This window comes from Actinophytocola xanthii (genome assembly GCF_001921205.1).
GTDB classification, from domain to species: Bacteria; Actinomycetota; Actinomycetes; order Mycobacteriales; family Pseudonocardiaceae; genus Actinophytocola; species Actinophytocola xanthii.
Map to the genome: position 1 here is coordinate 54,531 of NZ_MSIE01000001.1, position 227,801 is coordinate 282,331.

The 227,801-nt window shown below is 72.1% G+C and carries 219 protein-coding genes (1 of these 219 only partly in view); 78 read left to right on the forward strand and 141 right to left on the reverse strand.

Annotated features, from left to right (window positions below; translation table 11 throughout):
• Positions 1-8 precede the first annotated feature (8 nt).
• On the forward strand, positions 9-374 hold the full coding sequence (locus tag BU204_RS00305; RefSeq protein ID WP_083660881.1) for a putative quinol monooxygenase: 366 nt from the start codon (positions 9-11) through the stop codon (positions 372-374).
• 10 nt (positions 375-384) lie between these two features.
• Here the strand turns inward: BU204_RS00305 and BU204_RS00310 are convergent, their stop codons facing one another.
• Entirely contained in the window at positions 385-1,008 is a 624-nt protein-coding gene (locus BU204_RS00310; protein ID WP_158073375.1) for a GntR family transcriptional regulator, read from the reverse strand.
• A 200-nt stretch (positions 1,009-1,208) separates the two neighbouring features.
• Here BU204_RS00310 and BU204_RS00315 point away from each other — a divergent pair, with 200 nt between their 5' ends.
• Both BU204_RS00315 and BU204_RS00320 read left to right on the forward strand, forming a co-directional pair.
• On the forward strand, positions 1,209-2,093 hold the full coding sequence (locus BU204_RS00315) for a 2-hydroxy-3-oxopropionate reductase (protein ID WP_075123442.1): 885 nt from the start codon (positions 1,209-1,211) through the stop codon (positions 2,091-2,093).
• A 46-nt stretch (positions 2,094-2,139) separates the two neighbouring features.
• Positions 2,140-2,991, forward strand: coding sequence for an aldo/keto reductase (locus tag BU204_RS00320; RefSeq protein ID WP_075123443.1), 852 nt, complete (start codon positions 2,140-2,142; stop codon positions 2,989-2,991).
• Here BU204_RS00320 and BU204_RS00325 read toward each other — a convergent pair.
• The 4 genes from BU204_RS00325 to BU204_RS00340 are packed head-to-tail and all read right to left on the reverse strand — an operon-like array spanning position 2,988 to position 6,193.
• Positions 2,988-3,989 carry a LacI family DNA-binding transcriptional regulator gene (locus tag BU204_RS00325; RefSeq protein ID WP_075123444.1) on the reverse strand — a complete coding sequence of 334 codons (1,002 nt, stop codon included), beginning with the start codon at positions 3,987-3,989 and terminating at the stop codon, positions 2,988-2,990. The two genes, BU204_RS00320 and BU204_RS00325, sit on opposite strands and share 4 nt — an antisense overlap.
• A 46-nt stretch (positions 3,990-4,035) precedes the next feature.
• Positions 4,036-5,298 (reverse strand): RNA polymerase sigma factor, encoded by a 1,263-nt coding sequence (locus BU204_RS00330; protein ID WP_075123445.1) that lies wholly within the window; start codon positions 5,296-5,298, stop codon positions 4,036-4,038.
• Between the two features lie 42 nt (positions 5,299-5,340).
• A complete protein-coding gene (locus tag BU204_RS00335; protein ID WP_075123446.1) occupies positions 5,341-5,769 on the reverse strand; it encodes a YciI family protein in 429 nt (142 codons plus the stop codon).
• Between the two features lie 13 nt (positions 5,770-5,782).
• A complete protein-coding gene (locus BU204_RS00340; protein WP_332888563.1) occupies positions 5,783-6,193 on the reverse strand; it encodes a YciI family protein in 411 nt (136 codons plus the stop codon).
• 149 nt (positions 6,194-6,342) lie between these two features.
• On the opposite strand from BU204_RS00340, the gene recQ reads away from it, so the two are divergent.
• From recQ to BU204_RS00355, 3 genes are all read left to right on the forward strand, one after another.
• Positions 6,343-8,169, forward strand: a complete 1,827-nt coding sequence (recQ, locus tag BU204_RS00345) for a DNA helicase RecQ (protein WP_075123679.1) — start codon at positions 6,343-6,345, stop codon at positions 8,167-8,169.
• 392 nt (positions 8,170-8,561) lie between these two features.
• Entirely contained in the window at positions 8,562-8,756 is a 195-nt protein-coding gene (locus BU204_RS00350; protein ID WP_075123448.1) for a hypothetical protein, read from the forward strand.
• Between the two features lie 164 nt (positions 8,757-8,920).
• The gene (locus BU204_RS00355; RefSeq protein WP_075123449.1) at positions 8,921-10,138 is read left to right on the forward strand and encodes a M50 family metallopeptidase; all 1,218 of its coding nucleotides are present in this window, start codon (positions 8,921-8,923) and stop codon (positions 10,136-10,138) included.
• Positions 10,139-10,148: 10 nt separating this feature from the next.
• Here BU204_RS00355 and BU204_RS00360 read toward each other — a convergent pair whose 3' ends face one another.
• Positions 10,149-11,186 (reverse strand): isoaspartyl peptidase/L-asparaginase family protein, encoded by a 1,038-nt coding sequence (locus BU204_RS00360; RefSeq protein WP_075123450.1) that lies wholly within the window; start codon positions 11,184-11,186, stop codon positions 10,149-10,151.
• A gap of 140 nt (positions 11,187-11,326) precedes the next feature.
• Here BU204_RS00360 and BU204_RS00365 point away from each other — a divergent pair, with 140 nt between their 5' ends.
• The 3 genes from BU204_RS00365 to BU204_RS41815 all read left to right on the forward strand — a co-directional run bounded on the left by BU204_RS00365 (position 11,327) and on the right by BU204_RS41815 (position 14,020).
• A complete protein-coding gene (locus tag BU204_RS00365) occupies positions 11,327-12,250 on the forward strand; it encodes a LysR family transcriptional regulator (RefSeq protein WP_075123451.1) in 924 nt (307 codons plus the stop codon).
• Between the two features lie 199 nt (positions 12,251-12,449).
• Complete coding sequence (locus tag BU204_RS00370) at positions 12,450-13,889, forward strand: OFA family MFS transporter (RefSeq protein WP_075123452.1); 1,440 nt, start codon at positions 12,450-12,452, stop codon at positions 13,887-13,889.
• A gap of 2 nt (positions 13,890-13,891) precedes the next feature.
• Complete coding sequence (locus tag BU204_RS41815; RefSeq protein WP_269844624.1) at positions 13,892-14,020, forward strand: MFS transporter small subunit; 129 nt, start codon at positions 13,892-13,894, stop codon at positions 14,018-14,020.
• Here the strand turns inward: BU204_RS41815 and BU204_RS00375 are convergent.
• Together BU204_RS00375 and BU204_RS00380 are read right to left on the reverse strand one after the other, a co-directional pair.
• Positions 13,989-14,549, reverse strand: coding sequence for a TetR/AcrR family transcriptional regulator (locus BU204_RS00375; RefSeq protein WP_075123453.1), 561 nt, complete (start codon positions 14,547-14,549; stop codon positions 13,989-13,991). The two genes, BU204_RS41815 and BU204_RS00375, sit on opposite strands and share 32 nt — an antisense overlap.
• Positions 14,546-14,869 (reverse strand): DMT family transporter, encoded by a 324-nt coding sequence (locus BU204_RS00380; RefSeq protein ID WP_075123454.1) that lies wholly within the window; start codon positions 14,867-14,869, stop codon positions 14,546-14,548. Before BU204_RS00380 ends, BU204_RS00375 begins: the two co-directional genes overlap by 4 nt.
• 114 nt (positions 14,870-14,983) lie before the next feature.
• On the opposite strand from BU204_RS00380, the gene BU204_RS00385 reads away from it, so the two are divergent.
• Positions 14,984-16,111, forward strand: coding sequence for an L-talarate/galactarate dehydratase (locus tag BU204_RS00385; RefSeq protein WP_075123455.1), 1,128 nt, complete (start codon positions 14,984-14,986; stop codon positions 16,109-16,111).
• On the opposite strand, the gene BU204_RS00390 is transcribed toward BU204_RS00385, so the two are convergent.
• The 4 genes from BU204_RS00390 to BU204_RS00405 are packed head-to-tail and all read right to left on the reverse strand — an operon-like array spanning position 16,095 to position 19,555.
• Positions 16,095-16,655 carry a GNAT family N-acetyltransferase gene (locus tag BU204_RS00390; RefSeq protein WP_075123456.1) on the reverse strand — a complete coding sequence of 187 codons (561 nt, stop codon included), beginning with the start codon at positions 16,653-16,655 and terminating at the stop codon, positions 16,095-16,097. The two genes, BU204_RS00385 and BU204_RS00390, sit on opposite strands and share 17 nt — an antisense overlap.
• Before the next feature lie 4 nt (positions 16,656-16,659).
• Positions 16,660-17,628 carry an LLM class F420-dependent oxidoreductase gene (locus tag BU204_RS00395; RefSeq protein ID WP_075123457.1) on the reverse strand — a complete coding sequence of 323 codons (969 nt, stop codon included), beginning with the start codon at positions 17,626-17,628 and terminating at the stop codon, positions 16,660-16,662.
• On the reverse strand, positions 17,628-18,176 hold the full coding sequence (locus BU204_RS00400) for a type 1 glutamine amidotransferase domain-containing protein (protein WP_075123680.1): 549 nt from the start codon (positions 18,174-18,176) through the stop codon (positions 17,628-17,630). The genes BU204_RS00395 and BU204_RS00400 overlap by 1 nt, the downstream gene beginning before the upstream one ends.
• 35 nt (positions 18,177-18,211) lie before the next feature.
• Positions 18,212-19,555 (reverse strand): NAD(P)/FAD-dependent oxidoreductase, encoded by a 1,344-nt coding sequence (locus BU204_RS00405; RefSeq protein WP_075123458.1) that lies wholly within the window; start codon positions 19,553-19,555, stop codon positions 18,212-18,214.
• Positions 19,556-19,678: 123 nt separating this feature from the next.
• Here BU204_RS00405 and BU204_RS00410 point away from each other — a divergent pair, with 123 nt between their 5' ends.
• The gene (locus BU204_RS00410) at positions 19,679-20,314 is read left to right on the forward strand and encodes an alpha-ketoglutarate-dependent dioxygenase AlkB (RefSeq protein WP_075123459.1); all 636 of its coding nucleotides are present in this window, start codon (positions 19,679-19,681) and stop codon (positions 20,312-20,314) included.
• Between the two features lie 164 nt (positions 20,315-20,478).
• On the opposite strand, the gene BU204_RS00415 is transcribed toward BU204_RS00410, so the two are convergent.
• Positions 20,479-20,760, reverse strand: coding sequence for a metal-sensitive transcriptional regulator (locus BU204_RS00415; protein WP_075123460.1), 282 nt, complete (start codon positions 20,758-20,760; stop codon positions 20,479-20,481).
• A gap of 139 nt (positions 20,761-20,899) precedes the next feature.
• On the opposite strand from BU204_RS00415, the gene BU204_RS00420 reads away from it, so the two are divergent.
• Positions 20,900-22,636, forward strand: a complete 1,737-nt coding sequence (locus BU204_RS00420; RefSeq protein ID WP_075123461.1) for a gamma-glutamyltransferase family protein — start codon at positions 20,900-20,902, stop codon at positions 22,634-22,636.
• 9 nt (positions 22,637-22,645) lie between these two features.
• Here the strand turns inward: BU204_RS00420 and BU204_RS00425 are convergent, their stop codons facing one another.
• Together BU204_RS00425 and pdxR are read right to left on the reverse strand one after the other, a co-directional pair.
• Positions 22,646-24,127 carry an aldehyde dehydrogenase (NADP(+)) gene (locus BU204_RS00425; RefSeq protein ID WP_075123462.1) on the reverse strand — a complete coding sequence of 494 codons (1,482 nt, stop codon included), beginning with the start codon at positions 24,125-24,127 and terminating at the stop codon, positions 22,646-22,648.
• Positions 24,128-24,189: 62 nt separating this feature from the next.
• Positions 24,190-25,605 carry a MocR-like pyridoxine biosynthesis transcription factor PdxR gene (pdxR, locus tag BU204_RS00430; RefSeq protein WP_075123463.1) on the reverse strand — a complete coding sequence of 472 codons (1,416 nt, stop codon included), beginning with the start codon at positions 25,603-25,605 and terminating at the stop codon, positions 24,190-24,192.
• A 108-nt stretch (positions 25,606-25,713) separates the two neighbouring features.
• Here pdxR and BU204_RS00435 point away from each other — a divergent pair, with 108 nt between their 5' ends.
• Positions 25,714-26,928, forward strand: a complete 1,215-nt coding sequence (locus tag BU204_RS00435) for an MFS transporter (RefSeq protein WP_075123464.1) — start codon at positions 25,714-25,716, stop codon at positions 26,926-26,928.
• Positions 26,929-26,963: 35 nt separating this feature from the next.
• Positions 26,964-28,676 carry a BCCT family transporter gene (locus BU204_RS00440; RefSeq protein ID WP_083660884.1) on the forward strand — a complete coding sequence of 571 codons (1,713 nt, stop codon included), beginning with the start codon at positions 26,964-26,966 and terminating at the stop codon, positions 28,674-28,676.
• Here BU204_RS00440 and BU204_RS00445 read toward each other — a convergent pair.
• The gene (locus tag BU204_RS00445) at positions 28,657-30,999 is read right to left on the reverse strand and encodes an NACHT domain-containing protein (protein WP_143229223.1); all 2,343 of its coding nucleotides are present in this window, start codon (positions 30,997-30,999) and stop codon (positions 28,657-28,659) included. The genes BU204_RS00440 and BU204_RS00445 overlap by 20 nt on opposite strands.
• Positions 31,000-31,058: 59 nt before the next feature.
• The gene (locus tag BU204_RS00450; protein ID WP_143229224.1) at positions 31,059-32,099 is read right to left on the reverse strand and encodes a C40 family peptidase; all 1,041 of its coding nucleotides are present in this window, start codon (positions 32,097-32,099) and stop codon (positions 31,059-31,061) included.
• Between the two features lie 163 nt (positions 32,100-32,262).
• On the opposite strand from BU204_RS00450, the gene BU204_RS39845 reads away from it, so the two are divergent.
• Positions 32,263-32,403 (forward strand): hypothetical protein, encoded by a 141-nt coding sequence (locus BU204_RS39845; RefSeq protein WP_158073376.1) that lies wholly within the window; start codon positions 32,263-32,265, stop codon positions 32,401-32,403.
• Between the two features lie 9 nt (positions 32,404-32,412).
• Positions 32,413-33,243 carry a metallophosphoesterase family protein gene (locus BU204_RS00455; RefSeq protein ID WP_075123467.1) on the forward strand — a complete coding sequence of 277 codons (831 nt, stop codon included), beginning with the start codon at positions 32,413-32,415 and terminating at the stop codon, positions 33,241-33,243.
• Between the two features lie 8 nt (positions 33,244-33,251).
• On the opposite strand, the gene BU204_RS00460 is transcribed toward BU204_RS00455, so the two are convergent.
• From BU204_RS00460 to BU204_RS00475, 4 genes are all read right to left on the reverse strand, one after another.
• Complete coding sequence (locus BU204_RS00460; protein WP_143229226.1) at positions 33,252-36,119, reverse strand: hypothetical protein; 2,868 nt, start codon at positions 36,117-36,119, stop codon at positions 33,252-33,254.
• A 62-nt stretch (positions 36,120-36,181) separates the two neighbouring features.
• Positions 36,182-37,381, reverse strand: coding sequence for an acetyl-CoA C-acetyltransferase (locus BU204_RS00465; RefSeq protein WP_075123682.1), 1,200 nt, complete (start codon positions 37,379-37,381; stop codon positions 36,182-36,184).
• 11 nt (positions 37,382-37,392) lie between these two features.
• Positions 37,393-39,831, reverse strand: coding sequence for an ABC transporter permease (locus tag BU204_RS00470; RefSeq protein WP_075123469.1), 2,439 nt, complete (start codon positions 39,829-39,831; stop codon positions 37,393-37,395).
• Positions 39,832-40,614 (reverse strand): ABC transporter ATP-binding protein, encoded by a 783-nt coding sequence (locus tag BU204_RS00475; protein ID WP_075123470.1) that lies wholly within the window; start codon positions 40,612-40,614, stop codon positions 39,832-39,834.
• 122 nt (positions 40,615-40,736) lie between these two features.
• Here BU204_RS00475 and BU204_RS41035 point away from each other — a divergent pair, with 122 nt between their 5' ends.
• The 4 genes from BU204_RS41035 (at position 40,737) to BU204_RS00495 (ending at position 46,140) form a co-directional block, all read left to right on the forward strand.
• A complete protein-coding gene (locus BU204_RS41035) occupies positions 40,737-41,906 on the forward strand; it encodes a sensor histidine kinase (protein WP_075123471.1) in 1,170 nt (389 codons plus the stop codon).
• Positions 41,903-42,556 (forward strand): response regulator, encoded by a 654-nt coding sequence (locus BU204_RS00485; protein WP_075123472.1) that lies wholly within the window; start codon positions 41,903-41,905, stop codon positions 42,554-42,556. The genes BU204_RS41035 and BU204_RS00485 overlap by 4 nt, the downstream gene beginning before the upstream one ends.
• 150 nt (positions 42,557-42,706) lie before the next feature.
• The gene (locus BU204_RS00490; RefSeq protein ID WP_075123473.1) at positions 42,707-43,627 is read left to right on the forward strand and encodes a PP2C family protein-serine/threonine phosphatase; all 921 of its coding nucleotides are present in this window, start codon (positions 42,707-42,709) and stop codon (positions 43,625-43,627) included.
• On the forward strand, positions 43,624-46,140 hold the full coding sequence (locus tag BU204_RS00495; RefSeq protein WP_075123474.1) for a DEAD/DEAH box helicase: 2,517 nt from the start codon (positions 43,624-43,626) through the stop codon (positions 46,138-46,140). Before BU204_RS00490 ends, BU204_RS00495 begins: the two co-directional genes overlap by 4 nt.
• Here BU204_RS00495 and BU204_RS00500 read toward each other — a convergent pair.
• A complete protein-coding gene (locus BU204_RS00500) occupies positions 46,118-47,407 on the reverse strand; it encodes a phosphoribosyltransferase family protein (RefSeq protein ID WP_075123475.1) in 1,290 nt (429 codons plus the stop codon). The two genes, BU204_RS00495 and BU204_RS00500, sit on opposite strands and share 23 nt — an antisense overlap.
• Before the next feature lie 255 nt (positions 47,408-47,662).
• Positions 47,663-48,535 (reverse strand): NAD(+) diphosphatase, encoded by an 873-nt coding sequence (nudC, locus tag BU204_RS00505; RefSeq protein WP_075123476.1) that lies wholly within the window; start codon positions 48,533-48,535, stop codon positions 47,663-47,665.
• Between the two features lie 17 nt (positions 48,536-48,552).
• On the opposite strand from nudC, the gene BU204_RS00510 reads away from it, so the two are divergent.
• The 7 genes from BU204_RS00510 (at position 48,553) to BU204_RS00540 (ending at position 54,394) form a co-directional block, all read left to right on the forward strand.
• Positions 48,553-49,035 (forward strand): XdhC family protein, encoded by a 483-nt coding sequence (locus BU204_RS00510; RefSeq protein ID WP_075123477.1) that lies wholly within the window; start codon positions 48,553-48,555, stop codon positions 49,033-49,035.
• A gap of 89 nt (positions 49,036-49,124) precedes the next feature.
• Positions 49,125-49,880 (forward strand): 3-oxoacyl-ACP reductase FabG, encoded by a 756-nt coding sequence (gene fabG, locus BU204_RS00515; protein ID WP_075123478.1) that lies wholly within the window; start codon positions 49,125-49,127, stop codon positions 49,878-49,880.
• Between the two features lie 8 nt (positions 49,881-49,888).
• A complete protein-coding gene (locus BU204_RS00520) occupies positions 49,889-50,341 on the forward strand; it encodes a MaoC family dehydratase (RefSeq protein ID WP_075123479.1) in 453 nt (150 codons plus the stop codon).
• Positions 50,338-51,516 (forward strand): acyl-CoA dehydrogenase family protein, encoded by a 1,179-nt coding sequence (locus BU204_RS00525; protein WP_083660887.1) that lies wholly within the window; start codon positions 50,338-50,340, stop codon positions 51,514-51,516. The genes BU204_RS00520 and BU204_RS00525 overlap by 4 nt, the downstream gene beginning before the upstream one ends.
• Entirely contained in the window at positions 51,513-52,616 is a 1,104-nt protein-coding gene (locus tag BU204_RS00530) for an acyl-CoA dehydrogenase family protein (RefSeq protein WP_075123480.1), read from the forward strand. Before BU204_RS00525 ends, BU204_RS00530 begins: the two co-directional genes overlap by 4 nt.
• A complete protein-coding gene (locus BU204_RS00535; RefSeq protein WP_075123481.1) occupies positions 52,613-53,233 on the forward strand; it encodes a TetR/AcrR family transcriptional regulator in 621 nt (206 codons plus the stop codon). The genes BU204_RS00530 and BU204_RS00535 overlap by 4 nt, the downstream gene beginning before the upstream one ends.
• Before the next feature lie 321 nt (positions 53,234-53,554).
• On the forward strand, positions 53,555-54,394 hold the full coding sequence (locus BU204_RS00540) for a WD40/YVTN/BNR-like repeat-containing protein (protein WP_143229227.1): 840 nt from the start codon (positions 53,555-53,557) through the stop codon (positions 54,392-54,394).
• 260 nt (positions 54,395-54,654) lie between these two features.
• Here the strand turns inward: BU204_RS00540 and BU204_RS00545 are convergent, their stop codons facing one another.
• Entirely contained in the window at positions 54,655-55,029 is a 375-nt protein-coding gene (locus BU204_RS00545; RefSeq protein WP_075123483.1) for a hypothetical protein, read from the reverse strand.
• 70 nt (positions 55,030-55,099) lie between these two features.
• Between BU204_RS00545 and BU204_RS00550 the strand changes: the two genes are divergently transcribed.
• Positions 55,100-55,417, forward strand: a complete 318-nt coding sequence (locus BU204_RS00550; protein WP_075123484.1) for an ArsR/SmtB family transcription factor — start codon at positions 55,100-55,102, stop codon at positions 55,415-55,417.
• Complete coding sequence (locus BU204_RS00555; protein WP_075123485.1) at positions 55,410-56,369, forward strand: SRPBCC family protein; 960 nt, start codon at positions 55,410-55,412, stop codon at positions 56,367-56,369. The genes BU204_RS00550 and BU204_RS00555 overlap by 8 nt, the downstream gene beginning before the upstream one ends.
• On the opposite strand, the gene BU204_RS00560 is transcribed toward BU204_RS00555, so the two are convergent.
• Positions 56,366-56,995 carry an MBL fold metallo-hydrolase gene (locus tag BU204_RS00560; RefSeq protein ID WP_075123486.1) on the reverse strand — a complete coding sequence of 210 codons (630 nt, stop codon included), beginning with the start codon at positions 56,993-56,995 and terminating at the stop codon, positions 56,366-56,368. The two genes, BU204_RS00555 and BU204_RS00560, sit on opposite strands and share 4 nt — an antisense overlap.
• Positions 56,995-58,080, reverse strand: a complete 1,086-nt coding sequence (locus BU204_RS00565) for an S-(hydroxymethyl)mycothiol dehydrogenase (RefSeq protein WP_075123487.1) — start codon at positions 58,078-58,080, stop codon at positions 56,995-56,997. The genes BU204_RS00560 and BU204_RS00565 overlap by 1 nt, the downstream gene beginning before the upstream one ends.
• Before the next feature lie 138 nt (positions 58,081-58,218).
• On the opposite strand from BU204_RS00565, the gene BU204_RS00570 reads away from it, so the two are divergent.
• A complete protein-coding gene (locus BU204_RS00570; protein WP_233158990.1) occupies positions 58,219-58,632 on the forward strand; it encodes a VOC family protein in 414 nt (137 codons plus the stop codon).
• Positions 58,633-58,669: 37 nt separating this feature from the next.
• Here BU204_RS00570 and BU204_RS00575 read toward each other — a convergent pair whose 3' ends face one another.
• A complete protein-coding gene (locus tag BU204_RS00575; protein ID WP_233159007.1) occupies positions 58,670-61,225 on the reverse strand; it encodes a bifunctional FO biosynthesis protein CofGH in 2,556 nt (851 codons plus the stop codon).
• A 237-nt stretch (positions 61,226-61,462) separates the two neighbouring features.
• Entirely contained in the window at positions 61,463-61,645 is a 183-nt protein-coding gene (locus BU204_RS00580) for a hypothetical protein (protein ID WP_075123490.1), read from the reverse strand.
• 26 nt (positions 61,646-61,671) lie between these two features.
• Between BU204_RS00580 and BU204_RS00585 the strand changes: the two genes are divergently transcribed.
• The 3 genes from BU204_RS00585 to BU204_RS00595 are packed head-to-tail and all read left to right on the forward strand — an operon-like array spanning position 61,672 to position 63,872.
• Positions 61,672-62,211: a CGNR zinc finger domain-containing protein gene (locus tag BU204_RS00585; RefSeq protein ID WP_075123491.1), complete on the forward strand. Its 540-nt coding sequence runs from the start codon at positions 61,672-61,674 to the stop codon at positions 62,209-62,211.
• Between the two features lie 58 nt (positions 62,212-62,269).
• A complete protein-coding gene (locus BU204_RS00590; protein WP_075123492.1) occupies positions 62,270-63,220 on the forward strand; it encodes a hypothetical protein in 951 nt (316 codons plus the stop codon).
• 4 nt (positions 63,221-63,224) lie between these two features.
• Positions 63,225-63,872: a TetR/AcrR family transcriptional regulator gene (locus tag BU204_RS00595; protein WP_233158991.1), complete on the forward strand. Its 648-nt coding sequence runs from the start codon at positions 63,225-63,227 to the stop codon at positions 63,870-63,872.
• On the opposite strand, the gene BU204_RS00600 is transcribed toward BU204_RS00595, so the two are convergent.
• Genes BU204_RS00600 through icmF form a run of 3 tightly spaced genes read right to left on the reverse strand, consistent with a single transcriptional unit; the run spans position 63,856 to position 68,841 of the window.
• Positions 63,856-64,722, reverse strand: a complete 867-nt coding sequence (locus BU204_RS00600; protein WP_083660889.1) for an oxygenase MpaB family protein — start codon at positions 64,720-64,722, stop codon at positions 63,856-63,858. The genes BU204_RS00595 and BU204_RS00600 overlap by 17 nt on opposite strands.
• A gap of 1 nt (position 64,723) precedes the next feature.
• A complete protein-coding gene (locus tag BU204_RS00605; protein ID WP_075123494.1) occupies positions 64,724-65,587 on the reverse strand; it encodes a 3-hydroxybutyryl-CoA dehydrogenase in 864 nt (287 codons plus the stop codon).
• An 11-nt stretch (positions 65,588-65,598) separates the two neighbouring features.
• The gene (gene icmF, locus BU204_RS00610; RefSeq protein WP_075123495.1) at positions 65,599-68,841 is read right to left on the reverse strand and encodes a fused isobutyryl-CoA mutase/GTPase IcmF; all 3,243 of its coding nucleotides are present in this window, start codon (positions 68,839-68,841) and stop codon (positions 65,599-65,601) included.
• A gap of 111 nt (positions 68,842-68,952) precedes the next feature.
• Here icmF and paaI point away from each other — a divergent pair, with 111 nt between their 5' ends.
• On the forward strand, positions 68,953-69,321 hold the full coding sequence (gene paaI / locus BU204_RS00615; protein WP_075123685.1) for a hydroxyphenylacetyl-CoA thioesterase PaaI: 369 nt from the start codon (positions 68,953-68,955) through the stop codon (positions 69,319-69,321).
• A gap of 27 nt (positions 69,322-69,348) precedes the next feature.
• Here paaI and BU204_RS00620 read toward each other — a convergent pair whose 3' ends face one another.
• Complete coding sequence (locus BU204_RS00620) at positions 69,349-69,939, reverse strand: hypothetical protein (protein WP_075123496.1); 591 nt, start codon at positions 69,937-69,939, stop codon at positions 69,349-69,351.
• A gap of 30 nt (positions 69,940-69,969) precedes the next feature.
• Between BU204_RS00620 and BU204_RS00625 the strand changes: the two genes are divergently transcribed.
• On the forward strand, positions 69,970-70,419 hold the full coding sequence (locus tag BU204_RS00625) for a peroxiredoxin (RefSeq protein WP_075123497.1): 450 nt from the start codon (positions 69,970-69,972) through the stop codon (positions 70,417-70,419).
• On the opposite strand, the gene BU204_RS00630 is transcribed toward BU204_RS00625, so the two are convergent.
• The 3 genes from BU204_RS00630 to BU204_RS00640 form a co-directional block, all read right to left on the reverse strand.
• On the reverse strand, positions 70,406-71,647 hold the full coding sequence (locus BU204_RS00630; protein WP_075123498.1) for an LCP family protein: 1,242 nt from the start codon (positions 71,645-71,647) through the stop codon (positions 70,406-70,408). The two genes, BU204_RS00625 and BU204_RS00630, sit on opposite strands and share 14 nt — an antisense overlap.
• Positions 71,648-71,721: 74 nt before the next feature.
• Positions 71,722-72,408 (reverse strand): alpha/beta fold hydrolase, encoded by a 687-nt coding sequence (locus BU204_RS00635; RefSeq protein ID WP_075123499.1) that lies wholly within the window; start codon positions 72,406-72,408, stop codon positions 71,722-71,724.
• On the reverse strand, positions 72,405-73,166 hold the full coding sequence (locus tag BU204_RS00640; protein ID WP_075123500.1) for a TetR/AcrR family transcriptional regulator: 762 nt from the start codon (positions 73,164-73,166) through the stop codon (positions 72,405-72,407). The genes BU204_RS00635 and BU204_RS00640 overlap by 4 nt, the downstream gene beginning before the upstream one ends.
• A gap of 88 nt (positions 73,167-73,254) precedes the next feature.
• Between BU204_RS00640 and BU204_RS00645 the strand changes: the two genes are divergently transcribed.
• Both BU204_RS00645 and BU204_RS00650 read left to right on the forward strand, forming a co-directional pair.
• Positions 73,255-74,118: an SDR family oxidoreductase gene (locus BU204_RS00645; RefSeq protein ID WP_075123501.1), complete on the forward strand. Its 864-nt coding sequence runs from the start codon at positions 73,255-73,257 to the stop codon at positions 74,116-74,118.
• Positions 74,119-74,160: 42 nt separating this feature from the next.
• The gene (locus BU204_RS00650) at positions 74,161-74,727 is read left to right on the forward strand and encodes a nucleotidyltransferase family protein (protein WP_198942715.1); all 567 of its coding nucleotides are present in this window, start codon (positions 74,161-74,163) and stop codon (positions 74,725-74,727) included.
• A 29-nt stretch (positions 74,728-74,756) separates the two neighbouring features.
• On the opposite strand, the gene BU204_RS00655 is transcribed toward BU204_RS00650, so the two are convergent.
• A complete protein-coding gene (locus BU204_RS00655; protein WP_408607977.1) occupies positions 74,757-76,601 on the reverse strand; it encodes an ABC transporter ATP-binding protein in 1,845 nt (614 codons plus the stop codon).
• Between the two features lie 153 nt (positions 76,602-76,754).
• Here BU204_RS00655 and BU204_RS00660 point away from each other — a divergent pair, with 153 nt between their 5' ends.
• Entirely contained in the window at positions 76,755-78,080 is a 1,326-nt protein-coding gene (locus BU204_RS00660; protein ID WP_075123503.1) for a glycosyltransferase family 87 protein, read from the forward strand.
• A gap of 8 nt (positions 78,081-78,088) precedes the next feature.
• On the opposite strand, the gene BU204_RS00665 is transcribed toward BU204_RS00660, so the two are convergent.
• The gene (locus BU204_RS00665; protein WP_075123504.1) at positions 78,089-78,298 is read right to left on the reverse strand and encodes a helix-turn-helix domain-containing protein; all 210 of its coding nucleotides are present in this window, start codon (positions 78,296-78,298) and stop codon (positions 78,089-78,091) included.
• Between the two features lie 131 nt (positions 78,299-78,429).
• Positions 78,430-80,058, reverse strand: coding sequence for an ABC-F family ATP-binding cassette domain-containing protein (locus BU204_RS00670; RefSeq protein WP_075123505.1), 1,629 nt, complete (start codon positions 80,056-80,058; stop codon positions 78,430-78,432).
• Between the two features lie 180 nt (positions 80,059-80,238).
• On the opposite strand from BU204_RS00670, the gene BU204_RS00675 reads away from it, so the two are divergent.
• Positions 80,239-81,006 (forward strand): SDR family oxidoreductase, encoded by a 768-nt coding sequence (locus BU204_RS00675; protein ID WP_075123506.1) that lies wholly within the window; start codon positions 80,239-80,241, stop codon positions 81,004-81,006.
• A gap of 71 nt (positions 81,007-81,077) precedes the next feature.
• On the opposite strand, the gene BU204_RS00680 is transcribed toward BU204_RS00675, so the two are convergent.
• Positions 81,078-83,870, reverse strand: coding sequence for a S8 family serine peptidase (locus BU204_RS00680; RefSeq protein WP_083660910.1), 2,793 nt, complete (start codon positions 83,868-83,870; stop codon positions 81,078-81,080).
• A 197-nt stretch (positions 83,871-84,067) separates the two neighbouring features.
• Complete coding sequence (locus BU204_RS00685; protein ID WP_075123508.1) at positions 84,068-85,621, reverse strand: deoxyguanosinetriphosphate triphosphohydrolase family protein; 1,554 nt, start codon at positions 85,619-85,621, stop codon at positions 84,068-84,070.
• Positions 85,622-85,643: 22 nt separating this feature from the next.
• On the opposite strand from BU204_RS00685, the gene BU204_RS00690 reads away from it, so the two are divergent.
• Entirely contained in the window at positions 85,644-86,048 is a 405-nt protein-coding gene (locus tag BU204_RS00690; RefSeq protein WP_075123509.1) for a MerR family transcriptional regulator, read from the forward strand.
• Here the strand turns inward: BU204_RS00690 and BU204_RS00695 are convergent.
• On the reverse strand, positions 86,035-86,700 hold the full coding sequence (locus tag BU204_RS00695; protein WP_075123510.1) for a response regulator: 666 nt from the start codon (positions 86,698-86,700) through the stop codon (positions 86,035-86,037). The two genes, BU204_RS00690 and BU204_RS00695, sit on opposite strands and share 14 nt — an antisense overlap.
• A complete protein-coding gene (locus BU204_RS00700) occupies positions 86,697-87,941 on the reverse strand; it encodes a sensor histidine kinase (RefSeq protein WP_075123511.1) in 1,245 nt (414 codons plus the stop codon). The genes BU204_RS00695 and BU204_RS00700 overlap by 4 nt, the downstream gene beginning before the upstream one ends.
• A gap of 159 nt (positions 87,942-88,100) precedes the next feature.
• Between BU204_RS00700 and BU204_RS00705 the strand changes: the two genes are divergently transcribed.
• On the forward strand, positions 88,101-89,654 hold the full coding sequence (locus tag BU204_RS00705; RefSeq protein ID WP_143229228.1) for a hypothetical protein: 1,554 nt from the start codon (positions 88,101-88,103) through the stop codon (positions 89,652-89,654).
• Positions 89,655-89,661: 7 nt separating this feature from the next.
• Here BU204_RS00705 and BU204_RS00710 read toward each other — a convergent pair whose 3' ends face one another.
• Genes BU204_RS00710 through BU204_RS00745 form a run of 8 tightly spaced genes read right to left on the reverse strand, consistent with a single transcriptional unit; the run spans position 89,662 to position 96,220 of the window.
• A complete protein-coding gene (locus BU204_RS00710; RefSeq protein WP_075123513.1) occupies positions 89,662-90,051 on the reverse strand; it encodes a metal-sulfur cluster assembly factor in 390 nt (129 codons plus the stop codon).
• Positions 90,048-90,491 (reverse strand): Fe-S cluster assembly sulfur transfer protein SufU, encoded by a 444-nt coding sequence (gene sufU / locus BU204_RS00715; protein WP_075123514.1) that lies wholly within the window; start codon positions 90,489-90,491, stop codon positions 90,048-90,050. The genes BU204_RS00710 and sufU overlap by 4 nt, the downstream gene beginning before the upstream one ends.
• A complete protein-coding gene (locus BU204_RS00720) occupies positions 90,488-91,744 on the reverse strand; it encodes a cysteine desulfurase (RefSeq protein WP_075123515.1) in 1,257 nt (418 codons plus the stop codon). The genes sufU and BU204_RS00720 overlap by 4 nt, the downstream gene beginning before the upstream one ends.
• A 29-nt stretch (positions 91,745-91,773) precedes the next feature.
• Positions 91,774-92,547, reverse strand: a complete 774-nt coding sequence (gene sufC, locus BU204_RS00725) for a Fe-S cluster assembly ATPase SufC (protein WP_075123516.1) — start codon at positions 92,545-92,547, stop codon at positions 91,774-91,776.
• A 25-nt stretch (positions 92,548-92,572) separates the two neighbouring features.
• Positions 92,573-92,887, reverse strand: coding sequence for a non-heme iron oxygenase ferredoxin subunit (locus tag BU204_RS00730; protein ID WP_075123517.1), 315 nt, complete (start codon positions 92,885-92,887; stop codon positions 92,573-92,575).
• Between the two features lie 25 nt (positions 92,888-92,912).
• The gene (sufD, locus tag BU204_RS00735; RefSeq protein ID WP_075123518.1) at positions 92,913-94,070 is read right to left on the reverse strand and encodes a Fe-S cluster assembly protein SufD; all 1,158 of its coding nucleotides are present in this window, start codon (positions 94,068-94,070) and stop codon (positions 92,913-92,915) included.
• Positions 94,071-95,513: a Fe-S cluster assembly protein SufB gene (sufB, locus tag BU204_RS00740; RefSeq protein WP_075123519.1), complete on the reverse strand. Its 1,443-nt coding sequence runs from the start codon at positions 95,511-95,513 to the stop codon at positions 94,071-94,073. It abuts the gene before it with no gap.
• Positions 95,510-96,220 carry a helix-turn-helix transcriptional regulator gene (locus BU204_RS00745; protein ID WP_233158992.1) on the reverse strand — a complete coding sequence of 237 codons (711 nt, stop codon included), beginning with the start codon at positions 96,218-96,220 and terminating at the stop codon, positions 95,510-95,512. The genes sufB and BU204_RS00745 overlap by 4 nt, the downstream gene beginning before the upstream one ends.
• Before the next feature lie 95 nt (positions 96,221-96,315).
• On the opposite strand from BU204_RS00745, the gene mptB reads away from it, so the two are divergent.
• The 4 genes from mptB to BU204_RS00765 all read left to right on the forward strand — a co-directional run bounded on the left by mptB (position 96,316) and on the right by BU204_RS00765 (position 100,454).
• Positions 96,316-97,914 carry a polyprenol phosphomannose-dependent alpha 1,6 mannosyltransferase MptB gene (gene mptB, locus BU204_RS00750; protein WP_075123687.1) on the forward strand — a complete coding sequence of 533 codons (1,599 nt, stop codon included), beginning with the start codon at positions 96,316-96,318 and terminating at the stop codon, positions 97,912-97,914.
• Between the two features lie 10 nt (positions 97,915-97,924).
• Complete coding sequence (locus BU204_RS00755; protein ID WP_075123521.1) at positions 97,925-98,503, forward strand: DUF6058 family natural product biosynthesis protein; 579 nt, start codon at positions 97,925-97,927, stop codon at positions 98,501-98,503.
• A gap of 60 nt (positions 98,504-98,563) precedes the next feature.
• A complete protein-coding gene (locus tag BU204_RS00760; RefSeq protein WP_075123522.1) occupies positions 98,564-99,499 on the forward strand; it encodes an ABC transporter ATP-binding protein in 936 nt (311 codons plus the stop codon).
• 175 nt (positions 99,500-99,674) lie between these two features.
• On the forward strand, positions 99,675-100,454 hold the full coding sequence (locus BU204_RS00765) for an ABC transporter permease (RefSeq protein WP_075123523.1): 780 nt from the start codon (positions 99,675-99,677) through the stop codon (positions 100,452-100,454).
• Between the two features lie 47 nt (positions 100,455-100,501).
• On the opposite strand, the gene BU204_RS00770 is transcribed toward BU204_RS00765, so the two are convergent.
• Positions 100,502-100,888, reverse strand: coding sequence for a winged helix-turn-helix transcriptional regulator (locus BU204_RS00770; RefSeq protein WP_075123524.1), 387 nt, complete (start codon positions 100,886-100,888; stop codon positions 100,502-100,504).
• 65 nt (positions 100,889-100,953) lie between these two features.
• Between BU204_RS00770 and BU204_RS00775 the strand changes: the two genes are divergently transcribed.
• Positions 100,954-101,349 carry a PPOX class F420-dependent oxidoreductase gene (locus BU204_RS00775; protein ID WP_075123525.1) on the forward strand — a complete coding sequence of 132 codons (396 nt, stop codon included), beginning with the start codon at positions 100,954-100,956 and terminating at the stop codon, positions 101,347-101,349.
• 3 nt (positions 101,350-101,352) lie between these two features.
• On the opposite strand, the gene BU204_RS00780 is transcribed toward BU204_RS00775, so the two are convergent.
• Together BU204_RS00780 and BU204_RS00785 are read right to left on the reverse strand one after the other, a co-directional pair.
• Positions 101,353-102,201 carry an ABC transporter permease gene (locus BU204_RS00780; protein WP_075123526.1) on the reverse strand — a complete coding sequence of 283 codons (849 nt, stop codon included), beginning with the start codon at positions 102,199-102,201 and terminating at the stop codon, positions 101,353-101,355.
• Entirely contained in the window at positions 102,198-103,088 is an 891-nt protein-coding gene (locus BU204_RS00785; RefSeq protein WP_075123527.1) for an ABC transporter ATP-binding protein, read from the reverse strand. The genes BU204_RS00780 and BU204_RS00785 overlap by 4 nt, the downstream gene beginning before the upstream one ends.
• 104 nt (positions 103,089-103,192) lie before the next feature.
• Between BU204_RS00785 and BU204_RS00790 the strand changes: the two genes are divergently transcribed.
• The 3 genes from BU204_RS00790 to BU204_RS00800 all read left to right on the forward strand — a co-directional run bounded on the left by BU204_RS00790 (position 103,193) and on the right by BU204_RS00800 (position 106,183).
• Positions 103,193-104,134 (forward strand): COX15/CtaA family protein, encoded by a 942-nt coding sequence (locus BU204_RS00790; RefSeq protein WP_075123528.1) that lies wholly within the window; start codon positions 103,193-103,195, stop codon positions 104,132-104,134.
• Between the two features lie 183 nt (positions 104,135-104,317).
• Complete coding sequence (locus tag BU204_RS00795; RefSeq protein ID WP_143229245.1) at positions 104,318-105,175, forward strand: acyl-CoA desaturase; 858 nt, start codon at positions 104,318-104,320, stop codon at positions 105,173-105,175.
• Positions 105,176-105,208: 33 nt separating this feature from the next.
• Positions 105,209-106,183 (forward strand): quinone oxidoreductase family protein, encoded by a 975-nt coding sequence (locus BU204_RS00800; protein ID WP_075123530.1) that lies wholly within the window; start codon positions 105,209-105,211, stop codon positions 106,181-106,183.
• Between the two features lie 44 nt (positions 106,184-106,227).
• Here BU204_RS00800 and BU204_RS00805 read toward each other — a convergent pair whose 3' ends face one another.
• Positions 106,228-106,830, reverse strand: coding sequence for an FKBP-type peptidyl-prolyl cis-trans isomerase (locus BU204_RS00805; RefSeq protein WP_158073377.1), 603 nt, complete (start codon positions 106,828-106,830; stop codon positions 106,228-106,230).
• A 238-nt stretch (positions 106,831-107,068) separates the two neighbouring features.
• Between BU204_RS00805 and BU204_RS00810 the strand changes: the two genes are divergently transcribed.
• The 3 genes from BU204_RS00810 to BU204_RS00820 all read left to right on the forward strand — a co-directional run bounded on the left by BU204_RS00810 (position 107,069) and on the right by BU204_RS00820 (position 109,451).
• On the forward strand, positions 107,069-107,989 hold the full coding sequence (locus BU204_RS00810) for a hypothetical protein (RefSeq protein WP_233158993.1): 921 nt from the start codon (positions 107,069-107,071) through the stop codon (positions 107,987-107,989).
• Between the two features lie 5 nt (positions 107,990-107,994).
• Positions 107,995-108,633, forward strand: coding sequence for a hypothetical protein (locus BU204_RS00815; protein ID WP_075123533.1), 639 nt, complete (start codon positions 107,995-107,997; stop codon positions 108,631-108,633).
• Between the two features lie 125 nt (positions 108,634-108,758).
• Positions 108,759-109,451 carry an HD domain-containing protein gene (locus BU204_RS00820; RefSeq protein WP_233158995.1) on the forward strand — a complete coding sequence of 231 codons (693 nt, stop codon included), beginning with the start codon at positions 108,759-108,761 and terminating at the stop codon, positions 109,449-109,451.
• Positions 109,452-109,470: 19 nt separating this feature from the next.
• Here the strand turns inward: BU204_RS00820 and BU204_RS41040 are convergent, their stop codons facing one another.
• The 3 genes from BU204_RS41040 to BU204_RS00835 all read right to left on the reverse strand — a co-directional run bounded on the left by BU204_RS41040 (position 109,471) and on the right by BU204_RS00835 (position 111,826).
• Positions 109,471-110,499 carry a TIGR03086 family metal-binding protein gene (locus BU204_RS41040; RefSeq protein WP_075123534.1) on the reverse strand — a complete coding sequence of 343 codons (1,029 nt, stop codon included), beginning with the start codon at positions 110,497-110,499 and terminating at the stop codon, positions 109,471-109,473.
• The gene (locus BU204_RS00830) at positions 110,496-110,822 is read right to left on the reverse strand and encodes an ArsR/SmtB family transcription factor (RefSeq protein WP_075123535.1); all 327 of its coding nucleotides are present in this window, start codon (positions 110,820-110,822) and stop codon (positions 110,496-110,498) included. Before BU204_RS00830 ends, BU204_RS41040 begins: the two co-directional genes overlap by 4 nt.
• Positions 110,823-110,884: 62 nt before the next feature.
• Positions 110,885-111,826 (reverse strand): heme o synthase, encoded by a 942-nt coding sequence (locus BU204_RS00835; protein WP_075123536.1) that lies wholly within the window; start codon positions 111,824-111,826, stop codon positions 110,885-110,887.
• Positions 111,827-112,010: 184 nt separating this feature from the next.
• On the opposite strand from BU204_RS00835, the gene tkt reads away from it, so the two are divergent.
• The 7 genes from tkt (at position 112,011) to BU204_RS00870 (ending at position 121,714) form a co-directional block, all read left to right on the forward strand.
• Positions 112,011-114,122 carry a transketolase gene (tkt, locus tag BU204_RS00840; RefSeq protein ID WP_075123537.1) on the forward strand — a complete coding sequence of 704 codons (2,112 nt, stop codon included), beginning with the start codon at positions 112,011-112,013 and terminating at the stop codon, positions 114,120-114,122.
• Positions 114,119-115,237, forward strand: a complete 1,119-nt coding sequence (tal, locus tag BU204_RS00845) for a transaldolase (RefSeq protein ID WP_075123538.1) — start codon at positions 114,119-114,121, stop codon at positions 115,235-115,237. Before tkt ends, tal begins: the two co-directional genes overlap by 4 nt.
• Positions 115,238-115,246: 9 nt before the next feature.
• Positions 115,247-116,872 carry a hypothetical protein gene (locus BU204_RS00850; RefSeq protein ID WP_075123539.1) on the forward strand — a complete coding sequence of 542 codons (1,626 nt, stop codon included), beginning with the start codon at positions 115,247-115,249 and terminating at the stop codon, positions 116,870-116,872.
• Positions 116,869-118,398 carry a glucose-6-phosphate dehydrogenase gene (gene zwf, locus BU204_RS00855; protein WP_075123540.1) on the forward strand — a complete coding sequence of 510 codons (1,530 nt, stop codon included), beginning with the start codon at positions 116,869-116,871 and terminating at the stop codon, positions 118,396-118,398. The genes BU204_RS00850 and zwf overlap by 4 nt, the downstream gene beginning before the upstream one ends.
• The gene (gene opcA / locus BU204_RS00860; RefSeq protein WP_075123541.1) at positions 118,395-119,534 is read left to right on the forward strand and encodes a glucose-6-phosphate dehydrogenase assembly protein OpcA; all 1,140 of its coding nucleotides are present in this window, start codon (positions 118,395-118,397) and stop codon (positions 119,532-119,534) included. The genes zwf and opcA overlap by 4 nt, the downstream gene beginning before the upstream one ends.
• Positions 119,531-120,310 (forward strand): 6-phosphogluconolactonase, encoded by a 780-nt coding sequence (gene pgl / locus BU204_RS00865; RefSeq protein WP_075123542.1) that lies wholly within the window; start codon positions 119,531-119,533, stop codon positions 120,308-120,310. Before opcA ends, pgl begins: the two co-directional genes overlap by 4 nt.
• A 105-nt stretch (positions 120,311-120,415) precedes the next feature.
• Complete coding sequence (locus BU204_RS00870) at positions 120,416-121,714, forward strand: ATP-binding protein (RefSeq protein ID WP_083660892.1); 1,299 nt, start codon at positions 120,416-120,418, stop codon at positions 121,712-121,714.
• 31 nt (positions 121,715-121,745) lie between these two features.
• Here BU204_RS00870 and BU204_RS00875 read toward each other — a convergent pair whose 3' ends face one another.
• From BU204_RS00875 to pyrR, 35 genes are all read right to left on the reverse strand, one after another.
• A complete protein-coding gene (locus BU204_RS00875; RefSeq protein ID WP_075123543.1) occupies positions 121,746-122,087 on the reverse strand; it encodes an RNA polymerase-binding protein RbpA in 342 nt (113 codons plus the stop codon).
• Between the two features lie 61 nt (positions 122,088-122,148).
• Complete coding sequence (secG, locus tag BU204_RS00880) at positions 122,149-122,382, reverse strand: preprotein translocase subunit SecG (RefSeq protein WP_075123544.1); 234 nt, start codon at positions 122,380-122,382, stop codon at positions 122,149-122,151.
• A gap of 384 nt (positions 122,383-122,766) precedes the next feature.
• Positions 122,767-123,552 (reverse strand): triose-phosphate isomerase, encoded by a 786-nt coding sequence (tpiA, locus tag BU204_RS00885; RefSeq protein WP_075123545.1) that lies wholly within the window; start codon positions 123,550-123,552, stop codon positions 122,767-122,769.
• Positions 123,549-124,748 (reverse strand): phosphoglycerate kinase, encoded by a 1,200-nt coding sequence (locus BU204_RS00890; RefSeq protein ID WP_075123546.1) that lies wholly within the window; start codon positions 124,746-124,748, stop codon positions 123,549-123,551. Before BU204_RS00890 ends, tpiA begins: the two co-directional genes overlap by 4 nt.
• Before the next feature lie 8 nt (positions 124,749-124,756).
• Complete coding sequence (gene gap, locus BU204_RS00895; protein WP_075123547.1) at positions 124,757-125,761, reverse strand: type I glyceraldehyde-3-phosphate dehydrogenase; 1,005 nt, start codon at positions 125,759-125,761, stop codon at positions 124,757-124,759.
• Positions 125,762-126,206: 445 nt separating this feature from the next.
• Positions 126,207-127,193, reverse strand: a complete 987-nt coding sequence (gene whiA / locus BU204_RS00900) for a DNA-binding protein WhiA (protein ID WP_075123548.1) — start codon at positions 127,191-127,193, stop codon at positions 126,207-126,209.
• A 73-nt stretch (positions 127,194-127,266) separates the two neighbouring features.
• Positions 127,267-128,214, reverse strand: coding sequence for a gluconeogenesis factor YvcK family protein (locus BU204_RS00905; RefSeq protein ID WP_075123549.1), 948 nt, complete (start codon positions 128,212-128,214; stop codon positions 127,267-127,269).
• The gene (gene rapZ, locus BU204_RS00910; RefSeq protein ID WP_075123550.1) at positions 128,211-129,098 is read right to left on the reverse strand and encodes an RNase adapter RapZ; all 888 of its coding nucleotides are present in this window, start codon (positions 129,096-129,098) and stop codon (positions 128,211-128,213) included. Before rapZ ends, BU204_RS00905 begins: the two co-directional genes overlap by 4 nt.
• A complete protein-coding gene (gene uvrC, locus BU204_RS00915; protein WP_075123551.1) occupies positions 129,095-131,065 on the reverse strand; it encodes an excinuclease ABC subunit UvrC in 1,971 nt (656 codons plus the stop codon). Before uvrC ends, rapZ begins: the two co-directional genes overlap by 4 nt.
• Before the next feature lie 59 nt (positions 131,066-131,124).
• Positions 131,125-132,162: a GDSL-type esterase/lipase family protein gene (locus tag BU204_RS00920; RefSeq protein ID WP_075123552.1), complete on the reverse strand. Its 1,038-nt coding sequence runs from the start codon at positions 132,160-132,162 to the stop codon at positions 131,125-131,127.
• Positions 132,163-132,307: 145 nt separating this feature from the next.
• Positions 132,308-132,799: a QcrA and Rieske domain-containing protein gene (locus tag BU204_RS00925; RefSeq protein WP_233158997.1), complete on the reverse strand. Its 492-nt coding sequence runs from the start codon at positions 132,797-132,799 to the stop codon at positions 132,308-132,310.
• Positions 132,800-132,907: 108 nt separating this feature from the next.
• Entirely contained in the window at positions 132,908-133,255 is a 348-nt protein-coding gene (locus tag BU204_RS00930) for a type II toxin-antitoxin system PemK/MazF family toxin (RefSeq protein ID WP_075123553.1), read from the reverse strand.
• A complete protein-coding gene (locus BU204_RS00935; protein ID WP_075123554.1) occupies positions 133,252-133,464 on the reverse strand; it encodes a ribbon-helix-helix domain-containing protein in 213 nt (70 codons plus the stop codon). The genes BU204_RS00930 and BU204_RS00935 overlap by 4 nt, the downstream gene beginning before the upstream one ends.
• A 34-nt stretch (positions 133,465-133,498) precedes the next feature.
• Positions 133,499-133,942: a PH domain-containing protein gene (locus BU204_RS00940; RefSeq protein ID WP_233158998.1), complete on the reverse strand. Its 444-nt coding sequence runs from the start codon at positions 133,940-133,942 to the stop codon at positions 133,499-133,501.
• Positions 133,939-134,436, reverse strand: a complete 498-nt coding sequence (ribH, locus tag BU204_RS00945; RefSeq protein ID WP_075123556.1) for a 6,7-dimethyl-8-ribityllumazine synthase — start codon at positions 134,434-134,436, stop codon at positions 133,939-133,941. The genes BU204_RS00940 and ribH overlap by 4 nt, the downstream gene beginning before the upstream one ends.
• A 31-nt stretch (positions 134,437-134,467) precedes the next feature.
• Positions 134,468-135,736, reverse strand: coding sequence for a bifunctional 3,4-dihydroxy-2-butanone-4-phosphate synthase/GTP cyclohydrolase II (locus BU204_RS00950; RefSeq protein ID WP_198942716.1), 1,269 nt, complete (start codon positions 135,734-135,736; stop codon positions 134,468-134,470).
• Complete coding sequence (locus BU204_RS00955; protein WP_075123558.1) at positions 135,729-136,412, reverse strand: riboflavin synthase; 684 nt, start codon at positions 136,410-136,412, stop codon at positions 135,729-135,731. The genes BU204_RS00950 and BU204_RS00955 overlap by 8 nt, the downstream gene beginning before the upstream one ends.
• Entirely contained in the window at positions 136,413-137,081 is a 669-nt protein-coding gene (rpe, locus tag BU204_RS00960; protein WP_075123559.1) for a ribulose-phosphate 3-epimerase, read from the reverse strand. It abuts the gene before it with no gap.
• A gap of 74 nt (positions 137,082-137,155) precedes the next feature.
• On the reverse strand, positions 137,156-138,148 hold the full coding sequence (locus tag BU204_RS00965; RefSeq protein ID WP_075123560.1) for an asparaginase: 993 nt from the start codon (positions 138,146-138,148) through the stop codon (positions 137,156-137,158).
• Complete coding sequence (locus tag BU204_RS00970; protein ID WP_075123561.1) at positions 138,148-139,587, reverse strand: RsmB/NOP family class I SAM-dependent RNA methyltransferase; 1,440 nt, start codon at positions 139,585-139,587, stop codon at positions 138,148-138,150. Before BU204_RS00970 ends, BU204_RS00965 begins: the two co-directional genes overlap by 1 nt.
• Complete coding sequence (gene fmt, locus BU204_RS00975) at positions 139,584-140,531, reverse strand: methionyl-tRNA formyltransferase (RefSeq protein ID WP_075123562.1); 948 nt, start codon at positions 140,529-140,531, stop codon at positions 139,584-139,586. Before fmt ends, BU204_RS00970 begins: the two co-directional genes overlap by 4 nt.
• 2 nt (positions 140,532-140,533) lie before the next feature.
• Positions 140,534-141,082 carry a peptide deformylase gene (def, locus tag BU204_RS00980; RefSeq protein WP_075123563.1) on the reverse strand — a complete coding sequence of 183 codons (549 nt, stop codon included), beginning with the start codon at positions 141,080-141,082 and terminating at the stop codon, positions 140,534-140,536.
• 85 nt (positions 141,083-141,167) lie between these two features.
• Entirely contained in the window at positions 141,168-143,240 is a 2,073-nt protein-coding gene (locus BU204_RS00985; RefSeq protein WP_075123564.1) for a primosomal protein N', read from the reverse strand.
• Positions 143,197-143,571, reverse strand: a complete 375-nt coding sequence (locus BU204_RS00990; protein ID WP_075123565.1) for a DUF5313 family protein — start codon at positions 143,569-143,571, stop codon at positions 143,197-143,199. The genes BU204_RS00985 and BU204_RS00990 overlap by 44 nt, the downstream gene beginning before the upstream one ends.
• 9 nt (positions 143,572-143,580) lie before the next feature.
• Entirely contained in the window at positions 143,581-144,783 is a 1,203-nt protein-coding gene (metK, locus tag BU204_RS00995) for a methionine adenosyltransferase (protein WP_075123566.1), read from the reverse strand.
• 66 nt (positions 144,784-144,849) lie between these two features.
• The gene (gene coaBC, locus BU204_RS01000) at positions 144,850-146,049 is read right to left on the reverse strand and encodes a bifunctional phosphopantothenoylcysteine decarboxylase/phosphopantothenate--cysteine ligase CoaBC (protein WP_198942717.1); all 1,200 of its coding nucleotides are present in this window, start codon (positions 146,047-146,049) and stop codon (positions 144,850-144,852) included.
• Positions 146,050-146,086: 37 nt separating this feature from the next.
• Positions 146,087-146,377 (reverse strand): DNA-directed RNA polymerase subunit omega, encoded by a 291-nt coding sequence (rpoZ, locus tag BU204_RS01005; protein WP_075123567.1) that lies wholly within the window; start codon positions 146,375-146,377, stop codon positions 146,087-146,089.
• A complete protein-coding gene (gene gmk, locus BU204_RS01010) occupies positions 146,374-146,982 on the reverse strand; it encodes a guanylate kinase (protein ID WP_075123568.1) in 609 nt (202 codons plus the stop codon). Before gmk ends, rpoZ begins: the two co-directional genes overlap by 4 nt.
• A complete protein-coding gene (mihF, locus tag BU204_RS01015; protein WP_075123569.1) occupies positions 146,979-147,296 on the reverse strand; it encodes an integration host factor, actinobacterial type in 318 nt (105 codons plus the stop codon). Before mihF ends, gmk begins: the two co-directional genes overlap by 4 nt.
• A gap of 390 nt (positions 147,297-147,686) precedes the next feature.
• A complete protein-coding gene (pyrF, locus tag BU204_RS01020) occupies positions 147,687-148,577 on the reverse strand; it encodes an orotidine-5'-phosphate decarboxylase (RefSeq protein WP_075123570.1) in 891 nt (296 codons plus the stop codon).
• Positions 148,574-151,888, reverse strand: a complete 3,315-nt coding sequence (gene carB, locus BU204_RS01025; RefSeq protein WP_075123571.1) for a carbamoyl-phosphate synthase large subunit — start codon at positions 151,886-151,888, stop codon at positions 148,574-148,576. Before carB ends, pyrF begins: the two co-directional genes overlap by 4 nt.
• The gene (carA, locus tag BU204_RS01030; protein WP_075123572.1) at positions 151,872-152,996 is read right to left on the reverse strand and encodes a glutamine-hydrolyzing carbamoyl-phosphate synthase small subunit; all 1,125 of its coding nucleotides are present in this window, start codon (positions 152,994-152,996) and stop codon (positions 151,872-151,874) included. Before carA ends, carB begins: the two co-directional genes overlap by 17 nt.
• The gene (locus BU204_RS01035) at positions 152,993-154,285 is read right to left on the reverse strand and encodes a dihydroorotase (RefSeq protein ID WP_083660915.1); all 1,293 of its coding nucleotides are present in this window, start codon (positions 154,283-154,285) and stop codon (positions 152,993-152,995) included. Before BU204_RS01035 ends, carA begins: the two co-directional genes overlap by 4 nt.
• Before the next feature lie 5 nt (positions 154,286-154,290).
• Positions 154,291-155,223, reverse strand: a complete 933-nt coding sequence (locus BU204_RS01040; RefSeq protein WP_075123573.1) for an aspartate carbamoyltransferase catalytic subunit — start codon at positions 155,221-155,223, stop codon at positions 154,291-154,293.
• 130 nt (positions 155,224-155,353) lie between these two features.
• Complete coding sequence (pyrR, locus tag BU204_RS01045; protein WP_075123574.1) at positions 155,354-155,944, reverse strand: bifunctional pyr operon transcriptional regulator/uracil phosphoribosyltransferase PyrR; 591 nt, start codon at positions 155,942-155,944, stop codon at positions 155,354-155,356.
• Positions 155,945-156,199: 255 nt separating this feature from the next.
• Here pyrR and bldD point away from each other — a divergent pair, with 255 nt between their 5' ends.
• Entirely contained in the window at positions 156,200-156,688 is a 489-nt protein-coding gene (gene bldD / locus BU204_RS01050) for a transcriptional regulator BldD (protein WP_075123575.1), read from the forward strand.
• 46 nt (positions 156,689-156,734) lie between these two features.
• Here the strand turns inward: bldD and BU204_RS01055 are convergent, their stop codons facing one another.
• On the reverse strand, positions 156,735-157,655 hold the full coding sequence (locus BU204_RS01055; protein ID WP_233159000.1) for a DMT family transporter: 921 nt from the start codon (positions 157,653-157,655) through the stop codon (positions 156,735-156,737).
• Positions 157,656-157,757: 102 nt separating this feature from the next.
• Between BU204_RS01055 and BU204_RS01060 the strand changes: the two genes are divergently transcribed.
• Positions 157,758-158,363, forward strand: a complete 606-nt coding sequence (locus BU204_RS01060) for a DUF3558 domain-containing protein (RefSeq protein ID WP_083660894.1) — start codon at positions 157,758-157,760, stop codon at positions 158,361-158,363.
• Between the two features lie 10 nt (positions 158,364-158,373).
• Here BU204_RS01060 and BU204_RS01065 read toward each other — a convergent pair whose 3' ends face one another.
• The 5 genes from BU204_RS01065 to BU204_RS01085 form a co-directional block, all read right to left on the reverse strand.
• A complete protein-coding gene (locus tag BU204_RS01065; protein WP_143229230.1) occupies positions 158,374-159,306 on the reverse strand; it encodes a hypothetical protein in 933 nt (310 codons plus the stop codon).
• 161 nt (positions 159,307-159,467) lie between these two features.
• On the reverse strand, positions 159,468-159,872 hold the full coding sequence (locus tag BU204_RS01070) for a hypothetical protein (RefSeq protein WP_075123578.1): 405 nt from the start codon (positions 159,870-159,872) through the stop codon (positions 159,468-159,470).
• Between the two features lie 92 nt (positions 159,873-159,964).
• On the reverse strand, positions 159,965-160,384 hold the full coding sequence (gene nusB / locus BU204_RS01075; protein WP_075123579.1) for a transcription antitermination factor NusB: 420 nt from the start codon (positions 160,382-160,384) through the stop codon (positions 159,965-159,967).
• Entirely contained in the window at positions 160,384-160,947 is a 564-nt protein-coding gene (gene efp / locus BU204_RS01080; protein ID WP_075123580.1) for an elongation factor P, read from the reverse strand. Before efp ends, nusB begins: the two co-directional genes overlap by 1 nt.
• A gap of 33 nt (positions 160,948-160,980) precedes the next feature.
• Positions 160,981-162,069 (reverse strand): aminopeptidase P family protein, encoded by a 1,089-nt coding sequence (locus tag BU204_RS01085; RefSeq protein WP_075123581.1) that lies wholly within the window; start codon positions 162,067-162,069, stop codon positions 160,981-160,983.
• 73 nt (positions 162,070-162,142) lie between these two features.
• Between BU204_RS01085 and BU204_RS01090 the strand changes: the two genes are divergently transcribed.
• Positions 162,143-162,559 carry a B-4DMT family transporter gene (locus BU204_RS01090; RefSeq protein ID WP_083660895.1) on the forward strand — a complete coding sequence of 139 codons (417 nt, stop codon included), beginning with the start codon at positions 162,143-162,145 and terminating at the stop codon, positions 162,557-162,559.
• Positions 162,560-162,561: 2 nt separating this feature from the next.
• Here BU204_RS01090 and BU204_RS01095 read toward each other — a convergent pair whose 3' ends face one another.
• Genes BU204_RS01095 through aroC form a run of 7 tightly spaced genes read right to left on the reverse strand, consistent with a single transcriptional unit; the run spans position 162,562 to position 169,612 of the window.
• On the reverse strand, positions 162,562-164,112 hold the full coding sequence (locus tag BU204_RS01095; RefSeq protein ID WP_075123582.1) for a glycoside hydrolase family protein: 1,551 nt from the start codon (positions 164,110-164,112) through the stop codon (positions 162,562-162,564).
• Positions 164,113-164,167: 55 nt separating this feature from the next.
• A complete protein-coding gene (locus BU204_RS01100; RefSeq protein WP_075123583.1) occupies positions 164,168-165,067 on the reverse strand; it encodes a GNAT family N-acetyltransferase in 900 nt (299 codons plus the stop codon).
• On the reverse strand, positions 165,064-165,501 hold the full coding sequence (gene aroQ, locus BU204_RS01105; RefSeq protein ID WP_075123584.1) for a type II 3-dehydroquinate dehydratase: 438 nt from the start codon (positions 165,499-165,501) through the stop codon (positions 165,064-165,066). Before aroQ ends, BU204_RS01100 begins: the two co-directional genes overlap by 4 nt.
• Before the next feature lie 10 nt (positions 165,502-165,511).
• On the reverse strand, positions 165,512-166,660 hold the full coding sequence (gene aroB / locus BU204_RS01110) for a 3-dehydroquinate synthase (RefSeq protein WP_075123585.1): 1,149 nt from the start codon (positions 166,658-166,660) through the stop codon (positions 165,512-165,514).
• Positions 166,661-166,684: 24 nt separating this feature from the next.
• Positions 166,685-167,830: a DNA glycosylase AlkZ-like family protein gene (locus BU204_RS01115; RefSeq protein ID WP_083660896.1), complete on the reverse strand. Its 1,146-nt coding sequence runs from the start codon at positions 167,828-167,830 to the stop codon at positions 166,685-166,687.
• 44 nt (positions 167,831-167,874) lie between these two features.
• On the reverse strand, positions 167,875-168,396 hold the full coding sequence (locus BU204_RS01120; protein WP_198942718.1) for a shikimate kinase: 522 nt from the start codon (positions 168,394-168,396) through the stop codon (positions 167,875-167,877).
• A gap of 28 nt (positions 168,397-168,424) precedes the next feature.
• Positions 168,425-169,612, reverse strand: a complete 1,188-nt coding sequence (aroC, locus tag BU204_RS01125) for a chorismate synthase (RefSeq protein WP_075123588.1) — start codon at positions 169,610-169,612, stop codon at positions 168,425-168,427.
• A 127-nt stretch (positions 169,613-169,739) separates the two neighbouring features.
• Here aroC and BU204_RS01130 point away from each other — a divergent pair, with 127 nt between their 5' ends.
• Positions 169,740-170,387, forward strand: a complete 648-nt coding sequence (locus BU204_RS01130) for a prepilin peptidase (protein WP_075123589.1) — start codon at positions 169,740-169,742, stop codon at positions 170,385-170,387.
• Between the two features lie 204 nt (positions 170,388-170,591).
• Positions 170,592-172,769: an MMPL family transporter gene (locus BU204_RS01135; RefSeq protein WP_198942719.1), complete on the forward strand. Its 2,178-nt coding sequence runs from the start codon at positions 170,592-170,594 to the stop codon at positions 172,767-172,769.
• A 282-nt stretch (positions 172,770-173,051) separates the two neighbouring features.
• On the opposite strand, the gene BU204_RS01140 is transcribed toward BU204_RS01135, so the two are convergent.
• The 8 genes from BU204_RS01140 to BU204_RS01175 form a co-directional block, all read right to left on the reverse strand.
• Positions 173,052-175,052, reverse strand: a complete 2,001-nt coding sequence (locus BU204_RS01140; RefSeq protein ID WP_075123591.1) for an EAL domain-containing protein — start codon at positions 175,050-175,052, stop codon at positions 173,052-173,054.
• 90 nt (positions 175,053-175,142) lie between these two features.
• Positions 175,143-176,021 (reverse strand): shikimate dehydrogenase, encoded by an 879-nt coding sequence (locus BU204_RS01145; RefSeq protein ID WP_075123695.1) that lies wholly within the window; start codon positions 176,019-176,021, stop codon positions 175,143-175,145.
• Positions 176,018-177,214: an endolytic transglycosylase MltG gene (gene mltG, locus BU204_RS01150; protein ID WP_075123592.1), complete on the reverse strand. Its 1,197-nt coding sequence runs from the start codon at positions 177,212-177,214 to the stop codon at positions 176,018-176,020. Before mltG ends, BU204_RS01145 begins: the two co-directional genes overlap by 4 nt.
• The gene (ruvX, locus tag BU204_RS01155) at positions 177,211-177,699 is read right to left on the reverse strand and encodes a Holliday junction resolvase RuvX (RefSeq protein ID WP_075123593.1); all 489 of its coding nucleotides are present in this window, start codon (positions 177,697-177,699) and stop codon (positions 177,211-177,213) included. Before ruvX ends, mltG begins: the two co-directional genes overlap by 4 nt.
• Positions 177,696-180,365 (reverse strand): alanine--tRNA ligase, encoded by a 2,670-nt coding sequence (gene alaS / locus BU204_RS01160; protein WP_075123594.1) that lies wholly within the window; start codon positions 180,363-180,365, stop codon positions 177,696-177,698. The genes ruvX and alaS overlap by 4 nt, the downstream gene beginning before the upstream one ends.
• A 73-nt stretch (positions 180,366-180,438) precedes the next feature.
• Complete coding sequence (locus BU204_RS01165; RefSeq protein WP_075123595.1) at positions 180,439-180,786, reverse strand: hypothetical protein; 348 nt, start codon at positions 180,784-180,786, stop codon at positions 180,439-180,441.
• Complete coding sequence (locus BU204_RS01170) at positions 180,783-181,193, reverse strand: DUF948 domain-containing protein (protein WP_075123596.1); 411 nt, start codon at positions 181,191-181,193, stop codon at positions 180,783-180,785. The genes BU204_RS01165 and BU204_RS01170 overlap by 4 nt, the downstream gene beginning before the upstream one ends.
• Positions 181,194-181,302: 109 nt before the next feature.
• The gene (locus tag BU204_RS01175; protein ID WP_233159010.1) at positions 181,303-182,640 is read right to left on the reverse strand and encodes a replication-associated recombination protein A; all 1,338 of its coding nucleotides are present in this window, start codon (positions 182,638-182,640) and stop codon (positions 181,303-181,305) included.
• Between the two features lie 142 nt (positions 182,641-182,782).
• Here BU204_RS01175 and BU204_RS01180 point away from each other — a divergent pair, with 142 nt between their 5' ends.
• Positions 182,783-184,147, forward strand: coding sequence for an ankyrin repeat domain-containing protein (locus tag BU204_RS01180; RefSeq protein ID WP_233159002.1), 1,365 nt, complete (start codon positions 182,783-182,785; stop codon positions 184,145-184,147).
• Between the two features lie 41 nt (positions 184,148-184,188).
• Positions 184,189-184,773 carry a hypothetical protein gene (locus BU204_RS01185; protein ID WP_075123598.1) on the forward strand — a complete coding sequence of 195 codons (585 nt, stop codon included), beginning with the start codon at positions 184,189-184,191 and terminating at the stop codon, positions 184,771-184,773.
• Between the two features lie 147 nt (positions 184,774-184,920).
• On the opposite strand, the gene BU204_RS01190 is transcribed toward BU204_RS01185, so the two are convergent.
• The 4 genes from BU204_RS01190 to aspS form a co-directional block, all read right to left on the reverse strand.
• Positions 184,921-185,445, reverse strand: a complete 525-nt coding sequence (locus BU204_RS01190; RefSeq protein WP_075123599.1) for a methyltransferase — start codon at positions 185,443-185,445, stop codon at positions 184,921-184,923.
• Between the two features lie 63 nt (positions 185,446-185,508).
• Entirely contained in the window at positions 185,509-186,708 is a 1,200-nt protein-coding gene (locus BU204_RS01195) for a hypothetical protein (RefSeq protein WP_075123600.1), read from the reverse strand.
• A gap of 127 nt (positions 186,709-186,835) precedes the next feature.
• Positions 186,836-187,777, reverse strand: a complete 942-nt coding sequence (locus BU204_RS01200) for a DUF389 domain-containing protein (protein WP_075123601.1) — start codon at positions 187,775-187,777, stop codon at positions 186,836-186,838.
• A gap of 3 nt (positions 187,778-187,780) precedes the next feature.
• The gene (gene aspS / locus BU204_RS01205) at positions 187,781-189,565 is read right to left on the reverse strand and encodes an aspartate--tRNA ligase (protein WP_075123602.1); all 1,785 of its coding nucleotides are present in this window, start codon (positions 189,563-189,565) and stop codon (positions 187,781-187,783) included.
• Positions 189,566-189,790: 225 nt separating this feature from the next.
• Between aspS and BU204_RS01210 the strand changes: the two genes are divergently transcribed.
• On the forward strand, positions 189,791-190,795 hold the full coding sequence (locus tag BU204_RS01210) for a hypothetical protein (protein ID WP_233159003.1): 1,005 nt from the start codon (positions 189,791-189,793) through the stop codon (positions 190,793-190,795).
• 7 nt (positions 190,796-190,802) lie between these two features.
• Here the strand turns inward: BU204_RS01210 and BU204_RS01215 are convergent, their stop codons facing one another.
• A complete protein-coding gene (locus BU204_RS01215) occupies positions 190,803-191,834 on the reverse strand; it encodes a pyridoxal-phosphate dependent enzyme (protein WP_075123603.1) in 1,032 nt (343 codons plus the stop codon).
• 596 nt (positions 191,835-192,430) lie between these two features.
• Positions 192,431-194,398: an intein-containing Rv2578c family radical SAM protein gene (locus tag BU204_RS01220; RefSeq protein WP_075123604.1), complete on the reverse strand. Its 1,968-nt coding sequence runs from the start codon at positions 194,396-194,398 to the stop codon at positions 192,431-192,433.
• Between the two features lie 139 nt (positions 194,399-194,537).
• Between BU204_RS01220 and BU204_RS01225 the strand changes: the two genes are divergently transcribed.
• The gene (locus tag BU204_RS01225; protein ID WP_075123698.1) at positions 194,538-194,906 is read left to right on the forward strand and encodes an MmcQ/YjbR family DNA-binding protein; all 369 of its coding nucleotides are present in this window, start codon (positions 194,538-194,540) and stop codon (positions 194,904-194,906) included.
• A 60-nt stretch (positions 194,907-194,966) separates the two neighbouring features.
• Here BU204_RS01225 and BU204_RS01230 read toward each other — a convergent pair whose 3' ends face one another.
• The 7 genes from BU204_RS01230 to pqqA all read right to left on the reverse strand — a co-directional run bounded on the left by BU204_RS01230 (position 194,967) and on the right by pqqA (position 199,524).
• Positions 194,967-195,620, reverse strand: a complete 654-nt coding sequence (locus BU204_RS01230) for an SRPBCC family protein (RefSeq protein WP_075123605.1) — start codon at positions 195,618-195,620, stop codon at positions 194,967-194,969.
• 105 nt (positions 195,621-195,725) lie between these two features.
• Entirely contained in the window at positions 195,726-196,301 is a 576-nt protein-coding gene (gene idi / locus BU204_RS01235; RefSeq protein WP_075123606.1) for an isopentenyl-diphosphate Delta-isomerase, read from the reverse strand.
• 58 nt (positions 196,302-196,359) lie between these two features.
• Entirely contained in the window at positions 196,360-197,250 is an 891-nt protein-coding gene (gene pqqB / locus BU204_RS01240; protein ID WP_075123607.1) for a pyrroloquinoline quinone biosynthesis protein PqqB, read from the reverse strand.
• Positions 197,247-198,374, reverse strand: a complete 1,128-nt coding sequence (pqqE, locus tag BU204_RS01245) for a pyrroloquinoline quinone biosynthesis protein PqqE (protein WP_075123699.1) — start codon at positions 198,372-198,374, stop codon at positions 197,247-197,249. Before pqqE ends, pqqB begins: the two co-directional genes overlap by 4 nt.
• A gap of 5 nt (positions 198,375-198,379) precedes the next feature.
• The gene (pqqD, locus tag BU204_RS01250; protein WP_075123608.1) at positions 198,380-198,637 is read right to left on the reverse strand and encodes a pyrroloquinoline quinone biosynthesis peptide chaperone PqqD; all 258 of its coding nucleotides are present in this window, start codon (positions 198,635-198,637) and stop codon (positions 198,380-198,382) included.
• Between the two features lie 4 nt (positions 198,638-198,641).
• Positions 198,642-199,349, reverse strand: a complete 708-nt coding sequence (gene pqqC, locus BU204_RS01255; protein ID WP_075123609.1) for a pyrroloquinoline-quinone synthase PqqC — start codon at positions 199,347-199,349, stop codon at positions 198,642-198,644.
• Positions 199,350-199,425: 76 nt separating this feature from the next.
• The gene (gene pqqA, locus BU204_RS01260) at positions 199,426-199,524 is read right to left on the reverse strand and encodes a pyrroloquinoline quinone precursor peptide PqqA (RefSeq protein WP_075123610.1); all 99 of its coding nucleotides are present in this window, start codon (positions 199,522-199,524) and stop codon (positions 199,426-199,428) included.
• A 328-nt stretch (positions 199,525-199,852) separates the two neighbouring features.
• Here pqqA and BU204_RS42205 point away from each other — a divergent pair, with 328 nt between their 5' ends.
• Positions 199,853-202,291 carry a YibE/F family protein gene (locus BU204_RS42205; RefSeq protein ID WP_408607974.1) on the forward strand — a complete coding sequence of 813 codons (2,439 nt, stop codon included), beginning with the start codon at positions 199,853-199,855 and terminating at the stop codon, positions 202,289-202,291.
• A gap of 281 nt (positions 202,292-202,572) precedes the next feature.
• Here the strand turns inward: BU204_RS42205 and BU204_RS01270 are convergent, their stop codons facing one another.
• The 4 genes from BU204_RS01270 to BU204_RS01285 form a co-directional block, all read right to left on the reverse strand.
• Positions 202,573-203,205, reverse strand: coding sequence for a hypothetical protein (locus tag BU204_RS01270; protein WP_075123611.1), 633 nt, complete (start codon positions 203,203-203,205; stop codon positions 202,573-202,575).
• A gap of 2 nt (positions 203,206-203,207) precedes the next feature.
• Positions 203,208-203,906, reverse strand: coding sequence for an MBL fold metallo-hydrolase (locus BU204_RS01275; protein ID WP_075123700.1), 699 nt, complete (start codon positions 203,904-203,906; stop codon positions 203,208-203,210).
• Between the two features lie 82 nt (positions 203,907-203,988).
• Positions 203,989-204,783 (reverse strand): GGDEF domain-containing protein, encoded by a 795-nt coding sequence (locus BU204_RS01280; RefSeq protein ID WP_158073378.1) that lies wholly within the window; start codon positions 204,781-204,783, stop codon positions 203,989-203,991.
• 191 nt (positions 204,784-204,974) lie between these two features.
• Complete coding sequence (locus BU204_RS01285; RefSeq protein WP_075123613.1) at positions 204,975-205,550, reverse strand: LOG family protein; 576 nt, start codon at positions 205,548-205,550, stop codon at positions 204,975-204,977.
• Between the two features lie 66 nt (positions 205,551-205,616).
• Between BU204_RS01285 and BU204_RS01290 the strand changes: the two genes are divergently transcribed.
• A complete protein-coding gene (locus tag BU204_RS01290; RefSeq protein ID WP_075123614.1) occupies positions 205,617-206,570 on the forward strand; it encodes a nucleoside hydrolase in 954 nt (317 codons plus the stop codon).
• Positions 206,571-206,573: 3 nt separating this feature from the next.
• Here the strand turns inward: BU204_RS01290 and BU204_RS01295 are convergent, their stop codons facing one another.
• Positions 206,574-208,811: a helix-turn-helix domain-containing protein gene (locus BU204_RS01295; RefSeq protein ID WP_083660898.1), complete on the reverse strand. Its 2,238-nt coding sequence runs from the start codon at positions 208,809-208,811 to the stop codon at positions 206,574-206,576.
• 196 nt (positions 208,812-209,007) lie between these two features.
• On the opposite strand from BU204_RS01295, the gene BU204_RS01300 reads away from it, so the two are divergent.
• From BU204_RS01300 to BU204_RS01310, 3 genes are read left to right on the forward strand one after another with little or no spacing between them, the layout of a single operon-like run.
• Positions 209,008-209,835: a peptidylprolyl isomerase gene (locus tag BU204_RS01300; RefSeq protein ID WP_075123615.1), complete on the forward strand. Its 828-nt coding sequence runs from the start codon at positions 209,008-209,010 to the stop codon at positions 209,833-209,835.
• Between the two features lies 1 nt (position 209,836).
• On the forward strand, positions 209,837-210,574 hold the full coding sequence (locus BU204_RS01305; RefSeq protein WP_075123616.1) for a peptidylprolyl isomerase: 738 nt from the start codon (positions 209,837-209,839) through the stop codon (positions 210,572-210,574).
• Positions 210,575-210,615: 41 nt separating this feature from the next.
• Positions 210,616-211,329 (forward strand): helix-turn-helix domain-containing protein, encoded by a 714-nt coding sequence (locus BU204_RS01310; protein WP_075123617.1) that lies wholly within the window; start codon positions 210,616-210,618, stop codon positions 211,327-211,329.
• On the opposite strand, the gene BU204_RS01315 is transcribed toward BU204_RS01310, so the two are convergent.
• Both BU204_RS01315 and BU204_RS01320 read right to left on the reverse strand, forming a co-directional pair.
• The gene (locus tag BU204_RS01315; RefSeq protein WP_075123618.1) at positions 211,310-212,209 is read right to left on the reverse strand and encodes a hypothetical protein; all 900 of its coding nucleotides are present in this window, start codon (positions 212,207-212,209) and stop codon (positions 211,310-211,312) included. The two genes, BU204_RS01310 and BU204_RS01315, sit on opposite strands and share 20 nt — an antisense overlap.
• A 97-nt stretch (positions 212,210-212,306) precedes the next feature.
• Positions 212,307-214,622, reverse strand: a complete 2,316-nt coding sequence (locus BU204_RS01320; RefSeq protein WP_075123619.1) for a RelA/SpoT family protein — start codon at positions 214,620-214,622, stop codon at positions 212,307-212,309.
• Between the two features lie 77 nt (positions 214,623-214,699).
• On the opposite strand from BU204_RS01320, the gene BU204_RS01325 reads away from it, so the two are divergent.
• Entirely contained in the window at positions 214,700-215,464 is a 765-nt protein-coding gene (locus BU204_RS01325) for a dioxygenase family protein (protein WP_075123620.1), read from the forward strand.
• Between the two features lie 11 nt (positions 215,465-215,475).
• On the opposite strand, the gene BU204_RS01330 is transcribed toward BU204_RS01325, so the two are convergent.
• The 7 genes from BU204_RS01330 to ruvC form a co-directional block, all read right to left on the reverse strand.
• On the reverse strand, positions 215,476-215,997 hold the full coding sequence (locus BU204_RS01330) for an adenine phosphoribosyltransferase (protein WP_075123621.1): 522 nt from the start codon (positions 215,995-215,997) through the stop codon (positions 215,476-215,478).
• A gap of 2 nt (positions 215,998-215,999) precedes the next feature.
• Positions 216,000-217,301: a protein translocase subunit SecF gene (secF, locus tag BU204_RS01335; protein ID WP_075123622.1), complete on the reverse strand. Its 1,302-nt coding sequence runs from the start codon at positions 217,299-217,301 to the stop codon at positions 216,000-216,002.
• Position 217,302: 1 nt separating this feature from the next.
• Positions 217,303-219,111, reverse strand: coding sequence for a protein translocase subunit SecD (secD, locus tag BU204_RS01340; RefSeq protein WP_075123623.1), 1,809 nt, complete (start codon positions 219,109-219,111; stop codon positions 217,303-217,305).
• Positions 219,112-219,264: 153 nt separating this feature from the next.
• Positions 219,265-219,672: a preprotein translocase subunit YajC gene (gene yajC / locus BU204_RS01345; RefSeq protein ID WP_075123624.1), complete on the reverse strand. Its 408-nt coding sequence runs from the start codon at positions 219,670-219,672 to the stop codon at positions 219,265-219,267.
• A gap of 25 nt (positions 219,673-219,697) precedes the next feature.
• A complete protein-coding gene (ruvB, locus tag BU204_RS01350) occupies positions 219,698-220,783 on the reverse strand; it encodes a Holliday junction branch migration DNA helicase RuvB (protein ID WP_083660900.1) in 1,086 nt (361 codons plus the stop codon).
• A gap of 20 nt (positions 220,784-220,803) precedes the next feature.
• On the reverse strand, positions 220,804-221,394 hold the full coding sequence (ruvA, locus tag BU204_RS01355) for a Holliday junction branch migration protein RuvA (protein ID WP_075123625.1): 591 nt from the start codon (positions 221,392-221,394) through the stop codon (positions 220,804-220,806).
• Positions 221,391-221,975, reverse strand: a complete 585-nt coding sequence (ruvC, locus tag BU204_RS01360) for a crossover junction endodeoxyribonuclease RuvC (RefSeq protein WP_075123626.1) — start codon at positions 221,973-221,975, stop codon at positions 221,391-221,393. The genes ruvA and ruvC overlap by 4 nt, the downstream gene beginning before the upstream one ends.
• Before the next feature lie 190 nt (positions 221,976-222,165).
• Between ruvC and BU204_RS01365 the strand changes: the two genes are divergently transcribed.
• The 4 genes from BU204_RS01365 to BU204_RS01380 are packed head-to-tail and all read left to right on the forward strand — an operon-like array spanning position 222,166 to position 226,708.
• Positions 222,166-223,398 (forward strand): sugar ABC transporter substrate-binding protein, encoded by a 1,233-nt coding sequence (locus BU204_RS01365; RefSeq protein ID WP_198942721.1) that lies wholly within the window; start codon positions 222,166-222,168, stop codon positions 223,396-223,398.
• A gap of 1 nt (position 223,399) precedes the next feature.
• On the forward strand, positions 223,400-224,320 hold the full coding sequence (locus BU204_RS01370; RefSeq protein ID WP_198942722.1) for a carbohydrate ABC transporter permease: 921 nt from the start codon (positions 223,400-223,402) through the stop codon (positions 224,318-224,320).
• A complete protein-coding gene (locus tag BU204_RS01375; protein ID WP_075123628.1) occupies positions 224,310-225,152 on the forward strand; it encodes a carbohydrate ABC transporter permease in 843 nt (280 codons plus the stop codon). The genes BU204_RS01370 and BU204_RS01375 overlap by 11 nt, the downstream gene beginning before the upstream one ends.
• 11 nt (positions 225,153-225,163) lie before the next feature.
• The gene (locus BU204_RS01380; protein ID WP_075123629.1) at positions 225,164-226,708 is read left to right on the forward strand and encodes a glucoamylase family protein; all 1,545 of its coding nucleotides are present in this window, start codon (positions 225,164-225,166) and stop codon (positions 226,706-226,708) included.
• Here BU204_RS01380 and BU204_RS01385 read toward each other — a convergent pair.
• Positions 226,686-227,801 carry the 3' portion of a metallophosphoesterase gene (locus BU204_RS01385; RefSeq protein ID WP_198942723.1) on the reverse strand. The gene runs 639 nt beyond the window's last position, so only the last 1,116 of its 1,755 coding nucleotides appear in the window; the start codon falls outside the window, past its right edge; its stop codon occupies positions 226,686-226,688. The two genes, BU204_RS01380 and BU204_RS01385, sit on opposite strands and share 23 nt — an antisense overlap.

Genomic DNA, 227,801 nt, shown 5'->3' on the forward strand with positions numbered 1-227,801 from the left:
CTCGGTGCATGCGATACGGATACCTGGGCACCATGAGGACCCGCCCCGGACGGCGGGACGAGGTCGTGGCGTTGCTGCTCGGCAACCAGGAGGGGTTGCGCTCGGCCGGCTGCGAGCTCTACGCCGTCGGGACCTCGCCGAGCGAGCCGGACCTCGTGTGGGTCCAGGAGGTCTGGCTCAGCAAGGCCCACCACGACGCCTCGCTCGAGCTGCCCGATACCAGGGCCGCGATCGCCGCCGCGATGCCGATGCTGACCGGTGAGTTCACCGGTCAGGAGATCGACATCGTCGGCGGGCTGGGGATCGCGGAGAGCGCGGACGCGGCGGACCCCGCCGCCGCCGGGCCGGAGCACCAGCCGTGGGCGGCGGGCTGACCCGCCCGCCTCAGACGTCGAACAGGGACAGGCGGATGTCGCGCGCCTCGGTGAAGTGCGCTATCGCCGCCCGTTCCGCGCTGCCGCTGTCCCTGGCCTCGATCGCGGTCACCATTCCCCGGTGCTGCTCGTTCGCCCGCTGCCACCGCCCGGGACTGGCCAGCGTGGTCGCCGGGTAGCGGGCCAGGTGCAGGTCGAGTCGCTCGAGCAGATCGGTCAACGAGACGTTGTGGCTAGCTCGCCAGACCGCGGTGTGGAACTGGCGGTTGCTGTCCACCATCGCGTCGACGTCGCCGTCGGCGACCGACTCAAGCCGGGCGAGCGACCGGCGCAGCAGCATCAGGTCGTGGGAGCTTCGACGCTCGGCGGCCAGGCGGGCCGCGGTGCCCTCCAGCGCGATCCGCGCCTCGTAGATGTCGAGCACCTCCTCCGGCCCGCGCTCGCGCACCACCAGGCCGCGCTCGCTGCGCTCGACCAGCCCGTCGTGCTGGAGCTTCGACAGCGCCTCCCGGATCGGCGTGCGGCTCACCTCGCACCAGTCGGCGAGTGCCGACTCCACCAGCTGCTGGCCCGGTGTCAGGTCTCCGGCGCGGATCGCCTCCTTGAGCCTCTGGTACGGCGAGATCTTGGTCACCGGAGCAGGCAGAGGTGCGACGGGACGGCCGGCCCTCGCGGTCGCCATGACACATTACCCCCCATCGTCGTGCGTCGTGGCGGTAGCAGGTCCGCCGGTACCGGGGCATTGTTGGCCGATTCCGCCCCAGCGTCAACGTTTCCCGCGACGTGGAGAGGCCGCGACGAGCCGCCCGCGCGGAGCGGAGGTACGGTTCGGCCATGACCCGGATCGCGTTCGTCGGCCTCGGCATCATGGGCCTTCCCATGGCGAAGAACCTCGTCCGTGCGGGCCACGAAGTGGTTGGCTACAACCGAAGTGAGGCCAAGCGCGGCAAGCTCGCCGACGCCGGGGGCACCGCGGCCGGCTCGGTGCCCGAGGCGGTGCGCGGGGCCGAGGTGGTCATCACGATGCTGCCGGACTCGCCGGACGTCGAGGCCGTCGTCCTCGGCCGGGAGGGTGTCCTGGACTCCGCCGGACGCGGCACCCTGCTCGTCGACATGAGCACGATCGCCCCCGCCACGGCACGAACGGTCGCGCAACGCGCGAGCGAGGCCGGGCTGCGCGCCCTGGACGCCCCGGTGAGCGGGGGCGAGCAGGGCGCCGTCGACGGCACACTCTCGATCATGGTGGGCGGGGAGCGCGCGCACTTCGACGCCGCGCTGCCACTGCTGGAAGTGCTCGGGGCGACAGTCGTCCACGTGGGACCGGCCGGCGCTGGGCAGACGGTGAAGGCTGCCAACCAGTTGATCGTCGCCGGCACCATCCAGCTGGTGGCCGAGGCACTGACCTATTTGGACGCTCAGGCTGTCGAGCTGGAGCCCGCGGTACGCGTGCTGTCCGGCGGGCTGGCTGGAAGTGCCGTCCTCGAGCGCAAGGCGACCGGGATGCTGGCACGGGAGTTCACCCCCGGTTTCCGGGTCGACCTGCACCACAAGGACCTCGGCATCGTGGTCGACTCCGCGCGGGAGGCCGGGGTGGTGGTCCCACTCGGCGCGGTCGTCGCGCAGCTGATGGCCGCGGCCAGGGCGCAGGGACTGGGTGAGTTGGACCACTCCGCCCTGTTGCTCGGCGTCGAGCGACTCTGCGGCCGTTCGTCCGATTAGGATATTCTACTGTAGACATTTGTTCTTTTGGCGAAATGGAGAAAGCATGCGGACTCGCCGTATCGGCGACCTCGAGGTCAGCGCCATCGGCCTGGGCGGGATGCCGATGTCCATCGAGGGACGACCCGACCGCGAGCGGTCGATCGCGACCGTGCACGCCGCGCTGGACGCCGGGGTGACCCTGTTCGACACCGCGGACTCCTACCACCTGCACGCGGACGAGGTCGGGCACAACGAGACACTGCTCGCCGAGGCGATCGCCGGCCACGGCGGCGACGTGCTCATCGCCACCAAGGGCGGCCACCTCCGGCCGGGTGACGGGTCGTGGACCGTCGACGGCTCGCCCGAGCACATCAAGAGCGCCTGCGAGGCCTCCCTGGCCCGGCTGGGTGTGGAGGCCATCGGGCTCTACCAGTTCCACCGCCCCGACCCGACTGTCGACTACGCCGACTCGATCGGCGCGGTGCGCGAGCTGCTCGACGCGGGCAAGATCCGTTACGCCGGCATCTCCAACGCCACCCCCGACCAGATTCGGCAGGCCGACGAGATCCTGGGTGGACGGCTGGTCAGCGTGCAGAACCAGTTCTCCCCGGCGTTCCGCTCCAGCGAGCCGGAGCTGGAGCTGTGCGCGAAGATGGGCATCGCGTTCCTGCCCTGGAGCCCGCTGGGCGGCATCTCCCGCGCCGGCGAGCTCGGCGCCCGGTTCGACGCCTTCGCCGAGGTCGGCCGCGACCACGGCGTCAGCCCGCAGCAGGTGTGCCTGGCCTGGATGCTCGCGAAGTCCGACGTGGTGATCCCCATCCCCGGCTCCTCCCGCCCCGAGACCATCCGCGACTCCGCCGCCGCCCCCGAACTGACCCTCACCGACGAGGAGCTGGCCCGCCTCGACAACGCCTAGCCGGCGTCCGTCGAGGCGCGGACGACGAGTTCCGGGCGGAAGCGGATCTGACGGTGCACGTGGCCGGGTTCGGCGGCGGCCTCCTCGAACAGCAGCTGGACGGCGGTGCGGCCGAGCAGCTCCCGCGGCTGGCGGACCGAGGTGAGCGGGACCGCCGCGGCCTCGGCGAAGACGATGTCGTCGTAGCCGACCACGGCGAGGTCGGCCGGTACGGACCGGCCGAGTCGGGTCATCGCCTGCAGCAGGCCCAGCGCGAGCAGGTCGTTCGCGCAGAACGCGGCGGTCGGCCGGCGCTCGGCGGGCAGGGCGGCCAGCCGCTCACCCGCCAGCCGGCCCTCGGCGACCTGCAGCGCACCGGTCTCCAGGACCACCAGCGCCTCGGCCGCCCGACCCGCTTCCGCCAGCGCACGGCACGCGCCGCGGTGTCGGTCGCGCACCTGGGGCACCGACAGCGGCCCGCCGACGAAGGCGATCCGCTCGTGCCCGGACTCCAGCAGGTGGGTGGCCGCGAGCTGGCCGCCCAGCACGTCGTCGACGGCGACCGAGCAGCGGGAGGCATCGCCGGAGTGCGCGTCGACCAGCACGACCGGGGTGCCGCTGTCGGGCATCTGGGCCAGCAGCTCCCCGGCGGGGTCGATCGGCGTGATCAACACGCCCTGGACGCGCTGCTCGCGCAGCCGCTCGAGGTACTCGCGCTCGTGCAGCGGGTCCTGGTCGCTGTTGCAGAGGTAGACCGCGACGCCCTCGGCGCGGGCCGCCTCCTCGACCCCGCGCGCCACGTCGTGGAAGAACGGGTTCCCCGCGTCCAACACCACGTAGGCGATGGTCCGGCTGCGCCCCGCCCGCAGCTGGCGGGCGGTCTCGTTGCGCACGAAGCCGAGCTCGGAGATCGCCTCCTGGACCCGGCGCGTGGTCTCCGCGCTGACCAGGTGCGGCCGGTTGAGCACGTTGGACACCGTCCCCACCGACACGCCGGCCAGCGCGGCGACGTCCTTCATCCCCGGCGGGCCGCCCGCCACCGCCCCTCCCCGTACGACCACCGGCTCACCCCGTCGACTGCCTCGCGCGGTCGCGCAGCAGACGCCGCTCGACCTCGTTGCGGGTCATTCCGGCCGCCCGGGTGAACTCCTCGCGGGCCTCGGCATGCCGCCCCAGCTTGGCCAGCAGGTCCCCGCGCACGGTCGGCAGCAGGTGGTAGCTGCGCAGCGAGGGCTCGTCGACCAGCCCGTCCACGATCTCCAGGCCCACCTCCGGACCGAACGCCATCGACATCGCCACCGCGCGGTTCAGCTCGATCACCGGTGACGGCACGAGCTGCACGAGCCGCGCGTAGCGGGCCGCGATCCGAGCCCAGTCGGTCTCCTCCGCCGTCCTGGCGCGGGCGTGGCAGGCGGCGATCGAGGCCTGCAGCTCGTAGGGTCCCGGCTCCCCCGGCAGGCGCTCCGCGCGCTCGAGCGCGGCGAGCCCTCGCCGGATGAGCAGCCGGTCCCACCTGGAGCGGTCCTGGTCGAGCAGCAGTACCGGCTCCCCCGCCGGACCGGTCCGCGCCCGGGACCGCGAGGCCTGGATCTCCATCAGCGCCACCAGCCCGTGCACCTCGCGTTCGGCGGGGGCGAGCTCGGCCAGGATCCGGCCGAGCCGCATGGCGTCCTCGCACAGCGACGGTCGCATCCAGTCTGCGCCGCCGGTGGCGGCATAGCCCTCGTTGAACACCAGGTAGACGACCTCGCAGACCGAGGCGAGCCGCTCCGCGAGCTCCCCGCCCGACGGGACCTCGAACGGGACGTTCTTCTTCGCCAGCGTCTTCTTCGCCCGCACGATCCGCTGTGCCACGGTGGGCTCCGGGGTGAGGAACGCGCGCGCGATCTCCTCGGTCGTGAGACCGCCGAGCAGCCGCAGGGTCAGCGCCACCCTGGCCTCGGTGGACAGCACCGGGTGGCAGGTCATGAACACCAGCCGGAGCAGGTCGTCGTCGATCGTGCTGTGGATCGCGTCGAAGTCGGGCTCGGCGTTGGGCGGCTCCCGCCGCTCGAGGTCGCGGCCGAGCTCGACGACCTTGCGTTCCAGCGTCTCCCGGCGCCGGAACTGGTCGATCGCCCGACGCTTGGCGATGGCCATGAGCCAGGCGCCCGGGTTGTCCGGAACGCCCGACTCCGGCCACTGCTCCAACGCCGCGACCAGCGCGTCCTGCGCGAGCTCCTCGGCCAGCCCGACGTCGTGCACCATCCTGGTCAGACCGGCGATCAGGCGCGGGGACTCGATCCGCCACACCGCCTCGACCGTCCGGTTCGCCTCCAGCGTCGCCACGACCCCATCAGAGCAGGTCAGCGGGAAACGCGGCAAGCGGGATCAGCTCTGCTGGTCGGCGATGTGCTCGCGCATCCGCTCGTGCCGCCCGCGGAGCTCGTCGGTCATCGCCGCCCCGAAGTCGTCGTCGGTGAGCAGCTGCCGGACCTCGACACGCGAGGTCGCGTTCGGGTCGGCGGGGATCCGCTTGACCCATTCGAGTGCCTCCTCGCGCGAGGTGACCTCGAGCACCCAGAACCCCCCGACGACCTCCTTCGCCTCGCTGAACGGGCCGTCGACGACCGTCGGCCGGCCGTTCCGAAACTGGACCAGGGCACCCTTCGACGTGGGATGCAGCCCCTCGCCGGCGAGCATGACGCCGGCCTTCACCAGCTCCTCGTTGTAGCGCCCCATCGCCTCGAGCACCTCCTCCGACGGCTGAAAGGCGTCCGGATCGCTCTCGTCGGCCTTCACGATCACCATGAACCGCATCGCCTCGCTCCTCTCAGTTCCCACCGGTCCGGGCGCGCAGCTCGCGTTCCCGCTCGATCAGCTCCGGCCGCACGTCGAAGTCCTCCGGCTCGGCCACCTGCCGGATCTCGAGGTCGACGTTGCCGCCGCCGTCGAGCGTCGGCCACCGCTTCACCAGCTCGACGACCTCCTCCAGCGAGTCCGCCCGCACCATCGTGTAGCCCGCGATGAGCTCCTTGGCCTCGGTGAACGGGCCGTCGATGACGGCGGTCCGACCACCGCTGAACTCGACGATCGCGCCCCTCGACGAGGGGTGCAGCCCCGTCGCGTCGAGCAGCACGCCCGCCTTGAGCAGCTCCTCGTTGTACCTGGACATGGCATCGACCAGAGCCTCGCTGGCCGGCTCACCGGCCTCGGTGTGCTCGTCCGCCCTGCGGATGATCATGAAACGCACGTCGTCCCTCTCCTTCGCTTCATCCGGCGACAACCTAGCGTCGAAGAGCCGGGACGCCCTTCGACACACTCGCCAGGATTTTTTTCGTGCGGAACCGCGACCGCGGTGACTCGCGGGGACGGTCGGACCCCGCCCCTAGAATCTGCGCCGTGACTCTCCCCGCGACCCCGACGCCCGTGGACACGCTGCGCCGCGTGTTCGGCTACGACGCCTTCCGGGGGAACCAACAGGAGATCATCGACCACGTGGCCGGCGGCGGGGACGCGCTGGTGCTGATGCCCACCGGCGGCGGGAAGTCACTGTGCTACCAGATCCCGGCCCTGGTCCGCCCGGGTGTCGGCATCGTCGTCTCCCCGCTGATCGCCCTGATGCAGGACCAGGTCGACGCCCTGCGTGCGCTCGGCGTGCGGGCCGGCTTCCTCAACTCCACCCAGGACCTCGGCGAGCGCCGGGTGGTGGAGGCGGCGTTCCTCGCCGGCGAGCTCGACCTGCTGTACCTGGCCCCGGAGCGGTTGACCGTCGAGTCCACCCTGCGCCTGCTCGACCGGGGGACGATCGCGCTGTTCGCGATCGACGAAGCGCACTGCGTGGCGCAGTGGGGCCACGACTTCCGCCCCGACTACCTCGCGCTGTCGGCGCTGCACGAACGGTGGCCGAGCGTGCCGCGGATCGCGCTCACGGCCACCGCCACCGAGGCCACCCGCCGGGAGATCGCCGGCCGGCTGAACCTCGAGGACGCGCGGCACTTCGTCTCGAGCTTCGACCGCCCCAACATCCAGTACCGGATCGTGGCCAAGAACAAGCCGGAGCAGCAGCTGCTGGAGCTGCTCACCAGCGAGCACAAGGGCGACGCCGGCATCGTCTACTGCCTGTCGCGGGCCTCGACCGAGCGCACCGCCGCGTTCCTGAGCCAGAACGGAATCGAGGCGCTGCCCTACCACGCGGGCCTGGACGCCGGCACCCGCGCGCGCAACCAGTCACGGTTCCTGCGCGAGGACGGCCTGGTCGTGGTGGCGACGATCGCCTTCGGGATGGGGATCGACAAGCCCGACGTCCGCTTCGTCGCGCACCTCGACCTGCCGAAGTCGGTCGAGGGCTACTACCAGGAGACAGGCCGCGCCGGCCGGGACGGGCTGCCCTCCACGGCCTGGCTCGCCTACGGGCTGCAGGACGTGGTGCAGCAGCGCAAGATGATCGCCTCCTCGGAGGGCGACCACGCGCACCGGCGGCGGCTCGGCGTGCACCTGGACGCGATGCTGGCGCTCTGCGAGACCGTCGAGTGCCGGCGCGTGCAGCTGCTGAACTACTTCGGCCAGGCGAGCGAGCCCTGCGGCAACTGCGACACCTGCCTGTCCCCGCCGCAGTCCTGGGACGGCACGGTCGCCGCGCAGAAGGTCCTGTCGACGGTGTACCGGCTCGACCGCGAGCGCCGCCAGAAGTTCGGCGTCGGGCACGTCGTGGACATCCTGCTCGGCAAGACCACGCCCAAGGTCAGCCAGCACAACCACGAGTCGCTGACCGTCTTCGGCGTGGGGACCGAGCTGTCCGAGGCCGAGTGGCGCGGCGTGGTGCGCCAGCTGCTGGCGCAGGGCCTGCTCAGCGTGGAGGGCGAGCACGGCACGCTGGTGCTCACCGACGCGAGCGCGGAGGTGCTCGGCCGGCGCCGGGAGGTTCGGCTGCGGACCGAGGCCAAGCGCGCGGTGCGTGGGTCGACGCGGCGTGCCGCGGCCGCCGAGGCGGAGCTGCCGGCGGAGGCCAGGCCGGTGTTCGAACGCCTGCGGGCGTGGCGGGCGGCCACGGCCAAGGAGCAGGGAGTTCCGGCCTACGTGATCTTCCACGATGCGACGCTGCGCCAGATCGCGACCGAGGCGCCGGCCACGCTCGACGAGCTGGGCACGGTGAGTGGGGTCGGGGAGAACAAACTGGCGAAGTACGGGCAGCAGATCCTCGACACGCTCGCGGCCTGAGGCGTCACTCTTTCTCGCCCCACTTCCACCCTGTGGAGTGGTGTTTTTCGGCGAAAAATCCTTACAGTAGATAGACGTGACCCAATCGGAACACCATCCAGAAGTGAACCACCTTCACTATTGAACCGTGAAAAATCACATCCCGTAACCAATATCGCGAGATGTGCCAGAAATTGCTACCGAGTGTAGATGCAAACGCCTGACCAGCTGTTTCGTAACGGAGGATCACGCCCCAGCGATCGAATGACCGTCACCAGCGCAACCCGTTACACTCCGTCATAGATTCCCGGATTCAGCCGAATTGGTCACCCCTCCGGAGCGACGTCATGCCACCCCACTCCCGAATGCCGACAGCCGCCCTTTCGAACCGGCCGGCTTACCCCGTCGCGGGGATGGCGGCACTGCTGGGAGTCGTGAGCCTGGCCGCCGCGCTTGCCACCTGGCACGGCGCGCCATGGGTCATCGTCGTCCCGGTCGCGGTGGTCCTGGCCGGCGTCACCCTGTTCCTCGGCGCACGACGCGCGCTGCGGCGCGCCTCCGCGAAGATCGACCTGATCCTCGCCGAGGAGCTGGACCGGACCGAGTGACCCTTCCCGCCCCCCACATCACACCCACCAGAAGTGCCGAGGAGGCCATCATGCGCACCATCCGCGACGACCGCGACCTGTGCTTCGTCCCGTCCCACCAGACGCGGGTTTCACCCTGGAGGTGACACCGTCTGGCCGGGTTGTCCGGCTGGGAAGGGATCCGCGTGCTGGCCTACGTCGTCGGTGTCCTGCTGTTCGTCCTCGGGGTGTGCCTGTCGCTGGCTTTGCACGAAGCGGGCCACCTCGTCGCCGCCAAGGCGTTCGGGATGAAGGTGCGGCGGTATTTCGTCGGCATGGGCCCGAAGGTGTTCTCCTTCCGGCGCGGGGAGACCGAGTACGGCCTGCGGTGGCTGCCGGTCGGCGGGTACTGCGAGATCGCCGGCATGACCACCATGGACGAGCTGGCTCCCGACGAGGAGCGGCGGGCCATGTGGCGGCAGGCGACGTGGAAACGCACCACGGTCATGCTCGCCGGCCCGGTCACCCACTTCGTGCTCGGCTTCGTCCTGCTCTACGCGTTGGCCGTCTCGATGGGCCTGCCGAACCTGGCCGAACGGCCGGTGGTGGCCGGGACCGCCGCGTGCGTGACCGACGCCAGCACCACCAAGCAGATCACCGACCCGACCTGCCCGCCCGGGTCGGTGGGCCCGGCCCAGGCCGCGGGCATCCAGGTCGGCGACGAGATCGTGGCGGTCGACGGGACGCCGACGCCGACCTGGACCGCGATGGTCACCGCCGTCCGGGGCTCCAGCGGCCCGACGGTGTTCGACGTCCGCCGCGGCGAGGAGCGCCTCTCGGTCACCGTCGACGTGCCGACAGTTCTGCGTCCCGCGACCACGACCGACGGCACGGCCGAGACCGTGACCGTCGGCGTGGCCGGGGTGTCGGCGGCCAGGTCGTTCGACTACGGCCCGCTCGCCGCGCTACCGGCCACGGCCGTGTTCTCCGGGGACATGTTCGCCCAGACCTTCCAGCGCCTGGTCGAGTTCCCGCAACGCATCCCGGCCGTGGTCAGCGCGATCTTCGGGGCCGAACGCGACCCGAACACGCCGGTGAGCGTGGTCGGCGCGAGCCGCATCGGCGGGGAGGCGGTGCAGGCCGGGCTGTGGCAGCTGTTCTTCCTGTTGCTGGCGGGGCTGAACTTCTTCATGGGCGTGTTCAACCTGCTGCCCCTGCTCCCGCTCGACGGCGGCCACATCGCGGTCACCTGGTACGAGCGCGTGCGCAACTGGCTGCGTGAGCGCCGCGGCCAGACGACCGCGGCGCCCGTCGACTACTCCCGTCTCTCGACGGTCACCATGGCCCTGGTCCTCGTCGGCGGCGCGGTCCTGCTGTTGACCGTCACCGCCGACATCGTGAACCCCATCCGCATCACTCAGTAACCCCGACGCCTCAGCCGGCCGGTGTCTCGTCGTTGTAGATCCGGGTGACGATCCGGCCGTCCCGGGTGATGTAGCCGTTGAGCAGGCCGGCCGTGCTGTGCGGTGTCGCCAGCGCCCCGCTCGGGGCCAGCGCGATCGCACCGCCGGTGGCGCCCAGTGCGGGGATCTTCTCGTTGATCACCTTCGCCGCCGCGCGCTGGACCGGCGCCCGGGTGTACTCCATCAGGGCCGAGACGTCGTAGGCGGCCACGCCCCGGATGAACACCTCACCGGTACCGGTGCACGAGATGGCCAGCGTGCGGTTGTTCGCGTAGGTGCCGGCACCGACGATCGGCGAGTCGCCGACCCGGCCGACCAGCTTGTTGGTCAGGCCGCCGGTCGAGGTGGCGGCCGCGACGTCCCGCGCCCGGTCCACCGCCACCGCGCCCACCGTGCCACCGCCCTCCCGGGGCTCGGCTCCCGCCGCGTCGGGCTCCTTCGCCTCCAGCAGCGCGTCCCACCGGCGCTGGGTGAAGAAGTAGTCCTGGGTCGTGTACGGCACGCCGTTGCGCAGGGCGAAGGTGTCCGCACCGACCCCGGCCATCATCACGTGCGGGGACCGCTCCATGACCATGCGGGCCAGCGACACCGGGTTCTTCGTGTTGTGCACGCCGGCGACCGCCCCCGACCTCAGGTCCTTCCCGTTCATGATCGAGGCGTCCAGCTCGTGCTCGGCGTCGGTGTTGAACACCGCCCCGCGACCGGCGTTGAAGTTCGGGTCGTCCTCGAGGACGCGCACGGCCGCCTCGACCGCGTCGAGGCTCGGGCGCCCCTGCTCGAGCAGCCGGTAACCGGTGCGCAGCGCGGCGGCGAGCCCGTCGCGGTAGGCGCGTTCCTGCTCCGCGCTGATGCTGCCGCGCGGCAGGGAGCCAGCCCCGCCGTGCACGGCCAGCACCACGTCCCGGACCACCGAGCCGCCCGGCGGCGGTTGCTCCGCGCCGGCGGCGGAACCGGACAGACCCAACACGGTGCCGGCCACCAGGACGGCGACGAGATGACGGGTGGCCATCGAACCTCCTCGGAGCGTGACGGACTTCCACCACCCACCTTCGAACGGTCCCGACACCCACCGCAAACACCGCTACCCGGACGGCGCAGCGTCGCTGCCCGGTCCTTTACCTGCGGCGACTTAGCGGGTATCTGTTGACCATGCTGCTGCGCCAGTTGGAGTACCTGAGCGCGCTGGCGCGTGAAGGGCACTTCGGGCGGGCGGCCCAGGCCTGCCACGTCTCCCAGCCGGCGCTCTCCGCGGCGATCCGCAAGCTCGAGGCGGAGCTCGACGTGCAGATCGTGCAGCGGGGACAGCGGTTCGAGGGGTTCACCCCGGAGGGTAGGCAGGTCCTGCTGTGGGCGCACCGCATCCTCGCCGAGCAGGACGCGATGCGCCACGAGCTGGCCAGCATGCGCGGCGGTCTGTCCGGCGTGCTCCGCATCGGTGCGATACCCACCGCCATCACGCTCGCCTCCCTGCTCACCACCCCGCTGGCCGACCAGCACCCACAGCTACGCGTGTCGATCGAGTCGCTGTCCAGTCGGGAGATCGTCCAACGCCTCGCCGAGTTCGACCTCGACATCGGTATGACCTATGTAGACGGTGAGCCGCTCGGGACGGTCCGGGTCGTTCCGCTCTACCGGGAGCGGTACCTGTTGCTGACCGCCGCCGACGGCGAGTTCGCCGGCCGGGACACGGTGGGCTGGGCGGAGCTCGCCGAGACACCGCTGTGCATGCTCTCGCCGGTGATGCAGAACCGCCGGATCCTCGACCGCGCCTTCGCCGAGGCAGGCGTCACCGTCACACCCTCGGTCGAGGCCGACACGATCTCGGCGATCTACGCCCACGTCGGGACGCGGCGGTGGTCGAGCGTCATCGCACACGCCTGGCTGCACGTGTTCGGCGTCCCCGACGGGCTGAAGGTGGTCCCACTCAAGCGGCCCCGCCGCGAGTACCAGGTCGGTCTGGTCCTCGCCGACCGCGACCCGGAACCGATGCTGGCCCGCGCACTGCTGGACACGGCCCACCGGGTGAACGTGCAGGCGACGCTCGACGGGCTGATGCGCCGGCACCTGAGCTGATCTCGCGAGCTGGGACGGTGACGTTGCCTCGGCAAGCCCCCGCACTGCGGTTATAAGAGCGGTTTATCGGTCGATAAACCAGAGTGTTTTGACCTTCAACCACCCCGCTCAGTACGGTCCTCGTTACCCCTCGACGCGGCGGTCCACACTGGACGTACCGGTCGACCCGGAGGATCCGGACAGCACACGGAGGTGCGTCTTGGCGGCGCTGTCGTTCCTCGATCGCGAACACACGGTGGCCGACGCCGGCTACAGCAGATGGCTCATCCCACCCGCGGCGCTGGCCATCCACCTGTGCATCGGCCAGGCCTACGCGACCAGCGTCTACAAGAACGCGCTCGTCGCGCACTTCGACACGAGCCTGACCGCGATCGGCATCATCTTCTCGATCGCGATCGTCATGCTCGGCGTCTCCGCGGCGGTGATGGGCACCTGGGTCGAGCGGGTCGGCCCGCGGGCGGCGATGTTCACCGCCGCCTGCTTCTGGGCCTCCGGGTTCCTCATCGCCTCGCTCGGCATCGCCACCAGCCAGCTCTGGCTGGTGTACCTCGGCTACGGGTTCGTCGGCGGCATCGGCCTGGGCATCGGCTACATCTCCCCGGTGTCGACGCTGATCAAGTGGTTCCCGGACCGCCCGGGGCTCGCGACCGGGATGGCGATCATGGGCTTCGGCGGCGGCGCGCTGGTCGCCTCCCCGTTGTCCCGCCAGCTGATGTCCTTCTACGACCCGAACTACGACGCCTCGGTCGCCTCCTCGGTCGCCTCGGGTGACGCGGTGGCGAAGCTGTTCCTCACCCTCGGCGTGGCCTACTTCCTGGTGATGATGCTGGGCGTGTTCAACGTGAAGGTGCCCGCCCCCGGTTGGCGCCCCGCGGGTTTCGACCCGGCCAAGGTCACCGCCAAGCCGCTGGTCACCAGCGCCAACGTGTCTGCGGCCAACGCCATCAAGACCCCGCAGTTCTGGCTGCTCTGGACCGTCCTGTTCTGCAACGTGACAGCCGGCATCGGCATCCTGGAACAGGCCAGCCCGATGATCCAGGACTTCTTCCGCGACGGTGGGGAGTCCAGCGTGGCCACGACGGCGGCCACCGCGTTCGTCGGCCTGCTGTCCATCTTCAACATGGCCGGCAGGTTCGTCTGGTCGTCCACATCGGACTTCATCGGTCGCAAGCCGACCTATGTCATGTACCTCGGCGTCGGCATGGTGCTCTACTTCCTGCTGGCCGTGGCCGGCCACTCCTCGACGGCGGTCTTCGTGCTGCTGGCGGCGGTGATCCTCTCCTTCTACGGCGGCGGTTTCGCCACCGTTCCGGCCTACCTGCGCGACCTGTTCGGCACCTACCAGGTCGGTGCCATCCACGGCCGACTGCTGACCGCCTGGTCCGCGGCCGGGATCGCCGGACCGCTGATCATCAACGGCTTCCTCGACGCCCAGGGCAAACCGGGCGAGCTGGTCGCCGCCGACTACCGGCCGGCGCTGTTCACCATGGTCGGCGTGCTCGCCGTCGGCTTCGTCGCGAACCTGCTCGTCCGGCCGGTGGCCGCGCGGTTCCACGAGGCCGCGGGCCACACCGACGCCTTCGCCGAGGCCGCCCAGGAGCGGCCCTCGACGGACGAGACTCCCTCGGGGAGGAGGTAGGCATGACCCAGCCCTCCGCGTCCGGCGGCCAGACCGCCCGCCTGGTCGTCTCGTGGGTGATCGTCGGCGTCCCGCTGGTCTACGCGCTATACCAGACGATCAAGTCGATCCTGCCGCTGTTCGGGGGCTGAGCAGCGCGTCGGCGCCGGCCCGCAGAGTTTCGGCCTCCAGTGGCCCGCCGGCGACCAGCGCCTGCAGCATCGCCCCGTCCACCAGGGCCGCCAGGGCGAACCCCCTGGCCGGTCCGGCGAAGCGCGCGCAGATGCCGCGCAGGCCGTCGGTCCACAGCGCCGCGACCGGGCGCAGCCGGGGAGTGCGCGCCGCCGCCAGGTAGAGCTCGTACTCGAGCAGCGCCCGGTCCCAGTCGGCGAGGTACCGCTCGGCCAGCTCGACCAGGGTCGCGGCCGGGTCGGGGCTCACGGTCAGCGCCTCCGCCCAGTCCTCGAGCAGCGCCCTGGCCGCCTCCGTCCCCTCCCGCAACGCCGCGGCCACGAGGTCGTCGAGCGTCGGGAAGTAGTAGGTCGTCGAGCCGAGCGGGACACCCGCCCTGGCCGCGATGCGACGGTGGGTGACCTGCCCCAGCCCCACCTCCGCGATGGTCTCGACGGCGGCCCGCACAATCGCCTCCCGCCGCCCGTCGGGGTCACGACGGGCGGTCATCGCGCTGCCCCGCCCAGGTTGAGGGTCACGACGCCGCCGATCACCAGCAGCAGGCCGACGACCTTGGTGAGGTCGATGGACTCGTCGAGAAACAGGACGCCGATCGCGACGATCGCCGCCGTTCCGATGCCGGACCACATGGCGTAGGCGACGCCCACCGGCACCTCGCGGACGACCAGCGCGAGCATCGCGAACGCGCCCGCGTAGCCGGCGAGGCAGCCCAGCGTCGGCCACAGCCTGGTGAACCCCTCGGTGGCCTTGAGCAGGCTCGTCGCCGCCACCTCGAGGGTGATGGCGACCAGCAGGAACACGTATCCCACGGGACCCTCCGTTCTGTACATCTGTACATGTACAAATGTACATCAGCGGGGATCTGGGCACACCGGGTCGGACGGGAGTAGAACGGAGCACCCCACCCCACGAGGAGACGACGCGTGCCCGACCGCATCGACCGGATCCAGCTCTCCCTGGTGTTCCTGCCGTTGGCCGCGCCGAGCGCCGACGAGAAGGGGGTGACCGGCCGGCACCTGCCGATGGCCGAGGTGGCGTTTCTCTTCGCCAGCGTCGGCACCGTCGACGGCGGCGGTGGCATCGGGTTCAGCTACGCCAAGCGCGCCGGCGGCCCGGCCCTCTACGCGCACGCCAAGGAGATCGCCCCGCTGCTGCTCGGCGAGGACCCCAGCGACACCGGGCGGATCTGGGAGAAGCTCGTCCGCGCCGGCGCGTCTGTCGGCCGCGGCGGCCTGGCAGTGCAGGCGATCGCGGCGATCGACATCGCGCTGTGGGACCTGAAGGCCCGGCGGGCCGGTCTCCCCCTGGCCAAGCTCCTCGGAGCGCACCGCGACGCCGTTCCCTGCTACCAGGGCGCCGTCGGCTCGCCGTCCGCTCCGCTGGCCGAGGTGGTCGAGAACGCCCAGCGCGCCCTCGCCGCCGGAATCGGCGGGATCACCGTGGAGCTGGGCGAGGCGGAGCTGGGCGCGGACCTCGACCGGCTCCGGGTCCTGCGGGAGCGGCTCGGGGACGCCGTGCCGCTGGTCGTCGACGTCAACCGGCAGTGGGACCGGCCGACGGCGCTGCGTGCCGGTCGGGTGCTCGAGCGGTTCGGCCTGGGGTGGCTCCAGGAGCCGCTGGACGCCCACGACGCCGAGGGCCACGCCGCGCTCGCGGCCACCCTGGACACCCCGGTGGCGACCGGGGAGATGCTCACCAGCGCCGAGGAGCACTGGCAGCTCATGGTCAGCGGCGCGATCGACTACGTCCGGCCCGACGCGCCCAGGGTCGGCGGGATCACCCCGTTCCAGCGGATCACCGCGCTGGCCGACCACAAGGGACTCTCGCTCGCCCCGCACTGCGCCACCGAGGTCCACGTGCACCTGGCGGCGGCCTACCCGGGCACGGCGTGGGTCGAGCACGTCGACCGGCTCGAGCCGTTGTTCAACGAACGGCTCGAGGTCAGGGACGGACGGGTTGTGGTGCCCGACCGCCCCGGCCTCGGCCTCACGCTGACCGAGAAGGTGGCCACCTGGACCACCGACCACATCGAGTTCACCGAGACGACCTGACCAGCCACTCGTCCCGCAGCACCGCGTGCAGGAACTCGTCCCGCCAGACCCCGCCCACCTGCCGGCACCGGAGGAAGTGACCCTCGCGGCGCATCCCGAGGCGCCGGGCGACCGCCGCCGAGGCGCGGTTGTCGACATGGCAGAGCGCGACGATCCGGTGCAGCCCGAGTTCCTCGAAGCCCACCCGGAGCATCTCCTCCGCCGCCTCGGCGGCGTACCCGCGGCCGTGGTGCTCGGGATGGAGGATGTAGCCGATCTCGCCCTGGCCGTGCTCCACGCTCAGCAGGACGAGGTCGACCTGTCCGATCACCCGCCCGCCCAGCTCCACGGCGAGGTCGACGCTGTCCCCGTCCCGGGACAGCTCGGTCTCCCTCGTCATCCGACGTACGGACCGCTCGGCGTCGGCGCGGCAGCGTGGCCCGCACACGAGGTACCGCGTCACGTCGGCGCGGCACTGGTAGGCCACCACGTCCTCGAGATCGGTGAGCACGAAAGGCCGCAACACCAACCGCGCGGTCGCGATCGGTCGAGCAGTCCAGACCATCCAGCTAGTGTGCCGCGTCCCGTAGGGCGGGTAGAAGTTGGTCGCGGGCGAAGTCGAAGAAGCCCTCCTGGTGGTCGCCGCCGATCTGGATGAGTGCCAGGTGGGTGAAGCCGGCCTCCCAGAACGGTTTCGCGGCGGCCAGGATGGGGTCGACGTCGGGGCCGCAGGGAATGTTCTCCGCGACGTCGTCCTCGGTCACGAACTGGGTGGCCGCGGCGAAGCCGGCGGTGCCGGGCAGCTCGGCGTTGACCTTCCACCCGCCGGCGAACCAGCGGAACTGCTCGTGGGCGCGGCGAACTGCGGCGTCGCGGTCAGGGTCCCAGCAGACCGGGAGCTGGCCGATCTTGGGCGAGTCCTTGCGGATGCCGTCCCAGCGCTCGCACAGCTCCCCGTCCGGCTCCACCGCGACCATCGCGTCGGACAGCGGCGCGAACCGGTCGACCGACTGCGCGCCGGAGACCGCCGTCGCGATCGGCACCCGCAGGTCCGGCAGGTCCCACAGCTTCGCCGAGTCGACCTGGAAGTGCTTTCCGGCGTAGTTCACGTACCCGCCGTCGAACAGGGCGCCGATGATGTCGATCGCCTCGGCCAGCATCTCGTGCCGCTGGTTGGCCGGCGGCCAGCCGCGCCCGACGACGTGCTCGTTGAGGTTCTCCCCCGCGCCGAGCCCGAGCGTGAACCTGTTGCCGGACAGCAGCTGCACGGTCGCCGCCTGCTGGGCGACGACGGCCGGGTGGTAGCGCATGGTCGGGCAGGTGACGTAGGTCATCAGGCCAACCCGCTGGGTCACCTGGGTCACCGCGCCGAGCACGCTCCAGGCGTTGGGCGCGTGCCCCTGCTCGTCGAGCCAGGGGAAGTAGTGGTCGCTCATGACCTCGAAGTCGAAGCCGGCGCGCTCCGCCTCGGCGGCGAAGCGCACCAGCTCCCGGGGTCCGGCCTGCTCGGTCATGAGCGTGTAGCCGAAGGCGACCATCAGGCGTGCACGCCCTCGGCGATCTCCTCGACGGCCTTGGCGCAGAACGCGTCCAGGTCGCCGGGGTTGCGGCTGGAGACCAGGCCCTGGTCGGTGACGACCTCCTTGTCGACCCAGGTCGCACCGGCGTTGCGCAGGTCGGTCTTCAGGCTGGGCCAGGAGGTCATCGTGCGCCCGCGCACGACGTCGGCTTCGGCCAGCACCCAGCCGCCGTGGCAGATCACCGCGACCGGCTTGCCGGAGAGCACGAAGTCCTTGACGAACTTCACCGCGCGCTCGTCGGCCCGCACGAAGTCCCCGTTGGCCACGCCGCCGGGCAGCACGAGCGCGTCGTACGCCTCCGGGTTCGCCTGGTCGACCGTGGTGTCCACCTGCTTGCGGTCACCCTTGTCGAGGTGGTTGAACGCCTGGATCTCGCCGGCCTCGAGCGAGACCAGCTCCGGCCGGCCGCCGGCCTCGGAGACCGCCTGCCACGGCTGGTCCAGCTCAACCTGCTCGACTCCGTCGGTGGCGAGGAACGCCACCCTCTTGCCCTCGATCGTGGGCATCACGCATCACTCCCTCTTCGGTTCTCGCCTCGCGACTACCCGGCGTCCTTGGGCGCAAAACCCCGCACGGCCGGGACCTGCCCGTCGCTCGCGGCGAGACTGATCCCCTCCTCCGGCACAAGTCCGAAATGGACGACCTGGCGGCGCGTCAACAGGTCGGCCGTCCAGTCGAACGCCACCCGCAACCGGTTGCCCGGCATGGCGGCCAGGTGGTAGCCACGCGTGGCCACCTTGGCCGGGAAGCCGCGCAGCGGAACGTGCAGCGGGTCGGCGACGGCCTGGGTGCCGGCGAGGTCGACCACGAAGCCGAGGTCGCGGTGCTTGTACCGCCGGGACCGGCCGACCCCGAGCGAGGCGGCGACGTTGATCCCGGCGACTTTCCCCTGCCGCTGGGCGTGCTGCGCGGTCATCGCGGTGACCTCCCCGGGCTGGGCGAGGTCGGGCACGGCCGCGACGTCGCCGGCGGCGAACACCCTGGGGTGGCCGGAGACGCGGAGGTAGGTGTCGGTGTCGATGCGACCCTTGGTCGAGGGCAGGTTCAGCGGCTCGACCAGGGGGTCCGGACGCACCCCGACGCACCAGGCGACGGTCCTGGTGGGAATGTCGGTGCCGTCGGTGAGCCGGACGCAGGTGTCGGTGACCTCGCTCACGCTGGTCTTCAGGCGGACCTCCACGCCGCGCCGCTCGAGGATCTCCCGTGCCGGACCGGAGAGCCGCTCGCTGAGGTTGGGCAGCAGGCGGTCGGCCATGTCGACGAGGATCCAGCGGATGTCGCCCTCGCTCAGCCCGTGGTGGCGGCGCAGCGCCTGCCGGGTGAGCTCCTTGCCCTGGGCGACCAGCTCGGTGCCGGTGTACCCGGCACCGACGACGACGAACGTGGTGCGCTCCCGCCGCTCGACGGGGTCGTCGGTCTGCTCGGCGAGCTCCAGTTGGCGCAGCACGTGGTCGCGGAGGTAGACGCTCTCCGCGATGGACTTGAACCCCTTGGCGTGCTCGGCGACGCCGGGGATGGAGAGCAGCCGGGTGACGCTGCCGGAGGTGATGACGAGCCGATCCCACTCCAGCTCGGTCGTGCGACCCTCTACGTTGGACACCGTGACCGTCTGGTTCGACAGGTCGATCCCGGTCGCGTTGCCGAGCACCATCCGGGTGCGCCTGAGCTTGGTGCGCAGTGGAATGGCGATCCGCCGGGGGTCGAGGATGCCACCGGCCACCTCGGGCAGCAGCGGGACGTAGAGCATGTAGTCGGTGGGGTTGACCGCGCACAGCTCCGCGGTCTCGGGCGGCAGGCGGCGCTCCAGCGCACGCAGGCAGTAGTACCCGGCGAACCCCGTGCCCACCACGACGACCCTCGGTCGCCGTCGGCCGTCAGTGGTCATATCGTCTCCCTCTCCTCGTGGATCGGGCGCGGACGTACCCGCACCGGGACCCGTCAACCGTCCTCCTCACGCACGTCACACCACCACCGACCAGGTGTTCGAAAAGCGTGTAGCCTCCCTGACATGCGCCCCGGCGTCCAGACCTCCCTCCTCGACGACCTCGACGACGTCGAGGAGGTCGCCCTACGCCCCCTGACGGCCGTCCGGCGCCGCGAGCTGGCCCACGGCGCGTGGGTCGACGTGCTCCCCGGCTGGCTGACCGGCGCGACGACGCTGTTCGAGCGGCTGGTGGAGCGGGTCCCGTGGCAGGCCGAGCGACGCCAGATGTACGACCGGGTGGTGGACGTCCCCCGCCTGCTGCGCTTCTACGGCGAACGGGACGAGCTGCCGGACCCGATCCTGCACAGCGCGCGAGAGGCACTGACCGAGCGTTACCACGCCGAACTCGGCGAGCCGTTCCGGACGGCCGGGCTGTGCTACTACCGCGACGGTCGCGACAGCGTGGCATGGCACGGCGACACGATCGGGAGAGGGAGCACCGAGGACACCATGGTCGCGATCCTGTCGGTCGGGACACCGAGGGCGCTGCTGCTGCGGCCGCGTGGGGGTGGGGAGACGGTGCGGTACGCGCTGGGGCTCGGGGATCTGATCGTGATGGGTGGGTCGTGCCAGCGGACGTGGGAGCACGCGGTTCCGAAGACGGCCAAGCCGGTGGGGGCGAGGATCTCTGTCCAGTTCCGGCCGCGTGGGGTGCGGTGACTGGTTTCCAGGGGTTGCGGGGGGTTTGAGGGCGAAGGATTTGTGCCGAGCTGCGGTCAGTCCGGGGGTAGCGCGTAGGGCCAGCCGTCGTTCCCGGCAGCGGCTGGTTCGAGGATCGGCGCCGTACCCAGGAGCAGGTCAACCGCGCCGTCTGACCGAGGGGGTCAGGAACGGACCAGGCGGGCTATCGCGTCGCTGGCCTCTCGGACCTTCTCGTCGGCGTCCTTGCCGCCGTCGGCCAGGGCCTGGGCCACGCAGTGGCGCAGGTGCTCGTCCATCAGGCCCAGCGACACCGCCTGGAGGGCCTTGGTGGCCGCCGAGATCTGGGTGAGCACGTCGATGCAGTACTCGTCGTTCTCCACCATGCGCTGCAGGCCGCGGATCTGGCCCTCGATGCGGCGCAGGCGCTTCAGGTAGCCGTCCTTGTCGCTGGTGTAACCCCGCATCCGAGTCCCTTTCCCACGTCCCGATCGCCCAACCGCCCAGCATACCCGAGGGGGGTACGTATGCGCACGTCCGCGAGGCGCACCCTACCCGCCGCTGTTAACGTCGGCGGGGGAACCTCGAGGTACGGAACGGGAGCCGATGTTCACCACTCGTCCCGAGCTGGCCGGCACGTTCGGCATGGTCGCGTCCACCCACTGGCTTGCCTCCGCGGCCGGCATGGCGGTCCTCGAGCACGGCGGGAACGCCTTCGACGCCGCCGCTGCCGCCGGGTTCACCCTGCACGTCGTCGAGCCGCACATGAACGGGCCTGGCGGCGAGGTGCCGCTGATCCTCGCACCCGCCGGGCACGAGCCGACCGTGCTCTCCGGGCAGGGCGTCGCCCCCGCGGCCGCCGACGCCGCGCGGTTCCGCGCCGAGGGGCTCGAGCTCGTCCCCGGTACCGGCCTGCTCGCGGCGACCGTGCCCGGCGCGATCGGCGCCTGGCTCACCCTCCTGCGCGACCACGGCACGATGGAGCTCGGCGACATCCTCGGCTACGCGATCGGCTACGCCGAGCGCGGCCACCCCGTCGCCGAGGCGGTCGTCGCCACGATCGGGACCGTGGAGGAGCTGTTCACCAGGTACTGGCCGACCTCGGCACGGCGCTGGCTGCCCGTTCCCCGGCCCGGCGAGCTCGTCACCAACCCGCCGCTCGCGCGGACCTACCTGCGGCTCGTGGCCGAGGCGGTCGGGCCGAGCCGGGAGGCGCGCCTCGACGCCGCGCTCCGCGCCTGGTACGAGGGGTTCGTCGCCGAGGAGATCGACGCCTTCTGCCGCACCGAGCTGCTCGACGACTCCGGTGCCCGCCACGCCGGCCTGCTGACCGGAGCGGACCTCGCCGCCTGGCGACCCACCTACGAGGAGCCGGTCAGCCTGGAGGCGTTCGGCTGGCGGGTGTGCAAGGCCGGCGCGTGGAGCCAGGGGCCCGTGCTGCTCCAGCAGCTCGCGACGCTCGCCGCCGCCGGTGAGCTGCCGCCGCCGGGCAGCGCCGAGCTGATCCACCTGGTCGTGGAGGTGGCGAAGCTGTGCTTCGCCGACCGGGACGCGGCCTACGGCGACCATCCCGACGTGCCGCTGAACCAGCTGCTCTCCCCCGAGTACTCCGCCCGCCGGGCGGCGCTGCTCACCGAGCACGCCGCGGAGCCGCTGCGCCCCGGCCTCGGTCGGCTGCCGCGCTTCGTCACCGAGGGCGACCGGGTCGCGGCGACCGGCCTGGGCATCGGCGAGCCGACGCTGTCCCCGATGGGCACCAACCGGGGCGACACGTGCCACATCGACGCGGTCGACCGCTGGGGCAACGCCGTGTCCGCGACACCCTCCGGTGGCTGGCTGCAGAGTTCGCCCACCATCGAGAGCCTGGGCTTCTGCCTCGGCACGCGGGCGCAGATGTTCTGGCTCGAGGACGGTCTGCCCAACTCGCTCGCCCCCGGCAAGCGCCCGCGCACGACGCTCTCGCCGTCGATGGCCGTACGGGACGGACAGGTCCTGGCGTTCGGCACCCCCGGCGGCGACCAGCAGGACCAGTGGCAGCTCGGGTTCTTCCTCAACCACGCCGCGTACGGCATGAACCTGCAGGAGGCGATCGACGCACCGGTCTGGCACACGGCCGCGTTCGCCAGCTCCTTCTACCCCAGGGCGACCGGAGCCGAACTGGTCATAGAGTCCAGAGTGGACGATTCGGTGCTCGACGAGCTGCGGCGGCGCGGGCACGAGGTCGTGGTGGCCGAGCCCTGGTCGCTCGGCCGGATGTCGGCGATCTCCCGCGACACCGCGACCGGCCTGCTGCGTGCGGCGGCGAACCCGCGGGGGATGCAGGGGTACGCGACCGGCCGCTGACGGCCGGTCTCAGTCAACCGGGGTGAGCACACCGTCGACGCGGCGTGGGACGCCCAGCGGGTTGCCGTCCCGCAGCACGGTCGGCAGCAGGTGCTGGGGCACGTTCTGGTAGGTCACCGGCCGGAGGAACCGCCGCAGGGAGGCGGTGCCCACCGAGGTGTGCGCCGCGGAGGTGGTCGCCGGGTAGGGGCCGCCGTGGTGCATGGCGTAGGTGACGGCGACCCCGGTGGGCCAGCCGTTCCACAGCACCCGGCCGGCGCGCCCGGACAACTCGGCCAGCAGCACGGCGGCGACCGGGTCCTCCCCCTCGCCGTGCACGGTCGCGGTCAGCTCGCCGGTGAACGTCCGCGCGCAGGCCACCAGCTCGTCCTCGCCGGAGTAGGTCACCACGATCGACGTGGGTCCGAAGCACTCGACGGCCAGCTCCGAGCGGTGCGCGAGGAAGTCCGCGGCGCTCACCGCGAGCAGCGTCGGCGCCGGCCCCGCGGCACTGTCGGTGCCGGCGGCCAGCAGGCGGGTCGCGGGGTGGCCGGCGAGGGTGGACAGCGTCCTCGCGTGGCCGTCGGCGACCCGGTCGTTGAGCAGGCGCGCCGTCGGGCGCTCGGCGAGCGCGGCCACCAGCCGCTCCTCCACCGCGGGCCCGGCGGCGGCGGGTAAGAACAGCAGGCCGGGCTTGGTGCAGAACTGCCCGGCGCCGAGGGTGAACGAGGCCAGGTACCCGTCGGCGATCTCCCCGGCCCGGCTGCTGGCGGCGGCCTCGGTGACGAGGACGGGGTTCACGCTGCCCATCTCGGCGTAGAACGGGATCGGGTCCGGGCGCGAGCAGGCCAGGTCGAACAGGGCCCGTCCGGCGGTGTTCGACCCGGTGAAGGCGCCGGCCATGACCCTGGGGTCGAGCACCGCCGCGCGGCCGGCCTCCTCGCCGGTCACCAGGGCGAAGGTTCCCTCCGGCAGCCCCACCTCGCCCAGCGCCTCGGACACCAGTGAGGCGGTGGCGGCGCTCAGCCGGGGGTGGCCGGGGTTCGCCTTGAGCACCACCGGGCAGCCGACCGCGAGCGCGGCCGCGGTGTCGCCGCCGGCCACGCTGAACGCGAACGGGAAGTTGCTGGCCGCGAACACCACGACCGGACCGATGGGGCGCAGCATCCGTCGCAGGTCCGGCCGCCCGCCGGCCGGCCAGTGCGGGTCCGGCGAGTCGAGGGCGACCTCCAGGTAGCCCCCGTCGGCCACGGCCTCGGCGAGCAGCCGAAGCTGGAACGTGGTGCGGCCGAGCTCGCCGACCAGCCGCGGCTCGACCGGCAGCCCGGTCTCGTCGTTGGCCAGCGGCACCAGGTCGCCGACGGCGTCGTCCAGCGCGTCGGCCACGCGGCGCAGGGCACGGGCCCGGACCTCGCCGGAGGTGTCGACGAGCCGCTCGTAGGCACTCGATGCGGCCGCCAGCACGGCGTCGAGCTCCCGCGCGGTGGTGTCCTCGTCGCTCACCCTGGTCATCACCCGACCGTATCTCACGCCAGGTCTCACGCCAGGTCTCACGCCCGGTCTCACGCCAGGTCTCACGCCATTGACGCGGCGAGCCGGCGCAGACCCGGTTCGACCCGGTCGAGCTCGATCGCCCCGTAGCCGATCGCCAGCCCCGGGCGCCCCGGGCCTTCGGCGTGGTACCCGCCGAGGCTCTCGACCGCGACCCCGGCCGCGGTGGCGCGGGCGACCAGCGCGTCGACGTCGACCGGAACACGCAGCCACGCCGCCAGGTGCAGACCCGCCGTGGCGGGCACGACCTCGAGAGTGTCGTGGAAGTCCCGGCGCAGCACCGAGAGCACGCGCTCGTGCCGTGCGGCGTACTCGCGGGTGGCGCGGCGCAGGTGGCGGGAGAACAGGCCTTCGGACAGGAACGCCGCCATGGCGCCCTGCGTCGCGGGGTCGCCCTGCCGGTCGGTCAGCGCCCTGGCCGCGCGGACCGCGGACCGCAGCGACGGCGGCACGACCAGGAAACCCAGGCGCAGCGCGGGAAGCATCGTCTTCGCGAACGACCCGACATAGAGCACCCGACGCCCGCGGTCGAGGCCGTGCAGGGGTTCCAGTGGCCGCTCGGAGAAGCGGAACTCGCTGTCGTAGTCGTCCTCGACCACCACGGCCCGCTGCCGGTGGGCCCACGCCAGCAGCTCGCCGCGCCGGCGCAGCGACATCGGCATGCCGAGCGGGAACTGGTGCGAGGGCGTGGTGTAGACCAGTCGCGTCGCGGACGGGATCGCCGAGACCACAAGGCCTTCGCCGTCCACCGGCACCCCCGTCACCCGCGCGCCGAGTGCGGCGAACACCGCGCGTGCCGGCGGGTAGCCGGGCTCCTCGACCGCGACCCGGTCGCCGGGCCCGACCAGCACGCGACCCAGGACGTCCAGCGCCTGCTGGGCGCCCTGGGTCACCAGCACGTCCTCCGGGTCGGCCAGCACCGAGCGGGACAGCCCGACGTGGCGGGCGATCTCGGCCCGCAGACCGGGGTGCCCGGCCGGATGCCCGTAGGCGGCCGCCTCCGGGGGGAGCTCGCGCAGCTCGCGGCCGACCAGCCGGCGCCACGCGGTCATCGGGAACCGACGCACGTCCGGCACCCCCACCCGGAAGTCGAACTCGGCTACCCGAGTGTCCTCGAAGGACATCATGGGCGTGCGCCAGGCCGGGCGGACGGGAATCGGGTCGGCGTCCGGGGCCGCGGTCACCCCCGTGCGCACCGGCGGCTCGGCGCAGACGAAGGTGCCGGCTCCCACCCGGGCCACCAGAAACCCCTCGGCCGTCAGCCGGTCGTAGGCGGCGGTGACGGTGTTGCGGGACACGGCCAGTCGCCACGCCAGCTCACGGGACGGCGGCACCCGCTCCCCCGGTGCCAGCCGTCCGCTCACGATCGCCTCGTGCAGCTGGCGGTAGATGCTCGCGGCGAGATCACCCGAGCTTGTGAGGCCGACGTGGAACTCCACCGGCAGACCCTACATTGGCTCCTTCTATCGGATCTCGATTGGCACTTCAACGGGTCCAATCGGCGTCGTAGCCTCGACAAGCCACCTCCTCGACCCGAGCGGAGCACGATGCGTCGCCTCGTTCCCCCTGCCGGCCCGGTCCGCGTGCTCGCGGCGGCGCAGCTCGCCGACGCCGTCGGGCTCGGCGGCTACCTCGTCTGCTCCGCCCTCTACTTCACGCGGGTCGTGGGGCTGAGCGCGACCCAGGTCGGGTTCGGGCTGACTGTGGGGTGGGCGGTGGGGCTGCTGGCCGGCGTGCCGCTGGGCCACCTCGCCGACCGCCGCGGGCCGCGCGGGGTGGCGATGGTGCTCGCGGTGGTCGTCGCCACCGCGCTGCTGCTGTTCCTGACCGTCCGCTCGTTCGTGCCGTTCGTCCTGGTGGCGAGCCTGTACGGAGCCGCTCAGTGCGGGCTCGTCGCCGCTCGGCAGGCACTGCTGGCCGCCCTCGTGCCCGCGGCGGAGCGGACCGCGGTCCGGGCCGTGCTCCAGGTCGTGATCAACGGCGGCCTCGCCGTGGGTGGGGCCTTCGGCGGGCTGGCCCTGCACCTGGACAGCGCACCCGCCTACCTGACGGTGCTCGCGGTGGACGCGCTCGGCGTCCTGGCCTCGGCCGCACTGCTGAGCAGCCTGCCCCCGGTGCCCGCGACACCCCGCGCGCCGGCCGGCCAACCGGCGCCGACGGTACTGCGCGACCGACCCTATGTGCTGCTCACCGCACTGAACATGGTGCTGCAACTGCACATTCCCCTGATCACGCTCGCGACTCCACTGTGGATTATCGAGCACACCGCCGCTCCGAGGTGGACTGTCGCGGTGCTGCTCGTGCTCAACACCGCCTCGGTCGTGCTGTTCCAGGTCCGGGTCGCCCGGCGGGTGCATGACCTGGAGAGCGCGGGCCGGCAGGTGCGGGGCGCGGGGGTGTTCCTGCTGCTCGCCTGCGCGGCGTTCGCCGCATCGGCCGCCGGCTCCTCACCGTGGGTGGCGCTGGTCGTCCTGGTCGTCGCGGCCGCACTGCAGGTGGTGGCAGAGATGATGCAGGCGAGCGGCGCCTGGCAGATCAGCTTCGACCTCGCACCCCCCGGCCGGCACGGTCAGTACCAGGGTTTTTTCGGATCGGGCTTCGCGGTCGCGCGGATGCTCGGCCCGCTGCTGCTCGCCACGCTCGTCCTCGAGGGCGGTACCGCGGGTTGGCTGCTGCTGGGAGCCGCGTTCCTGTCGGCCGGAGTCGCGACGGTGCCGGCGGTGCGGATGGCCGCACCGACGGCGACACCTCCGCGTCGTTGATCGTCTAGGCTGCCCCTGACGGACGGGGGCTGATCATGGACGACGAGGCGGCGACGGCACGCGAGACCGGTGTGGACACCTCACCTGGTGAGCCGCGACCACTCGCCGCCGAACGCCCAGCGGTGACCGACCGGATCGTGTTCGGCGTCGCCGCCGCGCTCGCCGTCGTGTTCCTCGCGTGGGGGGTTCTCGGCACCGACTCGATGGTCGAGGTGTCCGCGAGCATCCTCAACGACGGCGTCATCCCCTACGGCGGCTGGGCCTTCGTGCTCGTCGCGAGCGGGTTCGTGCTGTTCGCCTTGGGGTTGGCGATCAGCCGCTACGGCCGGATCCCGCTCGGGGCGGACCGGGAGCGGCCGGAGTTCCGCACGGTGTCCTGGATCGCGATGATGTTCAGCGCGGGCATGGGGATCGGGCTGATGTTCTTCGGCGTAGCCGAGCCGGTCACCCACCTGATGAGCCCGCCGCCGGGCACCGCGGCGCCCGCGTCGGACGAGGCCGTGCACACCGCGATGGCGACGACGTTGTTCCACTGGACAGTGCACCCGTGGGCGATCTACGCGGTCGTCGGTCTGGCGCTGGCGTACAGCACGTTCCGGCGCGGACGGCGCAAGCTGTTCAGCGCGGTGTTCGCGCCGCTGCTCGGGCAGCGCCGGTCGGCGGGGCCGCTGGGCAGGGCGATCGACGTCATGGCGATCTTCGCGACGCTGTTCGGGTCGGCGGCGTCGCTGGGCCTCGGCGCGCTCCAGGTCGGCGAGGGGATGAGGTACGTCGGCTGGGTCGACGAGCCGGGCACCCTGCTGCTGGTCGCCATCATCGCCGTGCTGACGATGGCGTTCGTGGCCTCCGCGGTGTCCGGTGTGGCCAGGGGGATCCAGTGGCTGTCGAACACCAACATGGTGCTCGCGGCGGTGCTGGCGTTCTTCGTGCTCGTGGTGGGTCCGACGGTGCTGGTCCTGAACCTGGTGCCCGGCGCGATCGGCGACTACGTCAGGGAGTTCGCCACGATGTCCGGCCGCAGCGGCACGACCGGCGGCGAGGAGATGCGGGCCTGGCTCGGCGGTTGGACGATCTTCTACTGGGCGTGGTGGATCTCGTGGACGCCGTTCGTGGGGATGTTCATCGCGCGGATCAGCCGCGGCCGGTCGATCCGGCAGTTCGTGGCCGGCGTGATCCTGGTGCCGAGCGTGGTGAGCCTGTTCTGGTTCGCGGTCTTCGGCGGCGCGGCGATCCAGGAGCAGCGGGACGCGCTGGCGGCCCAGGGCCTGACCTCCGCCGAGATCGCGGAGCGCAGTGCCGCCGGCACCCTGTCCGAGGTGTACGACGCCGGTTCGTGGGTGTACAACCCGGACGGCACCTCGCAGGCGATGACGTTCGCGTTCCTGGAACAGCTCCCGCTGTCCACTGTGGCCGCCGTCCTGGTGGTCATCCTGGTGTCGATCTTCTTCGTCTCCGGCGCCGACGCCGCCTCGGTGGTCATGGGCACCCTCTCCCAGGGCGGCTCGGTCCACCCGACGCGGCCGGTCGTGGTCTTCTGGGGCGTGCTCATGGGTGCCGTGGCCGCGGTGATGCTGCTCGCCGGCGACGGCAGCGGCAACGCGCTGACCGGCCTACAGAACCTCACGATCATCGTCGCGGCCCCGTTCGCCCTCGTGATGATCGGGCTGTGCTGGTCCCTGTGGCGCGACCTCCGAACCGACCCGCTTGTCCTGCGCGAGAACGAGATGCTCAGACAACTGCGCTCCTGAGCGGGGGGGTCGGGTCGGCGAGGAGGTGGTCCTGTAGCCGGGCGTGGCGGAACTGGTAGACCGCCCCGGTCTGCCGGAGCACGCCCCGCTGGTAGGCGTCGGTGAGGAACGCCTGGACCCGCCAGGGGAGGCGGCCGGTCAGCGGCAGCCATCCCCGCACCAGAACCAGCCAGTAGGCCCAGGCGCTGATCGCACGGACGCCTGTCGTCATCCCCACGACCACGACCATGACCGCGGTGATGAGGTCGTCCCCTTCCCCGTAGGAAAGCGACAACCAGAACTCGCGTTCACCCATCCAGTACCAGATCCCGCCCACGGGCAGGACCATGAGCCAGACCGCGAGCACCTTGCGGACGGTGTTGCGCCGGTCCCGGGCCAGCGAGTCCGCCGCCCTGACCGCATCGGCCGCGTTGAGCGGCGCCTCGAGCCCGAACGTGGCCGCGGCCACGAGTCCGAACGCGAGCGCACCCAGCAGCCCGCCCACGAGCAGTTGTTGTACCGCCACAGCGACGACCGGTCCCGTGAAGCCGCCACCGGCCGCGTCGTACACCGCGAGCGACCAGAACCAGAGCGCGACCACGATCACCAGCCCGGCCACGTACCCGAGCACGAACCTACTGGCGATGAACCGGGCTCGGCCGCGGAGCTGGAGGCGGGTACCGGTCGGCCGGGGTCCCGTGGTCCGGTCCCCGACCAACACGGCGACGAGCCCGGCCGCGGCCCCGATCGGCAACCCGTACTTGAGCCCGTAGAAGAACAACGCCGGGATCGACACCGACGGATACCACGGGCCGTGCGGGAGCTGGCTCAGGAGAACCAAGATCAGCAGGAACACGAACACGAACACGAGCGCGACCGCGAACCCGACCGTGAGCGCGACGGTCGCCTTGCCGCGCCGGCGCCCACCGCGGCTCCTTCTGGTCAGCCGCACCGTCAGGGCGACCGTCACCCCACTCGCCGCGGCGGCCGCGAGCCCGAACGAAAGCCAGTAGCTGAGCGGGGACATGGTCCCGCTCATGAGTCTGGGTGCGAGCCCGACCGCGAACCCGATCAGGAGACCGTCCAGGAGCGCGAAGAGGCGGGTCCGGACGCGTCGGGGGACGGTGTCGCGGAGCTGCCACCAGGCCAGGTCGCGCGTGCCCGCCTCGCGGAGGTGACCGGCGAGGTAGGCCAGGTAGTGGCGAGCGCGGTCGGCCGGCCAACGAGGGGTGCGCCCGGGTCGGTCGTCCTGGTAGACGGCGGGGACGAACGCGGCCAGCAGGTGGTCCCGCACGGCCGCCGCGGTGGGGAACCGGTCGGTGGCGAGCAGCTCCGCGGGGTCGCGGCCCGGGGTGTCGCTGTAGATCGTGCGGGCCAGGAACACCATCAGCGGGTTGGTCAGCACCTGGCACAGCGCGGCCGGACCGGGCGCGTGCGGCTCGGTGCGCATCCGCTCCAGGACCGGGTCCCAGAGCCCGGTGCGGTCGCCGGCGGTGGTGCGGGGCAGGTAGTCGTGCAGATCGTCGAGGGACAGGTCGTCGAGCTCGACGACGGCGGCCGCGGTGAGCGCGTCCACCCCGCGCACCGCGGCGGCGTACTCGGCGGTGCGGCTGGTGATCACCGCCGGGGCGTCGGGGCTGGCGTTGAGCCGGCGCAACGCGGCCTGGTGCAACCCCACGTCGAGCTCGTCGAAGCCGTCGAGGACGGGCAGGACCCGGCCGGCGTCGATCAGCGCACCGGCCCGCGTCGGCCCACCCCGCGCGACGGGGACGGCCAGACCGGGATGGTCGCGGGTGATCTGCTCGGCGAGCCAGCCGTGCAGCGGCGTGGTTTCGGGGTTCCAGGAGCCGGCGCTGACGATGACCGGCACCGGCTGGCCGGGTCCGCGGGCGTCGAGGAGGTCCAACGCCAGGCGGCCGGCGAGCACGGTCTTCCCGGCACCGGCCGGGCCCAGGATCACCAGCCGGCCGGACGGGATGCTCCGGTAGACCTGCTCGAGGTGCTCGACCCGGCCGGCCAGGGCGAGGGGCTCGCCGGTGGCGCCCGCCGGCAGGCGACGGACGTTGGCCCAGTGGTCCGCCAGCTCGGGGGCGGCCGGATGCCAGCGCACCGGCAACGCGACCGGGTCGTGGACCCGGCGGTGGGCCTCCTCCTGCCGCCACAGTTTCCGGACGCCCTGCGCCAGGCCCTCGGTCCACTCGTCGATGCGCGAGGACCACCCGGGGGCGTTGAGGACGACATCGCCGACGATCGAGCCGACCTGAAGCAGGGGACCGTGGACGACACCACTGGCCTCGTTGTGCGTTGTCGGAGAACCACGCTCGGACACGCCGTCGTCGCGCACGGTGCACACGATTCCAGACGACCGGCATCACGGCCACCGAGGCCGTTGTCCCGGCCGGGTCAGGCGATCACGCGGCGGATGACCGTGATGGGGCCGATCGCGTCGATAGGGGCGATCTTGACGGTCTCGCCGAAGCTGGGGGCGTGGACGGCCCTCGTACTGTCGACGGCGATGGCGACGTGGTGTACCGGCTGGAAGTAGAAGATCAGGTCCCCCGGCCGGACGTTCGACCGCGGCACGGCCCGCCCCACCAGGGCCTGCTGCCGCGACACCCGCGGCATCGTCACCCCGGCCTGCCGGAACGCGGTCTGCACGAGGCCCGAACAGTCGTAGGAGTCCGGCCCGACCGCACCCCACAGGTAGGGCTTGCCCCGCTGTGCCAGCGCAAACTCCAGCATCCCGCCGACATCCCCGCCGGGGACGACGACGTCGCTGCCGTAGTCCTCCACCCCGGCCAGCAACGACCGCTGCTCCGGCGTCAGGTTGTCCAGCGCCGTGCGGACCTCCCTGATCTGCCGGTCGAGGTCGCTGCGACGGCGTTGGACGTCGGCGGCGCTCGCGGCGACCTTGGCCTCCGCCTGCTCGGCGGCCGTCTCCGCCGCCCTCGCCGTCCGCTCGGCCTGCTCGGCGCGGGCCAGCACCGCGTCGTCCGCCGGGTCGCCGCCGGTCAGCCGGGTCGTCAGCGTGACGCCCTCGAGGCGGCCGAGCAGGTCGGTCGGGCTGGTGCTGTCCGCCAGTGCCGAGAGGGAGTCCAGGCCCCGCCGGGCTGTCATCATCTCGGCCACCCGGTCCAGGTCCTGCACCGAGTTCGCCCGGCGGAGCGCCTCGTCGGCCGCCTCCTTGGCGTCGTCGGCGGCGGCCTTGGCCGCGGCGGAGGCACGCTGCTGGTTCGCCAGGGACTCCTGGACGATCAGCAGCTCCTCGTTGACCCGTTCGGCCTCCTTGCTCAGGTCGTGGTAGTGCGCGAGCAGACCGGCGACGGTCGTCGGCTGGGCCGCGGACGACCCGGGCGCCACGAGCAGCGTCGCGACGAGCACCACGGCGACGCCCAGGGAAGCGCCCGACGAGGTACCGCCCAAGAAGGCTAAGCGACCGCGCACCCCACCACTCCCCGACTCGTCGTTCCCGCCACACCATCATTGTTCAACATCGACGGTGTCCGCGGTCCGTTTGGGACCTACCGCGCACCAACGTCTGCACCAACGGACGGTAGGCGAGTACGGATAACGCGACCGTTAGGGCGCGTCCGCACAGTCCCGGTCGATGGGCTTCGTGATCCAGGTCGTCGCTGGCAAGGCGGAGGGCAGGCCTCGTACCGGGTCGTACTCGGCCTGTCCCGACAACGCCGCCAGCGGCGAACTGGGCGCGAAGACCGCGACCGAGGGCTGTGCGGACGTGCCCTAGGGTCTGGGGGTGAGCACGGGCATCCTCTCCGCGGTCAGCGACCTGCACGTCTCCTACGCCGAGAACCGCGAGGTGGTCAACGACCTGCGGCCGACCTCCGAGGCCGACTGGCTGCTGGTCGCCGGCGACGTGGCCGAGCGGTTCGCGAGCGTCGAGTGGGCGCTGGGCACCCTGCGCGAGCGGTGGTCCACGGTGATCTGGGTGCCGGGCAACCACGAGCTGTGGACCCCGCCGGACGACCCGGTAACCCTGCGCGGCGTCGAGCGCTACCAGGCGTTGGTCGAGATGTGCCGCCGCCTCGACATCGTGACGCCCGAGGACCCGTACCCGACGTGGGAGGGCCCGGACGGCCCGGTGACCATCGCGCCGCTGTTCACGCTCTACGACTACACCTTCCGCCCGCCCGGCTGCGCCACCAAGGCCGAGGGGCTCGCCTACGCCCACCGCACGGGCGTGGTCTGCACCGACGAGTACCTGCTGCACCCCGACCCCTACCCCACCCGCGACGACTGGTGCCGCGCCCGGATCGAGGAGACCGGCCGCCGCCTCGACGCGCTCCCCGAGGACGTGCCCACGGTCCTGGTCAACCACTACCCGCTGGTCCGCACGCCCACCGACGTGCTGCGCTACCCCGAGTTCGCGCAGTGGTGCGGCACCGAGCTGACCGCGTCCTGGCACACCCGATACCACGCGGCGGTCATGGTCTACGGCCACCTGCACATCCCCCGGACCACCCACTACGACGGCGTGCGCTTCGAGGAGGTCTCGCTCGGCTACCCGCGGGAGTGGAAGCCGCGCCAGCGCCCGCACGGCCTCCCCCGCACCATCCTGCCGGTGTAGGACGCGCCCTAGCCGCGGCGGTCCGGGCGGTGGGTGCGCTGCCAGAAGGTCGGCCAGTCCTCGCCCGCCAGTAGGGCCCTCGGGGCGCACAGGCCCCGAGCGGCCACCTGGCGGTCGAACAGCTCCACCCGCGCGGCCAGCTCCGCCGCCGCCGGCAGGGCCCTGCGCCACGGACCGTTGTCGTCACGCAGGTCGCTCGGCGGGAAGCCCGGCACCTCGGTGGTCCCCGGCGCGGTCAGCGGGGTCACCTCCTCCCCCGGCGAGGAGTCGCACGTGGTCCTGACGACCAGGGCGCACACCAGCTCCGGAGACGGGTGCTCGGCGACGGACCGGAGCAGGGTCCCGTCCATCGCCAGGGTGCCCAGCGCCGCGCGCAGGGACCGCGCCAGCACGTCCAGCCCGCGGGCCGGGGCGATGTCCGGCTGGCGGACCAGGATGCGGAGGGCGCGCGGGAGCGGCGCGTCGACGGTCAGCCGCGCCAGCTGGGGGTCCGGGCCGAGCCCGGTGACCGCCGCGGTCAGGGGGCGGGTGGCGGTGGCCTGCCAGAGGGTTCGCGCGGTCAGGCCGGTGGACATGGCCCGGCGGAGCAGGTCGGCCAGCTCGGTGCGGGACAGGCGGTTCAGGGCGGTCACCGCCGCTTCCGGGGTGGGGTCGGCCCGGTGGCCCAGGGCGTCCGCGAGGGCCAGGTAGGTCCGCCGCGCGTCGGCGGCGGCGGTCAACGTCCGCGCCACCTCGGTGGCCAGGGCGCCGCGCGTCTCGGTCGTCAGGGCAGGCGTCCGGCGGGTGGGTCGGCGGTGGGAGGTGTTCCTGGACCGCGGGGGCGGCACCGGCGGCGCCGGTTCGACAACCGGGGGCCGCGCGGTCGTCGGCAGGCTCCGCGCCCAGCGTTCGACGTGCTCACGCAGGGATGCCGCGAGGGGTTCGTTGAAGCGGCCCTTGAGTTCCTCGACGTGCCAACCTCCGAACCTGCGGCGGATGTCCACGTTCGCGGCGATCCTGCCCCCGGGCTCGTCGCGCAGCGCCATCAGGACGTACTTCCCGGCGCGGGCGCCCTCGACGTACCACGGTTGGCCTATGCAGTTGCCCATGTAGTTGGCCCAGCCGACCACCTGCCTCGCGGTCCGGCCCAGCTCCACGACCAGGTCGGTCCCCGGAACCGCGCGCCCGTCCCACTCCGCGACCTCGGGCGGGAGGGGAAACCGGTCGGTGTCGGCCTGCACGACCCCCGTGTCGGCCAACACCGCGTCGACCAGCTCGCCCCAGCTGCCGCAGCGGGCGGGTGGGGTGCCGCCGAACGCGACCAGCTGGGCCACACCGGCGGCGGCGAGCGGCACCGTCTCGACGCTCGGGCGGGTCGGGTCCGGCTCCGGTGGCGTGTCGTACCTCAGGTCGAGCGAGGTCGGTTCGTAGATCACCCTGGCGCTCTGGTTGCCGTAGAACGGGGCCAGGGCGTCGGCCAGGTCGCACAACCACAGCAGGTCGTGCGGGGCCTCCAGCTCGACCGGGCTCCTGTCCGGCTCGGCGGCGGTTCGCCGTGCCAGCGTCTGGTTCGGAGCGTCCGCGTGCCGGTCCGGCAGCGGTGGCTGCTCCCAGTCGCCCGGGGTCCGGCGAAAACCCGAGACCTCGCGCCACCGCCGCAGCGCGGGCACCTGCCAGGGGCCGCCGTGGAAGTCGGACAACGGCTCCCTCTCGACCCTCCGGGTGGCCAGTCGCGCCGTGGCCAGGACCACGAGGCCGTAGTTGCGTGCCAGGGCGACCCGCTCGCGCACGTAGGCCTCGGTGCTCGGGCTGACGGGCTGGTCGGGACGCAACACCGTGCAGAGGTCGTGGACGTAGCGGCCCGGACGTGCCGGATGGTCGTACGCGCCCTCGACCCGGCGCCCTGCCGCCCTCCACTCCGCCTTGCTCAGGCAGGCGTCGGCCGCGTCGAGCTCCTCGCGGTGGCGCCGCGCGGCCACCGCGAAGCCCTCGTCGGACATGGTTCTGGCGAACCGCAGCAGCGCGGTCGCCGCGATCGCGTCGTTCACCAGCCGAGTCAGCTCCCAGGCGGGCCACCAGGCCGGCGGCCTCCACCGGGCCACCTCGGCGATCCGGATGGGATCCTGCAGGCTCCGGCGCACGTCCCGCGCGAGCGGCTCGTCGAAGTGGTCGTCGTAGCGCTCGCGGAGCCGCTCGAGCTGGTCGACGCCGGTCTGTGCGGCGACCAGCGCCGCCAGCCGCCGCTCGGCGAGCAGGTGACCGCACACGTGCTCCCACAGGCTGACCACCAGGGTCAGCCGCCGGGGGCGCGGAAAACCGGACAGCACAGCGGAAAGGTGGTGGGACAGTGTGGACGCCGCGCCCCGCGGGAACGGGTCGGTCCCCTCCGGGGCACGCAGCTCGAGCACCCGCTCCAGCTGTTCCGGGCCGAGCAGGTCGGACACCGCGGACGCCAGTTGCAGCGCCCCCCACTGTTCCTGTGCCATGGCGGTCGCCGCGGCCGCGCCAACCCGTTTGGTCGCCGACAACCCGAACAGCGCCACCAGGACGCTCGTGCGGTCGCCCAGCCGGTCTGTCGCATGCGGACCGAGAAACCTCGCCGCCGCGAGCAGCGCGTCGCGGCGGTCGCCGGCGGCACCGTCGAGACGGGCCGACGTGAAGCCGCCTCCCAAGTGGACGCCCGCCCCCGCGGCCACCTCGGTTCCCCCTGCCACCAACAGAACCAGCTGCCCGACAGCCGCCCCGGGGTCCGCGCCGGCCGGGCCGACGACCACCGGCGCACCGGGCGGGTGGACGCCGGCCGGGCCGTCGACAGGCACGGGGTCACCGCCCGGGGCCGCCCGCCAGCAGCGCATCCCCGGTTCGGTCACCACTCCGAAAGCCAGTCGCGTAGACACGCCTTCCAGCGTAGGGACCGACGCCACTCAATTTGCCCGCGCTCGAGCGCGACGGGGTTGGGCTACCGCACTCCCTCGAACACCGCGGCCATGCCCTGACCGCCGCCGACGCACATGGTCTCCAGGCCGTAGCGCGCCCCGCGGCGGTCCATCTCGTGCAGCAGCGAGGTGAGCATGCGCACGCCGGTGGCGGCGATCGGATGGCCGAGCGAGATGCCGGAGCCGTTGACGTTGAGCCGCTCGGGGTCCTCCCAGTCCCAGCCGCGCAGCACGCCGAGAACCTGGCAGGCGAACGCCTCGTTCAGCTCGACCAGGTCGAGGTCGTCGAACGACAGCCCGGTGCGGGCGAACAGCTTCTCCACCGCGGGGACCGGACCGAGGCCCATCTCGCCCGGCTCGCAGCCGGCGGCGGCCCAACCGCGCAGGAAGCCCAGCGGGGTCAGGTCGAGCTCGTCGAGCCGGTCCTCCGCGACGACCAGACACGCGGCCGCGGCGTCGTTCTGCTGGCTCGCGTTGCCGGCGGTCACCGTCCCGTCCGGAAAGATCGTGCGCAGCTTGCCCAGGGTCTGCGGGGTCGAGTCCGGCCGCACGCCCTCGTCCCGGTCGAACAGGATGGGCTCACCACGACGCTGCGGCACCTCGACCGGCACGACCTCGGCGGAGAACCGGCCGGCGGCCCAGGCCGCGGCGGCCCGCTGATGGCTGCGCGCGGCGTACTCGTCGGCCTCCTCGCGGGTGATGCCGTAGCGCCGCGCGACGTTCTCAGCGGTCTCGACCATCCCGGAGATCTTCCCGAACCGCCACTCCGGCTGCGAGCGCTCACGCCCGCGGTCGAGCCGGTCCCATAGCTGCACCCCGCCGGACCTGCTGCCCCACCGCACGCCGGTGGTGTAGTGCTCGGCGTTGCTCATGCTCTCCACGCCACCGGCGAGGACCACGTCGGCCGCGCCGGTCTGCACCATCATCGCGGCGGTCACCACGGCCTGCAGCCCGCCGCCGCAGCGGCGGTCGAGCTGCAGGCCCGGCACCTCGACCGGCAGGTTCGCGTGCAGCGCGGCCCACCGCCCCACGCACGGCGTCTCCGCGTTCGCGTAGGACTGCGCGAACACGACGTCGTCCACCCGCCCCGGCTCGACGCCGGAGCGGGCGACGACGGCCTTCACCACGGTCGCGGCGAGGTCCTCGACCGGCACCGGGCGCAGGGTCCCGCCGAACGCTCCGACGGGGGTACGCAGCGGGGTCACGATGGCGGCTCGTCTCATGCCCTGCATTGTTACTCCGCGGCGATGGCCGCGAGAACGTCGGTGTGAGCAGCACGTCTCGCGGGCCAGAGCGCGGCGAGCACGCCGACGACCACCATGCCGGCCAGCGACACCCCGATGACCTGGTACGGCAGCGCGATGTCGGTCAGGGGCCGGCCCAGCATCACGTGCTGCATGACCGCGCCGAACCCGACGCCGACGACGATGCCGACCAGTCCGCCGTAGGCGCAGATCACCAGGCTCTCCAGGCGTACCGCGCCACGCACCAGCCGGCGCCGGGCACCGACCGCGCGCAGCACGCCGACCTCGCGGCGGCGCTCCAGGACCGAGAGCGCGAGCGTGTTCACCACGCCGAAGGCCGCGATCACCACCGCCGCGCCGAACAGGGCGTACATCACCTCGAGCACGGCCTCGAACTCCTCGGCGCCGGAGGCGATCACGCCCTCCCGGTCGGTGACGCGGACGTCGGGCCGGTCGCGGAACTCGGCGTCGAGCGCCGCACGTACCCGGTCGGGGTCGGCACCGGTGGCGTAGACGGTCGTGGTGGCGGCCCGGAAGCGGGCCGGCGCCGCCGCCACGTCGAGGTAGAACAGCGGCCGCCCCTCGATCGTCGAGTACAGGCCGACGACCGGTCTGGTCACCCTGTGGTCGCCGAAGTCGAGCGTCACCTCGTCGCCCAGGCCGATCCCGCGCATCGCCGCCTCGTTGCTCCCGACGACAACCCCGCGCCGCAGGTCCGCGCTGCCCGCCTCGAGATCGGCCCGCAGCACGGTGTCGAACGCGTCCGGCTCGATCGCCGAGACCGTCGTCAGGCCGGCCCCGCCGGCGTGCTGGACCTCGACGCGCCCGTACCGGTCGGCGACGGCGGTGCTCACCCCCGGCGTGGCGCGGACGCGGTCGAGCACGTCGGTCGCGAGCGGCTCGTCGCCGGCCGCCGGCACCACGACCGTGGTCGACTCGGGCACCGTCGCACGCACCGTCGCCGCGGACATCGAGACGATCGTCTCGCCCAGGGTCGCGAACGCGCACACCAGCGCGAGCCCCACCAGCAACGCCGAGGAGGTGGCCGCGGTGCGTCGCGGGTCGCGGACCGCGTTGCGGGCGCCGAGCCGCACCGCCGGCCGGCGCGTCCGGCCGAGCACCCGGGCCACCGGGCCGAGGACGGCCGCGGCGAGCTCGGGCGCGAGCACCAGGACGCCCAGCCAGCCGAGGATCCCGCCGCCCATGCCGACCACGCGTGCCGTGGTGTCCAGGTCCACCCCGGCGGTGGCGACCACGACGACCACCCCGGCGAGCAGCAGGACCGCGCCGAGCACCAGCCGGACCACGCGGGAGCGGCGGGGCAGCACGGCCGCCTCGGTCCGCAGCGCGGCGACCGGCGCGACGGTGGCCGCGCGGCGCGCGGAGCCGAACGCGGCGGCGACGGTCACCCCGACACCGACGGCGTAGCCGAGGATGATCGCGACCGGCGACACCGTCAGCGGCGTGTCGTCCTGGCCGGCCAGGACCATCGCGGCCCCGACCCCGATCCCCAGCGCGATCCCCGCGGTGGAACCCGCGACACCCACCGCCACGGCCTCGACCAGCACCGCCCGCCGGACCTGCCGCCGCGTCGCGCCCACCGCGCGCAGCAGCGCGAACTGCCGGACCCGCTGGGTGACCAGCATCGTGAAGGTGTTCGCGATGACGAACCCGCCGACCAGCAGGGCGACCGCGGCGAAGGCGAGCAACGACAGGCGGGTGTCGTCGGCGTCCGCCCGAGCCTGGTCCAGCACCTCCTGGTTGAGCCGCTCGCCGGTGTCCACCCGCCACCCGGGGCGCGACGGCAGCGCGAGCGCACCCGGCTCGCGGTCGGTGTCCAGCTCGACCCGCTCGAACCGGGAACCGACCAGGTCCGACGCGACCTCCTGGTCGAAGGCGAGCCGTGGTGGTCGCTCCGGGCCGAGCGAGCGGTAGTCGAACACCCCGACCACCGCGGCGCGCAGCTCCCGACCGTCGGCCAGCAGCGCGCGGGCGGTGTCGCGCGGCGCCAGCCCGGTGTCGCTCCACACGGCCACCTCGTCCGGCCCGCGGGGCGCACGGCCGGCGACGAGGACGAACCGGCCGGTGTCGTCCCACCCGGTGCCCGCTCGCTCATGTGACCCGGGCACCAGCTTGCCGTCCGAGCCGACCAGCGCCGCCCGTCCGGCCAGCACCCCGGTGGCGCGGGTGACGCCCGGGACGCCCTCGAGCAGCTCCAGGTCCTCGGCGGCGAGCCCGGCACCGCTCTCCGGTCCGCGGACCACGAGGTCCACGCCGGTGCGCAGGTCGACCTCGCCTACCGCGTCGGCCGTCGAGTCGGCCATCACCCAGGTGGAGACCACGAACGCGACCCCGAGCACGACGGCGACCAGGGTCATCACCAGCCGCCCTCGGTGGGCCCGCAGGTCCCGCAGCATCGCGCGCAGCATCTACAGCGCCCCCTCGAGCGACTTCATCCGGTCCAGCACCCGCTCGGCGGTCGGGCCGTCGAGCTCGTCGACCAGCCGGCCGTCGGCGAGGAACAGGACCCGGTCGGCGTAGGCGGCCGCCGCCGGCTCGTGGGTCACCATCACCACGGTGCCGCCGAGCTCGTCGACGCCGCGGCGCAGCAGCGCGAGCAGGTCGGCCGAGGCCCGCGAGTCCAGCGCCCCGGTGGGCTCGTCGGCGAAGACCACCTCCGGTCCGGTCACCAGGGCACGCGCGCAGGCCACCCGCTGTTGCTGGCCGCCGGAGAGCTGGGCCGGCCGGTGGTGCAGCCGGTCGGCGAGCCCCACCGCCTCGATGACGGTCTCGGCGAGCCGCGGGTCGGGTCGGCGCCCGGCGAGGTCGAGCGGCAGCGTGATGTTCTCCCAGGCGGTGAGCGTCGGAAGCAGGTTGAACGCCTGGAACACGAAGCCCACGCGGTCTCGGCGCAGGGCGGTGAGCTCGTCGTCGGCGAGGCCGGTCAGGTCGACTCCACCGAGGCGCACCCGGCCGCCGGTCGGGGTGTCGAGCCCGGCGACGCAGTGCATGAGCGTGGACTTTCCCGAGCCCGACGGGCCCATGATCGCGGTAAATCGTCCACTGTGGAAGTCGACGGACACGGCGTCGAGGGCGACGACGCGGGAGTCCCCGCTGCCGTACACCTTGGTCAGCTCCTCGGCACTCGCGGCCGGTCCGGTTGTCGTTGTCGTCACGGGCACAACCGTGGTGGTTCCGGCCGCGCGGCACATCGGACCGGAGCCGGTCAGCCCCGGGTCCCACCCGGTCCGCTTCCACCCCCGGGGGGTCCACCCCGGGGATGACCTCCCCTCGGTCGATTCGCCGCCAGGACCTCCGGCACTACGGTCTAGGCGTGTCCACACTGATCTCCCCTGGTCCGCGCCTGTTGGCGGCGGTGGATGTCGTGGTGGCGGCGGTGGTGCTGGCCGCGGTCGCATACGCCGCGCTGGACGCGCAGGCCCCGGCGACGGCGGGGGAACCGGAGTGGTTGTCCTGGGTCGCGGCCACGGCCGTCGCGGCCCCGGTCGCGGTGCGGCGCTTCCGGCCGCTGGCCGCGTTGGCGGTGTCCACCGTCGCCACCGCGGTGTGCCTGCTGTCCGGCGTGATCCCGACGGTCGCCGTCGGCGCGCCGCTGTTCGCGGTCGGAATCGAGCTCTACACGGTGGGCCGCGGCGAGCCACGCGACCGGTCGGTCCGGGCGCTGGCCGCGTGCCTCGCGGTGTTCCTCGGCGCGGGGGTGCTGCGCCGCACGTTCGAGGTGCCCTTCGAGAGCTGGCTGGAAACCCTCTACGGCCTCGGTTTCGGGGCACTCATGCTGGCCACGGCGTGGACCGTCGGGGTGACGGCGCGCATGCGCCAGTCCTACGCCGAGCGGGCGGTGGCACAGACCGCCCGGCAGGCCGTGGCCGACGAGCGGTTGCGGATCGCCAGGGAGCTGCACGACATCGTGGCGCACAGCCTGAGCCTCATCGCCGTGCAGGCCGGCATCGGCAACCACGTGGCGGCGTCCCGGCCGGAGGAGGCCCGCGAGGCGTTGCGGGTGATCGAGTCGACGAGCCGGCGCTCGCTGGCCGAGATGCGCCAGCTGCTCGGGGTGCTGCGCTCGGACGCCGGTGCCTCCGATGTGGACGGCGCGTTGGCGCCGGTGCCGGGGCCGGCCGCGCTGGCCGAGCTGGCGGCCAGGGCGGCCGAGGCGGGGGTGTCGGTCTCGGTGGAGGTGCGGGAGGGCGACCTCCCCGAGGGCGTCGGCGTTTCGGTGTACCGGATCGTCCAGGAGTCGGTGACCAACGTGGTCCGCCACGCCGCCCCCGCCCGATGCCACGTGCTGGTGGACCCGAGCGGGGAGGATGTGCGGGTGGAGGTCACCAACGACGGGCCGCTCGCCCGCCCCAACCCGCATGCCGGCCTCGGTCTGATCGGCATGCGCGAGCGCGTCGCGGTCTTCGGCGGCACGTTCACCGCGGGTCCGCGCCCCGAGGGCGGGTTCCGGGTGGCGGCGAGCATCCCGCGCGGTGCGTCATGACCCGCGTGCTCGTCGCCGACGACCAGGCGCTCGTACGCGGGAGCTTCCGCCTGCTGGTGGAGACCGCGCCCGGGCTGGAGGCGGTCGGCGAGGCGGCCAACGGCGCGGAGGCCGTCGAGCTCGCCCGCGCCACCCGCCCCGACGTGGTGCTGATGGACGTGCGGATGCCCGAGCTGGACGGCATCGAGGCCACCAGGCTGATCTGCGCCGACCCCGCGACGGCTGACGTGCGGGTGTTGATCCTGACGACGTTCGACCTCGACACCTATGTCTACGCGGCGCTGCGGGCCGGCGCGAGCGGCTTCCTGCTCAAGGACACCCCGCCGGCGGACCTGCTGAGCGCGATCGGGGTGGTGGCCGCGGGCGAGGCCCTGCTCGCGCCGAGCGTCACCAAGCGGCTGATCGCCCAGTTCAGTCGGCTGGAGCCGGTGGCGGTGCCGAGCCTCGCGGGCGTCACCGACCGCGAGCGCGAGGTGCTGGTCCTGATCGCGCGCGGGCTGTCGAACACCGAGATCGCCGAGCGCCTGTACCTCGGCCTGGCCACGGTGAAGACCCACGTCGGCCGGCTGCTGAGCAAGCTGCACGCCCGCGACCGGGCCCAGCTGGTCATCGCCGCCTACGAGTCGGGGCTGGTCGGACGCGCCTCCTGAGCGGTTCGACCCGCGCGAAGGCGAGCCCGTCCCGCTCGCCCCGCGGCCATCGCTACTACCGTGTTGGGCGGGGGCATCGACACGGACGACATGAAGGAGCGCACTGCCTTGGTCCCAGACCGTGAGCCGGATCCGACCGAGGATGCGGGAGTGAGCGCGAACCCGCTGGTCAGCAGGACGCCGGTGGGCGGACCGCTGGGTCGCGCGGCGGACGGGCCGTGCGTGGCGTGCGGCCAGGACGTCGGCGCCGACGGGACGTGCGCGACCTGTGGACGGGTGCAGCCGGGCGGGCGGGACCGGATGGAGGCCCACCTCGGCCAGGTGGTCGGCATCAGCGACAAGGGCCGGCGCCGGGAGCGCAACGAGGACTCGATGGCGTTCGCCGCGGTCGGGGGCGAGCAGCCGGTCGTGGTCGCGGTGGTCTGCGACGGGGTCGCCACCTCCGACCGCGCGGAGAACGCCTCCCAGCGGGCGGTCGACGAGGCCGTCGCGGTGCTGCTGGAGTCGGCGCTGGCCGGTGGGGAGGCCGAGGCCGCCACCCGGGAGGCGGTGGCGAAGGCCATCGCCGGGGTGACCGCGCTCGCCGACCCGACGGTGCCCGGCACGGCGCCCTCGTGCACCTTCGTCTCCGCCGTGGTCACCAGGACCTCGGTGACCGTGGGCTGGGTGGGCGACAGCCGCGCCTACTGGCTGGCCACCGACGGCGCGCGCGGCCTGACCGTCGACGACACCGTGGCCAGCGAGCTCGTCGCCGAGGGAATGAGCGAGGAAGAGGCCATGTCCGTGCACCAGGCGCACGCGCTGTCCAAGTGGATCGGGGCGGACGCCGGCCAGGTCGCACCGAGGACGGTCACGGTCACCCCGGAGGGGCCCGGTCTGGTACTGCTGTGCAGCGACGGGTTGTGGAACTACCTACCCGAGGCCTCCGCCCTGGTCGGGGCGCTGCCCGGGGAGCCGGCGGAGGTGGACCCGATGGCCGCCGCGGCCCAGCTGACCACGGTCGCGCTCGAGCTCGGCGGGCACGACAACATCACCACGGTGCTCGTGCCGTTCCCGGCGCGGACACCATGACGGTCACCGAGGGCGGCCTGCTCGGGGCGCTGCCGGCCGACCCGGACCCCGACTCCCTGTTCGACGCGTTCAGCTCCTGGGCGGAGGACCGGGGCCTGACCCTGTACCCGGCCCAGCAGGAGGCGATGATCGAGATCGTCTCCGGCTCCAACGTCATCCTGTCCACGCCGACCGGGTCGGGCAAGAGCATGGTGGCGACCGGTGCCCACTTCGCCGCGCTCGCGAACGGCCAGCGGACCTTCTACACCGCGCCGATCAAGGCGCTGGTCTCGGAGAAGTTCTTCGCGCTGTGCGAGGTGTTCGGCGCGGTCAACGTCGGCATGCTCACCGGCGACTCGGCGGTGAACCCGGCGGCGCCGATCATCTGCTGCACCGCGGAGATCCTGGCCAACATCGCGCTGCGCGAGGGCGTGGACGCCGACGTGGGCCAGGTCGTCATGGACGAGTTCCACTTCTACGCCGAACCCGACCGGGGCTGGGCGTGGCAGGTGCCGCTGCTCGAGCTGAACCGCGCCCAGTTCCTGCTGATGTCGGCGACGCTGGGCGACGTGAGCCGGTTCGAGGAGGACCTGGCCAGGCGGACGGGACGGCCCACGGCCGTGGTCACCTCGGTCCAGCGGCCGGTGCCGCTGTTCTACTCCTTCCGGCTCACCCCGCTGCACGAGACGATCGAGGAGCTGCTCTCCACCAACCAGGCGCCGATCTACGTCGTGCACTTCACCCAGGCGGCCGCGCTCGAGCGGGCCCAGTCGCTGATGAGCATCAACGTCTGCACCCGCGAGGAGAAGGACCGGATCGCCGCGCTGATCGGCAACTTCCGGTTCACCGCGGGCTTCGGGAAGACACTGTCCCGCCTGGTGCGCCACGGGATCGGCGTGCACCACGCCGGCATGCTGCCCAAGTACCGACGCCTGGTCGAGCGGCTCGCCCAAGCCGGGCTGATGAAGATCGTGTGCGGGACCGACACGCTCGGCGTCGGCATCAATGTTCCGATTCGGACAGTTGTGTTCACCGCACTGTCCAAGTACGACGGTCAGAAGGTGCGCCTGCTCAAGGCCCGCGAGTTCCATCAGATCGCCGGTCGGGCCGGCCGGGCCGGCTACGACACGGTCGGTAACGTCGTCGTACAGGCACCAGAGCACGTGATCGAGAACGAGAAGGCCCTCGCCAAGGCCGGTGACGACCCGAAGAAGCGGCGCAAGGTCGTGCGCAAGAAGCCGCCGGAGGGGTCGATCGGCTGGGGCGAGCCGACGTTCCAGCGCCTGGTGGAGGCCGAGCCGGAACCGCTCACCTCCAGCTTCCAGGTCAGCCACGCCATGCTGCTCAACGTGATCGGCCGCCCCGGCGACGCCTTCACCGCGATGCGCAAGCTGTTGGAGGACAACCACGAGGACCGCCCGGCACAGCGGCGGCACATCCGCCGGGCGATCGCGATCTACCGCGCGCTGCTCGCCGCCGGGGTGGTCGAGCGCCTACCCGAGCCGGACGAGCAGGGCCGCAGGATCCGGCTGACGGTGGACCTGCAGCTCGACTTCGCGCTCAACCAGCCGCTGTCCCCGCTGGCGCTGGCGACGATCGAGCTGCTGAACCGCGACGACCCCGGCTACCCGCTCGACGTGCTCTCCGTGATCGAGTCCACTTTGGAGGATCCGCGCCAGGTCCTGTCCGCGCAGCAGTTCAAGGCGCGGGGCGAGGCCGTCCAGGCGTTGAAGGCCGAGGGCGTCGAGTACGACGACCGGATGGCGCTGCTGGAGGAGGTCTCGCACCCCAAGCCGCTCGCCGAGCTGCTCAACGCGGCGTACGAGACCTACCGCCGCGGCCACCCCTGGGTCGCCGACTACCACCTCTCACCCAAGTCCGTCGCCCGGGACATGTACGAGCGGGCCATGACCTTCGTCGAGTACATCGGCTTCTACCAGCTCGCCCGCAGCGAGGGCATGGTGCTGCGCTACCTGGCCGACGCCTACAAGGCACTGCGCCAGACCGTGCCCGAGGAGGCGAAGACCGAGGAGCTGTCCGACCTGACCGAGTGGTTGGGTGAGCTGGTGCGCCAGGTCGACTCGAGCCTGCTCGACGAGTGGGAGAAGCTGACCAACCCCGCCGACGAGCCGCTCGACGAGCCCGACGAGCGGGTGCCGGCGGTCACGACCAACACCCGGGCGTTCCGCGTGCTGGTGCGCAACGCGCTGTTCCACCGCGTCCAGCTCGCCGCCCGCCGCGACTACGCCGAGCTGGGCGCGCTGGACGGCGAGTCGGGGTGGACCGCGCAGGAGTGGCAGGGGGCGCTCGAGCCGTACTTCGAGCTGCACGGGGAGATCGGCACCGGGCCGGACGCACGCGGACCGAAGTTCATGATGATCACCGACCAGCAGCCGGAGCTCTGGCAGGTGCGCCAGATCTTCGACGACCCGGCGGGAGACCACGACTGGGGCTTCACCGCCGAGATCGACCTGGACACCTCGGACGAGGTCGGCGCCGCCGTCGTGGTGATCACCGCGGTCGGCGAGCTCTGACCCCGTCCCGGCCCGGTCCGCCGGGCTGGGCGAAGTGGCGGGTGAACCAGTCCGCCGCCAGCCGGGCGACCGCCTCCAGGGTGCCCAGCTCCTCGAACAGGTGCCCGGCGCCGGGGACGACCACCAGCTCGCTGTGGCAGCGCATCCGCTCGCGGGCTGCGGCGTTGAGCGCCAGCACCTGCTCGTCCCGGCCACCGACGACCAACAGCGTCGGCGCGTCGACGACCGCGATCGCCTCCCCGGCCAGGTCCGGCCGCCCGCCCCGGGAGACGATCGCGGAGACCTTCAGCGCCGGCTCCGCGGCGGCCCGCAACGCCGCGGCCGCGCCGGTGCTCGCGCCGAACAGCCCGACCGGCAGCCCGGCGAGCCGGTGGTCCCCCCGCAGCCGGTCGACGACCAGGCGCAGCCGTCCGGCCAGCAGGTCGACGTCGAACTCCTCGCCCGGCGCCACCAGGTCGACCAGCACGGTGCCGATGCCCGCCGCGTGCAGCGCCGAGGAGACCGCCCGGTTGCGGGGGCTGGCCCGCCCGCTGCCGCTGCCGTGGGCGAACACGACCAGGCCGACCGCCCGAGCCGGCACGAACAGGAAGCCGCCGAGCCCGTCGAGGACGACGTCCTCGTCGGCGAGCGGCGTCGGGAACTGCGCGAGCAGGGCGCGGACCTCGTCGTCGGTCACCTGGGTGAAGTCGTCGTACCACTGCCCCACCGCGACGAACCGGCGCGGTGCCAGCACACACACCACGTCGTCGGCGATCTCGCGCAGCCGGGCCAGCGTGTCCGCCGGCGCCACCGGCACCGCGAGCACGACCCGCCCCGCGCCGAGCCGCCGAAGCACCCGCACCGCCGCGACGACGGTCGCCCCGGTCGCGATCCCGTCGTCCACCAGGACGACCTGGCGTCCACGCAGGCTGGGCCGGGTCCTCGCGGGCCGCAGCGCCGCGGCCCGCCGCTCGATCTCCGACCGCTCGTGCTCGACCTGGGTGGACAGGTCGTCCCAGGTCAGCCCCAGCTCGACCAGCACGGCATCGTTGCGGACGGTCACCCCGTCCTCGCCGACCGCGCCCACCGCGAGCTCCGGCCGGTCGGGCGCGCCGACCTTGCGCACGAGCACCAGGTCCAGCGGCGCGTCCAGCGCACCAGCCACCTCCGCGGCAACGGGGATGCCGCCGCGCGGCAGCCCGAGCACGATCGGGTGCGGGCCAGCACGGTCACCGCGCAGCTCGTCGGCGAGCGCGCGGCCGGCGGCGGCCCTGTTGGGGAAGTGCATACGTCACCTCCACCACCAGTGTCCCCTGGTTGCTCCGCACCGGAAAGCCCACTAGTGTCGAACATATGAGCGAATCGTCTCGCTGCGCGTGTCCTACCTGCGGTGCCTCACCGAGTGACCGGGTCGATCACCGGCTCGGGGACGTGTGGTCGGGAGAGGCGAACCTGACGGTGGTGTCGCGGCGGGAGCGGGTGGTGAGTGGGCGTTAGGTCGGTGGGGTGTCGGGGGGTGGCGGCGCTTCGGGTGGTGCTTTGATCACCCCTCGTCCAGCCAGGTTTGGAGCAGGTGGGACTCGATGGAGTCCTGGCGGTCGGTTCCTGCCGCTCGGTGGGTTGCCTGGAGGGCGCGCAGGTCCTCGCGGGTGAACCAGTGGGCGGCGACGAGCTCCTCCTGGTCCACCGCCACCTCCTCCGACTCGGCGACGGCGCGGAAGCCGAGCATCAGGCCGGCGGGGAACGGCCAGGCCTGCGAGGCCTGGTAGCGGACCGCCGCCACGCGCACGCCGACCTCCTCGACCAGCTCCCGGCGGACCGCGTCCTCCAGGCTCTCGCCGATCTCGACGAAGCCGGCCAGGGTCGAGTACGCGTCGGGGGCCGCGCCGCGGTGGCGGCCGAGCAGGCAGCGAGCTCCGTCCGGGGAGGTGACCAGGGTGATCACGGCCGGCTCGATGCGGGGGAACAGCAGGCGCCCGCAGGACGCGCACTCGAGTTGGTGGCCTGCCTGGCGGGCAACGCTGGCGCCGCCGCAGGCTCCGCAGAAGCGCTGGTTCCGGTGCCAGTGGAGCATGCCCCGGGCGTAGGCGAGGGTGGCCGCCTCCTGGGCGTCGACAACCGGGAACAGGCGCCGTACGTCCAGGACCGCGTCGGCGCCGGTCCGGGTTCGTGCCGTTGATTCGTCCAGTTCGGACAGGTCCACGGCGAACACCCCGGCCCGCCCGTTCGCTCCCAGGAAGACGTGCGGCTCCTCGGACACCGTGACCGGTTGACCGTCACGGGTGAGACAACCGTCCCGCCAGAAGGCCAGGACGCGGGCATCGGGGTGCCGGCGGGCGGAGCTCAGCCACGCCTCGTCGGAGCGTCGGGCGCTCGCCCGGTCGAGGGCCAGTCCGTTGTACGGGAGCAGCGACACCGTGCAACCCTAGCCGCATGGACAGCGCCACAACGGACACCGCACGCACGCTGGTCGCGGTGTTCGCTTCGCCGGTCGCCGACCACCTGCTCCGGTACGGGCGGGACCTCGGGTACCGCACCGCGCTCGTCGAGCCCGAGCGCGGGCGGGTGGCCAACGACCTCCAGGCCGAGACAACGGTCCTGCCGCGCCTGGTCGGCGAACTCGCCGGGGACACCGACGTGGTGGTCACCGACCACCACCGACCGGAGCTGGGGCTCGTACTGCGGGACGCGCTCGCGCTCGACGTCCGCTGGGTGGGGGTCATGGGCAGCCCGAACCACGCCGGGCCCCACGTCGCGGCCCTGCGTGACCTCGGTGTCGGCGACGAGGACATCGCCAGGGTGCGGCGGCCGATCGGGCTCAACATCGGGTCGCGCACGCCCGCCGAGATCGCGATCTCCACCCTGGCCGGGCTCGTCGCCGACCGCAACGGCGCGCCGGGGGGCTTCGAGTTCTGACCCGGCTGGACAGGGCTGCGCCCCGCGCGTTACGTTGCTAAGCGCTTGCTTAGCAACGTCACAGCGAACCCAGCGTGGAGGAACAACCCGTGGCCCACTCCCGTGTCGCGATCGTGACCGGTGCCGCTCGCGGCATCGGTGCGGCGGTCGCCAAGCGCCTCGCCAAAGACGGACTCGCCGTCGGCGTGGTCGACCTCGCCGAGGACGCCTGCGCGGCCACCGTCGAGGCGATCACCGCGGACGGCGGCAAGGCCGTCGCCGTCGGCGCCGACGTCGCCGACTCCGCAGCCGTGTCGGCCGCCGTCGCACGGGTGAGCCAGGAGCTCGGGCCGCCGACGGTGCTGGTGAACAACGCCGGCATCACCCGCGACAACCTGCTGTTCAAGATGACCGAGGACGACTGGGACGCGGTCATCGCGGTCCACCTCCGCGGGGCGTTCCTGATGAGCCGCGAGGTCCAGAAGCACCAGACCGAGCAGGGCTGGGGCCGGATCGTCAACCTCTCCAGCACCTCCGCCCTCGGCAACCGGGGCCAGGCCAACTACTCCGCCGCCAAGGCCGGCATGCAGGGCTTCACCAAGACCCTCGCGATCGAGCTCGGCAAGTTCGGCGTCACGGTCAACGCGATCGCGCCGGGCTTCATCGAGACCGAGATGACCGCGGCCACCGCGGCCCGCGTCGGGGTTCCCTTCGAGGACTTCAAAGCCGGGGCGGCGGCGGCCATCCCGGTCCGGCGCGTCGGCCAGCCGGAGGACATCGCCGCGGTCGTCTCCTTCCTGGCCGGCGAGGAGTCCGGTTTCGTGTCCGGGCAGGTCATCTACGTGGCCGGTGGGCCGCAGGACTGAGGGGCGACATGCGAACCTTCGCCGATCTGGACGAGCTCGCCGCGGCCAAGGGCGAGCACCTGGGCCACAGCGACTGGCTCGAGATCACCCAGGACCGCGTCGACCGCTTCGCCGACGCCACCGGGGACCACCAGTGGATCCACGTCGACGTCGAGCGGGCCAAGAGCGGCCCGTTCGGCGGCACGATCGTCCACGGGTACCTCACGCTCTCGCTGATCCCCATGCTGGGCCAGCAGGTCTTCACCGTCGGCGGAATCAGCATGGGCATCAACTACGGCCTGGGCAAGGTGCGCTTCCCGACCGTGCTGCGGGTGGGCTCGCGGGTCCGCGCCGGCGTCGAGCTGGTCGAGGTCATCGAGCGACCGCCCGGCCGGCAGGCGGTCCTGCGCTGGACGTTCGAGACCGAGAGCGACGACAAGCCGGTCTGCGTCGCCGAGACGATCGTGCTGTACGTCCCGTGAACGCCGAGACGCTGCGGGAGCGCGCCCGCGAGTTCCTGTCCAAGAACGACCCGTCCGGTATGGACCGGCTGGACTTCCTGCGTGCCCGGTTCGACGCCGGCCTTGCCTGGGTGCACTTCCCCGAGGGGTTGGGCGGGTTCGGCGCGGCGCGCGAGCTGCAGACCGTCGTCGAGGCCGAGCTCGAGGCGGCCGGCGCGCCCGACAACGACCCCCGGCGCATCGGCATCGGGCTTGGCATGGCCGCGCCGACCATCCTGGCCTTCGGCACCGACGAGCAGAAGCAGCGCCTGCTTCGTCCGTTGTGGACGGGCGAGGAGGTGTGGTGCCAGCTGTTCTCCGAGCCCGGCGCCGGGTCCGACCTCGCGGCAGCCGGTACCCGTGCGGTCCGTGAGGGCGACGGCTGGCGGGTGACCGGGCAGAAGGTGTGGACCTCCAGCGCGCACACCGCGCGGTGGGGGATCCTGCTGGCCCGCACCGACCCCGACCTGCCCAAACACGCCGGCCTGTCCTACTTCGTGTTGGACATGACCGACCCGGGCGTGGAGGTCCGGCCACTGCGCCAGATCACCGGCGAGGCCGAGTTCAACGAGGTCTTCATGACCCAGGCCTGGGTCCCCGACAGCAACCGACTCGGCGAGGTCGGTGAGGGCTGGCGGGTCGCCCAGACGACCCTGATGAACGAGCGGATCGCCATCGGCGGGCGGCCGACCCCGCGTGAGGGCGGGATGGTCGGCGCCGTCGCCGGGACCTGGCGGGCGAACCCGGACCGGCGGACCCCGGAGCTGCACGACCGGCTGGTGGACCTGTGGGTGCGGGCGGAAGCCCTGCGGCTGGCCGGGATCCGGCTGCGCCAGCAGCTGGCCGTCGGGTCACCGGGGCCGGAGGGCTCGGCGATGAAGCTGACGTTCGCACGGCTCGCCCAGGAGCTGTCCGGGTTCGAGGTCGAGCTCCTCGCCGAGGACGGCCTGCGCTACGACGACTGGACCCTGCGCCGGCCCGACCTGGTCGACTTCAACGGCCGCGAGGCCGGGTACCGGTACCTGCGGGCGAAGGGCAACTCGATCGAGGGCGGCACCTCCGAGGTGCTGCGCAACATCATCGCCGAGCGGGTGCTCGGCCTGCCGGCCGAGCCGAGGGTGGACACCAAGGTTCCGTGGAAGGACCTGCCCAGATGAACCTGCTCTACAGCGACATCGAGGACCAGCTCCGGTCCAGTGTGCGCGACCTGCTGACCGCCCGTGCCCAGCCCTCGGCGATCCTCGCCCGGTGCGAGAGCGAGCAGCCCCACGACCTCGAGCTGTGGCGCACGCTCGCCGGCGAGGTCGGGGTCTCGGCGCTGCACGTGCCCGAGGAGCTCGGCGGCCAGGGCGCGTCCGCCCGCGAGGTGGCCGTCGTGCTGGAGGAGCTGGGCCGTTCGGTCGCGCCGGTCCCCTTCCTCGGCAGCGCGGTGCTCGCCACGACCGCACTGCTCGGCGTCGAGCCGACCGGCCCGGCGCGCGAACTGCTCGACGCGCTCGGTACCGGCGGCTCGGTAGCGGCGCTCGCGATCTCCCTCGCCACGATGCCCGGCTCGCCGTTTCCGTCCGGTGTGGAGGCGACCGGCGACGGCCTGCGCGGCGCGGTGCGGGCGGTGGCCGACGCCGCCGCGGCCGACGTGCTGGTCGTGCCCGCGGTCGGACCCGACGGACCGGCGCTGCACGTGGTCCCGGTCGCGCAGGCCGGTGTCGTCGTCACACCGGCGGTCTCGCTGGACCTGACCCGGCCCATCGCCGACATCTCCTTCGACGGCGCGACCTCGACACCGCTCCCCGGCGCCGCGGAGTCCGCACTGGACAGTGCACTATGGACGGCAACAGCGCTGCTGGCCTCCGAGCAGGTCGGGTTGGCCGAGTGGTGCCTGACGACGACGGTCGCCTATCTCAAGGACCGCCACCAGTTCGGCCGTCCGGTCGGCTCGTTCCAGGCCCTCAAGCACCGCCTGGCCGACCTGTTCGGCGAGCTGGCCCTCGCCCGCGCCTCGGCCCGCCACGCCGCGGACTCGGTGGGCGGTGAGGACGCCCGGGTGTCCGCGTTGCTGGCGAACTCGCTGTGCTCGGAGGTCGCCGTGCACGCCGCGGAGGAGTGCGTCCAGCTACATGGCGGCATCGGCATGACCTGGGAGCACCCCGCGCACCTGTACCTCAAGCGGGCCAAGGCCGACCAGATCGCCCTGGGCACGCCGGGCCGGCTGCGCGCACTGCTGGCGCCACTGGTGGACCTGCCGGGACCGCGGTGACCGCACCCCAGCCCGACGACCTCTGGCCCGACGTCCGTCCCGAGGCGGCCAGGCGCCTGATGGCGGCCGCGGTTACGTCGTTCGCCGAGCGGGGCTACCACGCCACCACGACGCGGGACATCGCGACCGCGGCCGGCATGAGCCCGGCGGCCCTCTACGTGCACTTCCCGGCGAAGTCGGCCGTGCTGTTCGCGATCAGCCGCAGCGGACACGAACGCATGCTCGCGATGGTGGAGCGGGTGGTGGCCGACGACCCGGACCCGGTGGTCACCATGCGCACGCTGGTGGAGAGGTTCGTGGCTTGGCACGCCAAGCGGCACGTGGTCGCCCGGGTGGTCCAGCACGAGCTGGCCGCGCTGCCGCCGCAGGAGTACGAGGTGGTCGCCGACCTGCGCCGGCGAACCGAGCAACACGTCCGCGACGTGATCACCGCCGGGGTGTCCCTGCGCCAGTTCGAGGTCCCCGACGTCCGCACGGCCGCACGCGCCGTGCTCGGCCTCGGGATCGACGTCGCGCGCTGGTACACCCCGACCACCCGACCCGCCCCGACCGAGCTCGGCCGGCAGTACGCCGACCTCGTCCTGCGCATGCTGGGCCACCACGACCGGACCGACTAGGAAGTGTCCGGCATGTCGTCGGAGCGCTTACGCAACCCCGTGTAGCGGTCCGGCGTCTCTACGTACGTGAAACTCATCGTGGCAGGTCTGGTCGGTCTTCTCGCGGTCACAACGCCAGTGGCGGCGGCATCGCCTTCCGATACGTTCCTCCCGTCCTCGGTCAGCTGGCTCGATCCCCGGCATGGCAGCGCGTTCGGCTACACGCCATGCGGCGAGGACCTGTGCCCGGAACTGTTGGCCACCGTGGACGGCGGTGACAGTTGGCAGGCACGCACCGCACCGCCGGTGAAACTTCCAGAGAACCACAACCAGGTACGGTTGATGGTTGCCGACCTGGAAACCGAGTTCGTCACGGACGGAACCACCCTGTGGGAGACCAACGACGCGACCCGGAACTGGTACGAGGTGGAGCTGACCGGGCTGACCGAGCCGTACAACATCTCCGAAGTCGTGACCGCGCACGGCAAGGTGTTCGCCGTGGCCTCCTTACTGGGCAACAACCAGCACAACGCCACCCGGATCTACTCCGGACCGGTCGGTGAGCCGGTACTGCACCCGTTGCCCGGGTTCGAGGTCATCGGCGAATTCCCCTACGGCGGCGTCGCGGTCGACGGTGACATACTGCAGGTCTACCTGGGCGCCAACTATGCCGAGGCGCAGTACCACTTCTCGCTCGACGGTGAGGAGTTCGTCGCGGCACCACTGCCGTGCCCGCTCGAGAACGTCGCGATGCTCGGCGGAATCAGGGACAACCGGCCCATCGCGCTGTGCAACGGCGGTGGCGGTTCGCCGCAACCAGGTTCGATGACCAAGCAGGTCTTCACCGCGCCACACCTCGGCGGCACCTACGTCCCGTCGAACCCGGCCCCGTCACAGGGCTACACCTCGGGATTCGGCCCGGCCACCTCCGACGTCGCGACCATCGCGGCCGTCGGCGGAAGCCGAAGCCTGCTGCACAGCACGTTCGACGCCGGCAAGAGCTGGTCGAGCACCATACTGAGCGACCGGGGATTCGCCCTGTTCGACCTGCAGTTCGTGACCCCGGACATCGGCCACGTCGTGGACGGCGTGCCGAGCTCGTCCTCGGCGTCGGCCGTCTACCGCAGCACGGATGCCGGCCACACCTGGCAACCGTACGACTTCCACCGCACCGACGGCTGAGCACGAACCCTCCGTTCGAGTTCGTGCCGTGACAGAGGCCGGCGTGAACGGCAGACCCTGCCGTTCACGCCGTGCCGTCGCGTCGGTCAGTCGGCCCTAGGGCGCGTCCTCAAAGCCCTCGATCGCGGTCTTCGCGCCCAGCTCGCCGCTGGCGGCGTTGTCGGACAGGCCGAGTACGACCCGGTACGAGGCCTGCCCTCCGCCTTGCCAGCGACGACCTGGATCACGAAGCCCATCGACCGGGACTTTGAGGACGCGCCCTAGGTACAGGCCTCGCGCAGTGCGTCGACGCGGGCGGCGTTGGCCTTGGCCCAGCTCGCCACCACGCCCAGGTCCTCGAAGCGCTCCTGCTGCACCTCGACGTAGGAGTCGGCCATGGTGAGCAGCGAGGCCTTCACGTCCTGGTCGGCGACGTTCTCGGCGAGCTCACGCAGCCGCTGCTCCTTGTCCTCGGCACGGGCGCGCAGCCGCTCCGGGTCGACAAGCGGGTTCAGGTCGGCCAGCCCCAGCGCCTCGGTGCACACCGCCGCCCGGTCGGCGACGTCGTTCGCCTCGTCCACTGCCGAGTCCACCTCGGCGCATCCGGCCACCAGCAGCACGGCCGCCAGCCCGGCGGCGATCCCCCGCAGTCGCATGTCTCCACGGTAGCGCCCCGGCGCGGGACGCGAGCTGGCGTGTATATGCCTGTTGGGATATATTGCCGCCATGGCATCTACATTCGAGGTGCTGGCCGAGCCCCACCGCAGGGAGATCCTCGATCTGCTGCGTGAGGGCGAACGACCGGTCGGCGACCTGGTCGAGCGGCTGGCGCTGACCCAGCCGGCCGTCTCCAAGCACCTGCGGGTGCTGCGCGGCGCGGGACTGGTCGAGGTCCGCCAGGACGCACAGCGCCGCTGGTACCGGCTTCGGCTGGACCCGCTGGTCGAGCTGGACAGCTGGCTGGAGCCGTACCGGCGCATGTGGACGTCCAGTTTGGACGCTCTGGAGAGGCACCTGGACACAATGGAGGATCCCGATGAGTGAGCGCGCGACCCTGCGGATGATCGACGGCGAGCCGGTACTGCGCTTCGAGCGCAGGTTCCGCCATCCGCCGGCGAAGGTGTGGCGCGCCGTGACCGAGCCCGCCGAGCTGGCGCACTGGTTTCCGGCCGCCGTCGAGGCGGAGCCGCGGCCGGGGGCGCCCATGCGGTTCACCTTCCCGGACGAGGCGGTCGTGGACGGCGAGTGGGACGGCGAGGTGCTGGAGTACGACCCGCCGAAGGTCTACATGTTCCGCTGGGAACAGGACGTGCTGCGCTTCGAGCTGCTGCCCGACGGCGAGGGCTGCCTGCTGGTGTTCACCCAGACCGTCGGCGGCGGGTGGGTGGGCCGGTTGGGGGCCGCCAGGAACGCGGCCGGCTGGGACAACTGCCTGGCCCTGCTCGTCGCCCGGCTGGACGGGACGCCCGCGCTGGCGGACCAGGTCGCGTTCCCCTCGATCGAACGCTATGTCGAGGAGTTCGGCCTCGGCGAGGGCGAGATCCGCACGACCAAGGACGGTCTCGAGCTTCACTTCGCCCGGGACCTGGTCTGGAAGCCGCCGGCCCAGGTGTGGTCCGCGCTCACCGAGGACGTCGATCCAGCCGACGAGCCGCCGGCCCGAGCGGTGAACCCGCACGTCCCCGCCGGCAGGGTTACTACGGCGGACGCCCCGAACGAGCTGGCCTACGAATGGCTGCACGAGGGTCGCCCGGCCGGGACCGTGCGCTGGCGCATCGTCTCGGACGAGAAGCTCGGCGTACGGGTGGAACTCACCCAGACGCTGCCGGCCGCCCTGTCCGAGAGACGGGCCCAGCTGCTGGCGGCCTGGCAGGTCCACCTGGAGCTGTTCTTCGCCGCCGTGCACGGGGACGTCCGCTGCCCCTGGCCGGCCGAGCGAACGGCGCGGCTGACCGAGCGTTACTCGGCCCGGCTGGCGGGGAAAGCCAGGCTTTAATGACCGCGGGCTATCCACTCCTCGAGGTGGGGGAGCTCGGCGCCGATCGAGGTGTCGTCGCCGTGGCCGGTGTGGACGGTGGTCTCCTCGGCCATGGTGAGCAGGCGGTCGCGGATCGAGTCGACGATGGTTGGGAAGTCCGAGTAGGACCGACCGGTCGCGCCGGGGCCGCCGTTGAACAACGTGTCGCCGGTGAACACGACGTTGAGGTCGGGCACGTGCAGGCACACCGCCCCCGGCGCGTGGCCGGGGGTGTGCAGCACCCGCACCTCGACCCCGGCCACGTGCAGCACGTCGCCGTCGGCGAGCTCGGCGGTGGGCCGGGCGTGCGGGTGCGCCAGCCGCCACAGCACGTCGTCGGCCGGGTGCAGCAGTATCGGGGCGTCGACCAGCTCGGAGAGCGCGGGGGCGGCGTTGACGTGGTCGTCGTGCGCGTGGGTGCAGGCGATCGCCACCACCTCGCGCTCCCCCACCGCCGCGGCGATCGCGTCCGCGTCGTGGGCCGCGTCGATCACCAGGACCTGCTCGTCGTCGCCGAGCAACCAGACGTTGTTGTCCACCGGCCAGCTGCCGCCGTCGAGGTTGAACGTCCCGGAGGTGACGACCTTCTGCACACGCGCGGCCATCAGAAGACCACCACCGACCGCAGCACGTCGCCGTGGTGCATCTTGGTGAACGCCTCCTCGACCTCGTCGAGCCGGATCGTCTCGGTGACGAACGCGTCCAGGTCGAGCCTGCCCTGGAGGTAGAGGTCGATCAGGTACGGGAAGTCGCGTGAGGGCAGGCAGTCGCCGTACCAGCTGGACTTGAGCGAACCGCCGCGGGAGAAGAAGTCCAGCAGCGGCATCTCCAGGCGCATCTCCGGCGTCGGCACACCCACGAGCACGACGGTCCCGGCGAGGTCGCGGGCGTAGAACGCCTGCTTCCAGGTCTCCGGCCGGCCGACGGCGTCGATCACGACGTCGGCGCCGAACCCGCCGGTGAGCTCCTGGACCGCGGCCACCACGTCCCCGGTGCCGGCGTTGACCGTGTGGGTGGCACCGAGCTTCGTCGCCCCCTCGAGCTTCCGGTCGTCCAGGTCGACGGCGATGATCGTGGTGGCGCCCGCGAGGGCGGACCCGGCGACGGCCGCACTGCCCACCCCGCCACAGCCGATGACCGCCACGCTGTCCCCCCGGGTGACCCCGCCGGTGTTCACCGCCGCCCCGATACCGGCCATGATCCCGCAGCCGAGCAGGCCGGCGGCCGCCGGCGACGCGGCCGGGTCCACCTTCGTGCACTGTCCGCTGTGGACGAGCGTCTTCTCGGCGAAGGCACCGATGCCCAAGGCCGGGGACAGCGGCGTGCCGTCGGTCAGCGTCATCGGCTGGCTCGCGTTGAAGGTGGCGAAGCAGTACCACGGCCGGCCGCGCAGGCAGGCGCGACAGGTGCCGCAGACCGCGCGCCAGTTGAGGATGACAAAGTCGCCCGGCTCCAGGTCGGTCACCCCCGCGCCGACCGACTCCACCACGCCCGCCGCCTCGTGGCCGAGCAGGAACGGGAACTCGTCGTTGATCCCACCCTCCCGGTAGTGCAGGTCGGTGTGGCAGACACCGCAGGCCTGGACCCGCACCACGGCCTCACCGGGACCGGGATCGGGCACAACGACCGTCTCCACCTGCACAGGGGCACCCTTCGCCCTGGCGACGACACCCCGAACCTGTTGAGCCATGGTCTCCTCGTCCTCTCCCGCGCAGCGCTGTATGTGTACTTGTACCAGCCGGCGGCCCGCTGGTCGTGACACGGTTTCGCGTTCCCCCGGAAAACCTGCGGACATGTTCTGACCGCAATGTCTGTCAGCCTGTCCGGCATGACCACCTTGCACTGCTACCTGAGCTACCGCGACGCACCCGCCGCCCTGGACTGGCTGGCACGGGCGTTCGGCTTCGAGACCACCATGCGGTTCGACGACGACCACGGCGGCGTCATGCACGCCGAGGCGCGCCTCGGTGACGCGGCGATCCTCCTGTTCAGCGACGACGGCGCGGGCTACACCCGCCCGGAGCCGCGGGCCGAGGCAAACGGCCAGGGGATCTACCTCGCGGTGGACACGAAGGCCGAGGTCGACGCGGTGTGGGAACGCGCCGTGGCAGCCGGCGCGACCGCGGTCCTGAAGCCCGAGAGCACCGACTGGGGGAACTACCGGTGCCGCGTGCGCGACCCCGAAGGCTACGAGTGGACCTTCGGCATCCACCGGCCGGGGGAACCCGCCGGCGAGTGGTGACAGGCCTGACCCGCGCCGCCGACACCGGCGGCGCGGGTCAGCCGCTGACCAGCGGCAGCAGGGTCGGACGCCACACGCCGTCGTGCGCGCGGCCCGTGGCCAGGCGTTCGGCGGAGACCTCGCCGTAGGTCGTGCCGCGCTGACGCGCCGGCCGCCCGGCCGCCGCCGCGAGCGCCTCGAGGTCGGCGATCGTCTTGTAGCTGCCGTTCTCCGACCCCGCCATGCGGCTGATCGTCTCCTCCATCAGGGTGCCGCCCAGGTCGTTCACCCCACCCCGGAGCACGTCGACGACGCCGGGCGTGCCCAGCTTGACCCAGCTGGTCTGGATGTTGGGGATCCGGCCGTGCAGCAGCAACCGGGCCAGCGCGTGGACCGCCCGGTTCTCGAGGTGGGTGGGGCCCGGCCGGGCGATGCCGGCCAGGTACAGCGGCGCGTTGGTGTGGACGAACGGCAGCAGTACGAACTCGGTGAACCCACCCGTCCGGGCCTGCAGGTCGCGGATCAGCTTGATGTGCGCGACCCAGTGCGACGGGTTGTCCACGTGGCCGTACATCATCGTCGAGGTGGTCGGGATGCCGAGCTCGTGGGCCGTCGTCACCACCTCGACCCAGGCGGCGGTGGGCAGCTTGCCCTTGGTCAGCACCCAGCGCACGTCGTCGTCCAGGATCTCCGCCGCCGTGCCGGGCAACGAGTCCACCCCGGACTCCCGGGCGGCGGTCAGCCAGTCCCTGATGGACAGGTTGGTCCGCGAGGCGCCGTTCACCACCTCCATCGGCGAGAACGCGTGCACGTGCAGCCCGGGTGCACGGCGCTTGACCTCGGCCGCGATGTCGAAGTAGGCGGTGCCCGGCAGGTCGGGGTGGATCCCGCCCTGCATGCACACCTCGGTGGCGCCGACCTCCCACGCCTGCACGGCCCGCTGACCCACCTGCTCCAGCGAGAGCGTGTACGCGTCGCTGTCCGTGCGGCGCTGGGCGAACGCGCAGAACCGGCAGCCGGTGTAGCAGACGTTGGTGAAGTTGATGTTCCGGGTGACGACGTAGGTCACGTCGTCCCCGACCGCGTCCCGGCGCACGTCGTCGGCCAGCGCCGCCAAGGCGGTGATCTCCGTACCCTCGCCGGCCGACAGGAGCACCAGGGCGTCCTCGTCGGACAGTCCGCCCGGGTCGGACTCGGCGCGCAGCAGTGCCGAGGTGAACTCCGGGCGCAGCCGGCCGGCCGGTCCGGGCGCGGACGGCGACGGCAGCCCGGCGACCTGGGCCCGCAGCGACTCCCAGTCGCCGTAGACCGAGTCGAAGTCGTCGCGTCGGTCGCCGGTGCGGCCCTCGGTGTCGATCGAGGTGTGCAGGTCGGTGCGGCCGGAGTCGACCAGTGCGACCTCCGGCTCCTGCCACGGCCGGCCCACCGGCACGCCCCCGGGGGCGGCCAGCCCGGTCTCGGGGTCGGCGAGCGCCGCGACGTGCCCGGCGACCCGCGGGTCCAGCCAGGGCTCGCCGCGCAGCACGTACTCCGGGTAGATCGGCAGCCGCTCGGCGAGGGAGAACCCGGCGGCCGAGGCGTGCCGGGCGAGCTCCTCCTCGGCTGGCCACGGCCGCTCGGGGTTCACGTGGTCGGGGGTCAGTGGGGACACCCCGCCCCAGTCGTCGATACCGGCCCGCAGCAGCAGGTCGAACTCCCCGCCGATCAGGTTCGGCGGCGCCTGGATGCGCATGCGCGGCCCGAGCACCAGCCGCGCGACCGCGACCGTCGCGGCGAGCTCGGTCAGCGTCGCGTCGGCCATCCCGGCCATCGCCGTGTCCGGCTTGGCCCGGAAGTTCTGCACGATGACCTCCTGGATGCCGCCGTACTGGCGGGCCACCGCGCGGATCGCGAACAGCGAGTCGACCCGTTCGGCGAGGGTCTCCCCGATGCCGATCAGGATCCCGGTGGTGAACGGCACCGAGCTCCGCCCGGCGTCCTCGAGCACCCGCAGCCGGACCGCCGGCTCCTTGTCCGGTGAGCCGAAGTGCGGGCCGCCCTTCTCCGACCAGAGCCGGGTGGCCGTGGTCTCCAGCATCATGCCCATCGACGCCGAGACCGGCTTGAGCCGCTGCAGGTCGGTCCAGCTCAGCACGCCGGGGTTGAGGTGCGGCAGGACCCCGGTCTCCTCCAGCACCTTGATCGACATCGCGCGGACGTAGGAGAGCGTGTCCGGGTAGCCGGCCTCCTCGAGCCACTCCCGCGCCGCCGACCACCGGTCCTCCGGCCGGTCGCCCAGGGTGAACAGGACCTCCTTGCACCCCAGCTCCGCACCCCGGCGGACGATGTCGAGGACCTCGTCGGGACTGAGGAAGGCGGCCGGGACCCGGCCCGGGACGGTGGCGAACGTGCAGTAGTGGCACCGGTCCCGGCACAGCTTGGTGAGCGGCACGAACACGCTGCGGGAGTAGGTGATCACCCCCGGACGGCCGGCCGCGACGAGCCCGGCGTCGCGCACCCGGGACGCCGCCGCCAGCAGCTCGTCGAGCTGGCCGTCCCGGGCGTGCAGCAATGTCTCCGCCTCGGTGCGGTCCAGCGCCGCCCCGTCGCGGGCCCGGCGCAGCGCCCGGCGGATGGCTGACTCGTTGGGTACGAAGCCCTCGGGCACTGGCACTCCTCCTGGCGAAACGCGACGGAACGTCCCCACGCTAGGGCACGTCCGCACCGCCCTCGATCGCGGTCTTCGCGCCCAGCCCGCCGCCGGCGGCGTTGTCGGACAAGCCGAGTACGACCCGGTACGAGGCCTGCCCTCCGCCTTGCCAACGACGACCTGGATCACGAAGCCCATCGACCGGGACCGTGCGGAAGCGCCCTAGCCGCGGAGGTCGTGTTCATCGACAACCTCGACCCGCTGCCGATCATTCCGCGCGGCGACACCGATGGGCTGGCTGTTGAGCAACACCCGGGTCTGCCCGCAGCAGCAGGCCTGGTAGCGGACCCAGCCGTCGCTCGTGACGTGGCTCGAGGAGGTCTCCCAGCGATGTAGGGCAGTCATGCCGCCCAGTCTGCTGTAATGGCCTTGTGCATTTGAACCCTTACGGCGAAGCGCCGGTCCGGCTCGCCGCCGACCTCGCGGGGTCACCGCCGCGCACGACCGAGGAGCTGGTCCGCCGGTGTCGCGCGGCGGGGATGGTGGTGGACCGGCCGCCGTCCGAGGGCGACCTGGCCGAGGTGGCCGAGTTCCTGACCAGGTGGCTGGAGGTGGTCGACGCCGACGAGCCGGCGCGGCGGGCCGCCCTGCTGAACGTCCTGCTGGCCGAGTCGTCCTCCTCGCCCCGGCTCACCAACCACGCCGGCGACGGGTGGCACATTCACTACCGGCCCGACGACCTGACGCTGGCCGCCGTCGTGCGCGCGCTGATCAGCGTCGGCACCGCGCTGCACCTCTCCGGCCGGGGGATGGACCGGCTGCGCCGCTGCGCGCTGCGCGACTGCGCCCGCCCGTTCGCCGACCTCACCCGCGGCGGCGCACAGCGCTACTGCTCACCCCGGTGCGCCAACCGCGACGCAGTGCGCCGGCACCGCGCCAGGACCCCGCACCGCGTACCGCCGGAGGCGTAGGCCGCCAGTCGCCGCCCGGCCGACGACAACACCGCCGCGCGAGGGAAGGCTGGCGGGCGTGAGCGAGGTGGTGACCACGCTGGCGCGCTCGCTGCGCCGGCTCTGGGACGAGGGGGCGCGGGTCGAGCGGGTGGCGATCGGCGTGGGCGCGCTGTTGATGGCCAGTGGGCTCGTGCACCTGGCGGTGCTGGTCGTCTCCGGTGGCACGTGGACGGGACCGGTGTCGCTGCGCAAGCCGACAACCTTCGGGCTCTCGTTCGGGCTCACGCTCGTCACCGTCGCCTGGGTGGCGCACCTGATGCGCCTGTCCCCCCGGCTGCGGGGGCCGGTGCTGGCCGTGTTCACCGCGGCCTGTGTGGTGGAGACGGCCCTGGTCTCGGTGCAGGCCTGGCGGGGGGTGCCCTCCCACCTCAACTTCGCGACCGGGTTCGACAGCGCGGTCTCCGCAACGCTGGCCTTCGGCGGAATGGTCCTCATCGCGACGGCCGTGGCGCTCACCCTGGCGGCCCTGGCCCGCGGCGGCGTGACGCCGAGCATGCGCCTGGCCACCCAGTTCGGGTTCCTGACGCTGCTGGTGGCACTCGGTGTCGGCGCGGCGATGATCTCCGCCGGGACCGCCGCGGCCCGTTCCGACCCTGCCCTCGCCTACTCGGCGGCGGGCTTCCTCAAGCTCCCGCACGCGGTGTTCATGCACGGCGTCCTGGTCATCCCGGGCCTGGCCTGGCTGCTCGACCTGGGCCGGTACGGCGAGTCGGTCCGGCTGCGCGTGGTCGGGCTCGGCGCGGCCGGCTACCTGCTGGTCGGCCTGGTCGTGCTGGTCGAGTCCATCGCCAGGGTCCCCCTGTTCGCGGCGCCGGCGCCGGCGATGGCCGCCGCGGGCGCGGGGCTCGTCCTGCTGGTGGCGGCGGCCGGCATCGCCGCGCGCGGCCTGCTGATCCGCCATCCGGGTCATCCCGAGCCGACACCCGACGCCGTTCTGCCGACACCGCCGATGAGCCAAATAAACTGACCGGATGCCCGCACGGAAGTCGAAAACCGGCCTTACCCAGCAGGAACGCAGCGCCGCGATGCGCAAGCGCCTGCTCGACGCCACCGTCGAGTGCCTGGTCCGGCACGGCTACGCGGGCACGACCACGACCAGGGTCACCGAGCTCGCCGGCGTCACCCGAGGCGCCCAGGTGCACCACTTCCCCACCCGCGCCGACCTCGTGGCCGCGGCCGTGCACCACCTCGCGGCCAAGCGGACCGAGCTCGCGTTCGACAAGCTCGACGCGGTGCGCCAGGCCGCCGACCCGCTCGACGCCGCGCTCGAGCTGCTGTGGGAGATCAACCAGGGCCCGGTCCTGCACGCGACGATCGAGATGTGGGTCGCTGCCCGCACCGACGCCCACCTGCGGGAGCAGGTCGCGGAGGTGGAGCCGGTCACCCGGGCGGCGATCCTCGACTTCGTCCGCCGGGCGTTTCCCGACCACGCCGAGGACCCGCGGTTCCGCCACGTCGCGTACACGGCGATGGACACGGTGCGGGGGATCCTGCTGCTCGGGCTGAGCAACCCGGACACGGCCTACCTGGAGGCCGCCTGGAAACGGGCCAAGGCCGACCTCCGGTTGCTCGTCGACACCGCCCTCGCCCGGCCGGAGCTCGTCAGCGGCGCGAGGTAGCCACGCCGGTCGGTCCCACCCCGGCCCGGGCATAGCCCTGCCGGGCCCGGCGGGTGTACCGCAGGCGGTACGGCACCAGGGGCCAGCAGGCGCTGACCGCGCGGCGGAGCATGCGGTGGCGCCGCTCGTCGCGGTCGGTCCAGTGCTCGCCGACGATCTCGCGCACGGGTTCGGGGAGGGTCCCTACCGACAACCACCACAGCGGCCGGGCGGTCGGCCCGCGCAGCAGCCGGTACAGCGGCGCCGGGACCAGCGGGAACGTCGCGGGCGGTTCCTTGGCGAACTCGACCAGGCCGCGCGCCGCCGGGGTGAGCACCAACTCCTCCCGGCACATCCGGTCGAAGTAGGCGAGAAAGCCGGACCAGTCGGGCGGCACGACGCGGTCGCTCACCCCGTAGGAGCGGTAGACCTGCAGCGACTCGGCGTAGAGCCGCTCCTTCTCGGCCTCGCTCATCGGGTGGTCGAACAGCTCGATCATCTGGTACAGCGCGTCGAAGATCGTCGCGTGGGCCCAGAAGAACACCTCGGGGTCCAGCGCGTGATAGCGCCTTCCTCGGTCGTCGACCCCGGTGATGTGGTGGTGGTACTCGCGGATCCGCCGCGCGGTCTCGGCTCCCCGCGGCCAGTCGAACGTGACGCCCTGGATCTCGGGGACCGACCGCAGCACGCGCTCCCACGGCTCGTCGAAGAACGCGGAGTGCTGGGCCACGCCGGCGCCGAGGCCGGGATGCATGAGCTGCAGCAACCCGGCCTTGACCAGCAGCAGGTAGCCCCTGACCTCCCCGGCCCAGCGCCAGTGCAGCGTGCCGGGGCCGGGCATCGGGACGCCGTCCACCTCGGGGGCCGCCACGTCAGGAGGTGTAGTCGTAGAACCCGCGGTTGCTCTTCTTGCCGAGCAGGCCGGCGTCGACCATGCGCAGCAGCAGGGGCGGCGGCGAGAACAGCGGCTCCTTGAACTCCGCGTACATCGACTCGGCGATCGCCTTGGTCGTGTCCAGGCCGATCAGGTCGGTGAGCGCGAGCGGACCCATCGGGTGCGCGCAGCCCTGCACCATGCCCGTGTCGATGTCCTCGGCCGAGGCGAACCCCGACTCGAGCATCCGGATCGCCGAGAGCAGGTAGGGCACGAGCAGCGCGTTCACCACGAAGCCGGCGCGGTCCTGGGAGAGGATGACCTGCTTGCCCAGGGTGGACTCGGCGAAGGCCCGCGCGCGCTCCTTGGTGGGCTCGCCGGTCAGCAGCGACGGCACCAGCTCGACCAGCTTGAGCACCGGGACCGGGTTGAAGAAGTGGATCCCGATCACCTGCTGGGGCCGCGAGGTCGCCATGCCCAGCTTCATGATCGGGATCGACGACGTGTTCGAGGCGAAGATGGCGTCGGGGTCGGCGACGACCTTGTCCAGCGCGGTGAACACCTCGGTCTTGACCTGCTCGTGCTCCGCGACGGCCTCCACCACCAGCTGCCGGTCGGCGAGCTCGTCGAGGTCGGGGCTGAACCGGATGCGCCCGAGCGCCGCGTCCCGCCCCTGGTCGTCCAGCTTGCCGTTGCGGACAGCGCGGGCCAGGGACCTCTCCACCCGGGCCCGCCCGGCGGCGAGGGCGTCCTCGCCCACCTCGTTGACCACGACGGACAGCCCCGCCCGCGCGCACACCTCGGCGATGCCCGATCCCATCAACCCGCAGCCGACGACGCCGACGCGTTCGATCTCGCCCACCCGTACCCCTCTCAGACGTTGCGTCGGTACTGGCCACCGACCTCGAAGAAGGCCTCGGTGATCTGGCCCAACGTGCACACCCTAGCCGCGTCCATGAGCACGCCGAACACGTTCGAGCCGTCGGCGGCCGCCGCCCGCAGCCGGGCCAGCGCCTCCCTGGCCTCCTCGCCGTGCTGACGGCGGTAGGTCCGGGTGCGCTCGACCTGCGAGCGCTTCTCCTCCTCGGTGGCCCTGGCCAGCTCGATGGTGGGGTGCTCCTCGGCCTCGCCCCGGCTCGGCAGGAACGTGTTGACCCCGATCAGCGGCAGCGAGCCGTCGTGCTTGCGCTGCTCGTAGAGCATCGACTCGTCCTGGATGCGACCGCGCTGGTACCCGGTCTCCATGGCGCCGAGCACCCCGCCGCGCTCGGAGAGCCGCTCGAACTCGGCCAGCACCGCCTCCTCGACGAGGTCGGTCAGCTCGTCGACGATGAACGAGCCCTGCAGTGGGTTCTCGTTCTTGGACAGGCCCCACTCCCGGTTGATGATCAGCTGGATGGCCAGCGCACGGCGCACCGAGCTCTCGGTCGGGGTGGTGACCGCCTCGTCGAACGCGTTGGTGTGCAGGGAGTTGCAGTTGTCGTAGAGCGCGCACAGGGCCTGCAGCGTCGTGCGGATGTCGTTGAAGTGCATCTCCTGCGCGTGCAGCGAACGCCCCGAGGTCTGCACGTGGTACTTGAACTTCTGCGACCGCTCGTTGGCGCCGTAGCGCTCGCGCATCGCGACCGCCCAGATCCGCCGCGCGACCCGGCCGATCACGGTGTACTCGGCGTCGAGCCCGTTGGAGAAGAAGAACGACAGGTTCGGCGCGAAGTCATCCACGGCCATCCCCCTGGCCAGATAGGACTCGACGTAGGTGAACCCGTTGGCCAGCGTGAAGGCCAGCTGGGTGATGGGGTTCGCGCCGGCCTCGGCGATGTGGTAGCCGGAGATCGAGACCGAGTAGAAGTTGCGCACCCGGTTGGCGATGAACCACTCCTGGATGTCGGCCATCATCCGCAGGCTGAACTCGGTGGAGAAGATGCAGGTGTTCTGCCCCTGGTCCTCCTTGAGGATGTCCGCCTGGACGGTGCCGCGGACGTTGGCCAGCGCCCACGCCGCGAGCTCCTCCCGCTCGGCCTCGGAGGGCTGGCGGCCGTGCTCGGCGACGAACCTGTCGACGGTCTGGTCGATGGCCGTGTTGAGGAAGAAGGCGAGGATCGTCGGCGCCGGGCCGTTGATCGTCATGGAGACCGATGTGGACGGTGCGGTGAGGTCGAACCCGTCGTAGAGCGCCTTCATGTCCTCCAGCGTGGCAATCGAGACCCCGGAGGTGCCGATCTTGCCGTAGACGTCGGGCGGGGTGTCCGGGTCGTTCCCGTACAGCGTCACGGAGTCGAACGCGGTGGAGAGCCTGGTCGCCTCGGATCCCTCGGACAGGTAACGGAAACGCCGGTTCGTGCGGAACGCGTCGCCCTCGCCGGCGAACATCCGGGCCGGTTCCTCGCCGTCCCGCTTGAACGGGAACACCCCGGCGGTGAACGGGAAGTAGCCCGGCAGGTTCTCCTTGCGCAGGAAGCGGAGCAGCGACCCGTCGTCGTCGTAGCGGGGCAGCGCGACCCGCGGCACCCGACTGCCGGAGAGCGTCTCCCGCCACAGGGCGGTGCGCACCTCGTGGTCGCGCACGCGCACCACGAGCTCCTCACCCGCGTAGTCCTCGGCCAGCGACCGGTACCGGTCGAGCAGGTCGCGGGAGTCCCGGTCCACGCGCCGCTGCGCCTCGGTGACCAGGGCGTCGAGGTCGGTAGTGGACGAACCGGCGGCGGCGAGCTCGCCGCGCGCCGTGGTGAGCGCGCTGTGCCGGCGGACCGCGGCCACCTGCTCGTCGGTCTCCCGGTGGTAGGCGCGCACGGTCTCGGCGATCTCGGCGAGGTAGCGCGCCCGCTTCGGCGGCACGACCGTCGCGGCCCGCGTCGAGGTCCGGCTCGCCACCGGCGCCAGGACCGGCTCGGCGACCGGGAGGCCCTCCTCGGCGAGCAGGTCCCGCACGTGGTGGTAGAGCGCGGTCACCCCGTCGTCGTTGAACGTGGCCGCGCTCGTGCCGAAGACCGGCATGTCCGCCCACGAGGCGCCGAAGGCCTCGCGGTTGCGCAGCAGCTGCCTGGCGACGTCCCGGCGGGCGTCCTCCGCGCCGCGCCGCTCGAATTTGTTGATCGCCACGACGTCGGCGAAGTCGAGCATGTCGATCTTCTCGAGCTGCGAGGCGGCCCCGAACTCCGGCGTCATCACGTAGAGCGAGACGTCCACGAACGGCACGATCGCCGCGTCGCCCTGACCGATCCCCGGGGTCTCCACGATGACCAGGTCGTTGCCGGCGGCCTTGGCCGCGGCGATCGCGTCCGCGAGCCCTGCCGGCACCTCGCTGCCGGCGCCGCGGGTGGCCATCGAGCGGAAGTAGACCTGGCCGCCCTCCAGCGAGTTCATCCTGATCCGGTCGCCGAGCAGCGCACCGCCGCCGCGCCGGCGGGTGGGGTCGACGGCGATGACGGCGATCCGCAGCTTGTCCTGCTGGTCCAGGCGGAACCGCCGGACCAGCTCGTCGGTGAGGGAGGACTTCCCGGACCCGCCGGTGCCGGTGATGCCCAGCACGGGGACGGTCCGCCGCCCGGCCGCCTGCCGGACCGCGGCCAGCGTCGGCTCGGCCAGCCGGCCGGCCTCGATCCTGGTGAGCACCCTGGCGAGCGCGTCCTGGTGTCCGCTGAGCAGCGCGTCCACCGAGGGCTCCGGCCGGGCGGCGAGGTCGGTGTCGCATGCCTCGACCATCGTGTTGATCATGCGGGCGAGCCCCAGCTCCTGGCCGTCCTGGGGCGAGAAGATCCGGGCCACGCCGCGGGAGTGCAGCAGCTCGATCTCGGCCGGCACGATCACCCCGCCCCCGCCGCCGAACACCTTGACGTGACCGGCGCCGCGCTCGGCGAGCAGCTCGACCAGGTAGGTGAAGTACTCCACGTGGCCGCCCTGGTAGGCGCTGATCGCCACCCCCTGGACATCCTCCTGGATCGCCGCGTGGACGACCTCGCGGACCGAGCGGTTGTGGCCGAGGTGGATGACCTCGGCGCCCTGTGCCTGCAGGATGCGCCGCATGATGTTGATCGCCGCGTCGTGCCCGTCGAACAGGCTCGCGGCGGTGACGAATCGAACCGGGTTCTCCGGGCGGTGCAACGTCGCGGTGCTCATACAAATAGTTTGATGTCCTACATTCGTACCTGCAACCAATGTGGCCCAGGTCTCCGGCGCGGCACCCGCCTTTGCGATGATGGCGCGGTGATCCCGGAGCCGGTTCGCCGGATGCTCGACGACGACCTGGCGTCCCGCTCGCTCGGGATGGCCCTGGTCGACGCGGGCCCGGGCTTCGCCGTGGTCGGGATGACCATCACCGAGACGATGGTCAACGGCCACGCGATCGCCCACGGCGGCTTCGTCTTCCTGCTCGCGGACACGGCGTTCGCCTGCGCGTGCAACAGCCACGGCCCGGTGACCGTGGCCGCCGGCGCCGACATCACGTTCGTGGCTCCGGCGCGGCTGGGCGACCGGCTCGAGGCGCGGGCGCAGGAACGGGTCAGCTACGGCCGCAGCGGCATCTACGACGTGACGGTGCGCCGGGGCGAGGAGGTCGTCGCCGAGTTCCGGGGCCGCAGCCGCGTCCTGCGCGACTGAGGCGGCGACCAGCCGACCACTGGGCGGCTACTGGAGCGCCAGGAACACCGCGCCGCCGACGACGGGGCCGAGCAGGGCACCGGCCACCACCTGCGCGACGGTGTGGTCGCGTACCACGACCCGGGACCAGCAGACCAGGGCGACCAGCGGCACCAGCAGCAGCATCCAGGGCCCGCAGAGCAGGGTGACCAGGGCCGCCGCTCCCCCGGCGACGGAGGCGTGTACGGACACCTTCCACCAGCGGGTGATCACCAGGCAGGCGACCAGCGTGCCGATCATCGCCCAGGCCAGCGCCACCAGCGCGCCCGGAGCGTCGCCGAGCAGCATCACCGCCATCCCGGCCAGGGCCGACACCAGGCACATCACCAGCGGCAGGGTCCGGTGCTCGCGGTCGCGCACCCAGTGCCCGTCCCACCGGCCCCGGCGCGCGCCGAGGACGAGGAACGCCATCGGCAGCACGCCGTAGAACACCGCCAGCAGCAGCGCCCAGCCCAGCGTCGCGGCGACGTCGTAGTCGGTGGCCTGCCAGGACACCGACAGCAGCAGCACGACGACCACGACGGCGGGTGACAGCACCTCGGTCACGATCCTGGCCGCCCGAAGGCCGATAGGGTCCATGGCGGAGGATTCTTCCAGCCGAGGAGGGCCATGAAAGCCGGCGACCCCGCACCCGAGTTCGAGCTGCCGGACGAGACCGGCAGCCCCCGCACGCTCACCGGCCTGCTCGCCGACGGACCGCTGGTGCTGTTCTTCTACCCGGCGGCGATGACCAAGGGCTGCACGGTGGAGAGCTGCCACTTCCGTGACCTCGCCGCCGAGTTCGCCGCGGTCGGCGCGACCCGGGTGGGCATCAGCCCGGACGCGGTCGACAAGCAGCAGGCCTTCAGCGAGAAGCACTCGTTCGACTTCCCGCTGCTCTCCGACCCCGACGGCGCGGTCGCCACCCGCTACGGCGTGCGGCGCAGCTTCGGTCCGCTGCTCACCAAGCGGCAGACGTTCGTCATCGACACCGACCGCACGGTGCTCGAGGTCATCCGCAGCGAGCTCCGGATGGCCGTGCACGCCGACCGCGCGCTGGAGGTCCTCAGGGGACGGTGACGATCGTGTCCTCGGGGACCGGCTGGTCGGTGCGCAGGGCCTCGAACATGCGGCTCGCCTTGTCCTCGTCCCACACAACGACCGACCCCACGTCCGTGCGCTCGGAGCCCCCGAGCGGCACCGTCGTCGAGAGCGTGCTCCCGTCGCTCGCGCCGCCGATCGCGAACGCGAGGCTGGGCAGGTGGTGCAGGTGGTCGCCCTCGTCGACGGTCACCGCGTCCGGGGCGTTGGCCAGCACCGGCACCAGCTTGAACGGGTTGAGGATGGTCCCGGGGCTGGCGATCTTGTCGGTCAGCGCGCCGACGAACTCCCGCTGGTGCACCACCCGGTCCAGGTCGGCGCGCGGGGTGGCCCGGGTGCGGACGTAGCCGAGCGCCTGGGCGCCGTTGAGCTCCTGGCACCCGGCCTTGAGGTTGATCCCGGCGAGCGGGTCGTTGATCGGCTCCTTGATGCACATGTCCACGCCGCCGACCGCGTCGACCACGTCGGCGAAGCCACCGAGGCCGACCTCGACGTAGTGGTCCAGCCGCAGGCCGGTGTTGACCTCGACGGTCCGTGCGAGCAGCGCCGGGCCGCCGAACGCGTAGGCGGCGTTGAGCTTGTTGCGGCCCCGGTCGGGGATCTCGACGTAGGAGTCGCGCAGCAGGCTGACCAGGGTGGGCTTGGTGTCGTTGTCCGGGATGTGCAGCAGCATCATGGTGTCGGTGCGCTTGCCGGCCGCGTCGCCGGTGGCCAGCTCGCCCTTCTGCTCGTCGGAGAGGTCCTCCCGGCTGTCCGAGCCGACGATCAGCCAGTTCGTGCCCTCGGCCTCGGCCGGCCGGCCGGGGTAGTCCGCGAGCGCGGCCACCCGGTTGAGCGACAGGTCCAGCCACAGCCAGACCCCGCCCAGCGCGACGACCAGCACGATGAAGAAGATCAGCAGCTTGCGTCCGAAGCGGCGCGGGCGGGGCGGCCGAGGTGCCCGGGGCGGCGGGCCGTAGCCCTCCGGCGGCTGCCCGTCGAACCCCCGGTGGTCGCGCTGGTCCCGGCCGGGAGGCGGACCCGCGGGGCGGCGCGGCGGCTGCTCGGTCGGCGGGAACGGCAGCGCCCGGGTCTCGTGGTAGGCCGGGCGCCGGGAAGGCGGACGCGGCCCCTGCGGCGGCTGGCCGTAGCCCGGCCCGCGGCCGTACTCGGGCCCTCTGCCGTGCTCGGGTCGTCGCGGTGCGCCGTGCTGGTGGCCGTAGCTCATCTCCCCAACCTTCCGTCGACTAACCAGGACGTGGCGACCGCCATGGAGGTTGCGAACACCGTACGAGACGACCCTTACAGTGCGACGCTCAACCCGCTCGGCGGCGGCGCGGCCAGGGCCGCGGCGATGAGCTGGTCGGGTTCGGAGATACCCAGCACGCCGAGCGTGAACCGTCGCACGAGCAGCCGCCACTCCCCGGCCCGGCGCAGCAGGGCGTGGGACTCCCCACGCACGTCGAAGCGGCAGACCGCCTCGCTCACCCGCCTGGCCCGCAGCGCGTAGGCGTGGGAGAGGCGCGGGTCGGTCACCGTGTCCCGGTCGCCGTGCGCGATCAGCACGGTCCGCCCGGCCAGCTGCTCGACAGGGTCGCCCGCGGGTGTCCAGGGCGCCAGCGCGCACACCCCGGTCACCGCCTCGTCCCCGGCCACGTGCAGGGCGACGCGGCCGCCCATCGAGTGCCCGACCAGCACCACCGGCGCACCGGGGTGACGGTGGCGGAGCTGCTGGAGCGCCCACCTCGCGTCCACGACCGGGTCCAGCTCGGGGCTGTTCCAGCCGCGGTGGCGGTAGCGCAGCAGCCCCACGGCCAGCCCGCCGCGCCGGCCGGCGCGGGCCAGGTCGAGGGCGAACGGGAGCATCCGCAGGTAGGCCGGCCGGAACCGGTGGACCAACTCGGTGCTCCGCTCCTCACCGCCGTGCAGCACGAGCGCCACCGCGCTCGCCGCCGCGGGTCCGAGAACCCGGAGCTGGGGCTCGGTCACCGGGCGGCCACCAGGCGCTCGATGCCGTCGAGGACCCGGGCCAGGCCGAACTCGAAGGAGTCCACCCAGTCCAGCTCCGTCTTGCGCCAGAGCCGGGTGAGTGCCGGGAAGCGCTCCGGGCTGAGGTGCGCGTCGAGCAGCGGCGCGAACTGGGTCCAGAACTGCTCCTCGGACAGCCCGCTGCCGCGCTGGGCGGCGAGCGCCTCGGCCTCCCGCTGGGCCGCGCCCCGCACGTACCCGGCCACCAGCTCGACCACCGCCATCCGCTCCCCGCCGGGCAGACCGGTCTCCTCGAGAACGGCGAGCAGGGCCTCCAACGCGGCGGCCTGGTTGGGTCCGATGGCGCCCCGGGTGAGCGAGGCACGCAGCAGCCACGGGTGGGCGCGGTAGCCCTCGAGGCTCCCCCGGGCGAACCGCTCCAGCCCCGCCCGCCAGCCGTCCGCTCCCAGCTCCGAGGGGGAGTCCTGGCCCAGCACCGAGTCCAGCATGAGGTCGTGCAGCTCGGCCTTGGACGGCACGTACCGGTAGAGCGACATCGTGCCGACTCCGAGCGCGTCGGCGACCCGCCGCATCGACAGGCCGTCCAGCCCTTCGGCGTCGGCGACCTCGATCGCCGCGGCCACGATGGCCTCCAGCGTCATGCCGGGCTTGCGGCCGCGGCGCGGGCGGGGCCTGGTCCCCCACAACAGCTCCATGCTCCGCGCCGCGGGGGCCGTCCCGCCGAAGCTCGCCGAGGTCTCGTCTTCCGAAGTGCTCATCGTGCGCCAATCGTAGGGACCGTGATTTGCGTACGCCGCACCCCTATCGCTAGCATTCGCGTACATCGTACCCATAAAGGAGCACAACATGACGATCTTGGTGACCGGCGCGACGGGGTTCGTCGGGCGGCACGTGGTCGCCCAGCTCGCCGACGCGGGCCACCCGGTCCGGGCGATGACCAGGAACCCGGCGGCGGCACGCTTCCCCGACGGTGTGGAGGTGGTGCGCGGGGACCTGCTCGATCCGCCGTCGGTGGCGGCGGTCCTGACCGACGTGGACCGGATGTACCTGTTCCCCGAGCCGCGCACCGCCGAGGAGGTCGTGGGGCTGGCGGTCAGGGCCGGGGTGGAGCGGATCGTGACGCTCTCCTCCGGCGCGGTCGGCGCGGGCCTGGACACCGACTACCAGCTGCCCGTCGAGCAGGCCGTCGAACGGTCCGGCTGCGCCTGGACGCACCTGCGCCCCGGCGAGTTCGCCTCGAACACGCTGCGGCTGTGGGGGCCCTCGATCCGGGCCGAGCGGGTGGTCCACCACCACATGCCGGACTGGCGCGGGCTGCCCATCCACGAGGCCGACATCGCGGCGGTGGGGGTGGCCGCCCTGCTCGGCGAGGGCCACCACGGGCGCGCCTACGACCTGACCGGCCCGGAGCGGCTGAGCGCACGCGAGCAGGTGGCCGCCATCGCCGAGGCGCTCGGCGAGGAGGTCCGGCTGGTGGAGGTGAGCCAGGAGAAGGCGCGGGACCTGCTGCTCGCGCAGGGCGGCTGGGCGGCGGACAACGCCAACTTCATCACCGGGTTCGAGTCCTACTCCCCGACCGAGATGCCGGAGCTCACCGCCGAGGAGTGGGACGCGGCCATCGTGCCCCTGCCCACCGTCGAGGAGGTGACCGGACGGCCGCCGCGCACGTTCGCCCAGTGGGCCCGCGAGCACGCCGAGGACTTCCGGTGAGCTGGTGACCGGTGACACCCCCGCCGCACTACCCTCGCCCGGGTGGGTGTGGCGGGGCTGGTGCTGGCGGCGGGGGCCGGGCGCCGGTTCGGCATGCCCAAGGCGCTGGTGCGCCACCGGGGCTCGCTGTTCGTCGAGCATGCCGCGGCGGTGCTGCGCGCGGCCGGGTGCCACCCTGTGGTGGTCGTGCTCGGTGCGTCGGCCGACCGGGTGCGGGCCGAGGCGGGCCTGGCCGGGGCCGCGGTCGTCGACAACCCGGGGTGGGCCGGCGGGATGGGCTCCTCGCTGCGGGTGGGGCTCGCCGAGCTGGCCGACAGCGACGCCGAGGCGGTCGTGGTCCTGCCCGTGGACACCCCGGGGGTCACCGCGGCGGCCGTCGGGCGGGTCGCGGCCCTGAGCGGACCGCACGCGCTCGCCCGGGCGACCTACCACGGCGAGCCGGGCCACCCCGTGCTGATCGGCCGGGCGCGCTGGGCCGAGGTCGCCGAGCAGGCGACCGGGGACGCCGGGGCCCGGCCCTATCTCGCCGCACACGGCCCGCTGGGGGTGCCGTGCGAGGACGTCGCCGCCGGGGAGGACGTGGACCGCCCGGAGGACCTGCCGCGCTGAGCGCCAGGCCGAGACGTCAGGCCGAGACGTCAGGCCGCCGCGGGCTGGTCGGCGAACTGGGTCCGGTACAGGTCCGCGTACCTGCCCTTGACCGCGAGCAGCGACTCGTGGTCGCCGCGCTCCACGATCCGGCCGTCCTCCACGACCAGGATCTGGTGTGCCGCGCGCACCGTGGACAGCCGGTGTGCGATGACGATCGCGGTCCGCCCGGCCAGCGCGCCGGTGAGCGCCTCCTGCACGGCCACCTCCGACTCCGAGTCCAGGTGCGCGGTCGCCTCGTCGAGGATCACCACCCGCGGCTGGGCCAGCAGCAGCCGGGCGATCGTCAGCCGCTGCCGCTCACCCCCGGACAGCCGGTAGCCGCGCTCGCCGACCACGGTGTCCAGCTCGTCGGGCAGCGAGCGCACCAGGTCGGCGAGCTTCGCCCGGGACAGCGCGTCCCAGATCTCCTCGTCGGTCGCCTCCGGCCGGGGGTAGGCGAGGTTGGCCCGGATCGTGTCGTGGAACAGGTGCCCGTCCTGGGTCACCACCCCCACCGTCGCCCGCAGGGCATCGAACGACAGCTCCCGCACGTCCACGCCGGCCAGCCGCACCGTGCCCTCGTCGACGTCGTAGAGCCGGGGAACGAGCGCGGCGACCGTCGACTTGCCCGCACCGGACGAGCCCACCAACGCCACCATCTGCCCGGCGTCGGCACGGAAGGAGACCCCGTGCAGCACCTCCTCGCCGCCGCGCCGGTCGAGCACCGCGACCTCCTCCAGTGAGGCCAGCGACACCTTCTCCGCCGGGGGGTAGGCGAACCGGACGTCGGAGAACTCGACGCTCACCCCGCCGGCCGGCACGTCCTTCGGCGCGTCCGACTCGGTGATCATGGGCTTCAGGTCCAGCACCTCGAAGACCCGCTCGAACGAGACGAGCGCGGTCATCACGTCCACACGCACGTTCGCGAGCGCGGTGAGCGGCGTGTAGAGCCGGGTCAGCAGCAGCGCGAGCGCCACCACGGTGCCCGGGGCCAGCGCCCCCGTGATCGCGAGGTAGCCGCCGAGCCCGTAGACGAGCGCCTGGGCGAGCGCCGACACCAGCGTGAGGCCGGTCATGAACCACCGGGTGAGCATGGCGGTGCGCACGCCGATGTCGCGGACGCGGGCGGCGCGGCCGCCGAACTCCTGCGCCTCGGCCCGCGGGTGGCCGAACAGCTTGACCAGCGTCGCGCCCGGGGCGGAGAACCGCTCGGTCATCTGGGTGGTCATCGACGCGTTGAGCCCCGACGCCTCCCGCTGCAGGTCGGCCATCCGCCTGCCCATCCGCCGCGCGGGCAGCACGAAGACCGGCAGCAGCAGCAACGCCAGCGCGGTCACCTGCCAGGACAGCGTCATCATCACCGCGACCGAGAGCACCAGCTGGATCACGTTGGTGACCAGGCCAGCCAGGGTCGAGGTGAACGCCCGCTGCGCCCCCATCACGTCGTTGTTGAGCCGGCTGACCAGGGCACCGGTCCGGGTACGGGTGAAGAACGCCACCGGCATGCGCTGCACGTGCTCGAACACCGCGCGGCGCAGGTCGTAGATCAGGCCCTCGCCGATCCGGGAGGACTGCCAGCGCTCGGCCAGGCCCAGCGCGGCGTCCAGCACGGCGACCCCCGCGATCGCCACCGCGAGCCACACCACCGTCGACACCTCGCGGCCGCCGACGATGACGTCGACGACCCGTCCGGCGAGCAGGGGCGTCGACACCGCGAGCACGGCCGAGACCACCGTCAGCGCGAGGAAGACGACGAGCTTGCCGCGGTGCGGCCGGGAGAACCGGAACACCCGGCGGATCGTTCCCTTGTGCAGTCCCCTCGGCGCGTCCGCGGCGCGCATCGCGCCGCGCATGAAGTTCCAGCTGCCTTCCACGTCGTCCCTCTTCCTCCCCCGGCCCCGCGTCGACGTCCCTGTCGACCCGCCTCACCCAACGCCGGCGGATGCGCCCGGCTTCCCCGTTACCCGCTGAGCGAACAACGCGACCTGGGTCGGTAACCTGCCCGCGTGGACCGGACCGGGCAGCGAGCACGCCGGCTCGACCTGGTCTTCTACCTGGTGAGCCTGCTCTTCGCGGCCGGAACGGCGTTCTTCTCGGAGTTCTACGGGTATCGGGTCTGGGGCAACTTCGCGTCGGTCGGCTACCTGCTGGCCGCCGTGCTCACCTGCCTCGTCCTATTCTCCAGCACCGGTCCGACAGTCACCTCGAACGCGCTGGTCAGGGCCGCCTGGTCGCGCTGGACACCGATCGCGGTCGTCGGCCTGCTCGCCGGCGTGGTGCCGCTGATCGTGCTGGTCCTGCGGCGCTCGCCGAGCTTCGTGTGGGGGAACTGGCCGTGGTCGTTCCCCTCCCAGCCGGAGGTCTGGGTCGTCGAACGCTCCGCGCGGCTGCTGTTGGAGCACGGCACGCCCTACCCGGACCTGACGGCGCTGGACCGCCCGCCGCACCCGGACGACTACACGCCCTACGGGCCCTCCATGACGCTGTTCGGCCTCCCGCGGGCGCTGCTGGGCGACGGCGCGTTCACCGACGCCCGGATCTGGTTCGCGCTCGGCACGGTCCTGGTCATCGCGCTCGCGCTGTACCTGCTCGGGCGCCAGAAGGTGCCGGTGCGCGCGGCGCAGCTCGCCGCGGTCAGCCCGCTCACGCTGTTGACCGTCGTCGTCGCCGGCGACGACATCCCGGTCATCGCGCTGGTCGTGCTGGCGACCGTGCTCGCCTTCCGTGTCGGACCGGTCTGGACCGGCGTGGTGTGCGCGGTGATGGTCACGATGAAGCTGACCGCGCTGCCGGCGGTGGTCGTGCTCGCCGTGGCGGTGGCCGCCAGCGGAGGCGCGCGGCGGCTCGCGGCGTTCCTCGGGGCGCTGGTGGCGACGTGTGCGGTCGTCACGGTGCCCGTGTTCCTCGTCGACCCGACGTCGTTCGTGGAGCACGTGATCCTCTACCCGGCCGGCCTCGGCATGGCGAGCTCACCGGCCGCGAGCCCGCTTCCCGGCCACCTGGTCGCGCAGCTGGGTACGGTGGGGCACGCCGCGGCGCTGGTGCTGCTCGCCGCGGCGGCGGTGGTGATCGCCGGCTGGCTCGTCCTGCGCCCGCCCAGGGACCCCGCCGACGTGATGCTGCGGATCGCCACCGGACTCGGCGCAGCCATCACCCTCGCGCCGGCGACCCGCTGGGGATACCTGGTGTACCCGCTGGCGCTGCTCGGCGCGATGCTCGGCTTCGCTTCCCTCGGTGGTTCGCCCGGCGGAACGACGAGACCAACCTGGACGACCGCGGGCACGACCGACGAACTGGTCGCGGACCCCGACTCCCGCGGCATCCGGCCCTGACGGGTCCTCTACTTCTTCTTCGTGCGCGTCGCCCCGCCGCGGCCGCGCAACGTCACGCCGGATTCCGACAGCACGCGGTGTACGAATCCGTACGAACGGCCCGTCGACTCGGCGAGCGCGCGAATGCTGGCGCCCTTCTCGTATTTCTTCTTGAGGTCAGCGGCCAGCTTGTCGCGCGTGGTGCCGGTGATCCGCGCGCCCTTCTTCAGATCAGCCACGTCGTCCGCCTTCCGTAACGTGTGACGGAGGTTTCTGATACATCTGCCGTGGCAATGATCGAACACCGCGGCGTGGAATGCCAGGCGAGATCGAAAATAGCTATGAACTCGCTCACCCCGTCCGGGGCGCATCAGGCCAGCTGAACGAGTTCCAGGTAGTCCGCGGACCAGTGATCCTCGGTACCATCGGGCAGCAAGATCACCCGTTCGGGTGCAAGTGCTTCCACCGCGCCCGGGTCATGGGTAACCAGGACGACGGCGCCCGCGTAGTTGTGCAGGGCCTCCAGCACGCGTTCCCGGCTCGCCGGGTCGAGATTGTTCGTCGGCTCGTCGAGCAGCAGGACGTTGGCCGCGCTGGACACCAGACCGGCCAGCGCCAGCCTGGTCTTCTCCCCGCCGGAGAGCGTCCCCGCCGGCTGGTCCAGCTGCTCGCCGGTGAACAGGAACGTACCGAGCAGCGACCGCAGCTGCTGCTCGGGCGTGTCGGGCGCGGCGTGTCGCACGTTCGCCCAGACCGAGGCCTGGTGGTCGAGCGTCTCGTGCTCCTGGGCGTAGTAGCCGATCCGCAGGCCGTGGCCGGGCACGACCTCCCCGGAGTCGGCCTCCTCCATCCCGCCGAGCAGGCGCAGCAGCGTGGTCTTGCCGGCGCCGTTGAGCCCGAGGACGACGACCCGGCTGCCCCGGTCGATGGCCAGGTCGACGCCGGTGAACACCTCGAGCGACCCGTAGCTCTTGGACAGGCCCTCGGCGGTGAGCGGGGTGCGCCCGCAGGGCGCGGGCTCCGGGAAGCGGATCCGGGCGACCTTGTCGGCCTGGCGGACCTCGTCGAGCCCGGACAGCAGCCGCTCGGCGCGCTTGGCCATGTTCTGCGCGGCGACCGCCTTGGTGGCCTTCGCGCGCATCTTGTCCGCCTGCTGCATGAGCGCCGAGGCCTTCTTCTCGGCGTTGGCCCGCTCCCGGCGCCTGCGCTTCTCGTCGGCCGCCCGCGCGTCGAGGTAGCGCTGCCAGCCCATGTTGTACAGGTCGACGACGCCGCGCACGGCGTCGAGGAACCAGACCTTGTTGACCACGTCGGCGAGCAGCTCGACGTCGTGGCTGATCACGACGAGCCCGCCGTTGTACCCCTTGAGGAACCCGCGGAGCCAGGTGATCGAGTCGGCGTCGAGGTGGTTGGTCGGCTCGTCGAGCAGCAACGTCGTGCCGGCTCCGTTGCCTCCGCCGGACTCGGCCGCGGCGAACAGGATCCTGGCCAGCTCGACGCGCCGGCGCTGCCCACCGGACAGCGTGGCCAGCGGCTGGGCCAGCACGCGGTCGGCGAGGCCGAGGTTGGCGCAGATGCGCGCGGCCTCGCTCTCCGCGGCGTAGCCGCCAAGCGCGGCGAACCGCTCCTCGAGCCGGCCGTAGCGGCGGACCTCGCGGTCGCGGTCGCTGTCGGCGGCGTGCTCGGACATGGCCGACTGCGCCTTCTCCATGTCCCGCAGCAGTTGGTCGAGCCCGCGTGCGGAGAGAACGCGGTCCTTGGCCGTCACGTCGAGGTTGCCCTCGCGCGGGTCCTGCGGCAGGTAGCCCAGCTCGCCGGCCCGGCGGAGCTCGCCCGCGTAGGGTTCGCCCTCACCGGCAAGCACGCGCAGGGTGGTGGTCTTGCCGGCGCCGTTGCGGCCGACGAGACCGATGCGATCGCCGGGCTGGACGCGCAGCGTCGTGTCCGAGAGCAGGATTCTCGTACCGGCGCGCAGTTCGAGGTCGGTGGCGGTGATCATCGTGTGACAGACTCCGGGATCTGGTGTTGGGCAGGCCTCGTCCGCTCGCCGGTCGCGACCGGCGAGCCCACCTGCGGCCTAGTCCGTCCGCACCACCACGTCGTCGAGTGTACGGGTCGGCGGCAACCGCTTTACCGGCCACTCGTGCCCTAAGCAGTCGCTTAGCTAGAGTCTGGACCCATGACATCGGACTTCACGGGCAGGGTCGCACTGGTCACGGGCGCGAGCCGCGGAATCGGGCACGCGATCGCGGTGGAGCTCGCCCGGGGCGGCGCGGCCGTGACGATCTCCTCCCGCAAGGCGGACCAGCTCGAGGCTGCGGCGCAGGAGCTGCGGGCCGCGGTGCCCGGCGCCAGGGTGCTCGCGGTGCCGGCGAACACAGGCGACGACGAGCACCGCGCCGAGGTCGTGCGGCGCACGGTCGAGGAGTTCGGCCGGCTGGACGTCCTGGTCAACAACACCGGGATCAACCCGACCTTCGGGCCGCTCGCCGACGCCGACCTGGGCGCGGTGCGCAAGCTCTTCGACGTCAACGTGGTGGGGGCGCTGGGCTACGTCCAGCTCGCGCTCAAGGCGTGGATGGCCGAGCACGGCGGCGCGATCGTGAACATCGCCTCGGTGGCCGGGCTGCGCTCCTCCGGGGTGATCGCCGCGTACGGGGCGAGCAAGGCGGCGCTGATTCGGCTGACCGAGGAGCTCGCCTGGCAGCTCGGCCCCGGCGTCCGGGTGAACGCGGTGGCGCCCGCGGTGGTGAAGACGAAGTTCGCCGAGGCGCTCTACACCGACCGCGAGGAGCAGGCCGCCGCCGCGTACCCGATGAAGCGGCTCGGCACCCCCGAGGACGTGGCCGAGCTGGTCGCCTTCCTCGCCTCCGACCGGGCTCCCTGGATCACCGGCGAGACCGTCCGCGTCGACGGCGGCCTGCTCGCCACCGGCACCCTCGGCTGACCGGTCCCCGCACGCGAAAGGGCCGCCGCCGGCGTGCTGCCGGCGGCGGCCCGTTTCGTTGCGGTCAACGCCTACGGCGTGACGTACCCGTTGATGTGCAGCGAGACCGCGCGGATCGAACCGGTGTCGGCCCGCGCGACGTCGAACGCGCTGAACGTCCACGCGCCGTCGACAGCCTCACCACGCAGCCCGGCGAACGGGTCGATCGGGCGGTAGGTGCCGGTGAACGGCGCGTCGCCCGAGCCCACCGAGGAGAACGGCGCCTCGGCCGCGTCGTCGAACACGACCTGGCAGAGGTTGTTCCCCCCGGCGCCGGCCCCGCCGAACACCTGCGCCGTCGCCCCGGACGGCGCGGTGAGCACGCCGACCAGGTCACCGACGTAGGTGTGGTCGATGCCGACGGTGGTCGCGCCGATCGCGGTCGAGCAGGTCGTGCCGTCGATCGAGAACGTCAGCTTCGACGCCCGACCGACCCCGCTGACCGGGATCTGCACGCTCGCACCCACGGTGCTCGCGTCCGGGATCGCCACCGGCGCGCCGGTGTAGGCGAAGTCGACGGTCACGTCGGAGGGCCGGCCGACCTCGAGGCTGAAGGTCGTGGTGTTCGGCGAGAAGGCACCCGCGAAGGTGACCCGCGCGTTGAGCACCACCGGCACTCCCACCGGGTGCGACGTCGGCACCCTGACCTCGAAGGACCGGACGGCGGTCTCGCCCTTCTCGAGCGTCCCGTAGGAGCGCGAGCGCGGCGTGATGGTCACGCCCGGGGTGGGCGAGGTCAGCACGACGCTGGTGGACACCGCGGTGGCGTCACCGACGTTGGTGACCGGCAGCTCCACCGCCACCGTGTCGCCCGGGTCGATGTACTGGCCACCGTCGCTGGGCCGGATCTTCGGACCGCGGGCCTGGGCCAGCGGCTGCGGGCTCGCCCCGGTGTAGTCCAGCACCCGGTCGGCCAGCACCACGCCGTGGCCGCTGCGCCCGTCGACACCCTCCTCGACGATGTCGATCGCCGTCGAGGTCAGCGCCTCCCGGACCTCCGCCGGGTCGATGCCGGGGTTGCCGGACAGGACCAGGCCGGCGATCGCCGCGGCATGCGGTGCGGCCGCCGAGGTGCCGAAGAACGGGTCGAAGCCGTCCACGCTTGTCATGACGCCGTCCGCCGCGGTGATGTCCGGCTTCTGCCGCACCTCGCCGCCGGTGGAGCTGACGTTGCCCGGCGTGATCGGCGTGCCGTCGGCCTCGTAGAAGACCCGGCGCGGTCCGTCGGAGGTGAACCGCTCGACGGCGGAGTCCTCGTTGAAGGCGTCGGGGTAGGGCCCGCTCGGGTTCGGCGGGTCGCCCGGCTCCAGATCGAACGGCAGCGGCTCGTCCGCCGGTGCCGCGGCGACGCTGTACGCGCCCCGGGCGGCCGAGTGGCCGAACGTGACGCCGGGGGTGTTGAACGCCTTGAGCCCGTCGGCCGAGTCCGAGAACCGGCCGCGGAGCGCCGTCAGCGACAGGTACCGGTCGGCCCCGGCGAACTTGACCACCGCCAGCCGCAGGCCCGTGCCGCCGAAGACCGGGGTGTTCACCCGCTCGTAGGCGTCCTGGGTACCGGTCTGGTAGTCCTGGCTCGCGGCCAGCACGTTGCCCGCCGCGTCCAGCATGTACAGGTCGTAGTCGTTGCCGGACCGGCCGATCGGGTCGGACCAGTTCAGCAGCACCGGCACGCCCGCGGAGGACGCGTCGGAGATCGGCTGCAGCACCTGGGTGTTCGCCGAGGGGTCGAAGTCGTGGGCGTAGCCGGCGAACTTGCCGATCACCTGGCCGGAGTTGACGTAGTCACCCTCCCAGTGGCCCGCGGTGCCGTCGACGACGTTGCCCTCGTTGCCGGCCGAGGAGAAGTACAGGGCACCGTCGGCGATCACGTCGTTCACGGCCTGGGCGATGATCCAGTCCTGGAACGGCGCTTCCTTGAAGTAGATGATGTCGTCGACGATGATGTCGCAGTCCAGCTCGAACCGGAGCGCGCGGATGTTGTCCGCGAAGCTCGCGTCGCCGTTGAACGCGGTGGCGAAGCCCAGCTCGGCGGTCGGCGCGACGTCGTGGATGATCTCGAGCATCGCCGTGCCCTCGTCACCCGCTCCGGCCTGGGTCGGCAGCACGTCGACGGCCGGCAGTTCGCCGGCGGCCTGCGAGGTGCCCAGCGAGTCGATGCCGTCGGACAGCGCGCAGATCTTCACGCCGACACCGGTGACGCCGATGTCCCGGCGGACGCTGTCGGCGTTGTGGGTGCGGTCCCCAGCGCTGTTGACCGGTCCGGCCCGGTCGGCCAGGGCCGCGCGGGTGTTCTTCTCGATCCGGGCGCGCTTGGCCTCCTTGGACTCCGGCGCGGCCGGCTTGGCGTCCGGGTTGAGCTGACGCGCTGTCATCGCCCCGTCGGCGACCTCGACCTTGCGCACGTCGGCGCGGGCGGCGGTGCGGGCGATCGCGGACAGCGGCAGTTCCGCCCGGACAGTTCCGTAGCGTGTGGACACCGACTTCAGGGTGGCCCCCGAAGTGGTGAGCGCCTTGAGCAGGTCGTCACTCACGGTGGCACGGATGTCCACCAACGTCTTGTTGCCCGAGACCTCGACGCCGTTCTGCAGGCGCGGCAGTGCCGCGGTCGCGGCCCGGTTGCTTCGCGCCTTCAGCTCGACCAGCAGCTTGCTGTCTACTTTGGCTTCGGTGCTGGTCGCCGCCTTCTTCAGGTCCTGCAGAGCGCCAATCTGGCGGGCCGCGTTCTCCATCGCCTGTGAGGCCTTGCTGTCCTCGTCAGGCGGAGCGGCGACCGCCGGGCTGGCCAGCCCGACCACGGCGAGCAGGCACGCCGCGGCCGTCAGCAGGCCTCGGGATCTTCGTGATGCGTGTGCAGGTGTGCGCACGGATTCCCTCCGCGAATCCTCTGCCGTGCCCCGACACACGACAACCGACACCGGGTACCCCCCGGCTGGCTAAACGTATGGTCCGAAGCTTTCTCACACAGCGGCCATTCGGCTGAACCACACTCCGGGTACGTTACCAATTGCCGAGTGTTAACGAACTACAGAACGAAGGCGTCTGACCACGGTTGCGCACTACGCCCGGACAGCGCGTCCAACAGGGTCGCGGCCTGACTGTCCGTGAGCGACGCAACGAAATCGATCACTGCGCGTCCCCGTGCCAGCTCACGGATTCCGGCCTCACCCTCCGGTGCCTCGCCGACCGCGCCGACCAAAGTAGACATATCGGTCGCGGCCAGTTCTGCGTACTCGTGCTCGGCCAGCTCGACCAGGTCCTGCAGCCGGCGCGGCAGCCGGTCCGCCTCGTACCGGTCGGTAAGCCACTGCTCGAGGGCCTCCACCAGCGAGGTGAGCAGCCTGGCCTGGCCGCGCTGGTGCAGGGCGAGGTCGGGGCGGAGCAGGACGAACCGCCGGTGCACGAACTTGAGCACCTGGACCTCGTGCCACTGGGCCGGCCCGAGCAGGACGTGCCCCGAGCGGGTGGGCGGGTCCAGCACCACCCCCATGCCGGTGACCAGCCGTACCGTCCACCCGGAGGAGAACCGGGCTACCGCCTGCTCGGCCTCCACCGACCCGTCGAACGGCGCGACCAGGAGCCCGTCGACCAGCTCGTTGCGCACCCGCCGGACGGCCGCGACGAAGGCCTCGTCGTCGACGATCCACGCGTCGCGGCGGTGCAGCCGGCGGCGCAGCAGCTCGAGCGAGTAACCGGGCCGCCGGGCGTGAGCGGCGAGCAGCCCATCGTCCAGTTCGGCCAGTTCGAGCACGCCGGAGAGCCAGCGCCCCAGCTCGGCGGCCACCGGCGCGTGCTGGAGCACACCGATCCGGTGGAAGTCCTCGAGGTCGTGGATGGCGTAGGCGATGTCGTCGGCGGTGTCCATAACGGACGCCTCGACGGTCTGCTGCCAACTCTCCAGGCGGGCCGCGAACGGCTCGCGTGCCTGGGCCATGTCGTCGAGCTCGGTGACGTAGACGGAGAACTTGGCCGAGCCGGTGCCCCGCTCGCCCGGCGGCTCGGAGGCGCCGCGGGGCGGGCTGTCGAGGTGGCGCGGGTGCGGGTCGGGGTGGGTCAGCCGCGTCCAGGGGTACTTGAGCATCGCGGCGCGGACCGCGGCGGTCAGGTCGAGCCCGACCGCGCTCGGCCCGCCGGTGTCGGTCGTGGTGACGATGCGCAGGCTCTGCGCGTTGCCCTCGAACCCGTCCGGCAGCCCGAACCGGTGTCGGGCGAGGCGGTCCAGCACCTGCTCGCCGAGGTGGCCGAACGGCGGGTGGCCGAGGTCGTGGGCGAGACCGGCCGCGTCGACGACGTCCGGGTCGCACCCGCCCAGCTCGTCGAGCACCGGCGCGAGCCGCGGGTCCGCGCTCAGCTGCTCGGCGATGGCGCGCCCGACCTGGGCGACCTTGAGGCTGTGGGTGAGCCGGTTGTGCAGGAGCCCGGAGCCGCTGGCGCTGACGACCTGGGTGACCCCGCCGAGGCGGGCGAAGAAGGGCGAGGTCGCGACCCGGTCCCGGTCGGCGCGGAACGGGCTGGCGGCGAGGTCGCCGGCGGCGCTGCCCGATCGCCTTGCCGCTCGCTGCTCCGCGTGATCTCCCATGGTCACACCCTAGGATCAGCACGTGCGGCGCTTCACGCCCGGCCAGGTGGCCGAACAGACGGGGTTCACTCTCGACACGCTCCGTTACTACGAGCGCATCGGGTTGCTCGACGGCATCGAGCGCAACTCCGGTGGTCAACGTGTGTTCAGCGAGGCCGACATCGCCTGGCTGCGGATCCTGCGGTGCCTGCGCGACACCGGGATGCCGATCTCCAGGATGGTCCGGTACGCCGAGCTCGCGCGCGGCGGCGACGAGACTGTCGCCGAACGGCTGGCCGTGCTCGAGGAGCACGACGAGGACATCGACCGCAGGATCGCCCTGCTGCGTGAGGAGCAGGACCACATCCGCGCCAAGATCGACTACTACCGCCGGGCCATGGCGGAGCCCGCCCCCGCGGACGAGGAGACCGCGGTCAGCCAGGGGTGACGAACCCGGTCTCGTAGGCCGTGATCACCGCCTGCGTGCGGTCCCGGGCCCCGAGCTTGGCCAGCACGTTCCCCACGTGGGTCTTGACCGTCTGCACGCTCACGAACAGCCGCTCGGAGATCTCGACGTTGGACAGGCCGCTGGCCACCAGGCGCAGGACCTCGGCCTCGCGGTCGGTCAGACCGGCATGTGCGAGCCCGCGGTGCGGTTCTGGCCCGCGGTGGGCGGCGGCGAGGCGCCGGATGGCCGCCGGGAACAGCAGTGACTCCCCGCTGACGACAAGCCGGATGGCCCGCACGATGTCGTCGGGGCGGGTGCGCTTGAGCAGGAAGCCGTTGGCACCGGCACGCAGGGCGTCGTAGACGTAGTCGTCGTTCTCGAACGTGGTGACCACCAGGATCTTCGGCGGCTCGGCGAGGGTCTCGAGCATGTGCCGGGTGGCCTGGATGCCGTCCACGGCCGGCATGCGGACGTCCATCAGGACCACGGCGGGGCTCAGGCGGCGCACCAGCGGCAGCACCTCGGCGCCGTCGCCTGCCTCGCCGGCCACCACGAGGTCGGGCTCGGCGTCGATGATCGCGCGCAGACCGGCGCGGATCAGCTCCTCGTCGTCGACGAGCAGAACGGTCGTCTTGCCGCTCTCCGCGCTCATCCCCGGGCCGCCCTCTGGGTAGTCCGAAGTGGAATGCTGACCCGAACCGCCCACCGGTCGCGCTCCGGGCCGGCCGACATCTCCCCGCGCAGCACGGCCACCCGCTCGCGCATGCCCCGAAGCCCGTGCCCGCCGCCGTTCCTGGTCGCCGCCCCGAGGCCGAGCGGGTTGCTCAGGTCAAGCTCGAACCGGTCGGCGTCGGCGGCAAGGCGCAGTTCGGCCGGCACCTTCCCGGCGTGCCTCAACACGTTGGTCAACCCCTCCTGCACGATCCGGTACGCCTCCCGCGACACGACGGGCGGCAGGTCGGCAACCGAACCCTCCACAGTAGAGCTGACAACCACCCCAGCGAGCCGGGTCTTGTCCAGCAACACGTTCAGGTCCGCCAACGTCCATTGTGGATCATCTGGTGTCCGCTCCTCGCGGAGCAGCCCGAGTACGTGGTCGAGATCCTCGAGTGCGGTGCGCGCGGACTCCTCGATCGCGCCGAGCGCCCGCCGCGCGAAGGCGGGATCGCTGTCGATCACCCGCCTGGCGGCGCTGGCCTGGATGGTGACCACGCTCAGCGCGTGGCCGACCGAGTCGTGCAGCTCGCGCGCGAGCCGGTTGCGCTCGGTGAGCCGCTCGGTGCGCCGCGACAGCTCGGCCAGCCGCTCGGCGGTGGTCGGGCCGAGCAGCGGCGCCGCGAGCCGCGCGAGCACCGCCCCGCTCGCGGCGACCAGGTAGACCAGCAGGACCAGGCTGAGCAGGCTCACCGCCGGCACCCAGGCCGACGCCCAGCCCGTGGGGAAGCGGAGCGGGATGTCCAGCAGTCGCATCGACCCGGTGAACGGCACCGCCACCGAGAGCGCCACGGCGGGTGGGAGGGCGAGCGTGAGTGCGCCGACCAGGCCGCCCACCACCAGATGGACGACAAACCAGGTGGCGGAGCGCCACCGCTCGGACCAGCTGGTGGCGCGCCGGGCGGCGTGCTCGGGGACGCGGTCGCCGAGCAGCTCCCGCGCGGCGGTGCCCTCGATGACCCGGACCGCCGGGATGAACGACATGGGGACCATCAGCCCGAGCACGAGCAGCACCGTGGTCAGCACGACCAGCCCCGGCTCCCGCTGCACGGCGACGGGGAGCACGGAGGGCAGGACCATGGCCGCGAGCAGCATGAACGGGACGAGCACCGCCCCGCCGAGGATCAGGTACACCCACCGCCGGTAGGTGGAGGGGCGGACGAGCGGGTCGAGCAGCACGCCCCGATCCTCGCAGACGGGCGCGTGGTCGGCGCTCCCCCGGCGGAGCCGGACAACTCCCTCGGAGGAGTGATGCGGGTTACGCTCCTGGCAGCGGAGAGTGAGGGGTGGATGACACACCAGCACACACCAGGCGGCGGTGGCGCCGAGGAACCTCCCGTGCCCCCGCCCACCCCCAACGAGCCCACGGCCGCACAGCCCACCCCCTGGGACCCGTTCACCCCCCGGGCCACCGACCCCTCCCCGCCGAGCAGGCCGGCCGCGCCCAGCCCGTGGGAGCCGTTCACCCCACCGCCCCCCGACCCAGCCACCGCCGCGGAGCCAGCGACCTCACCCGGCACCGCTCCCCCCACCCCGCCCACGCCCACGGCCAGAGAGCCAGCCCTGTCGGCCACCGACCCAGCCACGGCCGCGGAGCCAGCGACGTCACCCGGCGCTCCCCCCACCTTCCCGCACCCCACCGACCCGCCCACGCCCGGAGAGCCAGCCACACCAGCCAACCCCCACGACCCCACCACCCCACCGCCCACGACCTGGGAGCCGACCTCACCCCCCAGCGCCGACCGGCACACCGTGTGGGAGCCGGCCCTCGCGCCGCCACCCTCACCCGAAGGTCGGGAACCAGCCACCGTCGAGAACCTCGACCCGCCCACGGTCGCCGAACGCCGCGCCCCCGCCACCCTCGACCCGCCGACGATCAGCGCCCCACCCACCGACCCGGCGGTCGACCCGACCGGCCCCGCCACCGACAGTTGGCCGCTCACCGACCTCCTCGACGACTCCCCCGCCCCGCCCGAACCCCGGCGCACCCGCCCGCCCCTCGAGCCGCCCCCGCCCAGGCCACCGGTGTACTACATCTCCCTCACCGTCGCCGTGATGTTGGCGCTCGGCCTGGTCACCGGGCTCGCCGTGCTCGCGGCCAACCCCCCGGTCAGCCGCCTCACCGGCACGCCGCTCGCCCTGAACATCCCGGAGCTGCCCTCGCCCACGCAGCCCACCCCACCCGGCGAACCGACCACGACGACGACCACGACGACCACCACCACGGCCGCGCCGAACGGCGCCTTCGCCGACCTGGCCGGCCACCCGCTGTCCACCTCGACCACCGTCATGCCGGAGTCGACCTGCGACCTGCCCACCTTCGCCATCGAGGACGAGGCGCAGGCCGCCTTCTACGAGGCCACGGAGGTCTGTGCGGACGCGGCGTTCGGCGGGCTGTTCGCGGAGGCCGGTTTCGACACGGTTCCGGTCGAGGTGCGCACGGTCACCGGCACACCCGTCGACACCCCGTGCGGCGAGATCGGGCCCGCCGCGCCGGCGACCCAGTGCGCGGGGACGGTCTACATGACCCCGGCCCACCTGCGCGACGTCGAGGGCAACGGCCGCTACCCCGGCCGGTACTTCGGCGTGTTCCTGCGCGAGTACGCGCGGGCGCTCCAGGAGGCCTCCGGGTTCGCCGAGCTCTACGACGCGGCCACGGCCGCCGGTGCCACCGAGGAGGACGTCGCCACGCGCGCGAGCCAGCAGGCGGTCTGCCTCGCCGGCGTCGCCGCGGGTGCCATGGCCGAGCGCGGCTCGGTGGACGCCAACATCTTCGTCGAGATCGGGCAGCGCCTCATCGAGGTGGACGCGCCGGCGGCGGCCGCGGACTGGCTGGAGCGCGGCGCCGGGAGCAGACAGCTGTCCGCGTGCAACTCCTGGGCCGGGCCCTGACCAGGACTCAGAGGGTGAAGCCGAGCGCCCGCAGCTGCTCGCGGCCGTCGTCGGTGATCTTCTCCGGACCCCACGGGGGCATCCACACCCAGTTGATCCGGAAGTCGTCCACCAGCCCGCCGCCGGGGCCCGAGGTGAGGGCCGCGCGCGTCTGGTCCTCGATCACGTCGGTCAGCGGGCAGGCGGCCGAGGTCAGCGTCATGTCCAGGGTGGCGGTGTTGTCCTCCTCCACCCGGATGTCGTAGACCAGGCCGAGGTCGACGACGTTGATGCCCAGCTCGGGGTCGACCACGTCGCGCATGGCCTCCTCGAGGTCCTCGATCGCGGCCACGTCCGCCCTGGGGGCCGGGGGCTCGGGGAGCGACTCTACGCCGCGGGCGACTTCCTCGGTGCTCATCGGGCAGCTCCTTCGACTCGCGACACCGCGTCCTTGAACGCCATCCATCCCAGCAGCGCGCACTTCACGCGCGCCGGGTACTTCGCCACCCCGGCGAAGGCCACCCCGTCCTCGAGGACGTCCTCGTCCGGTTCGACCTTGCCCCGGCCCTGCACCATCTCGACGAAGGCGTCCATCGTGGTCAGGGCCTCGTCCACGCTGCGGCCGGTGACCAGGTCGGTCAGCACGCTCGTCGAGGCCTGGCTGATCGAGCAGCCCTGCCCCTCGTAGGAGACGTCGCCGATCCGGTCCTGCTCCACCGCGACGCGCAGGGTCACCTCGTCCCCGCAGGTCGGGTTGACCTGGAAGGACTCCGCGTCGTACGGGTCGCGCAGCCCTCGCCCGTGCGGGTTCTTGTAGTGGTCCAGGATGATCTCCTGGTACATCGACTCGATGTTCATCCGAAGACCTTCCTCACCTGCGCCAGTCCTGCCACCAGCGCGTCGACCTCGGCGCGCGTGTTGTACAGGTAGAACGACGCTCTGGTGGTCGCCGGAATTCCGTACCGGAGCACGGCCGGCCGGGCGCAGTGGTGACCCACCCGGACGGCCACGCCCTGCGCGTCGAGGAGCTGGCCCACGTCGTGCGGGTGGATGTCACCGAAGGTGAACGACACCTCGGCGACGCGGTCCTGGGCCGTCGGCGGCCCAACGATCCGCACACCCTCCACTGAGGACAACGCCTCGAGCACGTACTCGGTCAGCCCGTGCTCGTGCGCGGCGATCGCCGGCATGCCCACCGCCGTCAGGTAGTCCACGGCCGCGCCGAGGCCGACCGCCTCGGCGATCGGCGGGGTGCCGGCCTCGAACTTGTGCGGCGGCTCGGCGTAGGTGGACCGCTCCATGGTCACCGCGGCGATCATCTCGCCGCCACCGAGGAACGGCGGCAGCTCCTGGAGCAGGGGCAGCCGGCCCCACAGCACGCCGATCCCGGTCGGGCCGAGCATCTTGTGCCCGGTGAACGCGACGAAGTCGGCGCCGAGCGCGGCGACGTCGACCGGCATGTGCGGCACGGACTGCGACGCGTCGAGCAGCACCAGCGCACCGACCTCGCGGGCGCGGGCGATGACCCGCTCGACGGGGTTGATCGTGCCGAGCAGGTTCGACACGTGCACCATCGAGACGATCTTCGTCCGCTCGGTGATCACACTGTCCAGGTCGGACAGGTCGAGCCGGCCCTCGTCGGTGATCCGGAACCACTTCAGGGTCGCGCCGGTCCGCTCCGCGAGCTGGTGCCAGGGCACGATGTTGGAGTGGTGCTCCATCTCGGTGATGACGATCTCGTCGCCGGCACCGACCCGGTAGCCGGGGCCCGCCTCGCCGAGCACGCGGGCGACCAGGTTCATCGCCTCGGAGGAGTTCTTGGTGAAGACCACCTCGTCGCGGCTCGGCGCGTTGACGAACGCGGCGACCTTGTCCCGGGCGCCCTCGTACAGCGCCGTGGCCTCCTCGGCCAGCGAGTGGACGCCGCGGTGCACGTTGGCGTTGGACGTCTCGTAGTAGCGGACGATCGCGTCGAGGACCTGGCGCGGTTTCTGCGACGTCGCCGCGTTGTCCAGGTACACCAGCGGCCGGTCGCCGTGCACGGTCCGGGACAGGATCGGGAAGTCCTTGCGGATCGTCTCGACGTCCAGGGGTGCGACTGTGGTGGTCACCTCGGGAACCTCGTTTCGAAGAATGCGCGTCAGCCGATCGCGGCCGGCTCCTGCTTTCCGGTGAACCGGACGTAGCCGTGCTCCTCGAGCTGGTCGGCGAGCTCGGACCCACCCGACTCGACGATCCGGCCGCCGGCGAACACGTGCACGAAGTCCGGGGTGATGTGGCGCAGGATGCGGGTGTAGTGGGTGATCAGCATGACGCCGACCTCGCCACCGGCCTTGACCCGGTTGATGCCCTCGCTGACCACCCGCAGCGCGTCCACGTCGAGGCCGGAGTCCGTCTCGTCCAGGATGGCGATCTTCGGGCGCAGCAGCGCCAGCTGCAGGATCTCGTGGCGCTTCTTCTCACCGCCGGAGAAGCCCTCGTTCACCGAGCGCTCGGCGAACGCCGGGTCGATGTCGAGGTCGGCCATGGCCTCCTTGACCTCCTTGACCCAGTGGCGCAGCTTCGGCGCCTCGCCGCGGACCGCGGTGGCCGCGGTGCGCAGGAAGTTCGACATGGACACGCCCGGCACCTCGACCGGGTACTGCATGGCGAGGAACAGGCCGGCCCTGGCCCGCTCGTCGACGCTCATCGACAGCACGTCCTCGCCGTCGAGCAGCACCTCACCGGAGGTCACCTCGTACTTGGGGTGGCCGGCGACCGCGTAGGACAGGGTGGACTTGCCGGACCCGTTCGGGCCCATGATCGCGTGCGTCTCACCCGCGTTGATCGTCAGGTTGACCCCGGACAGGATCTCCTTCGCGCTCTCGTCCGCGGTGACCGAGACGTGCAGATCCTTGATCTCCAGCGTGGCCATGTCGTGCGTTCTCCTTGGTGATAAGTCAGTTCGTGGTGGTGGTGACGTCCACATGGACCTCACCGTCGCGGATCTCGACCGGGAAGACGTCCACCGGTTCGGTGGCCGGGGGCGAGGACGGAGCACCGGTCCGCAGGTCGAAGCAGGACCCGTGCAGCCAGCACTCGACGCCCTTGCGCGTCACCTCGCCCTCGGACAGGGCGAGCGTCGCGTGCGAGCACTCGTCGCGCAGCGCGTGCACGGTGTCGCCCTGCCGCACGAGCACGACCGGCTCGCCGTCGACCTCGACGCCGAGCGGCTTGCCCTCGTCCAGCTCCGACAGCGCGCAGGCCCTGCTCACCGGGCGCCCCCGGGGGTGCGCCCGGTCATGCCCCGACCGCCTCCAGCTCCGCCTCGATCGCTGCCTCGAGCCGTTCCCGGATCTCCGGGACGGTGATCTTCATCAGCAGCTCGTGGAAGAAGCCGCGCACCACCAGCCGGCGCGCGACGCCCTCCGGGATGCCGCGAGCCTGCAGGTAGAACAGCTGCTCGTCGTCGAAGCGGCCGGTCGCGCTGGCATGCCCGGCGCCCGCGATCTCGCCGGTCTCGATCTCCAGGTTCGGCACCGAGTCGGCGCGCGCGCCCTCGGTCAGCACCAGGTTGCGGTTCAGCTCGAAGGTCTCGGTGCCCTCGGCCGCGGCGCGGATCAACACGTCACCGATCCAGACCGTCCGCGCGTCCTCGCCCTGCAGCGCGCCCTTGTAGACCACGTTGGACCGGCAGTTGGGCTGGGCGTGGTCGGCGAACGTGCGCAGCTCGATGTGCTGACCCGCGTCGGCGAAGTACAGGCCGTTGAGCTCAGCGTCGCCGCCGGGGCCGGCGTAGGTCACCGTCGGGCTGATCCGGACGAGGTCGCCACCCAGTGCCACGAGGTGGTGGCGCAGGATCGCGTCCCGGCCGAGCCGCGCGTGGTGCGCGGAGACCTGCACCGCGTCGTCGGCCCAGTCGTGCACGCTGACCACGGTGAGCTTGGCGCCATCCTCGACGACGAGCTCCACGTTGTCGGCGACCGTGCCGCCGCCGCGGTGGTCGAGCACGACGACGCCCTCGGCGAACCGCTCGGCCCGCACCTGCAGGTGCCCGTAGGCGACCTGGCCCTCGCCCGGACCGGTGATCGTCACCGTGGTGACGCCGGCCCGGACCTCCTTGGGCACGGTCACGACCGTGGCGCGGGTGAACGACGAGTAGGCCTGGGCCGCGATCCGGTCGGCCGGGGTCCCGCCCTGGCCGAGCCGCTCGTCGTCGCGGCCGACGGTCTCGACCCGGACGTCGTCGCCGGCGACCTCGACGGACAGCTCGCCGGCGGCGACCGCGGTGCCGTCGTGCAGACCGCGCAGCCGCTTCATCGGCGTGAAGCGCCAGATCTCCTCACGGCCGCCCGGGACCTCGAACGCCTCGACGTCGAACGAGGCGAACTGCTCGGCCCGGGACGCGGCGGGGACCACCGCCCCGTGCGAGTGCGGTGTCTGTGTTGCCTGGCTCATCTATCCGACGGCCCCTTCCATCTGCAGCTCGATGAGCCGGTTCAGCTCCAGCGCGTACTCCATCGGCAGCTCGCGCGCGATCGGCTCGACGAAGCCGCGCACGACCATCGCCATCGCCTCGTCCTCGGTCAGGCCGCGGGACATCAGGTAGAACAGCTGGTCCTCGCTGACCTTGGAGACCGTGGCCTCGTGGCCCATCGACACGTCGTCGGTGCGGATGTCGACGTACGGGTAGGTGTCGCTGCGGCTGATCTGGTCGACCAGCAGCGCGTCGCACTTGACCGTGGACTTCGAGTGGTGGGCGCGCTTGGCGACCTTCACCAGACCCCGGTAGGAGGTCCGGCCGCCGCCGCGCGCCACCGACTTCGACACGATCGTCGAGGAGGTGTGCGGCGCGAGGTGCTCCATCTTGGCGCCCGCGTCCTGGTGCTGGCCCTCGCCGGCGAAGGCGATCGAGAGCACCTCGCCCTTGGCGTGCTCGCCCATGAGGAACACCGACGGGTACTTCATCGTGACCTTGGAGCCGATGTTGCCGTCGATCCACTCCATGGTCGCGCCCTCTTCGGCCTTGGCGCGCTTGGTGACCAGGTTGTAGACGTTGTTCGACCAGTTCTGGATCGTGGTGTAGCGGCAGCGGCCGCCCTTCTTCACGATGATCTCGACGACCGCGGAGTGCAGCGAGTCCGACGAGTAGATCGGCGCGGTGCAGCCCTCGACGTAGTGCACGTAGGCACCCTCGTCGACGATGATCAGCGTCCGCTCGAACTGGCCCATGTTCTCGGTGTTGATCCGGAAGTAGGCCTGCAGCGGGATCTCGACGTGCACGCCCTTGGGGACGTAGATGAACGAGCCGCCGGACCACACGGCGCCGTTGAGCGCCGAGAACTTGTTGTCACCGTGCGGGATGACCGAGCCGAAGTACTCCTCGAACAGCTCGGGGTGCTCCTTGAGACCGGTGTCGGTGTCGAGGAAGATCACGCCCTGCTTCTCGAGCTCCTCGTTGATCTTGTGGTAGACCACCTCGGACTCGTACTGCGCGGCGACACCGGACACCAGGCGAGCCTTCTCGGCCTCCGGGATGCCCAGCTTGTCGTAGGTGTTCTTGATGTCCTCGGGCAGGTCCTCCCAGCTCTGGGCCTGCTTCTCGGTCGAGCGCACGAAGTACTTGATCGTGTCGAAGTCGATGCCGGACAGGTCGGCGCCCCAGTTCGGCATCGGCTTGCGGTCGAAGAGCTGGAGCCCCTTGAGCCGGGACTCGAGCATCCACTCCGGCTCGCCCTTCTTGGCCGAGATGTCCCTGACGACGGCCTCGGACAGGCCGCGCTGCGCGGAGGCACCGGCGACGTCGGAGTCGGCCCAGCCGAACTGGTAGCGGCCGAGGGAGGCGAGCGTCTCCTCCTGCGTCAGCGGCGGTGATCCTGCGCGCTCCGGGGCGGTGGTCATGAAGGCGTCCCTTCGGTCGTGGTGGGAGCGGTCGGGTGTGGCCGCGCAGCGAGTTCGGTGCCGCTGAGCGGTACGTGTGTGGTGCACGCGGCGTCGCCGCGCGCGATGGTCGAGAGGCGTTGGACGTGGGTGCCCAGCAGGTCGGCGAACATCTCCGTCTCGACCTCGCACAGCTGGGGGAACTCGGCCGCGACGTGCGCGACCGGGCAGTGGTGCTGGCAGAGCTGCTCCCCGGTCCCGACCCGCCGCGTCGACGCAGCGTAACCCTCCCTGGTGAGCGCGGCCGCGAGGGCCTTGGCCCGCTCGGCCAGCTCCGTCTTGTCGGTGACCGACGGACGGTGCGGGTCGACCAACGAGGCCACCCGACGCTCGGCGAACTGCCGGACCGCCGACTCACCCCCGCCCTCGGCGACGAACCTGATCGCCGCGATGGCGAGGTCGTCGTAGGCGTGGCCGAACCTGGCCCGTCCGGTCTCGGTGAGCAGCCAGAGCTTGGCCGGCCGCCCGCGACCCCGCTGACCGCGGCGTGGGGCGTCGCGGAACTCCGCCTCGCCGTTCGCGACCAGCGTGTCGAGGTGCCGGCGCACCGCCGCCGGACTGAGCCCGAGGGTCTCGGCGACCGCGGCCGCCGTGATCGGGCCCTCCTCCAGCAGCAGGCGCGCCACACCATGCCTGGTGCGGCCCTCGGCCAGCTGCTCGTTTTTCACAACACCAGTGTGTCCTATTTCGCGGGGTGGAGCAAAGCCGCCCCGACCCAGAGGTGAGCGGGCTCACCCCGACCGGCCCTCGCTACGCTTCGCACGTGGTGGCGGGAGACACGGTGCGCGAGAACACCGATCGGCGCTCGCCCGGCGCCCTGGACGCCCGCGAGCGCCGTCAGCTCGACGTCATCCGCCGGTTCGGCACGGTCGGCGCCCTCCTGCTGGCCGTCGGCTCGCTGGGTGCCGGCGCGGCGCCCGTGTTCAACCCGGTCTGGCGGATCCCGGTCTTCGGCATGTTCAGCCGGATGACGACGGTGTCGCTGACCATCGCGTTCGTCGGCGTGTTCATGATCGTACTCGCCTGGCTCGGTCTCGGTCGGCTCTCGCTGCCCGGCCGCGACCGCATGGTCTCGCTGCCGCAGATGGCGCGGACGCTGCTGATGTGGACCGCGCCGCTGGTGTTCACCGTGCCGATGTTCTCCAAGGACGTCTACAGCTACCTGGCGCAGAGCGAGATCGCGGCCCGGGGGCTCGACCCCTACACGGTGGGCCCGGCCGAGGCCCTTGGCGTCGGCGACCCGCTCACCCAGGGCGTGCCGACCATGTGGCGGGACACGCCCTCGCCGTACGGACCGCTGTTCATCGTGGTCGGGAAGGCCATCAACTGGGTCACCGGCGACCACGTGGTGATGGGCGTGGCATTCCACCGGCTGCTCGCGCTGGTCGGCTTCGCGATGATCGTGTGGGCGCTGCCGCGGCTGGCCCGGTGCTTCGGGATCAACCCGGTGAGCGCACTCTGGCTCGGCGCCGCCAACCCGCTCGTGCTGTTCCACCTGGTCGTCGGCGTGCACAACGAGGCGCTGGCGATCGGGCTGATGCTGGTCGGCATCGAGCTGGCGCTGCGCCGGATGCCCCGGTGCGGGCCGGACGGCCCGTTCCCGCCCTGGCGGCGCGGCGAGCTGCTCTGGTACGGCATCGGGGCCACCGTGATCACCCTGGGCGCGGCGGTGAAGATCCCCGCCGCGCTGGCCCTCGGCTTCCTGGGCGTGATGATCGCCCGCCGGCTCGGCGGGCAGTGGAAGCACCTGTTCGCGACCGGGGCCGCGCTGATGGTGATCTTCCTCGGCGTGCTGACGATCGCCTCGCTCGGCAGCGGGCTCGGCTACGGCTGGACGATGACGCTGAACACGGCGAACGCGATCAAGTCCTGGATGGCACCGATGACCGCGCTCGGCTTCGGCGCGGGCGGTCTCGGGATCCTGCTCGGACTGGGCAACCACATCGACGCGGCGATCACGGTCAGCCGGATGGTCGGCACGCTGCTCGGACCGCTGCTCGCGGCGAAGCTGCTGCTCGACGGCTTCCGGTGGCGGCTGCGCCCGATGATCGGCCTGGGTGCCGCGCTCGGCGCGGTGCTGGTGTTCGGCGCGACGGTGCAGCCCTGGTACCTGCTGTGGGCGGCGCTGCCGCTCGCGGTGGCCGCGGGCAACATCCGCTTCCGGACCATGGCGACGGCCATCAGCGCGGGCTTCGCGGTCGCCCTGCCGCCGACCGGCAGCACCTTCGACGGGCGCACCTACCAGCTCCCCTACGCCTACGCGGGTGCGTTGATCGTCGTCGCCATGGCGTTGTTGCTGGTGAGACGGTATGTCCCCACCAGCCCGCGCCGGCGGCCGGAAACTGTCGGTGCCCCCGCCTAGCGTCGCACGCATGGCCACCCCACCCACCTTCACCGAGTCGGACATCCGCTACGTGATCGCCGAGTACCGCACGCTCGGCGAGCTGTGCCACGGCCGCGCGGAGAGCGTCGTGGAGGTGAGCCGGCTGATCGAGGCCGGCCGGTTACCCCGGGCCACCTACGTCCTGCCCTCCGGCGAGGCGCGGTTCCCGCCGGACTACTTCGCCCTGCTCGACGCCGCGGGCTCGGTCGAGGAGCTGCCGGCGCACTTCCGCTCGCGGTGCCTGGCGGCGGGTTCGGCGCAGGACGTGGACGAGGCCTGGGCGGGCTACCTGTCCGGGGAGTTCGGCGTGTGCCTGCGTGAGGTGACGCCCGAGGCCATCGTGGCGAAGGGCCGCCTGCTCGACACGATCGAGCGGCTGCTCGCCGAGCCGTCGCCGGAGGACCGCGGCTGGCAGGCGGAGTTACGCGGCGCGGTCGACGAGCTGGACGGGCTCGAGCGCCCGTTCACCGACTACGACCGCCAGCGCTGGGGCGACACCACGCGTGACCGCTGCATCACCCGCGTCCGGGCGCGCTTCCCGGACGCCTTCACCCTCCAGGGAGCATGAGCTTGGACGATTCACGGGGCTTCGTTCGTCACCGAAGGGGCACGTCCTAGCCTTACCGTCGTGAGCGCACGCACCTCCGCCCCCGCGGTGGACGTCTCCGGACTGGTCAAGCGCTTCGGCCAGACCACCGCTGTCGACGGCCTGAGCCTGCGCCTCGACCAGGGCACGGTGCTCGCGCTGCTCGGCCCGAACGGCGCTGGCAAGACCACGACCGTCGAGATCTGCGAGGGCTTCCAGCGGCGCGACGCCGGCTCGGTCAGCGTGCTCGGCCTCGACCCGGCCACCCACGCCGAGGCCCTGCGCCCGCGGGTCGGCGTGATGCCCCAGGGCGGCGGGGCCTACCCCGGGGTGCGGGCCGAGGAGATGCTCGCGCTGGTCGCGGCGTGCGCGGCGAACCCGCTGTCGCCGGCGTGGCTGTTGGACGTGCTCGGGTTGACCTCCGCCCGGCGCACGCCGTTCAAGCGGCTCTCCGGCGGCCAGCAGCAGCGCCTGTCGCTGGCCTGCGCGCTGGTGGGCCGCCCGGAGCTGGTGTTCCTGGACGAGCCGACGGCGGGAATGGACCCCCAGGCCCGGCGGCTGGTGTGGGAGCTGGTGGGGGCGCTGCGGGCGGACGGGGTGAGCGTGCTGCTGACCACGCACGCGATGGAGGAGGCCGAGGAGCTCGCCGACCAGGTGGTGATCGTCGACCGCGGCCGGGTGGTGGCCGAGGGCACCCCCCGCCAGCTGACGGCGGAGACGGAGGACGCCGCCCAGCTCCGCTTCCGGGCACGCCCCCACATGGACACGAGCCAACTGTGCGCCGCCCTTCCCGACGGCTGCCGGGTCCACGAGCCCACACCCGGCGCCTACCTCCTGTCGGGGCGCATCGACCCCCAGGTGGTGTCGGCGGTGACCGCGTGGTGCGCCCAACAAGGCGTCCTGGCCGAGGAGCTCCACGTCGGCCGCCGCAGCCTGGAAGACGTCTTCCTGGACCTGACAGGCCGCGAACTCCGATGAGGGTGCCTGCCCAGACCGCGCCCACGGCGACCACACCCGCCACAACCGCGCCCGCCACAACCGCGCCCGCCACAACCGCGCCCGCCACGACGAAGCCCATCCAGACCCCGCACGCCCCGACCGCGCACCCCCACACCGCGCCCACCACGACGGCGCCCGCACCGACGGTGTTGCCATGACGACGACGTTCCCCGCCGGCACGTTCCGGCCCGCCCCCGGCCGAGGCCGGGTCGCCCACATGCTCGCGACCCACGCCCGCACCGAGGCGATGCTGACCCTGCGCAACGGCGAGCAGATCCTGCTCACGCTGCTGATCCCGCTGGCCCTGCTGGTGGGCTTGACCGTGCTGGACGTCTTCACCCTCCCCGAGCCGAGGGTCGACTCGGTGACCCCGCGGATCTTCGCCCTCGCGGTCATGTCCTCGGCCTTCACCGGGCAGGCCATCGCCCTCGGGTTCGACCGCCGCTACGGCGTCCTCAAACGCCTCGCCGCTACGGCGCTGCCCCGCTGGCTCCTCCTGGCCGGCCGCACCGCCGCGGCCCTCGTGGTGGTGGCCGTCCAGCTGGTGGTGCTCGGCGTGGTGGCCGCGCTCCTGGGTTGGTCCCCGTCCCCCGCCGGCCTGCTCTGGGCGGTGCTCCTGGTCCTGCTGGGCACTCTCGCCTTCGGCGCCCTGGGCGTCCTGCTGGGCGGCGCCCTCAAAGCCGAGATCGTCCTGGCCCTGGCCAACCTGGTCTGGTTCGCCCTCGTCCTGGCCGGCGGCCTCGCCGTCCCCGCCACCTCCCTACCCGACGCCTGGGCCGACGTGGTCACCCTCCTCCCGTCGGGCGCCCTGGCCGAGGGACTCCACGCCACCCTGACCGCCGGGACCGCCCCCCACTGGTCGATCGTCGCCACCCTCCTCGCCTGGACGGCAGCCGCCTCGGCCCTCGCCACCCGCACCACCAAGCTCTCCTGACCTCCGACCGAGGTGCGGCCAGGACGAACGCGCGCGAAACCGCGGTATTACCGGTGCGCGCCGTCGTCGAAGGCCTCGCGGGCCGCCGCTACCGCCGTCCGGTGGCGATCGGCCCACTGGGTCAGGCCGGCCAGGTGCTCGTAGAGCTCCCGAGCCATCTCCGTCGCCGTGTACTCGACCCTCGGCGGCACCGTGGGATGGACCGTCCGTTCCAGCAGGCCGTCGCGCTCGAGGTTGCGCAGGGTCAGGGTGAGCATCCGGCGGCTGATGCCCGGCATCGCGCGCTCGAGGCCGGTGAAACGCACCGGGCCGTGCGCGGTCTCCATCAGGATGCCGATGCTCCACTTGCCGCTCACCCGGCCGAGCACGTCGAGGATCGTGCACGCCTCCGCGCTCCCGACCTGGTCGGGCACACAGCTGTTCCCCCGTGACATGGAAGTGCCTTCTTCCGCTCGCCCCGCACGCTCACCGATCATGGCGACCGTAACAAGGAGGACCCATGGCCATCACGTTCGACGAGCGCACCCGCGCGCTGCTCGACGGCAGGAACTTCGCCGTCGTCGCCACGCTCTCCGCCGGCGGCGCACCCCAGACCTCGGTGGTGTGGATCGCGCGCGACGGGGACACGGTGGTGTTCTCCAGCACCGCCGACCGGCAGAAGACCCGCAACCTCACCCGCGACCCGCGGGTCAGCCTGAGCGTCTTCGACCTCGAGAACCCGTACGAGTCGGTCGACATCCGCGGCACCGCCGAGCTGGCCGAGGACCACGACCACGCGGTGCAGAAGGCGGTGTCGCACAAGTACCTGGGCGAGGACCCGCCCACCGAACCGGACACCGTCACCCGCGTGGCCGTCCGCGTGGTCCCGCACCGGGTCCACCACTTCTCGGCCTGACGGTCAGCTGACCCGCCGCTGGGCCCGCTCGCGGCGCCGCGCCACCGCCGATCCCGACTCCCGGCGCGCCATCCGCCGGAGGACCACCGGCGCCAGCAGCAGGCCGAGCACCGCCCACGCCCCCAGTGCGCACACGGTCTCCACGTGCCGCCAGGACTCCCCGATCTCCACGCCCACCGCGCTGTCCGGCAGCAGGGCCGCCCGCATGCCCAGGCCCATCCAGTAGATCGGGAAGACCTGGGCCGTCCACTGAACCCACTCGGGCATCGAGGTGACCGGGTAGAAGACGCCCGAGATCGCGATCATGCCGAGGATCGGCAGCGTGAGCAGCCCCTGGTCGCGTGCGCTGGTGAACACCGATCCGAGGACCGCACCGATCGGCAGGGTCGCCGCCAGGCCCAGCGCCAGCAGCCCCGTCAGGGCGAGCCACGACCCGACGCTGCCGACGGCGAGGCCGGAAATGATGAACAGCCCCGGGACCAGGAAGATCGCGAGGTCGACGACCAGCCCGCCGGACACCGAGATGATCTTCCCGACCAGGTAGGTCACCATGCCGTTGGGCGTCGACTTCGCCCGCAGCAGGGTTCCGTCCTCGCGGTCGACGGTGAGCAGGTGGCTCATGGTGACCAGGGCCATCGCGGCGTTCATGCCGAGGATGCTCGGCAGCACCAACGTGCCGAGCAGGAACCCGCTCTGTCCGAACGAGACGTCCCGCACGAAGAACAGGGTTACCAACATCAGGACGGGCCAGAGGACGTGGTTGAGCAGTTCGCCGGCGTTGGTCAGGGACTGTCGCAACTCGATCAGCCCCCGGGAGCACCCTGCCCGCAGCGCGGTCGTGGTCGGGTTCACCGGCCCACCCCCGCGGCCTCGGCCTGGCGCACCAGCGCCAGATAGGTGTCCTCCAGCGAGGCTCTCCTGATCTCCAGCTCGCTGACCGTCGTGCCGTGCCGGCGGAACAGATCGAAGGCGAACCCGGTGGAGTCCGTGGTCGACCGCGAGAAGCTCCGGCCGTCACGCCGCCAGCGCACCTCGTCCTCGCCGGCTATCCGCCGGGCGAGCTCGGCCGCCGTTCCGTCCGCGACGACCCGCCCGCGGTCGAGGATCACGATGCGGTGTGCCAGCTTCTCCGCCTCGTCCAGGTCGTGGGTGGTGAGCAGGATCGTCGTCGCGTCCCGGTCGGCGAGACGCGCGACGAGCTCGTGGAACTCGCGTCGGGCACGCGGGTCGAAGCCGGTGGTCGGCTCGTCGAGGAACAGCAGCTCGGGCCGGCCCACGATCCCGACCGCCACGTCAAGGCGGCGCCGTTGCCCGCCGGACAGCGTGCCGACCGCGGAGCTCGCCTGCTCGGTAAGGCCCACCGCCGCAACGAGCTCGTCGACGTCCCAGGGCCGGGTGACCGTGTCGGTGGAGTAGCAGGCGTAGCAGGAGCCCAGGTGCGCCAGCAGCTCACGCACCCGCCACCGTCCGTGGTCCCGCCAGGACTGCAGGACTACTCCCACCCGCGCCCGCCACCGTTCGCTCCCATGGGCGGGATCGGTGCCGAGCACCGTAACCCGGCCCGCCGAGCGCATTCGGAAGCCTTCCAGGATCTCGATCGTCGTGGTCTTGCCCGCCCCGTTCGGACCAAGCAGGGCCAGCACCTCCCCCTGGTGCGCCCGAAACGTCACCTCGCGCAGGACGTCCCTCGTCCCGTAGCGCATCCCCAGCCCCTCGACCTCAAGCACGACATCTCGCATACAAGCAACCATAGTTGACTAAAATGCGAATAGGCAACCCAGGTTGCCAATTAAGGTCACCACCCCGCACCGCCCACGTGGACCGGGTTCCATACCATCGACGCGTGTCGCTCGCATCGCTGAAAGCCCGGATCGACCGGCTGCCCCAACCGAGCTACCGACTCCAGGTCGGGGTCGCGATCGCGGTCGTCGCGACGCAGGCGCTCATCGCGATGACGGGCGCCATCGTCCGGGTCACCGGGTCCGGACTCGGCTGCCCGACCTGGCCGGAGTGCTTCCCGGGCAGCATGGTGCCGGTCGAGCACCCCGAGTACGCGACGCTCAACCAGTGGATCGAGTACGGGAACCGGCTGTTCACCGGGCTCGTCGGGCTGATCGCCGGCGCGGCGCTGGTCCTCGCCTACCTGCACCGGCCCCGCGACCGCCGCTACCTCCGGCTCGCGCTCGCCATGCCGGTCGGCGTGGTCATCCAGGCGATCATCGGCGGCCTCACGGTCCGGATGGAGCTGCTCTGGTGGACCGTCGCCGTGCACCTGCTGGCCTCGACGGTCATGGTCTGGCTCGCCACCCTGCTCGTCCACGCCATCCCCCGCGACGGCCGGCCGGCGCCCGCCGGCACCCCCCTGCTCTACCTGCCCACCGGGCTCCTCGTCGGCATCCTGCTCACCGGCACGATGGTCACCGGCGCCGGGCCCCACGGCGGTGACCCGGACACGCCCAGGCTCGACCTTCCGGTGGAGACCCTGGCCCACCTCCACGCGGCCATGCTCTACACCTTCCTCGGCTCGCTGGTCCTGATCGGACTGTGGCTGCGCGGCACCACCAACCCGCCCTGGCGCCGGTACCGGGTCCTGCTCGCCGTCGCCCTCGCGCAGGGGGCGATCGGGCTCGTGCAGTTCTGGACCGGCGTCCCGGAGCTGCTCGTGTCCCTGCACGTGCTCGGGGCGATGTGCGTCATCATCGCCACCGCCTCGCTCTGGTGCGGCGTCCGCAGAACCGCTCGAGAAACACAGCCTTCGGTGGCGGAGCAGCCACAGAGCGCATAACGTGGAGGACACAGGCCTACGGCTACGTAACCGTAGGTACGCGTTGTCAGGCCGCGCCCCCGGCCGAGTTACGAGGTTTCCGGACTCATCACTTCCACGCTCTCGCCCTCACGCGACACCCCTCACGCTCCCAAACCGCTGATCGGACGCCGGCGCTCGCTGCCGGAGACGTTCGTGGTGAAGATGTTCATCCTCATCCCCTTCGCCGCGCTCGTGGCGGCCGTGCCGCTGGCCTGGGGTTGGGGGCTCGGCTGGGCCGACATCGGCATCGCCGCCGGGTTCTACCTGGTCTCCGCGCTGGGCGTGACCGTCGGCTACCACCGCTACTTCACCCACGGCTCGTTCAAGGCGAACCGGCCGCTGCGCATCGCGCTCGCCGTCGCCGGCGGGCTGGCCGCGCAGGGCTCGGTCGTCGACTGGGTCGCCGACCACCGTCGCCACCACGCTTTCTCCGACCGCGAGGGCGACCCGCACTCCCCCTGGCTGTTCGGCACGAGCGCGCGGGCCCTGGCCAAGGGCTTCTGGCACGCGCACATGGGCTGGCTGTTCGAGCGCGACATCACCAACGCCGAGCGCTTCGCCCCCGACCTGCTCGCCGACCGCGACATCCGCCAGGTCGACCGCCTCTTCATCCCGTTGACCATCACGAGCCTCGTCCTCCCCGGCGTGCTGGGCGGCCTGATCACGATGTCCTGGTGGGGCGCGGTCACCGCGTTCTTCTGGGCCGGCCTGGTCCGCATCGCTTTCCTGCACCACATCACCTGGTCGGTCAACTCCATCTGCCACATGGTCGGCTCGCGACCGTTCGTCAGCCGGGACCGTGCCGCCAACTTCTGGCCGCTCGCGATCCTGTCGATGGGCGAGTCCTGGCACAACTCCCACCACGCCGATCCCACCGGCGCCCGGCACGGCGTGCTCCGGGGCCAGCTCGACATCTCCGCCCGGGTGATCTGGGTCTTCGAGAAGCTCGGCTGGGCCACGCAGGTTCGGTGGCCGCGCCCGGAACGGCTCGCCGCGAAGCGGGTGCCCGCGGAGCGCTAGGGTCGACCTCCTGGATCACACGCGGAGGACGACGTGGTTGACGCAGTAGTCGTACGGGCCACCGGCGGGGCGGAAGTACTCGAGCTCACGCAGGTCGATCCGCCCGAGCCAGGCCCGGGAGACCTGCTCGTCGAGGTGGCGGCCGCGGGCGTCAACTACATCGACACCTACCACCGCCGCGGCATCTACCCCAAGGACCTGCCGTTCGTCCCCGGCAACGAGGGTGCCGGCGTGGTCCGGGCCGTCGGGACCGAGGTCGAGGGTGTCGACACCGGCGACGTCGTCGCCTGGGCCGACGTGGCCGGCTCCTACGCCCAGCAGGTCGTCGTGCCGGCTCGCTCGGCCTACCCGGTGCCCGAGGGCGTCGGGGCGGAGGTCGCGGCCGCGGCGATGTTGCAGGGCCTCACGGCCCACTACCTCGTGACGTCCACCTACTCGGTCAAGCCGGGGGACACGGTGCTCGTGCACGCCGCCGCGGGCGGGGTCGGCCTGCTGCTCGTGCAGGCGGCCAAGGCCCGCGGCGGCAGGGTGATCGGCACGGTGTCCACCGCCGAGAAGGAGGAGCTCGCCCGGGAGGCGGGTGCCGACGAGGTCATCCGCTACACCGAGAAGGACTTCGCCGACGAGGTCGCCCGGATCACCGACGGCACGGGCGTCGCCGCGGTCTACGACGGCGTCGGCAAGGACACCTTCGACCGCAGCCTCTCCTGCCTCGCCCCGCGCGGCATGCTGGCCCTGTTCGGCGCGTCCAGCGGCGCGGTGCCGCCGGTCGACCCCCAGCGGCTCAACGCGGCCGGCTCGGTGTTCCTCACCCGCCCGACGCTGGCCCACCACATCGCCACCCCCGAGGAGTTCCGGTGGCGCTGTGACGAGCTGTTCGCCGCGATCTCCGCGGACCGGCTGCGGGTGCGGATCGGCGGGCGGTACCCGCTGGCGGAGGCCCGCCGCGCCCACGAGGACCTCGAGGGCCGGCGGACCACCGGAAAGCTCCTGCTGCTCCCGGGCTGACCCCGGCTCACGGCCGCGGTCGACCAGGGCTTCGCGGACCCGCTCTAGCCGACCTGGACGGCGTCGACCACGAACACCAGGGTCTCGTCCTGCAGCTCGTTGCCCGAGCCCGCGTAGGCGAACTCCGGCGGGGCGACGATCAGCCGGCGGCCGGCACCGCGCATGCCGACCAGACCCTGGTTCCACGCCTCGATGAGCCCGCTGCCCACGGTCTCCACCGGCAGTGGGCTCCCCTGGTCGTAGGAGCTCTCGACCAGCTGGCCGTCGGACCACTTGACCAACGTGTAGTGCGCCTGCATCGACCCGCCCTGGGCGACCTGCGGTCCCGTGCCGGGCGCCAGGTCGGCCACGACCAGCTCGGTCGGCGCGGAGCAGGTGTCCGGCACGGTGATGGTCGGCTTCGCCCCGGCGGCACCCTCGACCTTGATGTCCTTGGCCGTGCACGCGGCCCCGGCCTGGTCCGGGGCGGGGTCTCCGGACGCGCTCGACTCCGTCTCGGCGGACGACTCCGTTTCCGACGGGGACTCCGTCGGCGGCGCGAAGGTCTGGGTGTCCCCCGGCGGTTCGTCGGACGCCTGCTCGTTGGCGACACAGCCGCTGACGGTCAGCGCCACCGCCGTCGTCACGCCGATGAGGAGCTTGCTCACGTTGCGCATGGTTTGCGAGCTTAGAGGGCAGGTCGGAAGGTGCCCGACGGCGCCTGACGGTAACCAGGTCAGGTCACTCTTTTCGCCTATATCTCGGGGCACGGCACGGAGGTAGAGTAACTCCCCGCACTCGATCAAACACCCGAGGTGATGCCCGTTGTCAGCGGACGGCAAAGGCCTCCGCAAGAACCCGATTCAAGAGATCTTCTGGACTAGAACCGGCCTCCTACTCCTGATCTTGTTGGTGACATCGGGCCTGACCATGATCGCCTCGAGCGGCATGGCCGCCGGAACCGGGAGGAACCTGGTCACGGCGATGGCGACGGGGACCCTCGTCTCGGCGATAGTGGGCTTCGGCCAGACGCTGATCACCGCCAGCGCGGCCCAGCGGGCCATGCTCACGCCGCTCATCGAGGAGAGTCGCCAGGCGCTGCGCGACCTGGCCGACGAGTACCGATCGATGAACCGGGAGTTCTTCCCCACTCACGTGTTCGAGCCCACCGCCGAGCCCAGCCCCGCCTTCAACCGGCTGATGATGCAGGACCTGGAGAACACGAGGCACTACCTGTTTCGGGGCTTCTCCGGCCGGCATGCCGCCGCCAGGCTGCTGCTGTCGCGTTCGGAGTGGGAGTTCAGGGCCGTGGTGTCCGACCCGCGCAACCTCTCGGGGGTCGGCGGCCGGGCCAGGTACCTGATCCGGCACTCCGCCGCCGACGTCGACCAGGACACGATCAACGCACGGCTGCACGAGGAGATCAGAATCGGCCTGGTGGGCCTGTTCCTGGCTCGGAGCAGGTGCACCAGGATGGAGGTGACCGTGATCTCCGACCCGCCCATCGACCGGTTGGAGATCTTCGACGACAGCGTCTGGGTGACGCTCTACAGCGACGCCCGGGCCACCAACGCGTTCCCGCGGACGCTGCGGTTCTCCGAGGGCTCGTTCGTCTACACGATGGAGCGGGCCGAGTTCTCCCGGATCTCCGCATCCCGCCACGCACACCACCTGGTGATCACGCCGAACACCACGCGCGAGGACTTCATCGCGCAGTTCGAGAAGGTCACCGGGAGCAGACTCACCGAGGAGCAGTTCCTTGAGTTGAACGCCGAGTTCTACAACTTCCTCCGAGACTTCTCCGTTACCGCCGAGTTGGGGAGCTGATAGTCGTGCCCTTGCGGGTTTCCGCCGTGGGCGAGCTGGCAGAGCAGCTGTGCGATGCCGATTTCGACCTGGTCGAGCAGTGGGACCGGGTAGACAAGTACTTCGCGGCCTGGGCCGAGCAGCCGGGTCTGCGGATGAACCTGCGACACCACCTGCTCAACCTGCCCAACGACCGGGCCGAGGCGATCATCGAGCGCTCCCGCGAGACGACAACCCACTTCGCCTGGTGCCTGCGCGACCGGCCGGAGGAGCCGTTCACGTTCTGGCTGCACGAGTACAAACAGCAGCGGGACTGGCGGCAGGGCTACGCGGACTCGGTACACAACCACCGCTACCACTTCTGCACGACGATCCTGCGCGGCGGCTACCTTCACGAACGGTACGACGCGCGGCTGGACCCGGACACCGAGCTGATCGGCTCGGCCGAGCTCCTGCAGAGCACGCCGTGCCCGGTCGGCGCGAGCGGCTTCCTGCTGGCCTCGGACTTCCACCGCATCCCGCGCGCGGCCGACGGGACCATGACGTTCCTGGTCAAGTCCCGCTCGGTCATGCCGTGGAGCCTGTCCTACGACCCGGCCACGCAGGAAAGCCACCGGCACGTCCCGGTGGAGTCGAGGTTGGAGCAGCTGGCCCACCGGCTTTGATCCCACCGGCCCCCTTCGTTATCCGTTCGTGAGGAAGGAGAGCGCGAAGCAAGACAGCCGCCGCTCTTGGCGTTTACCATCTCCCCTACCAACCTGCCGCAAGGCACGTTGGTTGGGGAGGGGTCATGCACACCGAGGACGCCGCAGCGGTTCGTGCCGCCGTGCCCGCGGTACCGGCCGCCGTGCTCGCGATCGTCGACGCGCAGGTGCGCAAGCTGTGCGCGCGGTACGCCAAGCGCCTGCCGTTCCACGGGTGGCACCACGTGAGCTTCGTGCGCTCCAAAGCGGTGCAGTTCGCCGGTGCCAACGGCGCCGAGGTGAGCGTCGTCGAGACGGCGGCCCTCGTGCACGACGTGAACTACCTGGTGCGAAGGAACTCCCCGGCGGCGGCCGGCGGCCGGTTGCGCCAGGACATGCTCGCCCGCGCGGGGGTCGCGGCGGACACGGCGCGCTGGATCGAGGATGTCGTCGTGGAGGCCGAGATGGCCAACCGCGGCCCGGACATCTCGCTCGAGGCACAAGCACTGTCCGATGCGGACACCCTGTTCAAGGCGCTGCCGGTGACGCCGGTGATGCTCTCGCACCGCTACCTCGCTGAGAACGGCATCACCCTGCGCGAGCTGGCGGACAAGATCGTCGGTGAGCAGCAGGACAAGCACGACGAGGGCTACTACTTCTACAACACCGAGGCGGCGGCGACCTACTCCCGCTGGGCCGCGACGAACCTCATGCTCTGGCAGCACATCCGCGAGTCCCTGGACGACGACGACGTCACCGACCTGCTCGACGCGGTCAACGCGCACGCGGCCGCGTCCTGAAGCCGACTGAGGACGTGGGTCAAGGCGTCCAGTCCGGATCGCGACCGATGAGGCCGAGCAGGCGGTCGTGCGCGGAGGCCTCGGGCGGCACGGGTACCGGCGGGCCGTACACGTAGGGCAGCCGCAGCACCTCCTCCGGCAGCGCGTCCAGTGCGCGGAACCCCCACTCGACCTCCTCGTCCGGGATCGCATAGTCCTGCCCGGTGGCTCGCGCGACGTCCCAGCCGTGCAGGGGCAGGTCGGCCGAGACAACCTGGTCGATCGAGACCTCGACCGTGGTTCGACCCGCGTGCGGCGCCTCGAACTCCGTGGCGGCCAGGGCCGGGTCGGCGAGGACGTCCTGGATGTCCCGACGCGCCGACCGGAACGCCGCGAGCGGGTCCTCGTCCACCGAGGACCCCGGCGACGGCGTCCGCCCGGCGGACCCGAGCAGCACCCCGTGCATCTCCACGACATGGCGCACGACGTCCCGCACCCGCCAGCCGACACAGGGCGAAGGGCCGTCCCACTGTCCATCGTGGACGTTCCGGAGCAGGCTCTCGAACCCGTCGGCGCGGCGGCGGTACCGCGCGGCGATCTCCCCCTCCCCGACCAGCACGGCGTCGAGCCGCTCGAAGCCCTCCGCGACCCCGTGCTCCATACGGGACTCCAGCACGGCGTCCCGGACCCGCCGGGAGGGGAACCGCACGGTGTTGGTCAGCGTGGTGCACCCGTCCCGCTCCACGAGGACGATCGTGCTCACCGACTCGTGCTCGGCCCGCGCCTCGCAGTCCACATTGGTCTCCGTCGAGACGATCCGCTCGGGCGCGCTGATCTCGACGTAGGTGCCGCGCAGGGTCATCTCCGCGCCGGCCGGACCCACCATGAGGTAGTACCAGCTCCCGCCGACCCGCAGGTCGACCTCGCAGACCGTCATCCGCCACCCGTGTGGGCCGAACCACCGGCGCAGCAGCTCGGGGCGGGTGTGCGCGTCGAAGACCGCACGCCGTGCGGCGGCGAACTCCCGCGTGATCACGATGTCGGCCTCGCCGACCGGCACCACCTTCACGGCAGCTCCTCGAGCAGGGAGTCGAGCCGCTCGTAGCTCTCGGCCCAGAACCGCCGGTAGTCCACGAGCCACCGGGTCGCCTCGCGCAGCGGCTCGGCCTCCAGCCGGCACGGCCGGCGCTGGGCGTCCCGGCCCCGGGAGACCAGCCCCGCCCGCTCCAGCACCTTGAGGTGCTTGGAGATGGCGGGCTGGGTCATCGCGAACGGCTCGGCGAGCTCCTTGACCGAGGCCTCCCCCCTGGCCAGGCGGGCGAGGATGGCCCGGCGCGTGGGGTCGGCGAGCGCGGCGAACGTGGCGTCGAGCCGCTCGAGGGTGACCGACATCCATCACCTCCTAGTTCGATAACCGGAAGGTAATGGAGCGGAGTCGCCCGGTCAAGGAGGCGTCAGAACGGGAGACCGAGGACCGGGAGGGACAGGGCCGAGTCGACGGCCAGCGCCACGAACACCAGCGTGAGGTAGGTGTTGGAGAGGTGGAACACCTTCATCGGCTGGCCCGGCTCGCCACGGCGCACCGCGGCGTACAGCCGGTGGGCGACGACGAGGAACCAGGCTCCCACCCCGACGGCGAACGCGGTGTACACCCACCCGGTCGCCGGCACGAGCAGCAGCGTCCACAGCACCATCACCCACGAGTAGGTGACGATCTGCCGGGCGACGCGCTGGGCCGTGGTCACCACGGGCAGCATCGGCACGCCGGCGCGGGCGTAGTCGTCCCGGAACTTCATCGCCAGCGCCCAGAAGTGGGGCGGCGTCCAGAAGAAGATCACGCCGAACATCACCAGCGCCGGCCACTCGATGCCGCCGGTCACCGCCGACCAGCCGATCACCACCGGCATACATCCGGCGGCCCCGCCCCACACGATGTTCTGCGCGGTCCGCCTTTTCAGAACCATTGTGTACACGAGTACGTAGAAGAGGATGGCGGCGACCGACAGGCACGCGGCCAACAGGTTCGTCGTCGGCCACAGCCAGGCGAACGAGACCACGCCGAGCACGACCCCGAAGACCAGCGCACGACGAGGAGGTACCTGGTGGCGAGGCAACGGCCGGGACGCGGTCCGCTTCATCACCGCGTCGATGTCGGCGTCGGCCACGCAGTTCAACGCGTTGGCCGAGCCCGCGGCCAGGGTGCCGCCGAACAGCGTCGCGAACACGAGCCACGGCGACGGGACGCCGCGCTCGGCGAGCATCATCGCCGGCACCGTGGTCACCAGCAGGAGCTCGATGATCCGCGGCTTCGTCAGCGCCACGTACGCCAGCAGCACGTCCCTGCGGCGACGCCCCGTGCCCTTCGCGGGATCGAGGGCAGCGCTCACCGGCGGCATAAAGCTCCCCAAGGTCGGTTCGGCAACGCTTGGAATGGTAGCCGCGTGACCATGGACGGCCGTTCCCGGGTGGCTTGGCTAGGCTGTCCCTGACGAGGGACGACGAGGGAAGACGCCCAGTGGATCATGACGCCAGGTGGGCGGTCGCACGTTTAGAACGCCGAGGAAATGGGAGCCTGACTCCGTGTCCATCAGCACTGACGAACTCACCCGACTGACCACCGCGCGCACTCCCGACGACTGGACCGACCTCGACAAGCGAGCCGTCGACACGCTCCGCGTCCTCGCCGCGGAATCCGTCCAGAACGCCGGCAACGGCCATCCCGGCACCGCGATGAGCCTCGCGCCGCTCGCCTACACCCTCTACCAGCGGGTGATGCGGCACGACCCGAGCGACCCGGACTGGATCGGCCGCGACCGGTTTGTCCTGTCCGCCGGCCACTCGAGCCTCACCCTCTACCTGCAGCTGTTCTTCTCCGGCTACGGCCTGGAGCTCGACGACCTCAAGGCACTGCGCAAGTGGGGCTCCAAGACCCCCGGCCACCCCGAGCACGGGCACACCCGAGGCGTCGAGATCACCACCGGCCCCCTCGGCCAGGGCCTCGCCTCCGCCGTCGGCATGGCCATGGCCAACCGCCGCGAGCGGGGCCTGTTCGACCCGGACGCCAAGCCCGGTGAGAGCGTCTTCGACCACCACATCTACGTCATCGCCTCCGACGGCGACATCGAGGAGGGGGTGTCCGCGGAGGCCTCCTCGCTGGCCGGCCGCCAGGAGCTGGGCAACCTCATCGTCTTCTACGACGACAACAAGATCTCCATCGAGGACGACACCAACATCGCCCTCTCCGAGGACACCGCCGCGCGCTACGAGGCCTACGGCTGGCACGTGCAGACCGTGGAGGGCGGCGAGGACGTCACCGCGATCCTGGCCGCGGTCGAGGCCGCCAAGGCCGAGACCACCAGGCCCTCGTTCATCCTGCTGCGCACGGTGATCGGCTACCCGGCGCCGAACAAGATGAACACCGGCAAGGCGCACGGCTCCGCGCTGGGCGAGGACGAGGTCGCCGAGGTCAAGAAGATCCTCGGCTTCGACCCCGAGCAGCAGTTCGTGGTCGAGCAGGAGGTGCTCGCGCACGCCCGGATGGTCGTCGAGCGCGGCAAGCAGGCCCGCGCCGAGTGGGAGGTCGCCTTCGACGCCTGGGCCAGGGCCAACCCCGAGCGCAAGGCCCTGCACGACCGGGCCTCGGCCTACCGGCTGCCGGACGGCTGGGCGGACGGGCTGCCCAGCTGGGAGCCGACCGAGAAGGGCCCGGCCACCCGGAAGGCCTCCGGCGAGGTGCTCAACGCCCTGGCCGACGTGCTGCCCGAGCTGTGGGGCGGGTCCGCGGACCTCGCGGAGTCCAACAACACGACGATGAAGGGCGCCGACTCGTTCGGCCCGACCAGCGCGTCCACAAAGGAGTGGAAGGCCAACCCGTACGGACGCACGCTGCACTTCGGCGTCCGCGAGCACGCGATGGGCTCGATCCTCAACGGCATCGTGCTGCACGGCCCGACCCGCCCCTACGGCGCGACCTTCCTCGTGTTCAGCGACTACATGCGGCCGCCGGTGCGCCTGGCCGCCCTGCAGAAGCTGCCGGTCACCTACGTCTGGACGCACGACTCGATCGGCCTCGGCGAGGACGGGCCGACCCACCAGCCGATCGAGCACCTCGCCTCGCTGCGGGCCATCCCCGGCCTGGTCGTGCTCCGCCCGGGCGACGCCAACGAGACCGCCGCCGCCTGGCGAGCGATCCTCGAGCAGTCCAACGCGCCGGTCGGACTCGCGCTGACCAGGCAGAACCTGCCGGTGCTCGAGGGCACGAAGGAGCTGGCGACCGAGGGCGTCAAGCGCGGCGGCTACGTGCTTGCCGACGCCTCCGGCGGGGTACCCCAGGTCGTGCTCATCGCCACCGGCTCCGAGCTGCAGATGGCGGTGGAAGCACGGAAGATACTCGAGGCCGACGGCGTTGCCACGAGAGTGGTCTCCATGCCGTCCGTCGAGTGGTTCGACGCACAGGACCAGGCATACCGCGACGACGTGATCCCGCCATCGGTGCGGGCCCGGGTCGCCGTCGAGGCCGGAATCGCCCAGCCGTGGCACCGGTTCGTCGGCGACGCCGGGGAGATCGTCTCCATCGAGCACTTCGGCGCGTCGGCCGACTACCAGGACCTCTTCCGGGAGTTCGGATTCACCTCGGAGAACGTCGTGGCGGCGGCGCGCCGCTCGCTCACCCGATTGGAAGGGCAGTCATGACCGACAAGCTCGCCCAGCTCTCCGACGCCGGCGTCTCCATCTGGCTGGACGACGTCTCCCGGCGCCGGCTCACCTCCGGCAACCTCGCCGGGCTCATCCGCGACAAGCACGTCGTGGGTGTCACCAGCAACCCGACGATCTTCGCCAAGGCCCTCTCCGAGGCCGCGGACTACGACGAGCAGGTCCGCGAGCTCGCCGCCCGCGACGCCTCGCTGGAGTCCGCCATCAAGGAGATCACCACGACCGACATCCGCAACGCCTGCGACGTGTTCCGGGACGTCTTCCAGGCCACCGGCGGCACCGATGGCCGGGTCTCGATCGAGGTCGACCCGCGCTCGGCGCACGACACGGACAAGACCGCCGCCGAGGCGCTGGACCTGTGGAAGACCGTCGACCGGCCGAACCTGCTGATCAAGATCCCGGCCACGCAGGACGGCCTGCCGGCGATCACCAGCACCCTCGCCGAGGGCGTCAGCGTCAACGTCACGCTGATCTTCTCCGTCGAGCGGTACCGCGCGGTGATGGAGGCCTACGCGTCCGGTCTGGAGCAGGCCAAGGCCAACGGGCACGACATCGCCAAGATCATCTCGGTCGCTTCGTTCTTCGTGTCCCGGGTGGACACCGAGATCGACAAGCGGCTCGAGGCCATCGGCACCGATCAGGCGCTCGCGCTGCGGGGCAAGGCCGCCGTGGCCAACGCACGGCTGGCCTACGCGGCGTTCCAGGAGTTCTGCGCCAGCGACCGCTGGCAGGCCCTCGCCGCCGACGGCGCCCGGCCGCAGCGTCCACTGTGGGCGTCGACCGGGGTGAAGAACCCCGACTACTCCCCCACGCTGTACGTCGACGAGCTCGTCGTCGCCGACACGGTGAACACGATGCCGGAGTCCACGCTGGACGCCGTGGCCGAGCACAGCCAGCTGCGCGGCGACACCGTCACCGGCACCGCGGAGGAGGCGCAGCGGGTCTTCGACCAGCTGACCGAGGTCGGGGTGAACCTGACCGACGTGTTCCTCGTGCTGGAGAACGACGGCGTCGACAAGTTCGAGAAGTCATGGGAAGAGCTGCTCGAGTCCGTGCGCGGGCAGCTGAAGGCCGCAACCTCGGCAGGGAGCTGAGCTAAGCAGATGACCGTGGAGAAGCCGGCGGGGCAACCGGAGTCCGTGCAGGAGCGGTTGCTCGCCGAGACCGCGCCGCTGATCGAGCAGCTGGTCGCGGAGCGGGTCGCCTCCCGGCTGATGGCCCAGGACGCCACGCTGTGGGGTCCGGAGGCCGAGCCGGAGGCGTCGATCCGGCTGGCCTGGACCACCCTGCACTCGACCTCGCGCCCGCTGGTCGAGGAGATCGAGAAGCTGCGCGACGAGCTGGCCGCCGAGGGCGTGGACCGGGTCGTGCTCGCGGGCATGGGCGGCTCGTCGCTGGCCCCCGAGGTCATCACGAACACGGCCGGCGTGCCGCTGGTCGTGCTGGACACCACCGATCCCGGTCAGGTGGCCGACGCCCTCTCCGGCGACCTGACCCGCACGGTGCTGGTCGTCTCGTCCAAGTCGGGCTCCACCGTGGAGACCGACAGCCACCGCCGGATCTTCGAGGAGGCGTTCGCGGCCAAGGGCATCGACGCCGCCTCGCGCATCGTGGTGGTGACCGACCCCGAGTCGCCGCTGGCCACGTCGGCCGGTGAGGCCGGGTACCGCAAGGTGTTCCTCGCCGATCCGCACGTCGGCGGCCGCTACTCCGCGCTCACCGCGTTCGGCCTGGTCCCCTCCGGCCTGGCCGGCGCGGACCTGCGCGAGCTGCTCGCCGACGCCGCCAGGACCGCCCACGACCTCGCCGACGACCGGCCCGACAACCCGGCGCTGATCCTGGCCGCCGCGCTCGGCGCCGCGCACGTCCGCGGCGCCGAGAAGGTGGTGCTGGCCGACACCGGGTCCGGCATCAAGGGGTTCGGCGAGTGGGCCGAGCAGCTCATCGCCGAGTCCACCGGCAAGAACGGCACGGGCCTGCTGCCCGTCGTCGTCGAGAGCCCGGACAGCCCCGGCTTCGCCGACGCCGGGGAGGACGCGACGCCGGTCGCGATCGGCCCGGCCCAGGACGACACGATGCTGTCCACCTCCGGCGACCTGGGCGGGCTGTTCCTGCTCTGGGAGTACGCGACGGCCATCGTGGGACGGCTGCTCGCGATCAACCCGTTCGACCAGCCGGACGTCGAGGCCGCCAAGAAGGCCGCTCGCTCGCTGCTCGACTCGCCGTCCACCGACGAGGGCGCTCCCACCCTCGTCGACGGCCCGGTGGAGGTGTTCGCCCCGCCCGGTCTCCTGCCCGAGGGCACCGGCACGCTCGGCGACGCGCTGCGCGCGCTGCTCGCCTCGGCACCGGAGTTCGGCTACCTCGCGGTCCAGGCCTACCTGGACCGCATCGCCGACGCCTCCGCCGTCGTGCTGCGGGGCGAGCTCGCCCGTCGTACCGGTCTGCAGACCACCTTCGGCTGGGGCCCGCGGTTCCTGCACTCGACCGGGCAGTACCACAAGGGCGGCCACCAGAACGGCGTCTTCCTGCAGATCACCGGCGCGGTCGCGGAGGACATGCAGGTTCCCGGCCGTCCCTACACCCTCGGCACGCTGCAGCGCGCGCAGGCCCTCGGCGACGGGCAGGTGCTCGTCGAGCACGAGCGCCCGGTGCTGCGGCTGCACTTCACCGACCGGGCCGCCGGGTTGGCGCACCTGGTCAAGGCCGTTCAGGAGGTTGGCGCTTGACCCGCACGATCCAGAACCCGCTGCGCGACGAGCGGGACAAGAGACTGCCCACGATCGCGGGGCCGTGCGGCCTGGTGATCTTCGGGGTCACCGGTGACCTGTCGCGCAAGAAGCTCATGCCGGCGATCTACGACCTGGCCAACCGGGGGCTGCTGCCGCCGGGCTTCTCCCTGGTCGGCTTCGCCCGGCGGGACTGGGCGGACCAGGACTTCAGCAAGGTCGTGCACGACGCGGTCAAGCAGTACGCCCGCACCCCGTTCCGCGAGTCGGTCTGGGACCGGCTGGCCGAGGGCTGTCGGTTCGTCCAGGGCGCGTTCGACGACGACGGCGCTTTCGACAACCTGTGCACGACGATCAACGACCTGGACCAGATCCGCGGCACGGCCGGCAACCACGCCTTCTACCTGTCGATCCCGCCGGCCGCCTTCCCGGTCGTGATCAAGCAGCTGGCCAGGACCGGACTCGCCAAGCCCGGGGCGGACCAGTGGCGCCGGGTGGTCATCGAGAAGCCCTTCGGCCACGACCTGGCCAGCGCGAAGCAGCTGAACAAGATCGTCAACGACGTCTTCCCCGAGGAGTCGGTGTTCCGCATCGACCACTACCTCGGCAAGGAGACCGTGCAGAACATCCTCGCGCTGCGGTTCGCCAACCAGCTGTTCGAGCCGATCTGGAACGGCAACTACGTCGACCACATCCAGATCACGATGGCCGAGGACATCGGCCTCGGCGGCCGGGCCGGGTACTACGACGGCATCGGCGCCGCGCGCGACGTCATCCAGAACCACCTGCTCCAGCTGCTCGCGCTGGTGACGATGGAGGAGCCGGTCTCGTTCGAGCCGAGGGCGGTGCGGGCGGAGAAGGCCAAGGTCCTCGCCGCGACCACGCCGGTCGAGCCGTTCGCCGAGACCACTGCCCGGGGCCAGTACACCGGCGGTTGGCAGGGCGGGCAGAAGGTGCCCGGCCTGCTGCAGGAGGAGGGCTTCGCCAAGGACTCGATCACCGAGACCTTCGCGGCGATCACGCTCGCCGTAGAGACCCGCCGTTGGGCCGGCGTTCCGTTCTACCTGCGCACCGGCAAGCGGCTGGGCCGTCGGGTGACCGAGATCGCCGTGGTGTTCAAGCGGGCACCGCACCTGCCCTTCGACGCCACCGCCACCGAGGAGCTCGGCCAGAACGCGCTGGTGTTCCGGGTGCAGCCGGACGAGGGCGTCACGATGCGGTTCGGCTCGAAGGTCCCCGGTTCCACCATGGAGGTCCGGGACGTCTCGATGGACTTCAGCTACGGCCACTCGTTCACCGAGTCCTCGCCCGAGGCCTACGAGCGGCTGATCCTGGACATGCTGCTCGGCGAGCCCTCGCTGTTCCCGATGAACGACGAGGTCGAGCGCTCCTGGGAGATCCTCGACCCGATCATCAAGGCCTGGCGCTCGTCGGGCCGCCCCGAGCCCTACCAGGCGGGGACCTGGGGCCCCGACTCCGCGACGAGGATGCTGTCGCGCACCGGTCGACACTGGAGGCGTCCGTGATCATCGACCTGCCCGCCACCACCACCTCGCAGGTGAACAGCAAGCTCGTGCACCTGCGCGAGCAGGGCGGCGCGAACACGATCGGCCGCGTGCTGACGCTGGTCATCGTCACCGACGACAGCGAGCGGACCGAGGAGGTCATCGACGCCGCCAACCACGCGAGCCGCGAGCACCCCTGCCGGGTGATCGTGCTGGCGCGGGGCGCGAAGAAGGCCTCCGCCCGGCTCGACGCCCAGATCCGGGTCGGCGGCGACGCCGGCGCGAGCGAGGTCGTGGTGCTTCGGCTCTACGGCCCGCTCGCCAACGAGGGCGCCTCCTGCGTGGTGCCGCTGCTGCTGCCGGACGCACCGGTCGTCGCGTGGTGGCCGTTCGAGGCGCCGGCCGTCCCGGCCGACGACCCGATCGGCCAGCTGGCGACCCGCCGGATCACCGACGCGGCCGCCGAGCGCAACCCCACCAGGGCTCTCGAGGCGCGGGCGAAGGCCTACGCCGACGGCGACACGGACCTGGCCTGGACCCGCCTCACGCTGTGGCGCGCGGTACTGGCCTCGGCCCTGGACCTGCCGCCCTACGAGAAGGTCACCGGCGCGACCGTGAGCGGCGAGGCGGACTCCCCCTCGGCCGACCTGCTCGCCGCCTGGCTGGCGGCGCGCCTGCGGATGCCGGTGCACCGCACCCGCTCGAAGTCCGGCCCCGGCATCGTCCGGGTGGAGCTGGACCGGAAGTCCGGCCCGGTCGTGCTCGAGCGGCCGGACGGCACGGTCGGCGAGCTCACCCAGCCCGGCCAGCCGGCCCGGCGGGTGGCGTTGCAGCGTCGCCAGGTGCGGGACTGCATTGCCGAGGAGCTGCGCCGCCTCGACGCGGACGAGATCTACCACTCGGCGCTCAGGGCGCTGGGCAAGGTCGACCGGCGCGCCAAGCCGGCCTCCTCCGGGAAGGCGAGCTCGTCCGGGAAGACGGCCGCCGCCCGGCGCAAGCCCGCCGCCGAGAAGCCGGCCAACGAGCAGTCGGGCACCGAGCAGCCGGGGGCGGACGGGAGCACGGAGTCGGCGAACACCAAGCAGACGAACACCAAGCAGACGGGCCGCAAGGCGACGGCCCGCAGGCAGCCGGCGAAGGCCCGGGCCGGCTCGTGACCGAACCCCAGACGATCGTCCACGGCAGCCCCGAGCTGTTGGCCGCGGCGACCGCGGCGCGGCTGGTGACCCGGCTGGTCGACGCGCAGGCGGCGCGGGGCACCGCGTCGGTGGTGCTGACCGGCGGACGGACCGGCACGGCGGTGCTCGAACAGCTGCGCACCGCACCCGCCCGGGACGCCGTGGACTGGTCGCGCGTGGACTTCTACTGGGGCGACGAGCGGTTCCTGCCGGACGGGGACCCCGAGCGCAACGAGACGCAGGCCCGCTCGGCGTTGCTGGACCACGTGCCGGTGACACCGGAGCGGGTGCACGCGATGGCGCCCTCCGACGGCGAGTTCGGCGACGACCCGGAGGCGGCTGCCGAGGCCTACGCCGAGGTGTTGGCGGCCGCCGCCCCGCCGGAGGACCGCTACCCCGTGCCCACCTTCGACGTGTGCCTGCTCGGGGTGGGCGAGGAGGGCCACACGGCCTCGATCTTCCCGGACTCCCCCGCGGTCCACGAGACCGAGCGCACCGTCGTCGCCGTGCGCGACTGCCCGAAGCCGCCGCCGGTCCGGGTCAGCCTGACCCTGCCGGCGATCCGCCGGTCCGCCGAGGTCTGGCTGATGACGACCGGCGCGGGGAAGGCCGCCGCGGTCGCGATGGCTCTGGGCGGCGCGGGTGAGGTCGCGCTTCCCGCGGCCGGCGCGACGGGGCGGACCAGGACGCTCTGGCTGCTGGACCGGACCGCGGCGGAGAAGGCCCCGGGGCTGTCCGCCGTCCATCTGGGGTAACCCCGCCGATTTGCTCCAGCACAGTTATGTGTAATGCAACGTCCCGTCCGGACGATACCTCTCTCTTTACTGGAGACCGGGGAAACTCCGGAGGGGAGGCCGCGCATGCCAACGGGGCAACAGGAACAACCCGCCGTCGGGGCCGAGCTGCCGTGCCAGCGCACGCACTCGGTCTCGCCGGCGGAGCACGCCGAACCGGCGGAGGCGATCCCGGTCGCCGTCTCCGGCGCGGAGTTCTCGCTGATCCCACGCCCGGGAGCGGTCCTGCGTGCGTTACCGAGGTGGGTGGTCGCCCGGCGCGTGAGCCAGCGGTTCAGGAACATCGCCTCCGACGTGTTCGCCCTGGTGCTGGCCGTGCTCGACGTCTGGCTGGTGATCCCCGAGGACGCGCCGGGCTACAGCCTGTGGCTGTCCGGGGCGGCGGTGGCGGCGATGGTGCTGCGCCGGCACGTCCCGTTCGTCGCGGTGCTGGTGACCGTGCCCGGGTTCCTCACCGGCTGGTCACAGCTCGCGGCGATGCTCGCGCTGGGCACGCTGGCGAAACGGCGGGGGTGGAACTGGCAGCTCGTGGTGGGCTCGGTGCTGGTGTTCCTGTGCTACTTCATCCGGTGGCCGCTGGACGAGTTCGCCGCGTTGACCTGGCGGGAGCACGTGCTGCACGTGATCTGGGGTGTCATCGTCGCGGGTATGCCGGTGGCGATCGGGCTGCTGATCACCGCCCGGCGCGAGCTCTCCCGCCGGATCCGGGAGCTCGCCACGAGCCGGGAGCGGGAGAAGGCGCTCTACGCCGAGACCGTGCGTGCCGCGGAGCGGACCAAGCTCGCCCGGGAGATGCACGACGTGGTGTCCCACCAGGTCACGTTGATCGCGATGCAGGCGGGCGCGCTCCAGGTGGCCGCCCCGGACGAGTCGTCGAGGACCGCCGCCACGACCATCCGTGAGCTTTCCACCCAGACGCTGGAGGAGCTGCGGAACCTGGTCGGCGTGCTGCGGTCCGGGGACGCGGCGGAGAGTGGCCAGCCCGGGCTGGACGAGCTGGGGGACCTGGTCCGCAACTTCCGCTCGGAGTCGGTGCCGGTGGCCCTGGACGTGACGGCCGAGCCCTCGACGCTGCCGAGGCCGGTGTCGCACGCGGTGTACCGGACCGTGCAGGAGGCGCTGACGAACGTGCGGAAGCACGCGTCGGGTGCACGGGCATCGGTTCGGGTCACCGCCCAGCGGGACACCCTGGTCGTGGAGGTCCGCAACGGCCGGGCCAACGACCGCCCCCCGGCGCTGCCCTCCGGTGGACACGGCCTGATCGGCCTGCGGGAACGGGCGGGACTGCTCGGTGGCACGTTCTCCGCCGGGCCGACCGCCGAAGGCGGTTTCCGGGTCTCGGCGACCTATCCCCTGGCCGGCTGACCCCCGGCCGGGAACCGGCGAAAGTAGGTGGTCAGCCCTCGCGCTGCTTGCGGAGCTTGGCCAGGGCCTCGGCGAGGATTGCCTCGCCGTCGGCGTCCGAGCGCCGCTCCTTCACGTAGGCGAGGTGCGTCTTGTAGGGCTCGTTGCGCGGAGCCTTCGGCGGCTCCTGCTCGTCACGGCCGCCGGGCAGGCCACAGCGCGGGCAGTCCCACGACTCCGGCTCCTCGGCGTCCAGCGCGAACGACGGACGGGACTCGTGCCCGTTCGCGCACCAGTAGGAAACTCTCCGGCGCGGGGCCGACTCCCCACGCTCCGACTCGCCCATGGGTCCAGCGCCGACTCGAGTACCTCGAATCGCACTACCACCAGCCATTGACTCTCACACCCCAATGCGGAGAAACAGGTGCGGACGCCCGCACCGAGCAGAAGACGGCTCAGGCGACCTTGATGAGCAGGCCGAGGCCGATGACGCAGATCAGCCAGATGGCGCCGATGAACAGCGTGGCCCGGTCGAGGTTCTTCTCCGCCACGCTCGACCCGGACAGGCTGGACTGCATACCACCGCCGAACAGCGACGACAGACCGCCACCCCGGCCGCGGTGCAGCAGCACCAGAAGGATCAGCAGCAGGCTGGTGACGATCAGACCAATCTGCAGAGCTAGAACCATGTCATCCTCGCTGTCGCCCCGTGTCCGCGCGGCACGCGGAGAATACACAGGTTACCTGGTGGTCGGAGATCGTTTCACGCACCCCCGGCCTCTTCCGGCGCAAATTGTTGCTCACCGGTACAAACGGGTCAACTCTCCGTGCCGACCTGGCGATCCCGCCGCGACAAAGTGCGCGAACGGACGCGTGACGTCCAGTTCAGACGCGGCGAAAAATGGCGTCGGATAAGAACGAGGACCAGCGCCCTCGCGGAACCGCAATTTTCCGATGCGCCGAACCACGACCGGGCCGGTGACCACGGCGGCGAGAGTGCCCCGGTGACGAAGGGGCACCCTCGCCGGCCGTGCCAGGTCAGCTGGCCCGGGTGGGCGGGCTCGGTCGGTCGGTCAGGGCAGCGGCCCGCCGGCGGCCAGCGCACAGAGCTTGGTGAACTCCTCGGCGTCCAGACTGGCGCCGCCGACCAGCGCACCGTCGATGTCGTCCTGCTTGACGAGGTCGCCGATGTTGCCGGACTTCACCGAGCCGCCGTAAAGGATCCGCACGTCGCCCGCGATCTGCTCGCCGTACTTCTCCGCGAGCCTGGCGCGCATCGCACCGCAGACCTCCTGGGCGTCGGCCGGTGTGGCCACGCGGCCGGTGCCGATCGCCCACACCGGCTCGTAGGCCAGGACGACCTTGGTCACCTGCTCGGTCTTCAGGCCCTTGAGCCCGGCGATCAGCTGGTCGGTGGTGTGGGCGACGTGGTTGCCCGCCTCCCGCACCTCCAGCGGCTCGCCGACACAGAGGATCGGGGAGATGTCGTGCTTGAGCGCGGCCTTCACCTTGGCGTTGACCAGGTCGTCGGACTCGCCGTGGTGTTCGCGGCGCTCGCTGTGCCCGACCGTCACGTACGTGCAGCCGAGCTTGGCGAGCATCGGACCGGACACGTCGCCGGTGTAGGCGCCGGAGTCGTGCCGGGAGAGGTCCTGCGCACCGTAGCGGATCTTGAGCTTGTCACCGTCCACGAGCGTCTGGACACTGCGGATGTCGGTGAACGGCGGCAGCACCGCGACCTCGACCTTGGCGAAGTACTTCTCCGGTAAGGCGAAGGCGATCTTCTGGACGAGGGCGATGGCCTCGAGGTGGTTGAGGTTCATCTTCCAGTTGCCCGCGACCAACACCTGGCGGCTCATCCGCGCTCCAATACCGCGATGCCCGGAAGTTCCTTACCCTCAAGGAACTCCAGCGAGGCGCCGCCTCCGGTCGAAATGTGTGAGAAGCGGTCCTCGGGCAGGCCGAGCGCGCGAACGGCCGCGGCCGAGTCGCCGCCGCCGACCACGCTGAACGCCTCGGAGTCCACAATGGCCTGCGCAACGCCTCGCGTGCCCTCGGCGAACGGGGCCAGCTCGAACACGCCCATCGGGCCGTTCCAGAACACCGTGCCGGCCTCGGCCAGCGCGTCGGCGTAGCGCTCGACGGTGATCGGGCCGATGTCCAGGCCCTTCCAGTTCTCCCGCATCTGGGCCGCGAGCACCGTCTGGGTGCTGGCGTCGGCCGAGAAGTCGTCCGCCATGACCACGTCAGCCGGCAGCATGATCTTGTCGCCGGCCTCGGCCAGCAGCCGCTTGCAGGTGTCGATCATGTCGGCCTCGAGCAGCGAGTCGCCGATGCCGAGCCCCTCGGCGGCCATGAACGTGTAGCACATACCGCCGCCGACGAGCAGCCGGTCGACCCTGGGCAGCAGCGACTCGATCACCGCGAGCTTGTCCGAGACCTTCGCCCCGCCCAGCACGACGACGAACGGCCGGTCCGGCGTCCCGGTGAGCCGGCGGAGCACCTCGACCTCGGCCAGCACGAGCCCGCCGGCGTAGGCCGGCAGGAGCGACGCGACGTCGTAGACCGACGCCTGCTTGCGGTGCACGACACCGAAACCGTCGGAGACGAACGCGCCGCCCTCGCCGACCAGCGAGACCAGCTCGCGCGCGAACTCGCCGCGCTCGGTCTCTACTTTGGAAGTCTCACGGGGATCGAACCGAATGTTCTCCAGCAGCGCGACCTCGCCGTCGCCCAAGCCCTCCACCGTAGACTTGGCGGAGTGACCGACGACATCGGACGCGAGCTCGACCCGCCCACCGAGCAGCTCGGCGAGCCGTGCTGCGACGGGCCGCAGGGAGTACTTCGGGTCCGGCTCGCCCTTGGGGCGGCCGAGGTGGGCGGTGACGACCACCCGGGCGCCGCCCTCGGTGAGCCGCCGCAGTGTCGGCAGCGACGCGCGGATGCGCCCGTCGTCGGTGATCGTCTCCCCGTCGAGCGGCACGTTCAGGTCGGCGCGCACCAACACGCGCCGCCCCGACACACCCTCGCCGAGCAGGTCGTCGAGAGTCCTCATCCCGCCGCCTACAGCTTGGACGCGACGAGCGCGGTCAGGTCGACGAGCCGGTTCGAGTAGCCCCACTCGTTGTCGTACCAGCCGACGACCTTGACCTGGTTGCCGATGACCTTGGTCAGCGGTGCGTCGTAGATGCAGGACGCGGGGTCGGTGACGATGTCGGCGGAGACGATGGGGTCCTCGTTGTAGCGCAGGATGCCCTTGAGCGGGCCGTCCGCGGCCTTGCGGTAGATCGCGTTGACCTCGTCGACGGTGGTCTCCCGGCCGACGGTGACGGTGAGGTCGGTCGCCGAGCCGGTGGGCACCGGGACCCGCAGGGCGTAGCCGTCGAGCTTGCCGTTGAGCTCGGGCAGCACCAGGCCGATCGCCTTGGCCGCACCGGTCGAGGTGGGCACGATGCTCAGCGCCGCGGCGCGGGCCCGGCGCAGGTCCTTGTGCGGGGCGTCCTGCAGGTTCTGGTCCTGGGTGTAGGCGTGGATCGTCGTCATCAGGCCCTTCTCGACGGTGAACTCGTCGTGCAGGACCTTCGCCAGCGGCGCCAGGCAGTTCGTGGTGCAGGAGGCGTTGGAGATGACGGTCTGCGAACCGTCGTAGGCGGAGTCGTTCGCGCCCAGGACCACGGTCAGGTCCTCACCCTTGGCCGGGGCGGAGATGATCACCTTCTTGGCGCCGCCCTCGTCGACGTGCCGCCGGGCGTCCGCCGCCTTGGTGAAGAACCCGGTCGACTCGACGACCACGTCGACGTTCAGGTCCTTCCAGGGCAGCTTGCCGGGGTCGCGCTCGGCCAGGGCCTTGATCGTCTTGCCGTCGACCTCGATGCCCTCGTCGGTGGCCCGTACGTCGTAGGGGAGGCGCCCCAGGATGCTGTCGTACTTGAGCAGGTGGGCCATCGTCGCCACGTCACCGAGGTCGTTGAAGGCCACGATCTCGATGTCGTGGTCGCTGGCCGCTACCGCGCGCCAGAAGTTACGGCCGATGCGGCCGAAGCCGTTGACGCCAACTCGAACCGTCACGGTGCGTCTCCTCGTGCTCGTCGTTCCACCGCTGGTCACCCTATCGCCCGTGACCCGGCAGGTCGCGACACGGAGGGGTGAGGTGACTGTATCGAATCAGTTCCCCGCGCCGGACGCCGGTGCGCTGGTCGCAGCGCTGGTCGGAGCGCTGCTGCGAACGAGAGGGGGAAATCTTTCACAACGACGGTATCTGGGGAGCGCGGTCCCGCTCCTGTCTTGGTGTAGGGGGGTTCGCTGGAACGGCGGTGGGGCAGGGGGTGGCCCATCGCCGAGGGGGAGCGGCACCCGAAGGTGGCCCGCCTGACTGCGTGGGGGTCAGTCAGGCGGGCTTCGCCGCCTTCACGCTCGGCCGCCTGACCGGTCCCGCCGCCGCACACCCCGCCGCCGCACACCTAGCCGCGGCACACCCCGCCTCTCATACCGGCGCCTCTCATACCGGCGCCTCTCATACCTCGGCCTCGAGCATCTCGGCGGTGACCGCGGACTCGGTGTCCGGCAGGCCCAGCTCCTTCGCCCGCTTGTCCGCCATCGCCAGCAGGCGGCGGATCCGGCCGGCCACGGCGTCCTTGGTCATCGGCGGGTCCGAGAGCTGACCCAGCTCCTCCAGCGAGGCCTGGCGGTTGGACAGCCGGAGCTTGCCGGCGGCGCTGAGGTGGTCCGGCGCGGTGTCCCCGAGGATCTCCATCGCGCGCTGCACCCGGGCCGCGGCCGCGACCGCCGCCCTGGCCGAGCGGCGCAGGTTGGCGTCGTCGAAGTTGGCCAGCCGGTTGGCCGTGGCACGGACCTCGCGGCGCATCCGGCGCTCCTCCCAGGCCAGCACGCTCGTGTGCGCACCAAGCCTGGTCAGCATCGCCCCGATCGCGTCGCCGTCGCGCACGACCACCCGGTCCGCGCCCCGAACCTCCCGCGACTTGGCCTGGATGCCCATCCGCCGGGCCGCGCCGACCAGGGCCAGCGCCGCCTCCGGGCCCGGGCAGGTGATCTCCAGGGCCGAGGAGCGACCCGGCTCGGTCAGCGAGCCGTGGGCCAGGAACGCCCCCCGCCAGGCGGCCTCGGCGTCGCACACCCCGCCGGAGACCACCGGTGCGGGCAGGCCGCGGACCGGCCGGCCCCGCGGGTCGAGCAGCCCGGTCTGGCGGGCCAGCCCGTCGCCGTCCTTGACCACCCGGACGACGTAGCGGGTGCCCTTGCGCAGGCCGCTGGAGGCCAGGACGTGCACGTCGGCGTTGTGCCCGAACAGGTCGTGGATCTCCTTGCGCAGCCGCCGGGCGGCCACGCCGGTGTCGAGCTCGGCCTCCACGACCACCCGCCCGGCCACGATGTGCAGCCCGCCTGCGAACCGCAGCAGCGACGACACCTCCGCCCGCCGGCAGCAGGTCTTCGACACCGCGAGCCTGCTCAGCTCGTCCTTGACCGCTGCGGTCATCGCCACGGGAGCCCCTCCTCTACCGAACCGGGACACCGGCGTGCTTCCTCCCACAGAAGCCGCCACCATCCCACCACCATCACCGGCGCACCGCCGCCAGGGCGTCCCGGAGGCTCTCGGCGAGGGCCTTCGGATCGTGTCGCTCGCGTGCCTCGCCGGACGCCACCCCGTCCAACCGCATGCTCGCTCCCAGCGACTCCGCCGCTCGTCGCAGCCGGTCCGGCGTGGACACCGAGTCGGCGTCGGCTATCACCGCGTCGACCCGCAGGCGGGGTGCGTGCTCGCAGAGTACGTCCAGGTGGCGCTCCGGGGAGAAGCCGGCGGTCTCCCCCGGCTGGGGGACCAGGTTCAGCACCACGATCCGGGCGGCGCTCGTGGTGATCAACGCCTCATGCAGCTCGGGGACCAGCAGGTGCGGCAGCACGCTCGTGAACCAGGAGCCGGGCCCGAGCAGCACCACGTCGGCGTCCAGCACGGCGCGGACCGCGGCCGGGCAGGCGGTCGGCGTCGAGGTGGGGCTGCCCGCGGTGTGCAGCCGGATCCGCTGGACCTGGCCCGGGGTCGTGGCGACCGCGACCTGGCCGCGGATGCGGCGCACGGCCGCGGCGTCCTCGTCCAGACCGACCACGTCGGCCTCGATGTCGAGCGGTTCGGTGCACATGGGCAGCACCCGGCCGCGCAGCCCGAGCAGCCGGGCGGCCTCCTCCAGCGCGGTCACCGGGTCGGGGACGACCTCCAGCAGCCCGGCCAGCAGCAGGTTGCCCACGGCATGGCCGGCCAGCGCGCCGGTGCCGCCGAACCGGTGCTGGAAGACCGCGCGCCACAGCTCGTGCTCCTCGCCGGCGAGCGCCGCGAGCGCCTTGCGCAGGTCGCCGGGCGGCAGCAGCCCCAGCTCGCGGCGCAGCCGGCCCGAGGACCCGCCGTCGTCGGCGACGGTGACCACGGCGGTCACGTCCGGGGTGATCCGGCGCAACGCGCTCAGCGTCGCGTGCAGCCCCTGCCCTCCCCCGAGCGCGACAGCCCTCACTCGCGCCCCAGGTCCCGGTGCACGACCTTGACCGCCATCCGGTCCTCGTCGGCCAGCCGGCGGGACAGCTCCTCGGAGATGCAGACACTGCGGTGCTTGCCGCCCGTGCAGCCGATCGCGAGCGTCAGGTACCGCTTGCCCTCGCGCCGGTAACCGGCCCCGATCAGGCGCAGCAGCTCGTGGTAGCGGTCCAGGAACTCCTCGGCACCCTCCTGCGTGAGCACGTAGTTGCGCACGTCGGAGTCCTTGCCGGTGAGGTCCTTGAGCTCGGGGATCCAGAACGGGTTGGGCAGGAAGCGGCAGTCCATCACCAGGTCGGCGTCCATCGGGATGCCGTACTTGTAGCCGAAGGACAGCACGGTGACCCGGGTGTTCGTGCTGGACTCGGTGCCGAAGGCGTCCTCGATCTTCGCGCGGAGCTGGTGCACCGACAGCGTGCTGGTGTCCAGGACCAGGTCGGCTGTCTCGCGCAGCGGGCCGAGCAGGTCGCGCTCGGTCTTGATGCCGTCGATCAGGCGGCCGTCGCCCTGCAGCGGGTGTCCCCGCCGGACCTGCTCGAACCGGCGGACTAGCACGTCGTCGGTCGCCTCGAGGAACAGCACCCTCGGCTTGTACTCGCTGGAGTCGAGCTCCTTGATGATCGCGGCGAGGTCCTCGGTGAACGCACGGCTGCGCACGTCCATCACGACCGCCACCTTGGTCACCGCTCCCTGCGCCTTCGCGCCGAGCTCCACCATCGTGTGGATGAGCTCGGGCGGCAGGTTGTCCACGACGAACCAGCCCAGGTCCTCCAGGCACTTCGCGGCCGTGCTGCGGCCCGCGCCGGACAGACCGGTCACCACCGCCACCTCGACCCCTGGGGCGTGCTCTTCCTTCTCGCTCACTGACCGGTCCTCCCCGTTTCCTTGTCCCCGTCTCCCGCGCCGCTCTCCGCCGTGCCGCGCGCCAGTGCGCTGTGTACCAGCGCCGCGGTGTGCGCGCCGATTCCCGGCACACCGCTGATGTCGTCCACGCTCGCCTGGCGTAACCGCTTCAGCGAACCGAAGTGTTTGAGCAGGGCCGACTTGCGGCTCTGGCCCAAGCCCGGGATGTCGTCCAGGGCCGAGGTCGTCATGCGCTTGGAGCGCTTGGAGCGGTGGTAGGCGACGGCGAACCGGTGCGCCTCGTCCCGGACGCGCTGGAGCAGGTAGAGCCCCTCGCTGGTGCGGGACAGGATGGTGGGCTCCGGGTCGGCCGGCAGCCACACCTCCTCGAGCCGCTTGGCGAGCCCCACCACGGCCACGTCGGTGATCCCCAGCTCGGCCAGCACGTCCGCGGCGGCGTTGGCCTGCGGGCCGGCACCGTCCACGACCAGCAGGTTCGGCGCGTAGGCGAACTTCTTGGGCCGGCCCGTCTCCGGGTCGATGCCGGGCGTGTGCTCCGCACCGTCCTTGTTCTCGCTCAGGTACCGGTGGAACCGCCGGCGGACGACCTCGGCGATCGAGGCCACGTCGCCCTCCGCGGCGGCCTCCCGGATCGCGAAGCGGCGGTACTCGGACTTGCGCGCGAGCCCGTCCTCGAACACGACCAGGGACGCGACCACGTCGGCACCCTGGATGTGGCTGATGTCGATGCACTCGATGCGCAGCGGCGCGCTGTCCAGGCCGAGCGCGTCCTGCAGCTCCTGCAGGGCCGCCGAGCGCGCGGTCAGGTCGCCGGCCCGGCGGAGCTTGTGCTGGGCGAACGCCTCCTTGGCGTTGCGCTGGACCGTCTCCATCAGGGCGCGCTTGTCCCCGCGCTGGGGAATGCGGAGCTGGACGCGGGCGCCGCGCAGGCCGGAGAGCCAGTCCGCGACGGCCGGGGCGTCCTCGGGCAGCGCCGGGACGAGCAGCTCACGCGGGACGGGGCTCCCCTCCCCCTCCTCGGCGAGCTCGGCCTGGTCACCGTAGAACTGGCCGACGAACTGGTCGACCAGGCCCGCCTCGTCGATCTCGTCGATCTTGTCGATGACCCAGCCGCGCTGGCCCCGCACGCGCCCGCCCCGGACGTGGAAGACCTGGACGGCGGCCTCCAGCTCGTCGTGGGCGAACGCGACGACGTCGGCGTCGGTGCCGTCGCCGAGCACGACGGCCTGCTTCTCCATGGCCCGGCGCAGCGCGGCGAGGTCGTCCCGCAGGCGGGCGGCGCGCTCGAACTCGAGCTCGGCGGAGGCGGCGTTCATCTCCCGCTCGAGGCGGCGCATCATCGCGTCGGTGCGCCCGGCGAGGAAGTCGCAGAAGTCCTCGACGATGCCGCGGTGCTCGTCCTCGGTGACCCGGCCGACGCAGGGCGCGGAGCACTTGCCGATGTAGCCGAGCAGGCACGGCCGGCCGATCTGGCCGTGCCGCTTGAACACCCCGGCCGAGCAGGTCCGGGCCGGGAACACGCGCAGCAGCAGGTCCAGCGTCTCGCGGATGGCCCAGGCGTGGGCGTAGGGGCCGAAGTAGCGCACCCCGCGGCGGCGCGGGCCGCGGTAGACGTGCAGCCGGGGGTACTGCTCGTGCAGCGTGACCGCGAGGACCGGGTAGGACTTGTCGTCCCGGTAGCGAACGTTGAAGCGCGGGTCGAACTCCTTGATCCAGTTGTACTCGAGCTGGAGCGCCTCGACCTCGGTCGTCACGACGGTCCACTCCACGGCCCCGGCCGTGGTCACCATCTGGCGGGTGCGCGGGTGGAGCAGCGTGAGGTCGGCGAAGTAGGAGTTCAACCGGCTGCGCAGGCTCTTGGCCTTGCCGACATAGATGACGCGCCCGTCCGGGTCACGAAACTTGTACACCCCGGGAGCCTCGGGAATCGTGCCCGGCGACGGCCGATATGTCGACGGATCTGCCACGCGCCCAGCCTACGGCCGGGCACCGACAGGCGCGGACGCGCCCGCCGATGCGCGGGTGCTCAGACGGCGTGCAGGTTGCCGTCCGCGCCGACGACGCAGGCGGCGCTGCCGCGGCCGGACGCCACGAACTCGGTGACGCAGCGACCGAGCTGGCCGTGGCCGCGGGCGTTGGGGTGGAAGGACTCCTGGGCCATGTGGATGCCGATCGCGTCCAGCCCGCCGGTCACCCAGGCCCACGGGTCGACCGTCACCCGGTTCTGCCACTCGGTCGAGGGGTTGTTGTAGCCGCTGCACGCCTCGTGGCCCTCGGTGCCGCGGGAGAAGTCCAGGAACTTCACCCCGGTGCGGGTGGCGACACCGCGCAGGACCTCGGACAGCTGGGGCACGGCAACGGTGCGCCCGTACCGGGCGTCACCGATCTTGAACGGGCAGCCCTGCGGGCCGTGCAGCACCTCGTCCATCCGCTCGGTCAGCGGCGAGGCGTACGAGGTGAGGACGAGGTTGTAGCTCCCGGCGGCGTACCCGGCCTGGGTCATCGCGGACCGGACGTCGTTGACCGCGGTCTCCACCTTCGGGGCCATGGCGGCCAGCCGGCGCGGCCACTCGGTCTGCAGGCGCGAGCGGCAGCCGGAGCCGAACGGGTTGAACCAGGCCTCGATGCAGTCGAGCATCGTGTCGGCGAACGCGGGGTCGTCGTTCGCGCCGACCTGGACCAGGACCGTCGTGACCCGGTACTGGCGGGCGACGTCGATCAGCCGCCGGGCCTGGGAGCCCTCGGTGTAGTGGGTGGTGTCGGCGAGCGAGACGTTCGCGGAGTCGGCGCCGGAGCAGGCGAGGTTGATCGTGCGGTCGGCCACCGCGGTCCGGTGGACCAGCGCGTTGGCCGAGCGGTGGCACCAGTTCCCGTTCTCGCCGCGAGTGCCGGGCTCGTAGTTGCCGGCGCCCTCCCCGGAGATCGCGCTGTCGCCCAGGGAGACGATGGCCGTCGGGCGCTCGTCCCGCTGGGCGCCCTCCTGCGCGCTCGCCCCCGGGGCGACGAGCAGGGCCGCGGTCACCAGGGCCGCCGTTCCGACGCCGAAGATCCTCAACCCGCGCATGGCTTCTCCCCGAAACCGCGGCGTTACCGCCTGGTCAATGTTATGTCAGTCACCCTAACCAGGCGGTAACACACGGGGCTATAAGCCGAATGGCTCTCATATTCGCCGTTCGGCTCACATTACACGGTGGGCGTGTCGGCGACGCTCAGGCCAACGTGACCTGGTCGCCCTCCACCGTCACCGGCAACTCGGCCAGCGGCTTGGTCGCGGGACCCTTGACCGCGGCGCCGCTGGTGTCGAACTCGCTGCCGTGGCTCGGGCAGACCGAGATGCCGTTCTCCGGCGCCCGGACGATCGTGCCCTGGTGGGTGCAGGCGGCGTTGAACGCCTTCACCTCCTCGCCGTTGCGCACGAGCAGCGCCTTGCCACCGTCCTCGGTGTCGATGAGGAGGCCGCCCCCGTCGGGGATGTCGGCCAGCGGCGTCGAGGTGCTCGCGCCGCCGCTCGCCCCGCTCTGGGAGCTGCCCGAGCCGCCACCGGAGCCACCCGAGCTCCCGCCGGTGTTCCCCGAGTCATCACTCGAGCACGCCACGGCCAGCGCCCCGGGGGCGACGAGCGCGACAGCCAGGCCGCACAGCATGTCCCGGCGGGTGCGCGGGTGGCTCGGCTGGGTCGTGGTGGGTTCAACCGCAGTCACAACGGGCTCCTTGATCTTTCGGTCAGACAGGTACAAGGGGCCTAACGCACGCGCCGGAGAAACGGTTCAACAATGAACTACTTTCACAGCGTCTTGCCAGGCGCGGCCTCACAGGGCCAGGTGGAGGCGTAGCGCGGCGTCCAACCGGCCCATCACCTCGGCCGGGACCAGGCCGATCCGCCCGCGAACGCGGTTCGTCGAGATCGTCCGCACCTGCTCGGCCTGGGCCTTCGAGTCGGCGGCCAGACCGCACTCCGCCGCCCGCAGCAGTACCTGGAAGGGGTACACGCGTCCTACGTTCGAGGTGACCGGCACGACGGTGACCACGCCGCGGCCCGCGCGGCGCACGGCCCGGTTCGCCGCGTCGTTGGAGACCACCACCGCGGGCCTGGTCTTGTTGGCCTCCGCGCCCCGCGCTGGCTCGAGCTCGACCCAGTAGAGCTCGCCCCGCCTCACAGCCCGTCGCCGCTCGCCCGTTCCCAGGCGGCGGACTCCGCGCGGTCCCACTCGTCGAAGGCGCTGGCGTACTCCTCCTCCAGCTCGGCGGCCCGCAACAGCGCGATCGCGCGCTGGATGGCCGAGGAACGGGAGGGCTCGCCGGTACGGCGCACGTACTCGTCGACGAAGGCCACGTCCTCGGCGGGCAGGCTGACGCTGAGCTTCACACCGTCGATGCTACCGGCGGTACTACCACCGCGACTACCCGACCGACCGCTCCCCCACGGCCTCGCGGCGCACTCGGCGCAGCTCACGCATGGCCGTGATCGCGTGCTCGCCGTCCATCGCCTGGATGGCCACCAGCGGGACGTACTCGTCGTGGGGCAGCTCGAGCCGGGCCCAGGGGGAGCCGTCCGGGAAGCTCACCTGCTCGATGTCCGACCAGGCGAACCGGCGGGAACCGAGCATGTTGCGCACCTCGACGCCCTCGGCGTCCGCCCGCACCCGCGGCCGGGTGAACCAGAGGGCACCGGCCGCGAGGAACAGCCCGATCCCGATCATCGCCACCTGGTCGGACAGCCGGAAGTAGGCGCCGGTGTACTCGCGCAGCATCAGCAGGCCCGCCACGGTGAAGGCCGACAGCAGGACCACCGCCGCGATCCCGGCGATCACCCGCACCCGGCGCGGGCGCACCACGAAGCTCACTTGAACCCCCGATCGGTCCACGGCTGGCGCAGGCCGCGTACCACCATCGCCGTGTCCAGCGCCGCCACGCACGCCTCGAAACCCTTGTCCTCGGTCGACTCCGGCAGCCCGCAGCGGTCCAGGGCCTGCTCCTCGGTGTCGACCGTCAGCACGCCGTTGCCGACCGGCGTCGACTCGTCCAGCGAGACCCGGGTGAGCCCGGCGGTCACCGCGTCGCAGACGTACTCGAAGTGCGGGGTGCCGCCACGGATCACCACCCCGAGCGCGACGACCGCCTCGTGGTTGCGGGCCAGCGCCTGGCACACCACCGGCAGCTCGACCGCACCCGGCACCCGGACCACGGTCGGCTCGTTGATACCGGCCCGCTCGGCGGCGAGCAGCGCGCGCCGCAGCAACGTGTCGGTGATCTTCTCGTGCCACCGCGTCGCGGCGATCGCGAGCCGGATCCCCGCACAGTCGGGAACCGACAACTCAGGCCGTCCAACACCACTCACTGGGCCGCCTCCCCGCGATCGAAAGTGTTGGTCACAGGCGGCCTTCCAGCACGTCGAGGTCCAGGTCGCCCAGCTCGTGGCCCATGCGGTCCCGCTTGGTGCGCAGGTAGTGGAGATTCTCGGAGTTGGGGCGGATCGGCAGTGCCACGCGGTCGACGATGGCGAGACCGTAGCCGTCCAGGCCCACGCGCTTGGCGGGGTTGTTGGTCAGCAGGCGCATGGACCTGACGCCGAGGTCGTAGAGGATCTGGGCGCCCTGGCCGTAGTCGCGGGCGTCGGCGGGGACGCCGAGAGCGAGGTTGGCGTCGACGGTGTCGGCCCCGTCGTCCTGCAGCTGGTAGGCCTGCAGCTTGTGCATCAGGCCGATGCCGCGGCCCTCGTGGCCGCGCATGTAGAGCACGACGCCGCGGCCCTCGGCGGCCACCGCGGCGAGGGCGGCGTCGAGCTGCGGGCCGCAGTCACAGCGCAGCGAGCCGAACACGTCCCCGGTGAGGCACTCGGAGTGCACGCGGACCAGCACGTTCTCCCCGTCCCCGATGTCGCCGTAGACCAGGGCGATGTGCTCGATGCCGTCGAGGGTGGAGTCGTACCCGACGGCGCGGAAGGTGCCGTGCGCTGTCGGGATGCGTGCCTCGGCGACCCGCACGACCTGCACCTCGTGCCGGCGGCGGTAGTCGATGAGGTCGGCGATGGAGATGATGGCGAGGTCGTGCTCCGCGGCGAACACCTCGAGCTCGTCGCGGCGGGCCATGTCGCCCTCGTCCTTCTGGGACACGATCTCGCACAGCACGCCGGCCGGGCGCAGGCCCGCCATCACGGCCAGGTCGACCGCGGCCTCGGTGTGGCCGGGCCGGCGGAGCACGCCGCCCTCCTTGGCACGCAGCGGCACGACGTGGCCGGGCCGGGTGAAGTCCTCGGCCGCGGACTTCTCGTCGGCGAGCATCCGGATCGTATGGGCGCGGTCGGCGGCGGAGATGCCGGTGGACACGCCCTCCTTGGCGTCGACGGTCACCGTGTACGCCGTTCCGCGCACGTCCTGGTTGGTGTGGAACATCGGCGGCAGGTCGAGCCGGTCGCAGTCGGCCTCGGGCAGCGGGACGCAGATGTAGCCGGAGGTGTAGCGAACCATGAACGCCAACAGTTCGGGCGTCGCCTTCTCCGCGGCGAAGATCAGGTCGCCCTCGTTCTCGCGGTCCTCGTCGTCGACCACGATGACCGGTCGCCCGGCGCGGATGTCGGCCACGGCCCGCTCGACGCCCTGGAGGTTGTTCCCCGTACCACTCACGGTGTCGTCACTCATGGGTCTCCCCCTCGCTGCTGAGCCCATTGTGCTCCGCCGGGACGCGGGCTCCGGACAAGTGTGGTGCGGCCAACCTCTCCACGTACTTGGCGACCACGTCCACCTCGAGGTTGACCCGGTCACCGGGCTGTCTGGACCCCAGGGTGGTGGCTCGGAGCGTCTCCGGGATCAGGCTGACCGAGAACTCGCTGCCCGCGGGACCGCCGTCGGTCACCTCGCCGTCGGTCACCTCGACGACGGTCAGCGAGACCCCGTCGACCGTGATCGAGCCCTTCTCGACGAGGTAGCGGGCGAGGCCGCGCGGCAGGCCGATGCGAACCAGGTCCCAGTGCTGCGACGGCGAGCGGCTCAGCACCACGCCCGTGCCGTCGACGTGCCCCTGCACGATGTGGCCGCCGAACCGCTTGCCCACCTCGGCGGCGCGCTCCAGGTTCACCTCGTCGGCGACGGCGACCTTGTCCAGGCTCGAGCGGACGAGCGTCTCGCGCATGACGTCGGCGGTGAACGCGCCGTCGGCGACCTCGATGACGGTCAGGCACACGCCGTTGACCGCGATCGAGTCGCCGACCCCGGCGTCGCTGGTGACCAGCGGACCGGCGACGGTGATCCGCGCCGCGTCCGGGAGGTCCCGCACGTCCACCACCCGGCCGCGCTCCTCGACGATCCCGGTGAACACCTAGCTCTCCTCCCGCCCGGCCCCCGCCGTGTCCGCCATCGCCCGCAGCTGCCGCACCGCCTCGGCCGGGTCGTCCGCGCCGTAGACGGCCGAACCGGCGACGAAACAGTCGACACCGGCCTGCGCGGCCCGCTCGATCGTCTCCGCGTTGATCCCGCCGTCGATCTCCACCAGCACCGACAGCTCCCCGGCCGCGACCAGGCGTTTCGCCGCCCGGACCTTGTCCAGCACGTCCGGGATGAACTCCTGCCCGCCGAAACCCGGCTCGACCGACATCACGAGCAACGTGTCGAAGTGGGCCAGCAATTCCACATAGGGCTCGAGGGGGGTCCCCGGCTTGATCGACAGGCCGGCCCTGGCCCCCGCGGCCCGGATGTCCTTGGCGATCTTCGACGGGTCGCCGGCCGCCTCGACGTGGACCGTCACGTTGTGCGCCCCCGCCTCGGCGTAGCCCACCGCCCAGCGGTCCGGGTCCTCGATCATCAGGTGGCAGTCGACGGGGATGTCGGTGTTGCTCAACAGCGCCTGCACCACCGGGAGGCCGATGGTGAGGTTGGGTACGAAGTGGCCGTCCATCACGTCGACGTGCAGCCAGTCCGCGCCCCGCACGGCGGCGGTCTCCTCGGCCAGGCGGGCGAAGTCCGCGGCGAGGATGCTGGGCGCGATCATGGGTTTCGCTGGCACCTGCCGAGCATATTGGCTCGGCCTCGGCGACGTGTTTCGTGACGTGCTCACTTGGCGCCTCAGCGGTACCGGTCGAAGGCGGCCACGATCTCGTCCCGACCGGCATCCGAGGCCAGCAGGAGCTGGAGCAGGATCCTGGCCTTGGCCGGGTCGAGGAAGCCGGACTGGATGAGGCCGCGGTCGAGCAGGTCGCGCTCGGAGCCGGGGTAGCCGTAGGTCTGGCGCAGCACCGCGCCGGCGCCGGTCCGGCTGGACAACACCACGGGGACCCTGGCGGCGTGCTCGGCAACCAGCGGCACCATCCCGGCCGGCACGTGGCCCGCGCCCAGACCGGCGACGACCAGGCCGTGGAAGGCGTCACCGGCCCGGCGCAGCAGCTCACCGTCGTCGCCGAGGGCGACGGTGACCAGGCCGACCCGCACGTCGACCAGCCGGGCGCCGACCTTGTCGTCGACCGGGACGACGAGCCCGGTCCTGGCGACGCCGCGGATGCGGGGGTCGCCCTCCACGACGAGGCCGAGCGGCCCGAAGGCCGGCGAGACGAACGCGGCGGTGCTCGAGGTGTGGCTCTTGCGGACGAACCGGGCGCCGTGGATCTCGTCGGACATGACGACGAGCGCGCCGAGGCCGCGGGCGGCGGGCGCGGTGGCGACCCGCACCGCGGCGTAGAGGTTGGCCGGGCCGTCCGCGCCTGGCGCGTGCGGGTGGCGCATGGCGCCGGTGACCACGACCGGCACCTCGTCCGGCAGGGTCAGGTCGAGGAAGAACGCGGTCTCCTCGATGGTGTCGGTGCCGTGGGTGATCACGACCCCCACGGCGCCGTCGGCGATCTCGGCCCGGACCCGCTCGGCGAGCGCGACGAGGTCGGCGAAGCCGAGCGAGGGACTGGGCAGCGACCGCAGCGTGGTGGCCCGGACCGGGACGTCCAGCGCCGCCAGCGCGGGTACCGAGGCGAGGAGGTCGTCGGCCCCGAGGGCGGGCACGATGCCGCCCGAGGCGCTCGGCGCCATGGCGATCGTGCCGCCCATGGAGATGACGGCGACATGCGACATCAGCGGCGGAGCAGGGCGCAGAACATCGCGTCGGTGCCGTGCCGGTGCGGCCAGAGCTGCACGTGCGGTCCCGCGCCGAGGTCGGGCATGGCCGGGAACGACTCCCGCGCGTCGAGCGTGGTCACGCCGGTGCGGCGCACGACGTCGGACACCACGCCGACGGTCTCGGCCAGGTGCGGCGAGCACACCACGTAGGCCACCACGCCACCGGGGCGGACCAGCTCGACGGCGCTCAGCAGTAGTTCGCGCTGCAGCCTGGTCAGCTCGCCGACGTCGGAGGGCTGGCGCCGCCAGCGCGACTCCGGGCGGCGGCGCAGCGAGCCGAGCCCGGTGCAGGGGGCGTCCACCAGCACCCGGTCGAACGTGCCCGGCGCGAGGCCCAGCGCGGCGGGCTGGCGCCCGTCGCCGGTGTGCAGGGTGATCGGCAGGCCCTCGGTCGCGCGCTCCACCAGCCGCGCGCGGTGCGGGGCCTTCTCGACCGCGTCCAGGCTGCCGCCCGAGATCGCGAGCAGCGCGGCGAGCAGGGCGGACTTGCCGCCGGGTCCCGAGCACAGGTCGAGCCACCGCTCGTCGGCGCCGGTGATCGGGGGCCGGGTCAGGGCGAGCGCGCAGAGCTGGCTGCCCTCGTCCTGCACCGAGGCCAGGCGCTCGCGCACCGGCTCCAGCCCGGCGGGGTCGCCGGCGCCGGCGGCGAGCCGCACCCCGTAGGGCGAGTAGGGCGCGACCTCCCCGCCGGTCATCGCGGCGAGCTCCTCCGCGGTGACCTCTCCTGGGCGTGCGACCAGGTGCACGGCCGGGCGCTCGTTGTTCGCCGCCAGGGCGGCCGCCAGTTCCTCGCCGGTGCTGCCGAGCGAGTCGGCGAACGCCCTGGCCACCCAGCGCGGGTGGGCGTTGCGCATGGACAGGTTGCCGATCGGGTCCTGGGCCGGGTCCGGCGCCAGGCGGTCCATCCAGGCTTCCTCGTCCAGCTCGGACACCTTGCGCAGCACGGCGTTGACGAACCCGGTCTGGCGCGAGCCCTGCTCGCCGCGCACCAGGTCCACGGTCGACGCCACGGCGGCGTGCGCGGGGATCCTCGTGCGCAGCAGCTGGTAGGTGCCAAGGCGGAGCACGTCCAGCAGCCCGGGCTCGACCTTGTTCAGCGGCCGGTCCAGGCAGGCGTCGAGGATCTCGTCGAGCAGTCCGATGCTGCGGCAGGCGCCGTAGGCCAGTTCGGTGGCGAGCGCGGCGTCCCGGCCGGTGATCCGCCGCTCGCGCAGCAGCTGCGGCAGCAGCAGGTTGGCATAGGCGTCGCGGACCCGCACCTCGCGCAGCGTGTCCAACGCGGCCTGGCGGGCGGGGTCCTCGACCGGGGGCCGGGAGGGGCCGGTGCGGCGCTTGGGCGGGTGCGGGCTCCTCGGTCGGGAGAACCGCTCCTGGCGCCGTCCTTGCTGTGTCACGTCAGCCGCTCCCCTGGCTCGACCCGGGCACCCCGTGCCCAGTCGGTCGCCGCCATCCGCTTCTTGCCCGGTGCCTGTACCTCGCCCAGCGCGACGGGGGTGGTGGCGGTGCCGACCAGAACGTCCCGCCGACGCACGAGCAGCTCGCCCGGTTTCACTGTCTCCTCCGCGGGCCCCGCCTGCTCTCCTGTGGTCCGCCGGACCGGACCCAGCTTGATCCGCTCGCCGCGGAACTCCGCCCAGGCGCCGGGGTCCGGGGTGACCGAGCGGACCAGGCGGTCGACCGCGACCGCCGGCGCGGTGAAGTCGACCCGGGCCTGCTCGGTGGTGACCTTGGGCGCGTAGCTCACGCCGTCGGCCGGCTGCTCGACCGCTCGCAGCGAGCCGTCCTCGATGCCGTCGAGCGTGGACAGCAGCAGACCGGCGCCGGCGTCGGCGAGCCTGCCGAGCAGCGCGCCGGCGGTGTCCTCCTCGCGGACGGGCTCGGTCAGCACGCCGTAGACCGGCCCGGCGTCCATCTCCTTGACGATGCGGAACGTGGACGCACCGGTGATCTCGTCGCCGTGGCGCACGGCCGCCTGCACCGGGGCGGCACCGCGCCAGGCGGGCAGGATCGAGAAGTGCAGGTTGACCCAGCCGTGCCGGGGGATCTCCAGCGCCGAACGCGGCAGCAGGGCACCGTAGGCCACCACCGGGCAGCAGTCCGGGGCGATCTCGCGCAGCCGCTCGAGGAAGGCGGGGTCACCGGCCTTGGCGGGGGTGAGCACCTCGATGCCGTGCTCGTCGGCCAGCGCGCCGACCGGGGACCGGACCAGGCGCCGCCCGCGACCCGCCGGCGCGTCCGGCCGGGTGACCACCGCGGCGACCTCGTGCCGGCCGGCGGCCAGCACCGCACGCAACGACGGGAGTGCGACCTCGGGGGTGCCAGCGAATACCAACCGCATCGTCAGACGGCACCGCCGAACAGCGAGTGCGGGTTCTGCTTGACCGTGGGCACCGCGCCCTCGAACCAGTCGGCCTGGCGGATCTCCCGCATCGCGGCCTTGCGGGTCTCGGCGTCCAGGCGGTCCAGGAACAGCACGCCGTCGAGGTGGTCGGTCTCGTGCTGCAGGCAGCGGGCGAGCAGGCCGGACCCCTCGACCTGCACCGGCTCGCCGTGCATGTTCCAGCCGCGGGCGACGACGTTCTTGGCGCGGACGCAGTCCCAGTAGAGGCCGGGGATGCTCAGGCAGCCCTCCTCGCCGTTCTGGGTCTCCTCGTCGGTGGCGACCCAGGTCGGGTTCACCAGGTGCCCGGCGGCGCCGTCGCAGTGGTAGGTGAACACGCGCAGGCCGACCCCGAGCTGCGGCGCGGCGAGACCGGCGCCACTCTGGGACTCCATGGTGTCCCAGAGGTCCTTGACCAGGTTCTGCAGCTCCTTGTCGAAGTCCACGACCTCCACGGCCGGGGTGCGCAGCACCGGATCGCCGAAGAGGCGGATGGGCTGGACGGTCACTGTTCTCCCCACGGCGGTTTCGGACTGGACCGTTCCCAGTCTATGCAGAGTCGCATAGTGCTCCGGTGAGCATGGCCGGCACCGGCTAGATCAACTCGAGTGGGTCGAGCCGGACGCGGATGGGGTCGGGCTCCTTGCGGGCCGTGCGCACGTGTTGGGCGGTGGCCAGGGCCGCGGCGAGCGCCCTGCCCTCGGCACGGCTGGTGCGCACCAGGGCGCGCTCCCGGTCCTCCGGCCCGAGCGGGACCGGGCCGAGGACCTCCCCCGTCGGGGGGAGCTCGAGCTCCTCCAGGAACACGGCCAGTGCCTTGGCCGGCCCGTCGACGGCGGCCATCCGCACCGCGGGCGGGAAGCCGAGCTCGGTCCGCGCGTCCAGCTCCTGACGGGCGTGCCAGACCGGGTCCCAGCGGACCAGCGCCTGCACCGGTGCCAGGACGGACTCGGCCATCACGACCACCCGACCGCCCTCGCGGTGCGACCGGACCAGCGCCGCGGCGAGCATCCAGCGTCGCAGCGCCTCCTCCCCGGCCCGCAGGTCCGCGCGACCGAGCAGGGCCCAGCCGTCGAGCAGCAGCGCCGCCCCGTACCCCTCCTCGGGCACCGGCTCGGCACCCGGTGTCGCCACGACCAGCGCCGGCCGGTTCGGGACGGTGGCGAGCACCTCGGTGGCGCCCGAGCCCACCACCGGCACCTCGGCGAACGCACGGCCCAGCTCCTCGGCCGTCCGCCGGGCGCCGACGACGATCGCGCGCAGCCGGCGCGACCCGCAGGTGCCGCAGCGGAACGCGGTGTCCGGCACGCCGCACCACCGGCAGGTCGGCGCGCTCGGGCCCTCGCCCGCCGGGCCGCTGTCCGGGCGGGCGGCCGGCAGTCCCAGCGGGCCCGCGCAGCGGCGGCAGCGGGCCGGGGCCCGGCAGTGCTGGCACGCGAGCGCGGGCACGTACCCGCCCCTGGGCACCTGGACCAGGACCGGCCGGCCTGCCTGCAAGGCCGTCCGCGCCGCGTCGAAGGCGACCGAGGGGATGCGGGCCGCTCGGGCCGCGGGATCCCGGGCGAGCTGCACGTCGCTCTCCCCGAGCGCGACAACGCGGGGGGCGGCGGCCCGCAGCTCCTCGCGGGACCCGACGATCTCCGGCGCCCAGCCGGTGTCCACCAGCAGCTGGGCCTCGGCGGTCCGCGCGAACCCGGCGACGACGACCGACGCCCCCGCCGCATGCGCGCGCTGGACCAGCACGTCCCGCACGTGCGGGTAGGGCGAGTGCGGATCGGCGTGCAGGTCGTCGCCGTCGTCCCAGACCACGAACAGCCCGGGCCGGCGCACGGGCGCGAACACGCTCGCCCGGGTGCCGACAACGATCCGCGCGGTACCGCGCAGCACCGACAGCCACCGCCGGTAGCGCTTGGCCGGCCCCGCGTCGGCCGAGAGCGCGACGACCGCCTCCTCACCGGCGAGCGCGACACACGCGGCATGCAGGCGGGCCACGTCGCGGTAGTCCGGCACGACCAACACCGCGCCGCGTTCACCCGCGGCCGCCGTGACCGCCAGCTCGGCCAGCCGCGCCGGCCAGTCCTCGCCGGGCAGCGCCTGCCACACCGCATGCGCCTGCCGCCCCGCCCGCACCGCGTCGAGGAACGCCGGTCCCCGCGGATAGCGGTGCCATCCCTGGACCGGCGGCGCGGCGGGCACCGGCGAGGGACCCGCGGGCGGCTCGGACTCCACCTTGGCGTGCCGGGGCGGGATCGCGAGCCGCAACACGTCGATCATGGCTCCCGCGTACCGGTCGGCCACCGAGCGCGCGAGCGCGGCGATCTCCGGGGAGAGCACGGGCTCGGGCGAGACGACCCTGGTCAAGTAGCCGAGCCGGCCGCCGAAGTCCGACTCGGCGGCCCGGGACAGAAGGAACCCGTCTACCTGCTGGCCGGCGAAGCGCACCCGCACCCGGCAGCCGGGAACGGCGGTGGCCGCGGCGGTGGCCGGAACGAGGTAGTCGAACGGGCGGTCGAGGTGGGCCAGCGGCACGTCGACGACCACCCTGGCGACGGGCAGGTCGGCCGCGGGAGTTTGCTCGCCCTTGCGCGCGCCGGTCACGGGTCGGGACGGTGCCACGCGGCAGCTAGCGGCGGTAGTAGGCGGTGTACATGGCGGCGAGCTCCGCACGCTGGCCCACCGCGGACTCCTCGCGGATGGTCCGGTTCAGCCCGGCCGGGAAGCCGTGCTTCACCAGCCGCCGCTCGCACGCGTCCTCCATGAAGGACAGGGAGAAGTACATCGTCAGCAGGTAGCCGAGCAGCAGCATCGACACCCGCAGGCTCGCCGGGCCCGGCACCAGCAGCACCAGCAGCCACACGGAGGCCATCACCTGCACCCGGGCGAGATGCCGGAACACCCACGTCCGGCAGGTCAGGTCGTAGAGCACCCACTGCTGGTACGCGGTCGGCAGGGTTCCGCCGACCGCGTACCACAACCAGAGAAGGGGGCCCGGACGCACCCACTTATCCTAGGCGCCGGCCAGCGCCTTGAGGGACTCGGCCCGGTCGGTGCGCTCCCACGGCAGGTCCAGCTCCGGACGGCCGAAGTGGCCGTAGGCGGCGGTCTGCGCGTAGATCGGGCGGAGCAGGTCGAGGTCCCGGATGATCGCGGCCGGGCGCAGGTCGAAGACCTGGGTGATCGCCTGCTGGATCTTGGTGGGGTCGACGGTCTCGGTGCCGAAGGTCTCGACGAACAGGCCGACCGGGGCCGCCTTGCCGATCGCGTAGGCCACCTGGACCTCGATGCGGGTGGCGAGGCCGGCGGCGACCGCGTTCTTGGCGACCCACCGCATGGCGTACGCCGCGGAGCGGTCCACCTTCGACGGGTCCTTGCCGGAGAAGGCGCCACCGCCGTGGCGGGCCATGCCGCCGTAGGTGTCGACGATGATCTTCCGGCCGGTCAGGCCGGCGTCGCCCATGGGGCCGCCGATGACGAACCGGCCGGTCGGGTTGACCAGCAGGCGCACGTTCTCCGTGTCGAGCTCCAGCTCGTCGATCTCGGGCTGCACGACCTGCTCGAGCACGTCGACGGTCAGCAGCTTCTGCAGGTCGACCCCGTCGGCGTGCTGGGAGGACACGACCACGGTGTCGAGCCGGACGGCCTGGTCACCGGCGTACTCGATGGTGACCTGGGTCTTGCCGTCGGGTCGCAGGTAGGGCAGCTTGCCGGTCTTGCGGACCTCGGTCAGCCGCTTGGACAGCCGGTGGGCCAGCGCGATCGGCAGCGGCATCAGCTCGGGGGTGTCGGTGCAGGCGTAGCCGAACATGAGGCCCTGATCGCCGGCGCCCTGCTTGGCGATCTCGTCCTCCTCGTTCTCCACCCGCTGCTCGTAGGCCTCGTCGACGCCCTGGGCGATGTCGGGCGACTGCGCGCCGATCGCGACGTTCACGCCGCAGGAGTTGCCGTCGAAGCCCTTGGCCGACGAGTCGTAGCCGATCTTCAGGATCGTGTCGCGAACCAGGGCCGGGATGTCGGCGTAGGCCTCGGTCGTCACCTCGCCGGCGACGTGCACCTGGCCGGTGGTGACCATGGTCTCCACGGCGACCCGGGACCGGGGGTCCTTGGCCAGCATCGCGTCCAGGATCGAGTCGCTGATCGCGTCACAGATCTTGTCCGGGTGCCCCTCGGTCACCGACTCGCTGGTGAACAGCCTGCTCGCGGACTCAGTCACGTCATACCTACCCAATTGCTCGCGTGTTTGTTGCGTTAGAGCGTATCGATGAGACTCGAGAACGAGTCACGCCTCGATGAACGCCACCACCGCGTCCCATATATCGGACGCCATGTACGACTTGCTACCCAGCTCGACAGCCCGTTCCGAACCGTCGGCAGATAGTAGCCAGCCCGCGTTGTCCTCCGTCTCGAAGGCCTTGCCCTCGCCGACGGCGTTCACCACGAGCAGGTCGCAGCCCTTGCGCTTGAGCTTGGCCCTGGCGTGCTCGAGCACGTCCCCCGAGTCGTCGCCGGTCTCGGCGGCGAAGCCCACGATCACCTGACCCTCGGCCCGGGCCTCGACCAGCTCGGCCAGGATGTCGGGGTTGCGGGTGAGCGCGATCGGGCGTGGGTCGTGGTCGGTCTTCTTGATCTTGTACTCGGCCCGTTCGGTCGGCCGGAAGTCGGCCACGGCGGCGGCCATCACCAGGATGTCGGCACCCTTCGCCGCCTCGTGCATCGCGCTCCGCAGCTCCTCGGCCGTGCCGGCCCTGACCAGCTCGGCGCCCGCGACCTCCGGCAGCGCGACCGTCGCCGCGGAGACCAACGTCACGGTGGCGCCGCGCTGCACGGCCGTGCGGGCGAGCGCGTACCCCTGCTTGCCCGACGAGCGGTTGCCGAGGTAGCGGACCGGATCCAGCGGTTCGCGAGTGCCGCCGGCGGAGACGACCACGCGCCTGCCCTCGAGGTCGCGGGGCAGGGCGTCCGGGCGGCGCAGCAGGAGCCGGGCGAGGTCGACGATCTCACCCGGATCGGGCAGCCGGCCCTTGCCGGTGTCGGCCCCGGTGAGCCGCCCGCTGGCGGGCTCGGCGACGACCACGCCGCGCCGGCGCAGCGTCGCCACGTTGTCCCTGGTCGCCGCGTGCTCCCACATCTCGGTGTGCATGGCGGGCACCATCAACACCGGGCAGCGCGCGGTCAGCAGGGTGTTCGTGAGCAGGTCGTCGGCCAACCCGTTGGCGGCCTTCGCCAGCACGTTCGCTGTGGCCGGAACGACCAGGACGAGGTCGGCCTCCTGCCCCAGGCGCACGTGCGGAACCTCGGGGACGTCGGCGAAGACCCCGGTCCGCACGGGGTTGCCGGACAGGGCCTCGAAGGTGGCCGCGCCGACGAACCGCAGCGCTGCCTCGGTGGGGACCACCCGGACCTCGTGTCCGGACTCGGTCAGGCGGCGTAGGACCTCGCACGCCTTGTACGCCGCGATGCCGCCACCCACGCCGAGCACGACGCGGGGCGGGTGATCAGCGGGCGCGGTCAGCTGGTCACTCGCCCTCGGTGTGCTCGAGCAGTCCGGCGTGGATCTCGCGCAGCGCGATGGACAGCGGCTTCTCCCGCGGTCCCGGCTCGACGAGCGGGCCGACGTACTCGAGCAGACCCTCGCCGAGCTGCGCGTAGTAGTCGTTGATCTGGCGGGCGCGCTTGGCCGCGTAGATCACGAGGGCGTACTTCGAGCTGACCTTGTCGAGCAGGTCGTCGATCGGGGGGTTGGTGATGCCTTCGAGCTGCGGGCTCGTCGGGTCACCCAGTGCGCCCAACTCGGTGGGGGTGATCACTCGTACGTCTCCAGCTGGTCAGAAGATTTGTCAAGTACCAAGGTTAGCAACTCCTCGGCGGCGCTCCGCACGTCGGTGTTCACCACCACGGCGTCGAACTCGTCCTGGGCCGCGAGCTCCTCCTTGGCGGTGCGCAGCCGGCGCTCGACGATCTCCGGTGACTCGGTGCCCCGACCGACGAGGCGCTCGACCAGCGCCTCCCAGCTCGGGGGACACAGGAAGACGAGAAACGCTTCCGGCATCGCGCGGCGCAGCTCGCGGGCTCCCTGCAGGTCGACCTCGACCAGCGCCGGCAGACCGGCGGCCAGGCGTTCCTCGATCGGCGCGTGCGGCGTGCCCGACCGGTGCGTCCCCCGGTGGATCTCCGCCCACTCCAGCAGCTCGCCGCCGGCGACCATCCGGTCGAACTCGGCGGCGCTGACGAACCGGTAGTCCACCCCGTCCAGCTCGCCCGGGCGCTGGGCGCGGGTGGTCGCCGAGACGCTGAACCACAGGTCCGGGTACATGGCGCGGAGCTCCCGCACGACACTGCTCTTGCCGACGCCGGAGGGGCCGGCCAAAACAATCAGCCGGCCCCTCCGGGTGTCGCCGCGCGAAAAACTCACTCGCCGCTGAACTCGGTGAGCAGCGCCTTGCGCTGGCGCTCGCCAAGACCGCGCAGCCGGCGGCTCGGGGCGATCTCCAGGCGCTCGATGATCTGCTGGGCACGCACCTTGCCGACGCCCGGCAGGGCCTCGAGCAGAGCGGTGACCTTCATCTTGCCGAGGACCTCGTCTTTGTCAGCTTGGGCGAGCACGTCCTTGAGGGTGGTGCCGCCTCGCTTCAGGCGCTCCTTGAGCTCAGCTCGGGCGCGACGAGCGGCAGCCGCCTTCTCCAGCGCTGCGGCCCGCTGCTCCTCGGTCAGCTGGGGAAGGGCCACGATTTCCTCCGGGGGGTGGGGTGTCTGTGGATCGGTGCCGCGACGTTACCGAGGTCGGAGCGGTCACGACAACGCGGGTCCACCTTAGTGCGCACCGTAGTGCTCCTCGAAGCATAGTTGCACTCTGTGTAACTTCCAATGCCCAATGTCGAGGACGACCAGGGGAAATCGGGGTCGTCTGGGTGATTCCCACTACGGCGCGTGGGCGAATCGGTTCGACACTCGCATACAGAAAATGGCGAAATTCAGATTGGACAAAGCGATAAGAGTGCCATTCTCGCCGCCCGTTCGGCGACAGTGATGAGCGCGAGTGAAGATGCGAGCCCTATTCGCGCCGACGAGCGCACCACAACGACCGTCCGGCGATTCGGGATGGCGGAGTAACCGCAGCTAGAGCAGCAGCGAGTCGCGGACGGTCAGCGCGGCGTCGCGCAACGTGCGCATGTCCGGCCCGCGCCGCAGGACGTCGCGCGACGACGAGGGCAACACGTTGACCAGGGCGGACCCGAAGACGGTGCGCAGCTGCGCGACCGTGGCCCCCTGAGCGCCGAGACCCGGCGCGAGGATGGGTCCGTTGAGGCGACTGAGATCCAGCCCTGAGCCACCCTCGAGGCTTGCACCCGAGCCATCCACCGAGCCGCTGGCCGGCTTCCCCGGCACCCCACCGACCGTGGCGCCGACCACCAGGCCCACGTCGCCGAGCGGCCGGGCGCCGGCGTTGCGCGCCGCCGCCTCGTCGACCACCGCCTGCGCCACCGACCTGCCGCCGGCCACCGCGCGCTGCACCGATGCGCCCTCGGCGTTCGAGGTGAGCGCCAGCACGAACACGCCGCGCCCGGTGCCGGCCGCCAGCTCCAGGGCCGGCTCCAGCGCCCCGAAGCCGAGATAGGGCGACAGCGTCACCGCGTCGGCCGCGAGCGGTGAGTCGTCGGACAGGTAGGCCGTGGCGTAGGCGGCCATCGTCGAGCCGATGTCGCCCCGTTTGACGTCCAGCAGCACCAACGCGCCCGCCGGCCGCGCCTCGGCGAGCACCCGCTCGAGCACCGCGACCCCGGCCGAGCCGAACGCCTCGAAGAACGCCGACTGCGGCTTGAGCACCGCGACCTGCCCGGCCAGGGCCTCGACGCAGGTCAGCGCGAACCGCTCCAGCCCGCCGGCGGTCACCGGCAGGCCCCAGTCGGTGAGCAGCGAGGGGTGCGGGTCCACGCCGACGCACAGCGGGCCCCGCTCGGCGACCACCTGGGCCAGGCGGGCCCCGAACGAGGCCCGCCCCGCGCTCACCGGCTGCTCCGCAGAGCCGCCTGCAGGGCCTGCAGCGACTCCACCTCGATCTCCTGGGAGATCAACGCCTCGATCCCGTGCACGGCCGCCGCCGCGCCCTGGATCGTCGTCACGCAGGGGATGTCCCGGGAGACCGCCGCGGTGCGGATCTCGTAGCCGTCCACCCGGGGGCCGGGGTTGCCGTACGGGGTGTTGATCACCATGTCGACCCCGCCGGCCCGGATGATCTCGACGATGTTGGGCTGGTCGTCGAGCGGGGTCTCGAAGTGTTTGCGCACCTCGGTACACGGGATCCCGTTGCGCCGCAGCACCTCCGCGGTACCGGCGGTCGCCAGCACCTCGAAGCCGAGGTCGGCCAGCCGCTTCACCGGGAACACCATCGCCCGCTTGTCCCGGTTGGCCACCGAGACGAAGACCCGGCCGGAGGTGGGCAACGAGCCGTAGGAGGCCGTCTGGGACTTGGCGAACGCCTTGCCGAACGACGCGTCGATGCCCATCACCTCGCCGGTCGACTTCATCTCGGGGCCGAGCAGCGAGTCCACGCCGTGCCCCTCCGGCGTGCGGAACCGGTGGAACGGCAGCACCGCCTCCTTGACGGCGACCGGCGAGGTCGCCGGCAGCTCGCCGCCGTCGCCCTTGGCCGGCAGCAGGCCCTCGGCGCGCAGTTCGGCGATCGTCGCGCCGAGCATGATCCGCGCCGCCGCCTTGGCCAGCGGTACCGCTGTCGCCTTGGACACGAACGGCACCGTCCGCGACGCCCGCGGGTTGGCCTCGAGCACGTAGAGCACGTCGTCCTTGAGCGCGTACTGGACGTTGAGCAGCCCGCGCACGCCGATGCCCTCGGCGATCGCCGCCGTCGAGCGGCGGATCACCGCGAGGTCGGTCCGGCCGAGCGTGATCGGCGGCAGCGCGCAGGAGGAGTCCCCGGAGTGCACCCCGGCCTCCTCGATGTGCTCCATCACGCCGCCGAGGAAGATCTCGTGCCCGTCGCACAGGGCGTCGACGTCGATCTCGATGGCGTCGTCGAGGAACCGGTCGACCAGCACCGGGTGCTCGGGGGTGATCTGGGTCGCCCTGGCGATGTAGCCGGCGAGCGAGGCCTCGTCGTAGACGATCTCCATACCCCGCCCGCCGAGCACGTAGGAGGGCCGCACCAGGACCGGGTAGCCGATCTCGTCGGCGATCCGCTTGGCCGCGGTGAACGAGGTCGCCATCCCGAACCGCGGTGCCGGCAGGCCGGCGTTGGCCAGCACCTCGCCGAACGCCCCGCGGTCCTCGGCCAGGTGGATGGCGTCGGCGGGGGTGCCCACGACCGGCACGCCGGCCTCGGTGAGCCGCCGGGCGAGGCCGAGCGGGGTCTGCCCGCCCAGCTGCACGATCACCCCGACTACCGTGCCCGACCCCCGCTCGGAGTGCACGACCTCGAGCACGTCCTCGAAGGTCAGCGGCTCGAAGTACAGGCGGTCGGAGGTGTCGTAGTCGGTGGAGACCGTCTCCGGGTTGCAGTTGACCATCACGGTCTCGAAGCCGGCCGCACGCAGGGCCATCGCGGCGTGCACGCAGGAGTAGTCGAACTCGATGCCCTGCCCGATCCGGTTCGGCCCGGAGCCCAGGATCAGCACCTTGGGCCGGTCGCGCTGCTCGGTCACCTCGGACTCGGCCTCGGGGTCGAGCTCGTAGGCGGAGTAGTGATACGGCGTGCGCGCGGCGAACTCGGCGGCACAGGTGTCGACGGTCTTGAACACCGGCCGCACGCCCAGGCGGTGGCGCAGCGTCCGCACCCCGTCCTCACCGGCCAGCTCGGGCCGCAGGGCGGCCACCTGCCGGTCGGAGAAGCCGGAGCGCTTGGCCCGCCGCAGCAGCGGCTCGTCGAGGACCGGCGCGGCGATCACCTCGGCGCGCAGCTCGACGAGCGAGGCGATCTGGTCGACGAACCAGGGGTCGATCCCGGACGCCGCGCTGACCTCGGCCACGCTCGCGCCCAGGCGCAGCGCGCGCTCGACGGTGTAGAGCCGGCCGTCGTGGGCCACCCGCAGCGCGTCGAGCAGGTCCTGCGCGGTGACCCCGGCGGGGTCCGGCGTGGTCCAGAACCCGGCGGCGCCGGTCTCCATCGAGCGCAGGGCCTTGCCGAGCGCCTCGACGAAGTTCCGGCCGAGCGACATGGCCTCGCCGACCGACTTCATCGTGGTGGTCAGCGTCGGGTCCGCGCCCGGGAACTTCTCGAAGGCGAACCGCGGCACCTTCACCACCACGTAGTCCAGCGTCGGCTCGAAGGACGCCGGGGTCTCGCCGGTGATGTCGTTGCGGATCTCGTCGAGGGTGTAGCCGATGGCGAGCTTCGCGGCGATCTTGGCGATGGGGAACCCGGTCGCCTTCGAGGCCAGCGCGGAGCTGCGGGAGACCCGCGGGTTCATCTCGATCACGACGAGCCGGCCGGTCTCCGGCTGCACGGCGAACTGGATGTTGCAGCCGCCGGTGTCGACACCGACCTCGCGCAGCACGTCGATGCCCACGTCACGCATGTGCTGGTACTCGCGGTCGGTCAGCGTCATCGCGGGGGCGACGGTCACCGAGTCGCCGGTGTGCACGCCCATCGGGTCGATGTTCTCGATCGAGCAGATGACCACGACGTTGTCGTTGCGGTCGCGCATCAGCTCGAGCTCGTACTCCTTCCAGCCGAGCACGCTCTCCTCGATCAGCACCTCGTGCACCGGGCTCTCCGCGAGCCCCGAGGACGCGAGCCGCTCGAGCTCCTCGGCGGTGTGCGCCATCCCGGAGCCGAGCCCGCCCATGGTGAACGAGGGGCGGATGACCACGGGCAGGCCCAGCCGTTCGACCGTAGCGCGCACCTCGTCCATCGAGTGGCAGACGGCGCTGCGCGGTGTCTCCGCGCCGACCGCGGCGCAGATGTCCTTGAACCGCTGCCGGTCCTCGCCGCGCTGGATCGCCTCGATGTCCGCGCCGATCAGCTCGACGCCGTACTTCTCCAGGATTCCGCGCTCGTGCAGGGCGACCGCGGTGTTCAGCGCGGTCTGCCCACCCAGGGTGGCCAGCAGCGCGTCCGGCCGCTCCTTGGCGATCACCTTCTCCACGAAGTCGACCGTGATCGGCTCGATGTAGGTCGCGTCGGCGAACTCGGGGTCGGTCATGATCGTCGCCGGGTTGGAGTTCACCAGGCTGACCCGCAGCCCCTCCTCGCGCAGCACCCGGCAGGCCTGGGTGCCGGAGTAGTCGAACTCGCAGGCCTGTCCGATGACGATCGGGCCCGAGCCGATCACCAGGACGTGGTCGATGTCATCCCGCCGTGGCATTCGGGTCCTCCATCAGACTGACGAACTCGTCGAACAGCGGGGCCGCGTCGTGTGGGCCGGCGGCCGCCTCGGGGTGGTACTGCACGGAGAACGCGGGCACCTCGAGCGCCCGCACGCCCTCGACGCAGCCGTCGTTGGGGCAGTAGTGGCTGATCTTCGCCGCGCCGAAGGGCGTGTCGAACCGCTCCCCCGGCTCGCCGTCGAGGGCGAAGCCGTGGTTCTGGGAGGTGATCGCGACCCGGCCGGTGTCGACGTCGATGACCGGGATGTTGATGCCGCGGTGGCCGTAGCGCAGCTTGTAGGTGCCGCGGCCCAGGGCGCGGCCCAGGATCTGGTGGCCGAAGCAGATGCCGAACAGCGGGATCCGGCGCTCGAGCACGTTCCTCGCGAGCTCGACCGGGCCGTCGGCGGTGGCCGGGTCGCCCGGACCGTTGGCCAGGAACACCCCGTCCGGCTCGACCGCGAGCACGTCGTCGATCGTGGCCGTGACCGGCAGGACGTGGGTCTCGATGCCCCGGGCCGCCATCATCCTCGGGGTGTTGGTCTTGATGCCCAGGTCCAGGGCGGCCACCCGGTACCGGCGCTCCCCCTGCGCGGGGAGCACGTAGCCCGCCTCGGTCGTGACCTGACCGGCGAGGTCGGCTCCGGCCATCCTCGGGCTCGCCAGGACCTGCTCGACCATGGCGTCGACGTCGGTCAGCGCGTCCCCGGAGAACACGCCGCCGCGCATGGCCCCGCGCTCGCGGATGTGCCTGGTGAGCGAGCGGGTGTCGACACCCGAGACGCCGACGACGCCCTGCTCGCCCAGCGCCTCGTCCAGCGTGCGGCGGGACCGCCAGCTGGAGGGCACCCGGGCCGGGTCGCGGACGACGTAGCCGGCGACCCAGATCCGCCGTGACTCGTCGTCCTCGTCGTTCCAGCCGGTGTTGCCGATCTGCGGGGCCGTGGCGACCACGATCTGGCGATGGTAGGACGGGTCGGTCAACGTCTCCTGGTAGCCGGTCATCCCGGTGCAGAAGACGACCTCGCCGAGCGTGGTGCCGGTGGCGCCGAACGCCTGCCCCCGGAACACCCGCCCGTCCTCGAGGACCAGTGCGGCGCCGGTCATGTCGCAACCTCTCCTTCGTACGCGGTGATCCGGCCGCGGAGCAGCGTCATGACGACCCGGCCCGGCAGCTCCATGCCCTCGTAGGGCGTGTTGTGGGCGATGCTGGCGAGCTCCGCGCCCCGCACCGTCCAGGTGGCCGAGGCATCGACCAGGGTCAGCGTCGCCGGCTCGCCGACCTCGATGGGCCGCCCCTGGTCGGCCAGTCCGCCGATCTCGGCGGGGCGCTCGCTCATCACCCGCGCGACCCCGCGCCAGTCCAGCAGGCCGGGCTGGACCATCGTGCTCACCACCACCGACAGCGCCGTCTGCAAGCCGAGCATTCCCGGACGTGCGCTGGCCCACTCGCAGTCCTTGTCCTGGGGCGCGTGCGGGGCGTGGTCGGTCGCCACGCAGTCGAGGACGCCCGCGGCCAGCGCCTCGCGCAGCGCGGCAGTGTCCGCGGCCGTGCGCAGCGGCGGGTTGACCTTGTTCACCGGGTCGTACCCGGCCAACCGGCCGTCGTCGAGCAGCAGGTGGTGCGGTGTGACCTCGGCCGAGACCCGGGTGCCCCGCTCCTTGGCCTGCCGCAGGATCTCGGCCGTGCCGGCTGTCGACACGTGGCAGACGTGCAGGCGAGCGCCGGTGTGGTGGGCGAGCAGGCAGTCCCGGGCGACGATCGACTCCTCGGCCACCGCCGGCCAGCCGGCGAGCCCGAGCCGGGCCGCGGCCTCGCCCTCGTGGGCCTGGGCGCCCACGGTGAGCCTCGGCTCCTCGGCGTGCTGGGCGACCACCGCGTCCAGGGCCGTCGAGTACTCCAGGGCGCGGCGCATGAGCAGCGGGTCGTGCACGCACCTGCCGTCGTCGGAGAAGACCCGCACCCGCGCCAGCGAGTTCGCCATCGTGCCCAGCTCGGCGAGCTTCTCCCCGGCCAGGCCGACGGTGACCGCGCCGACCGGGTGGACGTCGACCAGCCCGACCTCCCGGCCCCGGCGCCAGACGTGCTCGACGACGACCGCGTTGTCGGCGACCGGGTCGGTGTTGGCCATGGCGAAGACGGCGGTGTAGCCGCCGAGCGCGGCGGCGGCGGACCCGGTGGCGATCGTCTCGGTGTCCTCGCGACCAGGTTCGCGCAGGTGGGTGTGCAGGTCGACGAAGCCCGGCAGGACGACGGCCCCGGCCAGCTCGAGGACCCGGGCGTCGCCGTCGTCGACGTCGGCGCCGATCGCGGCGACCAGCCCGTCGCGGACCAGGATGTCGACCGGGTCGCCCTCCCCGTAGGGCCGCACCCCGCGCAGCAGCAGTGGCACCAGCGGTGTCACGCCATCTCCTCCTCGTGGGCGAGCAGGTGGTAGAGCACGGCCATGCGCACGTGCACGCCGTTGGCGACCTGCTCGGTGATCGCGGCGCGCGGCGAGTCGGCGACCGCGGAGGCGATCTCCATCCCGCGCAGCATGGGTCCCGGGTGCAGCACGACGGCGTGCTCGGGCAGCAGGCCGAGCCGGGCCTCGCTCAGGCCGTAGGCGATCGAGTACTCCCGCGCCGAGGGGAAGTAGCCGCCGTGCATACGCTCGGCCTGCACCCGCAGCATCATCACCGCGTCCACGGTGGGCAGCACGGCGTCCAACGAGTGCGAGACGGTCACCGGCCAGCGGTCGACGCCGGAGGGCAGCAGGGTCGGCGGCGCGACCAGGACCACCTCGGCGCCCAGGGCGGTCAGCAGGTGGACGTTGGAGCGGGCGACCCGGCTGTGCAGCACGTCGCCGACGATCGCCACCCGGCGGCCGTCGAGCGCACCCAGCCGCTCGCGCAGGGTCGCCGCGTCGAGCAGCGCCTGGGTCGGGTGCTCGTGCATGCCGTCGCCCGCGTTGACCACCGAGGTCCCGGCCTCGGTGAGCCAGCCGGCCAGGCGGTGCGCGGCGCCCGAGGCGGGGTGGCGGACGATGACGCAGTCCGCGCCGGCCGCGGCCAGCGTCAGGGCCGTGTCCCGCAGCGACTCGCCCTTGCCGACGCTGCTCCCGCTGGCGGAGACGTTGACCACGTCGGCGCTCATCCACTTGCCGGCGATCTCGAAGGAGACCCTGGTGCGGGTGGACGCCTCGTAGAAGACCGTGACGACGGTGCGCCCGCGCAGCGTGGGGAGCTTGCGCACCTCCCGGCCGAGCAGGGTGGCCTTGAGCTGGTCGGCGGTGTCGAGCACGGCGGTGGCGGTGGCCGCGTCCATCCCCTCGGTAGCAAGCAGGTGCCTCACTGAGCCGCCTCCCCGGATTTTTCCCCGTTGGTCCCCTTGGGCCGACAACCCCCGGCACAGGCACGTACTTGTGGCTGAGTTGCGTCACGTTCCCCTGAGGTGACGGTTGCGGAGGTGGGCAGCGGGTGCCTCACGCCTGCTCCTCCTTGCGCTGGAGGAGGACGGCGTCGTGGCCGTCGGTCTCGACGAGTCGCACGTGGACCTCCTCGGAGCGGGAGGTGGGGACGTTCTTGCCGACGTAGTCCGCGCGGATCGGCAGCTCTCGGTGGCCGCGGTCGACGAGGACCGCGAGCTGGACGGCGCGGGGGCGGCCGGCGTCGCGCAGGGCGTCGAGGGCGGCGCGGATCGTGCGGCCGGAGTAGAGGACGTCGTCGACCAGGATCACCAGTCGGTCGTCCACGCCGCCGGTCGGGAGCTGGGTGGTGCCCAGCGGGCGGGTGGGACGGCGGCGCAGGTCGTCGCGGTAGAGCGTGACGTCCAGCACGCCGGTGGGTAGGTCGACACCGCTGAACTCGGCGATCCGGGCGGCCAGGCGCACGGCGAGCGGGGCGCCGCGGGTCGGGATGCCGAGGAGTACGACGGGTGGCGAGTCGGGCGCGCCGAGGGTGGTGCGCTCGATGACCTGATGGGCCATTCGGGCGACGGTGCGTGCGACGTCGCCGGCGGAGAGCAGTTCGCGCTGCCCAGCCGGTTCCGCCGCATCGCGAGGACGCGATGCCACGGGCTGACCTCCTTCCCCGCCTCACTGGACGGGTCCTTAAAGGACGTCTGAACACGCGCCCACGTGGGCGCGCTAGCACCGTACCAGGCCCGATGGATCCACCAACCGGGTGGTAATCCTGCAGATGAACCGCACTTGTTTGCGGATCAGCTTGACCTGGTGGCAACACTAAGTAACCATTACTCTGCGTGTTGTTTTGCGGCTACCCGCGCCGTGGTGATCGGCCAGCGGGGCGAATGAATGGAGAATCGCCATATGGGCGACTACGCCAAGGCGCTGGGGAGCAAGCTCCGCGGCATCCGCCAGCAGCAGGGCCTGTCCCTGCACGGCGTTGAGCAGAAGTCCGGCGGTCGGTGGAAGGCCGTCGTCGTCGGCTCGTACGAGCGGGGCGACCGAGCGGTGACCGTGCAGAAGCTGGCCGAGCTGGCCGACTTCTACGGTGTGCCGGTGGTGGAGCTGCTGCCCGAGGGGCGGGTGCCCTCGGGGGCCGAGCCGGCTACCAAGATCGTGATCAACCTGGAGCGGCTGCAGCAGCTGCCGGCGGAGAAGGTCGGTCCGCTGGCCCGGTACGCGGCGACGATCCAGAGCCAGCGCGGGGACTACAACGGCAAGGTGCTCTCGATCCGCACCGAGGACCTGCGCTCGCTGGCGATCATCTACGACATGACACCCGGGGAGCTGACCGAGCAGCTCATCGACTGGGGCGTGCTTCCCCCCGAGGCTCGCCCGTCCAAGGAGGACTGATTGGGGCGAGCCGGTGGCTGGCGCACCGGCTCGCCCGGAACACCCGTCAGACCCTGGCGGACGCCGCCGGCTCCGGCGGCGTCACCACCCTCGCCCGTCTCGGGCGACCCCGACTGACCGCGACGCCGGCCAGGCACAGAAGGCCGCCGGCAAGGGTCAGCCATCCCGGCACCTCGCCGAGCAGCGACCAGGACATCGCGACCACGATCGCGGGTACCAGGTACGTCGTCGCGCCCATGTTCCGCGCCGTGGTGCGGGCCAGCGCGTACGCCCAGGTCACAAATGCCAGCGCGGTCGGAAAGACGCCGAGGTAGAGAACGTTCAGCGTGGCCGACAGCGGTGCCCGCCCCAGCTCCCCCAGGAGCTGGGGCGCGAACGGTAGGCAGCCCACGGTGCCCACCAGGCACCCGAACGTCGTCACCTGCACCGCCGAGGCGTGCCGCAGGGCAGGCTTCTGCAACGTGACCCCGATCGCATAGGTGGCGGCGGCGACCACGCACAGGAGCACTCCCAGCACCGAGGCGCGCCCGCTCCCGGAGATCGAGACCCCGACCACCACGGCCCCCGCGAACGAGACCCCGATCCCCGCGAGCAGCCGTGAGGGGAAGCCCTCGCCGAGCAGCCACCCGCCCAGCAACGCGATCAGGACGGGCCCGATGTTGACGACCATGGCGGCCGTTCCCGCGTCGACCTCCCGCTCGCCCCAGTTGAGCGCCACCATGTACACGCCGAACCACAGCACCCCGGCGCCCGCGATCCCCGGCCAGGCCGCGCGCGGCGGCACCCCCTCCCGCCGCAGGACGAGGATCGTCACCAACACGACAGACCCGGTGAACAGACGCCCCAGCGCCAACGCCCCCGGTGAGTAGTGCTCCCCCGCGACCCGGATGGAGACGAAGGCCGAGGCCCAGAGCAAGACGGTGACGCCGGCCGCGACGAGACTGCGCCGGTCGATGGAGTTGGTCACCGCGCCACCGTAGGTCGCACCCCCGACGTTTTCGCGCGAGTTTCCGCCTCCGCGCCGGCCCGCCGGATACGCTGACGGCGAGTGTTGACCTGGGGGAAGCAGATGAACACGTACCGAAGTCGCCTGGCGGCTGTGCTGCTGGCGCTCACCCTGGCCGCCTGCACCACCGACAAACAGGAGACTCCCCCCACCACGTCGGCGCCGGAGACCGTCCCACCCACCACCTCGAGCACCGGACCACCGCCGAGGCCGAGCGCCCCGTCCGTGCCCAGGCCGCTGAACGCGGGCGGTCTCGTCCTCGACCCCTGTCGCAGCCTCACCCAGGAGCAACGTACGGCCCTCGGCGTCATCAGCGCCGAGTTCACGGACCTGGCACCAGAGGGAGCGGGATGCTCCTTCGAGCGAGGCGGGGACAGCCATGCCACCGTCGTGTTCGCGGCCAACGTCCGGATCGGTCTCGACTACGTCTACGCCCAGAACTCCTCGTCGACATGGGACTACTGGGCGCCCACGACGGTCGAGGGCTACCCGGCGGTCGGCTACAACGCGATCGTCGACAGCCAGAGCCGGCTCTGCAACTTCGCTGTCGGCATCTCCGACCGGCTCTACTTCTGGGTCACCGCGGATGCGCAGGCCGGCAACTCCCGATGCCAACTGGCGCAGTCTGTCGCGTCCGCGGTCCTGGCGACGATCAGGGCCAGGAGCTGACCGCGGTTGATCAGAAGTCGACCATGTACTCGGGAAAGCGCGGTACCGCCTCGGAGGTGCGACCGCTTCCCGGAATCACCTCGTGGCGACGAAGCTCGCGAATCCGGTCCAGCTCGATACGGAGGTGGTCCCGGAGCTGAATGATCGCCTCCGCCACCTCCCGCTCGATGCTGTCCACGGCATCGAGGAACTGCCGGGCGCTGTCCCGCAGGTGTGTGTGTCCCTCGATCACCACTTTCTTGGGCTCGGCTGTCTTGACCGCCTCGCCGAGGGCCTCGGTGGCCACCACGCCCAGGGCCACGGCGGTGGTCGGTGTGCCGCTGATCACCGTCGCCACGGCCGTCACCAGCGCGGTCACCACAATCGACAGCAGATCGAAGTCCGCACCCGGCGCTTCTCGGGATGGCGGGGACGCGAATCTCGCGGTCAACCCATCCATCAACCGCGCGATGTCCTCTCCGGCTTTGAGAAACACCGCCCGGTACCGCGCCAGATGCTCGGCGACCCGGTACGCGCAGTTCTCCGTATAGACCTGGAACGGGATGAAGTCGTTCTCGTACTCGTGCGCCGCCATGTTCTCCGGCGCGATCCATCCCGCTCCGAAACGCATCTGCATCCAGTTCAGTCTCGCTGGGTGCAGCTCCGGGTAGCGCACCTCGGTGACCGGCGGATGCACCGGGAGGTTCTTCGGATCGACGCCCGAAGGGTCCCGCGCATCGGCTTCCACCCGACTCCAGGTGAGACAGCCCTCGGTGAGCTTGTCGTAGGTGGACCCGATGACGGGTTCGATGACGCCACTGACCGCCTGGGCGGCGCGGAAGAAGACAGCGGGGTCCGAGGCGTAGTCGTCGATCACCGAGACGGTGTCGTAGAGATGCGGCTGGGCGTCCAGGTTGGTCACCCGGAACGGCATCTCCAGGTCGGACGGGCTCTCCTGCGACACTCCCCGCTGCCGGTAGATCCGCGGCCCGTCATGGGACTCCGGCGCCAGCAGGTAGTCGATCCAGGCCGCCAGCTCGCCGGCGGCGCGGTAGAGCTCGGGTTCGGTCGTCGGGCTGATACCGGGTACGGGGACGGGGGAACGGCCGGGCGGAAGTGCCATCCCTACCGCCCCCGCTCATCGAGGTCGCGCTCGATAGCCCGAAACCGCTCCGCGGCGCGCCCGTCGGTCTCCCTGGCCCAGGCGATGTGTCCAATCAGCACCGACCGGTAGTCCCGCAGGGACGCGAGCAGCTCGGACTGGTCGCCGGCCAGCAGCTGCAGCTGCCACGCCACCTCGTTCAGGAAGGAACTGCTGGCGGCTCGCACCTCCCCGGTTCCCTCGCCGCCGAACCACCCTGGCCTCTCGCTCGCATGCGCGGCCACCACCTCGTCACGCGCGGCGGCGTACAGGCCATCGATCCCACGCAGGCCCTCGATGACCGGATCGAGAAACCACCCGATCCCGTTCTCCAGAGCCCTCGGTTCCAGGGCGTAGTCGGGTTCACGACCACTGCCAGGTGCCCCCATGTGCAGTTCCTCCCCAGTCCTACCGCACGTCGTAGTCCTCATCCTGACAGAGAGGAGAGCGGTGCGTACTGGGTTCGTTACGGAACGAGCAACTACAGGGTGGCGCGGAGCTGGTCGGCGATCGTGGCGAGGCGGCCGAGGACGCCGTTGACGAAGCGCGGCGAGTCGTCGGTGGACAGCGACCGGGCCAGTTGCACGGCCTCGTCGATCGCGACGGGGTCGGGGACGTCCTGCGCCCACAGCAGCTCGTACACGCCCATCCGGAGAATCGCCAGGTCGACGAACGGCATCCGGTCCAGGGTCCAGCCCTCGGAGTGCTCGGTCAGCAGCTCGTCGATCCGCTCCCGGTTCGCCACGACGCCCTCGATGAGCGTCGTGGCGTAGTCGTCCGGTGCCGGGTGCTGGGCGAGCGAGGCACGTTCGGCGTGCAGGGCGATCGGGTCGCCGTCGCGCAGCGCGGCCGCGTACAGGACGTCAACCGCGCGTTTGCGTGCCTTGCTGCGCGCGCCCACTAGGAGCTGACGCGGCCGAGGTAGCGACCGTCGCGGGTGTCGACCTTGACCTTCTCGCCGGTGGACAGGAACAGCGGCACCTGGATCTCCGCGCCGGTCTCCAGCGTCGCCGGCTTGGTGCCGCCGGTCGACCGGTCACCCTGCAGACCCGGGTCGGTCTGCTTGATGACCAGCTCGACCGAGGTCGGGAGCTCGATGAACAGCGGCGCGTCCTCGTGGGTGGCGACCACGACGGTCTGGTTCTCCAGCAGGAACCGGGCGTTGTCGCTGACGACGTCCGCGCTGATGTGGATCTGCTCGTAGGTCTCGCCGTCCATGAAGACGAACTCCGAGCCGTCCGAGTACAGGTAGGTCATCTCGCGCCGGTCGACGGTGGCGGTGTCGACCTTGATGCCGGCGTTGAAGGTCTTGTCCACGACCTTGCCGGTCAGCACGTGCTTGAGCTTGGTCCGGACGAAGGCCGGTCCCTTGCCGGGCTTCACGTGCTGGAACTCGACGACGGACCAGAGCTGGCCCTCGAGGTTGAGCACCAGGCCGTTCTTCAGGTCGTTGGTGGAAGCCACGGGCTTGGTCTCTCCTGTACTCGCGACAAAGGTCTACACGACGACGAGCTGTTTGGTCGTCAGCGTGAGAAGTTCCGGATCGCCGTCCCGTACGACGAGCGTGTCCTCGATTCGGACCCCGCCCCTGCCGGACAGGTACACGCCCGGCTCCACGGTGACTGCCATACCGGCGGACAGTCTACCTTCACCCGTCTTCGCCAGGGCCGGGGCCTCGTGGATCTCCAGTCCCACCCCGTGGCCGAGCCCGTGCAGGAAATCCTCGCCCCGGCCGGCGTCCTCGACCACACCGCGCGCCGCCGCGTCGACCGCCCGCACCTCGACGCCGGGTCGCAGCGCGGCCCGCCCGGCCGCCTGCGCGGTGGCGACCAGGTCGTAGAGCTCACGCTGCCAGTCCGCGACGTGGCCGAGGACGAACGTACGGGTCATGTCCGAGTGGTAGCCGTCGACGAGGGCCCCGAAGTCGAGCTTGACCAGGTCGCCGCTCTGCAGCACGGCATCGGTGGGCCGGTGGTGCGGCACGGCCGAGTTGGCCCCGGTCGCCACGATCGACTCGAACGACGGCCCGGCGGCACCGTGGTCGAGCATGCGGTTCTCCAGCTCCCGCGCGACCTCGCGTTCGGTGCGCCCCGGGCGCAGGCCGCCGTGCTCGATGAGGTCGGCGAGCGCCCGGTCGGCCGCCGCACAGGCCATCCGCAGCGCCTCGACCTCGGTGTCGTCCTTGACCACGCGCAGCTGCTCGACAAGCCCGGAGGCGCGTGCCAGCTCCACCTCACCGGCCGCCCGCAGGGTGTCCAGCTCGTCGACGGTGACCCGGTGGCTCTCGTAGCCGGTCCGCCCGAAGCCCTCCGCCGCCGCGTGCGCGACCAGCGCCGGCGGACACGGCCGCTCGATGATCCGCCGGAGGTCGGGCACCTGCCGCGCGGACTGGGTGAGGTACCGCCCGTCGGTGCAGAAGACCGTGCGCTCGTCGTCCTGGGCGTGCACCAGCAGCCCGGCGTTGGAGCCGGTGAAGCCGGTCAGGTAGCGGATGTTGAGCAGGTCGACCACCAGCAGGGCGTCCAGGTCGCGCTCCCGCAGGTGGGAACGCAGCGCCGCGCGGCGCCGGGCGTGCGTGTCGGGCATGAATCGACTCTAGGCCACCGGTCCGACACCGCGGGCTCGACGCGAACCCCCCGGCTGCGCCTACCCTGGGCCGATGCGAACCTGGCTGCTGCGCGGTGCGGCGCTGGCCCTGCTGCACGCCGTCGCGGAGACGGTGCGGACCGACTTCGGGGTGCGCCACCCGACCTCCCGCACGCTGTTCGAGGCGGTTCTGCTCGGTGCCCTGGTCGGCGTCGCCGCGGTGTGGGCGGCGGTGGACACGTGGCGTGACGTGCCCGACCGCGGACGGGCGTGGCTGCTGGCCGGGCTGGTCGCCGGCTGGGGCGCGGCGGTGCTGGGCGTGGTGGGCAAGGCGGTGTTCGTGGACCAGACCGGCGTCGCCGATCTCGGCGCCGCCCTCACCGGCGGCGCCGCGTTCACCGCGCTGCTCGTGCTGGTGCCGGCGGGCGCGGGGATGGTCGCCGGCCGGTGGATCGCCCGTCCTCGCCGAACCGACGACGCGGAGGTCTAGGCCTACCGGGGCGGCCCGAGGAAGTCGGGACCGCGCTGGAAGCCGTCCCACTCCTGGTCGGTCACCTCGAGCACGGCCGAGGAGTTGAGCCCGGCGACTTCCTCGGAGCGCACCTGCCACAGCCGGTCGTCGATCAGGAACGCCACGCCGCGGCCCGGTGCCCGACGGGCCGGCACGCCAGGCTCGAGGTGCGCGGCGACCTCGGTGCGGACCAGTGCCGCGATCGGCTTGTCGAGGACGCGCACGGCGAGCTTCTCGGCGACCGACCGCCGGTCGATCCGCACGAGCGTGCCGTCCACCACGAGGTCCATCGTGCGCAGCGGCGAGGGCATCGCGAAGCCGTCCAGCGCGAGCAGCGCCCGGCCCTCGTCGGCACAGGCGTCGAAGCCGCGCACGTCCACGCCGAAGCGTCGCAGCTCGGTCGGCCCGAAGCGGCCCTGCCTGGTGGCCCGCACGAGGTCGACGGGGACCGTGCCGCACGGGTCGTCCAGCGACACCGGCGCGTGCCCGTCGGGTCGGCGGACCAGGCCAGGCCCCTCCCGCCACGGGCCGGGCACGAGCACCGGGTCGTAGGGCTGGTGGAGGAAGCCGAGGTCCCAGAAGGTGATCGTCGTGCCGTCGCGCGTCTCGTGGGCGACGGCGAACGCGGCGAGCGAGTCGCTCCACATCCAGTCCGCGCTGAACGCGTCGACGATCGACCGGAGCCGTGCCCCGGTGTCCGGCACGTCCCGGAACCCGCCGGGCCCGAGCGCCTGCACGTCCCGCTGGAAGTTGGGGTCCGGCGACCGGAGGACGAACTGACCCGCGCCGTTGTGCCCGGTTCCGGCGCCGGTGGTGTCGGTGAACATCAGGTAGAACTGGCCGGCGAGGTACAGCGCGGAGGGCTGGCCGGCGCCGTAGGTGTTGCCGTTGTCGACGTCCCGTGCCGCGCCAACGATGGGCTGGCCGCCGTTGGCCCTCGTCCACACCCGGCCGTCCGGGCTGGTGGCGAGGCCGATGGCGTTGCCGTGCGCGTGGTCACCCGCGGCCCCGGTGTAGTACATGAAGTAGGTGCCGGCGACGCGGATGACCGAGGGGTCGCAGGTGTGCATGCCGTCGAACCCGCCGGGCCGGCCGGAGAAGATGGGCGTCGCGGCCTTGCCGTCCGGGCCGCGGAAGCCGCCGTCGAGGCGGGTGGACTCGGAGAGCAGGATGTCGTCGCCGGGCGGGTTGGCGATGCCGAGCTGGCTGCACCACCACATGCGGTACCGGCCGCGCTCGACCATCAGCGACGGTGCGTAGTTGTAGGGTGCGTCGCCCCCGCCGGCGGCGATGGTCGAGCCACTGGCCCGGCCGCGGGTCGTGGTGAGGACCAGGGGATCCGGCACGGCCTGGTCGGGCTTCTCGGCCGGGGAGGCGTCGGGGCCGGGAACGACGTCGATCTCGCGGTCGTCGCGGTCGGCACCCCCGTGGTCCTGCGGCGACGCCACACTGGCTGTACAGCTCGCGACCAGTGCCAGGACGAGCGGCACGACGAGCCGGCCGAGCGGTCTTCGACGGTGCGTGACGCGCATCGTGGACGTACCCTCCGAACGTTGCCCCCACCGAGGTCTCCGGCCAGTGTAGAGATCACACCGCGTGTTCGGTGGCTACCAACTCGAGTTCGAATCCCGCGTCGTTCTCCAGATAGCTCGCGTAGTGGTCGGGTCCGCCGGCGTGGGGATGGCGGTCGGGGAACATCAGCCGCCAGCCGTGCTCCGGTGCGGCGGCGGTGACCCGGTCGACCTCCGCTCTGGTGTGGACGTGGAGGGCGAGGTGGTTCAACCCGGGCCGGGTCCGGTCGTGCGCGTCACCCCGCCGGTCGGGTGAGTCCTCGACGACGACGTAGGAGGCGCCGTGGCGCCAGCTCACCCCGCGGGGCCACCGCTGGTACTCGTGCCAGCCGAGCTCGCCGAGCAGCCAACCGAGCGACGTCTCCGCGGCGGCGAGATCGGCGACCCACAGCTCGACGTGGTGGACACCGGATGAGGCTGCCGGCAGGCCGACCATGACCTGGTGGGGCGCGCCGTAGTGCTCGCCCTGCCCGACCTCCAGGAACCCGATCCGCCGGGCGAACCGCAGACCGCGGGTGTTGTCCGCGTGCACCAGCGCGAACACGGCCGGGACGCCGAGCGTGTGGTGGGCGTAGTCGACGATCGCGCGCGCGGCCTCCTCGGCCAGCCCGCTGGCCCACAGGTCCCGCGCGAGGTACCAGCCGCACTCGAGGATGCCCCCGGGCAGCTCGAGCGAGGTACGCACGTGTCCCATGCCGACCAGCCGGCCGTCCAGCTCGAAGACCCAGTCGCCGGTGCCCTTGGGCCCCCGGTAGTCGAGCCGCCGCTGGACCAGTGCCTCGACCTCGCTCGGCAGGGTCAGGTCGTCCCCGTGGAAACGGCTCAGCTCGGCGTCGGCGAACAGGGTGGTCAGCGCGGCGGTGTCGGTCGCGTCGACGGGGCGCAGGACCAGCCGCGCGGTGCGAAGCGTCCTCACTCCGTACTTGCCTTGCCAGCCAGCCAGCGCAGGGCGAGCGAGTACCCGTCCACCCCGAGACCCACGATGACCCCGGCGGCCACGGCGGAGATGTAGCTGTGGTGCCGGAACTCCTCCCGCCGATGCACGTTGCTGATGTGCACCTCGACCAGCGGCGCCGTGAGCTGCGCGCAGGCGTCCCGCACGGCGATCGAGTAGTGCGTCCAGGCGCCGGCGTTCAGCACGACGGGAACCCCGTGCTCGCCGGCCTCGTGCAGCCAGCCGAGCATCTCGCCCTCGTGGTCGGTCTGGCGCACCTCGACCTCGAGCCCCAGCTCCCGGCCGGTCCGCCCACACAGCTCGACGAGGTCGGCATGCGTGCCGTGGCCGTAGATCTCGGGCTCCCGGGTGCCCAATCGGCCCAGGTTGGGGCCGTTGAGAACGAACACCCTCATGATCGACTCCTCATGCGCCCGGTGGAGTGCGCGCCACCATACCGGCCTCGGCACCGACCCCCGAGGACACCGCGCGGTAGGCGGCGGCCAGCAGTTCGGGGTCGGGATCCTCCAGCCGCCCCGGCCGGGCGAGTCCGTCGAGCACCACGAACCGGAGCCTTCCCGCGCGGGTCTTCTTGTCCCCGTGCATGGCCGCCACCAGCTCGGGCAGGGCGTCGGCGGCGTACCCGGTGGGCAGCCCGATCGACTCCAACACCGCCCGGTGCCGCCCGGCGGTCTCGTCGTCGAGCCGACCGGTGAGGCGCGCCAACTCCGCCGCGAAGACCAACCCGACGCTCACCGCCGCGCCGTGTCGCCACCGGTACCCCTCGCGGCGCTCGATGGCGTGCCCCAGCGTGTGGCCGTAGTTGAGGATCTCGCGCAGGCTGGACTCGCGCAGGTCGGCCGCCACCACGTCGGCCTTGACCTGGATCTTGCGCCGCACCAGCTCGGCCAGCACGTCGCCGTCCGGGTCGAGGGCCGCCCCCGGGTCCGCCTCGACCAGGTCGAGGATCACCGGGTCGGCGATGAACCCGCCCTTGACCACCTCGGCCATGCCCGCGGCCAGGTCCTCGGCCGGCAGGGTGCGCAGCGAGTCGAGGTCGGCGATCACCGCACTCGGCTCGTGGAACGCCCCGACCAGGTTCTTGCCCGCGTCGATGTTGATCCCGGTCTTGCCGCCGACGGCCGCGTCCACCATGCCGAGCAGCGTGGTGGGCACGTTCACCAGCCGTACCCCACGCATCCAGCTGGCCGCGACGAACCCGCCGAGGTCGGTCACCGCACCGCCCCCGAGGGCCACGACGACCCCGCCGCGGTCCATGCCCATGGCGGCGAGCGCGTCCCAGCAGGCACCCGCGACCGCGAGGGTCTTGCCGGCCTCGGCGTCCGGGACCGGGACCAGGTTCGCGTCGACGCCCCCGGCCCGCAGCCGCACCCGGGCGGACTCGGCCGCCTCGACCAACGTCGGCGGGTGCACCACCGCCACCTTCGGTGCCCCCGCGACCGCCGCGAGGAGCTCGTCCCCGAGCCCACGCCCCACCACGACGTCGTAGGGCCGGCCTGTCGCCACCCGAATCCGGACCGGTTCCGTCCCGGCCGCGTTCGCCCGCTCACTCACCGGGTGAGCATGTCACCGCTCGCCTCACTCCTCCCACACCACCTCCGTCCTTTCGCCGCGCCCCCGCACGCCGGCCACCAGCTCGCCCTGCTCGACCACGTCGGCGCGCTGCCGTGCCGTCAGCGTCCGGTGCGCCGTCACCGCGATCCGCAGCGTGCGCCCGGACGCTCGCTGCCGCCACGTCCCCGCGACCTCCCCGGCGACCACCACGACCCCGGGGCTGCCCAGCGCCCGCCAGACGGTCCTCGCCACCGTCCGGTCCGGCACCAGGAACGCCCGGTTGCCGAGCAGGTAGGCGTCCCGGGGCGGCAACAGGCGCGCCGAGGCCGACCGCGGCGCGCCGGCCTCGGCCGCGACCGCCTCGGGGTGCGCCCACAGCGGTTCCGCGCCATCGATCCGGACCAGGACCAACTCGTCGACCAGCTCGTCGACGTGCGGTTTGAGCCAGACCGGCAGGGCCTTGACCGGCCTGGTGTCCAGCCACGCGGCCAGATCGGCCGGCGCCACCGGACCGGCCAACCGGACGAACGAGCGCAGCAGGAGCGTCATCGCCTCCTCCCCGGCGTCGGCGACGGTCGGCTCGTCGCTCGCCAGCCGCAACCGCATCACCCGGCCGTCGTCGGGCACCAGCTCCACCCCCGCGAACAGCGTGCCGAGCCGGAACAACCCCTCCGCGACGTGCGCGACCCCGCAACTCTCGCACCACGGCCGGGCGACCTCGGGCAGGAGAGGGGTCACCGCGGCGGACAGTTCCCCCTTGGTCGCCGTGTCGCCGGGAAAGGCGTCCCGCATCCGCGCGGCCACCAGGTCGACCAGGGCGGGTCCGTCGGCGCCGGAGGCGATCAGCTCGTCCCCGTACCCGCCCAGCCACGACCGGAGGGCCTCGTTGTCCCGCGGGCGCAGCGCCGCGCGGACCGCGGGGAGGTCGGCCCGCCGGTGCAGGTGCGGCGAGCCACGCACGGACAGCACCAGGGCCAGCCCCGGCGGAGCCGGACCGCCGGTCGGGACCCGCTGGCGCAGACCGAGCGACGCCGAGCCGGCCGGAGTGTCCTGCAGGCCGATCGCCAACACGTCCAGCTCGTCCGGCTCGGCCGGGGAGGCGGCCCCGGCCAGGCCCTGTGCACTCATCCGGTGGGCGAGAACAGTTCGTCGGTCCAGGTCAACGGTCATGCGTCAGGTCTACCGCCCGGCACCGACAGTTTCCGACGAGCGCCTCAGCCCGTCGCCGCGGGCAGCGTCGCCAGCACGTCCGCCAGGACCTCCGCCGGCGCGCGGCCGCTGGTGGGCACCGTCGCGGCGGCCACCTCGGTGTAGACGGGACGGCGCGCCTTGAGCAGCTCCCGCAGGTGTGCGCGCGGGTTGGGCATCAGCCACGGGTGCAGCGAGACCAGGCCCTCCCGGCGCAGCAGGTGCTCGAGGTCGACGTCGAGGAACACCACGTGGAACGGCGCGAGCAGCTCCGGCACGCCGGGCGCCGTCGGCGTGCCGCCGCCCAGCGCGAGCACCCCGGTGAACTCCGGCAGCAGCGCGGTCAGCAGCTCCCGCTCGGCCTCCTGGAACCGCTCCCGACCGAGCCGCACCACGAGCTCGCCGGCGGGTAGGCCGTGCGCGTGTTCGAGGTCGTGGTCGAAGTCGCGGAACGGGACGCCGAGGTGCTCGGCCGCGAGCCGGCCCACCGTGCTCTTCCCCGAGCCGGGCGGTCCGACGAGGATCAGCACCGGCCCCTGCGCGCTCACGTGTCCGCCTCCAAGGTGGCTCACTCCGCTACCACCGTTCCCGCAGTGCCTCGAGGTAGGCCTCGGCGTTGCGCCTGGTCTCGGTCAGGGAGTCCCCGCCGAACTTCTCCAGCGCCGCGTCGGCGAGCACCAGCCCGACGACCGACTCCAGCACCACACCGGCCCTGGGGACCGCGCACACGTCGGAGCGCTGGTGGATCGCCACCGCCGGCTCGCCGGTCGCCACGTCCACGGTCGACAGCGCCCGCGGCACCGTCGAGATCGGCTTCATGGCCACCCTGACCCGCAGGGGCTCGCCGTTGGTGATGCCCCCCTCGAGACCGCCGGCGCGGTTGCTGCGCCGGCTGACCCCGCTGACGCCGTCCGCGCGGTCGATCTCGTCGTGGGCCTCGCTCCCCCAGCGGCGCGCGGTCGTGAACCCGTCGCCGATCTCGACGCCCTTCATCGCCTGGACGCCCATCAGCGCACCCGCGAGCCGTGCGTCGAGCCGCCGGTCCCAGTGCACGTGCGAGCCGAGCCCGGGCGGAAGTCCGTAGGCGATCACCTCGATCACCCCGCCGACGGTGTCACCGGCCTCCTTGACCGCCTCGACCTCGGCGACCATGGCCTCGGTCGCCGCCGGGTCGAAGGCACGCACCGGGCTCTCGTCGATGGCGGCGAGGTCACCGGGGCCGGGCGTCGGCCCCTCGGGCGCCTCGGCCCTGCCGATCGACACCACGTGGCTGATCACCTCGACGCCCAGGAGCTGGCGCAGGAACCCTCGGGCGACCGTGCCGAGCGCGGTCCGCGCGGCGGTCTCCCTGGCACTCGCGCGCTCCAGCACCGGACGTGCCTCGTCGAAGCCGTACTTCTGCATGCCCGGCAGGTCGGCGTGGCCGGGGCGGGGGCGGGTCAGCGGTTCGTTGCGGGCGAGGCCGGCCAGCTTGTCGGGATCGACGGGGTCGGCCGCCATCACCTTCTCCCACTTCGGCCACTCCGCGTTGTCGATCCGCACGGCGACCGGCCCGCCCTGGGTGAGCCCGTGACGCACGCCGCCCAGGAACTCGACGGCGTCGGTCTCGAAGCCCATCCGAGGGCTGCGGCCGAAGCCCAGCCGCCGGCGGGCGAGCTGCTCGCCCAGCTCCGACGTGGTGACCTCGACCCCGGCCACCATCCCTTCCAGCACGGCGACGAGCGCGGGTCCGTGCGACTCCCCCGCGGTGATCCAACGCAACACCCGCTGATCCTGTCACGTCCCCCGACCGTCACCCGATCAGGTGCTTCCGAGCCGAATCCCGTACGAACGGCACATTCGCTCGGGCTCGTCCTTGCGTCAGCCCCGGGCCCGCCGTGAACGTGGAGGCATGTCCGACCACCTTCTCGCCAGCACCCTCCTCGCACTCGCCGGAGCAGCCGCCGGGTGCGCCGGCCAGCGGCTGCTCGCGCGGATGCGCCGCGGTACGACCGTCCACAGCGGATGGTTAGCCGGCGGTGTCGCACTGCTCTGGGCGGTCGTCGGCTGGCGGATGGGAGCGGGGTCGGTCCCGGCGTGGTGGGTGCCGGTCCCGCTGGCACTCACCTGGTTCGCCGCGCTGCTCACCGCGACGGACCTGCGCCACCGCCGGCTGCCGGACGCGTTGACGCTGCCCGCCTACCCCGTGCTCGCGGCCGCGACCGTCGTGGCCGCGACCGCCGGCGGCGGCTGGACGCTGACCACGAGCGCGTTCACCGGCGCGGTCGCGTACTGCGTCCTGCACGCCCTGGTGCACCTGGCCAGACCGGGGTCGCTGGGTGCCGGCGACGTGAAGCTGTCGGGCAGCGTGGGCGCGGTGCTGGGTGCCGTGGGCTGGCCGGCCATGGTGCTCGCCACCGCGGTGGCGGCCTCCACGGCACTGCTGCTGCGCGCCGCCTCACCCCGCCGTTGGCGGGACGGGGTTCCCTACGGACCGGGCATGCTCGCCGCCGCCTGTCTGGTCGCCCTGTTCCCCGGCACGGCTCTGGTCAGGCCATGACCCGCTCGCTCGGGCGCTGATCCGCCTTCCGCTGTTTGACAACTCCACAGTGAGGCCCGCCACCCCTCCCGGGGTGGGGTCGGGGTGATCCCCGAGGGAGTTCCGGGTTCGACCCGGATCTTTCACACCGTCCCCTACCCCAGTCTTCTCCCAGAGAACGACACCGGAAATCGCAGTTCAGAGGGGTGGAAGATGGGCAAGCCGATGTTAACCGTGCGAATCGCCAGATGGAGTGCGGAGCACCCGTGGCGGGCGATCGGCGCGTGGATCCTGTTCGTCGCGGTGTGCGTCGGCGCGGGTACCTTCGCGGGAACCAAGCAGGCGGAGTTCGACGACAACCCGAAGGGCGAGCTCGCCACCTACCAGAGCATCGTCGACGAGTCCGGGTTCCAGCGGCCGGCGACGGAGAACGTCCTCATCTCTGCCCGCGAGGGTGACCTGGACACCTCCCGCGCGATGGCCGCCGCCGACGACGTCCGGGCCGAGATGGGGGCACTGTCCGGCGTCGACTCGGTCAGCGACGCGGTGCCGTCGCCGAAGGGAACCGCCGTCCTGGTGAACGTCGAGCTCCGGGGGGAGCGGGACAGCGCCGAGGACCACGTGCAACCGCTGCTGGACACGACGGCTGCCGTGCAGGACCGCTATCCGGACCTGCGGGTCGAGCAGGTCGGCGGGGCGTCGCTGGACAAGGCGCTCTCCGAGACCCTCGGTGCCGACTTCCAGAAGGCCGAGCTGATCAGCATCCCGGTCACCCTGCTGATCATGCTCGTGGTGTTCGGCGCGCTGATCGCGGCGGGCGTGCCGGTGCTGTTGGCTATGTCCGCGGTGGGGTCGGCGCTCGGGCTCTCGGCGCTGGTGTCGCACCTGATCCCGGCCACGGACAACACCAGCAGCATGATCCTGCTGATCGGCATGGCCGTGGGTGTGGACTACTCGTTGTTCTACATCCGGCGGGAGCGGGAGGAACGGGCCAGGGGCGCCGGGCACGTCGACGCGGTGGAGATCGCGGCGGCCACCTCCGGGCACGCCATCGTGGTCTCCGGTGTCGCGGTGACGGTCGCGATGGCGGGCATGTTTGTGGTCAACGACATCGTGTTCTCGTCCATCGCCGTCGGCACGATCCTCGTCGTGCTCGTCGCGATGATCGGCTCGATCACCGTGCTGCCCGCCCTGCTCGCCAAGCTCGGCCGGTGGGTCGACCGGCCCCGGGTGCCGTGGTTGTGGCGGCTGTCGATGCGGCAGAAGAGCGAGCCCCGGTTCTGGCGAGCCGTCCTGCGTCCCAGTCTGCGTCGTCCCCGCACCACGCTGGCGATCTCCGCGGGGCTCCTGGCCGCGCTCGCGGTGCCCGCGTTCGGCATGACGCTCAACGCCCCGTCCGAGGCGGACCTGCCGCGCAGCATCCCGATCATGCAGTCCTACGACCGGATGACCGAGGCGTTCCCGAGCACGGGCGCGTCGCACCAGATCGCTGTGCGGGTGCCGGCGGACCAGACGGCGGCGGCCCGGCGGGCCGTGGACGACCTGCTCGACCGTTTGGCCGCCGACGAGGACTTCGCCCACGACCGGCCGGCCGAGGTGACCGAGGCCGCCAGCGGGCGCATTCTGCTGGTCTCCGCCGCCATCCCGTACGGCGGCGGCAGCGCGGAGGCGGACCGGTCGCTCGCCACGCTGCGCACCGAGCTCCTTCCGGCCACGGTGGGCACGGTCGCCGGTGCGGAGTTCGCGGTGAGCGGGCAGACCGCTGGGGAGAACGACTTCGTCGACACCATGAGCGACGCGCTGCTGTGGGTGATCGGGTTCGTCCTGCTGCTGACGTTCCTGGTCATGCTTTGGGCGTTCCGGGCCCCGGTCATCGCGCTGAGCGCGATCGGCCTGAACCTGCTGTCGGCCGGGGCGGCGTACGGCGTGCTGGTGCTGGTGTTCCAGAACACCTGGGCCGAGGGGCTGCTCGGGTTCACCTCGACCGGGGGCGTGGTGGCCTGGCTGCCGGTGATCCTGTTCGTCACGCTGTTCGGGCTGTCGATGGACTACCACGTGTTCGTCGTCAGCCGAATCCGCGAGGCGGCGGCGAACGGCGCGCTCGACACTCGTGAGGCGGTGGCGGCCGGTATCACCCGCTCGGCCGGCGTGGTCACGAGCGCGGCGGCGGTGATGATCGGGGTGTTCTCCATCTTCGCCACGCTCAGCACCATCGACATGAAGCAGATGGGCGTGGGCCTGGCCACGGCGATCCTGCTCGACGCCACGCTCATCAGGGCCGTCGTGCTGCCGGCCCTGATGGCCACGCTCGGCAGGGCGAACTGGTGGACACCCCGCTGGCTGCGTCCCCGCGAGCGGCCCGACGCACGACCGGAGCCGAAGGTCCTCGAACCGGTCGGCTGAGGCCCACCGGACACCCGGGCGTCGACGGCAGCGCTACCCGCGCCGCCGTCGACGCCCAACCCTTCACCGCCGACACCCCGTCCTACGTGGGTGCCGGCCACTGAGCGGCGTACGGGCCGAGTGCTGCGACGGCGGCGGCCAGCCCGCATCGCCTTCCTGCCCGGGTTGAACCCCTCCACGAGACCCATCCACCCCGCGGTGCCGGAGATCCTGTCCCTGCAACGACCGCAAAGGTCCACCCCCGGTCAGCGGGGTTCAACACCGAAGGAGCAGTCGAACCTCTCAGTTCGGCTGGCCGAGCAGCGCGCGCACCTCGTCGGCGGTCAGCTCCCCGCCGAAGTACGGGCCCTGGGCGGCGTCGACGCCCAGAGCGGTGAGCGCCTCCGCCTCCGACGCCGACCGCACGCCTCGGGCGATCAGATCCATCTCGAGGGTCTGCACGGCCCAGGCGAGCATGCCCTCCACCGCGGACCGGACCACGGACCCGGCGTCCTCATCGAGTCCCCGCACGACCGAGCCGTCGACCCGCAGACCACGCAGGGGCACCCCCGGGTCGGCCAGGGCGTCGAACCGGCCACCACCCCGCTGCTCGCGCACGATAGCGACACCACTGCTGACGAGGATGTCCAGCTCCTCGAGCTGGTCTGGGTCCAACGCCATCAGGACGTCGTCCTCGACCAACAGCTGTAGCCGCTGCGGTGGCAGCGCCGCCACGTCGAGGATGTGGCGCACCGTGGCCGCCAACTCCGGCTCCCGGCTCTGCCGCAGGCTCAGCGGCACCGCGGCACGGGGCGCACGCTCACCGAACTCGGCCAGCCAGCCCGCGGCCACCGTGCAGGTCTCCTCGAGGATCCGGTAGCCGAGCCGGATCGCGCTGCCGGTGACCTCGGACAGCTCGAGGAACCGTTGCTGCGACAGGACCCCGAGCTCGGGGTGGTTCCACCGCAGCATGCCCTCGACAGCGGTCAGCGATCGGTCGGGCAGCGCGAACACCGGCAGATAGCAGACCTCGATGTCGCCTTCCTCCAACGCGCCCGCGACCGAGGCGGCCAGGGTGAACCGCTCACGCTCCCGCGCGTCGCGCTGCGGGTCGTAGAGAGTCCAGCGCGCGCGGCCGTCCTCCTTGCTCCACCGCGCGGACACCTCTGCGCTGCGCAACACCTCGCCGGGCGTCGTGCCGCGGGTGGAGCGCAGGCTGATGCCGACGCTGACCGTCACCCCGACTCCGGCGCCGTCGACGTAGACGGGCTCGGCGAGCAGCTCGTCGACCTCCTCCACCAGCTCGACCAACCTCAGCGTGTTCCGCGGGGACTCCACGAGCAGCGTGAACTCGTCGGCGCCGGTACGCGCGACCGGCCCCAGGGGCTCGCAGGCGGAGCGAAGCCGCCGGGCCACCGAGGAGAGCACCCGGTCCCCCGCCTCGTGGCCGAGTGCGTTGTTGACCACGTGGAAGCCATCCACGTCGAAGTGCACGAGCCCGACGGTCGCCGCTCCGCCCTCGGCGAACGCGCGCTCCAGCCAGCCGAGGAACTGGGGACGGTTGGGCAGACCGGTCACCGCGTCGTTGAGGCTCTGTCGGATCAACGCACCGCGCAGCGACCGGGTCTCGTCCACGCTCACCGCCACCAGCGCCCGCCGCGCGGAGTTCAGGGGCGTGACCTCGAGCACGACCGCGGTGGACTCACCTCCGGCCCCGACCAGCCAGGCGTCGGTCCGGACCTCCTTGCCGAGGGCGAGGTCAACGTGCGCGCCGTCGGCGGCGAACAACGCCGTGACGTCGGCACCCACCAACTCCTCCGGCGAGCGCCCGGCCAGCTCGCCCAGTGCGGCGTTCGCCTTGCGCAACGCGCCCCGGTCGTCGACCAGCGCGAAGCCCAGCGTGGAGTTCTCGAACAGGTTCCCGATGCTCTCCGGCGAGTCGGCGCGCCGCTCCGCGTACCCCTCGGCGAGCGCGCCGAGCAGGCACGCGGCCCTCGCCCGCCCGTCCGGACCCGACATGGACCCGGACGGCGGCACCAGGCTCGTGGCGAGGAACTCGATCGAGCTGCGCAGGGCCGAGGGCGACAGGCCCTGGCCGGCGAGGTCGCGCCCGACCTCGCGGGGGACCTCCTCCGGAAACGGCTCCTGGCCAAGGCTCGCCGCCAGACGCTCGGCCAGAACGGCCAGCCGCTCGGGAGCCTCCTGGCTCGCAGGGGCCTCAGCGCCCAGCGCCGCCCACCATCCGTCGGCAAAGGTCTCCTGATCGACATTGGCAACGCTCGGTGAAGGGTCGCGGTCGCGCATGAGCCCCTGATCTCTCGGAAGGGTGGGCTTGGTGTGATCAACGACACTACTGCACGTGGTCACTTCTCGCCGCTCGGGATCCGCGACTCCTCACAGCGGCAGGGGCAGGATGCCGCCGGTCGCGGTCCACAGCGCGTCACGCATCTCCGCCCTCGGCGCCCGCAGTCCGGTGAACTGCTCGACCTGTCCGAAAGCCTGGTGCAGCAGCATGTCCAGGCCTGTCGCAAGCCTGCCGCCGCGGGCGGCGACGGCCACGGACAGTGGGGTCGGCCAGGGGTGGTAGATGACGTCGAGCACGCAGGCGGCCGCGGCGAGGTCATCGACGACGTCCTCGACGGCCGCGGCGGGGGTGGTGTTGACGAGTACCGCGGCGTCGGCGGCCAGGGCGGCCAGGTCGGCTCCGGCCCACCGGACGAGGTCGACGGCGACACCGAGCTCGCTGCCGCACCGAACGACGGCCTCGGCCCTGCGCGGCTCCCGGACCACAACGCGGACGACCTGGACACCGAGTTCGGCCAGCCCGGCCACGGCAGCGCACGCGGTACCGCCGGCGCCCAGCACTACACCCGGCGTATCCCCCGCGCGGGTGAACCCGGCGGCCGCGCGGAGTGCTCCGGTGACGCCGTCCACATCGGTGCAGTCGGCATGCCAGCCGGCCTCTTGACGTACCAGCGTGTTCGCTGCTCCGACCGCCACCGCACGCGGGGTGGCTCGGGCGGCCACGGCCAGTGCGGCCTGCTTGCCGGGCATCGTGACCGACAACCCCGCCCAGCTCGCGTCGAGCGAGCCGACCAGCTCGGGCAGGGCCGCCGCGTCGGCCTCGACGCGGTCGTAGGTCCAGCCGGTCAGGCTGAGCGCCCGGTAGGCCGCCGTGTGCAGGACCGGCGACAGCGAGTGCGCCACCGGTGAGCCCACGACCGCGGCGCGGCGCGGCGCGGCCGGCGTCTGGTCGACTGGAGCCGAGGTCAGTAGGCACCCCGGTTCTGAGCCTCGACGACGTTCTGCTGGTGCTCCTCGATGCTGACCGCGAAGCAGGACGTGCCGTCGGTCTGGCAGCGGACGAAGTACAGCCACGGGCCCTGCTCCGGCTTCACCGCCGCGTTGATCGCCTCCTTGCTCGGCGCGGAGATCGGCGTCGGGGTGAGCCCGGTGTTGTTGTAGGTGTTGTACGGGCCTGCTCGCTCACGGTCCGCGTCGTCGGTGCGGATCGTCGGGCGGTCCAACACGTAGTTGACCGTCGAGTCGTACTGCAACCGCATGTCCTCGGCGAGGCGGTTGTAGGTCACGCGGGAGACCTTGCCGAAGTCCTGCTCGATCGCCTCGCGTTCGATCAGGGACGCCATCGTCAGCACCTGGTACGGGGTGAAGCCGGTGTCCACGGCCGCGTCGGGCAGGCCGAGCGCCTGCATCCGGGTCGCGGAGTCGGAGACCAGCTGCTTCCACAGCTCGTCGGCGTTCGCCCCTGGGCGGACGTCGTACACGCCCGGCATGATCAGGCCCTCCAGCCGGCGCTCCGGCTCGGCCCGGCTGGCCGGCCCCACGGCCCACTCGGGCACGCCCAGCTTCGCCAGGTCGGCCTTCTTGACGCTGGCCCAGAGCTGGTCGGCGGGGACGCAGGTGCTCTTGCCGTTGAGCTTGGCGCACGAGGCGGCCGAGAGCTCGGCGACGATGCCCGGGTTGACCGCGCCGTCGGGCTGCTTGATGTCGTGCAGCTGGGTACCCGGCGTGATCTGCAGGTTGCCGACCTTCGCCTCGGGCTTGACGATCTGGCCCACCGCTGCCTTGCCGGAGGACTTGGTCTTCATCACGTAGAAGCCGGGCTGGACCGCCCGCACCCGGCCGTCGGTCTCCGCGGCCGCGACGAAGGCACTGGTGCTCGCGACCACCTCCGACTCAACGAGCGCGGCGGCGATGTCGGCGGTGGAGTCGCCCTTCTTCACCTCGATGACGACGTCGCTCTCACCCTGGCCGGTGTAGTCGTCGTAGCTGCCGATGTCGGCGAGTTGCCGGTACCCGTAGTAGCCGCCGGCCGCGATCAGCACCAGCACCACGGCCATCCCGATCCAGAGGCTGGTACGGCGCTTCTTGCGCTTCGCCGGCCGCGGCGCCGGGCGTCTGCGGTCGGTATGGGAGTCGAACAGGTCGAGGTCGTCGTCGGTCATGGTTGCCGCGCCTCCGGAGGCAGGTGCCGAGCCCGCCCGTCCAGCCAGGCCTGCAAGATCTCGACGGCGGCCGCCTGGTCGACCACCGCCCGCTGCCGCTTCCCGCGTACACCCCGCTCACTGAGCATCCTGGTGGCGCTGACCGTGGTGAGCCGCTCGTCGGCCAGCCGGACGGGCACCGGACGGACCCGTTTGGCCAGCCGGCGGGCGTAGGCGACAGCGCCGGCCGCCGCCTTCCCGTGGCGAGCCGCGAGCGTCCTCGGTAACCCGACTACCACTTCGACCACCTCGTGCTCGACGACGAGCTCGGCCAGCTGGTCTATATCCGTGCCGTAACGCTCGTCGCGAGACAGAGTAACGAGTGGTGTCGCGAGCATGGGAGCGGGATCACTCAGCGCCACCCCGACCCGGACCGAGCCGACGTCCACCCCGAGCCGTCGGCCAGGCCCCGGATCGTCGACGCCCGGCCGGTCGGGCTCGGTCACCCGGTGCCCTCCGCGAGCGCCCGACGCAGCGCCGCGACCGCCTCCGGGACCCCTGCCGGGTTGCCGCCACCTCCCTGCGCCAGGTCCGGCTTGCCGCCGCCGCGACCCCCGATGGCGGGCGCGAACGCGGGCACCAGCTTGCCGGCCGCGAGCCCGTTCTCGCGCGCCGCGGCGGTGGTGGCGACCACGAAGCTCACCTTCGGTCCGTCGGCGGAGAACAGGGCCACGACACCCGGCCGCGCACCGAGACGGTTGCGGACCTCCGCGGCCAATGAACGCAGGTCGTTGCCCCCCACGCCGTCCGGCGCCGCGACCGCCACGAGTGCCGTGCCAGCCACGTCCTCGGCCTGCTCGGCGAGCGTCCCCGCGGACGAGAGCAGCTGCGCACCACGCAGCTTCTCGAGCTCCTTCTCGGCCGCCCGCAGCCGCTCCACCGTCTGCCCGATCCGCTCCGGCAGCTCCTCCGGCCGAACCTTGAACTGCTCGGCCAGCTGACCGACCAGCACGTGCTCGCGCGCCAGGAAGCGGAACGCGTCCAGGCCGACGAGCGCCTCGACACGGCGCACACCGGCTCCGATGGAGGCCTCGGACAGCAGCTTGACCACGCCGATCTCCCCGGAGCGGTGCACGTGCGTCCCACCGCACAGCTCCCTGGAGTAGTCACCGATCGTGATCACACGGACCTTCTCGCCGTACTTCTCGCCGAAGAACGCGATCGCCCCCGACCTGCGTGCCTCGTCGAGCGTGGTGATCTCCGCCCGCACGTCGTAGTCGTTCAGCAGCACGTCGTTGACCTCGTCCTCGACGTCCGCGAGCACGCTCGGCGGCACGGCCCCGCCGGGCGAGGTGAAGTCGAACCGCAGCCGGCCCGGCGCGTTGAGCGACCCGGCCTGCGCCGCCTGTGTACCCAGTGCCCGCCGCACCCCGGCATGCACCAGGTGGGTGGCCGAGTGGGACCGGGACACCGCGCGGCGGCGGCTCGCGTCGACCTCGGCGCTGACCGGGCTGTCCAGCAGCACCTCACCCGACACCACCGTTCCGCGGTGCACGTTCAGCCCGGCGACCGGCGACTGGACGTCCCGCACCTCCACCTCGAAGCCGTCGCCCACGATGCGGCCGGTGTCGGCGAGCTGGCCACCGCCCTCGGCGTAGAACGGCGTCCGGTCGAGCACGACCTCCACCTCGGTACCGGCGCCCGCCGACGCGGTCGGGGCACCGTCGGCGAGCAGGCCCACCACGGTCGCCTCGGTGTTCAGGTCGCGGTAGCCGAGGAAGTCGGTGACCCCGTGGGTGTCGAGGATGGACCGATAGGCACCGCCGTCGCCGTGGCCGACCTTGCGCGCCGCCGCGTCCTCCTTGGAGCGCTGGCGTTGCTCGGTCATCAGGCGGCGGAAGCCCTCCTCGTCCACCGTGAGGCCCTGCTCGGCCGCCATCTCCAGGGTCAGGTCGATCGGGAACCCGTAGGTGTCGTGCAGCTGGAACGCCTTGTCCCCCGGCAGCACGGCGCCGCCCGACCGCTTGGTCTCGGTCGCGGCCAGGTCGAAGATCCGAGAGCCGCTGGTGAGCGTGGCGAGGAAGGTCTCCTCCTCGGCCCGCACGACCGACTCGATCCGGGCGAAGTCGCTGACCAGGTCCGGGTAGCTCGGTCCCATCGTGTCGCGGACCACGGCCGCGAACTCCGGCAGCACCGGCTCGTTCACGCCGAGCAGTCGCACCGAGCGCACGATCCGGCGAAGCAGGCGGCGCAGCACGTAGCCGCGCGCCTCGTTGCCCGGGGTGACACCGTCCCCGATCAGCATCACGCCGCTGCGCGCGTGGTCGGCGATCACCCGGAACCGCACGTCGTCCACATCGTCCGCGCCGTACCGGCGGCCGGACATCTCCTCGGCCTTGGAGATCACGGGGCGGACCAGGTCGGTCTCGTACACGTTCGCGACGTCCTGGAGCAGGAACGCGACCCGCTCGACGCCCATGCCGGTGTCGATGTTCTTGGCCGGCAGCGTGCCGATCGGCGGGTGGTCCTCCTTGGGCGAGAGCTCACCGCGCTCGTCCTGCATGAACACGAGGTTCCAGATCTCCAGGTACCGGTCCTCGTCGGCGACCGGGCCGCCGGGCCTGCCGAACGCCTCGCCGCGGTCGTAGTAGATCTCCGAGCACGGGCCGCCGGGACCGGGCACGCCCATGTCCCAGTAGTTGTCCTTGCCGCCGCGGCGCTGGATGCGCTCGTCGGGCAGGCCCGAGATCTTCCGCCACAGGTCGATGGCCTCGTCGTCGGTGCGGTAGACGGTGACCCAGATCCGGTCCGGGTCGAAGCCGTACCCGCCGTCGGCCTGGCTCCCGGTGACCAGCTGCCAGGCGTGCTCGATGGCACCGGCCTTGAAGTAGTCACCGAAGGAGAAGTTCCCGGCCATCTGGAAGAACGTGTTGTGCCGGGTGGTCTTGCCCACCTCGTCGATGTCCCCGGTGCGCACACACTTCTGCACGCTGGTCGCCCGGGGGTACGGCGGCGGCTCCTCACCGAGGAAGTACGGCTTGAACTGCACCATCCCGGCGTTGACGAACAGCAGGTTCGGGTCGTCGAGGATGAGCGAGGCGCTGGGCACCAGCGTGTGCCCGGCCGCCTTGAAGTGATCGAGGAAACGCTTGCTGATCTCGTGTGTCTGCACGGTGGGTCCTTGACGGTGTCGAAACGACGGAGGCCGGGGTCACGGCGAGCAGCGACGCGCGGAACGGCGCGGGTCAGCCACCCGCCCGGCGAGCTCGCGCGTCGGGCAGGGCACGACGCCCCGCCGCCCGGTCGGGACGTGCCGCGTCGCGGGACTCCTCCCACGCGCCCAGCGCGTGGCGAGGCCCGGGGGTCACACCCGATCGCCGCTCGACCACGTCCGACAGCTCCTCTTCCCGCTCGGCCATCCCCGCTCGCACGTCGGCACCGAACGAGCCGATCGCTCCGGCCAGCTCACTGATCGCCGCGCCGAGGTTGCCGGCGATGCCGGCCGGGGTGGCCTGACGGGCCGTCTCCTTCGCCTTCCGGGACAACGTTACCCCGGTGGCGACACCGACTCCCAACCAGAAAAGGCGCTTCACTTGCGGCCTCCCCGCCGTTTCCCGCGCCGCGCGTGCTTGCCCTCGCCGTCCTGCTTGGCCCTGCGCCGCGCCTTGAGTGCCTTGTTCACGCCGTAGGAGAACGCGGCCGCCTTGACCAGCGGGCCGCCGAGGGTGGCGGTGAACAGCGAGGTCAGCGCCGAGACGTTGCCGGTCACGGCCTGGGTGTTCGCCGCGATGCCGTCGACGCGCTCGAGCTGGGCGTTGACGTGCGTCAGCGCCGTGTTGGCCTCGTCGAACAGCGGGTCGGTGTTCATGTGCGCCTTGCGGATCGCGATCGTGGCCTCGTCGAGCGTTCGCCCGAGTTTGATCAACGGGATCGCCAGCAGCAGTACGAGCAGTACGAACGCGCCGGCCGCGATCAGCGCGGCGACCTGCCCTGCTGACACGAGCCCTCCTAGGTGCCAAACGTCGTGGAATGCGGGTCAGGTTACCCCGGGGCCAGGGTGGGGGCCTGTCCGGATCACCGCCGCGCGCGCGACCACGGACCGACCGCGCTCACCGGGACCCGCGGATCGCGCGGCGCAGCTTCGGCACCCGCTCGGCGAGGGTGCGCTCGGCGCCGCGCTGGGTCGGTTCGTAGTAGTCCCGGCCGACCAGCTCGTCGGGCGGGTACTGCTGCTCCAGCACGCCTTCCGGCACGTTGTGCGGATAGCGGTAGCCCGTGGCGTTGCCGAGCTTCTTCGCACCGGTGTAGTGACCGTCGCGCAGGTGGGCGGGCACCGCGCCGATGGCGCCCTGGCGGACGTCCGTCATCGCCTGGCTGATCGCGGTGGTGACCGCGTTCGACTTGGGCGCCGTCGCCAGGTGCACGGTGGCGTGCGCCAGGTTGAGCGCGCACTCGGGCAGCCCGATCAGCTGCACGGCCTGCGCGGCGGCGGTCGCGGTCAGCAGGGCCGTGGGGTCGGCCATGCCGACGTCCTCGCTGGCATGGATGACCAGCCGGCGGGCGATGAACCTCGGGTCCTCGCCCGCCTCGATCATCCTGGCCAGGTAGTGCAGCGCGGCGTCCACATCGGAACCACGGATCGACTTGATGAACGCGCTGATGACGTCGTAGTGCTGGTCCCCCTGGCGGTCGTAGCGCACCGCCGCCTTGTCCACTGTGGACTCCACGGTGGACAGGTCCACGGTCCCGTCGTTGGTGGCCAGCGCGGAGTCGGCCGCCGCCTCGAGGGCGGTGAGTGCGCGGCGGGCGTCGCCGCCGGCGAGCCGGACGATGTGGTCCTCGGCGTCCTGGTCGAGGGTGACGCCGCCACCGAGGCCGCGCTCGTCGGCGACCGCCCGGCGAACCAGCGCCCGGACGTCGTCGTCGGTGAGGGAGCGCAGCTGGAGCACGAGCGACCGGGACAGCAGCGGCGAGACCACCGAGAAGAACGGGTTCTCCGTGGTTGCCGCGACCAGCAGGACGATCCGGTCCTCGACGGCGCCGAGCAGTGCGTCCTGCTGCGTACGCGAGAACCGGTGCACCTCGTCGATGAACAGGACCGTGGACTCGCCGGAGTGGGTCAGCCTGCGGCGGGCCTCCTCGATGACACCCCTGACCTCCTTCACCCCGGCCGAGAGCGCGGAGAGCGCGACGAAGCGCCGCCCGATCGCACTCGAGACGAGCATGGCCAGCGTGGTCTTGCCGGTGCCGGGCGGTCCGTAGAGCAGCAGCGAGGCGGGTGCGGCGCCTTCGACCAGGCGGCGCAGCGGGGCACCCGGGCCGAGCAGGTGGTCCTGGCCCACCACCTCCTCGAGCGAGGCGGGCCGCATCCGCACGGCCAGCGGCGCGTTGGCGGCGACGCGGGCACTGCCACCCGGGTGCCGCTCCTCCGGCGGACTGTCGAACAGCTGCAGGTCGGGCCCTTCGTCCACGTGTTCGACGCTACCGGGCGGTGCCGGACACGGTTAGCATCGGGCCGCCGCGCGGCCGGTCCTCGGATCGGACGCTTCGACCGCACCGCCGCCTGAACAGGTCCGCTGGAGGTCTCTCGTGTCACGACCCGTGCCGCAGCGCCCGGAGGAGGAGGCGCAGGCCCTGCTGCACGCCCACCGGCGTGGCGTCGCGCAGGCCCGTACCCGGGTCAGGGCGGTGCTCCCGGACGCGGAGGACCTGCTACCGCACCAGGCCGAGCTCGTGGTCGCCCGCGAGTACGGGTTCGCCAGCTGGTCCGGCCTGCGCCACTACCTCGGCCGCGTCGCGGTGGCCGGCGGGGAGCCGCACCACACGTTCGAGCCCGACCCCGACTACTACGCGGACCGGGCCGAAGGGCTGCTCGCCTCGGCCGGAGACGACACCGCGGGTGCCGTCGCGGCCTTCGCGCGGTGGTCCGCCCCGCTGACCTCGGCCGGCGCTCGCTCGGTCGTCGCCCGCGACCACGGCTTCCCGTCCTGGACCGAGCTGTGCGAGCACGTCGCGACGGTGGACGACGAGCCGTTCGCGCTGGCGTTCCGGGCCCTGCGCGCGCACGACCTCGACGCGCTCGTCACGCTGCTCGAGCGGTTCCCGTGGCTGGTCGCCGCCCGCGGTACCAACGGCAACGACCTGCTCGGGCTGGCCGCCGCCAGCGCCGACGAGCGGACGGTGACGGCGCTGCTCGAGCGGGGCGCGGAGGTCTCGCGGGGGAACGTGCACGGGTGGACGCCACTGCACGCGGCCGGCTACTCGAACCTCCCCGGGCTGGCGCGGATGCTGCTCGCGGCGGGCGCCCCGGCGGAGGTGGCTGCGCGGGGCGACGGCGGCACGCCCCTCGTGGTCGCCCTGTTCTGGGGCCACCGAGAGGCGGCCGAGGTGCTCGCGGCACACGAGATCACCCCGAGGAACCTCCGGGTGGCCGCCGGGCTGGACGACGCGGCGTTGCTCGAGGAGCTGTGGGACACGCCCTCCGCCGGCGCGCACCGGGGCTTCTACCGCCCGCACGGCGGTTTCCCCACCTGGCAGCCCTCGGACTCGCCGGCGGAGGCGCGCGACGAGGCGCTCAGCTGGGCGGCCCGGTCCGGCTCGCTTCGCACGATCGCGTCCCTCGTCGGTCACGGGGCGGACGTGAACGCGAACGTGTACCAGGGCACGGCGCTCTGCTGGGCGGCGACGAAGGGCCGGACTGCCGCGGTCCGGCTCCTGCTCGAGCTGGGCGCGGAGCCCGACCGCCCGGGAACCTTCGGCGGTCCCGGCCACGGGGTGGGCACGACCGCCCTGCACCACGCCGCCGAGAACGGGCACCTCGACGTGATCGAGGCACTGCTCGAGGCGGGAGCCGATCCCACCGTGGCCGATGCGCTCTACAACGCCACCCCGGCGGGCTGGGCGGAGCACTTCGGCCACCGGCAGGCAGTCGACCTGCTGCGAAACGGCGGCTAAGCCCTCCGTCCCCGCGACACGGCGGTCGCTAGGCTGCGCGCGTGCAGCGGACGAGCCGGGTTCCCGACGACGCGACGCTGGTCGTGCGAACGGACCGCCGTTCGGCGGTGCGCGGACAGCTGCTCACCCTCTCGATGTTCGCCGTGACGGTGCTCGTGGCCGCGTTCGGCGTGGCGGCGACCGGCACCCCGCTCGGCGTCTGGGGCGTCGTGGGCGTGCTGTGTCTGGCCGGCTGGGTGCTCGAGGTGCTGAGCCTGCGGTCGGAGGTCGCGCTGGGCCCCGCACTGGCCGCGGACGACGAGCACCTCTGGGTGCGCACCGGTGGTTTCCTCCGTCCCACCTCGGTGCGGCTGGACTGGCCGGAGGTCAGGGGCATCGCGCTGCACACCTGGCACGGCCGGCGGACCTCGACCGCGCGCTACCTCACCTTCGACCTCGTCGAGCCGGTGCGAGAGGCGCTCGCGGGCGCTCTGGACGGGGCGCAGGACCGCCGGATGCGCCGGTTGGCGAGCGGCTTCGGCTCGCCGCTCGCGATCTCCGAGCAGTACAAGGACACCTCGCTCGACGAGGTGATCCGCGGCCTGCGGCCGCTCGCCCCCGAGCGCGTGCGGTTCACCAGGGACTGAGCCCGCCAGGGCACGTTCACACAGCCCTCGCTCGGGGTCTTCGCGCCCAGCCCGCCGCAGGCGCGGTGTCGCCGCAGACCGAGCACAAGCAGGTACGGAGCCCGCCCGCCGCCTCGCCAGCGACGACGCGGATCGCCAACCCGCGCCCTAGCGGTTGCTCAGCTCCAGCACGGCGACCTCACCCGCGTCGTGTACGTCGGCGACCACCAACCCGGCGCTCTCGACCAGTGCGGTGAGCGCCGGCAGGTCCCGGTGCGCGCCGCGCTCTGCGACGGTCTCGATCACGAACACGGCACCGTCCTCGCCTGCGGCCTCGGCGCAGCGACGCAGGATGCGGCGGGCGTCCTCGTCATCCCGGTTCCGCAGCACGTATGCCAGCAGGTACCCCTCCGCACCGGCGGGCAGCTCGTCGAAGAAGTCGCCGGCGATCGCACCACCCCGGTCCGCAAGACCAGCGGCGTCGATCCGCTTGCGTGCCCACTCCGCGACGTCCGGGAGGTCGAGCACCTGCCCGCGCAGCGCGGGGTACTCGTTGAGCAGCGCGATCAGCAGCGTGCCGTCGCCCCCGCCGACGTCGATCACGTCGCCGAGTGCTCCCCAGTCGTACGCGGAGACGATGCGTGGCGCGTCCAGGGCGGGTTCGGTCAGCAGGTTGTCCTCGGTGCCCTTCATGGCCTCACGCTACGGCGACCGCCCGCCGGGCGCAGATCGCGCCTGGCGCCGACCGCTCCGCGCTCAGCGGAAGGCGGGGTAGAGCGGCAGCGGGTCGGCGTCGTCGAACCGCGAGGCCAGCGCCTCCCGCACGCGGGAGGCGTGCTCGGCGACCGGCTCGACCCCGGCCGCCTCCGCGGCCAGCGCGAGCCTGCGCCACCGGTGGGTGAGCACCTGGCTCTCCTTCGGCGTGGGGCCGGGGCTCGTCGAGTGGATCCGGGCCGAGGCCGGCACCGTGAACATCTGCCAGGTGGTCAGCCAGACCCAGAACAGCTGGGCCTCGAGCAGGCGCGGTACCAGCACGTCGTCCTCGTCGAGGTCCGGCCAGACGACCCGCACCTCCGACCGCCACGCGGCCAGCATCGCGTCGGACATCCCGGGCGGCAGGGCGAACGCGCACCCGCAGGAGGGGAACGGGACCTGCAGGAACGCCGCGTCGAAGATCGCGTTGCGGACGCAGCCGCCCTCGAAGTCGAGGAACCGGACCCCTCGTTGGGTGATCAGGTTGTTGTCCGGGCAGGAGTCCGACGGGCTGAACGCCCGGTGACGGCCGGTCTCCAGCAGTGCCCGGCTGCGCTCGGCGCAGTCGTGCGCGGCCGAACTCGTCGTCACGCCGAACTCGTCACGCAACAGCAGCGGGAGCCCTTCCATCGCCGCGGCCCCGTCGACGGCGAGGGGGTCCTTGGTCGCCGGCGGGGTCAGGCGGCGCTGCAACGCGTCGAAGTCGGCCTCGCGTCCGGCGGTCGTGGCGTGCAGCCGGCCGAGCGAGCGCGAGTAGGACAGCAACGCGCGCTCGGCGGCCCGGGCGTCGTCGCCGAGCAGCTTGCCGGCGAGGGTGGGCGCGCCGCCGAGGTCCTCGAGCACCACCAGGCGGCTGTCCGGGCCATGGGCGAACAGCTCCGGGCACATCCGGTCCTCGGAGGCGAGCGCGGTGAACAGCTGGTAGCTGGCCGCCTCGCGGACGAAGCTGTCGCCGTGCTGGTCGAGCGGCTCCACGTAGCGTTTCAGCACCATCGTGCGCGGCAGGGAGAACGGGCTGGTCGAGACCCGGACCCGGACCACGACCGAGCGCTCGCTGCCGCCCAGGTCCTCGGGCTCGGACAGCCGGATCCTCGCGCCGAACCGCCGGCTGAGCACAGACTCCGCCGCGACCACGGTCGCCAACACCTCTGGATCCGCTTCGCCACCAACTGTCGGTGGGCCAGCGGCGGTATCCACACTCATCTCCTCAGACCCTACTCCCGCCCTGGAACCGACCGTAGTCGTGTCCATCGATCAAGTAGCGAGGATTTCTCGGACAATTAAAGAGAACAGATGTATGTCGAGCATGTCGCGGGGTCGGCCGGGAATCTCATCCCTCGGACAGGGGACGTCCGGCGTCCCCCGCCCTCCAGGTGCTGCGGCGCAGCAGCAGGACACCGGCGGCCGCGAGCACGATCCCGACGAGGTTGACCGCGAGCTGCGCGGTCGACCCGACGAACCGGCCCCACTCGCCGAGGATCAGCGCGACGCTGGCGTACCCGGCCGCGGGCACCGTGGTGACCGAGATGAACACGCCGACCAGCGCCGCGGACTTCGCCGAGGTCATCGACAGCATCCCGGCCGCGCCGGCGAGCACCGCCACGATCAGTGACCAGTAACCGACCTGGTAGACGAAGTCGACCTCGTGCGAGCCGCTGAGCACCGAGGCGTCGAACAGACCGGCCCAGTTGCCGAGGAAGGTGCCGAGCGCGGTGACCGCCATGGCCAGCGGGAACCCGATCGCCAGCGCCAGTGACGCCCGCCGGACAAGGTCCCAGCGCCGGCGGACCAGCCCGACCGCGACCGCGGCCAGCGGACCGAACTCCGGTCCGACGACCATGGCGCCCACGATCGTCACCGACGAGTCGGTGATGACCCCGACGGCGGCGAGCAGGCAAGCGATCGAGAGGAACGCCGTGAACGTGACGTTGAGGCGGGACTCCTCCCCCGTCCGGGCGAGGAGCTCCTCCCACACCACCGCGTCCGCGGCGTCCCCCGGCGCCTCCGCCTCCGCCCGGTCGGCGGCGTCCGAGAGGGCCGTGTCGATCTGCTCGAGCGTGATGCCGCCCTCGTGGTCGAGCCCCAGCTCGCACAGGCCGCCGATGGTCTCGTCGGTGGCCTCGCGGGCGACGTCGGCCTCGATCACGTCACCGGCGGGCAGGACCCCGGCGCCCGGCAGGTGCACCAGGTGAGTCGCCCCGGGCTGCGCGCGGAGCAGCGCGAGCACCCGATCCGCCCGGTCCGATGGGCAGATCACACGCAGGTGGAGCACCCGCTAGGCCTTCGCGGCCGCGGGCGGCTTCGCGTCGACACCGGCCTCCTTGCGCTGCTGCGGGGTGATCGCCGCGGGCGCGTTGGTCAGCGGGTCGAACCCGCCACCGGTCTTCGGGAACGCGATCACCTCGCGCAGCGAGGGCTCGCCAGCCAGCAGCATGACGATCCGGTCCCAGCCGAAGGCGATGCCGCCGTGCGGGGGCGGGCCGTACTTGAACGCCTCGAGCAGGAAGCCGAACTTCTCCTCGGCGTCCTCGGCGGAGATGCCCATCACCTCGAACACCCGCTTCTGCACGTCCGCCCGGTGGATACGGATCGAGCCGCCGCCGATCTCGTTGCCGTTGCAGACGATGTCGTAGGCGTAGGCGAGGGCGTTGCCCGGGTCCTCCTCGAAGCGGTCGACCCAGTCCGGGTTGGGCGAGGTGAAGGCGTGGTGCACGGCGGTCCAGCGGCCGGCGCCGACAGCGACGTCGCCGGCGCTGCGGGCGGCCTCGGCCTCCTCGAACAACGGCGCGTCGACCACCCAGACGAACGACCAGGCGGACTCGTCGATCAGCCCGAGCCGCTTGCCGATCTCCAGCCGGGCGGCGCCGAGCAGTGCGCGGGCCTCCGACGGAGTGTTGGCCGCGAAGAAGACACAGTCGCCCGGCTGGGCGCCGGTGGCCTCGGCGAGGCCCGCGCGCTCGGCCTCGGACAGGTTCTTGGCGACCGGGCCACCAAGGGTGCCGTCCGCGCCGACCAGGACGTAGGCCAGGCCCTTGGCGCCGCGCTGCTTGGCCCAGTCCTGCCAGGCGTCGAGCTGGCGGCGCGGCTGGTCGGCCCCCCCAGGCATGACGACGGCGCCGACGTAGGGCGCCCGGAAGACCCGGAAGGGGGTCTCGGCGAAGTACTCGGTCAGCTCGGTGAGCTCGAGGCCGAACCGCAGGTCGGGCTTGTCGGTGCCGTAGCGCGCCATGGCGTCGGCGTAGGTCATGCGCGGGATGGGCAGGGAGATCTCGTGGCTGGCGAGGTCGTGCCAGAGGGCGGCGACGACCCGCTCGCCGAGCGCGATGACGTCGTCCTGCTCGACGAAGCTCATCTCGATGTCGAGCTGGGTGAACTCGGGCTGACGGTCGGCCCGGAAGTCCTCGTCCCGGTAACAGCGGGCGATCTGGTAGTACCGCTCGAGGCCGCCGACCATGAGCAGCTGCTTGAACAGCTGGGGCGACTGCGGCAGCGCGTACCAGGAGCCGGGCTGCAGCCGGGCGGGAACGAGGAAGTCGCGCGCCCCCTCGGGGGTGGAGCGGGTCAGGGTCGGGGTCTCGACCTCGACGAAGCGCTCCGCGTGCAGGACCTCGCGGGCGATGCGGTTGGCCTCGCTGCGCATGCGGATGGCTCGCGCGGGCCCGGAGCGACGCAGGTCGAGGTAGCGGTGGCGGAGGCGGGTCTCCTCACCGACGGTCAGGTGCTCGTCGAGCTGGAACGGCAGGGGCGCGGCCTCGCTGAGCACGTCGAGCTCGGTGACCAGGACCTCGATGTCACCGGTGGCGATCTCGGGGTTCTCGTTGCCCGCGGGGCGCGCGGCCACCTCACCGACGACCTTGATGCAGAACTCGGCGCGCAGCTGGTGGGCCCGCTCGGCCATCTCGCCCTCGCGGAAGACGACCTGGACCACGCCGGACGCGTCCCTCAGGTCGACGAAGATCACTCCGCCGTGATCACGCCGGCGCGCGACCCAACCGCTCAGGGTGACGGCCTGGCCTGCGTGGCCGGCGCGAAGCGTGCCAGCCTCGTGCGTGCGGATCACAGCGTGCTCTCTCCTGTCAATAACTGGTAATGCTGGGTTGTAGAGAGCAGGCTAGCCAACGTCGCAGCGGTTCCGTCCAGCAGGTTTATGGGTTTACCATCACCGTACGCAGCAGATCGATCACGCGCGGATTTAACGTCACGGCTACCAAGCACCGACGTCAACCCGTAGGGTGATGGTTACCAAGTGGTAGGAATCGCTGGGGGCAAACGCAGGGAGACCACGATGGCTGGCGGCGCGACCCGCGAACCGGTTCGGGAACTGCACCGAGCGGCGACAGGAGAGATCCGGCGCGCACTTACCACCCATCCGGCTGACGGCCTCGCCGCCGACGCCTTCCCGACCGCGTTGCGGACCGCGATCCAGGCCAGCGGGCTGAGCCTGGACCGGATCCAGTACCGGTTACGCGCACGAGGCGTGTCGGTCAGCGTGACCGCACTGAGCTACTGGCAGTCGGGTCGGCGGCGGCCCGAACGCGCCGAGTCGCTGGCGGCGCTGGGGCACCTGGAGTCGGTTCTGGGAGTCGCGCCCGGTTCGCTGATCGCGTTACTCGGGCCGCCTCGGCCCCGTGGTCGGGTGCAGCGCGAGTCGTCCCGGCTCCCGATCGAGGCGCTCTGGCCGGAGCGGGAACCGGTGTCGAACCTGCTCAAGCGGATCGATTTCACCACCGAGACGGCGTTGACCAAGCTCAGCCAGCACGACCGGATGGACGTCGCCGCGGACCGCGGCGAGAAGCGCATCTCGGTCCGCCAGGTCCTCCGAGCCGAGCGCGACGGCGTCGACCGGACGGTGATGGTGTACGACCTGGAACGGATCGGTCGCCCGTTCCCCGAGATCACCGCGCAGCAGTCGTGTCGCATCGGCCGCATCGCCCGAGACGAGGCCGCCGGCCTGATCGCCGCGGAGATCGTGCTCGACACCCCCCTGGCCCGCGGCGATACGACGATCGTCGAGTACACGCTGAACCACCCGGGCCCGCCCTACTCCCGCGGCGACGACAGTTACTGCCGCAAGTTCAACACCCCCGTTCGCGAGTTCGTCCTGGAGCTGCGCTTCGACCCCAAGGCCCTTCCCGCGTACTGCGAGCTGTACACGGTGGACCCGGAGGACCAGACCACGACCCGACGCAAGGTCGAGGTCAACGCGGCCGGGGAGGCACACGCCGTGGCCCTGGACTTCGGCCCAGGCAACTTCTGCGTGCGCTGGGACTGGCCCCGCGACACCCCCTAGGAGCGCCCTACACCTCGCCCCGAAACTCGGCCACGTAAGGCCGCGGGTCGAGCCCTCGCGCCCGCACCCAGTCCGGGGCGAGGTGCGTCGTCCGGTACCCCTCCCCGCTGTCGCCCACCACGCTCACGATCGTCCCCCGAGCGCCCTCCTCCCGCATGCGTCGTGCGAGATGCCGCACTCCCCAGAGGTTCGCCCCGGTAGCCGGGCCCGCATCGACGCCCACCTCCCTCAACCACCAGGCCGCCGCGATCGACGCGGCGTCCGGCACCGGGATGACCAGGTCGAGCAGCGCCGGCTGAAAACCCGGCTCCACCCGCGGCCGGCCGATCCCTGGTATCAGCGACGGCATCCCCGTGCCGTAGTCCTCGGCACCCGTCACCCAGGCCGGGAAGTAGGCGGAGTTCTCCGGGTCGACCGCCGCGAGCCGCGTGGTCAGCCCACGCCGCCGCAGAGCCCGCCCGAAGGCGGCGGAGGTGGCCCCCGTCCCCACCCCCACGACGATCCAGTCGGGCACGGTGTCCACCTGCTCGAACAGCTCGTCCGCGATCGTGGCCCCCTCCGCCGCCACAGCCTGCTCGGCGCTCGAGAAGTGATCAAGAAAGTGGCCACCCCAGCCCGCCGCCAACGCCGCCGCCTCCTGCTGCACGGCTGCGGGCGGCTGCTCGCCAACCTGCCACCGCCCCCCTTCCCGGCCGATGCGGTCCAGCACCTCCGCGCCCACCTTCGCCGGCACCACCGCCGTGAACGGCAACCCGAGCAGCCTCGCCACCCGCGCCCCCGCAACGGCCACTGCCCCACCCGTCCCCACGACGACGTGCGTGCCCTCCGTGATCCGCCCACTGGCGATGGCGTAGGAGAACAGGGCCAGCACCAGGCGGTACTTCAGACTGCCGGTAGGCAGGGCGGACTCGTCCTTGAGCAGCACCTCGATACCGTCGCATCCAGGCGCCGAGAGACGGCGCAGGGGCGTGACCCGCTGCTCCGCCCGCAGGACCTGAAGGGCCTCCGCCGCCCAGACGTGCGGATGGGCTGTGCTCATGATCGAACCCTAGGACGCCACCGCCCTCCGCGGACGGCTGTTCGCCCCCCGCTGACAACGGCGGCACCCGGCACAGCACCGCGCCGGCCTCTCCTTTCTTTGGCGCAGCTTTCATTGGCGCAGCGGTCGCCCCCAGACAACCTGCCCACGTGAGGTAGCGCAGCGGCGTGACCAGCGGGACTGCCCACTGACTGCCGAATCGCCTTTCCCCGTCACTTGCCCCAGCAACACCCGGCACTCAGGACTTGCTGCAGCCACCTGCGGAACAGGGGCCTACGTGCCGTGGCCTGGTTCGCCCTCCGTGCACCCCATGCGTCTCCCGCGGCTCCCGACCGCTTCGCCCCCGGAGGCCTGTCCCCACGCCTCCCCCTGCCACCTCTCTGCGACCTCTCCCGCTGGGCCTCCTGCGGCGCCCGCCGGCTCCCGGGCGACCCTCCTGTGACCTCCCTCCCCCAATGTTCCTGTGTCCTCCCCTGCCACTCAGATGCGAGCTGCCAGCGGTCACCTCCTCGCTCACTCCCCCTACCACCGCCGTCCCCACCAGATCGAGCGTCCGCCCAGCCACGCCAACACGGACGCCCGGCTCCCTCACCACCTCACAGCAGCTCAAGCTGCTCCTGTTGAACCGGCGCCGCCTGCTCCGGGATGGAGGCCAGGCTGCCCTCCGGCCAGGTCGGCTCCTCCACCCTCGCCGTCCTCGCCTCCTTCGGCGCCAGCCCGTGCTTCCGTAACAGGGGACCCACCCGTCGCCCCAACCACCGGCGGTACCGGATGTCGGCGTTGGCCCCGCGGGCGTAGATCTGCCGATAGCTCGGCACCAGCTCGGGGTGCTCTCGCGCCAGCCATGTCGCGAACCACTCCCGGGCCCCGGGCCGCAGGTGCAGCGGTAGCACGGTCGCCCCCGTCGCTCCGGTCTGGGCGATCGCCGCCAGCAGCGCGTCGAGCCGGTCGATCGAGTCGGTCAGGCCCGGCAGCACCGGCGCGACGAACACCCCACACGGCAGACCGGCATCGACGATCTTGCGGACCAGCTCCAGCCTCGCCTGCGGGCTCGCCGTCCCCGGTTCCAGGCTGCGCTGGAGCTCCCGGTCCACCAGGGCGATCGACACCCCCAAGCCCACCGGCACCTGTGCGCTGACCTCGCGCAGCAGCGGCAGGTCGCGGGACAGCACGGTGCCCTTCGTCAGGATGTTGAACGGGGTACCGCTGTCCGCCAGCGCGCGGATGATGCCCGGCATGAGCTTGTACCGCCCCTCCGCGCGCTGGTACGGGTCGGTGTTCGTGCCCATCGCCACGTGCTCGCGGGTCCACCGGGGTGAACGGAGCTGTGCCGCCAACACCTCCACGGCGTTGACCTTGACCACCACCTGCGAGTCGAAGTCCTTGCCCGAGTCGAGGTCGAGGTAGGTGTGCGACCCGCGCGCGAAGCAGTTGTGGCTGACCACGCCGTTCGCGATGAAGTCACCGGTCCCCGTGGTGATGTCGAACAGCGGCATCTCCAGCCCGAGGGGCTCGACCGACTCGAGGCCTAATCGCTCGGCCGCCCTGATCGCGACCCCGGCGAGCTCACGCTCTCCGTCACGGGCCGGGTCGACGGTGTGCAGGAAGCGGAGATGTTCGGCCAACCCCCCGGACAGCCGAACCCGCTGCACACCGCTGCGGTGCCCCTGGTCCTCCAGTACGAACTGGAAGTCCAACCGCAGCAGCGCCTCGCTGATCGTGCCGACGTTCGCCCGCCCGGTCCGCGCGACCCGCAGGTAGCCGCGGCCGAACTCGCCGTCCACGTCGAACACCCCGGCGAGGAACCCCTTGTGCCACTCCTCGCTCGGCACGAGGGGCCGTTCGACCGGCAGGCTTATCGAATCGGCTCCGGTCAGGAACTCCCGGGCTCGCTCGATCACCTTCGGGTCGGTCGGTTGGTCGAACCCGCCCGCGATGCCCGACAGGTAACCGCACCGGTAGTCGACCCGCCCTTTAGGCGCCGCCGCGAACGCTCCGGTCCCGACCAACTTGTCCCCGTTGGCGAGTACCGCACGCCGCCGATGTTCGTCGCTCTCCGCGACGTGCCGCCAGCCGCGATCGGTGAGGAACCGGTGGTCGGCGCTCGCGATCAGCTGGGTCCCGTCGCGCAGCGTCAGACGGTAGGCGGGTTTCACCGTGGACCAGTGCGCCAACACCCGCGTCGTCACGTACCGGCGTCGACTGCCCTGTCGCTCGGTACCGTAGATCTCGTCGCCCACCCGCAGCTCGGCCAGCGGACGCGTGCGGCCGTCCGCCAGTAGGATCGGGGTGTCACCGGCGAGGCAGTACCTGCAGGCATGGCTACAGCCCCGGTACGGGTTGATCGTCCATCTGAACGGCATGGGCGACTGACCCGGCACCTTGTTCAGCACCGACCTCGCGTGCACCTCATGGAAGACCATGCCGGCGAACTCCGGGGTCTCCACGCTGCGTACGAGACCGGGCAGGCCCGGGAGGGTCTGCTGTCCTTGGCGGTCTGCTCGCTGGCTGTCCCATCGCACCCCGACAGTCGAACACACGTTCGAAGAGGTGTCAATTGACATCACCTGGACGAGTGGATCGCTCCGTCGGCCATGACCACCCGGCCCCGATTCGCCGTCCACAGCGGCAAAAAACCGGCCGTGAGCGGGGAGAACAGGCGCCGTCTGGAAACTGTCGGACCCCCGTCCTAGCGTGTTCGACATGACCGGCACACCGCCCCGCGACCGGGTCGTGAAGATCGTCGGAGACCTCCCGGAGGCCACCGCGAGCGGCGACCAACACCTGACCCTGGCCGTGCGGAAGAAGACGTTCGGCTACTTCCTCGACGACCACCACGGCGACGGCATCGTCGGGGTCGCGCTCAAGGCGGCCGCGGGTGAGCAGGACGCATTGGTGCGCTCGGACCCGAGCCGCTACTACGTGCCGTCCTACCTGGGATCGAAGGGGTGGGTCGGGGTCCGGCTCGACGTGGACGGAGTGGACTGGGGAGAGGTTCGCGAGCTGATCACCGAGGCGTACCGGTTACAGGCGCCCCGGACGCTCCTCAGACAGCTGTCCGAGCACAGCTGACCAGGACTGTCACAACTCCCCGCTCCCACACGTCATACAAGCGGAGGTCGTGCACCCAGCTCACTCGTCGGACGAAGGCTCCGACGACGCCGTGTACACCGCCGAGACACGCTCCGCCGCACCGCGGGCGGCGGACTCGTCGACACCGCTTGCCATGTTGGCCTCGCGCCAGCGCTCGCTGCTTGACATCACGAATACGCGCCCCTCCTCGGAGCCCAACCAGTCGGCCTCCCTCTCGGGAGCGAAGGCCGGCGCATCCCCCGCCACATGCAGGGCGAGGCCGAGCAGGGCGAGGTCCCAGCCGATCCCCACGGCACCGGGGCCGAACTCCGCCCAGCGCTCGTCGTCCACGTGGGCGATGTGCTCGAGCTCCAGTCGCGCCTTTCCCTCCACGTCCGGCAGGACCCGCACATCGATCCAGCTGACCTCGCCGCCGTACTCCCAGGTGGCGAAGAAGCCGTTGGGCGGGTCGCACCGTTCGACCGTGCCGCTCGCGTTGCCTTCCAGCTGGTACCGGCCACCCACCCGGAGCTCACCACTCACCGGGAGGAACCAGCGGGGCAACCGCTCGGGGTTGGTCACCGCGTCCCAGAGGTCCTCGGGATCGGTGGCGTAGGTCTGGCTGACGGTGACGACGCGCGCCTCTCCGGCCTCCAACACCCGGGAGCCGACCTGCCGCCGCACGGCGTTGATCTGGTGGGCGACGTCGATCATCAGCTCTCCTCTGGTCCCCGCGACGAACGAGAGCGAAAAGTAGCAAAGGCACTTATATAAGTCAAAGCTACATCAGCGTCGCGAGGAGGGGAGCGGTCGGCGGGGTCAGCCCACAGCGGCGGGCGGCAGCTGCCCCGGGTCGGCGACGGGCCAGCCCAGCGGGTCGTCACCGAGCCGGGTCAGCTGGTCGACCTGTTCACGACACCACGGTGACACGGCCAGTTCGCCGCCGGTCACCAGGCTCACGAACAGGCGCCAGGACATCCAGCCGTACTCGTCCACCTCGGCAGGGGCGAGACGCGGTGCCGCCTCGGTCACCGTCCGGAACACCGGACACAGCTCGTTCTCGACGACCCCGTTCGGCATCACGGCCCGGTACCGGAACGCGGGCAGCATGAGGTCGACAGTGGCAGCGGGCAGACCGAGCTCGTCGCGCAGGCGACGGGCCACCGCGCCGGTGAACGACTCACCGGGAGCGGGGTGGCCGCAGCAGGAGTTGGTCACCACGCCGGGCCAGGTCTTCTTGGACCGAGCCCGTCGGGTCACCAACAACTCCCCGGAACGGTTGAACACGTAACACGAGAACGCCAGGTGCAGTGGGGTGTCCCCATGGTGCACGGTGGCCTTGTCCGCCGTACCGATCCCCTGTCCTCGCTCGTCGAGCAGGACGACCTGTTCCATGCACGTCTCCTCGCGGTGGTTGGCGTGTCCAGCATGCCTGGCGTGGCCCGTCCGTGTCTCACAGGTCCAGCGCGGTCCCGTCGAGCGGCAACTCGACGCCCGCGTCGACCACCAGGCGGTACTCGGGCGACCGGCGGTCGAGCACCGGGTTGGTGTTGTTCAGGTGCGTGTACATCCACCGCGTGCTGGACTCGGTTGAGGCGCGGATCCGGGCGAGGCTGCCGTCCGGACCGTCGATGGGGAGGTGGCCCATCGCCCGCTGTGCACCGGTGCTCGTGCCTGCGCCGGTCATCTCCTTGGGTGAGAAGAAGGTGCCGTCGAGCAGAACGCAGCTCGCGCCGGCGAGGAACTCGTCGAACCCGGGCGGCCAGGTGGCGAGGCAGGGGGCGTAGACCAGCGCACCCCCTGTCGCCGGGTCCTCGAACCGGTACGCCACCACCCACGGCCCCTCAACTCCGGAGTCGCGGGCGTACTTGGGGCGTTTGTCGCTTACCGGGAGCGACGAGAGGCGCAGGCCGGCGATCGAGGAGCCCGGCTGCTGCCAGCTCCAGTCGCCGTAGCGGGCGACCGTGCCCCGGATGGGGAACCGGGACTCGAGCGCGTCGAGCACGGCCGGCGGGGCCCAGACCGAGAGGCCGGCGCCCTCCCGCAGCAACGTCAGGCCGAGGGTGTGGTCCAGCTCGGCGTCGGTGAGCAGGACACCGCGCAGCGGGGTGTCCCGGGGCCCGGGGCCGGGGGCGAGGGACGGTTCGGTGTTCACCTGCGCCCTGATGTCGGGCGAGGCGTTCACCAGGTACCACTCGACGCCGTCCGCGCTGATCGCCAGGCAGTCCTGGTTGCGTGGGGGAACATGGGCCGTACCCGCTCGGCAGGCGACGCAGAGCGCGCAGGCGCAGTTCCACTGGGGGAAGCCACCCCCGGCCGCGGTCCCCAGCAGGCGGACCTTCACCGAGAACCCGCCCGCGTCTGGGTCCGCGACGGTTCGGCCCGGGCGACGGTCGGAGCGCGCATCACGAAGTCCGGGACGTCGGCTTCCGGCTGCGCCGCCAGGATCGCGTCGACGACCGGGCGCTGGGGCGAGCGCGAGCACACCGGGTCCGTAGCGGCGGCGTCACCGGTGAGCATGAACGCCTGGCACCGGCACCCACCGTAGTCGAGTGCCCGGCGGTCACAGGTACGGCAGGGGTCGCGCATCCACCCCTCGCCGCGGAAGGCGCCGAACGAAACGGAGTCGTACCAGATCTCCCGGAGCGGTCTGGTCCGCACGTTCTCCACGGGCAGCGTGGTGATCACCGAGGCAGCGGGGCACGGGAGCACGTCCCCGTTCGGGGCGACGGTCAGCTGACGGGCACCCCAGCCGTACATGCACGGCTTCGGGAACCGCTCGTAGTAGTCGGCGACGACGTAGACGATCTCCATCCGACCGCGGAGGCGTTCGGTGGCGGCACGGACGATCGGCTCGGCGGCGGCGAGCTGCTCCGGCGTAGGCATCAGCGCGGCACGGTTGCGCAACGCCCACCCGTAGTACTGGGTGTTCGCCAACTCCAGCCGGTCGGCCCCCATCCGCTCGGCCAGGTCGATGAGCGCGGCGACCTGGTCGTGGTTGGCCCGGTGCAGGACGACGTTGACGCTCAGTGGGAGACCGGCCTCCCGGACGACGGCCGCGGCGTCGATCTTGCGGCTGTGTGCCTTCGCCCCGGCGATCTGGTCGGCTCGGGTGGCGTCAGCGGCCTGCACCGACAGCTGGACGTGGGCGAGGCCACGGTCGACCAGGTCGGCCAGACGCGCCGCGGTCAGCCCGAGGCCACTGGTGACCAGGTTGACGTAGCAGCCGAGGTCGGCGGCACGGGTGACCAGTTCGGGGAGGTCGGGGCGCAGCAGGGGCTCACCGCCGGACATGTGCACCTGCAGTACCCCGAGGTCGCGGGCCGCGTCGAGGACGTCGAGCCACTCCGCGGTGGTCAGCTCGTCGCGCTTGGCGGCCAGCTCGAGGGGGTTGGAGCAGTACGGGCAGTGCAGCGGGCAGCGGTGGGTGAGCTCGGCCAGCATTCCGAGTGGCGGCTCGACGGTCACGTCGTTCACGTCCACTCCACGACCCTTCTGGTCTCCAGTCTGGCGAGCACGTCGGCCACGTCCTGGTCCCGCACGCCGCGAAACCGCGCACGGAGCTTCTCGGCGATCTCACCGACATCGCTCGAACCGTCGCACAGCTCCAGCACGGCGGCCGCTGTCGCGTTGGGCATCAGCACGCCTTCGGGGAACAGCAGGACGTGCGTGTCCCGGGTCCTGTCGAAGGTGAGCCGAACCCCTCGGCGCAGGCGGGGCTTCCCCGGCATGGCCCTACTCCTTCGCCGCGGCGCGTTCGATGGCGTCGAGCATCGACCACAGGACGTCGCACTTGAACGAGAGCGCGGCAATCGCCTTGTCCTGCTGCTCGCGGGTGACGCAGTAGCGCACCACGATGTCCAGAGTGGACTTTCCTTCGCCGGACACGGCCTCGATCCGGTTGGTGAAGTAGGCGAGGTGCTCCGGCCGGATCCACGCGTAGTTGGCGAGCATGTCGCCCACTCGCCGGCGCATCAGGTGACCGGAGAACATCTCCGTGAGCCCGGAGGCGACAGCCTCCACCCAGGGTCGGGTGCGGGCGAAGGTCACGTAGGCGTCGACCGCGAACCGGACGCCGGGAGCGACGTGCCGTTCGTCGAGCACCTCCTCGCGGGTCAGGCCCACGGCCTCGCACAGCCGCAGCCACCGCTCGCGTCCGCTGTCGCCGTCCCCCTCGGTGCTGCCGTCGTGGTAGACGACTCGGTCCAGCCATCCCCGTCGCACCTCGGGCTCGGGGCAGTTGCTGATGATCGCGGCGTCCTTCTGCGGCAGAACGCTCTGGTAGTACCACCGGTTCGCGGCCCACACCCGGAGTTCGTGCTCGGAGAGCTCGCCCGCGTGCATCCGGTGGTGGAACGGGTGGGTGCCCCAGTAACGGTGAGAGAGACCGCGCAGCGCGGCGACGAACTCCTCGCCACTGCGCGGAGGACTGGACGTGGACACGCTGCACCTCCGTGGGGGACGACGAACCGGGGACCAGCGCTGGTCCGGCCCCCGACCGCCGGACTGAACTTGCTGGTCAGTCCATCCGCGCCGCGTACGCGGTGACCTCCATCGGGGTCTCGTACTCGACGAAGTCCGGGGTGGTCCAGACCTCCAACTCGGGGGCGTCGTGCATCTTCCCTCCAAGGATCGATGGCGTGCCTTACCGTTCGAGCGTATACACAATCTCGTCCAGCGACGGAGGAAAACGGTCGTGGGACGCTCACGGCGGGCTTGAGCAGAGGAACCCCCGGTCCACAGCGCGACCAGTGCCCACTGTGGACATTGGGCCGCGCGGGGACATCGGTCGCGGGGAGCGGCACCAGACCGCACGCGCGGAGGCGGCAAACACCAGCCGGCGACGGGGCCCGAGAAGGAGCGAACGCCGAGGTCAGGGCGATGAACTCCAGCGTCCAGGGGCGGGCTTCACTGCCGGGGTCCCGCTCACCTGAGACACTGCGTCGGTGCACGAGGGCGAGACGGAACCGATCCCGCGGGTAGCCGACCGCGACGAATCGGACATGCCCGACATCTCCCGCGAGCGTGAGTCCGGCCGCGGCCACGGCCACCATGACCACCGGCCGCCGCCTCCCGCGTCGCGCCGGGTGCGAACGCTGGTCGCGGCCCTGCTGGTGCCGTTCGCGCTGGCCGCCGTGGTGGGCACGGTGCTGCTGTTCCCCTTCGGCGACGGGCCGCAGGTCGACGGCGGCGCCGGGCGGCCGGTCAACGGGGTCGTCACCGCCGCCGAGTCGGGCGCCTGCAACGGCGGGGTGCAGGTCGGCGAGCAGCAGGGCGGGCCGGAGTGCCTCCTCGTCACCGTGCGGATGACCGACGGTGAGGCACCGGGCGAGGAGGTCCGCACGGTCGTACCGCTGGAGCCGAGCACGCCTCGGTTCGCCGTCGACGACGAGGTGGTGCTGTCCTACGGGGGCAGCGACCCGCGCGACGGCGGCTCCTACCAGCTCGTCGACTTCCAGCGGGACATGCCGCTGGCGCTGCTCGCCGGCCTGTTCGCGGTGGCGGTGCTGGTCCTCGGGCGTTGGCAGGGGCTGAAGGCGCTGATCGCCCTGGGGCTGAGCTTCCTGGTGCTGGTGTTCTTCGTGCTGCCGGCCATCATCGCCGGAGAGAGCCCGCTGCTGGTCGCGATCTGCGGGGCGGGCGTGATCATGTTCGCCGTCCTGTACCTGACCCACGGCCTGTCGGCCCGCACGTCGACGGCGGTCCTCGGCACGATGGTCAGCCTGGCGATGATCGGCGTGCTCGGCGCGCTGTGGGCGGCGTTCGCGAAGCTGACCGGCCTGGACGAGGAGACGTCGACGCTGGTCGGGCTGCTGAACGCGCCGATCGACACGCGAGGGCTGCTGCTGGCCGGAGTGGTCATCGGTGCCCTGGGCGTGCTCGACGACGTGACGGTCACCCAGACGAGCGCCGTCTGGGAGCTGCGCGCCGCCAACCCGCTGCTGACCCGGCGCGAGCTGTACGCCTCGGCCCTGCGAATCGGCCGCGACCACGTCGCCTCGGCGGTGAACACCCTGGTGATGGCGTACGCGGGCGCGGCGCTGCCGCTGCTGCTGTACTCGTCGATCTCGGGGGTCGGGCTGGGGAGCATCCTGACCTCCCAGTCGATCGCCCAGGAACTGGTGCGAACGCTGGTGGGCAGCATCGGTCTGGTGGCCGCGGTACCGATCACCACCGCACTGGCGGCCGCGGTGGCCTCGCAGGAACCGGCGCCCGACCTAGACGTCACCCGTCCGTCGCGCGAGCGCGCAGGGAAGCGACCAGCCGACCGTCCCGCCGAGGAACGCCCCACCCGCGAGCGAACGGAACCCGACGACTCACGCGCCACCGGGACCCGGACAACCAGAACGCCCCGCCGCACGAGGGGCGAGTCGCGTGAGCACGGAGAGGGCGCCGCCCTGCGATCTCGACGCGACCGCCACGAGGACGAGGGCGACCGGCGTGCATGGGGCGGCGACGAGTCCTCGAACGGCCCTGTCGGTGGCCGGGGCGGGAACGGAACGCCCCGCACCGCCGTCACGCCTCGGGTCTCCACCGGGCGTCGGTCGGCGGGGTGGGTGCCGGGGGACGGTTACGCAGGAGCCGACGAGCGGCCGGCGCGGCGGAGGGACGACGGCGAGGACGCGAACGATCGGGGGCGGGCCGCGTTCGAGACGGAAGGTCCGGCGAACGGACGCGCGGGCGGGCGAGGCGGACCGGATGCCGAGTTCGCGGGCGAGTGGACGCCCAGCGGGCCAGCCTGGCCCGTCGCCGAGCCAGGAGCGGCGGCACGAGGCCGCCGACTCGATGCCGAGGACGAGGGCGAGGGCGAGGACTCGAGGGGCTGGCCGTCGGGCGAGACGTCATGGCCGGGGGACGGTGCGGTCGAAGGAACTCGTCAGGCGAGCACCCACTACGAGGTGCCGGGCGGACACGCGTCGCCCGCTGTCTGGGCGGGCGACCACCCTGCGCCAGGGCCTTACCGGGACCCGCACCTCCACAGCGCTTCCTCCCGCGGATGGCCGCCCGAGGAAGCGGCGTGGCCACGCGAACAGGACGACTCCGCGGAGGCGGCCGGCCGGGGAACCGGTGACAACGCCGAGGGGCCGATGTCCGGACTGGCGCCGCAGGACCTCGAGGGCTCCGCCGCGCCCCGCCGTCGCCGGCGGGCCGCGGCGGAGCCCGTGGGCGGGGAGGCGCTGTGGCCGACCGAGCCTGCCGAACCTGATGAGCAGGTGGAGCCGCAGGGGCGCAGAGCCCTGCGACGGCGGGGGAGCGACGACTCGTCGGCCGGGCGCCGGCCGGGTCGGCAGGGGTGGGATGCCGACCACGGGGGCCAGGCGGCTCCAGAACCAGGAGGCCGACACGCGCAGTCGACCTGGTTCCACAGCGACGGCGAACGCTGATCCGTTCACGGGGAAGGGCGACCCGCGGTCCGTGACGACCGAGCGGCTACGTGCCGCACGGCTGACGCCACGACTTCCACAGCGCCGGAATGACCGGACCGCCAACACCACGCCGGACCGAAACACCACGCCGGACCGAAACACCACGCCGAGCCGAAACACCACGCCGAGCCGAAACACCAACGGCGAACCAAAACACCAACGGCGAACCAAAACACCAACGGCGAACCAAACATCAACGGCGAGCGGCGGGGGCGCAGGGACCAGCGACGCGCGGAAAGTCAGTCGAGGGTGGCCACGAAGCGGGTCACGGCTTCTGTCCTGAGGCGTTGGGCCAGGCGGCCGCCCGGGGCCAGGGAGGCCAGGCGGTAGAGCGGACGGTCCGCCGCCGCCTCGCCCTTGGCTTCGGCTCGGAGTTGGGCTACCAGGAGTTGGGAGAAGACCAGGGCGCTCGGGTTCTCGCTGGCGGCGAGGGTGTCGGCCAGGCGACGGAGGACGAGGATGCCCAGCTCCCTACCACCCGTCCCGGCGTAGACGGCCAGGGACAGGTTGATCGTCTTGCCTTTGGCGGCTACCAGCAAGCCGATCGTGCGGGTCCCCCGGATATCGGTCACCAGGAGCTCCAGACGCTCCACCTGCTTGAGGTCCACCTCTTTGCGGGCCACCGCCCTCGCCACGACCTTGTCGCCTTCCAACCACAGGCGGCGGCGGGCGGCTACCCAGGAGAGGAACAGCAGCAGCCCCGTCACCACGGCAGCGGTGACCAACGCCGTGGGGCGGTGGTTGGAGAGGAGCCCCACCAGGCCGCCCACCGCGGCGCCGAGGACGACGTCGACGACCACCGCCACGCAGCCGCGGCGCCGCGCGCCGGACTGGTCGGTCAGGTTGAGGGGAACTCGGTCGGGCTCGCTCACGTCTACAGCCCCCTGGCCGGGCCGGCCGTGCTGGGATCGTCCAGCCCCTGCAGGTACGGGTTGCTCACCCGCTCACGGCCGATCGTCGTGCTGGGGCCGTGGCCGGGGAGCACCACCGTGTCGTCGGGCAGGGGCAGCATCTTCGTCCGCAGGGTCTCGGTCATCGTCCGCATGCTGCCGCCGGGGAGGTCCGTGCGGCCGATCGAGCCGGCGAACAGGGTGTCGCCGGCGAACATCACCCGGCCGCCCTCCGCCAGCTCGGAGCGGAACACCACGGAGCCGCGGGTGTGGCCCGGGGTGTGGTCCACGGTGAGACTCAGGCCGGCGATGTCCAGGTCGACCCCGTCGGCCAGCTCGCGGACCTCCCGGGGCTCACGCATCTCCAGCCTGCCGCCGAAGAACTGCGCGCCCTCCAGGCTGATGCCCTTCAGCGGGTCGCTCAACATCTCCCGGTCCTCGGGGTGGATCCACGCCGGGATGTCGTTCCCGTCGCAGATCGGGGTGACCGAGTAGACGTGGTCGAAGTGACCGTGGGTCAGCAGGGCCGCCACCGGCGACAGCCGGTGCTTGCGCAGCGCCTCGGTGATCGGCTCCACCGCGTCCTGTCCCGGGTCGACGATCACGCACGGCTCACCCTCGCCGGCCGCGACCAGGTAGCAGTTGGCCTGGAACGCCCCCGTGGGAAATCCGACAACGAGCACCACCGAAACCTACACGCGGTAAACGGGACGGAACCCGCGAGCCCTGCGCGTAGGGCTCGCGGGTTCCTCCGGTGAAACGGTCCTAGACCGAACGCAGCCGCCGCAGGCGCGACCAGGACGGCGACCGGCGGTCGGCCTGCGTGCGCTTGGCCTGCTCCCGGGTGACGTCCACGTTCGCGACGCAGATCCGGTCCCGGCCGTGCCGCTTGGCGGCCCGCAGCGACACGTCCGCGTCCAGCATCAGGTCCTCGAGGTCCAGCTCGGCCAGATCACCCAGGCAGTACGTCGCCACCCCGATCGACACCGTCTGGCCCTCGATCGTGGCCGACATGTCCCGGGTGACCTTCGCGGTCACCGACATCGCGGTGATCTCCGACCGAATGCGCTCCGCGACGACGAGGGCCTCCTCGAGCCCCGCCTCGGGCAGCAGCACCATGAACTCGTCGCCCGCGGATCCGCCGTAGCGGCAGGCAAGATCACCCACGCGGGTGGTGTCCCGGATCACGTCCGCGACGCCCCGCAGGACGGCGTCACCGGCGAGGTGGCCGTAGTTGTCGTTGACGTCCTTGAACCGGTCGAGGTCGAGCATGATCAGCGCCACCGAGTGCCCCAGGCTCCTGGACCTGGCGATCTCCTCCTCGGCGAGCTCGTCCCAGTGCCAGCGTTCGATCAGCCCGGTCGGCCCGTCGTTAAGTGCGTCCTCGGCCAGCGGCTGGCCGCACGAGTCGCAACGCCGGTCCCCGGCGGCGTGTGCGGCGAGCGCCGTGGACACGGGGTGCAGCGGCCTGTCCCCCGACCTCGGCGCCACGATCTCCGGTGCCGGTTCCGCGATGACCGGCGTTCTCGATTCGTCGGCTCCCGCCCTGGCGGTGTTCATCGACATCTCCCCTGGTCATGCCCACCTGTGGTGTGGTGCCCTCGTGCCGGATCCCCCAGCTCGCCTGGGCGGCGCAGCCCTCACCGGCCGTATACACCTAACTATCCGGAGTCACAGATGGAGTGAACAGTGTTGAGGTGTTGACGGTTTCAGGAAACACCGATCGGGGGGTCGAGTACGTGACCGAACTACTACCCAGCGTGGTTCTGATCCCACTTCCCCGGCGCGCGTACAACGGTCGCGTATCGATCGACCACCCGGTTGGGGTCCGTCTCCACGAGGAGCATCTCCCGGTACGTGGATGCCAGGAAACCCTCGTCGACCATGTGGTCCAGGAAGCGCAGCATCGGCTGGTAGTAGCCCGCGACGTCCAGCAGCGCGATCGGTTTCGCGTGCAGGCCGAGCTGGGCCCAGGTGTACACCTCGAACAGCTCCTCGAGCGTGCCCGCCCCACCGGGCAGGGCCAGGAACGCGTCCGCCAGCGTAGCCATCTTCGCCTTGCGTTCGTGCAGGTCGGCCACCACGTGCAGCTCGGTCAGCCCGTGGTGGGCGACCTCCCGGTCGACCAGCGACTGAGGGATCACGCCGACCACCTCGCCGCCGGCCGCGAGCGCCGCGTCGGCCACGGCTCCCATGGTGCCCACGCTCGCTCCGCCGTACACGAGCCCGATGCCGCGGGCGGCCAGCGTCGCACCCACCGCCTCGGCCGCGGCCAGGTAGCCCGGGCCCTTCCCGGCGGAAGATCCGCAGAAAACACATATCCGCATGCGACGATCAGATCACGTCCCCCCGGTCTGGCATCGAGCCCCTGTCGTCTGGTTGAGTGCCTCAGCGTGCGAATCATTCTCGACACCGATCCGGGGGTTGACGACGCCCTCGCGATCATGTACTTGGCGGCTCAAGAGGACGCCGAGATCATTGCCGTGGGTAGCGTCCACGGCAATGTGCCGGCCCCGCTCGGGGCGCTGAACGCGCTCCGGGTGTTCGAGCTGGTCGGCCTCAACCCGCCGGTGACCGTCGGCGCCGCGCGCCCCCTCGCCCAGCCGCTGCAGACCGCCGAGTTCGTGCACGGCGAGGACGGGCTCGGCGGGCACGCCGGTCCGGCCCCGGCCGGGACGCCCGCCCCCGGTTCGGCGGCCGAGCAGATCGTGCGCCTCGCCCGCGCCCACCCCGGGGAGCTCACCCTGCTCGCGCTCGGCCCGCTGACCAACGTCGCACTGGCCGTCTTACTCGAACCCGAATTACCTCAACTTCTCCGCTCGGTCGTCGTCATGGGCGGTGCCGTCACTGTTCCGGGAAACATCACCCCGTACGCGGACGCGAACTTCTACCACGATCCGGAAGCCGCCGACCTCGTTCTCGGCGCCGGGTTCCCGGATCTCACCCTGGTCGGTCTCGACGCGACCGAACAGGCCCGCGTGGGAACCGAATGGCTGACCGCCCTGGCCCGGGCGGAGGGACCGCGCGCGAATTTCGCCTCAAAACTGCTGGACCACTATGGACAGTTCTACTCGGCAATGTTCGGCGAGCATTCCTGCACGCTGCACGACCCGCTCGCCGCGGCAATCATGCTGGACCAGAAACTGGCCGGCTACCGGGAGATGCCGCTCGGCGTGGAACTGACCGGAACTCACACGCGGGGCCAGGTCGTCTCCGATCTCCGGCTCATTTCCAGCGACGCCTACATTGCCACGAACGCCGGCGCGGGACGCGTTCCGGTAAAGGTCGCGGAAACCGTCGACGTGCCCACTTTCCTGGACCAGATGTTCAAAGCGCTGCAGGGCTGACGACTAACTCTCCTGGCCCAGCAGCTCACGCACGTCAACGGCTCGCGGGTCGCCCAGCTCGTCGAATATCGCGAATGCGGCACGCAGCGACTCGACGGCCAGCTCCGGCTGGCCGCTGCCGTGCAACACCAGGCCGCGCTTGTGCAGGGTCTCCCCCTCACCCCACCGGTCACCCAGCTCGTGGCGGGTCTCCAGGGCCCGCTCGAAGCAGTCCAGCGCGTCGGGTGCCCGGTTCAGCTCCGAGTACGTGTCGCCGAGCTTGACCAGCGTGTAGCCCTCGCCGTAGCGGTCCTCGATCTCACGGAACAGGTCGAGGGCCTGCCCCAGCGCCTCGACGGCCCGGTCGTACTCGTGCAGCGCCCGGTAGGCGTCGCCGACGTTGGCCAGCGCGATCCCCTCGCCGTGCCGGTCACCGACCTCGCGGAAGATGGCCAGCGCCTCGCCGAAGCGCAGCGCCGCGTCGTCGAACCGCTTCTCGTCGAAGCCGATGAAGCCGATCCCGGTGAGGCTCCACGCCTGGCCGACGCGGTCGCCCAGCTCGATGCGCAGTGCCCGCGCCTGCTGGAAGCACTCCTTGGCCTCCTCGGTCCGCCGCAGCTCCCGGTAGGCGATCGCCAGGTTGTTCAGCACCCAGGCCTCGCCGAACCGGTCACCGGCCCGCCGCGCGCCCACCACCCCGACCTCGTGCGAGGCCACCCAGGGCGTCCACCGCTTGCGCAGGTTCAGGTAGTTGAACGAGCCGGCCGGCAGCTTCCAGGCGGCCACGTTCTCGCCCACCTCGACGGCGGTCCGGGTGGCCATCGCGATGTTCGACATCTCGATCTCGCACCAGCCCAGCGCCGACTCGTAGTCGAAGTCGGCCACGTCGATCGCGAACTCCGACTTCTCCAGGTCGGGGTCGTGCCGCTGCGGCGCGAGGGCGTGGTTGGCGGCGTAGGCGTTGTGCAGGTACCAGTCGACCATCCGGCGCAGGGCCAGCCGGCGCTCCGCCTCCGGCTCCTCCTCGACGGCCTGCTCGGCGGCGTAGACACGCAGCAGGTCGTGCATCCGGTACCGGTCGCTGCCCAGCCCTTCCAGCAGGTGCACGGCGGTGAGGCGGTCCAGCAGCCGGCGCGCCTTGGTCACCCGCTGGTCGGCGAGCGCGGCCGCGGCGCCGGTGCTGACGTGTGGTCCGGCATGCAGGCCGATCAGGCGGAACATCCGGGCGGCGTCCGCCGACAGGTCGCGGTAGGACCAGGAGAAGACCGTCTTGACCGCCACCGAGTCCTCGGTCGACAGCGCCTCCAGCCGCTCGTCCTCGGCGGCCAGCTCCTCCACCAGGAGGCTGACCGAGTGGTGCGGATGGGTCGCGACCCGCTCGGCGGCGATGCGCAGCGCCAGCGGCAGGTTCCCGCAGCGGTAGGCCAGGGCCCGGACGGCGTCCGGCTCGGCGTCGGCCCGCTCGTTGCCGATCACCTTGCGCAGCAGGGTGACCGACTCCTCCTCGGTCATCGGCCCGAGGGTGATCCGCCGGTCGCCGCGCATCGTGAGCCCGCTCAGCCGCTTGCGGCTGGTCACCACGACCCCGCAGCCGGCCGAGGCCGGCAGCAGGTGGTGCAGCTGGGAGGAGTCGGCCGCGTTGTCCAGGACCACCATCACCCGCCGGTCGGCCAACACCGAGCGGTACAGCTTCGCGCGTGCCTCGAGGCCGGCGGGGATCACGTCGATCTGCACGCCGAGCGCGGTCAGGAACTCCTCGAGAACCTCGTCGACGATCCGCGGTTGGCCGTCCGGGGAGTATCCGCGCAGGTCGACGTAGAGCTGACCGTCGGAGTACCGCTCGGCCACCGCGTGCGCCACCCGCAGCGCCAGGGCGGTCTTGCCGGCACCGGGCGGGCCGTCGATGGCCACCGCCTGGGGGATGCCGGGCTCCCCCTCGAAGGACAGGATCTCCGACAGCTCGTCCAGCTCGGCCTCGCGGCCGACGAAGGTGGCCGCCGCCGCCGGCAGCTGCGCCAGGCGGACGGGGCCGCCGCCCGAGGCCGCGGCGAGCGCGATCAGCTGGCCGTCGGCCTCCAGCACCTGGTCGCACTTGCGCGCCAGCTCGGCCGACGGCGGGGCACCGTGTTTGATCTTGGACAACCAGCTCGGCGTGTAGCCGATCAAGTCGGAGAGGCGACGCCAGGACAGCCCGCGCTTGCGCAGCAGGCGTTCCAGTTCATCGGCGAACGGCGATGTCCCGTCGTCGCGCCTGTCGTGCATGGAGTCCACCTTGTCAGTACCGGCCGGCGTGGTCCATGGGTCACCACCCTGCCACGCCCAGTATCCAGCTTCTCACTTCCACACCTGTACTCGGCAATCCCCCGAGCGGCCCACGAACAGACCTCAACGCTGTCCTTACCTGTGATACCCATAGACTTCCGGCCGGCAAGGACGTCTGAGGTCAGGAGGGTGCCCGGTGCCGAGCAACGAGCAGCGTCGGCAGGCCGCCAAGCGGAAGCTGGAGCGACAGCTGGCCAGGCGGGCCGAGCGTGCGAAGCGTCGGCGCATCTGGGGCGTCAGCCTGACGGTCATCGTCGTCGTGGGCGTGGTCGTACTGGTGTACTGGCTGGCCAACCTGGGTCCCGAGGACTCGGAGGCGGCCACCGAGAACACCGAGGAGTCGACGCCGGCCACCTCCGAGGGGCCCTGCGCCTACGCCGAGAGCACCGGCGAGGACCCGCCGAAGGACGTCGGCATGCCGGAGGACCCGGAGCAGACGCCCTCGACGGGCACCGTGACGATGACCCTCAAGACCAACCAGGGCACGATCCCGCTCACGCTGGACCGCGCGAAGGCGCCGTGCACCGTGCAGAGCATGGAGCACCTGGCCAAGGAGAAGTACTTCGACGGCACCACGTGCCACCGGCTGACCAGCGCAGCCGGCCTCAAGGTGCTCCAGTGCGGTGACCCGAAGGGCGACGGCACCGGCGGGCCCGGCTACACGGTCCCCGACGAGCTGCCGACCGACCTGGCGAACTCGCCGGGCGGCGGGGAGCTGAAGACCTACCCGCGGGGCGTGCTCGCGATGGCCAACGGCGGACCGGACACCGGCGGCAGCCAGTTCTTCATGGTCTACGGCGACTCCTCGCTGCCCCCGAACTACACGGTCTTCGGCACGGTCGAGGCGAGCGGCCTCACGGTCCTGGACAAGGTCGCCCAGGGCGGCATCACGCCGGGCACCAGCCCCGAGGACGGCGCGCCGAAGAAGGCGGTCACGATCGAGTCCGCCACGCTGGCAGGCTGAGATGCGCCTGCTCGTGGTCCTGCTGGCGGTGCTCGCCCTGAGCGGATGCGTGTCACGCACCGCGGGCGATGCGTCGTCCGGGACCACGGACGACGCACCCACGGCCGAGGGGTCGTCGGAGACCGAGGACCCCTCGGCAAGCGACATCGAGTCCTGCGAGTACGTCGAGACGCCGGGCGAGGAGGCGCCGGTCGGCCTGCCGCCGGCGGAACCGGTCGACGCCACCCGGGTGGAGCTGGACACGAGCGCCGGCGAGCTGACGATCGACCTGGCCGACGACGTGCCGTGCACGGTGCACAGCTTCGTGCACCTGGCCGGTGAGGGCTTCTACGACGGCACCCGCTGCCACCGGTTGACCACGGTCGCGACCCTGAAGGTGCTCCAGTGCGGCGACCCGAAGGCCGACGGCACCGGCGGCCCCGGCTACACCATCCCGGACGAGCCACCGACCACCCTGGAGCCCGACCCGAACGACAGCAGCGGGCAGGGTCTGGTCATCTACCCCCGGGGCACCGTCGCGATGGCCAAGACCGCCGCCCCGAACTCCGGGGGCAGCCAGTTCTTCCTGGTCTACGGCGACTCGACGATCCCGCCGGACTACGCCGTGTTCGGCATGCTCGACGAGGGCGGGCTGACCGCGCTCGACGCGGTCGCGGCACGCGGGCTCGCACCGGGCAACAGCGTCCAGGACGGCCCGCCGGCCCAGCAGGTGGACATCCGCACGGCCTCGGTGAGCTGAGCACCCGCGACGGTGTCGGTGCCGGGTGACACACTCCGGGTGTGGCCAGCTACGCCGAACGGCCGCCCCAGGCGGCGACACGAGGGTTGCTCACCTGCGTGTGGGCACGCTCGGTCATGCCCTCCGCCGTCGAGGAGACGCGAGTCGTGCCCGACGCGTGCGTGGACGTGATGTGGGAGCGGGAGACCGGTCGGATGTTCGTCGCCGGGCCGGACACCGGCCCGCACGTGACCTCGCTCGCCGCCGGTGAGCTGGTCGGGGTGCGGTTTCACCGCGGCCACTCCCCGGTCGGCCTCGGCGTGCCGGCCGACGCTCTGCGCGACGAGCGGGTCGAGCTCGACGCGCTGTGGGCGCCCTCGCGGGTCGACCGGCTGGCCGATGAGCTCGCCGCCACCGCCTCCACCGAGCGGGCCCAGGACGTGCTGAGCGCCGCCGTGCTCGACGGGGCTCGCGGGCGGAGCGACCCCGCGGTGCCCGCCGTGCTCCAGCTCGCCAGGAGCGGCGCCCGGGTCGGTGAGATGGCCGACTCGGTCGGGCTCACCGAACGCCAGCTGCACCGGCGGTGCCTCGCCTCCTTCGGCTACGGCCCCAAGGTCCTGCAGCGCGTGCTCCGGTTCGACGCGGCCGTGCGCCTCGCCAGGGCCGGGACCGGGCTCGCGGACGTGGCGTACCGCGCCGGCTACGCCGACCAGGCCCACCTGGCCAGGGAGGTGCGGGCGTTCGCCGGGGTGCCGCTCACCGTGCTGCTGGGGTGAGCCGCCCGTAGGCCCGCAGGACCTCCAGGGCCTCGATCGTCAGCCAGGCGCCCCACTCGTGCACGATCGCCGGGGTCCAGTGTCGCCACGGGACCGGCCAGCCGCCCTCCTCGGTCTGCTCGGCGGCCAGCTGGTCCAGTCCGGACTCCAGCTCCTCGGTCGAGAACCACTGGCGAGCAAGGCTCTCCGGCCTGGACGCGTAGGTGTGCGGGTACGGCAGTTCACCCTCGGTGTACCCCTCGGGCGTCGGCTCGCCGCCGGTCAACCGGACGAGCCGTCCTTCCCGGACTCTGGCCCCGAGACGCTCCGCGCTCGCCTGCGCGCGGGCCCGGTCGGGGTGGTGGTCGAGCATCGCCAGGCAGCCGAGGGCCTCGTAGGGGTGGGTCTCGGTCAGCTCGTCGATCCTCCGCCAGCAGAACGCCTCGGCCGGCTCCATCCAGGGGTGGTCGACCTTGTTCTTGTGGAGCAGCCCCAGCACGTTGGCGGTGGGGACCAGCGAGCCCTGGTAGGTGTCCGGGACGTGCCACCAGGGCGCGACCGGGTAACCGCGGGCCGAGGGGTGCACGAACGGCAGCCCGCCGTCCTCGGCGGTGACCGCCACCAGGTAGTCGCAGATCCCGCGGACCAGCTCGCCCTCGACCGCGCCGACCTCGTCGAGGATGGCCAGCGCCGACAGCGTGGTCAGCGGCTGGCTGCCGGGGGCGCGGCAGTCCGGCTCGAGGGCGTTGCCGAAGCCGCCGTCGGGGTTGCGGTAGGGCAGGAGCGCGGCGACCACGGCCTCGGCGGTCCCCGAACCGAACAGGAACTCGAACCGCCGCCGCTCCAGGAGGCGGGCCGTGCGCAGGATGTGGTCGTTCGCGAGGGTCAGTACGTCGGTCACGACCAGAACCTACGCCGGCGGAGGAACGCGGTCTTGAACGAATCGGACCCCCGCCCAGGACGCCCCAGTCAGGACGCCCCAGTCAGGACCGCCCCAGTCAGGACGCTGAGGTCACCCGGTAGACGTCGTAGACGCCCTCGACGCTGCGCACGACCTTCAGCACGTGGCCGAGGTGCTTGGGGTCACCCATCTCGAAGCTGAACCGGCTCACCGCCACCCGGTCCCGCGAGGTGGTGACCGACGCGGACAGGATGTTCACCTTCTCGTCGGCGAGCACCTTCGTCACGTCCGAGAGCAGGCGGTGCCGGTCGAGGGCCTCCACCTGGATCGCCACCAGGAACACCGAGGACTCCGACGGCGCCCACTCCACGTCCACCAGGCGCTCCGGCGAGGCCAGCAGCTCGCCCGCGTTCGTGCAGTCGGTCCGGTGCACCGAGACGCCGCCGCCCCGGGTCACGAAGCCGAGGATGTCGTCGCCGGGGACCGGGGTGCAGCAGCGGGCGAGCTTGACCCAGACGTCGCTCGCGTCCTTGACGATCACGCCGGCGTTGCCGGTCGGCCGGCGGCGGCTGACGGTGGAGGGCGTGGCCCGCTCGGCCAGCTCGTCCTCGGCGTGCTCGACGCCGCCGAGCAGCGCGACCAGCCGCTGCACGACGTGCCGCGCGGAGGTGTGGCCCTCCCCCACGGCCGCGTACAGCGCGCTCACCTCGGCGTAGCGCAGCTCGCGGGCGAGCGCGGCCATGGAGTCGGCGGAGACCAGCCGCTGCATGGGCAGGCCGACCCGGCGCACCTCCTTGGTGATGGCGTCCTTGCCCGCCTCGATCGCCTCTTCCTTGCGCTCCTTGGCGAACCACTGCTTGATCTTGGCCCGCGCGCGGGGCGAGGCGGCGAAGGCGAGCCAGTCGCGCGAGGGTCCGGCGCCCTCGGCCTTGGAGGTGAAGATCTCGACCACGTCGCCGTTCTCGAGCTTGCGCTCCAGGGCGACCAGCCGGCCGTTGAGCCGTGCGCCGATGCAGCGGTGCCCGACCTCGGTGTGGACGGCGTAGGCGAAGTCGACCGGCGTCGCCCCGGCGGGCAGCGTGTGCACGTCGCCCTTCGGGGTGAACACGAAGATCTCCCGGGCCGCGAGGTCGTAGCGCAGCGCCTCGAGGAACTCGCCCGGGTCCGCTGCCTCCCGCTGCCAGTCGAGGAGCTGGCGCATCCAGGCCATCTCGTCGACCTCGACGGCATGGCCCTCGTGGGTGCCCCGGGTCTCCTTGTACCGCCAGTGCGCGGCGATGCCGTACTCGGCGGTGTTGTGCATGTCGTAGGTGCGGATCTGCACCTCGAGCGGCTTGCCGTCCGGGCCGATCACCGTCGTGTGCAGCGACTGGTAGACGCCGAACCGGGGCTGGGCGATGTAGTCCTTGAACCGGCCGGGCATCGGCTGCCAGAGCGCGTGCACCACGCCCATCGCGGCGTAGCAGTCCCGCACGTCCTGCACCAGCAGCCGGACGCCGACCAGGTCGTGGATGTCGTCGAACTCGCGGCCCCGGACGATCATCTTCTGGTTGATCGAGTAGTAGTGCTTGGGCCGCCCCTCGACCTTGGCGTTGATCCGGGCCGCCTCGAGGTGGGCGGTCAGCTCCTCGGTGACCTTGTGCAGGTAGGTGTCGCGGGACGGCGCCCTGGTCGCCACCAGCCGGACGATCTCGTCGTACTTCTTGGGCTGCAGGATCGCGAACGCGAGGTCCTCGAGCTCCCACTTGACCGTGGCCATGCCGAGCCGGTGGGCCAGCGGGGCGAGCACCTCCAGCGTCTCGCGGGCCTTCTTGGCCTGCTTCTCCGGCGGCAGGAAGCGCATCGTCCGCATGTTGTGCAGCCGGTCGGCGAGCTTGATGACCAGCACGCGCGGGTCCCTGGCCATGGCGATGACCATCTTGCGGATGGTCTCGGCCTCCGCGGCGGAGCCGAGCTGCACCTTGTCCAGCTTGGTCACACCGTCGACCAGGCGGCCCACCTCCTCGCCGAAGTCCTCCTCCAGGTTGGCCAGCGAGTAGTCGGTGTCCTCGACGGTGTCGTGCAGCAGGGCGGCGACCAGCGTGATCGTGTCCATACCCAGCTCGGCGAGGATCGTCGCGACGGCGAGCGGGTGGGTGATGTACGGGTCCCCGGACTTGCGGCGCTGGTCCCGGTGCGCCTCCTCGGCGACGTCGTAGGCACGCTGGAGCAGCGTCAGGTCCGCCTTGGGGTGCAGCTCGCGGTGGACCGCGGCCAGGGGCTCCAACACCTGCTTGACCGGGGCGGAGCGCTGGGCGGTGATCCGCCTGGCCAGCCGCGCGCGGACCCGGCGGGTCGCGGACGGCGCCCGGGCCGTGTTCGGTTGGGCGGCGGCACCGTCCTGCGCCGCACCGGTCTCGACGTTCTGGCTCACTCGCGGCTCCCCGCACTCTGAGTCCTGAGGATAACCTGCTACGATTTAGTTTAAGTTTCAACCTCGCGGGAGCGGCCATGTCCATGCCTGTCCTGTACCTCAGCCACGGTGCACCACCTCTCGCCGACGACCCCGTGTGGACCGGCCAGCTCGCCTCCTGGTCGGCGGACATCCCGCGCCCGACGGCGATCCTGATCGTCTCCGCGCACTGGGAGAACGCACCGTTGACGATCGGAGCCACGACCACGGTTCCGCTCGTCTACGACTTCTGGGGCTTCCCGCAGCGGTACTACTCGGTGACCTACCCGGCGCCGGGGGCACCGGAGCTGGCGGCGAAGGTCCGCGGGCTGCTCGGCCCGTCGGTGCACGAGGACCCCGGCCGCGGCCTCGACCACGGCGCGTACGTGCCGCTGGTGGAGATGTACCCGGACGCCTCGGTGCCGGTCCTGCAGGTCTCGATGCCCTCGCTCGACCCGGTCGAGCTGTTCTCGGTCGGCCGGCGGCTCGCCCCGCTGCGCGAGGAGGGCGTGCTGATCATCGGTTCCGGGTTCTTCACCCACAACCTCTCCGCGGTCCGGATGGACGACCCCGCGGCCGCCGCGCCGTCCTGGTCGGCGGAGTTCGACGACTGGGGCGCCCGGGCGCTCGCCGAACGGGACTTCGACGCCCTGCTCGACTTCGCGCACAAGGCGCCGGCCAGCCGGCTGGCCCACCCGCGGACCGAGCACTTCGCACCGCTGTTCGTCGCCGCCGGCGCCAGCCTCGCCACCGACGAGCCGGCGCGGTCGGTGATCGACGGGTACTGGTACGGGCTGTCCAAGCGCTCCGTGCAGTTCGCCTGAGGGACTCGGCCTCAGAGCGCCTGGAGGGCCTGGACCTCGCGCCCGGGGAGCTGCCCGCGCCCGCCCAGCGCGGTCAGCTCGAGCACCACGGACACGGCGACCACCTCGGCACCCGCGCGCTCCACGAGCTCGCAGACCGCGGCCACAGTGCCGCCGGTGGCCAGCACGTCGTCGACCACGGCGACCCGCTGGCCCTCCCGCAACACCTCTGCCGGCAGCTCCAGCGAGGCGGTGCCGTACTCCAGCTGGTAGTCCACCCGTGCGGCGACGGCCGGGAGCTTGCCGGCCTTGCGCACGGGGACCATCCCGCAGCCCAGCGCCAGCGCCAGGGGAGCGCCGAGCAGGAAGCCGCGTGCCTCGACCGGGGCGACCACGTCCACGTCCGCGGGCAGTGCGGCGGCCATCGCGTCGACGACCGTCCGCAACGCCCCGACGTCCGCGAACAGCGGGTTGAGGTCGCGGAAGAGCACCCCCGGCTCCGGGAAGTCCGCAACCGTGCGCACCAGCTCCAGCGCGCGCCGCAGGTCGGCCACGGCTACCGGCGCCGCTTGCCGGTGGGCCGGCCGGCCTGCTTGCCCGTGGGACGCCCGCCCTGCTTGCCGGTCGGCCGGCCGCGGCGGTGTGCCTCGGCCGTCCTCGGGTTGCGGGTGGGCACGCTGGAGGCCGCGGCCATGGCCTTCTCCCGGCGGAGCTCGGCGTCCAGGGCGTCGTCGTCCGCGGCGTCGAAGTCGTCCTCGGCCACCGCGCCGTCCGGCGCACCGCGCTCGGCGGCCTTGCGGGCCAGGTTCTCCCGGCGCGCGTGCACCCGGCGGGCCTGGTCCTTGAACTTCGGCTCGGTCATCTTCATGTCGACCAGCAGCGGCGTGGCCAGGCAGATCGAGGACAGCGCACCGGCGATGATGCCGGTCAGCTGGACCAGGGCCAGGTCCTGCAGGGTGCCGACGCCGAGCAGGCCGACACCGACGACCAGCAGGCCGATGACCGGGAGCACCGCGATCAGCGAGGTGTTGATCGAGCGCATCAGCGTCTGGTTCAGCGCGAGGTTCGCCGCCTCGGCATAGGTGCGCCTGGTCAGGCCGAGCAGCCCGCGGGTGTTCTCCCTGACCTTGTCGAACACCACGACCGTGTCGTAGAGCGAGAAGCCCAGGATGGTCAGCAGGCCGATCACGGTCGCGGGGGTCACCTCGAAGGCGACGATCGAGTACACCCCCGCGGTGACCACGACGTCGTGCACCAGGGCGGCCAGGGCCGCGACGGCCATCCACCGCTCGAAGTAGAACGCGAGGAAGATCGTCACCAGCACGAGGAACACGCCGAGCGCGATCAACGCCTGCTGGGAGATCTCGCCGCCCCACGACGCGCTCACCGCGCTGTCGGAGATCACTTCCTCGCTCGGCTGGCCGTTGTCGTTCAGCGGCTGGAACTCCTCGAACAACGCGCCCTTGAGCTCGGCCACCTCCCGGTTGTTCAGCGCCTCGGAACGGACCTGGATCGTCGCGCTCTCGCCGGCGCCGACCGTCTGCACGGTGGCCGGTTCCTTGCCCAGGGTGTCGGTGAAGACGTCGGTGACCTGCTCGGTGGACACCTGGCCGTTCGCGCCCTCCGCGGGCATCGAGACCCGGGTGCCGCCCTTGAAGTCGATGCCCAGGTTGAAGCCGCGGAAGACGATCGACGCCAGGCAGACCAGGATCAGCAGCCCGAAGATGATGTACCACCGCTTGCGCTTGCCCACGACGTCGAACGCGCCGTTGCCCACGTACATCCGCTGCAGCAGGCCGGCCCGCTTGGCCGGGGCGGAGGAGCCGCCCTCCTGGCGCGGAGTCTGGCTGCTCGTCACGTCACGCCTCCTTCACGGCGGTGCCGGAACCGGACCGCACCCCGGCTCGCCGTTCGTTGGCGAACCGCTGTACCGACCCGAGGCCGGAGAACCTCGGGCTGGACAGGAACTTCGACTTGGACGCCAGCACGACCAGCGGGTGGGTCACGAAGAAGACCACCACGAGGTCGAGCACGGTCGACATGCCCAGCGTGAACGCGAAGCCCTTGACCTGGCCGACCGCGAGCAGGTAGAGCACGCCGGCGGCAAGGAACATGACCGCGTCCGCGGACAGGATCGTGCGCCTGGCACGGACCCACGCCCGGGGCACCGCCGAGCGGAACGTCCGGCCCTCCCGGATCTCGTCCTTCAACCGTTCGAAGAACACGACGAACGAGTCGGCCGTGATGCCGATGGCGACGATGAACCCGGCGACGCCGGCGAGGTCGAGGGTGAACCCGACCCAGCGGCCGAGCAGCACCAGCACACCGAACACGATCGCACCGGAGAGCACCAGCGACAACGCGGTCAGCAGGCCGAGCATCCGGTAGTAGAACAGGCAGTAGACGAACACAAGCAGCAGGCCGATCGCGCCGGCGATCAGGCCGGCCTCGAGCGAGGCGAGGCCCAGCGTGGCCGACACGGTCTCGGCCTCCGAGGTGTCGAACGAGAGCGGCAGCGAACCGTACTTGAGCACGTTGGCCAGCTCCCTGGCCTCGTCGGCGCTGAACCCGCCACCGGCGCCGCCGCTGATCTGGGTCTGCCCACCCGAGATCGGCTCACGGATCTCCGGCGCCGACACCACCTTCGTGTCGAGCACGAACGCGGCCTGCTTGCCCACGTTCGCCGTCGTGTAGTCGGCCCATTTCCGCGTTCCCTCGTCGTCGAAGTCGAGGGTCACCACGTTGCCGACGCCCTCGGGGTTCGCCCCGGAGTTCGCGTCGGAGATCTGGGTGCCCTTGAGGAACGTGGGGCCGAGGATGTACTTGGCGGTGCCCTCCTGGTCGCAGGCGACCAGGGGCAGCGTCTCGTCGTCGTTGCCGACCAGCGGGTCCGGCTTGGAGCAGTCGAGCGAGGCGAGCGCGGCCTGCTGGGCGGCCGGGTCCTCGGGCACCGTGCCGTCCGCGCTCGGCACCAGGTTCGCGGCCTGGCGGATCGCCTTGGCCTCCTGGATCTCCTTGGCGGTCTCCGGGTCGATCGTGCCGTCCTCCTGGGCGTCGCTCGGCGGCGCGGAAGGGCTGGACGACGGCGGGACGGAGGACGGCGCGGACGGCGGCGCGCTGGACGGCTGGACGGCGAGGGCGGGAGCGGGGCGTCCCTGGGCCGACGGCGGGTTGGACGCGGCCGGCGGCGGGGTCGACGTTCCGCTCGAGGGCGGAGCCGAGGGCTCGCTCGAGGGCGGGGCCGAAGGGTTCGTGCTCGGCTGCTGCGACTCGGTGGGCGCGGGCTCGGCCGGAACGGCCTGGTACACCTGGCGGAAGCGCAGCTGGGCGGTCTGACCCAGGCTCTTGGCCTGCTCGCCCTCCTCGCCGGGGACGGTGATGACCAGGTTGTTCCCGTCGAGCACCACCTCGGTACCGGCGACGCCGATACCGTTGACCCGCGTCTCGATGATCTGCCTGGCCTGTTCGAGGGACTCCCGCGGCGGCGCGCCACCGTCGATCGTGCGCGCGGTCAGCGTGACGCGGGTGCCGCCCTGGAGGTCGATGCCGAGCTTCGGCGCCGCCCGGTGGTCCGGTGTGGCGAACACCAGGGTGTAGAGCAGGACCACGATGAACAGGAAGAACGCGAGATAGCGCCCTGGGCGGATCTGCCCTGCGGGTGGTGCCACGGTCGGTCGGTCTCCTCGAACTGGCGTCGGGTGTCAGACGCGTCTGGTCACACGACTGCGCCCGCACCCCGCTACACATGTGGGTGAGGGCGCAGCGTACCTGCCGCGGCGTGAGGCCGGTGTCACACGGTCACGCCACGCTTACAGGTCAGGCTACTTCTGCTTGCCGGACTCGAGCGAGGAGGCGTTGTCCGGGGTCTCGTCCCTGACCTCGACGTCCCTGACCTCGACGTCCCGAATCTCCGAGTCGGGGGTCTCGTCCGCGACGACCTCGTCCTCCACGAGCTCGTCGTCCTCGACCACCGGGCCGACCTTCTCGCGCACGGCCGCGCGCAGCCACTCGGTCTCAACCCCGGGCGCGATCTCGATGCTGACGGTCGCGTCGTCCGTGGTGTCGGTGACGGTGCCGTAGAGACCCGAGGTCGTCATCACCCGGTCCCCCACGGCCAGCGAGCTCTGCAGCTGCACTTGCTGCTCCTGCGCCCTGCGCTGGCGCCGGCTCATGAAGTACATCATGACGCCGAGCAGCCCGAACAGCAGAAGCATGGGAAGCAGTTCCATTTTTCTCCATCCGTGAAAGCTGTATTCACTCTGCGGTGTGCGCAGGGTCACTGTCGAACAGCGTAGGCGGAATCCCACCTGGGGCGTTAGCCGGGGCCGACAGCCCGAGGTGCACCCACGCCGCCGCTGTCGCCACCCGACCGCGGGGCGTCCTGGCCAACATGCCCGCTCGAACCAGGTACGGCTCGCACACCTCCTCCACCGTACTTGGCTCCTCACCCACGGCGACAGCCAGCGTCGAGACGCCGACCGGGCCGCCGCCGAAGGAGTGCACCAGCGCGCCGAGCACGGCGCGGTCGAGCCGGTCCAGGCCGAGCTCGTCCACGTCGTAGACCCGCAGTGCCGCGCAGGCCACCTCGCGGGTGATCGAGCCGTCGGCCCTGACCTCGGCGAAGTCACGCACCCGCCGCAGCAGCCGGTTCGCGATCCGCGGCGTGCCGCGCGAGCGGCCGGCGATCTCCTCCGCGCCGTCGGGACGCAGGTCCACGTCGAGGATGCGGGCAGAGCGGCGCAGCACCTGCTCCAGCTCCTCGGGCGTGTAGAACTCCATGTGCGCGGTGAACCCGAACCGGTCGCGCAGCGGGCCGGTCAGCGAACCGGACCTGGTGGTCGCCCCGACCAGGGTGAACGGCGCGATCTCCAGCGGGATGCTGGTCGCCCCCGGCCCCTTCCCGACGACGACGTCGACCCGGAAGTCCTCCATCGCGAGGTAGAGCATCTCTTCGGCCGGACGGGCGATCCGGTGAATCTCGTCGATGAACAGGACGTCGCCCTCGACGAGGTTGGACAGCATCGCCGCGAGGTCCCCGGCCCGTTCCAGGGCGGGCCCGGAGGTGATCCGCAGCGCGCTGCCGAGCTCCGCGGCGATGATCATCGCGAGGCTCGTCTTGCCCAGCCCGGGCGGGCCGGACAGCAGCACGTGGTCCGGTGCGGCGCCGCGCCCGCGCGCGCCCTGCAGCACCAGCTCCAGCTGTTCGCGCACCCGCGGCTGGCCGACGAACTCGGCGAGCCGGCGCGGGCGCAGCGACGACTCGTCGTCCCGCTCGCCGGGCACGGCGAAGGGGGACAGCTCGCTGCCATCCGCCTCGTCCAGGGTCTGCTCCTCCGTCACGGGGCCATCGTGCCCGACCACTACCGCTTACGACCGAGGGTGGCCAGGGCCTTGCGCAGCACGGTGGACTGGTCGCCGCCACCGTTGCCGCCCAGCACGCCGTCGACGGCCTGCTCGGCCTGCTTGGCCGGGAAGCCGAGACCGACCAGCGCCTCGACGACCGAGCCGCGCACGGCCGCGCCCCCGGACGCGGGCGTCGCCGCGGCGGGCAGCGCTCCCACCTTGTCCCGCAGCTCGATCACCATCCGCTCCGCGCCCTTGCGACCGATGCCGGGCACCTGGGTGAGCACGGTGAGGTTGCCGTCGGCGAGCGCGGCACGCAGCGTGTCCGGCTCGAGCACGGCGAGCGTGGCGAGCGCGATCCGCGGGCCGATGCCGGAGACGGTCTGCAGCAGGCCGAACAGGTCCCGCGCGGCCTGGTCGGCGAAGCCGAACAGGGTCAGCGAGTCCTCGCGCACGACCAGGGCCGTCGACAGCGCCGCCTCCTCACCCGTGCGCATGGTCGCCAGCGTCGAGGGAACGGCCTGGACCGCCAGGCCGACGCCGCCGACCTCGATCACGGCGTGGTCGAGCCCGACCGAGAGCACCCGGCCGCGGACGGAGGAGATCATGGCGTTGTTCCTTTCCCGGCGGCGCGACGACCGGCCTCGGCGAGTCTTGCCCGGTGCCGCCGGGTGAGCTCGGCGGCCCTCGCCTCCGCCTCGGCGAGCCGGGCACGCATGGGAGCGCGCCACAGGTGGCAGATCCCGAGCGCGAGCGCGTCGGCGGCGTCCGCCGGACGTGGTGCGCTGTCGAGCCCAAGCAGACGGGTGACCATCGTCGTGACCTGGGCCTTGTCCGCCCGCCCCGACCCGGTTACCGCGGCCTTGACCTCGCTCGGGGTGTGGAAGGCGACCGGCAGGCCGCGTCGGGCTGCGGCCAGCGCGACCACGCCGCCCGCCTGGGCGGTGCCCATCGCCGTGCGGACGTTGTACTGGCTGAAGACCCGCTCGACGGCGACCACGTCCGGCTGGTGGCGTTCGAGCCAGTCCTCCACCGCGTCGGCGACCGCGAGCAGCCGGCTCGCCAGGTCCGCATCGGGCGGGGTGCGGACCACGTCGACCGCGACGCAGCGCACGGTGCGCCCGGTACCCCCGTCGACGACGGCGATCCCACACCGGGTCAGTCCCGGGTCGACCCCCAGTACGCGCATCCGCTCACCACTTCCCGAGAACATCAGTTCGAAGCATAGGGAGCACCCCGCGCCGGCCCCGGCAGCGACACGGGGCGGGCGTGGTTGACACCCGTGCTAGAACTTCATTCAGAGCCGATGTAAGCGCTTCCAACGGCGGGGGTACGCGATGACCCGAGGAACCAGCCGGCGCGGTGCCTTACTCGCGGCGGTGACGGCCGTCGCACTGGCCGCCACCGCCTGTGGTCGGGACGAGGGCGGGAACGAGGCTCGGGAGGGCGACCGGGTCGGCTCCGGCCGGGCCAGCGGTGAGATCACCGTCTGGGCCATGGGAACCGAGGGCGAGAAGGTGTCGGTGCTGGCCGACGACTTCATGCGGGAGAACCCGGACGCGAAGGTCATCGTGACACCCGTGCCCTGGGACGGCGCGCACAACAAGATCTCCACCGCGATCGCCGGCCGGCGCACCCCGGACGTGACCATGCTCGGGACGACCTGGGTCGGCGAGTTCGCCAGGACCGGCGCCCTGGACGTGGTGCCACCGGACCTGGTCGAGCCGGGCGACTTCTTCCCCGGCGCCTGGGAGACCGGCGTCGTCGACGACACCGCCTACGGCGTGCCCTGGTACGTCGAGACTCGGCTGCTGTTCGTGAACAAGGCGGTGGCCCGACGCGCGGGGGTCACCGGGGCGCCGGCCGACTGGGCCGGGCTCAAGCAGGCGGTGCGGGACCTGCAGAGCCGCGGCGGCGCCAGGTGGGGGGTCTACCTGCAGCCCGGCCAGACCGGAGCCTGGCAGACCGTGATGCCGTTCGTCTGGCAGAACGGCGGGGACATCCACGACGGCGAGAAGTTCACCCTGGACTCGGCGGAGGCGACCGAGGCCCTCGCCTACTACCGGTCCTTCTACGACGAGGGCCTGTCCAGCCGGGACCGCCTGCGGGAGGGCGAGCCCGAGCGCAAGCTGCTCTCCGGGGAGGTCGCCGCGTTCGTCTCCGGCCCCTGGCACATCGGCCTGCTCGACGAGCTCGGCGGCGAGGGCGAGTACGAGGTGTGGCCGATGCCCGGCGGCGAGGGCGAGTTCACCTCGTTCGTCGGCGGGTCGTCGATGTCGGTGTTCGCCGACGCCGCCAACCGCGACGGCGCCTGGAAGTTCGTCTCGTACCTGATGCGCCCCGAGGTCCAGGTGACGTGGTACCGGACGGTCAGCGACCTGCCGGCGGTCCAGGCGGCCTGGGAGGACGAGGCGCTGGCCGGGGACCCGCTGCTGGCGACCTTCGGCGACCAGCTCGACCGGGCCAAGGCGCCGCCCGCCATCCCCACCTGGGAGCAGATCGCCGCCGGTGTCGACACCGAGCTCGAGAAGCTCGCGAAGGGCACCGCGTCGCCGGCGGACGCGGCGCGGGCCATGCAGCAGCAGGCCACCGCGATCGGCACGGGCGGCTGAGGTGGCCGCGGGGGCGTCGAGCCCGGGCGGGTCCCGGGCCGGATCGCTGTCCCGGGCGCTGACCGGCTGGACCTTCGTGCTGCCGTTCGCCGCGCTGTTCCTGGTGTTCACCGCGGGGCCGGTGCTGGCGTCGCTGGCGATGAGCGTCACCGACATCCGCGGCGCCGACCTGCTCGACCCGTTCGCGGTCAACCCCGTGGGGCTGTCGAACTACCTGGACCTGTTCGCCGACCCCAAGTTCGTCCAGGCCTCGGTCAACACCGCGATCTTCGTGGTGGCCGGGGTCCCGCTGACGATGGCGCTGGCCCTGCTGGTGGCCCTGGGGCTGAACTCGGGCCTGGTGCGGTTCCGCACGCTGTACCGCGTCGGCTACTACCTGCCGGTGGTCACCAGCATCGTCGCGATCTCGGTGGTCTGGCGGTTCCTGCTGCACCCGGACACCGGGCTGCTCAACGCCTCACTCGGGCTGGTCGGCGCGGGCGGCGCCAACTGGCTCAACGACCCCGCGTTCGCGCTGCCGGCACTGATCGTGATGACCGCCTGGCGCAACCTCGGCTTCGCCATGGTCATCTTCCTGGCCGGCCTGCAGGCGATCCCCCAGGACCTCTACGAGGCGGCCGAGATCGACGGCGCCCGGCGCTGGGCCCGGCTGCGCCACATCACCGTGCCGATGCTGCGGCCGACGATGCTGTTCGTCGCGGTGATCACCACGATCGGCTACGTGCAGTACTTCGAGGAGCCGTTCGTGATGACCCAGGGCGGGCCGCTCGACTCGACCCTCTCGCTGGCCTATCACACCTACAACCAGTTCGGGTTCGGCGACTACGGGGCCGCCTCGGCCACCGGCTACGTGCTGTTCGTCGTGGTCGTGCTGCTCTCGATCGCCTGGTTCCGCCTGCTGAGGAACAACGTTGACCGGTGACCCGACCCGCCGGCGTGACCGGCGCGCGCGGCTGGTGCTGCACGTGCTGCTCGGGCTCGGCCTGGTGGCGATGGTCGGCCCGTTCGTGTGGATGGTGCTGTCCTCGTTCAAGCCCGAGGAGGAGATCCGCCGGGTCCCGATCACCTGGCTGCCCGAGGACCCGACGCTCGCCAACTACGCCGAGCTCTTCTCCCGCCTGGACTTCCCGACCTACTTCACCAACTCCGTCGTCGTCGCGGTGCTGACCACGGCGGGCAACCTGCTGTTCTGCTCGGCGGCGGGCTACGCGCTCGCGAAGCTGCCGTTCCCCGGCCGGCGGGTGCTGTTCGGCATGGTGCTCGGCACGATCATGGTGCCGAACATCGTGACGATCGTTCCGCTGTTCGTGCTGTCGAGCAACCTGGGCCTGGTCGACTCGGTGGCCGGGCTGGTCCTGCCGTTCCTCGCCCAGGCCTTCGGCGTGTTCCTGATGCGGCAGTTCATCCTGTCCATCCCCGACGACCTGCTCGAGGCCGCGCGCATCGACGGCGCGAGCGAGCTCCGGGTCTTCTGGCGGATCGTGCTGCCGCTGTGCCGGCCGGCGCTGGCCACCCTCGGGATCCTCACGTTCCTCGCCTCGTGGAACAACTTCCTGTGGCCGCTGGTCGCGGCGACGACCGAGGACACCTACACCCTCCCGGTCGCGCTCGCGCTGTACGCCATCGGGCAGAACCGGACCGACTACGACCTGCTGCTCGCCGGCTCGGTCGTGGTCGTGTTGCCGGTGCTGGTCGTGTTCGTCCTGCTGCAACGCCATTTCGTCCGCGGTATCGCCACAACCGGACTCAAGTAGGAGGGTTTGCGATGACTCGCTCAGCCCCAGCCCGCCGGCTGGCCGGCGCGGCACTGCTGGCACTCGCCCTGGTCGCGCCGCCGGGCCCGGCCGCCGCCGAGACCTCCGGCGGGCACCAGCAGCTGACGCTCGCCCGGGACACCTGGCGCTCCTTCACGGCGATGACCGTGCCGGAGACCGGGCTGCCCGCCGACAACATCGACGGCGACCTCGACCCCGCCTCGCGCTCCGCCTACACCTCGCCGACCAACATCGGGTCCTACCTGTGGTCGGCGGTGGTGGCCGAGGAGCTCGGCCTCATCTCCCGCCGCGAGCTCGTCACCCGGGCCCGCCGCACCCTCGGCTCGGTCGCCCGGTTGGAGCGGCACGAGGACTCCGGCCAGTTCTACAACTGGTACGACCCGCTGACGCTGGAGAAGCTGCGGGTGTGGCCGGTGGACGGCAGCACCGTGTACCCGTTCATGTCCAGTGTGGACAACGCCTGGATGGCGGCCGCGCTGATGGTCCTGCGCAACGCCGTGCCCGAGGTGCGCGACCTGGCCGGTTCGCTGCTCGAGCCGATGAACTTCGCCTTCTACTACGATCCGGCGGCGCGCGGGCCCGAGGTGCCCGCCGGGCTGATGCGGGGCGGGTTCTGGGACGAGGAGCCGCCGAACTGCTCGCTCGTGGGCAACCACCCCGGCATCGGCGCGGACGTCTGGTACACCTGCCACACCTACGGCGCGTTCGCGAGCGAGACCCGCATGATCGGTTACGTGGCGATCGCGCTGGAGCAGGTGCCGCCCGCCCACTACTTCGCGCCCTGGCGGACGTTCCCGGACACCTGCGACTGGGGCTGGCAGGAGCAGAAGCCGGTCGGCGAGTTCGTCGACTACCTGGGCGTGCCGGTGTTCGAGGGCCACTACACCTACCGCGGCCTGAAGTTCGTGCCGACCTGGGGCGGAGACATGTTCGAGGAGCTGATGCCGGACATGTTCGTGCCCGAGGTCCGGTGGGGCAGGAACTCCTGGAGCCGCCAGCACGCCGTGTACGTCCGAGGGCAGATCGAGCACGGTCTGGCCGACGCGCGCTACGGCTACTGGGGCTTCTCGCCGTCCTCGGACCCGGACGGCGGGTACCGCGAGTACGGCGTGGACGTGATGGGGCTGGACGGCCCGGGCTACACCAGCGACCAGGAGCGCACGTCGGTCGACGTCGGCTTCACCGGCTGCCGGGAGGCCGCGCCGCCGCCGGAGTCCTACGGCGACGGCGTGGTCACCCCGCACGCCGTGGTGCTGGCCCTGCCCTACCAGCCGGCCGCGGCGCGCCACGAGCTGGCGAAGCTGCGCCGGGACTTCGACAGCTACGGCCCCGGCGGCTTCTACGACGCGGTGGCCGTGCGCAGCGGGAAGGTCGCGAAGCGGTACCTCGCCCTGGACCAGGGCATGATCATGGGCGCGCTGGGCAACCTGCTCGCCGGCGACGTCCTGCGCGACGCGTTCACCCGCGGCGGCGCGGAGCGGCACCTGCGGCCGGTCATGGCGATGGAGGAGTTCACCCTGCCTCGCCGGCAGTGACCGGCGGCCCACCGGGGTCGCGGGGGATCCGGATCGGCTCCTCGATCAGCTCCGGCGCCAGCTCCTCGCGCGGCAGCAGCCAGGGCTCGGTCGGCGCGCCGTCCGGGTTGGGCCGCCAGCGACGGCAGATCCGGGCCAGCTTCAGCGGGTAGACGGTGAGCGTGCCGTCGCGGCCGATGTGCAGCCGCAGGAAACCCTTGTGGTCCTCGACGCCCTGGCCGGCGAACAGCTCGTTGGAGTTGATCCCGAAGCGGTTCACGGCGAGCAGGTACAGAGCGACCACCTCGGCGGCGAGGAACCCGACCAGCAGCGGGGTGAGCACCACGACGACCCCGACCAGCAGCCACTCCCCCGTCGCGCCCTCGGGCAGCATGTCGCGGTCGAGCCACCGGACGGTGAACGCCCAGCCCACGCTCAGCGCGAGGTGCGCGAGGGCGTGCAGGACGCCGGCCGCGGCGTTCGTCCGACCGGTCCTGGGCAGGTCGAGCCGGGCGAACGCGACGGCGCCGAGCACCAGGAGCGTGGTCGCGAACACGGCCGGGAACCAGGCGCCGATCTGCGCGACGACCCCACCGGCAACGGGGTCGGCCGCCTTGGCCAGCCCGAACAGGACGGCCAGCGTCATCGCCGACTGCAGCAGGCCGGTGAGCCGCCAGAAGCCCGGGTTGCGCCAGGGCAGCCGGAGGATGCCGGCCGCCAGGCGCACGGACTCGGCCTGTCCCGGGTAGCGCCCGGCGAGGTCGAAGCGGGTGGTCGCGGGCGGGCCGGGGACCCGGGTCTCGGCCGGAGGAAGCACGAGCTCGGCGGGCAGCCGGTGGGTGCCGGCCAGGTAGGCCCCGCCCAGGCCCGCGGTGATCCGCTGCGCGGTGCCGTCCCGCTCGGCGTACCGCGCGTAGTGGTGCTTGTCGCCGGTCAGCATGAGCGGGACGGTCGCGCCGGTGGGGCCGATGACCTCGCGCATGAGGAACCGGATCGTGTCGTAGGCCTTGGTCCGGCCGCCCGAGCCGGCGGGCACCCAGGCGGGGGTGGGGGTGCACAGGATGACCGCGTCGCCCGTGCCCAGCCGGCTCGCGGCCGCCCGGAAGTAGGCTAG

Bases quoted from the DNA above. Each gene is read 5' to 3' on its own strand.
- BU204_RS00305 (WP_083660881.1), top strand. From the start codon at position 9: ATGCGATACGGATACCTGGGCACCATGAGGACCCGCCCCGGACGGCGG.
- BU204_RS00315 (WP_075123442.1), top strand. From the start codon at position 1,209: ATGACCCGGATCGCGTTCGTCGGCCTCGGCATCATGGGCCTTCCCATG.
- BU204_RS00320 (WP_075123443.1), top strand. From the start codon at position 2,140: ATGCGGACTCGCCGTATCGGCGACCTCGAGGTCAGCGCCATCGGCCTG.
- BU204_RS00325 (WP_075123444.1), bottom strand. From the start codon at position 3,989: ATGAAGGACGTCGCCGCGCTGGCCGGCGTGTCGGTGGGGACGGTGTCC.
- BU204_RS00335 (WP_075123446.1), bottom strand. From the start codon at position 5,769: ATGCGGTTCATGGTGATCGTGAAGGCCGACGAGAGCGATCCGGACGCC.
- BU204_RS00340 (WP_332888563.1), bottom strand. From the start codon at position 6,193: ATGATCATCCGCAGGGCGGACGAGCACACCGAGGCCGGTGAGCCGGCC.
- BU204_RS00350 (WP_075123448.1), top strand. From the start codon at position 8,562: ATGGCGGCACTGCTGGGAGTCGTGAGCCTGGCCGCCGCGCTTGCCACC.
- BU204_RS00360 (WP_075123450.1), bottom strand. From the start codon at position 11,186: ATGGCCACCCGTCATCTCGTCGCCGTCCTGGTGGCCGGCACCGTGTTG.
- BU204_RS00365 (WP_075123451.1), top strand. From the start codon at position 11,327: ATGCTGCTGCGCCAGTTGGAGTACCTGAGCGCGCTGGCGCGTGAAGGG.
- BU204_RS41815 (WP_269844624.1), top strand. From the start codon at position 13,892: ATGACCCAGCCCTCCGCGTCCGGCGGCCAGACCGCCCGCCTGGTCGTC.
- BU204_RS00375 (WP_075123453.1), bottom strand. From the start codon at position 14,549: ATGACCGCCCGTCGTGACCCCGACGGGCGGCGGGAGGCGATTGTGCGG.
- BU204_RS00390 (WP_075123456.1), bottom strand. From the start codon at position 16,655: ATGGTCTGGACTGCTCGACCGATCGCGACCGCGCGGTTGGTGTTGCGG.
- BU204_RS00395 (WP_075123457.1), bottom strand. From the start codon at position 17,628: ATGGTCGCCTTCGGCTACACGCTCATGACCGAGCAGGCCGGACCCCGG.
- BU204_RS00400 (WP_075123680.1), bottom strand. From the start codon at position 18,176: ATGCCCACGATCGAGGGCAAGAGGGTGGCGTTCCTCGCCACCGACGGA.
- BU204_RS00405 (WP_075123458.1), bottom strand. From the start codon at position 19,555: ATGACCACTGACGGCCGACGGCGACCGAGGGTCGTCGTGGTGGGCACG.
- BU204_RS00410 (WP_075123459.1), top strand. From the start codon at position 19,679: ATGCGCCCCGGCGTCCAGACCTCCCTCCTCGACGACCTCGACGACGTC.
- BU204_RS00415 (WP_075123460.1), bottom strand. From the start codon at position 20,760: ATGCGGGGTTACACCAGCGACAAGGACGGCTACCTGAAGCGCCTGCGC.
- BU204_RS00420 (WP_075123461.1), top strand. From the start codon at position 20,900: ATGTTCACCACTCGTCCCGAGCTGGCCGGCACGTTCGGCATGGTCGCG.
- BU204_RS00425 (WP_075123462.1), bottom strand. From the start codon at position 24,127: ATGACCAGGGTGAGCGACGAGGACACCACCGCGCGGGAGCTCGACGCC.
- BU204_RS00435 (WP_075123464.1), top strand. From the start codon at position 25,714: ATGCGTCGCCTCGTTCCCCCTGCCGGCCCGGTCCGCGTGCTCGCGGCG.
- BU204_RS00440 (WP_083660884.1), top strand. From the start codon at position 26,964: ATGGACGACGAGGCGGCGACGGCACGCGAGACCGGTGTGGACACCTCA.
- BU204_RS39845 (WP_158073376.1), top strand. From the start codon at position 32,263: ATGGGCTTCGTGATCCAGGTCGTCGCTGGCAAGGCGGAGGGCAGGCCT.
- BU204_RS00465 (WP_075123682.1), bottom strand. From the start codon at position 37,381: ATGAGACGAGCCGCCATCGTGACCCCGCTGCGTACCCCCGTCGGAGCG.
- BU204_RS00470 (WP_075123469.1), bottom strand. From the start codon at position 39,831: ATGCTGCGCGCGATGCTGCGGGACCTGCGGGCCCACCGAGGGCGGCTG.
- BU204_RS00475 (WP_075123470.1), bottom strand. From the start codon at position 40,614: ATGTGCCGCGCGGCCGGAACCACCACGGTTGTGCCCGTGACGACAACG.
- BU204_RS00485 (WP_075123472.1), top strand. From the start codon at position 41,903: ATGACCCGCGTGCTCGTCGCCGACGACCAGGCGCTCGTACGCGGGAGC.
- BU204_RS00495 (WP_075123474.1), top strand. From the start codon at position 43,624: ATGACGGTCACCGAGGGCGGCCTGCTCGGGGCGCTGCCGGCCGACCCG.
- BU204_RS00500 (WP_075123475.1), bottom strand. From the start codon at position 47,407: ATGCACTTCCCCAACAGGGCCGCCGCCGGCCGCGCGCTCGCCGACGAG.
- BU204_RS00510 (WP_075123477.1), top strand. From the start codon at position 48,553: ATGGACAGCGCCACAACGGACACCGCACGCACGCTGGTCGCGGTGTTC.
- BU204_RS00520 (WP_075123479.1), top strand. From the start codon at position 49,889: ATGCGAACCTTCGCCGATCTGGACGAGCTCGCCGCGGCCAAGGGCGAG.
- BU204_RS00530 (WP_075123480.1), top strand. From the start codon at position 51,513: ATGAACCTGCTCTACAGCGACATCGAGGACCAGCTCCGGTCCAGTGTG.
- BU204_RS00540 (WP_143229227.1), top strand. From the start codon at position 53,555: ATGGTTGCCGACCTGGAAACCGAGTTCGTCACGGACGGAACCACCCTG.
- BU204_RS00545 (WP_075123483.1), bottom strand. From the start codon at position 55,029: ATGCGACTGCGGGGGATCGCCGCCGGGCTGGCGGCCGTGCTGCTGGTG.
- BU204_RS00550 (WP_075123484.1), top strand. From the start codon at position 55,100: ATGGCATCTACATTCGAGGTGCTGGCCGAGCCCCACCGCAGGGAGATC.
- BU204_RS00555 (WP_075123485.1), top strand. From the start codon at position 55,410: ATGAGTGAGCGCGCGACCCTGCGGATGATCGACGGCGAGCCGGTACTG.
- BU204_RS00560 (WP_075123486.1), bottom strand. From the start codon at position 56,995: ATGGCCGCGCGTGTGCAGAAGGTCGTCACCTCCGGGACGTTCAACCTC.
- BU204_RS00565 (WP_075123487.1), bottom strand. From the start codon at position 58,080: ATGGCTCAACAGGTTCGGGGTGTCGTCGCCAGGGCGAAGGGTGCCCCT.
- BU204_RS00570 (WP_233158990.1), top strand. From the start codon at position 58,219: ATGACCACCTTGCACTGCTACCTGAGCTACCGCGACGCACCCGCCGCC.
- BU204_RS00580 (WP_075123490.1), bottom strand. From the start codon at position 61,645: ATGACTGCCCTACATCGCTGGGAGACCTCCTCGAGCCACGTCACGAGC.
- BU204_RS00595 (WP_233158991.1), top strand. From the start codon at position 63,225: ATGCCCGCACGGAAGTCGAAAACCGGCCTTACCCAGCAGGAACGCAGC.
- icmF (WP_075123495.1), bottom strand. From the start codon at position 68,841: ATGAGCACCGCGACGTTGCACCGCCCGGAGAACCCGGTTCGATTCGTC.
- paaI (WP_075123685.1), top strand. From the start codon at position 68,953: ATGCTCGACGACGACCTGGCGTCCCGCTCGCTCGGGATGGCCCTGGTC.
- BU204_RS00620 (WP_075123496.1), bottom strand. From the start codon at position 69,939: ATGGACCCTATCGGCCTTCGGGCGGCCAGGATCGTGACCGAGGTGCTG.
- BU204_RS00625 (WP_075123497.1), top strand. From the start codon at position 69,970: ATGAAAGCCGGCGACCCCGCACCCGAGTTCGAGCTGCCGGACGAGACC.
- BU204_RS00630 (WP_075123498.1), bottom strand. From the start codon at position 71,647: ATGAGCTACGGCCACCAGCACGGCGCACCGCGACGACCCGAGCACGGC.
- BU204_RS00640 (WP_075123500.1), bottom strand. From the start codon at position 73,166: ATGAGCACTTCGGAAGACGAGACCTCGGCGAGCTTCGGCGGGACGGCC.
- BU204_RS00645 (WP_075123501.1), top strand. From the start codon at position 73,255: ATGACGATCTTGGTGACCGGCGCGACGGGGTTCGTCGGGCGGCACGTG.
- BU204_RS00655 (WP_408607977.1), bottom strand. From the start codon at position 76,601: ATGCGCGGCGCGATGCGCGCCGCGGACGCGCCGAGGGGACTGCACAAG.
- BU204_RS00670 (WP_075123505.1), bottom strand. From the start codon at position 80,058: ATGATCACCGCCACCGACCTCGAACTGCGCGCCGGTACGAGAATCCTG.
- BU204_RS00675 (WP_075123506.1), top strand. From the start codon at position 80,239: ATGACATCGGACTTCACGGGCAGGGTCGCACTGGTCACGGGCGCGAGC.
- BU204_RS00685 (WP_075123508.1), bottom strand. From the start codon at position 85,621: ATGGGAGATCACGCGGAGCAGCGAGCGGCAAGGCGATCGGGCAGCGCC.
- BU204_RS00695 (WP_075123510.1), bottom strand. From the start codon at position 86,700: ATGAGCGCGGAGAGCGGCAAGACGACCGTTCTGCTCGTCGACGACGAG.
- BU204_RS00710 (WP_075123513.1), bottom strand. From the start codon at position 90,051: ATGAGCACCGAGGAAGTCGCCCGCGGCGTAGAGTCGCTCCCCGAGCCC.
- sufU (WP_075123514.1), bottom strand. From the start codon at position 90,491: ATGAACATCGAGTCGATGTACCAGGAGATCATCCTGGACCACTACAAG.
- sufC (WP_075123516.1), bottom strand. From the start codon at position 92,547: ATGGCCACGCTGGAGATCAAGGATCTGCACGTCTCGGTCACCGCGGAC.
- sufD (WP_075123518.1), bottom strand. From the start codon at position 94,070: ATGAGCCAGGCAACACAGACACCGCACTCGCACGGGGCGGTGGTCCCC.
- sufB (WP_075123519.1), bottom strand. From the start codon at position 95,513: ATGACCACCGCCCCGGAGCGCGCAGGATCACCGCCGCTGACGCAGGAG.
- BU204_RS00755 (WP_075123521.1), top strand. From the start codon at position 97,925: ATGGCCACCCCACCCACCTTCACCGAGTCGGACATCCGCTACGTGATC.
- BU204_RS00765 (WP_075123523.1), top strand. From the start codon at position 99,675: ATGACGACGACGTTCCCCGCCGGCACGTTCCGGCCCGCCCCCGGCCGA.
- BU204_RS00770 (WP_075123524.1), bottom strand. From the start codon at position 100,888: ATGTCACGGGGGAACAGCTGTGTGCCCGACCAGGTCGGGAGCGCGGAG.
- BU204_RS00775 (WP_075123525.1), top strand. From the start codon at position 100,954: ATGGCCATCACGTTCGACGAGCGCACCCGCGCGCTGCTCGACGGCAGG.
- BU204_RS00785 (WP_075123527.1), bottom strand. From the start codon at position 103,088: ATGCGAGATGTCGTGCTTGAGGTCGAGGGGCTGGGGATGCGCTACGGG.
- BU204_RS00795 (WP_143229245.1), top strand. From the start codon at position 104,318: ATGTTCATCCTCATCCCCTTCGCCGCGCTCGTGGCGGCCGTGCCGCTG.
- BU204_RS00820 (WP_233158995.1), top strand. From the start codon at position 108,759: ATGCACACCGAGGACGCCGCAGCGGTTCGTGCCGCCGTGCCCGCGGTA.
- BU204_RS00830 (WP_075123535.1), bottom strand. From the start codon at position 110,822: ATGTCGGTCACCCTCGAGCGGCTCGACGCCACGTTCGCCGCGCTCGCC.
- BU204_RS00835 (WP_075123536.1), bottom strand. From the start codon at position 111,826: ATGCCGCCGGTGAGCGCTGCCCTCGATCCCGCGAAGGGCACGGGGCGT.
- tal (WP_075123538.1), top strand. From the start codon at position 114,119: ATGACCGACAAGCTCGCCCAGCTCTCCGACGCCGGCGTCTCCATCTGG.
- BU204_RS00850 (WP_075123539.1), top strand. From the start codon at position 115,247: ATGACCGTGGAGAAGCCGGCGGGGCAACCGGAGTCCGTGCAGGAGCGG.
- BU204_RS00870 (WP_083660892.1), top strand. From the start codon at position 120,416: ATGCCAACGGGGCAACAGGAACAACCCGCCGTCGGGGCCGAGCTGCCG.
- BU204_RS00875 (WP_075123543.1), bottom strand. From the start codon at position 122,087: ATGGCTGGTGGTAGTGCGATTCGAGGTACTCGAGTCGGCGCTGGACCC.
- secG (WP_075123544.1), bottom strand. From the start codon at position 122,382: ATGGTTCTAGCTCTGCAGATTGGTCTGATCGTCACCAGCCTGCTGCTG.
- tpiA (WP_075123545.1), bottom strand. From the start codon at position 123,552: ATGAGCCGCCAGGTGTTGGTCGCGGGCAACTGGAAGATGAACCTCAAC.
- BU204_RS00890 (WP_075123546.1), bottom strand. From the start codon at position 124,748: ATGAGGACTCTCGACGACCTGCTCGGCGAGGGTGTGTCGGGGCGGCGC.
- BU204_RS00920 (WP_075123552.1), bottom strand. From the start codon at position 132,162: ATGCGCGGGTTGAGGATCTTCGGCGTCGGAACGGCGGCCCTGGTGACC.
- BU204_RS00950 (WP_198942716.1), bottom strand. From the start codon at position 135,736: ATGAGTGACGACACCGTGAGTGGTACGGGGAACAACCTCCAGGGCGTC.
- rpe (WP_075123559.1), bottom strand. From the start codon at position 137,081: ATGATCGCGCCCAGCATCCTCGCCGCGGACTTCGCCCGCCTGGCCGAG.
- BU204_RS00965 (WP_075123560.1), bottom strand. From the start codon at position 138,148: ATGTCGCATGTCGCCGTCATCTCCATGGGCGGCACGATCGCCATGGCG.
- fmt (WP_075123562.1), bottom strand. From the start codon at position 140,531: ATGCGGTTGGTATTCGCTGGCACCCCCGAGGTCGCACTCCCGTCGTTG.
- carB (WP_075123571.1), bottom strand. From the start codon at position 151,888: ATGCCACGGCGGGATGACATCGACCACGTCCTGGTGATCGGCTCGGGC.
- carA (WP_075123572.1), bottom strand. From the start codon at position 152,996: ATGACCGGCGCCGCACTGGTCCTCGAGGACGGGCGGGTGTTCCGGGGG.
- bldD (WP_075123575.1), top strand. From the start codon at position 156,200: ATGGGCGACTACGCCAAGGCGCTGGGGAGCAAGCTCCGCGGCATCCGC.
- BU204_RS01060 (WP_083660894.1), top strand. From the start codon at position 157,758: ATGAACACGTACCGAAGTCGCCTGGCGGCTGTGCTGCTGGCGCTCACC.
- BU204_RS01070 (WP_075123578.1), bottom strand. From the start codon at position 159,872: ATGGGGGCACCTGGCAGTGGTCGTGAACCCGACTACGCCCTGGAACCG.
- BU204_RS01085 (WP_075123581.1), bottom strand. From the start codon at position 162,069: ATGCCCGACACGCACGCCCGGCGCCGCGCGGCGCTGCGTTCCCACCTG.
- BU204_RS01090 (WP_083660895.1), top strand. From the start codon at position 162,143: ATGCGAACCTGGCTGCTGCGCGGTGCGGCGCTGGCCCTGCTGCACGCC.
- BU204_RS01095 (WP_075123582.1), bottom strand. From the start codon at position 164,112: ATGCGCGTCACGCACCGTCGAAGACCGCTCGGCCGGCTCGTCGTGCCG.
- aroQ (WP_075123584.1), bottom strand. From the start codon at position 165,501: ATGAGGGTGTTCGTTCTCAACGGCCCCAACCTGGGCCGATTGGGCACC.
- BU204_RS01115 (WP_083660896.1), bottom strand. From the start codon at position 167,830: ATGACCGTTGACCTGGACCGACGAACTGTTCTCGCCCACCGGATGAGT.
- BU204_RS01130 (WP_075123589.1), top strand. From the start codon at position 169,740: ATGTCCGACCACCTTCTCGCCAGCACCCTCCTCGCACTCGCCGGAGCA.
- BU204_RS01135 (WP_198942719.1), top strand. From the start codon at position 170,592: ATGTTAACCGTGCGAATCGCCAGATGGAGTGCGGAGCACCCGTGGCGG.
- BU204_RS01140 (WP_075123591.1), bottom strand. From the start codon at position 175,052: ATGCGCGACCGCGACCCTTCACCGAGCGTTGCCAATGTCGATCAGGAG.
- mltG (WP_075123592.1), bottom strand. From the start codon at position 177,214: ATGACCGACGACGACCTCGACCTGTTCGACTCCCATACCGACCGCAGA.
- BU204_RS01190 (WP_075123599.1), bottom strand. From the start codon at position 185,445: ATGAAGGGCACCGAGGACAACCTGCTGACCGAACCCGCCCTGGACGCG.
- BU204_RS01195 (WP_075123600.1), bottom strand. From the start codon at position 186,708: ATGAGTGTGGATACCGCCGCTGGCCCACCGACAGTTGGTGGCGAAGCG.
- BU204_RS01210 (WP_233159003.1), top strand. From the start codon at position 189,791: ATGGCTGGCGGCGCGACCCGCGAACCGGTTCGGGAACTGCACCGAGCG.
- BU204_RS01215 (WP_075123603.1), bottom strand. From the start codon at position 191,834: ATGAGCACAGCCCATCCGCACGTCTGGGCGGCGGAGGCCCTTCAGGTC.
- BU204_RS01220 (WP_075123604.1), bottom strand. From the start codon at position 194,398: ATGTCAATTGACACCTCTTCGAACGTGTGTTCGACTGTCGGGGTGCGA.
- BU204_RS01225 (WP_075123698.1), top strand. From the start codon at position 194,538: ATGACCGGCACACCGCCCCGCGACCGGGTCGTGAAGATCGTCGGAGAC.
- BU204_RS01230 (WP_075123605.1), bottom strand. From the start codon at position 195,620: ATGATCGACGTCGCCCACCAGATCAACGCCGTGCGGCGGCAGGTCGGC.
- idi (WP_075123606.1), bottom strand. From the start codon at position 196,301: ATGGAACAGGTCGTCCTGCTCGACGAGCGAGGACAGGGGATCGGTACG.
- pqqD (WP_075123608.1), bottom strand. From the start codon at position 198,637: ATGCCGGGGAAGCCCCGCCTGCGCCGAGGGGTTCGGCTCACCTTCGAC.
- pqqA (WP_075123610.1), bottom strand. From the start codon at position 199,524: ATGCACGACGCCCCCGAGTTGGAGGTCTGGACCACCCCGGACTTCGTC.
- BU204_RS01280 (WP_158073378.1), bottom strand. From the start codon at position 204,783: ATGAACACCGCCAGGGCGGGAGCCGACGAATCGAGAACGCCGGTCATC.
- BU204_RS01285 (WP_075123613.1), bottom strand. From the start codon at position 205,550: ATGCGGATATGTGTTTTCTGCGGATCTTCCGCCGGGAAGGGCCCGGGC.
- BU204_RS01295 (WP_083660898.1), bottom strand. From the start codon at position 208,811: ATGCACGACAGGCGCGACGACGGGACATCGCCGTTCGCCGATGAACTG.
- BU204_RS01305 (WP_075123616.1), top strand. From the start codon at position 209,837: ATGCGCCTGCTCGTGGTCCTGCTGGCGGTGCTCGCCCTGAGCGGATGC.
- BU204_RS01325 (WP_075123620.1), top strand. From the start codon at position 214,700: ATGTCCATGCCTGTCCTGTACCTCAGCCACGGTGCACCACCTCTCGCC.
- yajC (WP_075123624.1), bottom strand. From the start codon at position 219,672: ATGGAACTGCTTCCCATGCTTCTGCTGTTCGGGCTGCTCGGCGTCATG.
- ruvA (WP_075123625.1), bottom strand. From the start codon at position 221,394: ATGATCTCCTCCGTCCGCGGCCGGGTGCTCTCGGTCGGGCTCGACCAC.
- ruvC (WP_075123626.1), bottom strand. From the start codon at position 221,975: ATGCGCGTACTGGGGGTCGACCCGGGACTGACCCGGTGTGGGATCGCC.
- BU204_RS01380 (WP_075123629.1), top strand. From the start codon at position 225,164: ATGACTCGCTCAGCCCCAGCCCGCCGGCTGGCCGGCGCGGCACTGCTG.